At 70.3% G+C, this 229191-nt stretch carries 194 protein-coding genes and 10 pseudogenes (2 of these 204 running past the window's edge); 113 read left to right on the forward strand and 91 right to left on the reverse strand.

Features of this window, described 5'->3' with window-relative positions:
* Positions 1 to 660, reverse strand: partial view of an FAD-dependent oxidoreductase gene (locus AC3AOF_RS31690; RefSeq protein WP_488349448.1) — the beginning only. The gene continues 1050 nt to the left of window position 1, outside the view; the window shows 660 of its 1710 coding nt (coding positions 1-660); its start codon is at positions 658 to 660; its stop codon lies off the left edge, out of view.
* Positions 661 to 910: 250 nt separating this feature from the next.
* On the opposite strand from AC3AOF_RS31690, the gene AC3AOF_RS31695 reads away from it, so the two are divergent.
* Together AC3AOF_RS31695 and AC3AOF_RS31700 are read left to right on the forward strand one after the other, a co-directional pair.
* Positions 911 to 1822 (forward strand): helix-turn-helix domain-containing protein, encoded by a 912-nt coding sequence (locus tag AC3AOF_RS31695; RefSeq protein ID WP_488349449.1) that lies wholly within the window; start codon positions 911 to 913, stop codon positions 1820 to 1822.
* A 274-nt stretch (positions 1823 to 2096) separates the two neighbouring features.
* Positions 2097 to 2612, forward strand: a complete 516-nt coding sequence (locus AC3AOF_RS31700) for a helix-turn-helix domain-containing protein (RefSeq protein WP_236993441.1) — start codon at positions 2097 to 2099, stop codon at positions 2610 to 2612.
* Between the two features lie 416 nt (positions 2613 to 3028).
* Here AC3AOF_RS31700 and AC3AOF_RS31705 read toward each other — a convergent pair whose 3' ends face one another.
* The 8 genes from AC3AOF_RS31705 to AC3AOF_RS31740 form a co-directional block, all read right to left on the reverse strand.
* A complete protein-coding gene (locus tag AC3AOF_RS31705) occupies positions 3029 to 3826 on the reverse strand; it encodes an IclR family transcriptional regulator (RefSeq protein WP_488349079.1) in 798 nt (265 codons plus the stop codon).
* A 104-nt stretch (positions 3827 to 3930) separates the two neighbouring features.
* On the reverse strand, positions 3931 to 5379 hold the full coding sequence (locus tag AC3AOF_RS31710; protein ID WP_488349080.1) for an amidohydrolase family protein: 1449 nt from the start codon (positions 5377 to 5379) through the stop codon (positions 3931 to 3933).
* 32 nt (positions 5380 to 5411) lie between these two features.
* Positions 5412 to 7046: an amidohydrolase gene (locus AC3AOF_RS31715; protein ID WP_488349081.1), complete on the reverse strand. Its 1635-nt coding sequence runs from the start codon at positions 7044 to 7046 to the stop codon at positions 5412 to 5414.
* 23 nt (positions 7047 to 7069) lie between these two features.
* The gene (locus tag AC3AOF_RS31720; RefSeq protein WP_488349082.1) at positions 7070 to 8155 is read right to left on the reverse strand and encodes an ABC transporter ATP-binding protein; all 1086 of its coding nucleotides are present in this window, start codon (positions 8153 to 8155) and stop codon (positions 7070 to 7072) included.
* Complete coding sequence (locus AC3AOF_RS31725; RefSeq protein WP_488349451.1) at positions 8152 to 9153, reverse strand: ABC transporter ATP-binding protein; 1002 nt, start codon at positions 9151 to 9153, stop codon at positions 8152 to 8154. Before AC3AOF_RS31725 ends, AC3AOF_RS31720 begins: the two co-directional genes overlap by 4 nt.
* 61 nt (positions 9154 to 9214) lie before the next feature.
* On the reverse strand, positions 9215 to 10801 hold the full coding sequence (locus AC3AOF_RS31730) for an ABC transporter substrate-binding protein (protein ID WP_488349083.1): 1587 nt from the start codon (positions 10799 to 10801) through the stop codon (positions 9215 to 9217).
* Between the two features lie 23 nt (positions 10802 to 10824).
* A complete protein-coding gene (locus tag AC3AOF_RS31735; protein WP_488349084.1) occupies positions 10825 to 11715 on the reverse strand; it encodes an ABC transporter permease in 891 nt (296 codons plus the stop codon).
* A complete protein-coding gene (locus AC3AOF_RS31740; protein ID WP_488349085.1) occupies positions 11712 to 12656 on the reverse strand; it encodes an ABC transporter permease in 945 nt (314 codons plus the stop codon). The genes AC3AOF_RS31735 and AC3AOF_RS31740 overlap by 4 nt, the downstream gene beginning before the upstream one ends.
* Positions 12657 to 12991: 335 nt before the next feature.
* Between AC3AOF_RS31740 and AC3AOF_RS31745 the strand changes: the two genes are divergently transcribed.
* The gene (locus AC3AOF_RS31745; RefSeq protein WP_488349086.1) at positions 12992 to 13258 is read left to right on the forward strand and encodes a ribbon-helix-helix domain-containing protein; all 267 of its coding nucleotides are present in this window, start codon (positions 12992 to 12994) and stop codon (positions 13256 to 13258) included.
* Positions 13259 to 13374: 116 nt separating this feature from the next.
* Here AC3AOF_RS31745 and AC3AOF_RS31750 read toward each other — a convergent pair whose 3' ends face one another.
* Positions 13375 to 14919, reverse strand: a complete 1545-nt coding sequence (locus tag AC3AOF_RS31750) for a hydantoinase/oxoprolinase N-terminal domain-containing protein (RefSeq protein WP_488349087.1) — start codon at positions 14917 to 14919, stop codon at positions 13375 to 13377.
* Complete coding sequence (locus AC3AOF_RS31755; protein ID WP_488349088.1) at positions 14916 to 15995, reverse strand: S-methyl thiohydantoin desulfurase family protein; 1080 nt, start codon at positions 15993 to 15995, stop codon at positions 14916 to 14918. The genes AC3AOF_RS31750 and AC3AOF_RS31755 overlap by 4 nt, the downstream gene beginning before the upstream one ends.
* A 190-nt stretch (positions 15996 to 16185) precedes the next feature.
* On the opposite strand from AC3AOF_RS31755, the gene AC3AOF_RS31760 reads away from it, so the two are divergent.
* Positions 16186 to 17112 (forward strand): AroM family protein, encoded by a 927-nt coding sequence (locus AC3AOF_RS31760; RefSeq protein ID WP_488349089.1) that lies wholly within the window; start codon positions 16186 to 16188, stop codon positions 17110 to 17112.
* A gap of 211 nt (positions 17113 to 17323) precedes the next feature.
* Here AC3AOF_RS31760 and AC3AOF_RS31765 read toward each other — a convergent pair whose 3' ends face one another.
* Complete coding sequence (locus AC3AOF_RS31765) at positions 17324 to 17629, reverse strand: BrnA antitoxin family protein (protein ID WP_488349090.1); 306 nt, start codon at positions 17627 to 17629, stop codon at positions 17324 to 17326.
* Positions 17553 to 17900, reverse strand: coding sequence for a BrnT family toxin (locus AC3AOF_RS31770; RefSeq protein ID WP_488349091.1), 348 nt, complete (start codon positions 17898 to 17900; stop codon positions 17553 to 17555). Before AC3AOF_RS31770 ends, AC3AOF_RS31765 begins: the two co-directional genes overlap by 77 nt.
* 294 nt (positions 17901 to 18194) lie before the next feature.
* Here AC3AOF_RS31770 and AC3AOF_RS31775 point away from each other — a divergent pair, with 294 nt between their 5' ends.
* From AC3AOF_RS31775 to AC3AOF_RS31805, 7 genes are read left to right on the forward strand one after another with little or no spacing between them, the layout of a single operon-like run.
* Positions 18195 to 18860, forward strand: a complete 666-nt coding sequence (locus AC3AOF_RS31775; RefSeq protein WP_488349092.1) for an AroM family protein — start codon at positions 18195 to 18197, stop codon at positions 18858 to 18860.
* 46 nt (positions 18861 to 18906) lie between these two features.
* Entirely contained in the window at positions 18907 to 20490 is a 1584-nt protein-coding gene (locus tag AC3AOF_RS31780; RefSeq protein WP_488349093.1) for an ABC transporter substrate-binding protein, read from the forward strand.
* An 18-nt stretch (positions 20491 to 20508) separates the two neighbouring features.
* A complete protein-coding gene (locus AC3AOF_RS31785) occupies positions 20509 to 21516 on the forward strand; it encodes an ABC transporter permease (RefSeq protein WP_488349094.1) in 1008 nt (335 codons plus the stop codon).
* Positions 21516 to 22442, forward strand: coding sequence for an ABC transporter permease (locus tag AC3AOF_RS31790; RefSeq protein WP_236993459.1), 927 nt, complete (start codon positions 21516 to 21518; stop codon positions 22440 to 22442). The genes AC3AOF_RS31785 and AC3AOF_RS31790 overlap by 1 nt, the downstream gene beginning before the upstream one ends.
* Before the next feature lie 13 nt (positions 22443 to 22455).
* A complete protein-coding gene (locus tag AC3AOF_RS31795) occupies positions 22456 to 23442 on the forward strand; it encodes an ABC transporter ATP-binding protein (RefSeq protein ID WP_488349095.1) in 987 nt (328 codons plus the stop codon).
* Positions 23426 to 24250 carry an ATP-binding cassette domain-containing protein gene (locus AC3AOF_RS31800; RefSeq protein ID WP_488349096.1) on the forward strand — a complete coding sequence of 275 codons (825 nt, stop codon included), beginning with the start codon at positions 23426 to 23428 and terminating at the stop codon, positions 24248 to 24250. The genes AC3AOF_RS31795 and AC3AOF_RS31800 overlap by 17 nt, the downstream gene beginning before the upstream one ends.
* 48 nt (positions 24251 to 24298) lie before the next feature.
* Positions 24299 to 24508, forward strand: coding sequence for a hypothetical protein (locus tag AC3AOF_RS31805; protein ID WP_488349097.1), 210 nt, complete (start codon positions 24299 to 24301; stop codon positions 24506 to 24508).
* A gap of 410 nt (positions 24509 to 24918) precedes the next feature.
* On the opposite strand, the gene AC3AOF_RS31810 is transcribed toward AC3AOF_RS31805, so the two are convergent.
* From AC3AOF_RS31810 to AC3AOF_RS31835, 6 genes are all read right to left on the reverse strand, one after another.
* Positions 24919 to 25218, reverse strand: coding sequence for a YciI family protein (locus AC3AOF_RS31810; RefSeq protein ID WP_236993463.1), 300 nt, complete (start codon positions 25216 to 25218; stop codon positions 24919 to 24921).
* A gap of 14 nt (positions 25219 to 25232) precedes the next feature.
* The gene (locus tag AC3AOF_RS31815; RefSeq protein WP_236993464.1) at positions 25233 to 26117 is read right to left on the reverse strand and encodes an NAD(P)-dependent oxidoreductase; all 885 of its coding nucleotides are present in this window, start codon (positions 26115 to 26117) and stop codon (positions 25233 to 25235) included.
* A 113-nt stretch (positions 26118 to 26230) separates the two neighbouring features.
* Positions 26231 to 27514: an MFS transporter gene (locus tag AC3AOF_RS31820; RefSeq protein ID WP_236993465.1), complete on the reverse strand. Its 1284-nt coding sequence runs from the start codon at positions 27512 to 27514 to the stop codon at positions 26231 to 26233.
* A gap of 214 nt (positions 27515 to 27728) precedes the next feature.
* Positions 27729 to 28592 (reverse strand): intradiol ring-cleavage dioxygenase, encoded by an 864-nt coding sequence (locus tag AC3AOF_RS31825; protein ID WP_488349098.1) that lies wholly within the window; start codon positions 28590 to 28592, stop codon positions 27729 to 27731.
* 61 nt (positions 28593 to 28653) lie between these two features.
* Entirely contained in the window at positions 28654 to 29739 is a 1086-nt protein-coding gene (locus AC3AOF_RS31830) for a maleylacetate reductase (protein ID WP_488349099.1), read from the reverse strand.
* Positions 29740 to 29741: 2 nt separating this feature from the next.
* Positions 29742 to 30047, reverse strand: a complete 306-nt coding sequence (locus AC3AOF_RS31835; protein WP_236993468.1) for a Dabb family protein — start codon at positions 30045 to 30047, stop codon at positions 29742 to 29744.
* 116 nt (positions 30048 to 30163) lie between these two features.
* On the opposite strand from AC3AOF_RS31835, the gene AC3AOF_RS31840 reads away from it, so the two are divergent.
* Positions 30164 to 31108: a LysR family transcriptional regulator gene (locus tag AC3AOF_RS31840; RefSeq protein ID WP_236993469.1), complete on the forward strand. Its 945-nt coding sequence runs from the start codon at positions 30164 to 30166 to the stop codon at positions 31106 to 31108.
* 149 nt (positions 31109 to 31257) lie between these two features.
* Here the strand turns inward: AC3AOF_RS31840 and AC3AOF_RS31845 are convergent.
* The 5 genes and pseudogenes from AC3AOF_RS31845 to AC3AOF_RS31865 all read right to left on the reverse strand — a co-directional run.
* Positions 31258 to 31389, reverse strand: a pseudogene (locus AC3AOF_RS31845) (cytochrome P460 family protein); the annotation flags it as partial.
* A gap of 539 nt (positions 31390 to 31928) precedes the next feature.
* Positions 31929 to 38618, reverse strand: a pseudogene (locus AC3AOF_RS31850) (tandem-95 repeat protein); the annotation flags it as partial.
* A complete protein-coding gene (locus tag AC3AOF_RS31855) occupies positions 38561 to 40888 on the reverse strand; it encodes a calcium-binding protein (RefSeq protein ID WP_488349100.1) in 2328 nt (775 codons plus the stop codon). The gene AC3AOF_RS31855 and the pseudogene AC3AOF_RS31850, both read right to left, overlap by 58 nt.
* On the reverse strand, positions 40831 to 42384 hold the full coding sequence (locus AC3AOF_RS31860; protein ID WP_488349101.1) for a hypothetical protein: 1554 nt from the start codon (positions 42382 to 42384) through the stop codon (positions 40831 to 40833). Before AC3AOF_RS31860 ends, AC3AOF_RS31855 begins: the two co-directional genes overlap by 58 nt.
* Positions 42339 to 42803 (reverse strand): hypothetical protein, encoded by a 465-nt coding sequence (locus AC3AOF_RS31865; RefSeq protein WP_488349102.1) that lies wholly within the window; start codon positions 42801 to 42803, stop codon positions 42339 to 42341. Before AC3AOF_RS31865 ends, AC3AOF_RS31860 begins: the two co-directional genes overlap by 46 nt.
* Before the next feature lie 254 nt (positions 42804 to 43057).
* Between AC3AOF_RS31865 and AC3AOF_RS31870 the strand changes: the two are divergent.
* The 7 genes and pseudogenes from AC3AOF_RS31870 to AC3AOF_RS31900 all read left to right on the forward strand — a co-directional run bounded on the left by AC3AOF_RS31870 (position 43058) and on the right by AC3AOF_RS31900 (position 50651).
* Positions 43058 to 44327, forward strand: a pseudogene (locus AC3AOF_RS31870) (IS256 family transposase).
* Between the two features lie 33 nt (positions 44328 to 44360).
* Positions 44361 to 44702 (forward strand): annotated as a pseudogene (locus AC3AOF_RS31875) (VOC family protein); the annotation flags it as partial.
* Between the two features lie 340 nt (positions 44703 to 45042).
* Entirely contained in the window at positions 45043 to 45699 is a 657-nt protein-coding gene (locus AC3AOF_RS31880) for a 2Fe-2S iron-sulfur cluster-binding protein (RefSeq protein ID WP_488349103.1), read from the forward strand.
* Positions 45699 to 46649 carry an FAD binding domain-containing protein gene (locus AC3AOF_RS31885; protein ID WP_488349104.1) on the forward strand — a complete coding sequence of 317 codons (951 nt, stop codon included), beginning with the start codon at positions 45699 to 45701 and terminating at the stop codon, positions 46647 to 46649. Before AC3AOF_RS31880 ends, AC3AOF_RS31885 begins: the two co-directional genes overlap by 1 nt.
* A gap of 1 nt (position 46650) precedes the next feature.
* On the forward strand, positions 46651 to 48864 hold the full coding sequence (gene paoC, locus AC3AOF_RS31890; protein ID WP_488349105.1) for an aldehyde oxidoreductase molybdenum-binding subunit PaoC: 2214 nt from the start codon (positions 46651 to 46653) through the stop codon (positions 48862 to 48864).
* 23 nt (positions 48865 to 48887) lie between these two features.
* Positions 48888 to 49403, forward strand: coding sequence for a VOC family protein (locus tag AC3AOF_RS31895; RefSeq protein WP_488349106.1), 516 nt, complete (start codon positions 48888 to 48890; stop codon positions 49401 to 49403).
* 129 nt (positions 49404 to 49532) lie between these two features.
* The gene (locus tag AC3AOF_RS31900; protein ID WP_488349107.1) at positions 49533 to 50651 is read left to right on the forward strand and encodes an alkene reductase; all 1119 of its coding nucleotides are present in this window, start codon (positions 49533 to 49535) and stop codon (positions 50649 to 50651) included.
* Here the strand turns inward: AC3AOF_RS31900 and AC3AOF_RS31905 are convergent.
* The 3 genes from AC3AOF_RS31905 to AC3AOF_RS31915 all read right to left on the reverse strand — a co-directional run bounded on the left by AC3AOF_RS31905 (position 50601) and on the right by AC3AOF_RS31915 (position 53883).
* A complete protein-coding gene (locus AC3AOF_RS31905; protein ID WP_488349108.1) occupies positions 50601 to 51080 on the reverse strand; it encodes a hypothetical protein in 480 nt (159 codons plus the stop codon). The two genes, AC3AOF_RS31900 and AC3AOF_RS31905, sit on opposite strands and share 51 nt — an antisense overlap.
* 133 nt (positions 51081 to 51213) lie before the next feature.
* Positions 51214 to 51723, reverse strand: a complete 510-nt coding sequence (locus tag AC3AOF_RS31910) for a hypothetical protein (RefSeq protein ID WP_488349109.1) — start codon at positions 51721 to 51723, stop codon at positions 51214 to 51216.
* Positions 51724 to 51741: 18 nt separating this feature from the next.
* On the reverse strand, positions 51742 to 53883 hold the full coding sequence (locus AC3AOF_RS31915) for a M48 family metallopeptidase (protein WP_488349110.1): 2142 nt from the start codon (positions 53881 to 53883) through the stop codon (positions 51742 to 51744).
* Positions 53884 to 54418: 535 nt separating this feature from the next.
* Between AC3AOF_RS31915 and AC3AOF_RS31920 the strand changes: the two genes are divergently transcribed.
* From AC3AOF_RS31920 to AC3AOF_RS32065, 30 genes and pseudogenes are all read left to right on the forward strand, one after another.
* Complete coding sequence (locus AC3AOF_RS31920; protein WP_488349452.1) at positions 54419 to 54697, forward strand: hypothetical protein; 279 nt, start codon at positions 54419 to 54421, stop codon at positions 54695 to 54697.
* A gap of 51 nt (positions 54698 to 54748) precedes the next feature.
* Positions 54749 to 55702 (forward strand): hypothetical protein, encoded by a 954-nt coding sequence (locus AC3AOF_RS31925; RefSeq protein ID WP_488349111.1) that lies wholly within the window; start codon positions 54749 to 54751, stop codon positions 55700 to 55702.
* A 14-nt stretch (positions 55703 to 55716) separates the two neighbouring features.
* A complete protein-coding gene (locus AC3AOF_RS31930) occupies positions 55717 to 56244 on the forward strand; it encodes a hypothetical protein (protein ID WP_488349112.1) in 528 nt (175 codons plus the stop codon).
* Positions 56241 to 56681, forward strand: coding sequence for a hypothetical protein (locus tag AC3AOF_RS31935; protein ID WP_488349113.1), 441 nt, complete (start codon positions 56241 to 56243; stop codon positions 56679 to 56681). The genes AC3AOF_RS31930 and AC3AOF_RS31935 overlap by 4 nt, the downstream gene beginning before the upstream one ends.
* A 129-nt stretch (positions 56682 to 56810) precedes the next feature.
* Positions 56811 to 57071, forward strand: coding sequence for a hypothetical protein (locus AC3AOF_RS31940; RefSeq protein WP_488349114.1), 261 nt, complete (start codon positions 56811 to 56813; stop codon positions 57069 to 57071).
* 223 nt (positions 57072 to 57294) lie between these two features.
* The gene (locus tag AC3AOF_RS31945; RefSeq protein ID WP_488349115.1) at positions 57295 to 59415 is read left to right on the forward strand and encodes a caspase family protein; all 2121 of its coding nucleotides are present in this window, start codon (positions 57295 to 57297) and stop codon (positions 59413 to 59415) included.
* Entirely contained in the window at positions 59412 to 60755 is a 1344-nt protein-coding gene (locus tag AC3AOF_RS31950) for a hypothetical protein (RefSeq protein ID WP_488349116.1), read from the forward strand. Before AC3AOF_RS31945 ends, AC3AOF_RS31950 begins: the two co-directional genes overlap by 4 nt.
* A gap of 39 nt (positions 60756 to 60794) precedes the next feature.
* Positions 60795 to 61292, forward strand: coding sequence for a hypothetical protein (locus AC3AOF_RS31955; RefSeq protein ID WP_488349117.1), 498 nt, complete (start codon positions 60795 to 60797; stop codon positions 61290 to 61292).
* 79 nt (positions 61293 to 61371) lie between these two features.
* Complete coding sequence (locus tag AC3AOF_RS31960; protein ID WP_236993364.1) at positions 61372 to 62778, forward strand: hypothetical protein; 1407 nt, start codon at positions 61372 to 61374, stop codon at positions 62776 to 62778.
* Positions 62775 to 63299 (forward strand): hypothetical protein, encoded by a 525-nt coding sequence (locus AC3AOF_RS31965; RefSeq protein ID WP_236993363.1) that lies wholly within the window; start codon positions 62775 to 62777, stop codon positions 63297 to 63299. The genes AC3AOF_RS31960 and AC3AOF_RS31965 overlap by 4 nt, the downstream gene beginning before the upstream one ends.
* A 7-nt stretch (positions 63300 to 63306) precedes the next feature.
* Positions 63307 to 64488 (forward strand): hypothetical protein, encoded by a 1182-nt coding sequence (locus tag AC3AOF_RS31970; protein WP_488349118.1) that lies wholly within the window; start codon positions 63307 to 63309, stop codon positions 64486 to 64488.
* Positions 64489 to 64571: 83 nt separating this feature from the next.
* A complete protein-coding gene (locus tag AC3AOF_RS31975) occupies positions 64572 to 65588 on the forward strand; it encodes a trypsin-like serine peptidase (RefSeq protein ID WP_488349119.1) in 1017 nt (338 codons plus the stop codon).
* A 103-nt stretch (positions 65589 to 65691) separates the two neighbouring features.
* Positions 65692 to 66534 (forward strand): OmpA family protein, encoded by an 843-nt coding sequence (locus AC3AOF_RS31980; protein WP_488349120.1) that lies wholly within the window; start codon positions 65692 to 65694, stop codon positions 66532 to 66534.
* Between the two features lie 32 nt (positions 66535 to 66566).
* Positions 66567 to 67499 (forward strand): hypothetical protein, encoded by a 933-nt coding sequence (locus AC3AOF_RS31985; RefSeq protein ID WP_488349121.1) that lies wholly within the window; start codon positions 66567 to 66569, stop codon positions 67497 to 67499.
* Positions 67500 to 67531: 32 nt separating this feature from the next.
* The gene (locus AC3AOF_RS31990) at positions 67532 to 68548 is read left to right on the forward strand and encodes a hypothetical protein (RefSeq protein WP_488349122.1); all 1017 of its coding nucleotides are present in this window, start codon (positions 67532 to 67534) and stop codon (positions 68546 to 68548) included.
* 12 nt (positions 68549 to 68560) lie between these two features.
* Complete coding sequence (locus tag AC3AOF_RS31995; protein ID WP_488349123.1) at positions 68561 to 68848, forward strand: hypothetical protein; 288 nt, start codon at positions 68561 to 68563, stop codon at positions 68846 to 68848.
* Positions 68849 to 68892: 44 nt separating this feature from the next.
* Positions 68893 to 69156 carry a hypothetical protein gene (locus AC3AOF_RS32000; RefSeq protein ID WP_488349124.1) on the forward strand — a complete coding sequence of 88 codons (264 nt, stop codon included), beginning with the start codon at positions 68893 to 68895 and terminating at the stop codon, positions 69154 to 69156.
* Between the two features lie 71 nt (positions 69157 to 69227).
* Positions 69228 to 70709: a hypothetical protein gene (locus AC3AOF_RS32005; RefSeq protein ID WP_488349125.1), complete on the forward strand. Its 1482-nt coding sequence runs from the start codon at positions 69228 to 69230 to the stop codon at positions 70707 to 70709.
* A gap of 54 nt (positions 70710 to 70763) precedes the next feature.
* Entirely contained in the window at positions 70764 to 71939 is a 1176-nt protein-coding gene (locus AC3AOF_RS32010) for a hypothetical protein (protein WP_488349126.1), read from the forward strand.
* Positions 71940 to 71952: 13 nt separating this feature from the next.
* Positions 71953 to 72786, forward strand: a complete 834-nt coding sequence (locus tag AC3AOF_RS32015; protein ID WP_488349127.1) for a hypothetical protein — start codon at positions 71953 to 71955, stop codon at positions 72784 to 72786.
* A gap of 71 nt (positions 72787 to 72857) precedes the next feature.
* Positions 72858 to 73121, forward strand: a pseudogene (locus AC3AOF_RS32020) (IS3 family transposase); the annotation flags it as partial.
* Positions 73122 to 73594: 473 nt separating this feature from the next.
* Entirely contained in the window at positions 73595 to 73810 is a 216-nt protein-coding gene (locus AC3AOF_RS32025; protein WP_488349128.1) for a hypothetical protein, read from the forward strand.
* A gap of 295 nt (positions 73811 to 74105) precedes the next feature.
* Positions 74106 to 74708, forward strand: a complete 603-nt coding sequence (locus AC3AOF_RS32030; RefSeq protein ID WP_488349129.1) for a TetR/AcrR family transcriptional regulator — start codon at positions 74106 to 74108, stop codon at positions 74706 to 74708.
* A gap of 3 nt (positions 74709 to 74711) precedes the next feature.
* Entirely contained in the window at positions 74712 to 76520 is a 1809-nt protein-coding gene (locus AC3AOF_RS32035) for an ABC transporter ATP-binding protein (protein ID WP_488349130.1), read from the forward strand.
* A gap of 57 nt (positions 76521 to 76577) precedes the next feature.
* A complete protein-coding gene (locus AC3AOF_RS32040) occupies positions 76578 to 77249 on the forward strand; it encodes a response regulator transcription factor (protein WP_236993351.1) in 672 nt (223 codons plus the stop codon).
* Positions 77249 to 78580 (forward strand): sensor histidine kinase, encoded by a 1332-nt coding sequence (locus AC3AOF_RS32045; RefSeq protein WP_488349131.1) that lies wholly within the window; start codon positions 77249 to 77251, stop codon positions 78578 to 78580. The genes AC3AOF_RS32040 and AC3AOF_RS32045 overlap by 1 nt, the downstream gene beginning before the upstream one ends.
* A gap of 96 nt (positions 78581 to 78676) precedes the next feature.
* Positions 78677 to 78961: a hypothetical protein gene (locus AC3AOF_RS32050; protein WP_236993349.1), complete on the forward strand. Its 285-nt coding sequence runs from the start codon at positions 78677 to 78679 to the stop codon at positions 78959 to 78961.
* A gap of 122 nt (positions 78962 to 79083) precedes the next feature.
* Entirely contained in the window at positions 79084 to 79533 is a 450-nt protein-coding gene (locus AC3AOF_RS32055) for a hypothetical protein (protein WP_488349132.1), read from the forward strand.
* A 79-nt stretch (positions 79534 to 79612) separates the two neighbouring features.
* Entirely contained in the window at positions 79613 to 80728 is a 1116-nt protein-coding gene (locus AC3AOF_RS32060) for an efflux RND transporter periplasmic adaptor subunit (RefSeq protein WP_488349453.1), read from the forward strand.
* Positions 80729 to 80747: 19 nt separating this feature from the next.
* A complete protein-coding gene (locus tag AC3AOF_RS32065; RefSeq protein WP_488349133.1) occupies positions 80748 to 83909 on the forward strand; it encodes a multidrug efflux RND transporter permease subunit in 3162 nt (1053 codons plus the stop codon).
* A 177-nt stretch (positions 83910 to 84086) separates the two neighbouring features.
* Here the strand turns inward: AC3AOF_RS32065 and AC3AOF_RS32070 are convergent.
* Positions 84087 to 84197: pseudogene (locus AC3AOF_RS32070) on the reverse strand (hypothetical protein); the annotation flags it as partial.
* A gap of 582 nt (positions 84198 to 84779) precedes the next feature.
* Here AC3AOF_RS32070 and AC3AOF_RS32075 point away from each other — a divergent pair.
* Positions 84780 to 84887, forward strand: a pseudogene (locus tag AC3AOF_RS32075) (IS6 family transposase); the annotation flags it as partial.
* Positions 84888 to 84997: 110 nt separating this feature from the next.
* Here the strand turns inward: AC3AOF_RS32075 and AC3AOF_RS32080 are convergent.
* From AC3AOF_RS32080 to AC3AOF_RS32100, 5 genes and pseudogenes are all read right to left on the reverse strand, one after another.
* Positions 84998 to 86127 (reverse strand): annotated as a pseudogene (locus AC3AOF_RS32080) (ABC transporter permease).
* A 7-nt stretch (positions 86128 to 86134) separates the two neighbouring features.
* Complete coding sequence (rbbA, locus tag AC3AOF_RS32085) at positions 86135 to 88867, reverse strand: ribosome-associated ATPase/putative transporter RbbA (protein WP_488349134.1); 2733 nt, start codon at positions 88865 to 88867, stop codon at positions 86135 to 86137.
* Positions 88864 to 90165: an HlyD family secretion protein gene (locus tag AC3AOF_RS32090; protein ID WP_488349135.1), complete on the reverse strand. Its 1302-nt coding sequence runs from the start codon at positions 90163 to 90165 to the stop codon at positions 88864 to 88866. Before AC3AOF_RS32090 ends, rbbA begins: the two co-directional genes overlap by 4 nt.
* Before the next feature lie 34 nt (positions 90166 to 90199).
* Positions 90200 to 90997 carry a CBS domain-containing protein gene (locus AC3AOF_RS32095; RefSeq protein ID WP_488349136.1) on the reverse strand — a complete coding sequence of 266 codons (798 nt, stop codon included), beginning with the start codon at positions 90995 to 90997 and terminating at the stop codon, positions 90200 to 90202.
* 215 nt (positions 90998 to 91212) lie between these two features.
* A pseudogene (locus tag AC3AOF_RS32100) lies at positions 91213 to 91688 on the reverse strand (IS3 family transposase); the annotation flags it as partial.
* 338 nt (positions 91689 to 92026) lie between these two features.
* On the opposite strand from AC3AOF_RS32100, the gene AC3AOF_RS32105 reads away from it, so the two are divergent.
* A complete protein-coding gene (locus AC3AOF_RS32105) occupies positions 92027 to 92809 on the forward strand; it encodes a serine protease (protein WP_488349137.1) in 783 nt (260 codons plus the stop codon).
* A 13-nt stretch (positions 92810 to 92822) separates the two neighbouring features.
* Here the strand turns inward: AC3AOF_RS32105 and AC3AOF_RS32110 are convergent, their stop codons facing one another.
* From AC3AOF_RS32110 to AC3AOF_RS32180, 15 genes are all read right to left on the reverse strand, one after another.
* Positions 92823 to 93176: a hypothetical protein gene (locus AC3AOF_RS32110; RefSeq protein ID WP_236993341.1), complete on the reverse strand. Its 354-nt coding sequence runs from the start codon at positions 93174 to 93176 to the stop codon at positions 92823 to 92825.
* Positions 93173 to 93688, reverse strand: coding sequence for a response regulator (locus AC3AOF_RS32115; protein WP_488349138.1), 516 nt, complete (start codon positions 93686 to 93688; stop codon positions 93173 to 93175). The genes AC3AOF_RS32110 and AC3AOF_RS32115 overlap by 4 nt, the downstream gene beginning before the upstream one ends.
* 55 nt (positions 93689 to 93743) lie before the next feature.
* The gene (locus AC3AOF_RS32120) at positions 93744 to 94289 is read right to left on the reverse strand and encodes a hypothetical protein (protein WP_236993339.1); all 546 of its coding nucleotides are present in this window, start codon (positions 94287 to 94289) and stop codon (positions 93744 to 93746) included.
* On the reverse strand, positions 94286 to 95224 hold the full coding sequence (locus AC3AOF_RS32125; RefSeq protein WP_236993338.1) for a beta-propeller fold lactonase family protein: 939 nt from the start codon (positions 95222 to 95224) through the stop codon (positions 94286 to 94288). Before AC3AOF_RS32125 ends, AC3AOF_RS32120 begins: the two co-directional genes overlap by 4 nt.
* Positions 95221 to 95772 carry an SRPBCC family protein gene (locus AC3AOF_RS32130; protein WP_236993337.1) on the reverse strand — a complete coding sequence of 184 codons (552 nt, stop codon included), beginning with the start codon at positions 95770 to 95772 and terminating at the stop codon, positions 95221 to 95223. The genes AC3AOF_RS32125 and AC3AOF_RS32130 overlap by 4 nt, the downstream gene beginning before the upstream one ends.
* Positions 95773 to 95775: 3 nt before the next feature.
* A complete protein-coding gene (locus AC3AOF_RS32135) occupies positions 95776 to 96771 on the reverse strand; it encodes a vWA domain-containing protein (RefSeq protein ID WP_236993336.1) in 996 nt (331 codons plus the stop codon).
* Entirely contained in the window at positions 96768 to 97367 is a 600-nt protein-coding gene (locus AC3AOF_RS32140; protein ID WP_488349139.1) for an MxaK protein, read from the reverse strand. Before AC3AOF_RS32140 ends, AC3AOF_RS32135 begins: the two co-directional genes overlap by 4 nt.
* Positions 97364 to 98422, reverse strand: a complete 1059-nt coding sequence (locus AC3AOF_RS32145; RefSeq protein ID WP_488349140.1) for a vWA domain-containing protein — start codon at positions 98420 to 98422, stop codon at positions 97364 to 97366. The genes AC3AOF_RS32140 and AC3AOF_RS32145 overlap by 4 nt, the downstream gene beginning before the upstream one ends.
* Positions 98419 to 99405 (reverse strand): nonribosomal peptide synthetase MxaA, encoded by a 987-nt coding sequence (locus AC3AOF_RS32150; RefSeq protein WP_488349141.1) that lies wholly within the window; start codon positions 99403 to 99405, stop codon positions 98419 to 98421. Before AC3AOF_RS32150 ends, AC3AOF_RS32145 begins: the two co-directional genes overlap by 4 nt.
* The gene (locus tag AC3AOF_RS32155; protein WP_488349142.1) at positions 99402 to 100244 is read right to left on the reverse strand and encodes a DUF58 domain-containing protein; all 843 of its coding nucleotides are present in this window, start codon (positions 100242 to 100244) and stop codon (positions 99402 to 99404) included. Before AC3AOF_RS32155 ends, AC3AOF_RS32150 begins: the two co-directional genes overlap by 4 nt.
* Entirely contained in the window at positions 100241 to 101290 is a 1050-nt protein-coding gene (locus AC3AOF_RS32160; protein ID WP_488349143.1) for an AAA family ATPase, read from the reverse strand. The genes AC3AOF_RS32155 and AC3AOF_RS32160 overlap by 4 nt, the downstream gene beginning before the upstream one ends.
* A 73-nt stretch (positions 101291 to 101363) precedes the next feature.
* Complete coding sequence (locus tag AC3AOF_RS32165; RefSeq protein WP_236993330.1) at positions 101364 to 101654, reverse strand: methanol dehydrogenase [cytochrome c] subunit; 291 nt, start codon at positions 101652 to 101654, stop codon at positions 101364 to 101366.
* 98 nt (positions 101655 to 101752) lie between these two features.
* Positions 101753 to 102349, reverse strand: a complete 597-nt coding sequence (gene moxG, locus AC3AOF_RS32170) for a cytochrome c(L), periplasmic (RefSeq protein ID WP_236993329.1) — start codon at positions 102347 to 102349, stop codon at positions 101753 to 101755.
* Positions 102350 to 102412: 63 nt separating this feature from the next.
* On the reverse strand, positions 102413 to 103312 hold the full coding sequence (moxJ, locus tag AC3AOF_RS32175; protein ID WP_488349144.1) for a methanol oxidation system protein MoxJ: 900 nt from the start codon (positions 103310 to 103312) through the stop codon (positions 102413 to 102415).
* A gap of 70 nt (positions 103313 to 103382) precedes the next feature.
* Positions 103383 to 105257 (reverse strand): methanol/ethanol family PQQ-dependent dehydrogenase, encoded by a 1875-nt coding sequence (locus AC3AOF_RS32180; RefSeq protein WP_488349145.1) that lies wholly within the window; start codon positions 105255 to 105257, stop codon positions 103383 to 103385.
* 947 nt (positions 105258 to 106204) lie between these two features.
* On the opposite strand from AC3AOF_RS32180, the gene AC3AOF_RS32185 reads away from it, so the two are divergent.
* The 4 genes from AC3AOF_RS32185 to AC3AOF_RS32200 all read left to right on the forward strand — a co-directional run bounded on the left by AC3AOF_RS32185 (position 106205) and on the right by AC3AOF_RS32200 (position 109363).
* Positions 106205 to 106558, forward strand: a complete 354-nt coding sequence (locus AC3AOF_RS32185; RefSeq protein WP_488349146.1) for a GTP-binding protein — start codon at positions 106205 to 106207, stop codon at positions 106556 to 106558.
* Entirely contained in the window at positions 106507 to 106941 is a 435-nt protein-coding gene (locus tag AC3AOF_RS32190; protein ID WP_488349147.1) for a hypothetical protein, read from the forward strand. Before AC3AOF_RS32185 ends, AC3AOF_RS32190 begins: the two co-directional genes overlap by 52 nt.
* Positions 106942 to 107024: 83 nt before the next feature.
* Complete coding sequence (locus tag AC3AOF_RS32195) at positions 107025 to 108200, forward strand: YncE family protein (RefSeq protein WP_488349148.1); 1176 nt, start codon at positions 107025 to 107027, stop codon at positions 108198 to 108200.
* Positions 108201 to 108616: 416 nt separating this feature from the next.
* Positions 108617 to 109363 (forward strand): FadR/GntR family transcriptional regulator, encoded by a 747-nt coding sequence (locus AC3AOF_RS32200; protein WP_488349149.1) that lies wholly within the window; start codon positions 108617 to 108619, stop codon positions 109361 to 109363.
* Positions 109364 to 109418: 55 nt separating this feature from the next.
* On the opposite strand, the gene AC3AOF_RS32205 is transcribed toward AC3AOF_RS32200, so the two are convergent.
* On the reverse strand, positions 109419 to 109928 hold the full coding sequence (locus tag AC3AOF_RS32205) for a GNAT family N-acetyltransferase (protein WP_488349150.1): 510 nt from the start codon (positions 109926 to 109928) through the stop codon (positions 109419 to 109421).
* A 330-nt stretch (positions 109929 to 110258) separates the two neighbouring features.
* Between AC3AOF_RS32205 and AC3AOF_RS32210 the strand changes: the two genes are divergently transcribed.
* From AC3AOF_RS32210 to AC3AOF_RS32245, 8 genes are all read left to right on the forward strand, one after another.
* Entirely contained in the window at positions 110259 to 111347 is a 1089-nt protein-coding gene (locus tag AC3AOF_RS32210; RefSeq protein WP_488349151.1) for a four-carbon acid sugar kinase family protein, read from the forward strand.
* Positions 111344 to 112384, forward strand: a complete 1041-nt coding sequence (gene pdxA / locus AC3AOF_RS32215) for a 4-hydroxythreonine-4-phosphate dehydrogenase PdxA (RefSeq protein WP_236993320.1) — start codon at positions 111344 to 111346, stop codon at positions 112382 to 112384. The genes AC3AOF_RS32210 and pdxA overlap by 4 nt, the downstream gene beginning before the upstream one ends.
* Complete coding sequence (locus AC3AOF_RS32220; protein WP_488349152.1) at positions 112381 to 113508, forward strand: iron-containing alcohol dehydrogenase; 1128 nt, start codon at positions 112381 to 112383, stop codon at positions 113506 to 113508. Before pdxA ends, AC3AOF_RS32220 begins: the two co-directional genes overlap by 4 nt.
* A gap of 13 nt (positions 113509 to 113521) precedes the next feature.
* Positions 113522 to 114439: a dihydrodipicolinate synthase family protein gene (locus AC3AOF_RS32225; RefSeq protein WP_488349153.1), complete on the forward strand. Its 918-nt coding sequence runs from the start codon at positions 113522 to 113524 to the stop codon at positions 114437 to 114439.
* Between the two features lie 149 nt (positions 114440 to 114588).
* Positions 114589 to 116028 carry a sodium:solute symporter family protein gene (locus AC3AOF_RS32230; protein ID WP_488349154.1) on the forward strand — a complete coding sequence of 480 codons (1440 nt, stop codon included), beginning with the start codon at positions 114589 to 114591 and terminating at the stop codon, positions 116026 to 116028.
* 16 nt (positions 116029 to 116044) lie between these two features.
* On the forward strand, positions 116045 to 117247 hold the full coding sequence (locus AC3AOF_RS32235; RefSeq protein ID WP_488349155.1) for a sialidase family protein: 1203 nt from the start codon (positions 116045 to 116047) through the stop codon (positions 117245 to 117247).
* On the forward strand, positions 117240 to 117923 hold the full coding sequence (locus AC3AOF_RS32240) for an SDR family NAD(P)-dependent oxidoreductase (protein ID WP_488349156.1): 684 nt from the start codon (positions 117240 to 117242) through the stop codon (positions 117921 to 117923). Before AC3AOF_RS32235 ends, AC3AOF_RS32240 begins: the two co-directional genes overlap by 8 nt.
* Before the next feature lie 406 nt (positions 117924 to 118329).
* Complete coding sequence (locus AC3AOF_RS32245) at positions 118330 to 119922, forward strand: flavin-containing monooxygenase (protein ID WP_488349157.1); 1593 nt, start codon at positions 118330 to 118332, stop codon at positions 119920 to 119922.
* Between the two features lie 8 nt (positions 119923 to 119930).
* Here AC3AOF_RS32245 and AC3AOF_RS32250 read toward each other — a convergent pair whose 3' ends face one another.
* Entirely contained in the window at positions 119931 to 120977 is a 1047-nt protein-coding gene (locus AC3AOF_RS32250; RefSeq protein ID WP_488349158.1) for an AraC family transcriptional regulator, read from the reverse strand.
* Between the two features lie 233 nt (positions 120978 to 121210).
* Between AC3AOF_RS32250 and AC3AOF_RS32255 the strand changes: the two genes are divergently transcribed.
* A complete protein-coding gene (locus AC3AOF_RS32255) occupies positions 121211 to 121675 on the forward strand; it encodes a cupin domain-containing protein (protein WP_236993313.1) in 465 nt (154 codons plus the stop codon).
* Between the two features lie 155 nt (positions 121676 to 121830).
* On the opposite strand, the gene AC3AOF_RS32260 is transcribed toward AC3AOF_RS32255, so the two are convergent.
* From AC3AOF_RS32260 to AC3AOF_RS32270, 3 genes are all read right to left on the reverse strand, one after another.
* A complete protein-coding gene (locus AC3AOF_RS32260; protein ID WP_488349159.1) occupies positions 121831 to 123618 on the reverse strand; it encodes a flavin-containing monooxygenase in 1788 nt (595 codons plus the stop codon).
* Between the two features lie 277 nt (positions 123619 to 123895).
* A complete protein-coding gene (locus tag AC3AOF_RS32265) occupies positions 123896 to 125572 on the reverse strand; it encodes a N,N-dimethylformamidase beta subunit family domain-containing protein (RefSeq protein WP_236993311.1) in 1677 nt (558 codons plus the stop codon).
* Between the two features lie 107 nt (positions 125573 to 125679).
* Positions 125680 to 126927 carry an aminotransferase class III-fold pyridoxal phosphate-dependent enzyme gene (locus tag AC3AOF_RS32270; RefSeq protein ID WP_442919393.1) on the reverse strand — a complete coding sequence of 416 codons (1248 nt, stop codon included), beginning with the start codon at positions 126925 to 126927 and terminating at the stop codon, positions 125680 to 125682.
* Positions 126928 to 127307: 380 nt separating this feature from the next.
* Here AC3AOF_RS32270 and AC3AOF_RS32275 point away from each other — a divergent pair, with 380 nt between their 5' ends.
* The 5 genes from AC3AOF_RS32275 to AC3AOF_RS32295 all read left to right on the forward strand — a co-directional run bounded on the left by AC3AOF_RS32275 (position 127308) and on the right by AC3AOF_RS32295 (position 132156).
* A complete protein-coding gene (locus tag AC3AOF_RS32275) occupies positions 127308 to 128423 on the forward strand; it encodes an ABC transporter ATP-binding protein (RefSeq protein ID WP_236993310.1) in 1116 nt (371 codons plus the stop codon).
* Between the two features lie 59 nt (positions 128424 to 128482).
* Positions 128483 to 129313, forward strand: a complete 831-nt coding sequence (locus tag AC3AOF_RS32280; RefSeq protein WP_442919403.1) for an ABC transporter permease — start codon at positions 128483 to 128485, stop codon at positions 129311 to 129313.
* Positions 129310 to 130104, forward strand: a complete 795-nt coding sequence (locus AC3AOF_RS32285; protein ID WP_488349160.1) for an ABC transporter permease — start codon at positions 129310 to 129312, stop codon at positions 130102 to 130104. The genes AC3AOF_RS32280 and AC3AOF_RS32285 overlap by 4 nt, the downstream gene beginning before the upstream one ends.
* 156 nt (positions 130105 to 130260) lie before the next feature.
* On the forward strand, positions 130261 to 131298 hold the full coding sequence (locus AC3AOF_RS32290; protein ID WP_488349454.1) for an extracellular solute-binding protein: 1038 nt from the start codon (positions 130261 to 130263) through the stop codon (positions 131296 to 131298).
* Positions 131299 to 131436: 138 nt separating this feature from the next.
* On the forward strand, positions 131437 to 132156 hold the full coding sequence (locus tag AC3AOF_RS32295) for a TetR/AcrR family transcriptional regulator (RefSeq protein ID WP_488349161.1): 720 nt from the start codon (positions 131437 to 131439) through the stop codon (positions 132154 to 132156).
* Between the two features lie 18 nt (positions 132157 to 132174).
* On the opposite strand, the gene AC3AOF_RS32300 is transcribed toward AC3AOF_RS32295, so the two are convergent.
* The 4 genes from AC3AOF_RS32300 to AC3AOF_RS32315 form a co-directional block, all read right to left on the reverse strand.
* Positions 132175 to 133041 (reverse strand): isocitrate lyase/PEP mutase family protein, encoded by an 867-nt coding sequence (locus tag AC3AOF_RS32300; RefSeq protein WP_488349162.1) that lies wholly within the window; start codon positions 133039 to 133041, stop codon positions 132175 to 132177.
* A gap of 259 nt (positions 133042 to 133300) precedes the next feature.
* Positions 133301 to 134674 carry an MFS transporter gene (locus AC3AOF_RS32305; protein WP_488349163.1) on the reverse strand — a complete coding sequence of 458 codons (1374 nt, stop codon included), beginning with the start codon at positions 134672 to 134674 and terminating at the stop codon, positions 133301 to 133303.
* Between the two features lie 56 nt (positions 134675 to 134730).
* Positions 134731 to 135651, reverse strand: a complete 921-nt coding sequence (locus tag AC3AOF_RS32310; protein ID WP_488349164.1) for a hydroxymethylglutaryl-CoA lyase — start codon at positions 135649 to 135651, stop codon at positions 134731 to 134733.
* A 319-nt stretch (positions 135652 to 135970) separates the two neighbouring features.
* Positions 135971 to 137233 carry a CaiB/BaiF CoA transferase family protein gene (locus AC3AOF_RS32315; RefSeq protein ID WP_488349165.1) on the reverse strand — a complete coding sequence of 421 codons (1263 nt, stop codon included), beginning with the start codon at positions 137231 to 137233 and terminating at the stop codon, positions 135971 to 135973.
* An 80-nt stretch (positions 137234 to 137313) separates the two neighbouring features.
* On the opposite strand from AC3AOF_RS32315, the gene AC3AOF_RS32320 reads away from it, so the two are divergent.
* The 6 genes from AC3AOF_RS32320 (at position 137314) to AC3AOF_RS32345 (ending at position 142778) form a co-directional block, all read left to right on the forward strand.
* Positions 137314 to 138108 (forward strand): GntR family transcriptional regulator, encoded by a 795-nt coding sequence (locus tag AC3AOF_RS32320; RefSeq protein ID WP_236993301.1) that lies wholly within the window; start codon positions 137314 to 137316, stop codon positions 138106 to 138108.
* Positions 138109 to 138492: 384 nt separating this feature from the next.
* Entirely contained in the window at positions 138493 to 139377 is an 885-nt protein-coding gene (locus AC3AOF_RS32325) for an isocitrate lyase/PEP mutase family protein (protein ID WP_236993300.1), read from the forward strand.
* A 49-nt stretch (positions 139378 to 139426) separates the two neighbouring features.
* Complete coding sequence (locus AC3AOF_RS32330) at positions 139427 to 140410, forward strand: ABC transporter substrate-binding protein (protein ID WP_488349166.1); 984 nt, start codon at positions 139427 to 139429, stop codon at positions 140408 to 140410.
* A gap of 9 nt (positions 140411 to 140419) precedes the next feature.
* Positions 140420 to 141253, forward strand: coding sequence for an ABC transporter ATP-binding protein (locus AC3AOF_RS32335; RefSeq protein ID WP_488349167.1), 834 nt, complete (start codon positions 140420 to 140422; stop codon positions 141251 to 141253).
* Positions 141250 to 142011, forward strand: coding sequence for an ABC transporter permease (locus tag AC3AOF_RS32340; protein WP_488349168.1), 762 nt, complete (start codon positions 141250 to 141252; stop codon positions 142009 to 142011). The genes AC3AOF_RS32335 and AC3AOF_RS32340 overlap by 4 nt, the downstream gene beginning before the upstream one ends.
* Entirely contained in the window at positions 142008 to 142778 is a 771-nt protein-coding gene (locus AC3AOF_RS32345; RefSeq protein ID WP_488349169.1) for an ABC transporter permease, read from the forward strand. The genes AC3AOF_RS32340 and AC3AOF_RS32345 overlap by 4 nt, the downstream gene beginning before the upstream one ends.
* Before the next feature lie 151 nt (positions 142779 to 142929).
* Here the strand turns inward: AC3AOF_RS32345 and AC3AOF_RS32350 are convergent, their stop codons facing one another.
* The 9 genes from AC3AOF_RS32350 to AC3AOF_RS32390 all read right to left on the reverse strand — a co-directional run bounded on the left by AC3AOF_RS32350 (position 142930) and on the right by AC3AOF_RS32390 (position 152688).
* Positions 142930 to 143928, reverse strand: a complete 999-nt coding sequence (locus tag AC3AOF_RS32350) for a sugar phosphate isomerase/epimerase family protein (RefSeq protein ID WP_488349170.1) — start codon at positions 143926 to 143928, stop codon at positions 142930 to 142932.
* Positions 143929 to 143930: 2 nt separating this feature from the next.
* On the reverse strand, positions 143931 to 144851 hold the full coding sequence (iolE, locus tag AC3AOF_RS32355) for a myo-inosose-2 dehydratase (protein ID WP_236993294.1): 921 nt from the start codon (positions 144849 to 144851) through the stop codon (positions 143931 to 143933).
* A complete protein-coding gene (locus AC3AOF_RS32360) occupies positions 144848 to 145459 on the reverse strand; it encodes a hypothetical protein (protein WP_488349171.1) in 612 nt (203 codons plus the stop codon). The genes iolE and AC3AOF_RS32360 overlap by 4 nt, the downstream gene beginning before the upstream one ends.
* Positions 145456 to 146604 carry a ferritin-like domain-containing protein gene (locus AC3AOF_RS32365; RefSeq protein WP_488349172.1) on the reverse strand — a complete coding sequence of 383 codons (1149 nt, stop codon included), beginning with the start codon at positions 146602 to 146604 and terminating at the stop codon, positions 145456 to 145458. The genes AC3AOF_RS32360 and AC3AOF_RS32365 overlap by 4 nt, the downstream gene beginning before the upstream one ends.
* 16 nt (positions 146605 to 146620) lie before the next feature.
* The gene (locus tag AC3AOF_RS32370) at positions 146621 to 148480 is read right to left on the reverse strand and encodes a GMC family oxidoreductase (RefSeq protein ID WP_488349173.1); all 1860 of its coding nucleotides are present in this window, start codon (positions 148478 to 148480) and stop codon (positions 146621 to 146623) included.
* Entirely contained in the window at positions 148467 to 150296 is a 1830-nt protein-coding gene (locus tag AC3AOF_RS32375; RefSeq protein WP_488349174.1) for a GMC family oxidoreductase, read from the reverse strand. The genes AC3AOF_RS32370 and AC3AOF_RS32375 overlap by 14 nt, the downstream gene beginning before the upstream one ends.
* A 26-nt stretch (positions 150297 to 150322) precedes the next feature.
* A complete protein-coding gene (locus AC3AOF_RS32380; protein ID WP_488349175.1) occupies positions 150323 to 150721 on the reverse strand; it encodes a hypothetical protein in 399 nt (132 codons plus the stop codon).
* Between the two features lie 3 nt (positions 150722 to 150724).
* Positions 150725 to 152119, reverse strand: coding sequence for a glycoside hydrolase family 15 protein (locus AC3AOF_RS32385; RefSeq protein ID WP_236993289.1), 1395 nt, complete (start codon positions 152117 to 152119; stop codon positions 150725 to 150727).
* 131 nt (positions 152120 to 152250) lie between these two features.
* Complete coding sequence (locus tag AC3AOF_RS32390) at positions 152251 to 152688, reverse strand: lipocalin-like domain-containing protein (protein WP_236993288.1); 438 nt, start codon at positions 152686 to 152688, stop codon at positions 152251 to 152253.
* Positions 152689 to 153539: 851 nt separating this feature from the next.
* On the opposite strand from AC3AOF_RS32390, the gene AC3AOF_RS32395 reads away from it, so the two are divergent.
* The 4 genes from AC3AOF_RS32395 to AC3AOF_RS32410 all read left to right on the forward strand — a co-directional run bounded on the left by AC3AOF_RS32395 (position 153540) and on the right by AC3AOF_RS32410 (position 158989).
* Complete coding sequence (locus AC3AOF_RS32395) at positions 153540 to 155651, forward strand: hydantoinase/oxoprolinase family protein (protein WP_236993287.1); 2112 nt, start codon at positions 153540 to 153542, stop codon at positions 155649 to 155651.
* Positions 155648 to 157264: a hydantoinase B/oxoprolinase family protein gene (locus AC3AOF_RS32400; protein WP_236993286.1), complete on the forward strand. Its 1617-nt coding sequence runs from the start codon at positions 155648 to 155650 to the stop codon at positions 157262 to 157264. The genes AC3AOF_RS32395 and AC3AOF_RS32400 overlap by 4 nt, the downstream gene beginning before the upstream one ends.
* A gap of 49 nt (positions 157265 to 157313) precedes the next feature.
* Positions 157314 to 158339 carry a LysR substrate-binding domain-containing protein gene (locus tag AC3AOF_RS32405; RefSeq protein ID WP_236993285.1) on the forward strand — a complete coding sequence of 342 codons (1026 nt, stop codon included), beginning with the start codon at positions 157314 to 157316 and terminating at the stop codon, positions 158337 to 158339.
* 158 nt (positions 158340 to 158497) lie between these two features.
* Entirely contained in the window at positions 158498 to 158989 is a 492-nt protein-coding gene (locus AC3AOF_RS32410; RefSeq protein WP_236993284.1) for a c-type cytochrome, read from the forward strand.
* Here AC3AOF_RS32410 and AC3AOF_RS32415 read toward each other — a convergent pair.
* Complete coding sequence (locus tag AC3AOF_RS32415; RefSeq protein ID WP_488349176.1) at positions 158955 to 160823, reverse strand: AMP-dependent synthetase/ligase; 1869 nt, start codon at positions 160821 to 160823, stop codon at positions 158955 to 158957. The genes AC3AOF_RS32410 and AC3AOF_RS32415 overlap by 35 nt on opposite strands.
* Entirely contained in the window at positions 160816 to 163665 is a 2850-nt protein-coding gene (locus tag AC3AOF_RS32420; protein ID WP_488349177.1) for an AMP-binding protein, read from the reverse strand. Before AC3AOF_RS32420 ends, AC3AOF_RS32415 begins: the two co-directional genes overlap by 8 nt.
* Before the next feature lie 202 nt (positions 163666 to 163867).
* Between AC3AOF_RS32420 and AC3AOF_RS32425 the strand changes: the two genes are divergently transcribed.
* Entirely contained in the window at positions 163868 to 164233 is a 366-nt protein-coding gene (locus AC3AOF_RS32425) for a c-type cytochrome (RefSeq protein WP_488349178.1), read from the forward strand.
* 226 nt (positions 164234 to 164459) lie between these two features.
* Positions 164460 to 164672, forward strand: coding sequence for a YgaP family membrane protein (locus AC3AOF_RS32430; RefSeq protein ID WP_236993280.1), 213 nt, complete (start codon positions 164460 to 164462; stop codon positions 164670 to 164672).
* Positions 164673 to 165300: 628 nt separating this feature from the next.
* Here AC3AOF_RS32430 and AC3AOF_RS32435 read toward each other — a convergent pair.
* Together AC3AOF_RS32435 and AC3AOF_RS32440 are read right to left on the reverse strand one after the other, a co-directional pair.
* Positions 165301 to 165528: a hypothetical protein gene (locus AC3AOF_RS32435; RefSeq protein WP_236993279.1), complete on the reverse strand. Its 228-nt coding sequence runs from the start codon at positions 165526 to 165528 to the stop codon at positions 165301 to 165303.
* 198 nt (positions 165529 to 165726) lie between these two features.
* Positions 165727 to 166233 (reverse strand): annotated as a pseudogene (locus AC3AOF_RS32440) (methyl-accepting chemotaxis protein); the annotation flags it as partial.
* A gap of 363 nt (positions 166234 to 166596) precedes the next feature.
* On the opposite strand from AC3AOF_RS32440, the gene AC3AOF_RS32445 reads away from it, so the two are divergent.
* Positions 166597 to 167679, forward strand: coding sequence for a PAS domain-containing protein (locus AC3AOF_RS32445; RefSeq protein ID WP_488349179.1), 1083 nt, complete (start codon positions 166597 to 166599; stop codon positions 167677 to 167679).
* 29 nt (positions 167680 to 167708) lie between these two features.
* On the opposite strand, the gene AC3AOF_RS32450 is transcribed toward AC3AOF_RS32445, so the two are convergent.
* Complete coding sequence (locus tag AC3AOF_RS32450; protein ID WP_236993277.1) at positions 167709 to 168035, reverse strand: hypothetical protein; 327 nt, start codon at positions 168033 to 168035, stop codon at positions 167709 to 167711.
* A gap of 496 nt (positions 168036 to 168531) precedes the next feature.
* Here AC3AOF_RS32450 and AC3AOF_RS32455 point away from each other — a divergent pair, with 496 nt between their 5' ends.
* Positions 168532 to 170751: a methyl-accepting chemotaxis protein gene (locus tag AC3AOF_RS32455; protein ID WP_488349180.1), complete on the forward strand. Its 2220-nt coding sequence runs from the start codon at positions 168532 to 168534 to the stop codon at positions 170749 to 170751.
* A gap of 394 nt (positions 170752 to 171145) precedes the next feature.
* On the opposite strand, the gene AC3AOF_RS32460 is transcribed toward AC3AOF_RS32455, so the two are convergent.
* Genes AC3AOF_RS32460 through AC3AOF_RS32470 form a run of 3 tightly spaced genes read right to left on the reverse strand, consistent with a single transcriptional unit; the run spans position 171146 to position 174437 of the window.
* Complete coding sequence (locus tag AC3AOF_RS32460) at positions 171146 to 171499, reverse strand: cupin domain-containing protein (protein WP_236993275.1); 354 nt, start codon at positions 171497 to 171499, stop codon at positions 171146 to 171148.
* A 23-nt stretch (positions 171500 to 171522) separates the two neighbouring features.
* A complete protein-coding gene (locus AC3AOF_RS32465; RefSeq protein WP_488349181.1) occupies positions 171523 to 173400 on the reverse strand; it encodes a TRAP transporter large permease in 1878 nt (625 codons plus the stop codon).
* 11 nt (positions 173401 to 173411) lie between these two features.
* Entirely contained in the window at positions 173412 to 174437 is a 1026-nt protein-coding gene (locus AC3AOF_RS32470) for a TRAP transporter substrate-binding protein (protein ID WP_236993273.1), read from the reverse strand.
* An 88-nt stretch (positions 174438 to 174525) separates the two neighbouring features.
* Here AC3AOF_RS32470 and AC3AOF_RS32475 point away from each other — a divergent pair, with 88 nt between their 5' ends.
* Positions 174526 to 175194 (forward strand): GntR family transcriptional regulator, encoded by a 669-nt coding sequence (locus AC3AOF_RS32475; RefSeq protein WP_236993272.1) that lies wholly within the window; start codon positions 174526 to 174528, stop codon positions 175192 to 175194.
* Here the strand turns inward: AC3AOF_RS32475 and AC3AOF_RS32480 are convergent.
* Positions 175173 to 175439, reverse strand: coding sequence for a hypothetical protein (locus AC3AOF_RS32480; RefSeq protein WP_236993271.1), 267 nt, complete (start codon positions 175437 to 175439; stop codon positions 175173 to 175175). The genes AC3AOF_RS32475 and AC3AOF_RS32480 overlap by 22 nt on opposite strands.
* Positions 175440 to 175766: 327 nt before the next feature.
* Here AC3AOF_RS32480 and AC3AOF_RS32485 point away from each other — a divergent pair, with 327 nt between their 5' ends.
* From AC3AOF_RS32485 to ugpB, 3 genes are all read left to right on the forward strand, one after another.
* On the forward strand, positions 175767 to 176258 hold the full coding sequence (locus tag AC3AOF_RS32485; protein ID WP_236993270.1) for a DUF992 domain-containing protein: 492 nt from the start codon (positions 175767 to 175769) through the stop codon (positions 176256 to 176258).
* A gap of 98 nt (positions 176259 to 176356) precedes the next feature.
* Entirely contained in the window at positions 176357 to 178678 is a 2322-nt protein-coding gene (locus AC3AOF_RS32490) for a sensor histidine kinase (RefSeq protein WP_236993269.1), read from the forward strand.
* Between the two features lie 109 nt (positions 178679 to 178787).
* On the forward strand, positions 178788 to 180110 hold the full coding sequence (ugpB, locus tag AC3AOF_RS32495; RefSeq protein WP_488349182.1) for a sn-glycerol-3-phosphate ABC transporter substrate-binding protein UgpB: 1323 nt from the start codon (positions 178788 to 178790) through the stop codon (positions 180108 to 180110).
* Positions 180111 to 180370: 260 nt separating this feature from the next.
* Here ugpB and tnpC read toward each other — a convergent pair whose 3' ends face one another.
* Positions 180371 to 181654, reverse strand: a complete 1284-nt coding sequence (gene tnpC / locus AC3AOF_RS32500) for an IS66 family transposase (protein ID WP_236993540.1) — start codon at positions 181652 to 181654, stop codon at positions 180371 to 180373.
* A 122-nt stretch (positions 181655 to 181776) separates the two neighbouring features.
* Here tnpC and AC3AOF_RS32505 point away from each other — a divergent pair, with 122 nt between their 5' ends.
* The 20 genes from AC3AOF_RS32505 to hutC all read left to right on the forward strand — a co-directional run bounded on the left by AC3AOF_RS32505 (position 181777) and on the right by hutC (position 202621).
* A complete protein-coding gene (locus AC3AOF_RS32505) occupies positions 181777 to 182682 on the forward strand; it encodes an AEC family transporter (RefSeq protein WP_488349455.1) in 906 nt (301 codons plus the stop codon).
* Positions 182683 to 182805: 123 nt separating this feature from the next.
* Positions 182806 to 183252, forward strand: a complete 447-nt coding sequence (msrB, locus tag AC3AOF_RS32510) for a peptide-methionine (R)-S-oxide reductase MsrB (protein WP_488349183.1) — start codon at positions 182806 to 182808, stop codon at positions 183250 to 183252.
* Positions 183253 to 183926: 674 nt separating this feature from the next.
* Positions 183927 to 186953: a PAS domain-containing protein gene (locus tag AC3AOF_RS32515; protein WP_488349184.1), complete on the forward strand. Its 3027-nt coding sequence runs from the start codon at positions 183927 to 183929 to the stop codon at positions 186951 to 186953.
* A gap of 446 nt (positions 186954 to 187399) precedes the next feature.
* Complete coding sequence (locus AC3AOF_RS32520) at positions 187400 to 187558, forward strand: DUF3309 family protein (protein ID WP_093567232.1); 159 nt, start codon at positions 187400 to 187402, stop codon at positions 187556 to 187558.
* Between the two features lie 130 nt (positions 187559 to 187688).
* Positions 187689 to 187862: a hypothetical protein gene (locus AC3AOF_RS32525; protein ID WP_236993264.1), complete on the forward strand. Its 174-nt coding sequence runs from the start codon at positions 187689 to 187691 to the stop codon at positions 187860 to 187862.
* On the forward strand, positions 187859 to 188242 hold the full coding sequence (locus tag AC3AOF_RS32530; RefSeq protein ID WP_488349185.1) for a cell wall-binding protein: 384 nt from the start codon (positions 187859 to 187861) through the stop codon (positions 188240 to 188242). The genes AC3AOF_RS32525 and AC3AOF_RS32530 overlap by 4 nt, the downstream gene beginning before the upstream one ends.
* A gap of 9 nt (positions 188243 to 188251) precedes the next feature.
* The gene (locus AC3AOF_RS32535) at positions 188252 to 189202 is read left to right on the forward strand and encodes a LysR family transcriptional regulator (RefSeq protein ID WP_488349186.1); all 951 of its coding nucleotides are present in this window, start codon (positions 188252 to 188254) and stop codon (positions 189200 to 189202) included.
* A gap of 418 nt (positions 189203 to 189620) precedes the next feature.
* The gene (locus AC3AOF_RS32540; protein ID WP_488349187.1) at positions 189621 to 189953 is read left to right on the forward strand and encodes a helix-turn-helix domain-containing protein; all 333 of its coding nucleotides are present in this window, start codon (positions 189621 to 189623) and stop codon (positions 189951 to 189953) included.
* 192 nt (positions 189954 to 190145) lie between these two features.
* Entirely contained in the window at positions 190146 to 191243 is a 1098-nt protein-coding gene (locus tag AC3AOF_RS32545) for an ABC transporter ATP-binding protein (RefSeq protein WP_442919392.1), read from the forward strand.
* Between the two features lie 37 nt (positions 191244 to 191280).
* Positions 191281 to 192015, forward strand: a complete 735-nt coding sequence (locus AC3AOF_RS32550) for an HAD-IA family hydrolase (RefSeq protein ID WP_236993259.1) — start codon at positions 191281 to 191283, stop codon at positions 192013 to 192015.
* A 2-nt stretch (positions 192016 to 192017) separates the two neighbouring features.
* Positions 192018 to 193319, forward strand: a complete 1302-nt coding sequence (locus AC3AOF_RS32555; protein ID WP_488349188.1) for an NAD(P)/FAD-dependent oxidoreductase — start codon at positions 192018 to 192020, stop codon at positions 193317 to 193319.
* Positions 193320 to 193350: 31 nt separating this feature from the next.
* On the forward strand, positions 193351 to 194391 hold the full coding sequence (locus tag AC3AOF_RS32560) for an ABC transporter substrate-binding protein (RefSeq protein ID WP_236993257.1): 1041 nt from the start codon (positions 193351 to 193353) through the stop codon (positions 194389 to 194391).
* Positions 194392 to 194894: 503 nt separating this feature from the next.
* Positions 194895 to 195764, forward strand: coding sequence for an ABC transporter permease (locus tag AC3AOF_RS32565; protein WP_236993256.1), 870 nt, complete (start codon positions 194895 to 194897; stop codon positions 195762 to 195764).
* Positions 195764 to 196558 carry an ABC transporter permease gene (locus AC3AOF_RS32570; protein WP_488349189.1) on the forward strand — a complete coding sequence of 265 codons (795 nt, stop codon included), beginning with the start codon at positions 195764 to 195766 and terminating at the stop codon, positions 196556 to 196558. Before AC3AOF_RS32565 ends, AC3AOF_RS32570 begins: the two co-directional genes overlap by 1 nt.
* Positions 196555 to 198267: a GMC family oxidoreductase gene (locus AC3AOF_RS32575; protein WP_488349190.1), complete on the forward strand. Its 1713-nt coding sequence runs from the start codon at positions 196555 to 196557 to the stop codon at positions 198265 to 198267. Before AC3AOF_RS32570 ends, AC3AOF_RS32575 begins: the two co-directional genes overlap by 4 nt.
* A gap of 644 nt (positions 198268 to 198911) precedes the next feature.
* On the forward strand, positions 198912 to 199694 hold the full coding sequence (locus AC3AOF_RS32580; RefSeq protein WP_488349456.1) for a transporter substrate-binding domain-containing protein: 783 nt from the start codon (positions 198912 to 198914) through the stop codon (positions 199692 to 199694).
* A gap of 20 nt (positions 199695 to 199714) precedes the next feature.
* Positions 199715 to 200359 carry an amino acid ABC transporter permease gene (locus AC3AOF_RS32585; RefSeq protein WP_236993252.1) on the forward strand — a complete coding sequence of 215 codons (645 nt, stop codon included), beginning with the start codon at positions 199715 to 199717 and terminating at the stop codon, positions 200357 to 200359.
* The gene (locus tag AC3AOF_RS32590; protein WP_488349191.1) at positions 200356 to 201018 is read left to right on the forward strand and encodes an amino acid ABC transporter permease; all 663 of its coding nucleotides are present in this window, start codon (positions 200356 to 200358) and stop codon (positions 201016 to 201018) included. Before AC3AOF_RS32585 ends, AC3AOF_RS32590 begins: the two co-directional genes overlap by 4 nt.
* Complete coding sequence (locus tag AC3AOF_RS32595; RefSeq protein WP_488349192.1) at positions 201015 to 201821, forward strand: amino acid ABC transporter ATP-binding protein; 807 nt, start codon at positions 201015 to 201017, stop codon at positions 201819 to 201821. Before AC3AOF_RS32590 ends, AC3AOF_RS32595 begins: the two co-directional genes overlap by 4 nt.
* On the forward strand, positions 201818 to 202621 hold the full coding sequence (gene hutC, locus AC3AOF_RS32600) for a histidine utilization transcriptional repressor HutC (RefSeq protein ID WP_236993249.1): 804 nt from the start codon (positions 201818 to 201820) through the stop codon (positions 202619 to 202621). Before AC3AOF_RS32595 ends, hutC begins: the two co-directional genes overlap by 4 nt.
* 238 nt (positions 202622 to 202859) lie before the next feature.
* Here the strand turns inward: hutC and AC3AOF_RS32605 are convergent, their stop codons facing one another.
* A complete protein-coding gene (locus tag AC3AOF_RS32605) occupies positions 202860 to 203396 on the reverse strand; it encodes a flavin reductase family protein (RefSeq protein ID WP_236993248.1) in 537 nt (178 codons plus the stop codon).
* Positions 203397 to 203482: 86 nt separating this feature from the next.
* A complete protein-coding gene (locus AC3AOF_RS32610; protein ID WP_236993247.1) occupies positions 203483 to 204835 on the reverse strand; it encodes an LLM class flavin-dependent oxidoreductase in 1353 nt (450 codons plus the stop codon).
* Positions 204836 to 205021: 186 nt separating this feature from the next.
* Between AC3AOF_RS32610 and AC3AOF_RS32615 the strand changes: the two genes are divergently transcribed.
* Complete coding sequence (locus AC3AOF_RS32615) at positions 205022 to 205933, forward strand: LysR substrate-binding domain-containing protein (RefSeq protein ID WP_488349193.1); 912 nt, start codon at positions 205022 to 205024, stop codon at positions 205931 to 205933.
* On the opposite strand, the gene AC3AOF_RS32620 is transcribed toward AC3AOF_RS32615, so the two are convergent.
* Both AC3AOF_RS32620 and hutH read right to left on the reverse strand, forming a co-directional pair.
* A complete protein-coding gene (locus AC3AOF_RS32620; protein ID WP_236993245.1) occupies positions 205928 to 206500 on the reverse strand; it encodes a HutD/Ves family protein in 573 nt (190 codons plus the stop codon). The genes AC3AOF_RS32615 and AC3AOF_RS32620 overlap by 6 nt on opposite strands.
* 425 nt (positions 206501 to 206925) lie before the next feature.
* Positions 206926 to 208464 (reverse strand): histidine ammonia-lyase, encoded by a 1539-nt coding sequence (hutH, locus tag AC3AOF_RS32625; RefSeq protein WP_488349194.1) that lies wholly within the window; start codon positions 208462 to 208464, stop codon positions 206926 to 206928.
* A 1056-nt stretch (positions 208465 to 209520) separates the two neighbouring features.
* Here hutH and AC3AOF_RS32630 point away from each other — a divergent pair.
* Positions 209521 to 209955: a GlcG/HbpS family heme-binding protein gene (locus AC3AOF_RS32630; protein WP_236993243.1), complete on the forward strand. Its 435-nt coding sequence runs from the start codon at positions 209521 to 209523 to the stop codon at positions 209953 to 209955.
* A 124-nt stretch (positions 209956 to 210079) separates the two neighbouring features.
* On the opposite strand, the gene AC3AOF_RS32635 is transcribed toward AC3AOF_RS32630, so the two are convergent.
* The 8 genes from AC3AOF_RS32635 to urtA form a co-directional block, all read right to left on the reverse strand.
* A complete protein-coding gene (locus AC3AOF_RS32635) occupies positions 210080 to 211135 on the reverse strand; it encodes an aliphatic amidase (protein WP_236993242.1) in 1056 nt (351 codons plus the stop codon).
* Positions 211136 to 211196: 61 nt separating this feature from the next.
* Positions 211197 to 211508, reverse strand: coding sequence for an FmdB family zinc ribbon protein (locus AC3AOF_RS32640; RefSeq protein WP_488349195.1), 312 nt, complete (start codon positions 211506 to 211508; stop codon positions 211197 to 211199).
* A 1-nt stretch (position 211509) separates the two neighbouring features.
* Positions 211510 to 212739 (reverse strand): formamidase, encoded by a 1230-nt coding sequence (gene fmdA / locus AC3AOF_RS32645; protein ID WP_488349196.1) that lies wholly within the window; start codon positions 212737 to 212739, stop codon positions 211510 to 211512.
* 327 nt (positions 212740 to 213066) lie between these two features.
* Positions 213067 to 213810, reverse strand: a complete 744-nt coding sequence (urtE, locus tag AC3AOF_RS32650) for an urea ABC transporter ATP-binding subunit UrtE (protein WP_236993239.1) — start codon at positions 213808 to 213810, stop codon at positions 213067 to 213069.
* Positions 213811 to 213824: 14 nt separating this feature from the next.
* Positions 213825 to 214598: an urea ABC transporter ATP-binding protein UrtD gene (urtD, locus tag AC3AOF_RS32655; protein WP_236993238.1), complete on the reverse strand. Its 774-nt coding sequence runs from the start codon at positions 214596 to 214598 to the stop codon at positions 213825 to 213827.
* 10 nt (positions 214599 to 214608) lie between these two features.
* On the reverse strand, positions 214609 to 215739 hold the full coding sequence (gene urtC, locus AC3AOF_RS32660) for an urea ABC transporter permease subunit UrtC (RefSeq protein ID WP_236993237.1): 1131 nt from the start codon (positions 215737 to 215739) through the stop codon (positions 214609 to 214611).
* Positions 215740 to 215751: 12 nt separating this feature from the next.
* A complete protein-coding gene (urtB, locus tag AC3AOF_RS32665; protein ID WP_236993236.1) occupies positions 215752 to 216678 on the reverse strand; it encodes an urea ABC transporter permease subunit UrtB in 927 nt (308 codons plus the stop codon).
* Between the two features lie 412 nt (positions 216679 to 217090).
* Positions 217091 to 218347, reverse strand: a complete 1257-nt coding sequence (gene urtA / locus AC3AOF_RS32670; RefSeq protein WP_236993235.1) for an urea ABC transporter substrate-binding protein — start codon at positions 218345 to 218347, stop codon at positions 217091 to 217093.
* A gap of 229 nt (positions 218348 to 218576) precedes the next feature.
* On the opposite strand from urtA, the gene AC3AOF_RS32675 reads away from it, so the two are divergent.
* Entirely contained in the window at positions 218577 to 221981 is a 3405-nt protein-coding gene (locus AC3AOF_RS32675; protein ID WP_488349197.1) for an ATP-binding protein, read from the forward strand.
* Positions 221974 to 222888 carry a response regulator gene (locus AC3AOF_RS32680; protein ID WP_488349198.1) on the forward strand — a complete coding sequence of 305 codons (915 nt, stop codon included), beginning with the start codon at positions 221974 to 221976 and terminating at the stop codon, positions 222886 to 222888. Before AC3AOF_RS32675 ends, AC3AOF_RS32680 begins: the two co-directional genes overlap by 8 nt.
* 27 nt (positions 222889 to 222915) lie before the next feature.
* Here AC3AOF_RS32680 and AC3AOF_RS32685 read toward each other — a convergent pair whose 3' ends face one another.
* From AC3AOF_RS32685 to AC3AOF_RS32695, 3 genes are all read right to left on the reverse strand, one after another.
* Complete coding sequence (locus AC3AOF_RS32685; RefSeq protein ID WP_488349199.1) at positions 222916 to 224439, reverse strand: Dyp-type peroxidase; 1524 nt, start codon at positions 224437 to 224439, stop codon at positions 222916 to 222918.
* Positions 224426 to 225670: a hypothetical protein gene (locus AC3AOF_RS32690; RefSeq protein WP_488349200.1), complete on the reverse strand. Its 1245-nt coding sequence runs from the start codon at positions 225668 to 225670 to the stop codon at positions 224426 to 224428. The genes AC3AOF_RS32685 and AC3AOF_RS32690 overlap by 14 nt, the downstream gene beginning before the upstream one ends.
* Positions 225671 to 226280: 610 nt before the next feature.
* Positions 226281 to 227180: a thermonuclease family protein gene (locus AC3AOF_RS32695; protein WP_488349201.1), complete on the reverse strand. Its 900-nt coding sequence runs from the start codon at positions 227178 to 227180 to the stop codon at positions 226281 to 226283.
* Positions 227181 to 227312: 132 nt separating this feature from the next.
* On the opposite strand from AC3AOF_RS32695, the gene AC3AOF_RS32700 reads away from it, so the two are divergent.
* Positions 227313 to 227708 carry a sugar dehydrogenase complex small subunit gene (locus AC3AOF_RS32700; RefSeq protein WP_236993229.1) on the forward strand — a complete coding sequence of 132 codons (396 nt, stop codon included), beginning with the start codon at positions 227313 to 227315 and terminating at the stop codon, positions 227706 to 227708.
* Positions 227701 to 229191, forward strand: the 5' portion of a protein-coding gene (locus AC3AOF_RS32705) for a GMC family oxidoreductase (RefSeq protein WP_488349202.1). 201 nt of this gene lie beyond the right edge of the window; the window shows 1491 of its 1692 coding nt (coding positions 1-1491); the start codon lies at positions 227701 to 227703; its stop codon lies beyond the right edge, outside the window. Before AC3AOF_RS32700 ends, AC3AOF_RS32705 begins: the two co-directional genes overlap by 8 nt.

The raw sequence follows: 229191 nt of genomic DNA on the forward strand, positions 1-229191 counted from the left end.
CCGCGCCGCCAGCGCGTTGCCGCTGGTGATCTGGACGCCGCGGCGGTGGATCGCGAGATCCTTGAGATGCCGGGCGAGGCGGCGCGCCACGTAAGCCGCAGAGGTCAGCGAGCGGGTCGCCCGGAAGAAATGCTTCAAATCCTCGTTCGAGGAATTGAACATCATTCCGATGAAGGTGATCGTCTCGAGCGGCGGGCGCAGCCGGGCGATCTCGCGCCCGAGCTTGCGTGCATCGAACGCCGCCGCCGTGACCGAGCGGCCGGCCTTGGCGCCGCCCGGCGCGTCCGGATGGTAGTCGGGATAGCCCGAGAGTACGAACTTGACCTCGGTCTCGCGCTCGAAGAACTCGATCATGCGCGGGCCCGCGTCGAGAAACGCCTCGACCGCCGCCTCGTCGTAGGCGTTGCCGGCCTCGTGGCGCAGATAGGTCCGGGCAGCCTCGCGCGTGTCGGACAGACCGGCGCGCTCCGCGTGCGGGTTGCCGGGCACCCACAGAACCCCACCCGAGAAGGCGGTGGTGCCGCCGAAGAACGGCTCCTTCTCGATCACCAGCACGTCGAGGCCGCGCTTCCGCGCCGTGATCGCGGTCGCGAGACCACCGGCACCGGAGCCGACGACGAGCACGTCGCAAGCGAGATCGCTGGCTGCCTGGGGCGCCATGGCTTCATCCTCTCCCGGGTATTGCGGAGCCGGGATGCGCGGGACCGGCGGTTCGACCGCCCGGACCCCGTGGCATCGGGCGCGTCGCGCCCTCGATTCCCCGCCTGTTGCCTCCCGTCTCTCGCAAGCTCTGACGCCTCGCGAGGACCATGCACGGAGGCTACCGGATGGCCCGCAGGGCACAATGGACAGATGCCGCGTTCGATTGCACTTTTCCCGCGCGGGCCGCGGCGTGTCCGGGAGGGGGCGGATGGCGCAGACGAGACGGGAATCCGGACAGGCCGCGCCGGTCGAGCGCTTTCTTCTCTACGGGGAGCCGGTCCAGAGCGTCGAGGCGCGCTTCCTGCACGTCGAGCCGATCCGCTTGCGCAGCGGCCGGCACCACTGGACCATCGCGCCCCACGCCCATGCGGACTTGCACCAAATCCTGCTCGTCACGCAGGGCGGTGGCGTGATGCGTGCCGAGGCCGAGCACTTCCCGATCACGCCGCCGGCCCTGCTGGTCGTCCCCTCGGGGGCGATCCACGCCTTCGACTTCGTGGCCGGCACCGACGGATGGGTCGTCACCGTGGCGGATTCGATGGCGGCCGACGTTGCCCGGGGCGAGGCGGCCATCGACCGGCTCCTGCGCCGGGCGGCCTGCATCGGCGGCCTGGAGGCCGAGGCAGTGGCCGCGCTCTCCGGCGCCTTCACCGATCTGTCGCAGGAATTCCTGTGGTCGGCCCCGGCCCGGATGCTCGCCATCGAGGCCGGGCTGATCCGGATCCTGGTGGCGGCGGCCCGTCTGGTGGACGCGCAGGGCCGGGAGGACGCACCGAGATCAGCGGAGGCCGCGCTGATCGCCCGCTTCCAGCACCTCGTCGAACAGGATTTTCGCACGGTCCAAGCCGTGTCCGACTACGCCCGGCAGCTCGCCGTGACCGAGGACCGGCTGCTCGCCGCCTGCCAGCGTCGGTTCGGACAGCCGCCCAAGGTGCTGATCCAGCGCCGTGTCCTGGTCGAGGCACAGCGCTGGCTGATCTACACCACGTTGCCGCTCGCCGAGATCAGCCACGCCCTCGGCTTCCGCGACCCGGCATACTTCTCACGCGTCTTCAAGAAGAAGATCGGCGAGACGCCGCAAGCGTTTCGTGCGTCGCGGGCCACGGCCCAAGCCTTATAGGCCGTCTGCGGACAGAAAGAGGGTCCTTGCCCGGCGAGAGCGATCCATCTCCCGAATCCCCCTCGTCTAGGGCAGCGCCCGATCACGTTGCAATCGGGCGCTGCCCTAAGCAGATTTCGCAAAAGTGGCCGCCGGTTTTGCGGATAAAATCTGCGATAAAACAAGGATCTAAGCGGACGAAGCGTTGGCCTGCCAACGCAAGTCTGCTTAGTGTCCCGGCACTCAAGTTCGGTGACGAACGTCGTAGGGGAAGATCCTGCTACGGAGGGCTCCGATGCCTCGTCCCCTGCCTGCGGTGAACCTGCGCCCGTCCGAGCGTGACGCCCTTGAGAAGTGGGCCGGGCGTCGCAAGACCGCGCAAGGCCTAGCCATGCGTGCCCGCATCCTGCTGCTGGCCGACGAGGGCGCCTCCAACGAAGCGATTGCCGCCGATCTCGCCCTCGACCCGGCGACCGTCGGCAAGTGGCGCAACCGCTTCCTGCGTGACCGTGTCGAGGGGCTCTGCGACCAGCCCCGCAGCGGCGCACCCCGCCGCATCGACGACGCTCGGGTCGAAGCCCTGGTCCTCGACACCCGGGAGCGCAGGCCCGAGGGTGCCACGCACTGGAGTTCGCGCCTGATCGCCAAACGCCACGGCCTCTCTCACACCAGTGTCCAGCGCATCTGGCTCGGAGTAAAGAACGCCATGCGCCTTATGCGAATGTCACGAGGAACGGGGGCGGTTTCTCGGACTATGGGAAGTGTCATATTGGCGGAACCACCGCTTCCGGGATGCTTGGGGTTGAGATGATATCACTGCATCCTCTCCTTTGATCGTCAAAATAGATTGTATTAAATCTCTACTGCAATATTATATAGCAAATTTTATTTTTTATTATATTCTGTGATATTTTAATTTATCAACCAATCAAAATATTATCTGCAAATAGACAATAGGGTGCAACTATAAAGAGATGCATGCAGGACATGTTATATTTGCCGATCAAAAATCTCCGACTTCAAAAATATTTCAGCAAAAATATGGCACCCGATAATATTCATATAAATCAAATTTAATAAATCGCCCGTAGCTCGCTTGTATTGTTGCAGGCGCCTGATTCGGCATCGTACAGAGCCGGTTACGGAGATCGATTCACCGTCGGGAGATGTTACGCAGCCTCGCGCCTCGCCGGCCCTTCACTCGATCCCGCGGATCGGCTCCGGACCCTACCCGCTCAGCGCCCGAGCCGCTTCGATCGCCAGCGGCGCGAACCGCTTGCGGAAATCCTCGATCGACCACTCGCTCAGCGAACCTGCGATGTGGACCGCGCCCAGCGGCCGGCCCGGGTCGGCGAGCACGGCGGCGCTGAGAACGACCTCGCCGATCAGCGCCTCCTCGGTGGCGAAGGCGTAGCCGTCGCGGCGTGCCTCCTTCACCTTGCGCCAGATCTTCGCCGGCTCGGTCAGGGTCTTCCGCGTCAGCGGCCTGCGGTCCGAGCGCGCCAGGATGTCGTCGACTGTCCCGTCCGGCAGCTGCGCCAGGCAGGCGCGCCCGCCGGAGGAAGCGAAGGTGGGGACGCGTCGGCCGGCGAGCGTGGCGTAGAACGTCTCGCGCTTGCTCTGCAGCCGCACCGCATAGATCGTCGTGAGGTCGTCGAAGAGGCTCAGATCGACGCGCTCGTTGGCGACCTTGCGCAAGTCGACGAGGACCGGCATCGCCCGCTCGATGAGCGGATTGGTGCGCAGGTAGTCGAAGGAACGGTCGAGGATGCGCCGGCCCGGGACGAGGCCGCCGTCGCGGCCGCGATCGAGATAGCCGCGGGCAAGCAGCGTCTGCGCGATGCGCTGGGCCGCGCTCTTGTTCGTCCCCGCGGCCTCGGCCAGCTCGCCGAGCGACATCGGGTGCGGGCTGGCGGCGAAGGCCTCGAGCACGTCGAGCGCGCGCGCCACCGATTGCAGGAACAGCCGGTCGTTGACCCCGCCCCGCGGATCCGCTCCCCCGTCCGCCTCGTCGTCCGTTCGCATGCGCTCAGCCGTCCCTCGCGTGAGCGGCCGTTCTACACCATCGGGCGCTCACGAGAGCAAGACGATCGTATCGCCGAGCGATGTGGCCCAGCGTCCGGCCGGCCCTAGCCCCGCACCGGAAACACCCGCGGCGACAGCTCTTCCAGGCTGCGCCCGGCCCAGTCGCGGCCGGGGGCCCCGGCGATGACCTCCGCCTGGCCGCGCCGCAGCATCGCGATGTCCTCGGCGATGTCGAAGGTCGTCACCGCGCCGTCGCGAACGACCTGGACCCCGTCGACGTAGACGTCGCGCACGGCGCGGTCGTTGGCCGAGTAGATCAGGCTGCGCAACGGCTCGTAATCGGGCTGCATGTACGGGTTGCTCATGTCGATCACGGCGAAATCGGCCTTGCAGCCGCTGGCCAGCCGGCCGAGATCAGGCCGCCGGATCAGGTCGGCGCCGCCGCTCGTCGCGGCCGTGAAGGCCTGGGCCGTGGTCGCGCCGGTGTAGCTGCCGGCCCGGATGCGGCTGGCGTAGCAGGCCATGCGCAACTCATCGAGCATGTTGTGCGGGAAGGTGTCGGTGCCGATCCCGCAGGGAATGCCGGCCTCCACGTAGCGGCCGAGCGAGTTCAGCGCGATGCCGCGGCGCGCGAACACCACCGGGCAGTGAGCCACGGCGGCGCCGCTGTCGCGTAAGCGCGCGAAGTCGTCGGCGTGCGGGAAGTGCAGCCAGGGATGGTCGTTGAGGAAGATGCCGTGGCCGATGACGAGATCTGGCCCGAGCGCGCCGATCTTGTCGAGCCAGCCGATCGGCGTCTCGCCAGTGCGGCGCAGGATCTCCTGGAACTCGACGATGCTCTGGGCGGCGTGGATCTGGATCGGCTGGCCGCGGTCGCGGGCGGCGGCCAGCGCCTCCAGGATCTGGCCCTCCGTCACCGTGTCGATCTGGGCCGGGCAGAGCAGGCCCGAGATGCGCCCGCTCGGGTGGCGGCCGGCTTCGTCCATCAGGTCGATCGCCTCGCGTAAGGCGCGGTCGCCGCGGGCCGGGTCGAGGTCGTACTCGACCGAGTGGCCGTTCGTCGTCTTCCACGGCCCGGAGCGGAACATCGCCCAGAGCACGGCCCGGATCCCGGTCTCGGCGTAATGCTCGGGCCAGTCGGGGGTCGGCTGGCCGAGGTCGCAGATCGTCGTGACGCCGCTCTTCAGGAGTTCCGAGACGGCGACGCGCCTTGCGTGCCTGGCGTAACCCGGCCCGATGTTGAAGACCGGCATGAACTCGTAGAGCGAACTCTGGCCGAGCTTGGCGCTGCCGAGCTCCTCCAGCATCCCCTTCCAGCCGGGCTCGTGGCCGGGATGGGAGTGGATGTCGACGAAGCCCGGGATCAGCATCAGCCCGGCGCCGTCGATCTCGGTCGCGACCGGGCCGTCATAATTCTTGCCGACGAAGACGATGTCCTTGCCCGAGAAGGCGAGGTCGGCGTTCCGCAGGTAGATGTGGGAGCCGGCCTCGGCGTCCCAGGCGACGATCCAGTCGCAGTTCCGGTAGTGCGTCGCGCCAGCGGTGTCGGTCACGGGTCCCCCTCCCCTTCGCTCGTCGATCTATGTCAGGCGGCCTCGCCGCCGCGGTCGTAGACGACCGTGCCGCCGCGGATGGCGAGCTCGCAGCGCGTGTCGGACAGGATCTCGTCCGGCGCGGCCTTCGTCATGTCGCGCGAGAACACCGCGATGTCGGCGGCCAGCCCCGGCACGAGACGACCGCGATGCCCCTCGGCTTTGTTCACGTACGCCCCGAGCGCCGTGTAGGCGTGCAGCGCCTCGGGCAGCGACAGCCGCTCGTCCCCACCGATGACCGTGCCGCGTGAGGTCTTGCGGGTGAGCATCGTGTAGAGGTTCGGGAACGGATCGATGTCGCAGACCGGCGCGTCGCTGGAGGCCGCCGCCGCGAGGCCGTGATCGAGCCAGGTCTTCATCGGGTAGGAGGCCGCGGCCCGCGCCTCGCCCAGCACCGAGACGTAGAGATCGCCGAAATCGTAGATGAAGACCGGCTGCGGCACCGGCTCGACGCCGAGCCGCACCATGCGGTCGATCTGGCCTGAGCTGTTGAAGCCGCAATGCTCGATGCGGTGGCGTCGCGCCGGGTCGGGCATCGCCGTCAGCGCCGTCTCGAAGGCGTCGAGCGTCTGCTCGATCGCCGCGTCGCCGATCGCGTGGACGGCGAGCTGGTAGCCCTTGGCGTGGTAGTCGGCGACGAAGGCGTCCATCTCCGGGTCGGTCAGGAGCGACAGCCCGTGCGTCTCCGGTTCGCCGAGATAGGCCTGAGACATGGCTGCGGTGCGCCCGCCGGCGCTGCCGTCGGTGAAGATCTTGACCGGGCCGACGCGGAGCATGTCGTCGCCGGTGCCGGTGATCACGCCGTCCGCGAATGCCTGCTCGACGATGCCGCCGGGTCCGCCGAGCAGGCATTGGTTGACCCGCACCGGCAGGCGCAGGCTGCGCTGGGCGTTGCGGTAGGCGGCGACCTCGCGGTAGCCCGCGCGCATGCCGACCCCGGCATCCATGACGCTGGTGATGCCGTAGGACAGGCACGCTTCGCCCGCCCGCTCGATGCCTGCGACCAGGTCCTCGTCGGTCGGGGCCGGCAGAACGGCCTTCAACCGGTCGCGGCCGGTCTCGGCGAGGAGCCCGGTCAGGCGGCCGTTCTGCTGCTCGATCGCGCCGCCCTGCGGCACCGGGGTCGATTCGTCGATACCGGCGAGCCGGAGCGCCATCGAGTTGGCGATCGTCACGTGGCCGCAGGCGCGCACGAGGGAGACCGGGTGATCGGGCGCGACGGCGTCGAGTTCCTCGCGAAGGGGATGCCGCTTCACGTCGAGCTCGAACTGGTCGTAGCCCCGCGCCAGGATCCAGCGGCCCGGCGGCAGCGCCTTCGCCCGCGCCCGGATCTTGCCGAGGAGATCGTCGAGGGTACGGGCTGCCGCCGGCGTCACGTCGACGTCCAGCATGCCGAGCCCGTAGGGCAGGAGGTGCATGTGGGCGTCGTAGAGGCCCGGCGTCGCGAGCCGGCCGCGCAGGTCGATCACGCGGGTGCCGGGCCCGATCAACGGTTCGAGCTCGGCCGCGGAACCCGTCGCCAGCACTTTGCCGGCCCAGAGCGCGACGGCCTCCGCCATGCCCTCCTTGAGCCCGCAGAAGACGCGGCCGTTGGTCAGGATCGTCTCGGCTTTCGGGAACGCCGCCATCTGTCTCTCTGCCTCCTGTCGGATCACGCCGCATTCGTCTCGGCCGCGATCATCGCGGCGCGCTTCCGCTCGTAGAGCGCCAGCCGGGCCTGGAGCCGCGGATGGCGCTCGCCGGCACCGAAGCGGGTGAAGGCCGGGATCGTCTCGGCGAAGTGGCAGGCCGCCTCGTGCGCCGGTCCGATCGGCCGCAACGCCGGCACCTCCTCGCGGCAGCGCGCTTGAGCGAAGGTGCAGCGGGTGTGGAAGCGGCACCCGGCGGGCGGGTTCATCGGGCTCGGCACGTCGCCGCCGAGCGTCGGGCGCTGGTGACGGTGGGCGGGATCCGGCACCGGAGCGGCGGCGAGCAGCGCCTGCGTGTAGGGGTGGCGCGGCGCGGCGTAGAGCGCCTTTGCCGGGGCGGTCTCGACGACCTGGCCGAGATACATCACCGCCACCCGGTCGGCCATGTGCTTCACCACCGCCAGCCCGTGCGAGATGAACAGGTAGGCGAGGCCGAACTCCGCCTGCAGGTCCTTGAGCAGGTTCACCACCTGCGCCTGGATCGAGACGTCGAGGGCCGAGACCGGCTCGTCGCAGACGATCAGCCGGGGCTTGAGCGCCAGCGCCCGGGCGATGCCGATGCGCTGGCGCTGGCCGCCGGAGAATTCGTGCGGGAAGCGGTCGGCGTGGTAGCTCGCGAGGCCGACGAGGCCGAGGAGTTCGCGCACCCTGGCCGCCCGGGCGGCGGCGTCGCCGATGCCGTGGACCAGCATCGGCTCGGCCAGGATCTCCTCGACCGACATGCGCGGGTTGAGGCTCGCGAACGGGTCCTGGAAGATCACCTGCATCTGCCGGCGCAGGGGCCGCAACGCCGCCCGTCCGTCGCGGGTGACGTCGCGGCCCTCGACGCGGATCGCGCCGCCGCCCGGCTCGATCAGCCGCAGCGCGAGCCGCGCCAGGGTGGACTTGCCGCAGCCGCTCTCGCCCACCACCGCCAGCGTCTCGCCGGCGGCGATGCGCAGCGACACGCCGTCGACCGCCCCGACAGTGCCGACCTGCCGGCGCAGGATCAGGCCCCGATGCACCGGGTAGTGCTTGCGCACGTCGTCGAGTTCGAGGATCGGGGTCATCCGTTCGCCTCCACGGGGGCCTTCCAGCAGGCGACGGCATGGCCCGGCGCGAGGTCGGCGAGCGGCGGGTAGCCGGAGCGGCATTCCTCCTCGGCGAAGGGGCAGCGCGGGTTGAACCGGCACCCCGCCGGCAGGGCGAAGGGCGGCGGTACGGTGCCGCCGATCACCACGAGCCGGTCGCGCTCGTCCTCCATCCGCGGCATAGAGCCCATGAGGCCGATCGTGTAGGGGTGCTGGGGATCGTCGAAGATCGCTGCGACCGGCGCGCGCTCGACGATGCGGCCGGCATACATCACCGCCACCTCGTCGGCGACCTCTGCGACCACGCCGAGATCGTGCGTGATCAGGATGATCGACATGCCGGTCTCGGCCTGCAGCTCGCGCAGGAGGTCGAGGATCTGCGCCTGGATCGTCACGTCCAAAGCCGTCGTCGGCTCGTCGGCGATGAGGAGCGCCGGGCGGCAGGCGAGCGCCATGGCGAGCATCACCCGCTGGCGCATGCCGCCGGAGAGCTGGTGGGGATACTCGTCGAAGCGCCGCTCGGGCGCCGGGATGCGCACCTGGCGAAGCGCCGCGATCGCCGCCTCCTTGAGCGCCCGGGCGGGCAGTTTCTCGTGGCCCGCCAGGGCCTCGACGATCTGATAGCCGATCGTGTGGACCGGGTTCAGGCTCGTCATCGGCTCCTGGAAGATCATCGCGATGCGGCTGCCCCGCAAGCGCCGGAACTCGCCTGGTGCCATCCCGACGAGCTCGCGCCCCTCGAGCCGGATCGAGCCCCCGGTCACCCGCCCGGGCGCCGGCACGAGCCCCATCAGCGAGAGCGACAGCATGCTCTTGCCGCAGCCGCTCTCGCCGACGATGCCGAGCGTGCGCCCGGCGGGCACCGAGAGCGAGACGCCGTCCACGGGACGGATCGCGCCCCGCGGCGTCGCGAAGGTCGTGACGAGGTCGCGGATGTCGAGGATCGGCGCCGGCGCGGAGGCGCCGCGCGGGGTGATCGTCGGTTCGGCCGGGATCGAGGTCGGGCGGGCGGCGGCGAGAGGCAACGGATCGGCCCCCCTACCGCTTCAGGCTCAGGTCGAGGCCCTTGTAGAGCCCGGCGCCGTAGAGCCCGTGCGGCCGCACGCCCTCGACGCGGTCGCCCGACACGACCCAGAGCTGGCGCGTGACGAGCGGGATCCAGACATTGGCGGCGGTGAGCAGGCGTTGCGTCTCTGCATTCGCCTCCCGGCGCTTGGCGGGGTCGGTCGCGGTCGCGGCGGCGTCGATGAGCCCGTCGGTCTTCTCGTCCTTCCAGTTCATGCGGTTCGGCGTCGGAGCCTGCGTGCTCTTGAAGTAGAGGCTCAGGGCCTCGGTCGCGGTCCCGTAGGGATAGGACAGCATGAAGGCGTCGAATTCCTGCGTCGCGAGCTTGCCCCAGGCGACGGTCGCGTCCCAGAGCTGAATCCGCATGTCGATGCCGACCTTGCGCAGGTCGGCCTGCATCGCCTCGGAGATGCGCGGGTTCTGGTCGTCGCGGATGCCGTAGACCAGGAAGCTCGCCTTCTGGCCGTCCTTCACCCGGATGCCGTCCGGCCCGGGCGTCCAGCCGGCCTCGTCGAGGACCTTGGCGGCGCCGGCAGGATCGAATTTCGGCATCAGCGTCGCCGCCTTGGCGTCGTAGTCGAGCACGGTCGGGCTCAAGAGCGAGTGCAGCGGCGTGCCGTGGCCGAAATAGACCGCCTTGGCGATCGCGTCCTTGTTGACCGCCATGTTGGCGGCGCGGCGGATCGCCGGATCGCTCGAGACCGGCTTGTTCACCCGGAAGGCGAAGAAGACGTCGTAGATGTAGTCCTTCTGCTGCTGCACCTTCAGGCCCGGGACGCGCTGCATCGTGTCGATCGAGAACAGCGGCGGGTAGTAGGTGATGTCGGCCTGGCGCGCCTGCATGGCGGCCATCAGGGTGTTGGCCTCGGGCACCACCTTCCAGACGATCTGGTCGATCTCCGGCTTCGGGTTCTTGTAGATCGGCGGCCCCCAGATGTAATAGGGATTCTTCTTCATCACGAGATCCTGGCGCGGCGTCCAGCTGACCCAGCAATACGGCCCGGTGGCATTGAAGCCCTGGACGCCGAAATTCTGCCCCAGCTTCTCGACCGTGTTCTTGTCGACGATCGAGCCGAAGGATTGCGTGAGCTGGTACAGGAGGTCGCTGGACGGCTCCTGCAGCTCGTAGACCACCGTGTGGTCGTCGGTGGCGCGGATGTCCTTCACCTTGCCGGCGCGGTTGGCGACCGGCGAGCGGGTGGCCGGATCGATCCAGCGCTTGAGCGAGTAGACCACGTCCTCGGCGGTCATCGCCCGGCCGTCGCAGAACTTCACGTCCTGGCGCAGGTCGAAGGTGTAGGTCCGGCCGTCCTCGGACCGGGTCCAGGATTTGGCCAGGAACGGCTTCACCGTCTTCATGTCGAAGTCGAGGCTGACCAGGGTGTCGGCCAGCATGAACAGGATCTCGGAGGCCGCGGTCGCGGTCGAGCGGACGGGATCGTAGCGGTCGGCGTCGATGACGCGCAGGATGGTGAGCGGCGCCTTGGTCTGGGCGAGAGCCGGGGCGAGGCCGAGCAGCGAGAGGCCGGCCGCCAGGGCGGTCCGCGCGAACATCGTCATCAAAGATCCATCCTCTCGAATCGTCAGCGGCGCATCCGGGGGTCGAGGGCGTCGCGCAGGCCGTCGCCGAGCACGTTGAAGGCAAGCACGACGACGAAGATCAGCAGGCTCGGCAGGACCGAGACGTGGGGGGCGAAGAACAGGAAGTTGCGCCCGTCCGACGCCATGGCGCCCAGTTCGGCCGTCGGCGGCTGTGCGCCCAGCCCGATGAAGGACAGGAGCGAGCCGAGCAGGATCACCTGGCCGAAGCGCAGGGTGACGAAGACGAAGATCGGCGACAGGCAGTTGAGCAGGACGTACTTCGTCAGGATACGGCCGTCGCCCATGCCGATCGCCCGGGCGGCCTCGATGTAGTCCTGCTGCAGCACCACGATCGCGGCCCCCCGCACCACCCGCGCCATCAGCGGGATGGTGGCGATCGAGAGCGCGGCGAGCACCGCCGTGAGGCCGGGCCCGACGATCGCCGTCAACGCGAGGCCGAACAGGATCGCCGGGAACGACAGGAGCACGTCCATCAGCCGCATCAGCAGGCCGGAGACGCGCGGGTAATAGGCCGCCGCGAACCCGACGAGGCCGCCGAGGCCGCAGCCGATCACGACGGCGATACTGCTCATCGCGAGCGTCATCCGCAGGCCGAACAGCAGCCGGGTGACCATGTCGCGCCCCTGCCCGTCGGTGCCGAGGAGGAAGCCATCGCCCGGGGCCTTGAGCGTGTTGGCGAGGTCGCCCGCGTAAGGATCGGTCGGTGCGAGCCAGGGCGCGAGGAGCGCCGCGAGCACGAGCAGCGCGACGGCGACCAGGGCCGCGGCGCTCGCCGGCTCGCGCAGGAGGAAGCGCAGGACGGAGGGACGCGCGGTGACCGCGAAGGCGGCGTGCGGGCTCGCCTCGGGCGTGAGCGCGACGGGGCTGCTCATCGGGCCTCCCGGATGCGGGGATCGAGGAAGGCGTAGAGCACGTCGACGATCAGGTTGATGAGGATGAAGCCGGCGGACAGGACGATGATGGTGCCCTGCGCCATCGGCGCGTCGCTCGACAGGATCGCCCCGACGGCGAGCCGGCCGATGCCGGGCCAGCTGAAGATCGTCTCGACCACCACCGCACCGCCGAGCAGGAAGCCGATCTGCAGACCGATCAGGGTGACGACCGGGATCAGCGCGTTGCGCAGCGCGTGGCGGAGCACCACGGCCCGCTCCGTCAGGCCCTTCGCCCGCGCGGTGCGGACGTGGTCGGCCCCCAGCACGTCGAGGACGGAGCTGCGGGTCATGCGGGCGACCGGCCCGACGAAGACGCCGCCGAGCGTCACCGCCGGCAGGATCACGCCCTGGAGCCCCTCCCAGGTCCAGAGCGGCCCGGTGCGGCCGGTGAAGGGCAGGAGCTGCCAGTGGAAGCCCAGCAGCCAGACGAGGCCGAGGCCGAGCAGGAAGACCGGCACCGAGACGCCGGCCACGGAGGCCGCCACCACCAGCCGGTCGGGCCAGCGGCCGCGCCAGTAGGCGCCGACCGTGCCGAGCAGGATGCCGAGCGGCACCGACCAGATCAGCGAGGCGAGCATCAGTTCGAGCGTCGGTCCGATCGTGTTCCCGAGTTCCTCGATCACCGGCATGTTGTTGATGATCGAGACGCCGAGATCACCCCGCAGCAGTCGCCCGAGATAGATCATGAACTGGATCCAGAGCGGCTGGTCGAGGCCGAGATCGCGCCGGATCGCCTCGATGACGTCTTGCGTCGCCGTCGGCCCGGCGCGGACCACCGCCGGATCGTTGGGCACGACCTGCATCAACAGGAATCCGACGAGCAGCACGCCGAGGAGGACCGGGACGGCGAGGAGCAGCCGTTGCAGGATCGTGCGGAGCATCGGCGCCTAGAATCCCCGTGCCCGTGCCGGCCGGGGACGGTCGTCCCGCGGCGCCGGCAGGTCTCCGGCGTTCCATGGACCGTTCGATGCCGTGTCGTCCCTGAGCCCGGTCAAGTGAGCCCTCCCGCGAGTGGCTTAATCCGTCAAGGGACCTGCAAGGTCTAGGCCAGGGTAACAGGGAATGGCCCCGGTTCAAGCCATTCGTCGCGATGGACGCTTCGATCGTATTGCTCAGCAATACGATTTGGCGTTCCCATCGGGCGGGCGTCCCGGCGGCGTCGCATATGAACTATTGTGATTACTTCATATTTTTGGTCGCCTTGAGGGAGGCACCGGTGGCAACCGTGACCGTATCCTTGCCCGATCCGATGAAGGCGTGGGTCGAGGCTCAGATCACGAATGGCGCTTACGCCAGTTCGAGCGATGACGTGCGCGACCTCGTTCGCCGTGACCGCGAGCGTCGCACGCAGGAGATCAGCGCCGAAGAACTGCGCAGCCTCGTCGCGGACGCGAAGGCGAGCGGCGTCGGCCCGCGCAGTATCGATGACATCGTCACGCAGGCGAAGGACATCGCCCGCGCCCGCGGCAGCTTGCGTGAGTAGCGACCGCCTGACTCGGCGGGCCGAAGACGACCTGCTCGACATCTTCCTGTTCGGCCTGAAGTGGTTCGGGCTGACGCAGACCGAGCGCTTCGCCGCCGGTCGCGCTGCATCCTCCCTCAGGCGACGGTCGCCCGCTCCCGCACGTCGCCGACGACGCGGGCGCGGACGCGGCGGGCCCCGCCGGGCAGGTAGGCGATCGGGATGTCCTCGACCTCGATGACCTTGAGGCTGCCGGGCTCGGCCCCGGCCTCGACCGCCCGGCGCTCGGCGATTCCTTGCGCCTCGGCGAGTGCCGCGTCGCGGGAGAGGTCGGAGAAGATCTGGTCGACCTCGCCCGAGATCTGCGCCATCGCGGCGCCGAGCGCGTTGGCGACGCCGGCATGGGCGACGCGCACGACCTCGCTGACGCCCTCGAGCCGGTCCGGAATCAGGAAGGCGCCGCCCCCCACTGCGACGAGTTCGGTCGCGCCGCCCGAACTCTTCATCCGGTCGACGCCCTCCTCGACCATCCCGGCGATGCGCGCCAGCATCAGGGCGACGAAGCCGGGATCGAGGTGGCGCACGCGGTCGCGGTCGCCGATCTCGACGCGGCCCGCCGCCACCGCGATGTCGGTCGCCGTCAGCGTGTCGCCGCCGAAGACCAGCGCCTTCTCGGTGATGCGGTAGCCGACGGAGCGCGGCCCGATCGCGCCCGACACGGGATCGATGATCGTGCCGCCGCCGAGCGCCATCGGCAGGAGATCGGGCATGCGGAACAGCGTGCGCACGCCCCCGATCGCCACGACGTTGTTGGCCTCGCGCGGGAAGCCGTTGACGAGCGAGCCGACGTCGCTGGTCGTGCCCCCGACATCCACCACCATCGCGCCGTCGCGGCCCGACAGGAAGGCGGCGCCGCGCATCGAGTTGGTGGGACCCGAGGCGAAGGAGTGGACGGGGTTGGCCGCCGCCACCTCCGCGAGCACGACGGTGCCGTCGTTCTGGGTCAGGAAGAATGGCGCCGCGATGCCCGACGCGGCGAGCGCCTCCTCGAAGGCCGCCACCGTCCGCAGGCCGAGGGATTGCAGCGCGGCGTTGAGCAGCGTGACGTTCTCGCGCTCGAGAAGCCCGATGCGGCCGAGGGTGTGCGAGAGCGTCACCCTCGCCCCCGGGATCACGTCGCGGATGATGTCTGCCGCCTCCTCCTCGCACACGGCCGTCAGCGGCGAGAACAGGGCGGTGACGCCGACCGAGGTGATGCCGGCGTCGCGGATGCGGGACGCCGCATCCCGGATCGCGGCGCGGTCGAGGGGCACCAGCTCGCGCCCGTCATATTCGTGGCCGCCGGCCACCATGACCGACAGCGGATCGACGGCGTCGCGCAGGTCGTCCGGCCAGTCCACCGTCGGCGGCAGGGAGCGGGCCGCCGGCAGCGCGATGCGGATCGCCCCGACCCGTTCGAGCCGGGCGCGCTCGACCACCGCGTTGGTGAAGTGCGTCGTGCCGATCATCACGGCGTCGATCCCCGCGAGCGGGACCGCCGCCCCGAGGTCTCGGATGACGGCGCGCACCCCCGACATCACGTCGGCGGTGGTCGGCGTCTTGACGGCGCCGAGGACCTGGGTGCCGTCGATCAGCACGGCATCCGTGTTGGTGCCGCCGACGTCGATGCCGATGCGCTTCATGATGAAAAGACCGAGGTGAAGTCGATGTCGTAGCCGAAGGCCCGCGGGCCGACATGGGCGAGGCCCTTCGGCGACAGGAGGATGTCGGGCGCGGGCAAGGCCACCACCGTGACGCGCTGGCCGTAGCGCGCGGTCTCGGTGCCGATCGCCTCCCCCGAGACCGTGTCGAGGACGCAGATCAGGTCCGGCGTCATCACGACCGGCACCCCGTCCCGGAAGCCGACCGCCCACTCGTTCTGGAAGGCGAGTTCCATGCGGCTGCCGGCATCGTCGCCGAGCCCGTCGATGCGGGCCGAGCCGCGCAGGAAGCCGCCCGTCGCCGTGCGGTCGATGTCGCCGATCTTGCCGCGAAACAGGACCTTGCCGCCTTCATGCGCCACCACCGCGGCGACCGGGTCGGTGTGGGCGGCCCGCGCCTCGAGCACCGCCCGGCCGAGGCCGGTCGCCTTGGTGACGGTGTCGAGGACGCCCCATTGCTTGACCTCGCGTCCGGTGCGCGGTGCCTTGCAGGTCGCGGCGGTCGAGCCGACCTCGGTGCAGGCCTTGCGGGAGATCCGCTCCATCCAGGTCCAGGAGGCGGCGCGGGCCACCACCACCTCGTTGTCGCGGCAATCGACGAGGGTCAGCGGGTACATCCGGAGGTCGCCGATGGCGAAGCTCGTCATCTGCGCCTCCGGATAGGCGCGCCCCATCGCGTCGGCATCGACCACCGGGATGTCGAGATGCGCCGCCGCCAGGAACGGCGAGACGGCGTTGCCGCCGCCGATCTCGACGCTCATCACGGCGCGGAACCGCTTGCCCGTGACCTCCTCCATCAGCCGGACGGCGCGGGCGAGATGCGCCGGATCGACGAGCCGCTCCTGGCCGACGAGCGGCGCGCCCATCTTCGACACGACCGCCACATGGTCGTCGTCGTCGAGCGCCCGCGGGTCGATCAGCCGGCAGCGTTTGCCCTCGGCGTAGAGCGTCCTGAGGTTGAGCTCGGCGAGGTACGGGCTGCCGCCGCCGCCCGTCCCGAGGATCCAGGCGCCGATGCCGAGGGGCGCGATCTCCTCGGGCTCGAATTCGCGGATCATGACCCCTCCTCACTGATCGGCGGCGAGGGTAAGGTCGGGCGCGGGCCCCGCCTATCCGGAGAGGCCCCTAGAGCGGCGTCGGATCGCGTTGCCATCGGACGCCGCTCCAGGATTTCGATTTTACCGCATTTTCCTTGACGAACCGGTATCCCCTTCGTCGGAAAATGCTTGAGCCAGGAGCAGACGTTTCGTGGCGGGTCGCCTCAAGCGCGTGGTGTTCATCGAGGCCGGCCAGAGCCCGCGGGACGACATCGTCCCGGAGATCCTGCTGCAGCTGAACGGGCCGGTCGAGCCGGTCGAGCGGGGCGCCCTCGACGGGCTGTCGCCGGCCGAGATCGCTGCCCTCGTGCCGGAGGCCGGCGAGGCGTCGCTCGTCACCCGCCTGCGCAGCGGCGAGGACGTCGTCGTATCCAAGGCCGCAGTCGGCGAGCGCATGGCGGCGATCCTGGCCTCCCTGCGCCCGCGCGAGTTCGACCTCGTGGTGATCCTCTCGACCGGGCTGCTGCGCGACTTCGACAGCCCGACCCCGATGGTGAACGCCCAGCGCGCCATCGAATCCGGCATCCGGGCGCTCGCGGCGGAGGAGCAGCGCCTCGGCATCGTGCAGCCGATCGCCCGGCAGATCGAGGAAGTCCGGCTCCCCACCCTCGCCGATTACCCGGTCAGCATCACCCACGCGATGCCGGGCGACCGCGATGCGCTCGCCCGCGCCATCGTCGATCTCGGCGGCTGCGAGGTGATCGTGCTGAACTCCGTCGCCTTCGACGAGCGCGACCGCGCGATCGTCGCGCGGGCGACGGGCCGGCCCGTGGTGCTCGCCCGCCGCATCGTCGCGGGGGCGATCCGGCTGCTGCTCGACCAGGGCGGCGAGCCCGCAGGCGAGCCGCGCAACGGACTGGCCGATTACGGCGAGCGCCTGTCCCGGCTCACCCCGCGCGAGCGCCAAGTGCTCTCGCTGATGGCGGAAGGGCTGACCTCGAAGGCGATCGGCCGCCAGCTCGCGATCAGCCCGAAGACCGTGGAGATCCACCGCTCCAAGGTGATGGGCAAGATGGAAGTGGGCTCGCTGGGGGCGCTGATCCGGCTGGTGATGGCGGCGGAGGCGCCGGATGCATAGGGGCTAGAGCATTTTTCCGACGAAGTGGAAACCGGTTCGTCGCAGAAAATGCGGCAAACCAAAGACTTAGAGAGCTTCGCGATTGCAGCGCGATCGTGAAGCGTTCTGAAGGGGGTGAGAGGGACGTTTCGCAAACTTCTTCGCTGGTCCAGATCCTTATCCACTTCGTTCCAGTCGTCCGGGTCCGGCTGCGAGCACCGCATGATCGATTTCAGGAACCGGCCTTCTTGGCCTGCTGGGCTTCCATGTAGCGCCGCAGGACGGCGTTCATGCGGGTGGAGTAGCCCCGCCCACCGCGCTTGAAGAACTCCACCACGTCCCGGTCGAACGTCGCATGGATCGCGGTCTTGGCCGGGGGCAGGCCGATGGTGGCGTGCGCCCACTCGTCGTCGCTGACCGTGGCCGGGTTGTCCTCGTCCTCGTCGGCGAGGCGTTCGATCTCATCCTCGGACAGGGCACGGAGGGCCGCCCAGTTCGTGCGATCCTGCGTCGGTTTCCCTGTCTTGTCGCTGGGCATGGTACAACCTCCTTTCTTTGCGGTTGGCGAGACGGGCGGAAATGATCCGATATTTCTCGCCGCGCTGGGTAAACGTGATATTCAAGATCACGCCATTGATCTCGACAATCATATTGCAGCGCTGTTCGCCGTAGTCGCGCCGCATGTCGATGCGAACGACCGAAAGCCGCCCATCGAAGGCCGCCTCCAGTCCTGCGAAATCGATCCCACGCAGGCCGATATTGAGATCGTTTTTCGGATCATCCCATTCGGTTCGCTCGTTCTCGCCCATGCCCGATTTTACATAATGATGGCTATTCCGCCAAAACGAAACCGTGGCATCGTCGATGATGCACGAGCGCGGCCCGGCTTGCTCACCGGGCCGCCCCTCCCGCAGCGGTTGATTGCTGGCGTCGATAGTCGCGAGGCCCGGAGAATCGGGCCCGACACGCCCCCGCCTGCCTCCTCCGCGGGCAGATGCCCGGCATTTCATCCTGCCCGATCTAAGGGCCCTCCCCTATAGCCGGCTCGTCCGGCGCGGGACTAGCTTCGGTCCGGCCGACAGCGCCGGAGCGGAGGTGACAGGATGGGACGGACGAACCGGCTCGCTTTCGTGACGATCGGGCAGTCGCCGCGGATCGACATGGTGCCGGAGATGCTGGCCGAGATCGGCGGTGAGGTCGAGGTGCGGGAATACGGCGTGCTCGACGACGCCTCGCAGGCCGAGATCGCCGCCCTGCACCCGCGCGAGGGCGAGGCCTCCTTCGCCAGCCGCCTGCGCGACGGGCGCGAGGCGGTGCTGTCGAAAGACCGCATCGAGGAGCGCCTGTCGGATCTCCTCAAGGCCATCGATCGCCACGGCCACGACGCGGTCGTGCTCCTGTGCACGGGCACGCAGGTCGAACCGCTCGCGAACACGCTCCTTGTCGAATCCCAGCGCATCGTCGATGCCACCGTCGAGGCGCTCGCCGCCTCGTGCCCGAAGCTCGGGGTGATGGTCCCGCTCGCCCGCCAGGTCGCGGAGTTCCCGGCGCGGCACGTCTTCCGCGGTGAGCCGAAGGTCGTGGCGGCCTCGCCATACGCCGGCGACGCCATGGCGGAGCGCGCCGCGGCGCTCGCCGAATGCGACCTGATCGTCATGCATTGCATGGGCTACACCGAGGCGATGCGCCGCGAGGTCCGCGACACCGTCGAGGCCCCCGTCCTCCTGTCGCGCCGGATCGTTGCCGGCGCCGTCCGCCAGCTTCTCTGATCGCAAGCCTCTCTGATCGCAAACCTCTGATCGAAGGAATCGCCCGATGCGCAGACTCGGCCTCGGATTGCTCGCAGCGGCTCTGCTGGCGGGCGCCGTCGGTCCCGCCGGCGCCTTCGAGCGCGTCGGCGACCGCAAGGTGATCGTGTTCGGCGGGCGCCAGCAGGTGCCGGTGCTCGATCCGCACGTGCGCTACGACTGGTCGACCCGCATGCTGCAGCAGGCGGTCTACGACGCCCTCGTCAAGTACGAAGGCAACCCGGCCGAGGTGAAGCCGTGGCTCGCCGAAAGCTGGGAGACCAGCCCCGACGGCAAGACCTGGACGTTCCATCTCACCGGCACGGCGAAGTTCCACACCGGCGACCCGGTCGACGCCGAGGCCGTGCGCTACTCCTTCGTCCGCGGCTTGAAGCTCAACAAGGGCGTCGCCTGGATGCTCAAGGACTTCCTCGGGCCGGAGGGCGTCGAGGCGGTCGATGCCAGGACCGTCCGCTTCACGCTGAAAAAACCTTACGCGGCCTTCCTGTCGTTCCTACCCTGGTGGTACGTCGTCGATCCGAAGCAGGTCGAAGCACATGCGGTCGACGGCGACGACGGCCAGAAGTGGCTCACTGACCACGAGGCCGGCTCCGGCCCGTTCACGATCAAGCGCTGGGAGCCCAACGTGCTCCACGAACTCGCCGCGGTGCCCGATTACTGGAAGGGCTGGCCGCAGGGCGAGGCGCACCGCCCGGCCGGCGTGATCTACCGGATCGTCCGCGAGCCGGCCGCCCAGAAGGCCTCGCTGCTGCGGGGCGAATCCGACATCGTCGAGGGCCTGACGCCGGACGACTACGTCCAGGTCGCGCGCCAGAAGGGCGTGGCGATCGAGGACCATGCCGGCATGACGACCTTCGGCATCAAGATGAACAACAAGGTCGGGCCGACCGCCGACCCGAACCTGCGCAAGGCGATCGCCTACGCCCTCGACTATGACGGCCTGGTCCAGATCTACAACGGTGCCGCCAGGCTCCAGACGAGCGTGTTTCCGGCCGGCATGAAGGGCCATATCGACGTGCCGGGCATGCCGCGGCGCGACCTCGCCAAGGCGAAGGAGTATCTGGCGAAGTCGGCCTATCCGAATGGCGGGATCACCCTCGAATACGACCACATCGCCGGGCTCGAGGAGGCGCGCCGGATCGGCCTTCTTCTCCTCGACAATCTCTCCGCCCTCAACATCAAGGTCGACATGCGGCCCGAGCAATGGCCGAACATGGTGGCCAAGGGCTCGAAACCGGAGACCTCGCCGAACCTGACCTCGGTCTTCGTGACGCCGATCTCGACCGACCCGGACGCGGTCGCCTATCAGTACCACCCCAATTCCTGGGGCCAGTACTTCGCGATGTCGTTCTACGACAACCCGGACGTCGCCCGGATGATCGACGAGGCACGCTCGACGCCCGACTGGGACAAGCGTGCGCCCCTCTATGCCGAGATCCAGAAGCGGATCGTCGCCGACCAGCCGGAGGTGTTCGGCATGGTGCAGAACCGCCGCTGGGCCCGCCGCGACGTGCTGAAGGGCTTCAGCTTCAGCCCGGTGCGGTTCACCGGCGAGGTCGACCTCTACCCGCTCTGGATCGACGCCAAGTAGGCTCGAGGGGGAACGGCTTTGCTGCGCTTCGCGCTCAAGAAGCTCCTGACCGTCGCCGGCACGATGCTCGGCCTCGCCGTGCTGACCTTCCTCATCACCAACGTGGCGCCGGGCGATCCCGCCCGGCTCGTCGCCGGCCCCGAGGCGACCGCCGACATGGTCGAGACCGTCCGCCGGGAATACGGCCTCGACAAGCCGCTGCCGGTGCAGCTCGCGATCTATCTCGGCGACCTCGCGCGGGGCGATCTCGGCACCTCGATCGTCACGACGCGGCCGGTCCTGTCCGAGCTCGGGCGCTATTTCCCGGCGACGCTCGAACTGGTGCTCGTCGCGATGGCAATCGGCGTCGGGCTCGGGCTGCCGCTCGGCATCCTGTCGGCCCTGAAGCGCGACGGCGCGATCGACCACCTCACCCGCATCCTGTCGATCTCAGGGGTGGCGCTGCCGGCCTTCTGGTTCGGCATCCTGCTTCAGCTCTACTTCGCCGTGCATCTCGAATGGCTGCCGGTCTCGGGCCGCCTGCCGCTCTCGGAGGCGCCGCCCGCGGCGATCACCGGCCTGATCCTCGTCGATTCGCTGCTCCGCGGGCAGTTCGAGACCTTTCGCGAGGCGCTCTTCCACATCCTGCTTCCGGCGATCGTGCTGTCCTTCCCGTGCCTCGCGTCGATCCTCCGGGTGAACCGCGCCGAGATGATCGAGGCGCTGCAATCCGATCACGTCGTGGCGGCGCGCGCCCACGGCATCGCGCCGTTTCGCATCGTCGCAATCTATGCCCTGCGCAACGCGCTCCTGCCCACCCTCGCGATGATCGGCCTGCGCTTCGGCTGGATGCTGGGCTCCACCGTGCTCGTCGAGACGGTGTTCGACTGGCCCGGCATCGGCCTCTACGCGGTCTCCTCGGCGCTCGCCTCGGACTTCAAGCCGGTCGTCGGGGTGACGCTGGCGATCGGGCTCTGCTTCATGACCGTCAACATCCTGGTCGACCTCGCCTATGCGTGGATCGACCCGCGCCTGAGGGCCGCGTGATGGCGCTCCCGGACATCTCCCCTGCCCTCTCCGACGCGCCGCCCGCCTTCCGGGTGCGCCACGCCACCACGATCCGCCAGTGGCGGCTCTACGCCCATCTCTTCTCCCGCTCGTTCTCCTCGATGCTGGGCCTCGCCCTCGTCGTGCTGTTCCTGGTGCTCGCCGCCTTCGGACCCTGGCTCGCCCCCTATCCGGGCGACACGATGGGCGCCGTGAAGCTGTCGCAGCGACTCCTGTCCCCGTCCTGGGCCCACCCCTTCGGCACCGACGAGATGGGCGCCGACCTCCTGTCCCGGGTCATCGTCGGCGCCCGCATCTCGCTGTGGATCGGCCTCATCATCACCGTGGTGGGGGCCGGCATCGGCGTGCCGCTCGGGATCGTCGCCGGCTACACGAAGAGCCGCCTGGTGCGCGGCGCCATCATGCGCCTCACCGATCTGTTCCTCGCGGTGCCGGGCCTCGCGCTGGCGCTCGCGATCGTGGCGGCGCTCGGCCCCGGCATCGCGAACTGCATCGCGGCGCTCGCGCTCGTCTGGTGGCCGGGCTACGTCCGCCTCGTCGAGGCCAAGACCCTGTCGGTCAAGGAGGAATTGTTCGTCGAGGCGAGCCGGGCCGCGGGCGCCCGCACGCCCTGGATCCTGTGGCACCACATCCTGCCGAACTGCCTGTCGCCGATCATCGTCAAGCTGTCGATGGATATGGGCCTCGCCGTGCTCTCGGCCGCGAGCCTCGGCTTCATCGGGCTTGGCGCCAAGCCGCCGGATCCGGAATGGGGCGCGATGATCTCGGTCGCCCGCTCCTACATGCCTGACTGGTGGTGGTACTCGGCCTGCCCGGGCCTCGCCATCTTCCTGACCGTGCTCGGCTTCAACCTGCTCGGCGACGGCCTGCGCGACATCCTCGACCCCAAAAGTGCCGGACGATGAGGAGCACGGGGCGATGAGCGCGCTGCTCGCGATCGAGGATTACCACCTCGCGATCCCGACCTTCGACGGGCCGGCGCGGGTGCTGAACGGCATCAACCTCGCGCTGAGCGAGGGCGAGACGCTGGGCATCGTCGGCGAGTCCGGCTGCGGTAAGACCGTGCTCGCCCGGTCGATCCTCGGCATCGGCCCGGGCCGGGCGCAGCGCACGGGCGGGCGCATCCTGTTCGAGGGGCGCGACGTCGCGGCGTTCAGCGAGCGCGACTGGCGGAGCGTACGGGGCGTGAAGATCGCGATGATCTTCCAGGACCCGATGACCTACCTGAACCCGCTCTTCACGATCGGGCGGCAGCTCGGCGATGCGATCGCCGCCCATGCGCGGGCGCACGGCGCCCCGCGGATCGCCCTGGCCGAGCGCCGGGCCCGGGCGGCCGCGCTGCTGGCGCAGGTGGCCCTGCGCGAGCGGGAGCGGGTGCTCGATTCCTATCCGCACCAGCTCTCGGGCGGCATGCGCCAGCGCGTGCTGATCGCCCTCGCGCTCTCCGGCAAGCCGCGCCTCCTGATCGCCGACGAGCCGACGACCGCCCTCGACGTGACGGTCCAGGCACAGGTGCTGCGGCTCCTGCGCGACCTCGTCGAGACTTTGGCGCTGACGGTGGTGATGATCAGCCACGATGTCGGGGCGATCGCGGCGCTGACCGCGCGCGTCGCCGTCATGTACGCCGGCAACGTCGTCGAGGAAGGCCCGACGGCGCAGGTGCTGGCGCGTCCGCTCCATCCCTATACGCGCGGCCTGCTCGCGGCCCTGCCGGAGATCGACGGCGAGATCCGGCGCCTCCAAGGCGTGCCGGGCACGATCCCGAGCCTGATCGATCCGCCTTCCGGCTGCCGCTTCCACCCGCGCTGCGCCCACGCCACGGCGATCTGCACGACCGAGCGGCCCGCCATGCGCCGCGCCGACCCCACTCACAGCGTCGCGTGCCACCATGCCGACCTCGCCTGATCTGGGGCCCCTCCCACCATCGCCGCTCCTGCGCGCCACCGGCCTCGTCAAGGTCTTCCACGCGAGCGGAGTGCGCGAGGTGCGGGCCGTCGACGGCGTCGAGTTCTCCATCGGGACCGGCGAGGTTTTGGGGATCGTCGGCGAATCTGGCTCCGGCAAATCGACGATCGCCCGCATGGTCCTGCGCCTGATCGAGCCGAGCGCCGGGACGGTCACGTTCGACGGCCAGGACATCACGGCGCTCGGCGACGGGGCGATGCGGCGCCTGCGCCGGGATATGCAGATCGTCTTCCAGAACCCGCATTCCGCCCTCAACGGGCGGCGCACGATCGGCGAGGCGATCGCCGAACCGCTGCGTGTCCAGAATATCGCCCGGGGCGCGGCGCTCCAGGCGCGGGTCGACCGGCTGCTCGACCTCGTCAGCCTTCCGCGCGCCTTCCGGCACCGTTACCCGCACGAACTCTCGGGCGGGCAGAAGCAGCGGGTCTGCATCGCCCGCGCGCTCGCGCCGGAACCCCGCTTCCTCGTCCTCGACGAGCCGACCTCGGCGCTGGACGTCTCGGTGCAGGCCCAGATCCTGGAGGTTCTCGGCACGTTGCGCCGCGAGCTCTCGCTCACCTACCTGTTCATCTCCCACAACCTCGCCGTGGTGCGCACCCTGTGCGACCGCGTGCTGGTGATGAGCCAGGGGCGCGTGGTCGAGGAAGGCCCGGTCGCCGCCGTCTTCGCGAGCCCGTCGCACGCCTATACGCGCACCCTTCTGGACAGCGTGCCACGGCTGCCGCGGATCTCTGCCGACGGTCGTTGAGAACGAGCTTTGGCCCTGTTCTCGAATTTTCGCCAAGCCTCTGGTTTGGTGTCGAAATTCGGGACGGACGACGGTCACGACCGGGCCGTCGTGGCGACGGTCGGCATCCGGAACGGCGCCCGCCCGCCGGTGGTGGAGGACGCGATGTGGATCTTCGTCGTCCACGACCTCAATCCGCGGGCGCTGGCGCCCCACGTCACGGGCTTCGTCCAGGCCCAGAGCTGGCTCCGGGACCTGACCCCCGTGATGGTCGCGTGAGCGGCGCATTCCCCTCCTCTCGGCAGGCCGCATCCGCGACGTAGATCCGCCGCCTACCGGTGACGATTCCCATGGCGCGGGAGAAGCGCGCAGCGCTCGGCACCGGCGTCCCGTCGTCGCGGACGCCGATGAAGAGGAGGCGGCCGGTCTGGTCCGTCTGCCGGCAACTAAGCAGATTTCGCAAAAGTGGTGGCCGGTTTTGCGACAAAAACCTGCGATAAAACAACAACCTAAGCGGACGAGGCGTTGGCTTGCCAACGCAGGTCTGCTTAGCCCGTGCCGTCTTCCGAAGGGCGCGGGGCCGCTGCTCTAAAGCGCTTCACGATCGCGTTGCAATCGCGAAGCTCTCCAAGTCTTTGTTTAATCGTGTTTTCTTCGACGAACCGGTGTCCACTTCGTCGGAAAACGCTCTAGCTGCGCGGCAAGGCGACCTGGCGCATCCGGAACGCCGTGATCTCCACGCGGTCCCAGATTCCCGCCGCGCGGAACGGGTCGGCGGCATGGAAGGCATCTACCGCAGCCCGGTCGGGCGCCTCGACGATGAAGAGGCTGCCGGTCATCGTCTCGCCGTCCTCGGCGAGGAGCGGGCCCGAGATCAGGATCTGCACCGGGAGCGGACCACCGAGATAGGCCTTGTGCGCCTCGTAATGGGCGAGCCGCCGCTCGAGGGCCCCGGCATGATCGAGGGCGTGGATAGCGTAGTGGGGCAAGGGAAATCTCCCGGTCACGCGGGCTCGCCGAGGCCGGCGCGGCGTTCGGCGGCGAGCAGGGCGGCGAAGAAGTCGAGGTCGCGCAGGTCGGTGCCGGTCTGCTCGGCGTAGAGGTCGCGCACCAGGGCGGCCACCGGCATCGCGACACCGGTCGCCTCGCCCGCCGCCACGGCGAGGCTCATGTCCTTGAGCATCTGGGCGACCGAGAAGGCGGGCGTGAAGTCGCGCCGCCGCAGGGGATCGAGCTTGTAGGCGACCAGCGGCGAGGCGGCGACGGAGGATCCGAGGACCGCCAGGACCGTCTCCCAGGCGACCCCGCCCTTGCGGGCGAGCGTCAGCGCCTCGGCGGCGATCTGCGCGGTCGAGCCGACGAAGTGGTTGATCGCGAGCTTGAGGAAGCGCGCTTCCTCCCCCGTACCGACGGCGTGAATGGTGCGGGCGAAGGTCGAGAGCAGCGGGCGGACCCGCTCCAGGGCCGCCTCCGGCCCCGAGCAGAACAGGGTGAGGGCGGCGGCCTCCGCGGTCGCGGTCGAGCCCGAGACCGGGGCCGCGAGATAGAGGACACCCCGCGCCTCGGCGGCCTCGCGCAACGCCGCGCTCGTCTCCGGCGAGACGGTACTGGTCTCGACCAGCACGCCGTCCTGCGCCATCCGGGACAGGAGGCCCTCCGTTCCGAGGGCGACGGCGCGCAGGCTCGCGTCGTCGGGCAGGCTCGTGATCACGACGCCGCAGGCTGCGATCCGGTCGAGGCCGGCGGCCTCGGCCCCCGGCACGGCGGCGAGCCGGCCGGGATCGCGGTCGAGGGCGAGGACGGGGTATCCCGCTGCCACGAGATGGCGCGCCAGGTGACGCGCCATGGGCGCGCCGAGTTTGCCGAGGCCGATCCAGCCGGTCTGCATGTGGTCTCTCCCAAGCAGATTTCGCAAAAGTGGTTGCCGGTTTTGCGACAGAAATCTGCGACTGAGCAAAAACAGGCAGGCTTGCGTCGGCCATTCAACGCAAGCCTGCTCGGTCACGCCGTCAGGGCCTTGCCCTTGGTCTCGGGCAGGAGGAACGCCGCGACCGCCATGGTGGCGTAGGCCGCGGCCGCGAACAGCCCGATCGCCTGGCCGAGCGGCATCGTGGCCGACATCACACCGACCAGCGTCGGAAACACCGCGCCGATCGCCCGGCCGAAATTGTAGGCGAAGCCCTGCCCGACGCCGCGCACCCGGGTCGGGAACTGCTCGGTGAAGAACGCCCCCATGGCGCTGAAGACGCCGGACGCGAAGAAGCCGAGGGGGAAACCGAGCACCAGCATGGCGGCGTCGCCGAACGGAACCATCGTGTAGGTCGTCACCACCAAGCCGGCACCGATCGCGAAGGTCAGGAAGGTGGCGCGCCGTCCGATCCGGTCGGCGAGGTAGGCGCCCGCGAGGTAGCCGAAGAACGAGCCGACGATCAGCACCGCGAGGTAGCCGCCGGAATTCATGACCGACAGGCCCCGCTCGGTGCGCAGGAAGGTCGGCAGCCAGGTCGTCACCGCGAAGTAGCCGCCCTGCGCCCCCGTGCTCATCAGCGCACCGAGGAAGGTAATGCGCAGGAGCGGTGGCTGGAAGATCTCGAAGAAGGACGGCTTGTCGCCGGTCTCGGCGATCTTCGCCTGCGACTCCCGATAGACCTCCGGCTCCTCGATGTAGCGGCGCAGGAAGAACACCAGGATCGCAGGCGCGATGCCGACGAAGAACAAGGCACGCCACGCCGTCTCGGGCGGCAGGAGCGAGAAGAACAGGGTGTAGAGAAGGGCGGCGGCGCCCCAGCCGAGCGCCCAGCCCGACTGCATGGTACCGAGCGCCTTGCCGCGATGCTCGGGCCGGATGGTCTCGCCGAGCAGCACCGCGCCCGCCGCCCACTCGCCGCCGAAGCCGAGGCCCATCAGGGCGCGGGCGACGAAGAGTTGCTCGAAGCTCTGCGCGAGGCCCGACAGGAAGGTGAAGCCGGCAAACCACAGGATCGCGATCTGCAGCGTGCGCACCCGCCCCCAGCGGTCGGCGAGGAAGCCGGCGAGCCAGCCGCCGATCGCCGAGGTGAGGAGCGCCGCGGTGCCGAGCGCCCCGGCCTCGGCCCGGGTCACGCCCCAGGTGGCGATCAGCGTCGGGATCACGAAGCTGTAGAGCTGCACGTCCATCGCGTCGAGCGCCCAGCCGCCGACGCAGGCGCCGAGCGTCCGCTTCTCCTTCGGCCCGAGTTCCGCGATCCAGCGTCCCGGGCCCTCGGCCGGGACGGCGCTGACGGCGCCGGTCGTTGCCTCGCTCATGATGGTGTCCTCCCTGGTGGAATCGATGCGACGGCCCCGTTCCTCGGGGTCTTCGTCCGGGTCTCGGCCCCTGTCATACGGTTTCCGGATTGATCGCTCCGCGATGCGGAAACCGGCTTCGCTCAGGCGTGTGAAGCCTACGGCTTCACCGCGCGGGCTGGTGATACGGCGTCCGGACGGAATCTTCCGGACGCCGTATCGGACGGTTGCCGGATCAGGCGGGCTTCAGGCCGAAATCGTAGGCGAGGTGGCGGTAGGGCCGCTCCATCGCCCGCCCGTCCGGTGCGGTGCCGGCCGGGTGCTCGGCGAATTCCGCGATCAGCGAGGTCTTCACCCCGAACACCGCGTCCGAATCGAGCCAGGGGCTGTTCGCCGCGAAGACGTGGGTGATCAGCGTCTCGTGGCCGGGCGCCGCGATCATGAAATGCACGTGCGCCGGCCGGTTCGGGTGGCGGCTGGTGGCGTTCAGCATCTCGCCGACCGGCCCGTCGGCGGGGATCGGGTACCAGGCCGGCATCACGGTCCAGAAGTGGAAGCGGCCTTGCCGGTCGGTGCGAAACTGCGCCCGGCCGGCGAGCCCGCCGAGCGCATCGAGCTGCTGCACGTCGTAAGCGCCGTCGTCGTCGGCGTGCCAGACGTCGACCGCGGCGCCCGCGAGCGGCCTTCCGTCCGCGGAAGCGACCGAGCCGGTGACGAGGAGCGGCGTACCCTCGAGCGGGCCGGCGATGTCCGCGCCGTTCGGCCGCTCTGGCGCCTCCTCGACGTAGAAGGGGCCGAGCACCGTGGTCTCGGTCGCGCCCTCCGGCATCCGGTGGTTGATGGCGTCGACCAGCATCGAGACGCCGAGCGTGTCCGAGAGCAGGATGAATTCCTGCCGGTGCTGGTCGCACGTCTGCCCGGTGCGGGTCAGGAAGGCGATGCCGGCCTGCCACTCCTCGAAGGTCAGGTCGACGTCTCGCACGAAGTCGTGCAGGTGGCGCACGAGGCTCGTCAGGATCGCCTTCAGGCGCGGGTCCGGCGTCTCGGCGAAGCGGTCGACCACGGCCTGCGTGATGGTGTGCTCGTTGAAGTCGCGCATCGGCGCCTCTCCCGTCCTGGGCGTTCCCTCTCGGGTGCTGCCTTCGCGCCCGACCATGATCCTACACCGCCGCGTCCGGACGGCGCCCGTGGAACGCGTCGTCGAGCAGCCGGCGGATCGCACCCCGCTCCAGCGCCCGCGGGTTCCAGTAGGGACTCGCCACCGCCGCCTCCGCCGCCCGGTCGAGCCCCGTCTCCGGCATGCCGATCGCCTCCAGGGTCGTCGGCGCACCGAGCGAGGCGGCGAGGTCGTAGAGGCCTTGCGGCGCGTCCGCCGCCCCGAGGGCGCGGGCGACCCGGGCCATGGCCTCCGGCGCGGCCGGGGCGTTGTAGGCGGCGGCGTGGGGCAGCACGACCGTATGCGTCTCGGCATGCGGCAGATCGAAAGAGCCGCCGAGCACGTGGCAGAGCTTGTGGTGCAGTGCCATGCCGACCGTGCCGAGGCAGGCCCCGGCGAGCCACGCGCCGTAGAGCGCCTCCGCCCGCGCGGCACGATCCTGCGGCGCGGCCGCGATCATCGGCAGGGCCCGGGCGAGGGCCCGGATCGCCTCCTCGGCCATCAGCGAGACGATCGGGTTGCGATCCTCAGCGTAGAGCGCCTCGACCGCGTGCGCGACGGCGTTGAGGCCCGAGGTCGCCGTAAGGCCCGCGGGCAGGCCGAGCGTGAGGTCGACGTCGTAGACCACCACCTCCGGCAGGATGTCTCGCGATTTCTGCGTGGTCTTGGCCTTCCGGCCCGGCTCGGCACCGTCGCGGGTCTCGCCGAGGATCGGCGTCATCTCCGAGCCGGCATAGGTCGTCGGCACCACGATCTGGTCGAGGTCGGTGCGCAACGCGATCGCCTTGCCGAGCCCCGTCGTCGAGCCGCCCCCGATCGCGATCACGCAATCCGCATCGAGGGCCCGCACCCGCGCCACCGCGGCCTCGGTCACGGCGACGGGCGTGTGCATCACCGCCTCCGCGATCACCCCGACGGCGCGATCTCCCAGGAGGCGAGCGAGCGCCTCGGCCTGTCCCCGCTGCTGCGGCGTCGAGAGCACGACCGCGCGGGAGCGCCCGAGGGTCTCCATCTCGCGCGGCACCTGCGCAAGGGTGCCGTGCCCGAACACCACGCGGGTCGGCAGGCCGGGAAAGCGGAACGCCTCCATCGTCAGGCCCCTACCCCGTAATCGACCTGGTGCCGGCTGATCCGCAGGCCCTCCAGCTCCGCCCGCACGCGGCCGTGCTCCGGGTGATCGCGGTAGGCGTCGAGCGCCGCGGGGCTGTCGAACTCGGTGTAGAGGACGACGTCGCAGGCATCGTCGATCCGGCTCTCGTCGAGGCCGATTTCCAGGTGGAGGAGCCCGGGGATCCGACCGCGCAGGCCCTCGAAGGCGGTGCGCACCCGCTCGGCGTTGCCCGCCTTCTCGGCCGGCGACGCACCGGCCATCCGCCACATCACGATGTGCTTGATCATCCGGCGTCATCCCGATCCGCAGCCGGCCTCGGCCGCCCATGGACCGATTTTTAAGTTTTCCGCTGTCGGGGCATAAGATGGCCTGCGCGTGAAACAGTTTTGCAGGATCTGAGAAAATGGACCGTCTCGGCCAGCTCGACCTCTTCGTGGCGGTCGCCGAGACCGGCAGCATCAGCGGGGCCGCGCAGATCCGCGGCCTGTCGATCGCCGCGGCGAGCCGCACGCTCGCGGCCCTGGAGGAGCGGCTGGGCGTGCTGCTGGTGCGGCGCAGCACCCGTACCCTCTCGCTCACGGACGAGGGCGGCAAGCTCCTGGTGCGCGCCCGCAGCATCCTGGCGGATGTCGCCGACAGCGAGGCCGAACTCACCGGTGCGGCGCTCGCTCCGAGCGGCCTGCTCCGGGTCAGCGCCTCCTTGTCCTTCTCGCTCCTCCATATCGCGCCGCGGCTGCCGGCCTACCACGCCCTCTATCCGAACGTGCGCGTGCACGTCGAAGTCTCGAACCGCTACGTCGACCTGATCGATGCCGGGATCGACGTCGCGATCCGCACCCGCGAGTTCGAGCCCGACCGCGCGATCACCATCCGGCGCTTGGCCGAGACCCGCCGCATCCTCACGGCCGCCCCGTCGTACCTCGCGCGGGCGGGTACGCCGCTCCACCCCCGGGACCTCGCGCAGCACGCCCTGCTGCTCTACATCTATGCCAACAACCCCAACGAGCTCGGCTTCTCGCGCGGGGCCGAGATGGTGCGGGTGCCGGCACACGGCCTGCTCGAATCGAACGACGGTCAGATCCTGCGCGCCGCGGCTCTGAACGGCCACGGCATCCTGGTGCAACCGACCTATATCGTCCACGACGACGTCATGGCCGGGCGCCTCGTGCCGGTCCTCGACGACTGGGACCTGCCGCGGCTTCGCATCAACTTCGCCTACCCGACCCGCAAGCACCTCTCGGCCAAGGTCCGGTCCTTCATCGCCTTCGTGGCCGCGGATTTCGAGTCGAATGCCTTCACCCACCGCTGGACCGGGGCGACGCAGCGGCCCGCCGCCGGGGCTCCGTAGTGCATGGGGCGGTCAGAGCGTCGCTGCCTGCTCGAGACGATCGTCGGGCCAGGCGTTGCGGATGGCCGACGGACGCAGCGGGTGACGGCGAAGTCGCGCTCCCTCACCCGCTCCTCGTGGCAGGCAGAGCAGGTCTGGTGCTGCACCTCATCGACGGGCTTGCCGTCGACGAAGCGGCCGAAGCCCCAGCCGCCCGATTCCGGATAGCGCGTCACGTCCTTGACCATGACCTGCAGGGTCGTGGCGCGGCCCGTCGCCGACGCGAACTCGGAGGACAGCATCCGCTTCCAGGCGAGCTTGACCAGAACGCTGCCGTTAGGGAACGGGAGCGTGCCGGCCCGGGATCGCGATCCGCTGACCTCCCTTCGGGAACCGGGCCGGCCCCGTCGAGGTCGAGGGCGAACAGGCCTCTCGCGGCGAAATTGACCTCGCCCGCCAGCGTCCGGTTGATCGCCGCCGCCTGGGAGCCGAGGTCCCGGCCGGGATCGACCACGACTTCGAGGGTGAAGCTGCGGTCGCTGGTGGCGACCGTGCCGTCCGGCAGGACCCGCGGACCCGGGGTGAACACGACCTGCAGGCGCGTGCTCGCCGCCCCGTCCTCCGGCGGGAAGCCGGTGAGGCCGAAGGTGCGGGTCGCAGGCGCGAAGGTCAGCCAGTCCGGCAGCGGATGCAGGCCGGCCGTCGCCGCCGCGACCGTCCCGCCCTTCAGGTCGAACAGCGCGACGCGCCCGTCATAGGCGATGCCCGCCGGCAGGGCGGCCGGATCGAGGGCGAGGCCGTCGGTGAAGACCAGGGATTCGCCACCGGTTCGATTCGGCCGGGAGAAGGTGAGGCGGGCCGCGATCGGACCGGTCGTCCCCTGCGGTGGCGTACCGGTGAAGCGCAAGGTCGCGGGGTCGAAGCGGAGCCAGCCGGGCAGAGCGGTGCCGTCGGCGAGCGCGGCGGTGACCTGCGTCGCCGCATCGAGGTCTCCGGCCCCGAACCCGTACGACACCGCGAAGGGCCGGCGGATCTCGTAGCCCTCCAGCACCGCCGGGCGGGCGTCGAAGCCCTCGCGGATCATCGCCGCGGTCAGCGTGAGCCGGGTGTCGAACACCCGCCCGTCGGCCGGATCGGTGACCCAGACGTCGAGGGCGACCGGATCGGTGCCGGCCGGCTGGCCGGAGAAGCGCATCGCTGCCGGATCGAAACGCAGGCAGGACGGCAGCGGCGATCCGTCGGCGAGCGCCGCATCGGCGGTGAAGCCGGCCGACAGGAAGCGGTGGTCGACCGTCCCGAGCACCCGGGCGTTGCGGAAGAACAGCACGTCGCCGTCCGGCTCGACGTGGTTGCCGAACGCCTCCGCCGGGATGACGACGAGCGGTCCGTCCTCGATGCCGGCGACGCGGTCGTTGCGGAGGATCGGCCCCTCGTTGCGCGGCAGGATCGTGATCGACGCGGCGGCGGTGGCTGTGCCGCCGCGCCCGTCCGAGACCGTGTAGGCGAAGCGGGCTGCGCCGTTATAGTCGGGCTTCGGCCGGAACTCGATCCGGCCGTCCTCGCGCAGGCGGACCTTGCCGCCCTCGGCGAAGCGGGCGACGCTCTCGACCACGAGGGTGTCGCCGTTCTCGTCGGTGTCGTTGGCGAGCAGCACGGCCGGATCGATGACGAGGGCCCGGTCCTCGAGCGTGCGCAGGCCGTAATCGTCGGCGGCCCGCGGCGCGTCGTTGAGCGGCCGGACCCGGAAATCGTAGGTCAGCGTCGCCGCCGCACCGCGGGCGTCGGCGACGTCGTAGGCGATGCTCGCCGATCCCGAGGCGGACGGCGTGAAGGTGACGCGGCCGGCATCCAGCACCGCGCGGCCGTTGCTGCCGGGCTCCCCGTCGAGGCCGCCATGCAGGCCGACGAAGGTGATCGCGTCGCCCTCGACGTCGTAGGTCTCGGCCAGGAGGTCGGCCACCGTGACGGAGGCGTCGCGGCCGAGCCGGATCTCGTGGATCCGGTCGTGGTCCCGCGGCGCGTCGTTGACCGGGGCGACCGCGATCTCGACCCGGGCGGTCGCCGTGGCGCCGGCGGCGTCGCCGAGCGTGTAGACGAAGCCCGCCGGCCCGAAATAACCGGGCCGCAGCCGCAACTCCAGGTACTCGCCGTCGATCCGGCCGGTGGCGTTGGTGGCCGCGAAGGGGAACTCCGATTCCTTGTAGCGATCGATCTCGGCGCCGGCCCCGTTGGTCAGCGGGTCGATGCGGACGATGTGCAGGCCCTCGAACTCGCCGTCGACATCGCTGTCGTTGGCCAGCAGCGAGGCGATCCGGGTCCGCAGGATCCGGTCCTCGGTCGCCGGGACCGTCGGATCGTCGAGGGCGGTCGGCGCGTCGTTCACGGGCGCGAGGTCGACCTCGACCCGGGCGCTCGACTCGCGGCCGAACGCGTCGCGCACCGTGTAGGCGAAGAAGGCGTCGCCGTTGAAGTCCGGCGCGCCGAGGAACGCGATGCGGCCGTCCGGCCTCAGGGCCACGCTGCCATGCAAAGCGGCGCCGACACCGACGAGGGTGAGCGTGCCGCCGTCCGAATCGTTCTCGATGAGCCGGGCGGGATCGATGACGAGCGGCTCGTCCTCGCAGGCAAAGCGCACGACGTCGTCGACGGCGTTGAAGCGGCCGAGGCGCTGGAGCGCGTCGAGGCGCTCGCGCGACCAGACCGTGCCGTCGGAGAACACCACCTCCTCGAGGCCGGTCTCGCGCCCGAGAAAATGGCCGCGCGCCCGCACCGTGTCGACGAGGAAGCCGTCCTGGCGCTCGAATTCGAGCAGCAGGTCGTCGCCCCCCAGGAGCACGTCGTCGCCGGCGCCGGTCCGGACGAGGTCGTTGCCGGAGAGCGCCCGGACGATATCCGCCCCGGCGCTCCCGACGAGGAGGTCGGCACCGCTGGTGCCGCGTAAAGAGCCGCCATAGGCCGCGTCGATCCGCGCCATGGCGAAGCCCGTATCGGTCGCCCCCTCGGCGTCCGTGATGCGGTACTCGACCGCGACCGCGCCGGCGAAGCCCTCGGGACAACGCACGACCACGAAGGTCTCGCCGGCCCAGGTCTCGACCTCGACCTGCCCGCGCGGGATCCGCTGCCCGAGGGCGAGCGCCTCGGCGTCGTAGACGCCCACGAGGCCGGCGAAGGTCGGGCGGGCACGGCGCGGATCGTCGAGGTCGTCGTCGATCGTGCCGTTGCCGTCGCGGTCGGCCTGCTCGATGTCGAAGTCGTTCGCCAGGAGGTCGGAATCGCGCAGGACCAGCGGCACGCCGAGCGGCGTGACGAAGCCCTCGTCCTCCCCGACCGTCGGATCTTCGTTCGACGGCACGACGACGATCTCGACGTAAGCCTCGGCCTCGCCGTCGGCGTCGTCGGTGATCCGGTAGACGAAGCCGGCGCTGCGGCTCGCGCCGCGGTCCGGGGTGATCACCAGGTTGCCGGCGCCGTCGGACTCGATCGTGCCGTTCAGCGTCCCCCCGGCCTCGGCCCCGTAGGTCAGGGCGTCGAAGCGCGTCGTCTCGCGCCAGCCGACGAAGCGCAGCGGATCGCGGTCGACGTCGCTGTCGTTGGCCATGAGCTGCGCGATCGGGATGACGACCGGGATGTCCTCGTTGACGTAGGTCACGTCGCGGCGCGCCACCGGCGGTGCGTCGCCGATATTCTCGAACCACAGGGTGACGGCGGCCCCGTCGACCGCGCCCTCGGGGTCGGAGACGAGGTAGGCGAAGGTCGCCTCGCCCCAGTAATCGGCGTCCGGCGTGAACACGATGGTGCCGTGGTCGGTGACCCGGTTGTCGCCGTGGATCGCGCTGCCGGCGCTCTCGAAGCGGACCGTGAAACCCTCCGGGTCGGCGTCCTTCTTCACGAACTCGACGGTCGGGATCTCGATCGGCACGTCCTCGCGGCCGCGCAGGATCGGCAAGCGACGATCGGTGTGGTGGTCGTCGCCGGCGCCCGGCAGGTCGTTGACCGGCTGGTAGATCAGGATCGCCCGCGCCCAGGCGACCCCGCCATGCCCGTCCTCGACCCGGTACTCGAACGCGGCCTCGCCGTTGAAGTCGGTCCAGGGCGTGAACAGGACGGTGCCGTTCTCGAGAAGCTGCGGGCTGCCTCCGCGCACCCCGCGAACGGCGGTCACCGTCATCGCCTCGCCGTCATGCTCGACGTCGTTGGCGATGAGCCGGTCGGCCCCGATGACGATCGGGTTGTCCTCGCGGATCGGCGCACCGGACTCGGTGGTCTCGAACCGGTCGTCGGAGAGATCCGGCGGGTCGTTGACCGGGGTGACGGTGAAGCGGACTTGGCCCGTCGCGGTCGCACCGGCGGCATCGGCGACGACGTAGTCGAACGTCGCCTCGCCCCAGTAATAGGCGCGGGGGACGACCCGGATCAGGCCGTTCTCGCCGATCGACACGGCGATGTCGGCGCTGGAGCGCACCGAGCGGACGGTGAGCGTATCGCCGTCGATGTCGGACTCGTTGGCGAGCAGCGTGCGCGGATCGAGGGTGACGCTCGTGCCCTCGGCGAAAGCCTCCATCCGGTCGGCCCTCGCCAGGGGCGCGTCGTTGACGGGCGTGACCTGGATCGTCACCGTGGCCTCGGCCCGGCCGCCCTCCGGGGTGTTCGCCGCGTAGGTGAACGCCGCGGTGCCGTTCAAGTCGGGCGAGGGCGTGAAGGTGACGGTGCCGTCGCTCGCCAGCGCCACCGCGCCGTTCGTCGCGCCGTAGACCTGGCCGACTACCATGCGGTCGCCGTCGAGGTCGTTGGCGAGCAGGCGCTCGACCCGGATGACGAGGGAGGAATCCTCCGCCACGGCAAAGCCGGTATCCGGCCGCGCCGTCGCGATCGGCCGCACCCGGAGGTCGACCGAGGCGGTGGCAAAACCGTTGCGCCCGTCCTCGACCGTGTAGGCGAGCGAGGTCGGGCCGTAGAAGCCGTCGAGCGCCCGGTAGCGCAGGTCGCCCCGCTCGTCGATCCGGACGAGGCCGGTGGCCGCGGTCTCGACGGCGACGATGCGCAGGCGGTCGCCGTCGGCGTCGAAGTCGTTGCGCAGGAGGTCGGCCGCCTTGAGGACGATCTCGTCCCCGGTCCGCACCGAGTAGAAGCGTTCGTCGAGCGCCACCGGCGCCCGGTTGCCGAGGAGCCGGACCAGGCTGTCCTTGATCCAGGTCACGCCGTCGGCGAAGGTGATGCTCTCGATGCCCTTCGCGTCCGAGGCCAGGGCGCCGAGCACGGTCAGGCTGTCGGACGGGGCCCCGGTGAAGCGGATCACGACCGCCTCGGAACCGCGATCGAGCTGCTCGACCCGCGCCTGCGTCGAGGAAAAGTCGCGGATCTCGATCCGGTCGGTGCCGGAGGTGCCGGTATCGGTCACGGTGTCGTGGCCCGCGCCGGCGCCGAACCGGTAGAAGTCGCCGCCCGCGAGGCCCGCCAGCAGGTCGTTACCGGGCCGGCCTGCGAAGGTGTCGGCGCCGACCGCGTCGATGCGGTCGTCGCCGTCGCCCCGGCGGTAGAGATAGGTGTCGTCGCCGCCGGCCGCGCGCAGGAGGTCGTCGCCGCGGCCGCCCGCGAGGGTGTCGGCGCCCTCGGTGCCGATGACAACGTCGTTGCCCGCGGTGGTGCGGCTCGCCAGGATAGCCCGGCGGATGTCGGCGACCGAGAAAGCCGGCCCGCCGGCGAGCGCCACGGTCTCGATGCCGGCGCCGTCCGGCGCGAGCGCATCGACGACGACGATCTGGTCGGTGGTGCCGGCGAAACGGATCGCCACGTCGGCGCCGTCGGCGGTCAGGCGGTGGAAGCTGACCTCGTCGGCGGCGTAGCCGCTGATCTCGAGCCGGTCGCCGCCGGAGCCGGAGCGGTCGTGGATGACGTCGCTGCCGTCGCCGGGGGCGAAACGGTAGATGTCGTCGCCGCGGCCCCCAGACAGGCTGTCGTTGCCCAAGGACCCTGCCATCACGTCGGCGCCGTCGTCGCCCGTGAGGGCATCGTCGTCGAAGGCCGCCGTCCGGCCGAGCAGGTCGGCCACGGTCCAGACCGTGCCGTCGGTGAAGCGGACGACCTCGATCCGGCCGCCGCCGAGCGCGTCCTCGATCGTGAGCCGCGCGCCGGTCGCCGTCACCACCAGGGCGAGGTTGGCCCCGTCGCGGCTCTGCGTCACCGCGAGGTCGGAGGGCGCGAGGCCGGGGGCGAGCACCACCGCGTCGGTGCCGCCCGCGTCGAGGATCCGGTCGTGGCCGCCATCGGCGGCGAACAGGTAGGTGTCGTCGCCGGTCCCGCCCTCGAGGCGGTCGTGCCCGGCGCCGCCGTCGAGAGTGTCGGCGCCCGACAGGCCGATCAGCCAGTCGTCGCCGGCCCCGCCCGACAGGGAATCGTCGCTCGAACCGCCGCGCAGGACGTCGTCGCGCCCGGTCCCGGCGCGCGACAGCGCGATCAGCGCCCCTTGCGTCCAGACGGTGCCGTCCGCGAAGGTGACCCGCCGGATGCCCATCTCGGGCCCGGCGGGCGCGCCGAGGTCGATGCGGTCGCCGGTCCCGGCGATCTCAAGGACGAGATTCCGGGCGCCGTCGACGGCGCGCACCTCGTCCAGCCGGATGCCGGCCGCGAAGGCCAGGGTGTCGGTGCCGATCCCGTCGCGGATCAGGTCCTGGCCATCGCCCCGGGCGAAGACGCAGCTGTCGTCGCCGGTGCCGCCCGCCAGGGTGTCGTCGCCGGCCCCGCCCGCCAGCCATCGGCCGGTGAGCCCGATCTCGGGGACGAGCCTCGTGCGGATCTCGGGCAGCGACAGGGTGACACCGTCGGCGAGGATCTCGACGGAGCCGAGGCCCCCGGCCTCGTCGAGGCCGCCGAGGACGGTGATGCGGTCGGTGCTGTCGGAAAAGCGGATGACGAGATCGCGGCCGCGTCCGCCGAAGCGGATCCGGTCGAGGGCGTAGCCGGCGATCCGCAAGGTTCCGGCCGCGTCGTCGCCGCGGTCGTCGATCGTGTCGGCGCCGTCTCCGGCGGTGAAGACGTAGGTGTCGGCGCCCGTTCCGCCGCTCAGGGTGTCGTCGCCGGGCCCGCCCTGGAGCCGGTCCGCCCCGCTGCCGCCGCCCAGCCGGTCGCGGCCGGCGCCGCCGAGCAGCACGTCGTCGCCGTCGAGGCCGACGAGGTCGTCGTCGCCGGCCCCGCCCTCGAGCCGGTCCGCGCCCGCGCTGCAGGTAATGGAATCGTCGCCGTCGCCGCCGAGGGCGGACAGGTTCCTGAGCTCGGCCCTATCCCAGACCGTCCCATCCGCGAAGACGACGCTCTCGATCGCGCTCGCCGCCGAGGAGAGCGCGTCGGTGAGCGTCAGCTCCTCGCCGGTGTCGCGCAGGCGCAGGACGAGGCTCGTGGTGCCGCGGGCGATCACCTGGAGGCCGCCCGGCGCGACGCCGGCGCCGATCTCGATGCGGTCGATCCCGCCCCCGGCGATCAGCCGGTCGTCGCCGGCGCCGCCCGCCAGGATCTCGTCGGACGCGGTGCCGACGATGAGGTCGGCCCCCGCGCCGGCCGCATGCCAGCGCGCATCGGTGGAGCCGGTGCCGCGGAAGCCGAGCCGGTTGGTCCCGGCCTGCGCCGTGACCAGTAGCCGTACCAGACCGTGCCGTCGCCCTTGAACAGCGCGGTGACGGGGTCGTAGGCCTTGGCTCCGGCCGTCGCGCCGTCCACCGTGTAGGTGAAGGTCTTGGCCGCCGCGTCCCAGGTGATGACGACGTCGTGCCAGGTGCCGTCCTCGAGCTGGACGAAGTCGCGGCGCGGCTCGGGGCTGCCGTTGCCGACGTCGCCGTCGACGACGAAGCGGCCGAAATCGGTCGACTGGCCGTAGGTGTCGAACAGGATGCCGAAGGAGCCCGGGACCAGGGCGCCGACATTGATGACCGAGGACGACAGCGCGGCAGGTCCGGTGTTCTGCAACGCGAAGGAGACGCCGTCGGCGCCGCCCTCGGAGGCCCCGAAATACATCCGCGTCGTCCACACGACGCTGTTGGCCAGATCGACGCTGCCCCAGACCGCCCCGGTCTGCCAACTCCGGTCTGGCGTCAGCTGGTAGAGGCCGCTGCCGAGGGACGAGGCCGATCCCACGGCGGCGAGGGTGTTCGCCGGCAACCGGCGGGTCGGCGTGCGCACGAGGCCGATGGTCGAGGAGGCCCGGGCGGACCCGCCGCCCGGGCCCGCGGCGGCACCGGCGAAGGCCGGATCGCCGAACGGGTCGGCGCTCCGGCAGCCGAGACTCCGCTCCGCGGCCTCGGGCGAGAGGGCGCGCCCGGCCAGCATCGCGGCCGACCACTGCGTTCCGTCGCCGAAGCGCACGCGGTCGATCGGGGCTGCGCTCGCCTGCCCGCTGAGCGTCAGGCTGTCGTCGCTGCTGACGAGCCGCGGGACGAGGTCATCGCCGCTCCTCACCACCACGACGTCGGTCGGCGTGAGGCCGGCCCCGAGCCGCAGCAGGTCGGTCGATCCCGCCCAATCGGCACCCTCCACGATCGTATCACGGCCGGAGCCGCGGCTGAAGACGTAGGTCGTGTTGCCGCGGCCACCGGCCAGGAGGTCGTCGCCGGCCCCGCCATCGAGGGTGACGGCGACCTCCGACTGCGCCCCGAAATCGACCGTGTCGGCCTCCGCCCCGGTCGAGGAAGCGGCCCGCGCCACGATCTCGGCGAAGTCCCACACCGTCCCGTCGGCGAAGGCGAAGAGCTCGACGCCGCGTTCGCCCGCGGCTCCGCCGGCGCGGAACATGTCGCGCACGGTGAGACGGTCGTCGCTGCCGGATAGCCCGATCACCAGGTCCTGCGGCCCGACCGACAGGAACCGGATGTCGCCGGGCAGGATGCCGGCCGAAAAGCGCACCCGGTCGAGGCCGGCGCCGTCCGCGGTCTCGAGATCCGCGATGGTGTCCTGGCCGTCGCCGCGGCCGCCGACGAGGATGTCCGCCCCGCGGCCGCCCTCGATCCAGTCGTTGCCGGCCTCGCCGAAGATCTCCGCGCCGATCAAGGGCGCGACGAGGTCGGACGGCACGATGATGCGGTCGTCGCGGTCGCTCGGCGCGACCGAGGCGGCCAGTGCCCGGGTGCCGATCCGCCGCCCGTCCGAAAAGGCGATGGTGGCGACGACAGGGTCCGGGTCGCCCTCGGGATCGACCAGCGTGACGCGGTCGTCGCTGCAGCGCAGCGACAGGACGAGGTTGCCGTCGCGGTCGCGGGTCGCGACCACGTCCTCCAGCGCGATGCCGGGGCCGAACAGCAGGATGCCCCGGCCGTCGGCGCCGCCGTTGCTCTCGATCCGGTCCTGGCCGTCGCCGCGGCCGAACCGGTAGACGTCGTTGCCGCCGCCGCCGCGGATCACGTCGTCGCCGGGCCCGGCGGCGAAGGTCTCGTCGCCCGAGCCCCCGCGCAGGCGGTCGTCCTGCGGCGTGCCGGTCGCCCCGACCCGCTCGCGCAGGCGCTCCAGCGTCAGCACGGTGCCGTCGCCGAACCGGACGGCGTCGATCCCGCTCCAGCCGGAATCGTAGCGCAGCACGATCCGGTCGGTCGTGCCGGCGAAGGTGAGCACGAGCTCGGTGCGGGACGGATCGATCTGCGAGACGCGCAGCTCGTCGGGCCGGTAGCCGGTGATGGCGAGGGTGTCGCGGCCCGCGGCGTCGACGATGACGTCGCGCCCGTCGCCGCGGGTGAAGCCGTAGGTGTCGTCGCCGGCGCAGCCCTTCAGGGAATCGTCGCCGGTGCCGCCCGCCAGGGTGTCGGCGCGGCCGCTGCCGACCACGACGTCGTCCCCGGGGCCGGGGCCGGCGATCGCCGCCCGACCAGGGCGGCCTCGTCCCAGACCACGCCGTCGGCGAAGGCCAGCGCCGGCAGGCGGCCGGAGCCGAGCCCGGCCCGGACGACGAGCTGCGCGCCGGCGGCGAAGGACACGACGAGGTCGGTCGAGCCGGGGGCGGCCGGGCGCACCCTCGCGTCGCTCGAGGCATGGGCCTCCAGCACCACCCGGTCGTCGCCGTCGGAATCGAGGATCGTGTCGTTCCCCTCCCCCGCCGCGACGCGATAGACGTCGTTGCCGCCGAACCCGATCAGACGGTCGTCGCCGGCGCCGCCGTCGATCGCGTCGGAGAGCGCGTCGAAGCCGTAGATCGTGTCGTTGCCGGGACTCCGCGCCACGTCGATGAAGTGCTGGGCGAGCTTCAACCCGCTCCAGGCGGTGCCGTCGCCGAAGACGACGTCCTCGATCAGGTTGACGAAGCCGACGATCGGGACCGTATCGAGGAAGTCCTGCAGCACCACTTCGTCGGTCGTGCCCTTGACGCGCAGGCGCAGGGTGTCGCTCGGGCCGTCGCGCAGGAAGTCGAGGTCGGTCCAGCGGATCTCGTCGACGAAGGTGAGCCGGTCATGCGCCGACGGGTCGAACAGGCCGTTCACCCCGTTATCGAGGATCACGTCGCGGCCGAACACGTAGGTGTCGTCGCCCTGGCGGCCGGACAGGAAGTCGTCGCCGGCGCCACCGTCCAGCGTGTTCGAGTTCAGCATGCGGAAGATCGCGTCGTCGCCCGCGGTCTTGGCGTTCTTCAGCACCCGCTCGGTAATCTGCCCGAAATCGAGGCTGGTGCCGTCGTCGAACAGGAAGCGTTCGATCAGGTTGGGGGCGACGTAATCGAGTCCGTCGCTGCTCTCGAGCGCTTCCGCGAAGATGCCGACGCCGGTGCGCATGCCGCCGAACTGGCCGATGATCTCGAGCCTGTCGCCGGTCTCGCGCCCCTCGGCGTCGAGGATCACGATCTTCAGGTTCTGGCTCTCGCCGTCGCGGATCAGCCGGAGGTTGTCGGCGGTGATGCCGCCCTTGAAGGTGAGGACGTCGATGCCCGCCTTGACGATGCCGAACGAGAACTTACCCTGGTCGTCGATGACGTCCTGGCCGTCGCCGCGCGCGAAGACGTAGATGTCGCCGCCCGCGCCACCGGACATGTAGTCGTTGCCGCGCCCGCCCCACAGAACGTCGGCGGAGCCCGAGCCGATCAGCGCGTCGTTGGTGAGGCCGGCGGCGCGGGCCTTGTCGACCACCTCCACCGCCATCCGTAAACGGTCCCAGACCACCCCGTCGGCGAACACGATCGAGGCCATTCCGGACTCGACCCGGGCGCCGCTCATCTGGAGATTGTTCAGCTCACCGAGGAATTGATCGGCGATGCGCAATGATAGGCTGTGTTTGCGGGCACGCGAGATCAGATCCTGGCCGTCGCGGACCGCCTCGATCTCGTTCGACAGCACGTCGGTGAAGCGCAGCTGGTCGGTCTCACCGTGGTCCTTGTCGTCGATGATGTCGTTGCCGGAGTCGCGCCCGACGAAATAGACGTCGGCGCCGCGGCCGCCGCGCAGGGTCTGGTCGCCGGCGGTGAGGTAGATGTAATCGGTGCCGCCGGTGCCGGCGACCTGGGTCGCGCCGCCGCAGGGGTGACCAGGCGCTCCTCGCTGATGCCGAGCGCGTGGGCGACGCCGCGCATGTCGAGGTCGAGGCCGACGGTCTCGAAGGCCGGTAGCAGCATCAGCATCTCGACCCGATAGGTCGAATTGTCGGTCGAGCCGACCTCGTCGAGGTGATCGACGTCGATCGCGTAGTTGCGTAAGGAGAACGCGCAGCTGTCGCCGGTCTTCCATTCGAGCTGCAACGCCCGGTCGAGGTTGCGCACCCAGACGTAAAAAGTCCCGTCGCGGTCGGTGACCTGCCGGAGCTCCCCCGAAACCTTCGGTCGACCGGCCGGATTGCGGGGTGCGTAAAGCGGGGTCGTGTCCCGTGGAGTGGTGTAGCTGACCGAGAGCGGGAGAGCCCGCCTGCGCGCCCTCACAGCGCAGTAGCAGGCGGGATCTCTCGCGGGGGTGGCCATCGGCGGTGACGGGTTAGGATCGGGTTGTGAGCACCAACCCCGAACCCGGGAGACCCCCGATGACCGATGCCGTTATGAGCCTGCGGGCGCTGGCTGAGAAGAGTGCTGACGCGGACGTGCTGCGCGAGATGATTGGCTTTGCCGCCCAGCGCCTGATGGAACTGGAGGTGGGCGGCCTGACCGGTGCCGCCCATGGCGAGAAGAACCCGGAGCGGCTGGCCCAGCGCAACGGGTATCGTGACCGAGACTGGCAGACGCGGGCCGGCACCGTCGAACTGCGCATCCCGAAGCTGCGGACGGGGAGCGACTTCCCGAGCTTCCTGGAGCCGCGCCGGATGACCGAGAAGGCGCTGACAGCCGTGATCCAGGAGGCCTACATCCAGGGCATCTCGACCCGCGCGGTCGACGATCTGGTCCAGGCCTTGGGCGGGACGGGCATCTCCAAGAGCCAGGTCAGCCGGCTCTGCCAGGAAATCGATGAGCGTGTGAACGCCTTCCTGGAGCGGCCGATCGAGGGCGAGTGGCCCTACCTCTGGATCGACGCGACCTACGTGAAGGTGCGCCAGAACCACCGCATCCAGGGTCCCCATCGCACCCGTGCGATGGGAGCCCGGTCTCGGTGGCCGTCATCGTGGCGGTCGGCGTCAACACGGATGGCCGGCGCGAGGGGGCACCCATCGTGGCCTGCCACGATGGGAACCCGTGCTGGGCCTCGACATCGGCCCGTCGGAGGCCGAAACCTTCTGGACCGAGTTCCTGCGCAAGCTGGCCCGGCGTGGTCTGCGCGGGGTCAAGCTGGTGATCTCCGACGCGCACGAGGGCATCAAGGCCTCGATCGCCAAGGTGATGACGGCGTCCTGGCAGCGGTGCCGGGTGCACTTCATGCGCAACGTCCTGGCCCATGCGGGTCGCTCAGGCCGACGCGTCGTCTCGGCCTTCATCGCCACCGCCTTCGCCCAGGAGGACGCCGAGGCCGCCCGCCAGCAGTGGCGGCGCGTGGCCGATCAGCTCCGGCCCAAGGTGCCGAAGCTGGCGGCCCTCATGGACGCGGCGGAGACCGACGTCCTGGCCTACATGGGCTTCCCGGCAGCACACCGGGCCAAGCTGCACTCGACCAACCCGTTGGAGCGCCTCAACGGCGAGATCAAGCGCCGCACCGAGGTCGTCGGCATCTTCCCTGACGAGCCTTCGATCCGCCGGCTCGTGGGCGCCATCCTGCTCGAACAGAACGACGAATGGGCGGTGCAACGCTGCCGGTACATGACCCTGGAAAGCATCGCCCCAATCGGCGATGATCCTCTCGTCACCCTGCCAACCCTGGCAGTCTGACCAGTCCGGCCCGGCCGGTCATCGTGGTGGACCAGCCCCAGCTACACCACACCCTGGGACACGATCTTCTACGTCCGCGACGACGTGAACTTCGACAGGTTCATCGCCGATCTGGAGGCCGAGTGCGCACGCCGCGGCATGACACAGGTCAGGGCGAACCGAACCGTGGCCGTACATTCCGAACAGGAGCGCCGCGCGGCGCCGCGGGATACCAACACGATCAAGATCCACGAGGGTCCGTCAAACGGCTGGTCGATCATCTACTGCAAGGGGCCCGAGGGCGAGCAGCTCGAATTCGTCCAGGTACTCGGCCCCGTGAAGAAGACGTTCGCGGATGCCGCCGAGGCGCGCCGGATGGCGACGAACCGGGGCTGAGGGCGGAGATCGACAGGCGAGTCGAGAGCGGACCGGCCGCCGGCGGGGCTCGTTCAAGGTGCCCTCGAGAACCAGTTTCCAATCTCCCGGTGGTCGGTCGGATGGAATTTTCGTCGCCCACGAAGTCTTCGCATATGAAAGCGACAACAAGGCCCAGGAGGCCCAAGCTTAAGGTCCGGCTCGCCGAGTTTTCGAAGCTCGACCCTGGCGGCGTGGAGATCAGGACGGTGCGCGTGCGCGCGACCCCGGACCCTTGGGAAGCACCGAGCCAGGATGCTGCCCATTCAGCCGTGCGGCTCGGCCATCGCGCCAGCGTCGATCGATGAGGAAGGGTTCTTCGATGAGTCTTCCCCCGTCACACGAGATCGGCCGACGAGAGGTCGTGAACATTGCGGCAGTCGGCGTTGCGGCAGCGGGTCTGCCACCGGCAGCCGGGGGACAGGCGGCAGGTTCGTCAGGGTCGCTTTCCCTGTCCATCACGGTCAACGGCGAGCGTCAGCACCTCTGCCTCGACACCCGTGTCACGCTGCTCGATGCCCTGCGCGAGCACCTGCACCTCACGGGCACCAAGAAGGGCTGCGATCACGGCTATTGCGGCGCCTGCACGGTGCTAGTGAACGGGGTCCGCATCAATGCCTGCCTCAGCCTCGCGGCCATGCACGACGGGGACGAGGTGACGACGATCGAGGGCTTCGGCCGGCCGGACCGGCTGTATCCGATGCAGGCGGCGTTCGTCGTGCACGACGCCTTCCAGTGCGGCTACTGCACGCCGGGCCAGATCTGCTCGGCGGTGGCGGTCCTCGCCGAGATCGAGGCGGGCGTTCCAAGTCATGCCACCGAAGATCTCGCGGCGCCGATGACCCTGAGCAACGGCGAGCTGCGCGAGCGCATGAGCGGCAATATCTGCCGCTGCGGCGCCTATTCCAACATCGCCGATGCCGTGGTCGACGTTGCCGTGGCCGACGTTGCCGTGTTCGACTTGGCGAGGAGGCCCTGATGCAGCCCTTCACCTACGAGCGCGCCGCGAGCCTTGAGGCGGCCGTGGCGGCCGTCGCCGCCCGGCCGGGCGCCCGGTTCATCGCGGGCGGCACGAACCTGCTCGACCTGATGAAGTTCCAGATCGAGACACCGGCCCACCTCGTCGACATCCGGCACCTGCCCCTTCGGGCGATCGAGGACCTGCCGGACGGCGGCCTGCGCATCGGCGCGCTCGCCACCAACACCGAGGTCGCGGCCCATCCGCGGGTGAAGCGCGAGTACGGCGTCCTCGCGCGGGCGATCGTGGCCGGCGCCACCGGGCAGTTGCGCAACAAGGCGACGACCGCCGGCAATCTCCTGCAGCGCAACCGCTGCCCGTACTTCTACGAGACGAGTTTGCCGTGCAACAAGCGCCAGCCGGGCTCGGGATGCTCGGCCCTCGGAGGCATCACCCGCTCGCTCGCCGTCGTGGGAACGAGCCCCCATTGCATCGCCCAGAACCCGGGCGACATGGCCGTCGCGATGCGGCTTCTCGACGCCGCTGTCGAGACCATCAGGCCCGACGGGTTGCAGCGCCGGATCGCGATCGGCGATTTTCACCGGCTGCCGGGGGACCGGCCGGAGATCGAGCACCCGCTCGAACCGGGCGAGCTCATCACTGCCGTCACGCTCCCGCGGCCGCCGGGCGGGACGCACCGCTATCACAAGGTCCGCGATCGAGCCTCCTACGCCTTCGCGATCGTGTCTGTCGCCGTCGTCCTGCAGAAGGACGGGACCGGGCGGGTCGCGTTCGGGGGCGTCGCGCCGCGACCCTGGCGGGTCGAGGACGCGGAGGCGCTCCTGCCGGACGGTCCGGCCGCCGTCGTGAGGGCGGCGTTCCGGGGCGCGACGCCGACGGCGGAGAACGCCTTCAAGATTCCACTCGCCGAGCGCGCCCTCGCGCTGGCACTGAGCGAAGGGAGGGCGTGAGATGCGATTCGATACGCCTGCCGGGCAGAACCCCATCGACCGTCGAAGGATCATCGGGCAGCCGCACCGGCGCGTCGACGGCGCCCTGAAGGTCACCGGGACGGCCCCTTACGCGTATGAGCGGCACGACGCCGTCGCCGACCCCGCCTATGGCTGGATCGTCGGCGCCACGATCGCCCGCGGGCGGGTGACGGGGATCGACTCGGCTGCCGCGCGCGCGGCTCCGGGCGTCCTCGCGGTCCTGACGACGCTGGAGCACGACCCAGCCCCCCCGGGGTTCCGGACGACCCTCCACCTGTTCGGCGGCGCCGAGGTGCGCCACTATCACCAGGCCGTCGCGCTCGTCGTGGCCGGGACCTTCGAGGAGGCCCGCGCGGCGGCCCATCTCCTGCGCATCGACTACGAATCCGAGCCGGCGCGCTGCGATCTGGCGGCGGAGGCCCCCAAGGCCGAGCCGATCGCGGATCGAGACGGACCGGACTACCCCGTGGTCGACCGGATCGGCAATGTCGAGGCGGCGCTCGCCGCCGCCCCCGTGACCCTGGACGAGACCTACACCACCCCCGACCAGACCCATGCGATGATGGAGCCGCACGCCACCACCGCCGCGTGGCGCGACGGCAAGCTGACGATCTGGACCTCGGCCCAGGTCGTGTCCTGGCACCGCAACAGCCTCGCGCAGGCGCTCGGCCTCGCCAAGGACGATCTCCGGCTGGACGCGCCGTTCATCGGCGGGGGGTTCGGTGCGAAGCTCATCATGCGCAGCGACGCGCTCCTCGCCGCCCTCGGCGCCGAGGCCGTCGGACGTCCGTGCAAGGTCGCGTTGCAGCGCCCGCTGATCGCCAATAACGGCACGCGCCGCGCCGGCACGATTCAACGGATCCGCCTCGGTGCGGACCGTGACGGGCGGCTGACCGCCATCGCTCATCACAGCGTCAACGGAAACCTGGCCGGAGCCTTCGCCGAGGCGGCGGTCGCGCCGACGCGGCTGATCTACGCGTCTCCGAACCGCGACCTGTCCATGAAGCTTGCGACCCTCGACCTTGCCGAAGGGAACGACATGCGGGCGCCCGGAGAGGCGCCAGGCCTGATGGCGCTCGAGATCGCGATGGACGAGATGGCCGAGAGGCTCGGCCTCGACCCCGTCGCGTTCCGGATCCTGAACGACACGCAGGTGGATCCGCGCAAGCCGCAGCGGCTCTTCTCGGAGCGCCACCTGATCGAGTGTCTCGAAGTCGGCGCGAAAAACTTCGGCTGGGCACGCCGCAACCCGGGGCCCGGCTCCGTGAGCGACGGTCGCTGGCTCGTCGGCATGGGCATGGCGGCGGGCTTTCGCCAGAACCTGCCGATGCCGTCCGGCGCCCGCGTCCGGCTCGAACAGGACGGCCGGCTCACGGTCGAGACCGACATGACCGACATCGGGACCGGCAGCTACACCATTCTCGCCCAGACGGCGGCCGAGATGATGGGCCTGCCGCTCGACGCCGTGACGGTCCGTCTCGGCGACTCGGACTATCCCGAAGCCGCCGGCTCAGGCGGGCAGTTCGGCGCGAACAATGCGACGTCCGGGCTCTACGCCGCCTGCACGGCTTTGCGGGCGAGCGTCGCGGCGCGGCTCGGCTTCAACGCCGAGGACGCGGCGTTCGCGGACGGGATGGTCACGGCGGGACGCCGGAGCGTGCCTCTCCTCGACGCCGTAAAGGATGGGCCGCTGACCGCGGAAGACCGGATCACCTATGGCGACCTCGACAAGGACTTCGTCCAGGCCACCTTCGGGGCGCAGTTCGCCGAAGTGGCGGTGAACCGGTTCACCGGGGAGATGCGCATTCGCCGCATGCTCGCGGTCATCGATGCCGGCCTGGTGCTCAATCCGCTCACGGCGCGAAGCCAGGTGATCGGCGCCATGACGATGGGGGTCGGCTCGGCGCTCATGGAGGCGCTCGTCGTCGACACCCGCCACGGCTTCTTCATCAACCACGACCTCGGCGGCTACGAGGTGCCGGTCCATGCCGACATCCCGCATCTCGACGTCGTCTTCCTCGATCACCCCGACCCGGTCTCGTCCCCGATGAAGGCCAAGGGCATCGGCGAGATCGGCCTGTGCGGGGCGGCCGCGGCGGTCGCGAACGCCGTCTACAACGCGACCGGCATCCGCGTGCGCGATTATCCCGTCACGCTCGACAAACTGCTCGACCGACTGCCGCGCGCGGCCTGATTCCTCACCCGCGGAGAAGAGCGATGTCCCATCATCCCGCTCCGGTGACGCATGTCGGCCTGACCGTCACCGACATCGAGGCAGCGACGGCGTGGTACACCAAGGCCTTCGGCTGCCGTCACATCATCGGGCCCCTCCACATCCGGCACGACGGCTCGCATATCGGCGAGGTGTTCAAGGGGATCTTCGGTGACCGTTTCGAGGAGGGATACGTGTCCCACCTCGCCACCGCGAACGGGGTCGGGATCGAGCTGTTCGAGTTCGTCACGCCGACGTCGGAAACCGCGGACGACACCTTCCGCTACTGGAAGACCGGTGTCTTCCACTTCTGCCTGGTCGATCCCGACGTCGAGGGCCTCGCGCGGCGGATCGCCGAGATGGGCGGCACGCAGCGCTCGAAGGTCTGGACGCTGTTCGAGGGAGAGCCGTTCAAGGCCGTCTATTGCGAGGATCCCTGGGGCAACCTGATCGAGATCTACTCCCACTCGACGGAACTCAATCACGCCAACCGGAGCGACATGGCCGCCCGGGCCGAGTGAGACCGTGTTCGACCTGCTCGACGGTCTTGACACCCTCCCCGTCATTCCGGGGCCGCTGTGCGGCGCCGAAATGACGAGGGGCTTGATATCTGTCCATTTCAATCAAACAGGCGCTGAGAGATCCCGCCCATGCCGATGACCGCCGATCGTGATTTGTTTTCTCCGACGAGGATCGGAGCCATCAACGTCGCCAATCGCGTCGCGATGGCGCCGCTGACGCGCTCACGCGCCGACATGGAGGGCGTCCATTCGCATCTCGCCGTCGAATATTATCGGCAGCGCGCCTCGGCCGGCCTCATCATCACCGAGGCGACCAACATCTCGCGGCAGGGCCGGGGCTACGCCTTCACGCCGGGCATCTACACGGAGGCGCAGGCCGAGGCCTGGACGCGCGTGACCTCGGCCGTGCACGAGGCCGGCGGGCGGATCGTCTGCCAGCTCTGGCATGTCGGGCGCATGTCGCATGTCAGCCTTCAGGAGAATGGCGAGGCGCCGGTCTCGGCCTCGGCCATCCAGGCCGGTGAACTCGTCTTCCTTGAGAGCCGCACGCAGGCTCCCCCCTCCATGCCGCGCGCGCTGCGGACCGACGAGATTCCAAGTCTGATCGACGATTACCGGCGCGCCGCGTCCCTGGCGAAGCAGGCGGGCTTCGACGGGATCGAGGTGCATTCCGCGAACTGCTACCTGCTCGACCAATTCATCCGCGACAGCACCAATCGCAGGACGGACCGCTACGGCGGCTCGATCGAGAACCGCACGCGGCTTCCCATCGAAGTCGTCTCGGCCGTGGCGGAGGTCTGGGGTGCCGACCGCGTCGGTCTGCGGCTCTCGCCGATGACGCGAGCCGTCGGCGACACCCCGCTCGACAGCGATCCGCAGGCAACTTACGGCCATCTCGCCCGGAGACTGGGCGAGCTCGGGCTGGCCTATCTCCACTGCGTCGAGGGGCAGACGCGCGGGCCCAACGGGTCGTCGGCGTTCGACTACAAGGCGCTGCACGCCGCATTCGGCGGGGCCTACATCGCCAATAACGGCTACGACCGGCAGCTTGCGGTCGAGGCGGTCGCGTCCGGCTACGCCGACATGATCGCCTTCGGCCGTCCGTTCATCGGCAATCCCGATCTGGTCGAGCGGCTGCGCCGCGAGGCCCCTCTGGCGGAGGCCGACCCGGGGAGGCAAGATGCGGATCGCACGCATTCAGCCTCGGAAGCTCGTCGAAGCCCATGCGACCTCACGGCCCCCGTTTAGCCATTTGGGAGGCGTCGTACCCGTCACGGCGACGCGGAGCGGATTGCTGGCAGCGGGGGTATGGGCTCGTGCGGCTTGGCCGGCTTTGCGCCCGGGAGACCCGCCATGCATGGCGCCGAGCACCGAAAGAATGCCGAGCACCACCATGAGCACGGAGTAGTACTGCATCGGGATCCAGAACAGGGTGTGGCGCCCACGCAGGATCACGATCTGTCCCGTACGCGGATCAACCAGTTCGCGACCCGGGAGATCGTTGAGCCGGGTGCCGAGCCACCAGTTGAACGCTGCGGCGACGACCCAGACGAGGACGACCCCGGTCGGCGTCGGGATGCCGATGCGCGCGAGCGCCGGATCGAGGAGCACGCTGACGACAAGGCCCGCGGCCGCAATGAGCGCCGAGAGCATGCCCCAGCCTGACCAGATGATCATGTGTTCGAGCTCCTCCTGATAAACGCCTCATCGGACGCGTCCGATAAGAGCCGATCAGCGTCCTCTCTCAGCGCTCAACGGGGCGTGGGCCGTGCAGACCCGTTTTCGCCGTCACGCGCCGCCAGTGCCGGGATTATGCCGTGCGCCGATTGCGGAGGAGCGAGAGCAGCGCCCCGAAGATGCAGGCTGCGATCGCACCCATGCCCACCAGAAGGGTGATCGTCCGGTTCCAGAGCCGGTCGAGGCCGAGATCGGTGGTGACGAAGTCTGGCCGGGCCGGGTCGGCCATCACCCCGACGCGATAGTCACCGGCATGGAGGCCGGTGAACACGTAGTTCACTCGCCGCGTCACCGTTCCGGTGGGAGTGCGCAAGGCGAGGGTCGCATCGCAGATGTGGATGACGAGCTTGGCGCTGCACGTCCCCTCGCTCACTCGGGCGTCGGGGGCGGCTTTCGCCGCCGCGTGGACCTGCCAGTCCGAGATCACCGCCGGCGCCGTGTAGACCGCGCAGGCGATCAGGATGCCCCCGAGCGCCATCACGCCGAACAGGACCCAGAAGGTGTTGACCCACCCGTGACCCCGGGGCGGCAGCCGCAGGGCATCGGGGCGGTAGGACGAGGCGGTCTCGGGTGTTTTGGTCATGAATCCTCTCACGGTTTGTCAGGCGGGCTCGGTCACGGGCACGGTGACCGCGGTCCCGGCGAGGATCGACCGGGCCTGTGCCGCCGATTGGTAGGTGGCGATGAGGTCGGCGAAACCCTGCGGGTTCATCCCGCGCGGCATGGGAAGCGGCAGCGTGACGATGCGGCGTTCAGGGTCGAGCCTCGCGGCGGGGTGGCCGGGCCGCCGCTCGGGCCAGGGCACGGCCGGCGGCAGCAGCACGCGCATGACGAGGCCGCCATGGTTCCCGGTCAGGTCGAGGTCGGCGATGTCGCTCCAGGCGATCGTCCGGTCGAGCCCGGGCGCGGCCAGGCCTTCGGGCCTCAGGACTAGGATGACGGGCTCGCCTCGCGCCAGGATGAACGCTCCGGCCCCGCCCATCAGGATGGCGATCGCGAGCGCCGCGGCAAGGACGACAGTGGCCTCGCGGGGCAGGATCCCGGGGATGCCGAACAAAGCCACGGCCAGGGCGGCCAGGCCGAAGAGGCCGCCGGCCACGGCCAGCACGAGGCCGCGGGGGCGGTAGTTCGCGCGCAGCACCCGCTCCTCGGTACCGACCTCGGCGGCTTTCTCTTCCAGGCGGGCGCGGAACGCCGCGACGCGCTCGCGCACCGCGTCGAGGAAGTCCTCACTCGCTGCCCGGCACAGGCTGGCCGGGTCTGCAAAGTAGGCGGCGAGCTGACCGAGGGCGTGCGGCGGCGGTGTGACAGCGGCGGCATCCAACAGGCCGGCGTCGATGGTCTGTCCGAGGGCGGCGATGCGCTCGCGGGTCGGCGGGTGGGTGTCGGTCGGATGGGCCTGCTCGGCCTCGATGTGACGGGCCGGGTCGTCGAGGCCGCGAGCGACGACGCGGTCGAGCATCGCCGCCACGAGGTCTGGTGGTGCCGCGTCGGGGGCCTCGGCCGCGGCGGCGAGGGTCTCGGCGATGCGCGGGGCGAGGGCGCCGCTGCGCAGGAGCGCTCGCACCGACGCCTCGGGCGAGGTCACTCCGGCGCCAGCCGCATCGGCCGCGAACTCGCGCACCCGGCTCCAGTGACGCACGGCGAGGTGGAAGCGCTCCATCACGAACCGGCCGAGCCGTACCGAGGGCCCGAGCAGGCCGAGGGCGTGACCCTCGCGCGCCGCGACCACGTCGAGAGAGCGCGCGACCCCGGCATAGATCGGCAGGAAGCGCTGGCTGTAGGCGGTGTCGCCGCCGGCGTAATGCGCGAGCTCGTGAGCGATGATCGCCGCGGTCTCGTCGCCACGCATCAAGGCGAGGTGCGGCAGCGGCAGGTGGAGGATGCGGCCCGAGAGCCGCGCGCCGCCAGGCTCCAGTACCGCCGGGCCGGCGGTGACGAAGAAGCCTTCGGTCAGGCCGACGACCAAGGCCTCGGGCTTCAGCGCTCCCATCCGCTCGGCCAGGCCCTCGACGAGGCGCCACAAGCCCGGCGCCTCGGCCGGCGTGATCTGTCGGCCGAGGATCGGCACCGGGTCGGGCTCGAAGGCGTCGAGCGCTCGGCGCAGGCCGAGGAGGGCGCCGCCCGCCGCGAGGAGCGTGGCGGCGACCGCGACGGCGGCGATTCCCAAGAGCTTCATCCCGTCGCCGGAGAGGCCACTTTGGAGCAGCAGCCCCGATTCGAAGGCGACGACGGCGACGAAACCGGCGGTCGCCGCCAGGATCTGGGCCGCGAGGGACGCCGGCAGCAGGCGGCGCACGAGCGAGAAGCCACCCACCAGTGCGTCGCGCGAGCTGCGCCCGAGCCTTGCGAGCGCGGCCCCGGCGAGCAGCACGAGGAGCGAGAGTCCGGCCGCGATCCCCCCACCTGCGATCGCGACCGGCGGCAGCCAGCGGCGCCAGTCCATGACGGCGACGAGCGTTCCGGCGCTGTCCCGGGCCCCGCGCGCCATCACGACGGCGAGGGGACCGCCGTAATTCTTGCCGTCGTGGCGGAACTGCAGGCGAAAATCAGGCCGCCCGTCGCGTGGCGTGCGAGCCTCGAGATCCGCCACGACCCGGGCAAGGCGGTCGTGCTCGGCCGCGAACTCGGCCCAGTCATCGGCGCCGCGCTGCCGCTCCCACAGGCCGAGGAGCAGGAGGGCGAAGGGCAGAAGCACGGTGGCGGCGATCAGACCGGCGAAGGCGCGCGGCCGCGAGGGCACGTGCGAAGTCGTTGCCTCGGGAATGGTCGCCTCCTGGGCGTGGGAGATCAGATGCCGATACGGCATGAAGCGCACCAGACGATCGCAAGACGATCGAGCGGCGCTATCTAGGGCACGCCGGTCGAAGTGCCGGAAAAGCGGCGGTAGATCGGGCGCAGCACGTCCGAGGTCTCGAAAGGTAGCAGGATTTCTAGCGGTATGAGCGTACAGGTCAACCCAATGTTTCTGGCGATCGTCGACGAGGCAAACCACGACCCGTCGCCGGGCGTCGGAGCACCAAGCGTTGCGATCCCCTTCTCTGGCCTGGTCGGGTGTGTGACCTCTCGATCGCAGCGGTTGCGCAACCGTGGTTGACCCCCAGTCGATCCTCGGGTTAGCGTGATGATGGAAAGACCATCCCGATGCCATCGCCTATCGGGGCTCGGCCGCCACTGATCACATACTGATCATCAGCCGGATAAGGATCAGCGCTCGGCGTCGAGCCGATCGCTGATCTCGACGACCAGCGGAGTCCGCCAAGTGGCGACAGGGCGATATCTTCATCCAGGTGATCCGGATCCTACCGCGGGAGGCCGTCGAGCGTCCTCTGCCGCATACCATGCTCGTCCACGGCGAACTCACCGGCCACAGCTACCGGGTCGCCGACCCCGCCTCCCTGTTCGCCAGCGGCGTCTGCTTCTCGCTCGACATATGCGGAGATCAGGCGCTGGTCGTCCATGACGAGCACGGTACGATCACGCCCGCGCGCGGCGTCTGCCAGGTCTGGCGGCAGCGCAAATTCACGCCCCAGCGCATCGTGGCCGTGCAGGACTAGGCGCCGGTGAGCCCCCGACCGCCTCCCGCTTCGCACGAGCCCGTCCGGCGCATGCTGTGCCCCCACGACACTCTGGCCGCGGCGGTCGCCGCCGCGGTGCTCGACCTTTCCGCCACACCCTTCCGATGGTCGCAGGCCTTCAGGGCGATGACCTCGCGAAGCCGCCACCCCACCATCGCGCAAAGGATCGCGACCGCGCCCGCCGCGATCATCGCCAACCCGACGCCCGCATCCGGATCGCCTGCCATGAGACGCGCCCATCCGACGCACAGGACCGTCCGCCGGTCACGCCGTGCCGTCCTGCTCGCGGTCCTGGCCTCCGCGGCGGGCGTCTCGGACGGGTGGGCGGAGGAGAACGAGTGCCGGCGCGCGCCCACCCTCTCCGCCGGCCCGGTCCTCTCCCTGGGACGGGTCTCCGCCCCGGGCCGCACCGCCTTCGTCAAGGACGGCCTTGCCCGCGCGGGCTGCCCCGATCCGGGCCCGGTCTGCCGCGAGCGGGCCTACCTGGTGACCGGCGATGCCGTGATCCTCGGCGAGCGCCGCGGCGCGTTCCTGTGCGCGACCTACCGGAGCGGGAAGGACGACGAGGTCGGACGTATAGGCTGGATCCCTGCAGAGGCGGTGGCGCTCGAGTCCGCGGCGTCGGTCGCCCTCGAGGGATGGCTCGGCGCCTGGAAGCAGGCCGAGGCGCAGATCCGGGTGACACGCGGGGACAAGGCCGGCACGCTCGCCGTTGCCGGCGACGCGACCTGGGGCGCGGGCGATCCCGAACGGGTCCGCCGCGGCGGAATCCATACCGGCGAGATGTCCGGCACATTCGTGCCCGTCGGCGACGCCGCCAGCTTCGCCGTGGGCGAGGCGGGCACCCTGCCGGTGCAGAAGGGCGCCGAGACCGATTGCAAGATCTGGCTGCGACGGCTCGGCCCCTGGCTCGTCGTCGACGACAACCTCGCCTGCGGCGGCCTGAACGTCACGTTCCGCGGCGTCTACCGGCGCACGCTGTGACGGGAGCGACGGCGATGAGCATCCATACGAACGCGGAGCTGTGCCGGTTCGCCGCCCGGGCGCGGCGGGACTTCTCCGTCGCGCCCATGTCGGACCCGAGGTGGCGCAGGCAGTTCGGCGCCCTCCTTGCGCTCGCCCTCTTCCTCCCCGGCCCTGCCCGGGCCGCGCCCGCACAGGTTGCCGGCCTTCCGTTGCCGGGCTGCGCCGAAGTTCGCGCCGCCGCCCTGTTCGACTCCGCGCTCGTGACGGCGTTCGAGACGCGCTATCCGCGGGCGCTCGTCGGCGAGGCCTCGGTCGAGCGGCTCGATCTCGATCCGGGGCAGGTCGAGAACGCCGCCGCCTACCTCGCCTGCGTGGCCGGCCTCACCGGGCTCGACGTCTTCGTCGCCGAGCAGGGTCTCGCCCTCTTCGCAAGCCGGCGCCACGGCCGCGCGGCGCTGGCCGCCCTCGACCGGATCGCCCGCGGGATCGGGCCGGAGGCGCGGGGTGCCCGCGACTATGCCCGGCAGATCCGCGCCTACCTGCGGGGGCCGGGCCGGTGAGCGCGCGCCCCGCCGCCGCGCGATCGGCGTTGCGTCTGGCCTTGCTCCTGGTTGCCCTGCTCGCCGCCTGCACGCCTGGGCGACCGGTTCCCGTCGCGGAGATCGAGGCGTTCATCGGCGTGCCGCTGCCGCCCGGCCATCGCGGCCTGCGGAGTGCCGACGAGGCCGGGGTCGACCGGCTGATGCGGCTCACCTTCGACGCGCCGGAGGCCGAGGCCGCCGCCTTCGCGGCCCGGCTCGTGCCCGGGGGGCTCACCCCCGGCGGCGGTGCGGGAATCACGCTTCTCGGCAGCGGGTTCGACGGGTGGCTCGCGGCCCTGCCGGAGGGCGCGGCCGGCGGCGAGGCGCCGGTGGCGGGCCGGCGCGCCCGCAAGGTCGTAGTTGCTCCCGCCGGTCCCGGTCTGCGGCGCGTCTGGGTCGCGGTGTTCACCCTGTGAGGCGCGCTCCCGCCGCCACGCCGCCCGGATCGGGATTTTTTCGTTCCTGCCGGATCGGCGCGCGCGAAAACCGGTCTGGCCTGCCCATGGCCTCGATGAGGGCGGACAGCGCCCGAACGGAGATGTGCCATGACGAAGACCACGATCCTCGCCGCCGCCGTCCTGCTCTGCTGCACGGTCCCGGGTTTCGCCCAGGATGGCGAGGCTCACGGGAGCCGCGGCAACCAGGAATTCATCGGCGTCGATCTCGACAACGGCGGGGTCTACTTCAACGGCCGCGATTCCGGGCGTTACTGCCTCTATCGCACGGTCGAGGTCTTCAACCGGGCTACCGGATACATCGAGCCGCGGCGGGTGCGCCGGTGCGGGCGCGGCCTCTACCTGCGCTGAGGAGGTTCCGCGATGCTGAAGACCCTCTCGCCGCTGCACCTCGCCCTGTTCAGCCTCGCCCTCGCGCTCATCGCGCGGTAAAAAATCGCTACGCCATGCAAGGGCCGTTTTCGCCACCACGCTCCGGCCGCCTGAGCCGGATACCGGCCCGTCACGGGAGCCCAGGTCGGGCACAAGAGCCATGCCGGGAGGCTGCTTCCCGCCGCGAGCAAGGAGACCACGCATGACCAAGGCCACGGCGTTGCGGGGCTGCGTTGCCCGGGTCGGGCTCGCCCTTCTGGTGCAGGCGGCCGCGATCGTCCTGTCCGGTGCCGCCCGGGCCGCGCCCGAGACGCCTGCCCCCGGAGCGTCTGCTCTCGAGACCCAGGCCTTCGCCGACAACGCCGACTCGGTCGCCGTCGTGATCGGCAACCGCAGCTACAAGCAGACGGTGCCGGTCGACTACGCGCATAACGACGCCGAGGCGATGCGGGCCTACCTCGTCCAGCGCCTCGGCTACCGCGAAGCCAACGTCTTCGTCCTCAAGGACGCGACGCTCAACGAGTTCAACCAGGTGTTCGGCACCGAGCGCAATCCGCAATCCGGCCGGCTGTGGCGCAGCGCGCGCGAGGGGCGCTCGAACGTCTTCGTCTACTATTCGGGCCACGGCGTGCCGGACCTCACCAGCCGCCAGCCCTTTCTCCTGCCGGAGGACGGCAACCCGAACCAGGGCGAGAGCGGCTATGCCCTCGAGACGCTCTACCGCAACCTCGACCTCGTGAAGCGCAAGATCGGGTCCGGGCGCCAGCTCGTCGTGATGGTGGATGCCTGCTTCACCGGCGAGACCGGGCGGAAGGGGGAGAGCCTGCTCGCGGTCTCGGCCCCCGGCTTCGCCCCGGCCCGGCCGAAGGCGGAGAGCGGGATCGTGCGGCTGGTGGCGACGTCGGGCGCGACGCCGGCGAACTGGGACGAGGCCAATCGGCTGGGCCTCCTCACCAGCCGCTTCCTGATGGGCGTCGCGGGCCTCGCCGATGCGGGCGACCGGCCGGGCGGTGGAGACGGCCGGGTCACCTGGGCGGAGCTGAAGGGCTACCTGAAGCGCGAGGTCGAGGAAGCGGCGCGCCGCACCTCCGGCCGCGAGCAGGTGCCGGAGATCGACGACGCGCCGATCGTCCTCCAGGCCTCGCTGCCCGTCGACGCGGTGGCCAACGGCGTCGCGGCATTGCGCGACGAAGCGGCGTGGCGCCGGGCGGAAGCGCTCGGCACGCGCGAGGCATTCGAGGCCTATATCGGCGCCTGCGGCGCGGTCTGCGCCTACCGGCCTCAGGCGATGGACCGGCTGCTCGCCGGGCGCCAGCGCGACGCGACGGCGATCGACCAGGAGAACTGGGCGAAATTCGGCGCGGCGCGGCAGTACCAGGCCTACCTGGATTCCTGCACCGAGGCCTGCGCCTATCGTGGCCTGGCGCAAGGCTATCTCGGCGGCTCCGACCCGAGTGGCGATCCGCGGGTGAAGACCTGCGACGCGCTCGCCGCCGGCACCGACGATCCCGACCGGCCGCAGGCCGTCCCGGGCGTGAAGTACGGCCGGATCGAGGCCGCGTCGGCGATCGAGGCCTGCCGCGGGGCGTCGGCCGCCTACCCGTCCCTGCGCCGCCTCGCCTACCAGCTCGGCCGCGCCTACGACCGGGCCGACCGCGCGAAGGAGGCGTTCGCGGCCTACGACCGGGCGGCCAGGGCCGGGAGCACCGCGGCGATGAACAACCTCGCCACGCTCTACGAGAACGGTCAGGGCGTGAAGCGCTCGCAAGGCGAGGCCTTGCGCCTCTACCGCCAGGCCGGCGAGGCCGGCAACGTGGTGGCGCTCGCCAACGCCGCCCGCATGCTCGAATACGGCAACGGGGTCCCGAAGAACGAGGCCGAGGCGGTGGCGCTCTACCGGCGCGCCGCGGACGGGGGCGACGTGCCCTCGATCAGCAAGCTCGTGCCGCACTACGCCACCGGCGCCCACGGCTTCCAGAGGGATCTGCGCCAGGGCTTCGACCTGTTCCGCAAGGCGGCCGAGAAGGGCGATCCGGTGGCGATGGCAACGATGGCGACCCTGATCGACAACGGCTTTGCCCGCTACTTCCCGGGGGTCGGCGCCGCCGACATGGTGCTGCGGGCGCTCAAGCGCGGCGAACTCGGCGCTGCCGCGGTCTCGGCCACCGATACCGCGGCGCAGAAGCTGAAGCCCGAGACGATCCGCACCGTGCAGCGCGCGATCAAGCAGGCCGACTACTATCCCGGCGCGCTCGACGGACGCTTCAACCCGGTCTTCGTGCGCGCCCTCGATCAGTACGCCAAGTCGAACGAGACGGAATGAAGCACCGTCTCGCCGCATCGCTCGCCGCGATCCTCGCCGCGGCCCTGCCGGCCCGCGCCGATCCCGGCACCGACGCGCTGGCGCCCTTTCTCGACGCGGTCGCTTCCTGCGCCGGGCGGTCCGATCTCTCGCTCGCCGTCATCGGGCCCGAGCCCGGCCAGACCGCGTGGTCGCGCGAGCAGGCCGAGGAGGTGCGCCTCGCGGTCGAGAGCCGGCTTCAGGGGACCGGCCGGGTCCGCCTCGCGGCGGCCGCCGACGTGGTGCGGGTCAAGGCCCTGCGCGAGGGGACGACCGGCCTGTCCGGCCCGGAGGCCGAGGCGCAGATCCGTGCCGCCTTCGCGGGCGAGGCCAGCGTGTTCCTGGTCGAGCCGCGCCGCGCCGGAGAGACCGCGGCGTTCCGGCTCCAGGCGATCACCCGCAGCGCCTCCTGCAAGGCGACGAGCGAGCCACTGACGGTGCCGATCCGCGTCGGCGCCGGCGTCGCCGACGTCGATGCCGAGCTGGAGCGGGCGGTGCGGGCCTTCGGGCAGGCGGCGCCGAGCGTCGCCGCGGTCGAGGTCTGCCCGTTCGAGGCCGAGGGCGGCCACTCGTCCTGCGCCGGCGCGCTCACCGACCGCCTGCTCATCGCCCTCGACGCCGAGGCGCGCTCGGCCAGCCGCATCCTCAAGGGCGCCCGCCTCGAGGTGCGCCGCCGCCCGCCCGGCACCGCCTGCGCCGGTCCGGTCACAGCGCGCGGGCGCTTCCTCACCGACCGCGAGCGCCGCTCCTGGATGGAGCTGGAGTTCCAGCGCGATGGTGCGGTGCTGGCGCCGACCGGGCGGCGGCGCATCGCCGTCGAGGGCTTGGGCTGCGACCCGACCCCGCGCCCCTTCCTCGACCACCTCGCGGCGACGGCGCGCACCGATGGCGGCCGGCTCGCGGTCGCCGCGACCGCCACCCCGTTCGCGCGCGGCCAGCGGCTCGAGCTGCGCATCGACGCACGGGCGCGCCAGAGCCTGTACTGCTGGGTGGTGGCCCCCGACGAGACCGCCTTCGTGGCGCTGCCGGTGCGGGGCAACGCCGCCTCGCTGACGCCCCTCGCCGCCGGCGACGTCCGGCGTTACCCGCGCGGCTACGGCCTCGACGAGATCGTCGCCGGGGACCCGTTCGAGAACCTGTTCTCCTGCTTCGGCGTCGCCGGCGGCCTGCCGCCGGAACTCGCCGAGCGCTGGCTCGCCGCCGCGCCGGGCGCCGACGGCGAGGCGCGCCTGCTCCAGCCGCCCGAGGTGCTCGACCTCGTCGATCGGATCCGGGCGGTGCCGGGCGTGACCGAGGCGACGGCCAGGATCGTGGTGCGATGAGGGTGGGCACCTCGTCCTCTCGCTCAAGGAGAACGTCCGATGCGAAACCTTCTCGCCGCCCTCCTGTGCCTCTCGGCCGCGCCGGCCTGCGCCGGGGGCTTCGCGCTGCGCGACCTCACCGCCGTCGCGGACGAGGCAGGATCTGCCCTCGGCCAGGGCTACGCGGCGCGGGCCGCCCCGGAGCGGCTTACCCTGATGTGCACGACCTGCGAGGGCGCGCCGATGGTCGACCTGCTGCTCGGCCGCCAGGCCGACGGGACCGAGGAGCGGGTGCGCGCGGGCCGGACCTCGATGGCGCAGCTCGAGGACATCTGCCGGTCGCGCAGCCCGGATTGCCGGCTGTCCGGCCTGTCGGTGGATCCGGCGGTGGGGTGGGTCACCACCTACGGCATCGGGTCGAGCGCGGGGGCGACCGCCGTCATCCTGCGCGACGGCGACCTCCTGACGATCCGGGCGCTCGCGGGCAGCCGCGACGTGGCGGCGCGTCAAGTCGAGATCCTGGTGCGCCGGATCGCGCCGCGCATCGTCGGCGGCTGACGGTGGCCCCGGGGGTGACGGACCGGTGGGGCGGCGATATCGGTGGGCGACGAACGGGCGCGGGGCCGAGGGCGGACGCATGACCGGCGGATACGACGAAGCTTGCGCGGCCGACCTCGCCGCCGTGGCCGAGGGCCGCGACCTCTCCCGCGAGGACCGGGCCTGGCTCGCCCGGGTCGTCGCCGGCGCGGTGCGGCCGAACCGCGACAAGCCGCTCTGGGACCTCGCCCACGCCCTCGCCGCCCTGGCGCGGCTCGCCGGTGCCCGGGACGGGCGCGACCTCGTCACCCTCGCCCTCGATCCGGGGCTCGCCCGGGCCGACCGGCTCGAGGCCCGGTTCGCCGGCACGGGCGAGGCGGTCGATGCCCGCGGGCCGATCCTGCCGGGCGGAGAGGCGGGCTGGCGCACGACCTGGTCCGGCCTCGCCCGGCTCCTCGCGCTGGCCGAGTTCGTGCTGACGGCGGAGGACCTGGCGCAGTTCGCCGCCGTCACCGGCTGGCTCGACGACCTCGCCGCGGCGCCGGATGCCGAGGGCGCCGTGTCCTTCAGCCGTCGCCTGGCGCGTTACCTCGCCGCCTATCGCCACGCCCACCTGCCGCTCGCCCCGCTGGAGCGGCGCTTCCGGGCGATCCTCGGCTTCCTCGATGGGCGCCGCGCCTTCACGGACGACGACATCCTGGGCTTCTGGCGTGGGCAGATGCGCGAGGGCGAGCGGCCGGGCTTTCGCACGGTCGCCGAGCATTTCGTGACCTTCGAGGCGGCCTCCGCCCTGCTCGGCGGCCTCGCGGGCCTCTCCGCCCCCGCCTCGCTCGACGCGGTCGAGGGCTGGGAGGAGCGGCTCGACGCCTCGCTGGCCGACCTCGCGGGGGCCGAGCCGGCCGAGACCCTGGCGGCCCTGCTCGCCGCCCTGCCCGACGGGCCGAAGATCCTGACCGGGGCGGAGCGCGACGACCTCGCCGAGTTCCTGCGCCTCGAGCCGTTCCACCGCACCCGCCCGCTCACGACCCTGCGGGCCGCGAGCTTCGGGCGGGTGCAATCCGGCCTCGCCAACCGCCTGCGCCGCGGCGGCGGCGGGGCGGGGATCGCCGAGCGTACCGCCTGCGCCGAGGCCGAGACCTACCCGGCGCTGGCCGTGCGGGTCTCGGCGCTGACCGTCCATCTCGACCGGATGCTGCGGATCGCGGCGGCGCTGCGGGTTCCGGCGGAGGCCGAGGGCCTGTCCCCCGAGGCCCGCGACGCCCTCGCGGCGGCACGCGCCGACATCCGCCGGATCCGGCGCGCCGGCTTCGACGACCCCGACCGGCTCGCGGCGGGGTTCGCCGCAGCGGACGCCGCCCTGCTGCGGCTCGCCGAGGAGGCCGGCCGGCTCGCCCGCGCGATCGCCGGCCTCGCCCGGCAGCGGCCGCTCGACGCGGCCTTCGCGACGGACCGGGACGTCTTCGCCGACGCCTTCGCCGAAGCCTACGCCGCGGAGGCGACCGCGTGAGCGACGAAGCGCGCCTGCTCGCCGAGATCCACGCCGCCCGCGCCCTGATGCGGGCGAGCGAACCTGCCCGCGACACGTCTCGGGGCCCGGGCGCCGCGGAGCTGTGGGCCCACGCCATCCGCGAGCCGGGCGAACCGGTCGACCTCGCTCTGGTGCGGGCGATCCGCGACGACCCCGCGACGGCCCGGCGCTACCGGGCGCTGCTCGCAGGCCAGGCGATTGCCCACGCGCCGCTCGCGGCGGCGGCCTCGGACGGCGCGGTCGCATCACGCCGCGTCGGCCCCTTCACCCTCGGGATCCTGCCCGCGGACGAGGACGCGCCGCCGCTCCTGGTACTGCGCGGCAGCGCGGCGCGGCCGCCGCGCGTCATCGAGGCGATGCTGGGCGACGAGACGGTGCGGCTCGCGTTGCCGCCGCCGACCGACGGCGCGATCCTCGTCGCCCTCGACCCGGACGTGCCGGAGGCGGCTCGGCTCGGCGAGATGCTGCGGGACAGGTCTTGCGCGGTGTTCCTGCTGTGACGGCGGCATGAAGCCGGCTTCCATCGATCCGGTCTCGATCCTGGTCGTGGTGCCGACGACCGGCGGTCCGGTGGTTCTGCGCAGCCTGAAACGCCGCCCCGGCCTGCCGGCCTCCGCCGCCTTCGCGGCGGGCGATTACCGGCCCCTGCCCTGGTCGGGCGACTACGCCCGGCTCGCCGCGGCCGGCGGGCCGCTATCGCGCCTCGCGGGCGAGGTTTCCGAACCTTACGAGTTACGGCTCTCCGGCTCGTTCGATGCCGGGCGCTCGTGGGAGGTACCGGTCTGCCTCGCCCACGGCCTGCTGGCGCGAGGTCACAGCCTCACCGCCGATCCGGAGGCGGCCGACCTCGTCCTGTGGGCGACGGGAGCGGTCGATCTCGACCTCGCGGTGCTGCCCGGCGACTACGCGCTCCTCGACAAGCTCGCGCGCTCCCGTGGCCTGCTCGCGGCGGCGGCGCGCGCCGACCTCGCGGTCCTCCTGCCCGACGGGCCCGAGACGGCGGAGGCCGCGCGGGCGCTTCGCGACCTCGGGCGGGCGCGGGCGCCGGTGATCCTGTCGGCCGCAAGCGTGCCGGCCGCTCTCGCGGTTTTGGCACGGCCAGCGCCCTACCCCGCCCCGGCGGCCGGGCGGCGCCCCGCTCTCGTGGCCGCGCTCGTCGCACTTCTCGCCGCCACGGCGCTCGCTGCCGGCTTCGCGATGCTCCGCGCACGCCCGGAGGCGGAGCGGCCGGTCGCCGCCGCCGCGACACCCGCCCCGGTTGAGCCCGGCACGGCCATCGCCCCTACGCCGGACCCCGTGGCGGATGGCGCCGTCGTGGAGGAACTGGCCGCTCCGGCGGGCTCGACCTGCCGGCGCGTCGCCTTCGGGGCCGACCCGCCGGTACGGCGTCCGGTCCCATCGGAATCTCCCGGCCGGCTGAGGGCGAGCCGCCTCGCGCCGGACCTGTGCGGCCTCGCCTTCCGCGCCACTCTGCCCGGCGCGCGGGTGACAGTGGGCCCGGAGCTCGCCGCCGCGGCGCTGCCGCCGACCCGGCTGCCCGACGGCGCCCAGGCCTATTTCCTGCGCGAGGGCGCCCGGCGAAACCTCGTCTACACGGTCCAGGTGATGACGGGCTCTGCCGATGCGGATCCGGGCGCCGCAAAGCCGTCGGGCACGGTCGATCGGTTCGTCCACGGCCTCGTCCCATAAGGACTGTTCCCGGCCCGGGATCGACTTGTTTTGACTTGCGGACCGGCGGACGGCATAAAGCCGGCGCCGAGAGGAGGACAGCGATGGCCACAAGCCACCGGACACGCCGCTCGACCAAGGGGGGGATTTGGGGATTCACTGGCCTGATCTTGGCAATCGGCGCGGCTGAGCCTGCGCGGGCGCAGAGCGTCGGCTTCGATCCCACCGATTACGGTCGCGCGCAGTTGCCGCTGCGGCAGACCACCGGCGACGCAGCCGCTTATGTCGACCGCAACAAGGGCGCGTTCGAGCCGATCGCCGAACTCGATCCGCGCGACGGCCTCGCCGCGCTTGCCCGCCCGATCGGCCGGGTCGACATCGTGCTCAGGAACGCCCGCACAGGCCAGGCGGTCGGCGCCTCCTGCACCGGCGCGCTTTTGCCGGGCGACTACGTGCTGACCAACCACCACTGCCTGCCGCAATCGGGCGACCTGACCCCGGTCAAGGCCTCGATCCTGATGGATTACCTGACCCTCGACGGGCAGGGCTCGCGGCGGTTCGAGATCGACCCGAAGCCGGTCGAGTTCGACGCGCGCCTCGACTACGCGCTCGCCCGCGCCGCCGGCAACCCGACCGCGACCTACGGCGCGGCGCGGCTCTCGGGCGAGGCGGTGCCGGGCAACCGCTCGATGCTCGTCATCCACCATCCCCTCGGGCGGCCGAAGGTGATGAGCCGCTTCCGCTGCTTTGCCCTTAAGGAGCAGGGCGAGGGGCCGGACCTGCGCCACCGCTGCGACACGCTCGGCGGCTCCTCGGGCTCGCTGATGTTCGACGCCTCGGTGGCCGGCGTCGCGCTGCACAAGGAGGGCGGCCTCGACCCGAAGGACCCGTCGAGCTTCAACGCCGCGACCCGCCTCTCGGCGATTCTCGGCCGCAGCCGCATCCTGTCCGAGATCGCGGCGCGGCAGGGCCGGCCGGCCGCCGCCACGGCGGCCGCGGATCCGGCCTCGCCTCCGGCCGCGCCAGCGACGAGGCCCTCCGCCTCATCTGCAGCCGCCCCGCCCGCACCCGACGCCCCCCTCGATCCGGGGCGGATGAACGCGATCCTGCGCGGGCGCTGATCTTTTCCCGAGACGATCTGTGCGCCGGCGCGGCGAAAACCGCTCTGGCTCGTCCAGGCACGGGGTGTGACGGGCGAAGCAAGGCCCGGAGGAGAACGGAACCATGCGGATCGACGACGCGCCCGCGCGGCCGACCATCATCGCGGACGCCGCCCTGCGGCGCACGGCCAGGTGTCGCCTCGGCCGCTCCTGCCTCGCGATGGCCCTGGGCCTCGTCGTCGCCCTCGGCGGCGCGGCGCGGGCGAACCCGCTGATCGAGGCGCCCGGCGGCCCGTACAGGCTGGACGAGGCCGGGCCGGCGGAGGCGGAAACCCGCAACCCGTCGGCGACCGCCATCATCCGCTCCCTCGCCCCCTTCGCCGACGGACATCCGGGACTCGTCTCCGGCGCGCCGGCGCGGGCGCTCAGCCCGGACGACGGCGGGCCGTCCGTCCGCGTCGATCCGGCCCGCACGGTCGATCTCACGGTGTTCTTCGCCTATGACAGCGCCCGCCTGACGCCGGAGGCGCGCATCCAGCTCGAGCCGCTGGGCCAGGCGCTCGCCTCGCGCGACCTCGCCGGCCACGGCTTCCTCATCGCCGGCCACACCGACGCGGCGGGTGCGCCCGCCCACAACCGGCGCCTGTCCCTCGCCCGGGCCCGGGCGGTGCGGGCCCACCTCGTCGAGACCTACCGCATCGCGCCGGAGCGGCTGCGCGTGCATGGCTGGGGGCCGACCCGCCCGAAGGACCCGGCCGCCCCGCTGTCTCGGGTCAACCGGCGGGTCGAGGTCAGCCTGATCGCGCCCGTCCGCCACGGCGGGCTCAGCTTCCCGAGGCCAGCCGCAGAGGCGGCTTGTGCGGCCCCGGCCTCGACCGGCCCGACCCTGGCCGACCCGCGCCGGCGTGTGGCCCTCGACCTCGACGATTTCGAAGCGGCACCGACGCCGCTGCCCTGCTCCGAGTGACCGATCCGACATTTGATCAGAAGGAGGACACGATGTTGCCCATCCGCGCCGCCCTCGCCGCTTTCTCCCTCGGCCTCCTCGTCGCAGGCCCGGCCCTCGCCCAGCCCAAGCCTAACGTGGTGGTGATGGGCGAGGATGCCGACGAGGATTCGGTGCCGCGCGGCAACCGCATCTTCCAGCGGGTGATCGCGGAACTCTCCGAGACGATGAACCTGCGCGGCTACAACGTCTACGACGAGACCGCGGTGGCGATGGGTTTCACGCAAGCGAACCGGGTGCGCCGGCGCGACGCCGAACTGATCGAGGTCGCCCGCGCGGTCTCGAGCCCGCCCCTCGACGTGGTCGCGGTGTTCCAGATCTACGCCTCGGCGTCGAAATCGACCTATTCGGACATCGTGCGGCCGGAGGTGCGCATCCCGGGCCGGCTCCTCAACGTGCGCACCGGCCAGTCCCTCGGCTCGTTCGAGGTCGCAGGCGTGCAGCTGCCGCTGCTGCCGCAAGGGTGCGACCGCGAATGCTTGCTCGAGCGGGTCGGCGCCGAGGCGAAAGTCATTGCCGGCGACGTTGCCGCGGCGCTCACCGCGAAGCTCGACGGGGTGTTGGCGCCCCGCCGCGGGGCCGATCCCGGCACGGCCTCCGTCCCGGGCGCCGTCGCGGCGCCGGTCGCCGACGGCCCGACGGCTGAGGCCTGCGGCGGCCTGCCGACGGCCTACGTCGTTCGGCTCAACGGGTTCTCGGCCCAGGAGGTCCAGGCGGCCGAGGAGTACATGGCGGCGTTCCGCTGCTACGAGCACCACCGCCCCGTGCGGGCCGGGGCATCCGCCGCCGAGTACTGGTACGAGACCCGCTCCGACTCCGCCCGCCTCGGCCGCAACCTGCGCCTGATGCTCGAGCACATGAGCGCGCCCGGACAGGTCCAGTTCTCCGGCAACACCTTCGTGCTCAGCCGCGTCGCGACGCGCTGAACGCCTCGCGCCGAACTTCTGGAGATTCCGCAATGGCATCCTTCCTGCCCCGCGTCGCCGGCCGGCCTGTTCTCGCCGCCGGCCGGCCTGTTCTCGCCGCCGGCCGGCCCGTTCTCGCCGCCGGCCGGCTCTTGGCCGTCCTCGGTCTCCTCGCCCAGCCCGCCCTCGCCGCCGAGGCGGTGTTCCCGGCCGCCGGCTCGGTCGGCCTGGTGCCGCCGCCCGGCATGACGCCCTCGAAGGGCTTTGCCGGGTTCGAGCACCGCTCGGGCGCCTCGATCCTCATCACCGAGATGCCGGCCGAGGCCTACGGCCAGCTCGTGGAGCGGTTCACCCCCGAGGCCTTGCGCGCGACGGGCTTCGAGGCGCGGGGTTCCGGCACCGCGCTTGGCGTCGCCGGCGGCGAGGGCCGGGTTCTGCGCGGCAGCCAGGCCGCCAACGGGCTCACCTACGCCAAGTGGGTCGCGGTGGTGCGCGGTGCCTCCGGTACCGGCCTCGTCACCGTGCAGGTGCCGGAAGCCGCGCGGGAGCAGATGCCGGACGAGGCGGTCGAGGCCGCACTCTCGACGATCGCGTTCCGGGCGCCCGGCAGCCTCGCCGACCAGATCGCGGCCCTGCCCTACACCGTCGGCGACCTCGCCGGCTTCCGCCCGGTGCGCGCATTGATGGGCAACGCCCTGATGCTCACCGACGGCCCGAAGGACATCGATCCCGACGGTGTGCAGCCGCTGGTCGTCGTCGCCCCCTCGATGGGGCGGGCCGCCGTGCCGGAAGGCCAGGAGGGCACCTTCGCCCGCAAGGCGCTCGCCACCTTCCGGGAGATCAAGGACGTCACGGTCACCGACGAGGACCGGGCGACCCGCGACGGCGCGGTGGTGCTGCGCCTGCGCGCCACCGGCTCGGACGCGAGGAGCGGCCGCCCGGTCGCCGTCATGCAGGTGATCCGGTTCGACGGGCCGACCTACCTGCGCGTCCTCGGCCTGGCCCCGGCGGACCGGCCCGAGGCGCTCGCCCGCGCCGAGCGCGTGGCCGCCTCGGTCGCGATGCGCTGAGGAGGTCGGCGCATGGCCTGTCGCGTCATCCTGCTTCCCGCCGCGCTCCTCGGTTTTGCCGCTGGGGCAAGCGTCGCACTGGCCGGTCCGGCCGCGGACGTCCCGCCGCTGGTGCGGGACTGGACCGCCCTCAACGCCGCCTGCCGGGGCGGGCGCGGCGACGATCCCGCCACGCTCGACGCCTGCACCCGGCGCGACGCCGTCGACCGGCGGCTCGAGGCGGCGGGCTGGTGCTACGGCCGGCCCGGCGATGCCGGATACCAGCGGGTCTGGCGCCCTTGCGCCGGGACCTCGCGATGAGCGTGGTGCCGCCGAGCGTCACCCGGCGCGGAAGGAACCGAGGCATGCTCCTCCTCGGCGTGCTGATCGTCTGGACCCCGTTCCTGCTGCTCGTCCTCTCCCTGGTCGCCACCCGCCTGACGGGGTGCACGGTCAACGAGGCGGGCGCGCAGCCTTGCCGGATCGCCGGCCTCGACATCGGTGGCCTGCTCTACACCCTGATGATGATGGGCTGGCTGGTGATCCCGCTCCTGCCCTTCATGGCGCTGACGCTGATCGGCGCGGCCGTCGCCGGCGTGCTGGCGCTGTTCGGGATCCGCTGGCCGTGAGGCGGGCTCAGTGTCCGACGGCGCCCGCCGACGGGCCGTCCCTCAATCGTCGTCCGAGCGCGGAGCGGACCATGACCGCCAAGATCGTCGTCATCCCCGTCGCCGCCGCCCTGGTTCCGCTGCTGGCCGCAGCAGCGCCGGCCCAGGACGTCGGCACGGGCATTCTCCAGGGGATGCAGCAGCAGTTCCGGACCCTCGACGCCCGGTCGGTCGGCGAGGTTGCCCGTTCGGAGAGCGGGGATGCCGGCCCTGCCCTGCCCTTCGCCTCGAACGCGGAGCTGCGGGCCGCCACGGTCACCCGCCACGTCCGAGAGCTGCGTGCCAGCAACCCGATCGCCGCGGCCGAGGTCGCCCGGGAGATGGCCCGGCACGATTACGACGCAATCTTCCGGAGCTTCCTCTCCGACACCGCCTTGCGGCCGGACGATGCCGGCGACGTGCTCACCGCCTTCGTCGTCCTGCAATGGATGGTCGCCAACGACACCAAGGCCGAGCCGAGTCCTGCCGCGCTCCGGGCGGTGCGGCGCCAGATGGTGGCGCCGATGGCCGACAAGCCGCCCTTGTCGCAGGCGTCCATCCGCGCCGCCTTCGCCGAGCAGGTGAAGCTCCGCACGGTCCTGCACCATGCCGGCTGGCAGGCGGCGCAGCGCCTCGGGATGGTGCCGAGCTTCGTCGCCGGCCTGTCGAAGGACTTCATCCCCCCGGCGAAGCTGCGGGCGGTCGCCCTCACCGATGACGGGCTGGTGGGCAAGGCCGGCCGGAAGGTTTCGGCGGACCGGGCCGCGGCGGGCGGCGCGTTGCCCGAGGCGCCCGTCGCCGCGGTCGCGCCGACCGCCACCGGCAACGCTCCTCCCGTCGTCGTGACCGAGCCGCCGACGGAACCGCGCCATGCTGCGAACTGGGCCGCGGTCGAGGGCGTGTATTTCCGCTCGACGACCGGCGTCGGGGTCGGCGGCATGGTCGTCATCGAGTTCGAGCCGCTGATCCTGTTTCGCGACGGCAGCTACTACGAGATCGACGATGTCGCCCTCGAGGACATCGACCTCGCCGCAGAGTGCGCCACCAAGCCGCGCCGCTTCGGCCGCTGGACCCGCTCCGGCGACTCGTACGTCCTGACCGGCACGGGGGGTAAGCCGCAGGACTACAAGCTCCAGGACGGCTCGTTCTTCAAGGCCTACCCGGCGGAGGCCGGCGAGCGGACGATTGCCCGCTCCTACCGCCGCATGTCGGGCGGCGGCAACACGGCGATGGGCGGCGACGTGATGATCGCGGTCTCGAACCGCTACGACTTCCGCTCCGACGGCACCTACGGCCGCGGCGGCTCGACCGGTGCGACGAATTCGGGCGCGACCAGCGGCGTGAGTTCCGCGATGAGCCGCCGGCGCCCGCCGGAGGGTGGGCGCTACGGTCTCGACCGGCACACGCTCACCCTGACCGGCCCTGACGGGCGCAGCCGCCGCCTATTCTTCGCCTACGGCTCGCAGAAGGATCCGCCGCAGCCGGACCGCGAGATGGCCTTCATTGGCGGCAGCGTGTTCACGAACCCGGATTGATGGCACAGGCCCCTCGGGATGCCGGGCAAAGCCCAGCATAGCATGGAGAATGCGATGGCGGGCTATTCCGTCGACGATGCGGAACACGATCTCCGGGCTGCGCTGGACAAGGCACCTTTTGGCGCCGTCCGAGGAAACTGGACGGTGACAACCATGCAAGCCGGCCATTCCAGCTTGAGCGGCAGCTACCACCGCCGCGATGGCTCGGTCGTCGCTTCGGACGAACCCCAGTTCGACATTTTCGAAGAGGTCGTCGAGCGACTCGGTACGAACGCCGCGACGCCGTTTAACGTCGTGAGCGTCCACTGGACCCGGGCGATGCTGCCTTGGCGACAGGGTCGGGTCGCCGTCGAAACGGCCTTCGATGCCGCGCTGGTTCCGCGTGGTCCCGACGATCCGATCTACGCCGACGCGGCCGACGCGCGCCGCCGCTTCTGGAACTCGGTTGGAACCGTCGAACCGGGCTTTGCCGCCGAACGCGGGACGGCCAACATCCACGGACAGACCAAGTGGTTCCAGCCCCATCGCCGCGTCCTGAGAATCAAGGACGGCGACGCGGTGCTGCTGGCGACCGACGGCCTCTCGACCCCCTGGGCGGGCGTGACGACGCAGGAGAACGGGGTCGAATGCGAGGTCTTCATGCGGCTCGGCGGGGCCGGCAATCCGGTCGCTGCGGACGAGGCATCGGTCGCGCTCTGGTCCGACGTGCTGATCGGCGTCGGCGACCTCGTCGCGGACGGCTACCGGGTCTTGCGGGACGTCCAGACCAACGGCGCGATCCTGTTATGCCGCCTCGTCGAGGACTGCCGGCCGATGACGCGGATGGCTCTCCGCATGGACCTGCGCTCGATCGAGAGGCTGCCGTTCGGGCCGGTGAGCCTCATCGAGGCGACACCGCTTCGCGAGGACGAACTGCCCGGACTGGACGACGACCCATGGGGCACGGCCGCCGCACTCGGAGCGCTGGAGAAGCACGCCGCGCCCAAGCAGCTCAGTTCGCCCATCATTCCTGCTTCAGGTCGGCGGATACGTCGATCACGAGAAGACGGTCCGATCCCTGGCCTGGCGCGAAGATCAAGCGGCGCTCGGTCGTCCCCGCCGGCGCCGACGAGTTCGAGCGTGTCGTCCGTGAAGCGGTATCACCCGTCCGTTGCGGGACGCTCACAGCGGGTTGCGCATGCCCTGATCGGCTCGCCGAAGCGTGGAGGCCTTCATGCCCTCAAGCCGTGAGCTTTGGGCGGGTATGGCGTTCTTCGCGCTTGCGGCGGGCGCACTCGTCCTCTTCCGGCGCCCGTTCGACGTCGCCGGCTGGGCAGGCGTTGCCGGCTGTGTCGCCTTCGTAGTCCTCGCCTGCTGCGGCCTCGTGAAGCCGGACCTCGGCGTTGTGAAACCGGGCGTGGGGGTCAGGCGACAGAAAATCGACGATCCCACGACACCCAAGCTGCCTCGAACGATCGGCGACGAGCCGGTCGAGGACGTCCCGATCGGCGATCCGTCACCAGACGAGTTGCGCATCCTCGAAACCACGATCGCCGCGCTCGAGGCCGTCGGCGGCCTGGAGCACGGCGAGATCGATGCACGCTCGCTCTGGAGGGCGGCCCAGCGGCTCGATCCCGGCCGGGCCATCGGCATCGATGAGGCCGTCAGCTCGTTCGCGGCGCTTCACGACGATGGACATCCGCGCATCGGGCGTCTGATATTCGTTCCGGCTCACACCGATTACGACGCCCCCCTTCTCGCCGAGATCACAGCCTGCACGCTCGCCTCGCTCGGCCATGCCGTGCAGCCGCGCGACATCACGGTCACGCTGCCGCCGGAGGGCAATCAGGGAACGGCTCGGGTCGCCTTCCCGATCGAGGGCCGCACCCGGACGGTGAACTGCGAATATCTCTGGAAGTATCCGCCAGCCGATCTCATCCCGGCGCTCGGGCGCTTCGGAAGGCCGGAGGATCCGCGCGATCTCGTCTGCGCCGATCCCGGAGACCAGACACTCCTCTATGCCGCCATCCGCTCCGGATCGTTGATGGAGCTGAACCATCGCCTCCCGGCGGCGGACGATCTCTTCCGCGAGGCCTGAGGTTTGGCAACGACAGCTGCCTCCTGCGAACTTCGACTGCCCGGCAAGCGGACTTCAACGTGACGGCGGACGCCGAGGCAGGCCTCGAGCCGTAGGTCGGCAGTGTCGACGGCTACGACAACGCCTTGGCGAAGACGATCAACGGTCCGTTCGAGGTGGAGGTCATCCACCGACGCGGGTTGTGGCGCTCGGTCATAGCGGTCGAGTACGCCACCTTGGCGAGGGTCGACTGGTACAACCACCGTCGCCTGCTCGCGCCAATCGGCAACGTCCCTCTCGCTGAGGCCGAAGAGCGCTCCTATGCCGACGACGGCGATCAAGCCTTGTCCGCCTGACCCAAGACAAACAGCCTCCAAAAACCTGGAGCGGTTCAGGTTGGGAATTCGCCCCCAACTCGTTCAGCTTCGCGCCATTGGCGGAACTTCGACCGAAGTCCCTGGAATGGCCGCTTGGAGCCCAACAGCTGCCGTTGATGTGGATGGTTGGTCCGGCGGCCACGCCGTCATCAGGTACGGGCATATCGGCGACCCAATATCCGAGGAGGCCAGCCCGGCCGCCCTTCGTCGGCAGGACGAAGCCGGTGACGAGGGTAAGTCGCGTTCGCCGGAGAGGTCGCCTCGACGGCGCCCCGACATCTGCCACCGAGCCCCTGCCCGACCTGGCTTCATGGGAGCCTGAAGCCGGACGGGGCGCCCTCGGAGCGAGGAGGCCATCCGTGGTCGGGGGCGGTCCACTCGTCCGACATCCCGTAATGCTGCCGTAACCCAGCACTCCTATCGAGCCGGCCTGCCACAACGGGAGGCGCCGAATGGATACGGAACCAGAGAAGGCGAACGACATCTTCGAGAAATTGCTGAGGCAGGCGGCCACGAAGACCGCAACCTCGGTTCTGGACGAGGTTCTCTACTGGGACGAGGACATCATCGCTCGCCTGATGAACCGCGAGATACGCGCGCGCCAGGAGGAATTGGGTTCCCAGACGCTGAAGGTCATCCAGTCGGGGAAACGCCTGCTCGGAAAATGACCGGAAAGCCTCCGGCCGCCGCCCGCAACACACGCGTCCCGCCGGTCGTCCCACGAGGAGCCGATGACGGATCCGGTAACGGCTCTCCGATTGAAAGATACCGTACGGTATGTATGATACGCCGAGCCGGAAACGTCGACCACCGCGGTATCGGGTGCACGATAGCTGGCCAAGGGACCCGCGGCGCCCGGTCGCGGTCACAGACGGCACCGAGCAACCGACCCTTGGCGGCACCGGAGATGGCGACGGCCCATCCTGACGACGCCGTACCTTCGACGTCGCGAGAACCAGGACCATGGCGACCGAAACGGGATACCGACGCAAGAAGCAGCCCGAGCTCGTCCGGCGCACGCTGCTCGACTGCGCCGCCAAGCTCGCCCTGGAGCAGGGCCTCGCCGCGGTGACCGTACAGGGGGTCTGCGAGGCCGCCGGCGTGACCAAGGGCGCCCTGTTCCATCATTTCGCGAGCAAGCAGGTGTTGGTCGATGGCGTCGTCTCGGACCTCATTGAGCAGCTCGATGCCGACATCGAGGCGGCGATGGCCAGGGACGCCCACCCGCACGGTCGGTTCACGCGCGCCTACATCGACGTGACCCTGCACGACCCGATGATGACGGAGGGAGGCCAGTGGGCCGCCCTTCACATCTCCATCCTCGCCGAGCCGAGGCTGCGCCGACTGGTCTCGGACTGGTTCGCGGAGCGACTGCGCCGCCACCACGACACCGACGGAGGCCCGGAGCTCGAACTCGTCCGGCTCGCCGCCGACGGCGCATGGCTCGCCTATCTCGTGCGCGAGAAGCCGAGCGACCCGGTGCCCATGCTCGGCGAGCTGCGCGAACGCCTCGTCGCCATGACCCTGGCCGGACGGGCAACGATTTCGAACGACGGCAAACCCTGACCCATGAGACACGGTTCACCAAACGGGTTCGCATCGGACGATGCGGACGACACGACCTACGAGGACCTCGCCACCGCGCATGTGTCGATGGCGCGTATCCTCGGCCTTTTCCGGCCCTACGGGGGGCGGATCGCGCTCGTCCTGTTCCTGATCGCCCTGGCATCGGCCGCCGGGCTCGCCGCCCCGTTCCTGCTGCGGGCGATCATCGACGAGGCCCTGCCGAAGGGCGACATCGCGTTGCTGGCCACCCTCTCCGGCAGCCTGGTCGCCCTCGCGGCGGTCGGCGCCGGCATCGGCGTGCTGCAGGTCCTCGTCACCGCGAAGGTCGGGCAGGCGATCATGCACGACCTCCGGGTGGCGGTGTACGCCCACCTCCAGTCGCTCTCGCTGCGGTTCTTCACGGCGACCCGCGCCGGCGACATCCAGTCCCGCATCGCCAACGACATCGGTGCTCTGCAGGCACTGGTGACCCACACGGCCGGCGAGGCGACCCGGAACGCCAGCACGGTCGCCATGACGGCCGCCGCGATGCTGCTCCTGGATTGGCGGCTCGCCCTGCTGTCGTTCCTCGTCCTGCCGCTCGCGACCTGGATCAGCGACCGGGTCGGCCGTAAGCGCGAGGCGCTCACCTACGAGCAGCAGGGACGGATCGCTGAGATGTCGTCGGCGGTACAGGAATCCCTGTCCCTGTCCGGCATCGTCCTCGCCCGCACCATGGGGCGGACCGCGCATCTGACGCAGCTTTTCGCGCGGTCGTCGCGCGAGGTCGCGACGCTGGAGGTCCGGTCCCACACGGCGGGCCAGTGGCAATGGTCGGTCATCGACCTGGTTCTCCAGGCCATGCCGGCCCTGACCCTGCTCCTCGGCGGCTGGCTGATGGCCTCGGGCACCGCCATGACCGTCGGTACGCTCGTCGCCATGATCGCCCTGCAGGAGCAGCTCCTGTTCCCGCTCGAGGAGGTGCTGCGCTCGGGCGTCGAGGTCAGGAAGACCCGGGCCCTGTTCGCCCGCATCTTCGAATACCTCGACGAGCCCGTGGGGATCACCGAACGGCCCGATCCCGTCACGCTCGACCCTGCCACGGTCGCGGGGCACGTCCGGCTGGATCGCGTGGCGTTTTCCTACGACCGGGCAGGACCGGCCACCATCCGCGGCGTCACCATCGACATCCCGGCGGGGTCGCACACCGCCATCGTGGGCGCCACCGGATCGGGCAAGTCCACCCTCGGCTACCTGCTCGCCCGCCTCTACGACGTGGATGCCGGCGCGGTGCTCTACGACGGCGTCGACGTGCGCGACCTGAGCCGGCGGTCGCTCACCGACATCCTGGGGGTGGTGACGCAGGACCCCTACCTGCTCCATGCCAGCGTCGCGGAGAACCTGCGCTTCGCCCGGCCCGACGCCAGCGACGAGGACCTGTACGCGGCCGCCCGAACCGCGCAGGTGCACGACCTCATCGCGGCGTTGCCCGACGGATACGACACCGTGGTCGGCGAGCGGGGACACCGCTTCTCCGGCGGCGAGAAGCAGCGCCTGTCCCTCGCCCGCACCCTCCTGCGCGATCCGCGGGTCCTGCTGCTCGACGAGGCGACGAGCGCGCTCGACACCGCGACGGAGCTGGCGATGACCCGTGCCCTCGACCGGCCCAACAGGAGCCGCACGACCATCACCATCGCGCACCGGCTCTCGACCGTGCGCCGGGCGGACCAGATCGTCGTGCTCGACCGGGGGGCGGTGGTCGAGCACGGGACGCACGACGACCTGCTGGACCGCAGCGGCGCCTATGCCCGTCTCGTCCGCAAGGCGGCTTGACGACCCGCTTACGCCGGCCCCGTCCTGCCGCCATCGTTCCCTGGAGGTCGAACCGTCTTGCGCGTCCTGGTCGTAGAGGATGACCCACAGCTGAGCGCGTGGCTCAAGACCACGCTCTCGGACGCCCTCGGGCACGCCGACGTCGTCGACAACCTCGACGAGGCGCTGGCCGCCGTCAGCGTCCAGCCGTTCGACCTCGTCGTGCTGGACCGCCGGCTGCCGGACGGCGACGGCATCACCCTGATCTCGCGCCTGGCGCAGCTCAGGCCACGGCCGGGGGTGCTGATGCTGACCGCGTTCGACGATCCGGTCGAGATCGCGCGGGCGCTCGACGCAGGGGCCGACGACTACGTGCCGAAGCCGTTCGAGCCGGTGGAGCTCGTCGCCCGCGCCAGGGCCGTGATCCGCCGGCTCCAGGTCGACAGGACGGGCGTGCTGAGGGTCGGCAACCTGTCCTTCGACACGGCCGCACGCTCGGTCAGCATCGACGGTCGCCCCATTCCGGTCCCGCGCCGGGAACTCGCGTTGCTCGAAGCCCTCATCCGCCGGGCCGGGCAGGTCGCCATGCGGGAGACGCTCGAAGCCGCGGCCTACGGCTTCGACGACGAGATCCAGTCCAATGCCCTCGACGCCCATATCTCGCGCCTGCGCAAGCGGCTGCGGGACGCCGACTGCTCCGTGGCGATCAAGCCGCTCCGGGGCCTGGGCTACATGATGGACGCCGGTTGATGCCACGCGGGCAGCCCTCCATCGCCCGGCTCGCCGCCGTCCTGCTCAGCCTGGTCGTCGCCGTCACCATCCTGTGCACCTGGACGCTGGTCATCGCCCTGCAGGGCGACGATGGCCTCCTCGCGCAGTACGACGCGGCGAGGGCGATCAAGGGGGCTCTTTCGCGCGACGGGGATGGGGCGCCGGTCGTGTCGTCGACGGGCGACCTCGACGGGATCAAGCGCTCCTTCCCCGGCCTCTGGTACGTGGTGACGACGAAGGGAGGGAATGTGTATTACGGCGCCGTGCCCGCATCGGTCCGGGACGGCGACATGGCGGCTCCCGACGCGTCGGCCTTCTTGGACAGCGGCGACGCCCTGCGCCTGACCAACGCGACCGTGGTGACGCGGCTCGGGGGGGAATTCGTACGGATTCAGGTCGGCGGCGCCGCCTACACCCCGGCTCAGGCCGCCCTAAGCAGCCTGCGCGACGTGAACTACACGGCAATCCCCATCCTCGCCGTGGTCGTCGCGACCATCCTGGTCGCCCTTGTCACCGTCCCCGCCCTGATCGCCCGACCCGTGCGCCGGGTCTCGCACTCGGCGGAGCGCATCGACGGTGGGTCGGACGGTATTCGCCTGCCTCTGGAGGAGGCGCCGCGGGAACTCGTCCCGATGGTGGCCGCCTTCAACCGCGCCCTGGAGCGCATCGACGTGGCCTCGGCCGCGCAGCGCCGGTTCCTGTCGAACGCGGCCCACGAGCTCCGGACCCCGCTGACCCGGGTCCGGACCGGCCTGGAGCGGGTCGAGGACGCTCACCTGCGTCGGTCGCTGGTGGCGGACATCCAGTCGCTGTCGTCGACCGTCACGATGCTGCTCCAGATCGCGCGGCTGTCCTCGGACAGTCCGGAGATGCGCAGGTTCGACCTCGTGGCGGCGGTTCGCGCCACGACCGCGGAGCATGTCCCGGCGGCGCTTGCCGCCGGGGTAGACGTCGCGTTCTTCGGGGAATGCGACGCGGTCCTCGTCATCGGTTCGGAGACCGCCGCACGCATCGCCGCCGGCAACCTCCTGCGCAACGCCCTCCAGCACGCCCGCTCCGGTAAGTCCGTCCTGGTCGAGGTCCGTTCCCCCGGGACCGTTCGCGTGATCGACCACGGCGACGGGGTCCGGGACGGAGCCCCGGCGGAGATGCTCCAGCCGTTCGCGCGAGGGCAGGCGAGCGACGGCACGGGGCTCGGGCTCGCCCTGGTCGCGCAGGTCATGGCCATGCACGGGGGAAGTGTCGCGATGGACGAGACCCCCGGCGGCGGCTTGACGGTATCCCTCATGTTCCCGGGCGCGGCGGCCTGACCCACGCCTCCGTCCGACCCCGCCGGGCGTAATGTTGCGGCAACCTCGGCCGCTAGGATCGGCCCGGTCTCCCCTCCTGGGAGCCGAGGTGACCCCATGCGCAACAAAGCCCTGGTCCTTGCGGCCGCACTCGCCGCGTTCTCGTCCGCCGTCCCGGAAGCCCAGGCCCGCGGGCGGTCCGGGGCATTCGCCGCCGGCCTCGCCGGGGGGGTCGCCCTGGGGGCGCTCGCCGCGTCCTCGGCACGGGCGCAGCCGGTCTACGACGACGGCTACGCGTACGGGCCGCCCGAGTATTACCGCGTCTATCGCCGCCGGTTCGTCATGCGCGAGTACGAGCCCCCGTTCGAGCCGCTCGGCTTCCACGACGACTGGGACGACTGAGGGATCCGGTCCTCCACCCGGCCCCACGGCACGGGTCCACGAAGACACGGGGCCGCCGTCGCCGACGGCCGCCCGATAAATCGGGCGTCCGGGGCTCGGCCCTTGCCCAACGGGATTTCGAGATGCGGTTTTCGAGTTCGAGCGCCCGCTCGATCATGACATGGTGCCTCGCCGCGGTGATGGGGTTGGAGGCGTCCATCGCGACGGCGGCGACGACGGCTCCCATGATGCCGGGGGTGCCGCAGATGCGCGCCGACGACGGTCCGCTGGCGGCGTTGGGGCGCTCCTGGTCGGAGGTCGTCGCGTCGCTCGGCCAGGCCATGTCCGGAGCGCCCTCGTTCGGGCCGGTCCTCGTGTTCTCGAAGGCCCGTTGCCCGAGCGTGGACGACGGGGAGTCCCTGGATTGCGGGCTGGCCGCCGACTGGATCTGCCGGGAGGCCGGTCGCACGACGGGCATCTCCTTCGACCAGACGACCTCGCGGACGTGCCGGGGCAGCGTCGCCTCGCAGACAGGCGAGCCGTCGCTCTCCTGCAAGCCGTCGGCCTGGATAAGCCATGCCCTGTGCTGGTGATGCGCCCGTGATGACACGCCCGATCCCACCATTCCTGCGCGTGCGGCGTCGTCGCCCGCATCCCGTCGCGGCGACGGTTATGGCCGGCCTGGTCGTCCTCACCCTGGCCGGATGCGAACGGGGCGCCGACGGCAAGGCCGCGCCGGGAGCGGACGCGGGGCCGCCGACGGTCTCGACGGTCGTCGTCGAGACGGCGACGGTCCCGCGTACCCTCGACCTGCCGGGACGCCTTGCCTCGACGCGGGTCGCGGAGGTCAGGGCGCAAGTCGCCGGCATCATCCGTGAGCGCGCCTTCGAGGAAGGCAGCCTGGTGCGGAAGGGTGACGTCCTGTTCCGCATCGATGCCGCGGTCTACCGGGCCGAGGTCGATGCCAAGGCCGCCGCCCTCGCCCGCGCCGAGGCGACCAAGGTCCAGGCGCAACGCCAGTCGGAGCGCACCGAGACGCTGCTGGAGCGGCAGGCTGCCAGCGCCGCCCAGCAGGACATCGCGGTTGCCGCCCTGCGCCAGGCCGAGGCCGATGTCGCGAGCGCCAGGGCGCAACTCGCCCGAGCCCGGATCGACCTCGACTACGCCACCGTGCGCGCGCCCATCGCCGGCCGCATCGGCCGGGCGCTCGTCACCGAGGGGGCGCTCGTGAGCCAGGGCGAGGCGACCAAGCTCGCGCTGATCCAGCAGGTCGACCCGATCTTCGCCGACTTCAACGCCCCCGCCGACGACCTCGGCCGGCTCGGATCGGAGGAGGAAACGGAAGTGCATCTTGTCCTGCCGGACGGCTCGCTCCACGCCGACGCCGGGCGGCTGCTGTTCACCGACGTCAGCGTCGATCCCGGCACCGGACAGGTGTCGATGCGGGCGACCTTCCCCAACCCGAGGGTCGCCCTGCTGCCCGGCGCCTTCGTCCGCGTCCGCGTCGCGCGGGGGACCTTGCCGGGCGCGGTCGTCGTCCCAGCCCAGGCCGTCCAGCGTTCCAGCGCCGGCGTCGCCCAGGTCTACGTCGTCGGCGACGACATGAAGGCCGCCCTGCGCCCGGTGCGGGCGGGGGCGCTGACGGATGCGGGTTGGATCGTCGAGGACGGCCTCAAGGCCGGCGAGACCGTGGTGGTCGAGGGCTTCCAGAGGCTGCAGCCCGGCATCGCGGTGAACCCGTCCCGTTGGCAGGCGCCTCGGACGGCCTCCGCCTCCGCGAAGCCCTAAGCGCCAGGATCACGCCGCCATGACCCGCTTCTTCATCGCGCGCCCGATCTTCGCCTGGGCGATCTCCATCTTCGTCATGATGGTGGGGGCGATCTCCATCGCCTACCTGCCGGTCTCGCAATACCCGGACGTGGCCCCGGTCACGATCCAGGTCACGGCGACCTATCCGGGCGCCCCACCCGAGCGGCTCTACGACGGCGTCACCCGCATCATCGAGGAGGAGCTCAATGGCATCCCGGGGCTGATGTACTTCGAGAGCACCAGCGACACCTCCGGAATGGCCCAGATCACGGCCTCGTTCGCGCCGGGCTCGGACCCGTCGAAGGCGACGGTCGCGGTCCAGAACCGGATCAAGCGCATCGAGGCGCGCCTTCCGCGCGCCGTGACCCAGCAGGGTGTCACGGTCGAGGAGGCGAGCACCAGCTTCCTCCAGTTCGTCACCGTCTCCTCGAAGGACGCCACCTTGAGCGAGACCGATCTCGGCGACCTCGCCGCACGCCGTCTGCTGGGCGAACTCAGGCGCGTGCCGGGGGTGGGCCGCGCCACCCTGTTCTCTTCGGAGAAGGCGCTGCGCATCTGGATCGACCTGGTCAAGCTCGTCGGCCTCGGCATGACGCCAGGCGACGTGACGGCCGCCGTCGGCGCGCAGAACGCGCAGGTCGCCTCGGGCGTCGTCGGCGCCCAACCGGCGCGGGAAGGCCAGCGCATCGCCGCCAACGTGCTGGTGAAGGGCCAACTCACCACCGTCGCCGAGTTCGGGGAGATCGTGCTGCGCGCGAACCCGGACGGCTCGCTGGTGCGCCTGCGCGACGTCGCCGAGATCGAGCTCGGCAGCCAATCCTACGTGATGCAGACCCGCCTCGACGGTCGCCCCGCCGCCGGCATCGGCATCCAGCTCGCGCCCGGCGCCAACGCGCTCGCCGCCGCGAGCGGAGTGAAGGCGAAGCTCGCCCAGCTCCAGCGCACGCTGCCGGCCAATGTCAGCGTCACCGTGCCCTACGACACCACGCCCTTCGTCGAGGTCTCGATCAGGAAGGTGCTGACGACGCTCGCCGAGGCGATGGCGCTCGTCTTCGCGGTGATGTTCCTGTTCCTCCAGAACGTCCGCTACACCCTGATCCCGACCATCGTCGTGCCGGTGGCCCTGCTCGGCACCTGCGGCGCGCTCCTGCTCGCCGGCTTCTCGATCAACGTGCTGACGATGTTCGGCATGGTGCTGGCCATCGGCATCCTCGTCGACGACGCCATCGTGGTGGTCGAGAACGTCGAGCGCATCATGGGCGAGGAGGGGCTCCCCCCGCGGGAAGCGACCGCCAAGGCCATGGGCCAGATCACCGGCGCCATCGTGGGCATCACCGCGGTGCTGGTCGCGGTGTTCGTGCCGCTCGCCTTCTTCCCGGGCTCGGTCGGGGTGATCTACCGCCAGTTCGCGGTCAGCATGGCGACCTCCATCGCCTTCTCGGCCTTCCTGGCGCTGTCGCTCACGCCCGCCCTCTGCGCCACCCTGCTGAAGCCCGTCGAGGCCGGTCACGCCAAGGGCGGGTTCTTCGGCTGGTTCAACCGCCGCTTCCGCGCCGGCACGCTGGCCTACCGGTCCGGCGTCGCGGGACTGCTGCGCCGGCCGGTGCGGGCGCTCCTCGTCTACGCCCTGCTCGTCGCCGCGCTCGGCTGGGGCTACCTGCGGATGCCGGGAAGCTTCCTGCCCGTCGAGGACCAGGGCTACCTCATGGTCGATGCCCAGACCCCACCGGAATCGGCGACCGAGCGCACGCTCGATGTGGCCAAGCGCATCGAGGAGCATTTCGCGCGTGAGCCCGGTGTCGACAGCCAGACCCTGCTGCTCGGGTTCGGTTTCTCCGGCCAGGGCCAGAACGCGGCGCTCAACTTCGTCGGGCTGAAGCCCTGGGGCGAGCGCGGCCCGGACGACGGCGCCGACGCCATCGCCGCCCGGGCCAACGCCGCGCTCGGGGGAGTGCCGGACGCCATCGCCATGTCGCTCTCGCCGCCGGCCATCGACTCTCTCGGCAATTCCAGCGGCTTCGCCTTCCGCCTCCAGGACAAGGGCCAGCAGGGCCATGCGGCGCTGGCCGCCGCCCGTGACCAGTTGCTCAAGGCCGCGAGCCAGAGCCCGGTCCTCGCCGGCGTCTACGTCGAGGGGCTGCCGACCGCGCCGCAGATCGAGCTCGTCCTCGACCGGCAGAAGGCCAACGCGCTCGGCGTCACCTTCGCCGACATCAACGACGCGCTCTCGACCAGCCTCGGCTCGGCCTACGTCAACGACTTCCCGAACCAGGCGCGGATGCAGCGGGTCGTCGTCCAGGCCGAGGCGTCCCGGCGGATGCGGGCCGAGGACCTGCTCGATCTCAACGTCCGCAACGCCAAGGGACAGATGGTCCCGCTGCAATCCTTCGCCCGCGTCTCGTGGGCGATGGGCCCGTCGCAGGTCGTCGGCTTCAACGGCTATCCGAGCATCAAGATCTCCGGCAGCGCGGCGCCCGGCTACGCCAGCGGCGACGCCATGGCGGAGATGGAGCGGCTGGCCGGGCAATTGCCGCCGGGCTTCGACTTCGCCTGGACCGGGCAGTCTCTGCAGGAGAAGCTGTCGGGCTCCCAGGCCGTCTACCTGCTCGCGCTGGCGCTGTTCTGCGTCTTCCTCTGCCTCGCCGCGCTCTACGAGAGCTGGTCGATCCCGCTCGCCGTGCTGCTCGTGGTGCCGACCGGCGTGGTCGGCGCCGTCTTCGCCATGCTGCTGCGGGACATGCCGAACGACGTCTACTTCAAGGTCGGCCTGATCACGGTGATCGGCTTGACGGCGAAGAACGCCATCCTGATCATCGAGGTGGCCAAGGATCTCGTCGCGCAGGGCCGGTCCCTGCACGAGGCGGCGCTGGAGGCGTGCGAGCTGCGCTTCCGGCCCATCGTCATGACCTCGTTCGCCTTCATCCTCGGCGTGGTGCCGCTCGCCGTCGCGACGGGGGCCAGCATGAACAGCCAGCGGGCCATCGGCACCGGCGTGCTCGGCGGAATGGTCACCGCGACGGTGCTCGCCGTCTTCGTCACGCCGCTCCTGTACGTCCTGATCGCGAAGGCATTTGGGTCACACAAGCAGCGCAGCGGTGGGAACGGCGAGGCGGTGCGACCGGTCGCGGCCCTGCAGGCGGGGTCGCCCCGGTTGGGGTGATGGTCAGCAGGTTGTTGGAGCTGTGCGCCACTCCGCCGGTCAGCTGGCCGACCGCTTCCATCTTCTGCGACTGCCGTAAGGCCTCTGGGTGCTCGCGAGCTCGGCCTCGGCGCATAGGCGGGCCGAGATGTCGTTGGCGTAGTGGAACGCCTCGACGACGCGTCCGTCCTCGCCTCGCAGCGGCGAGTACGACACCTCCCAGCAGGGCTTGGCCCTGTCCAGGTTGCCGAACTCTTCGGTGAGGGTGAAGACCTCGCCGGTCGGGGCGCGGGCCATGAGCGCCCGCATGACGGTCGCCCGGGGTCCGCTTCTCCACTCGAAGCAGATGTCTCATCTGGTCAGCCGCTAGTTCTGCAAAGGCTCGGTAGTTCGCATACCGTTTGTTCGGCTGTGCGCCAGTTGCGGACGTAAGCGCTCGGTGACGCTCCGAAAAACCCGGAGCGGTTCAGTTGCGTCGTAGGACTTCGGAGCGCCGGCTTCCCGTTCGCGAAGATGATCGCATGAGCTTGGCGGAGCGCATGCTGCTGAAGGGCGTCCCCTACGGGCCGCGCCCTACTCGCCGCCTGCGGCGGCTCCCCGAACCCGCTGCGCGGTTTCGGCCCTGTGGGTGACGGTCGACTGACGCGGTGCGCGGTGACCTGTGGCCGAAATCACTTGGTGGGCCATCCGCCCGAACCGGCCTCAAGGCCGCAAGGTCCTTGACCCCGGCCCGGTCGCCTGGCGCTGGGCTGCCGACGGCTTCGACGCCTTGGAGGGCGTCTACACCGCCTCTCCGGGTCCTGCTCGCCCTCGCGTAAGGGAGGCGTATGGAACCAGCCATGCTGAATCCGCCACCAGCAATCGCAGCTGACCCAACTCGGTCATTCGGAGTGGATGCGCAAGGGCTTCGGGTTCTCGGGAGCATGCATCATCCGCGAGCAGGACTATCTGCTCACCACATGCTTCGGTCTTCCCATCGAGAGTAAAGTGTCGAAATAGGGGCAAATAGCCCTTGCTGAGATGCATAGCCGAGTTTGCGATAGGATCCCGAAGCGAAGCCCTTTCATGCAGCCGTCGCATGTGGACCTGCAGATTGCTATTGTCCACGATCATCCTCCCGTCTCCGCCTTTGCCATATGGCGGAACCGAAGAAGCGACAGGATCAGGACGAGGCTCCCGATGCCAGCGATGATGACGAGCCGCGGCCATACAACGTCCGGCCCGGCGCTGCGGTACAAAACAGCTTGGGCGAAGGCGACAAAATGCACTGTTGGTGAAGCCTGGAGCGCTGCTGATAGCCAAGGTGGCATGCTCTCGAGTGGTGTATTGCTGCCCGACAGCATGGCGAGCGGCAGGTAGATCAGCAAATACAGTAGGCCGAGCTGCGGCATTGAGCGCGCGACTGTGCCGAGATAGAGCCCGACCGCCGTGGCAAAGAACAGGTAGATCGCGGTGCCGAAGAGGAATAGCGGCAGCGACCCGGCGAGGGGCACCCGTAGCAGGCCGCGCACGATCACTACCAGCGACAGGCCCACCGCCGTCAGGATGACTGCGCCGTTGGCCCAGATCTTCGCCAGCGCGATCTCCAGGGGCGTGACGGGCATGACCATCAGGTGATCGAGGGTGCCGCGCTCGCGCTCGCGCACGATCGCGGCCCCGGCCAGGATGATTGCCAGCATGGTGACGCTGTTGAGGATCCCCATGACGCTGGTGAACCAAGCGGTTTCCACGTTGGGGTTGTAGGCGATCCGCGATACGAGGGTCACGGGTGCGGGCGCCGCCGCCCGACCTCGGGTGAGGTACCGGGCGATCTCGTCAGCGAGGATCTGCTGCGCGTAGGTCGCCCCGAGTCCGGCCTGGACCATCGCGGTGGCGTCGACCTCGAGCTTCAGCACCGGGTGGCGTCGGGCCAGGAGATCGCGGGCGAAGTGCGGCGGCACGTCGAGGACGAGGGTGTAGCGGCCGCATCCATCGCGGGCGCGACGTCGCGCGCGGCGAGGGGTACCGGTGGCCGAAACAGGGGCGGCAGGAAGGCCCCGGCGATGCGGCGCGAGAGCGGCGAGCGATCCTCGTCGACGATCGCCACCGAGGCGTTGCGTACCTCCTGCGAGCCGCTGCGCGCCTGTGCCAGGATCGCGAGGGAGAAGCTGTAGAGGACGAGGCCGATCAGCACGGTGTCGGTCAGGACGCTGCGCAGCTCCTTGATACCCAGCCAGAAGATCGTCGCAGCTCGTCGCATCGCCGCTTCACGCTTCTTGCCCGCGCAGTAGCGCGACGGCGAGCAGGGTCAGGATCGGCACGAACAGCGCTAGCGTCCCGAGGGTGACGTACAGATCGGACAATCCGAGCCCCTTGGTGAAGGCGCCGACGCTGATCGGCAGGTAGTAGCTCATCGGAAAGAGCGCACCGATGACCCTGGCGACCCCGGCGAGAGAGGAAACCGGCACCAGCATCCCGGAGAACATCGTAGCCGGCAGAACGGTCAGGATCGCGGTTCCGAACAGGGCCGCGATCTGGGTGCGTGCGAAGGTCGAGACCAGCATTCCATAGGCCGTGGTCGAAAAGACGTAGATCAGCGTGCCGAGGACGAGCGTCGGGCCGCTGCCCCGCAGGGGGACCCGGAAAACCGCGACCGCCAAGCCGACCATCAGGGCGAAGTTGACCATCGCGACGGCGGCGTAAGGCACCTGCTTGCCGAGCAGGAATTCGAGCCGGGTGAGCGGCGTGGCGTAGAGGTTGACGATCGAGCCGAGTTCGCGCTCGCGTACCACCGCGAGCGCCATCAGGATCGCCGGGATCAGGGCGAGCTGGAGCGCGATCTGCGCCGGCACCATGGCGTAGATGCTGTCGAAGGTCGGGTTGTAGGTGAACCGCACCGCGACGTCCGCCGGGAGGGCCATCTGCGCCGGCAGGCGCAATGCGAGCGGATCGGCGAGGACGCGCTCGTGCAGGGCGGCGAGATAGCCGCGGATCGTCTGCGCCACGAACGGCCGCGCCCCGTCGATCCGGGCCGCGATCTCCGTCGGGCGCCCGCGCGCGACGTCGCGCCCGAAATGCGGCGGGATCTCCACCGCCGCGGCGATCTCGCCGCCCGCGAGCCGCCGGTCGAGATCCGCATCGTCGGCGAGCGGTGCCCGCTCGACGAAGTACGGCGAGCCGCGCAGGGCCTCGAGGTAGGCGCGGCTGGCGTGGCTCCGGTCGCGATCGAGCACCGCGACGGTGAGGCTGTTGACGTCGGTGGAGATGCCGAAGCCGAAGACGAGCATCAGGAAGCTCGTGCCCAGCACCGCGAAGGCGAGCCGAACCCGGTCGCGCAGGAGCTCGAGCGTCTCACGCAGGCTGCAGGCGAGGAGCCGGCGCAGGCTGAAGAGCGGCGGCGACGCTGGGGGACCGCCGGGTGCCAGGGTGATGTCCTCGGCATGGGGTAAGCGGCCCCGGGCGCCCGCGGCCTTTTCCAGGACCGCCACGAAGGCGTCCTCGAGGTCAGCGGCGCCGTTCGCGGCGACAAGGCCTGCCGGGGTGTCGGTGGCGAGAACGCGGCCGGCATCCATGAGGGCGATGCGGTCGCAGCGCTCCGCCTCGTTCATGAAATGGGTCGAGACAAAGATCGTCACCCCCTGCCCGCGTGCGAGATCGGAGAGCAGCGCCCAGAACCGGTCGCGGGCGAGCGGGTCGACGCCGGAGGTCGGCTCGTCGAGGATGAGGAGGTCGGGGCCGTGCACGATGGCGACGGCGAGGGACAGGCGCTGGCGCAGGCCCAGGGGCAGGTCCTGCGCGCGGGTATCCGCGTGGGCGCCGAGCCCGAACGACCCGATCAGCCCGGCGACCCGGGCCCGCATCCCGTCGCGGGGCAGATGGAACAGCCGCGCGTGCAGGACGAGGTTCTGCCGGACGCTCAGCTCGCCGTAGAGCGAGAAGGATTGCGACATATAGCCGACCCGGCGGCGCGCCGCCCGGTCGCCGGGGTCGAGCGGCCGGCCGAACAGCAGGATGTCTCCGGCGCTCGGCGGCGTCAGGCCGGTCAGCATCCGCATCGTCGTGGTCTTGCCGCAGCCGTTGGAGCCGACGAAGCCGAAGATCTCGCCGCGCCGGATGGTGAAGCTCACGTCGTCCACCGCCGTGAAGTCGCCGAACCGGCACGTCAGCCCTCGTGCGGTGATGATCGGCTCGGCCAGCTCCTCACTCCGGGCCGGGGCCGGGCAGGCGGATGCGGCGCGCCCACCGGTGAGAGAGATGAAGGCGGCTTCGAGATCCGCCGTTCCGGTGGCGCGCCGGAGTTCCTCCGGGGCGCCACCGGCGACGACCCGGCCGCCATCCATGGCGACGAGCCAGTCGAATCCTTCGGCCTCCCGCAAATCGGCGGTGGCGACCAGGATCGAGAGGCCGGGGCGGGCTGCGCGGATCCGGCCGATCAAGCGCCAGAACTGCCGCCGCGAGAGCGGGTCGATCCCGGTCGTCGGCTCGTCGAGGATCAGGAGATCGGGATCGTGGACCAGGGCGCAGCAAAGCCCAAGCTTCTGCTTCATGCCGCCCGAGAGCTTGCCGGCCTCCCGGCCGGCGAAGGGGGTAAGGCCGGTCCCGGCCAGCAGGAGGCGGACGCGCTCCTCTCGCTCCGGTCCGCCCTGGCCGAACAGACGCGCGAAGGAGAGGATGTTCTCTCGAACGGTTAGGCCCGCATAGAGGTTGCGGCCGAGTCCCTGGGGCATGTAGGCGATGCGGGCGCGGATCGCGGCGCGATGGTGGGCCTGTGCGACATCGCCGCCGAGCACCCACGCCCGTCCCGCCTGGATCCGCCTAGTGCCCGCCAGGATCGACAGAAGCGTGGACTTGCCGACGCCGTCCGGGCCGACCAGCCCGACGAGCCGACCAGCGGGCAGCGCGAGCGTGACGCGATCGAGCGCCGCCCGCCCGCCGTAGCGGTGCGACAGCGCGGCGACGGCGGCGACCGCTGCCCCGGGATCGCAAGCGGCGGCTCTCATCGGCCCCCCGTCGCAGCGGCCGGAGGTGGGCTGGGGGCAAGCCGCGCGGGCCAGGCGACGGCCTCGTCGGTGCGCACGACGCCAACCCCGGGCAGCCCGGTCCGCACCAAGGCCTCGCGTCCCCTCAATCGCTCGGGGTCGACCCGCAGGCGAATGCGGAATAGCAGCTTGTCCCGCTCGTCCTTCGTCTCGACGGTCTTCGGCGTGAACTGCGCCTCGCTCGCCACGAATACTGCTCGGGCGGGAATGACGTGGTCCGGGTAGGCATCGAGCACGACGCGCCCCTCGGCCCCGATCCGGACGCGCCCGGCCTGGGTCGTCGGCAGGTAGACGTCCATGTAGACGTACCCTGCATCGAGCATGGTGAACACCCGGCCGCCGGCCGCCAGCACCTCGCCGACATTCGCGATGCGGTACTGGATCGGCCCGTCGCGAGGAGCGGTCAGGGAATTGTCCGCGATGTTGACACGCACGTACTCGACGTTGTGGCGTGCAGCGTCCCGGGCGTGCTGGACGGCGCCGACCCGGGCAGCAGCCGCGTCGCGGGCGGCCGCGGCCCCGTCGGCCGCGTGGCGGGCGGCGAGTAGCGCTTGGTCGGCGGCCCCGACTCTCGCGGTAGCGGCGCCTTGCGCCGCAATGGCACCGTCCAGGGCCTGCTGGCGGGTGTCGAGCGTCTGGCGCGTGGCAAAGCCTCGCGTGACGAGGGCGCCGGTGCGAGCGAGTTCCTGCTGCGCCAGGCGCGCCACAGTCCGCGCCTGTTCGAGATTGGCGTTCGCTTCCTCGACGCTCCGCCGGGCCTGTGACACTGCGGCCTCGCCGGCGAGCACCGCTCGCTCCTGCTGGGCGAGGATCTTGCCGGCTTCCTCGACCGTGCGCTCGGCCTGCCCCGCCAGAGCCTCGGCCTGGCTCTCCTGCTCCTGAAGGTCGCGAGTGTCCATGACGGCGACGATTTGGCCAGCCCGCACCATGTCGCCCTCGTCGACCAGAAGCCGGGCGATGCGGCCGGCGAACTTGGTGTCGATGTCGATCTCGTCGGCCTCGAGCCGCCCGTTTCCCTGTGCGAAGCCCGGCGGCAGTGCGGGTGGGCGGACGCGCCACCAGGCGAAGCCGGCCGCTACCCCGATCAGGAGGGCCGCGAGCAGCCCGAACCAGATGCCGTGCCGCCTGCCCGTCCGGCCGGCCGGCAGGACTGCCTGCGGTGCGGGAACGAGCGCCTGCCCCGGAGCGATGCCAGCGGGTGCCGGGCTCTCCGCAACGGGCGTGGCCGCGGTAAGAGGAGGCGCGGAAAGAGAGGTCACGGTTGTGGGCTGCGCTCCCGCACCGGTGGGACGATCAGGCGGTGGACGCATTGGCCGCTGGCGCCGCTTCTCCTGGGCGCACCTCTTGTTGGATCTCTTGCCGCGCCGCCTCGTCCGGCACGAAGATGACCTCGCCCGAGAGCGGCTCGATCAGGATCAGGTGGTCGTGCAGGCCGGTCACGCCCGGCACGGTTCCGACCGCGGCGTGCACGGCGCTGCGCTCCCTCTCGTCGGTGATGGCTCCCGCGAGGTCGACCAGGCCATCGCGGACCATGACCGAAATCTGCGCAGCGGGGATGCACGGCACACGCACGAACTCGGCCAGGATGTCGCGGCGGATGGCGGCGTCTCTGCGCGGTGCGGCGGAGGTGGGGGCCCGCATCGCCTCGGCCAGCGCCCGAACGACGTCGGCGCGGGCAACAATACCGACCATACGGCCCGTGCACAGCACCGGCAGGCGCTTGACTTGGTGGCGTTCCATCAGGGCGACGATCTCGGCGAGAGAGGCGTCCTTGCCGACCGTGACCACCTCCCGGGTCATGACCTCGTCGACCCGCCTGCCGTAGGCACGAGCATACTCGGCGGAGAGTCGTCCGGGGCTGAGCAGGTATTGCAGCCAGCGCGGTCGCTCCCGCTCGGTGCCGAGCTCGCTCCGACGCAGGAGGTCGCCCTCGCTGATGATGCCGACGAGCTGCCCGTCCCGGTCCGTGACCGGCAGCGCGCTGATCCGCCGGTCCATCATCAGGTCGATGGCCTGGGCGACGGTCGCGTCGGCGGGGATGCAGGCGACCTGCCGCGACATGATCTCACGAGCGCGGATCTGGGCGTACATGCGGGGTTCTCCGGACGCTGGCAGCGGCATGCGGAAAATGTGCGGAGGCGTAGCGCCGTACCGCTCCGCTACCAGCATGGGCGCGCGGGCAGGTCCGGCCTTGATCCAGCGCAAACGACCGCCCGCCTCCTGCGCCAAGGCTGACCCTCGGCTGCGCGGCCACGACGCAGCGCAGCGGGAGGGATGATCCTCCCCCGTTTGCGCGGATACCGGGGTTAGCCTGCGTTCCGCCCGGCCTGCTCGGGCGTGATGTCGCCGAGAGCCGAGTGGAGGCGCTGTCGATTGTCGTAGCCCTCGATGTAGGCGAACAGGTCGCGGCGAGGGTCATCGCGGGTCGCCCATCGTCGCTGATGGACGAGGTCGACCTTGAGGGTGTGGAAGAAGCTCTCCATCGGAGCATCGTCGGAGCAGCAGCCGGCGCGGCTCACGGATGGCATCGCCCGGAGATCGGCGAGTTGCCTGCGGTAAGCCTCCGCCGCGGACTGGCTGCCACGATCCGAATGACAGATGAGCCCGGCAGAGGGGCGCTGCCGTTGGGTGGCCATCATCGAAGCGGCCGATGTCAACTCGGTCCGCATGTGGTCGCGCATCGACCAGCTGACGATCTTGCGAGTGGCGGGATCAAGGACGGCAGCCAGGTAGAGCCACCCTTTTTGCCGTGGGCAGGTCGGTTGATGTCTGCCAGCCAGGCCTGGTTGGAACTCGCGTCGCCTCTTCGCCATCAAACACCCTCCCCGCCCGAAACGAGCGTATCAGAGGTGTCCGCGAAACCGAGGGAGGATCACCGGCCAGTTCCTCATCCAGCAGGTTGCGATCGACACCCGCATGCTCCCAGCTGCCGAGCGGGTCGCGCACGTCAGAAACCTGCTGTCCGACGAGTGATTCCGCCGCTCCGCGTCACTGCTCCCGGTTGACGCTTCGGCACCGGGCATTCTTCATTGGCGTCGGCTGGGCTGGGATATCTCGGCGCCAGATTTTGGGAAAGACTTCGAGGCGGTCACGGCCATGCCCCATTCGGGACGATGCATCTTGGCTGCGGTAGCGGTCGGCACCGCCCTGTCCGGACCGGCGGCGGCCGGCGATGGAAGGCTGGCCGCGCTCTATCCGCAGGATGGCCGTCGGGCCATGACCGGCGCGGATTTCGCCAGGTTCCCCGGTGCAGGAATCCTCTTCTGCCGGGATGCCTCGGGCGTGCCGAAGCGGGCCGCCGCCGCCTGGCTGATCGCAGGGCCGCGGGTCGTCATGCTCAACGCCCACAATTTCCGGAGCCGGCGGCTCGAGGTCACCCGCGCGGTGGCGGATTGCTTCTTCCAGATCGCCGGCCGCAACTACGATTTCGAGCCGGACAGCCTGCAACTCGGGGTCCGGCCCGGCGCGGAGGCGCTGCACATCACGGATGACTGGGCGCTGCTCCACCTCAAGGAGCCGGTCACGGCAGCGGTCGCGCAGCCGATCCCGGACGCAGCGGGTGGGCTGCGAACGGGGAGCGGGGCCATCACGGTGACGATGGTCTCGCCGGCCGGCCACGAGAATTTCGGCAGCGCGACCAGCCTCGAGGCCTGCGCCATCCGGCAGATCGACCCGCCGGGCGAGGACGGCATCCGGCAGGCCCGGCACGATTGCAACAACGGCTATGGCGGATCCGGCTCCGGGCTGTTCGATGCCGGTGGCAGCCTGATCGCGATGCACAGCGCGTCCCTGTCGATGAACTCCCGCCGCCCCTACGACGGCGAGTTCCATCACGGCTCGGCCCTGCTGCTCGAGGGCGCCCTCGTCGATGCCCTGCGCGATGCAGTCCTCCGCACCCGGTGACCGGTCGGCACGATCAGCCAGGACCAAGCAGGCCCGGCACCACCGTTCCGTTCGGACCGAAACTCTCCTGCGCCCGCCGGCAGCTCGCCTCCGGGTCCTTCTGGTAGGCCTGGGTGTAGGCGGCCGAGCGGATCAGCGCCTCGCCGTGGGACAAAGCCGCGAGATCGGTGCCGAGCCGCTCCACCACCTCGCGGAACCGGGCGTAGTCGGGCTTCGTGCCGGGACAGGATTCGGCCACGAACCGGACCAACCCGGCGAGCTTGACGGCGTCATTGCTGACCGCGACCTTGTCGGCTGGACTCACGCCGTCGGCGGCCTCGGCCGCCGTGAGCACGAGAGCGAACAACGAAATGGCATGGAGGATCAAGACAGGCTCCATAGGTGGTGGCGGGTATCTTGGTGGATATCGTTACGGATATCTTGGCGGACATCTTGGCGGACATCTTGGCGGAACCGATGTGGCACCGCCTCTCGTCGCGCGACGGCGAGGCGATGGTCGATCGACACCATCCCCGCGCGCACCCGATGGAAGGCCGCCAGCAGGTCGGAGGTCGTGGTGTCTTTGAGCAGGTAGCCGGTCGCCCCGGCGGCCAGAGCGCGGGCGACGACGGTCGGATCATCGTGCATGCTGAATACGAGAATGCGCGTCTCCGGCGCGAGGGCGCGGATGCGCGCGATCAGCCAGAGCCCGGAGAGGGAGCCGTCGCGATACGTCAGGTCCGCCACGACGACGGCGGGCCGGTTCGCAACGAAGCAGCGATAGCCTTCTTCGACATCGCTCGCGCAGTAGACGGCCGCAAGGGCTTCCTCGAACACCATGCCGCAAGCCCTTAGAATGACAGGGTGATCGTCGACGACGAGGACGCTGCTGTCGGGCATGGCGTTCATCTCCCTTGTGCTCGATGGGCAGACATCCGACCCGCATGCCGATCGGTCACCGGGCCACCGGCACGCCGGTGGCTTGCGCCGCGTAACTCATCCGAAGGCGATCGAGGGCCGCGTCATGGTCGGCTCCGCCGGCCCGCAGGGTCAGGTATTGCTGGCACAGGCTGCCGTAGAGTTGCCGACGCCCGGTGGGAGCCGCGACCGTCGTCAGCCCGGCGATCAAGGTGTCGGGCGCCGGCGCGTTCGCCATCATGCCGGCCACCTGCGCCGTGCGGTTGGCGATCATGCGCGGATCCTCGATGAAGTGCGGCCGGGCCCGCACCAGGGCCGCCTGCAGGCTCGCCACGGCCGCATCGCCCGGCGGCAACGTCCGCCCGGCGGCGCGGGCAGCGAGCCAGCGGGCGGGATCGGTGCGGTCGTCCGGCGTCAGCCAGTCGGAGCGGGCGCCGTCGTCGCGACGGGCGACGATGGCGGCAGGAGGCTCGTCGCGGGCTTCCTCCCGGGCCGGCTCGTCGCCGCACGCCGCCAGCACCACGAGGACGAGAGCGGCGGATCCCAGATGGACTCCCCTGCCGGCGGCCGATCCGGGATTCATCGGAGGGAGACCGCGAGGCCGCGGGGGCCGTCCGCCAGGGGCAGCCGCGCCAGTTCCCGGCGCGAGCGCGGATCGACGAGGGAGAGATCGCCCGAGAACCAGTTGGCGACGGCGACGCGGCCGTCCTCGAGGGCCAGCACACCCTCGGGGTAACGGCCGACCGCGACCTCGCCGTCCGGTGCCAGGCGGTCGGCCGACACAAGGGCGACGCTGCCGGCATGCTGGCGGCTCACCACGACCGTGCGCCCGTCCACCGTCACGGCAACGCCGTAGGGCATCGCCCCGACCGGCACGGTGGCGATGTGGGCGAGCGTCCGGGCGTCGATGACGGTGAGGTCGTTGCTGCGCACGTTCGCCACGTAGAGCCGCTCTCCGTCGGGGCCCAGCGCCACGGCGAACGGCCCGTCGCCGGTGGCCGCGGTGCCGCTCACCCGCATCCCGGCCGTGTCGATCGCGACGACCCGGCGATGCTCGCGGTCGGCGACGTAGAGGCGGGCGCCGGTGCGGTCGAGGACGAGACCGGCGGGATCGGGGACCGGCACGGCCGGGCCGGCGGCCTCGCCGGTCCTGGGATCGCGCCGCACCACCTCGCCCCGGCGCCAGTCGCCGACGTAGAGTGCGGATCCGTCGGGCGCGGCGGCGATGCCGAAGGGCGAGCCCGGATGGTCCAGGCGGGCGATCACCCGTCCGGCGGGACCGTCGATCACCGAGATCGCCTTGTGGTCGGGATGGGTGACGTAGACCCGTCCTCCCGGCCCCGCCGCGAGCCCCGCCGGGCCGGGCCCGACCGGGATCGTGGCGATGACCCGGGGGGCAGCGGGATCGATGCGAGACACCACCCCGCCATCCTGGCTCGCGACGTAGATCTCGGCCGCGAGAGCGGTTGGCCCGAAGGACGGCATGGAGAGGAGTACGGTGAGGAGGAGCGCCCTCACGGGCCGCCCTCCACCTTGGCCTTCAGCCCGGCGAGCCCCGCCTCGAGATAGGCCTTCATGGTAGCCCGGCCGGCCGCATCGCTCAGCTCCTCCGGCGGCTCGTTGCCGGTATCGCCGCGGTAGAAGCGCCCGAACCACGACACCTTGCTGCCCGCCCCCTCCGGCGTCACCGTCAGGGTCGCCGAGTAGGACGAGACCGGCAGGGCCTTCAGGTCGGGATCGTCGAGACGGTACGAGTAGCTGCGCCGGGCCGCGTCGTATTCGTCGAGGCTCTCGTGCAGGACGCCGCCGTTCTTGAGCGTCAAGGTCCGGGTGTCGCCATTCTTGGTGCCGTCGCCTTTGCTCGTGCCGCTCGCGACGAGGGGGTTCCAGCCGGCGATCCCCGCGAAGTTGCCGGCGACCGCCCAGACCTTGTCGGGTGGGGCCGCGATGGTGACCGTGGCCTCGATCTTCTGCGGGGTCGGCCCGTGGGCGAGCGCCGCCGTCGCAAGGCCGAACGTCGCCGCGACGAGGAGGCCGCCGAACAGGGAATCGTGGAACCGACGCATGCTTTACGCTCCGTGACGAAGGCGGGAGACGGTCTCGCGCAGGCGGGCGTGCCAGGGCAGGAGACCGAACAGGACGAGGAGGGCGGCGAGCGCCGCCCCGCCGAGGAGAGGACGCAGGTCGAGCCGGACCGGGCGCGTCCGCGGCGTCGCCGCCGCCGTGAGGGCGCCCGCGAGGCCCCCCGGCGCGTCGAGGGGCGCGTAGGCGAGGCCGGTCTCGGCCGCGAGCCGGCGCAGGTAGGATTCCCGCACCGAGGACAGGTGCTCCTGGCCGGGAGCGGCACTGGCGCCGAAGGGGGCGTTGCGCGGGTTGTAGCCCTCGCGGGTCTCCGCATCCGGCGGCGGCGGGCCGAACCGGTTCTCGTGCGGCACGTCGGCGGCGCCGTAGAAGCCGATCTCGCGGCCGCGATCGTCGTAGCGCGGGATCGGCGACGGGGCATGGCCGCCGGCGCCGACGATCAGCCCGCGCACCGCGCCGGGCTTGCCCTCGAAGGCGGGACCGCCGCGGGCCGGCAGAGGCGGCGCCTCGTGGCCATCGGTGACGAAGACGAGGTCGCTGCCGAGATCCGCCGCCAGCCCGATCGCCCGGAACAGGCCCGCGGCGACCCGGCTGTCGCCCTCCCAGCCCATGCGCCAGTCGAGACCCGCGAGGGCGCCGTCGAGGGCGGCGAAATCGGCGCAGGTCTCGATCGGCTCGAACAGCAGGAAGGTGCGCCGCTCGGCGAACAGACCGAGACCGAGGCGCGAGCCGCAAGGGAGAGACGCCGCGAGGTCCCGCAAGGTCGCCTTGGCCTTGTCGAGCCGGCTCACCGGCTTTCCTTGAAGGCGCTCGTCGCGGGTGTTCATGCTGCCGGTGATGTCGATCACCACCACGGCCTCGACGCGCTGCCCCGTGACGGAGAGGTGCGGCGCGACGCCTGTCAGCGCCGTGAGGGCGAACGCCCCGGCGAGCCACCGGCCGCGGGTGTCGGCGGCGAGCCGTGCGACGGGAGCCGGGATCACGGCAGCCCCCGCGGCTGGCCCGGGATGTCGGTCCAGATCTTCTTCGGGTCGGCGGGCATCTCCTCGCCCTGCTCGCGCCCGCGCTCGGGGAAGTCGCGCACGAGGCGCGAGGCGACGTCGAGGTTGAACTTGGCGTCCCAGGCCTCGGGCCGGAGCGTCAGCGCGCGGCGATAGGCCTGCCGGGCGAGCCCGACGAGCGGGGTTGCCGGCTCCAGGTCGCCCGCCTCCAGCTTGGCGAAGGCCTGCCGCAGCCGCGCGTTGCCCAACGCGATCTGCGCCAGCGCGCGCAGGGCCGGCGAGCCACTGCCGTCGAGGGCGGCGATCAGCGGCTCGGCCTCGTCGAGGCGTTCGCGGGCGGCGAGGAACCGGATGCGGGCCAGCAGTAGTTCCGGAACGGCATCGGCGGCGACGGGACGATCGTGGCCGGCCTCGAGCGCCGCGATGGCGTGGTTGGCGCTCATCTCGCGCCATGCGAGGCCGGCGCAGGCGAGCGCGCCTGCCGCGCCGGCGAGCGGCAGTGCGGCGAGCAGGACCGGTCGAACCGGCCCCCAAGCCCGCCGCAGGACGCGCGCAAGGGAAGGACGAGTGGCGGTCATGCGGCGCGCCTGGTCTCGCGGGAGGCCGCCGGGCGGGACGCGGACGTTCGGGTCGCCAACTCGGTCTCGGCGAGCTTGGCCCCCAGGAGCAGCCCCATGGCCAAGGCGGCGAGGCCGTAGGCGAACCCGGCGAGATCGCGCTGCGGACGCCGCTCGGTGTAGGAGATGGGTTTACGCTCCTGGCGGTCGATCTCGCGGATCGCCTCCTCGACCGCCTGCGCGCTCTCGGCCTCGAAGGCGCGGTAGGGCACGCCGAGACTCTTGAAGAACAGGTCGAGATGACGCTCGGGCGCCGCCTGCGGCGTGTCCTCGCCCGCCGGACGGTCGGCGAGGCCCGGCGAGCCGGCCGTGCGCAGGAAGAGCCAGTACAGGGTCGGATGAATCTTCGCGAATTCCTCCCGCAGGAGGGGCTGGACGCGCCGGTCGATGACCGCCGCCCCGTCGGAGACGAGCAGCAGCACGCGCGCGGCCTGCGGCGCGCTCGCGCCGAACTGCGCCAGGGCCAGGCCGAGGCCGCGGGCGACGTTGGTCGCCTCCAGGCCCGGACGGTCGATCGCCCGGATCGCCGCCCGCACGGCGTCGTGGCGGTCGGTCATCGGCAGCACCGCCATCGGCGAGGTCGAAAACGCCGAGACCGCGACGAGATCGTGCGCCCGGCGGCCGACGAACCCTTCGAGGATCCGCCGCGAGGCGGCGGCCTTCGACTCCTCGGGCCCGGACGGCTGCCTGCCGGCGAAGGTCTCGTTCATGCTGCCGCTGCGGTCGATGAGGAGCGAGATTTGCGCCCCCTCCCCCGTCCGCACCAGGCTCTCGCCGACGAGGTGCGGCCCGGCCAGCGCGAGGACCAGGAACCCGATCGCCGCCATGCCGGCGAGCGTCAGCGCCGCATCGACGAGGCGCGACAGCCCGTCGGCCGGGACCATGGCGAGGGCGGGCACCGGAATGCGCGTCTGCGCGGACGCGGCGAGCGGCAGCAGCGCCAGCGGGAGCAGCCACAGCCAGGCCGGGGCCGTCACCCCGAAGCGGCCGAAGAGAGCCATCAGGGAAGCGGTCATGGCTGTCCGTCCGCATGCGCCGCCCGCTCCGCCGCGGCGAGGCGGCGGGCGGTCGCGACGAGGTCGGGCAACGGCCAGTCGCGCTGGGCCACCGACGGATCGCGGCCGAAGAAGACCTCGCGGGAGGCCCGGAAGAACCGGTCAAGCGGTTGGGCCAGGGCGGCGTAGGCGGGATGCCGGACGAGGAAGCCTGCCAGATCCTCACCCATCACCCGCCGGCCGTCCGTGCGGTCGAGGCCGCGATGGAGCGCCAGCAACGCCTCGCGATAGGCGGCCTCGGCGTCACGGCGGGCGGCGTTCCGGCGCACCTGCCGCCAGGCCGCCGCGAAGGCCCGGGCCGGCCGGTGCCGGAACGGCCACCATGCCCGGTCGCGGGCGAGAGCCAGAAGGCCTGCGAGGCTCAAAGCCGCGAAGGCCCAGGCGAGCGCACGGGGCAAAGCCGGATCACGGCGGGGATTCGGGCTCTCGGGCCGGAGATACTCGACCGGATCGGCGACAGGCGGTGGCTGGATCTCGCGCAAGGGCGACACGCTGATCGGCCAGCTCGGCACCTCGGCGACGGCGCTGGTCGTCGCCCGCGGAGCCTCGCTGGCGAAGGTCACGGTGAAGGCCGGCACGTCGAGGCGGCGCACGTCGAGGGCGGCGTAGAAGGTCTGGTACGTGAGCGACAGGCGCCAGAGCCGGTTCCCGTCCCGCACAGGCCCGGGCGCGACCGCAACGTGAGTGAGGTCGAGCCAGTAGGTCAGCGGCCCCGGCTTCGGCAGCGAGGCGGCTTGCGGCGCAAAGCCGTCCGCGGCCTCGATTTCGACCGTGGCGCCGAAACGGTCGCCGACGAAGAGCCCGAACGGCCGCGCAGAGCGCACCACCACCGACCCGATCTGAGCCTCGGCCGGCAATGGCAGGCAAACGGACAGGAGTCCGGCCATCACCACGACCCTGACCTCCCGCGCGACCCATCGCGGCTTGACCGCGCGCGTCCTCATGCGGCGGTCCCGAGCAGGTGGCGGGAGAAATCGTCGCCGTCGAAGCGGTCCGCCAAGCGGTAGGGCGGCCTTCCGTGCCGGAGGGCGAGGCGGCGAAAGGCCTCCCGTCGCTCGGCCTCGCGGGCGAGCCAGCGCGTGCGCAGCGAAGGCCGCATCAGCACCCGCCGTCGTCCGCCGCCCTCCAAGTCCTCCAGCTCGATCAGCCCGAAGGCCGGCAGGCCCTCCTCGAGAGCGCCATCCTCGACCGCGACAGGAACCACGTCGTGGCCCTGGAGCCGTTCGAACACGGCGCCGATCAGTGCCTCGGGCAGGCGGAAATCCGAGACCACCATCACGAGCTTGCGCCGGCCCGCGAGGAACGCGGCCGCCGTGAGGAGTCCGTCGGCGCTCGTCCCCCGGGGCCGGATCGCCGCGAGCCTGTCCGCGACGGCGTCGGCGGTGCCGCGCCGGCGCGAGGCCGGCAGCATCAGGTCCGGCCCGGCACCGCAGCCGATGAGCCCGAAGGCGTCGCCGATCCGGGTCGCCGAGCGGGCGAGCGCGATGCAAAGCTCCATCGCCAGGGCCCAGGCATCGCCCTCGCCCCGGAAGCGCATCGACGCCGAGACATCCAGGAGCACCCAGACCTCCAGCGCCCGGCGCTCCTCGAACCGGCGCACCACGACGCCCTCGAACGGGTCGCGCAGGGTCGCCCGCAGGTCGATGCGGCGGGCATCGGGGTGGCGCCAGAACGGCACCTGGTCGCGAAAGACGCCGATGCCACCGATCTCGCGCGAGCGGTGGGCGCCGGGGCCCGGACCGGCGGCAGGGCCGCGCAGGCGGTAGAGGATGTCCCCGGTCACGGCGCCGGCACCGTATTGAGCACCGCCCGGCACAGGGCCGGCACGATCTGCTCCCGGCGCATCTCGTAGACCGGTTCGAGGAAGATCCGGTGCGCCATCGTCTCGGGAAAGACCGCGCGCAGATCCTCGGGCAGCAGCATGTTGCGGCCCTCGAGCCAGGCCCGGACCCGGGCGGCGCGGATCAGGAAGGCGATGCCGCGCGGGCTCGCCCCGCCCTGGACCAGGGCGTCCATGGCGACGTCCGGCAGGGTGATACCGGCCTGCCCCGGCTCCCGGATCGCCGACCATAGCCGGACGACGTAGTCCTCGAGCGCCGGGCTGGCATGAATGCCGTGCTGGATCGCCGCCGCGATGCCGGCGACCGACGCCTGGTCGATCACGTCCGGGGCGACCTCTTCGATCAGCGCATCGGTGTCGTGGAAGAGCGGATCGAAGGCGAGGCGACGGCGCATGCCCGGATCGGTCGGCGCCTCCATGCCGATCTCCATCAGGAACCGGTCGCGGGCCGCCGCCGGCAATTCGAAGGTCTCTTCGCGCTCGACCCGGTTGCGGTCGGCGAAGACCTGGAGACGGGGAAACCGGTACTCGCGGTTGAAGGCCGACACGCTGCGCTCGGCCATCAGCCGCAGGAGCAGGGAATGGACCTGGGGCCGCGCGCGGTTGATCTCGTTGAAGAAGAACACCGAGAGGTCTTCGGACCGGCGCAGCACCGGGCCGGGCTCGATCCGTGGCCTTCCATCCTCCGCGAGGTAGGTATGGTAGATGAGGTCGGCCGGCATCATGTCGACCGTGCCCTCGACGCGCTCGTAGGCGCCGCCGAGCGCCCGCGCCACCGCCCGCAGCAGGGTGGTCTTCCCGACGCCGACATCGCCCTCTAGCAGCACGTGGCCGCGGGCGAAGATCGCGATGGTGACGAGCCGGATCGCCCTGTGCTGGCCGATCACCGCCTTGGCGATCTCCGCTTCGAAGCGCAGGGCGACCTGGCGCCAGTCGGCGATTTGGCGCCAGTCGGTCGGGGCCGCATCGGCCGGCCGGATCGGGTTCATGCGGATCGACGACTCCGGGACTGTCGCGGGCAGGGGGGAGCGCGGCGCGCGACGGCGCCGCGCGGATGGGAAGTTACTGCGCCGCGATCTTGCTGACGTCGTATTCCCACTTGCCGGTCTTCTTGAAGTTCTCGACGCGCTTCTTGTTGCGCTCCTCCATCGCCTGGATGGAGGCGGCTTGCTTGTTCAGCTCCTTGGGGTCGTGCTTGGGATCGTACTTCGTCCCGGCGATCTTGTCGGGGAAGCCGGGCTTGGGCTCCCAGCAATCGCCGGCGGCCTTGCACTTCGTCCCGTCATAGGCGAGCGCGGGAACGGCCGCTCCGGCGAGCAGGGCGAGGGTCGCGGCGGCGAGGGTCAGGCGCATGGTGTTCCTCCTATCGTCATCGTGTTCGAGGCGGGGGCCGGGGCACGGATCCGGCGGTGGCACCCCGAGCCGCGACCGCGGCTCGGGATCGGACGCCGTCAGGACTTGCCGCTCTTGGCGCACATCCCGGGCGGATCATCGGGGAAAGTCTCGCCGAGCTTGTAGGGGGTGTACTTCTTCTTCTGCTCGTCGTTCAGCCACTCGGCGTCCTTGACCGGTCCCGTGTAGAGGTGACGGACCCAGGCGGTGACCTGGAGCATGTCGTCGAGGGTCAGGCTCTCGTTGTGCGGCCCCATCTGACCGTTGGCGCCGCCGAATACCGTCGAGAACAGACCGGCATCGGTCGTGTTCTGGGGATATGTCCAGTAATTGTCGGCGAGGCCGGGGCCGATCTTGCCCTCGCCGATGTGGCCGTGACAGCCGGAGCAGGCGGCGAGAAAGGTCTGCTCGCCCTTCTTCAGGCAGCTCGCATCGGTGATGTAGGGGTTGTGGCCGGTGGCGAGGAACTGCTTCACGCCGGGCGTGTCCTTGCCCTCCGGCAGCACGTCGCTCAAGTCGAGCTTCTCGCCGGTGACGACGTTGCGCAGATCGACGGCACTGCTCTGCGCCGTGGTGGCGCGCGGCAGGGCACCGAGGCCGGCGATGAGGATGACGAGCCCGAGACTGGCGCCGAGGGCGGTCCTACGCTGGATCATGAACGCTCGCTTCAAGTCGAGGGACCGCGCCCGGCGGTCCGCCAAAGAGGGGGTCGGGAAATGTCAGGAGCCGGTCGGAACCGTCGGCACGCCCTCGTCCTTCAGGATCGCCTCGATCGCCGGGCGCGCCTTGACGAGGGCCTGATCGAGGGCCGCGAGCAACGCGTCGTCGCCGCGGCGCACGCCCATCGACTGGTCGAAGCGCATGGCGACCTTCTGGCCGTCGCTGCGGGCGGCGTCGTCCGCCACCAGGGTCATGCGCAACGGCACGGTCGATGCCTTGACGAAGCGGGCGACGTCCGGGGCGAAGGGGGCTGCGACCTCGGCCTTGCCGCTCGCGACCTCGCCGACGAGGCGGGCGGGATCGATCTGGGTATATTGGTTGCGCGGCGAGCGGAAGTTCACGAGCGAGTAGAGGTAGGCCATGTCCTCCTCGTAGCGCCCGATGTTCTTCAGCATCGCCTCGCTCGGCGAGCCGAACGGCACCGCGACGTGGTTCACGTCCTTGAGGCGCGGATCGGACCAGGACGTGAGGTCGAGCCCGTCCTGCACCCGGGTCACGAAGACGTAGCCGCTGCGGTAATAGGGCTTGGTCGTCAGCACCCGCGGATCGCCGGTATCGAGCCCGGCGACGACGTCGCAGAGCTTCTTGTCGAGGAGGTCGCGCACCAGATAGATCGCGGGCTTGTCCGACCACACGAACTGCACCTTGCGCCCCATCGCCTCGGCGACCGCACCGGCGATGCGGTTCTCGAGGCCGGTGCCGTCCTTGAGCGACAGCGGCGGCTGAGTCGCAGCGCAGACCCGCAGGACGGTGTCGTCTGGGCGCGCCGGAGCCGCGGCGGGCGCCTGGGCCGAGGGTGTCTGGGTGATCGTCTGCGCGATGGCCGGGGTGGTCAGGCCGGCGGCGGCGAGCGTCGCAGAGAGGAGGGACCGGCGCAGAAGTCCGAGCGATCTCAACATGATCGGATCCGTTGTCACGAGAGGCAGCGGGTCGCTCCTCCCCAAGTGGGGAGGAGCGGGAGTCGACGGCTCAGTTCGCCGAGTACTCGCCGACATTCGGGTCGTCGTAGGGACCCTTGCCGTCGAGGGAGAACACCGTCACGCCGCCACCCATCTGGGTGTAGTTGGCGAGCTTCTTGAAGGCGCCGACGGCACCGAGGCCGGCGGTCGGATCCTGCAGGTCGAAGACGAGGCCGACGCCCGGCCAGCCGCCGACGCCGTAGTAGATCGCGACGTATTGCGTGCCCTTGTGGGTGTAGGTCACCGGGTAGCCGATGGCACCCGACGGCAGCTTCGACTTCCAGAGCAGTTCACCGGTGTCGGAGTTGCGCGCCTTGATGTAGCCGTCCAGCGTTCCGTAGAAGACCAGGTTGCCGGCCGTCGCCATGGTGCCGCCCCAGACCGCGAAGCGCTCCATCTTCTCCCATTTGAACTTGCCGGTGATGGCGTCGTAGGCCTTGATCTGACCCAGCCCCTCGGCGTTCTGGCGGTCGCCCTTCGGGCCCGGATACATGTTCAGCGTCGCACCGACGAAGAACTGGCCGGCCCGGTAGGGCAGCATGAAGGGCTCCCAATCCATGCAGATGTGGTTGATGCCCATGAAGAAGAGCTTGCGATTCGGGTCATAGGAATCGTGGCCCTGATTGTGGTAGCCCATCGCCGAGGGACAGATGTCCTTGGCGAGGTGGTCCATCCGGGTGCCGTATTCCGGATCGCGCACCGGCAGGCCGGACTTCAGGTCGACGGTCTTGAAGACGTTGACGGTGTCGTCGATCTTGTGGGCCGAGACGAGGTCGCCGTTGGTGCGGTCGAGGGTGTAGACGATGCCGTTGCGGTCCGGGTGGGTCAGGAGCTTGCGCTCCTTGCCGGCGAGATCCTTCTGGGTCGACAGCATCATCACGTTGACGCCGGCATAGTCCCACTCGTCGTGCGGCGTCTTCTGGTAGCCGAACTTGGCCTCCCCGGTATCGGCGTCGCGACCGAAGATCGTCATCGTCCACTTGTTGTCGCCCGGCCGCATCGTCTCGTTCCACGGCGCCGGGTTGCCGGTGCCGAAGTAGATCAGGTTGGTGCCCGGGTCGTAGGCGTACCAGCCCCAGTTGGTGCCGCCGCCGATCTTCCAGGCGTCGCCCTCCCAGGTCGAGGTGCCGAGGCCCTTCTGGCCGTAATGGGCGTTGTGGATGTTGAAGTCCTTGGCCAGCAGCAGGTCGGGATCCGGGCCCGTGGCGTAGGCGCGCCACTTCTGCTCGCCGGTCTTCACGTCGTAGGCGGTGAGATAGCCGCGCACGCCGAGTTCGGCACCCGACGAGCCGATGATGACCTTGTCCTTGACCACGTACGGCGCGATCGTGAGCGTCGACCCCATCTTGATGTCGGAATTCTCGATCTTCCACACCGTCTCGCCGGTCTGGGCGTTGAGCGCCGCGACGTGGCCGTCGAGCAGGGTCTTGAGGATCAACGGCGGGGTCTTCCCGTCACCCGGCCAATAGGCGAGGCCGCGATTGACGAGGTCGCAGCAGGCCACCGAGCGCGCGGCCGGGTTCTGCTTCGGCTTGTCCTGCCACAGGATCTTGCCCGGATCGTCGAGACCGAGCGCGAAGGTGTTGTTCGGGAACGAGGTGTGGACGTACATCTTGCCGTCGACGACGAGCGGTGCGCCCTCATGGCCGTTGAGCAGACCGGTCGAGAACTGCCAGGAGACCTTCAGGTTCTTGACGTTCTTGTCGTTGATCTGCGTCAGCTTGCTGTAGTTGTCGGAGTCGTAGTTCTTCCCCGGCATCACCCAGTTTTCGTCGCTCTTCGACAACTCGTCGAGCTTGTCGTTGGCGAGTGCGGCGTGCGGCACCGCGAGCGGGGCCAGCGCCAGCAGCGCGGCCACCGAAACGGAATTCACGAACTTACCCATGCTCTGCGTCTCCGGTCAGCGTTTCACGTCTCTGCGGCACCCGGGCCGCGAGTCCGAACGTGTTCGCGTGATGAGGAACGGCAAGCGAGTGAGATCACGACCAATCTCTCTTAGTTTGGTCTTATATAACTCTCACTTCGCTCTCTTATAAGGAACTTATTACCTTCACTCACCGCAGTTACGTTAGCATCGACAAACCTGAATGTCTTCCGTCTGGTGTTCGTATGTTTCGGGACAATGCGGCAAACGGAATGGATCTTATTCTTAGTGCAAATGCGAATTCAGATATATTACAAGATATAAATAAGAAACTTATTATCTTATCAAGTATTTGATTTTATAATTTGTATATTGCCTCATCTCCAGTTTTTGCGGCGCAGCAATGACCGCATTACGACCGACCTTGAGCGAATTTTTCAGCAAAACGTGATTGCGGAGACTTGAGGGCTATTGACTTAGTACGGCAAAGGGTGCCTAGATACCCGGTTACTATCTATTTTTAGACTCACATTTCTCGTTTAGTAGCGCCTATGTCCACACAGTGCAAAAATCGCAAATACCACAATGTGTCAAAATAATTCATACCATAAATCACGATAAACCGTGAAATATTATGTATTTGTTATGTATATATGAGATCTATATATTAAAACTTATTTTTATCAACGTAGAAAATATGTTTATGACTGCTATTATTTTAATTTTCGATACTTCGGGAAATATCCATGCCAGTGCATAGGCCGCTGGCTCGACCGTCATACCATCGTGTGCGCTCAGTTCTATCCCTTCGGTGAGGTGTAAGATCCGGTGAATGCTGATGCGCCACCGCATCGTAACGTTCGTTCGCGCGCAGGCCTTCGAGGGCGACGCGCTGTGCCAAGCTACTTTCCCAAGCTACTCGCCGGGGCGGCCCTTCATTCGCGGACCACGCCTGCCCGGCGCTGGCAATGGTCGCGCAGCCTCACCGTCCCAACGGCGAACAAGGGCAGGAAACCGAGGCATATGGCATCCGCAGCGTCGTGTTCCGGGCTCGCCGCCCCCTGCATCCGCGCGAGTTCCACGATCTGGTCGCGCGCGGCTTCCCGTGCGTGATCCGGGACAAGGAACATTTCTGGATCGCCTCGCGCCCGCTGCTGCGGGCGGCACTCCCGCGCGTCGGCGATTCCCGCTCCGTCAGGGCGGGAAAGCGGGCGGCGAGATGGGTGTCGGCCGCGACCTGCGCGGCCTTCTCCGCCCCCGGCAGATCGGAATGGGCCATTTCCGGCGGTATGGGCAACCGCTCGACCGGGCCCACGCCGTAGAGGGCGGGCAGCGCCTGCGTGAGGTCGCGCGCACCGATCACGCCGATCCGGGGCAGGCCCGCCAGCAGGGCGGGATAGAGGCCCTCCCGCTGGAGACCGAGATGCATGCCGGCATGCCAGAGCACGGTGGCCGGCGTGACGAAATCCTCCCGCGGCAGGAGCGCGGCGACGCGGCCGAACTCGCAGTCGATCTCTGGCTCCGCCCGGGGAGTCCCGACGAGGTCGGCCGTGCGGCAGGCCTCCTTGAGCGCCCCGCGCAGCTGCGCCTCGTCATGGGCAGCATGGCCGAACCAGACCTGCCAGATGTCGGCGAGCGACCGGGGTGGGACATGGGCGAGGTGACCCGCAACGTCATGGCAACCGTGGACCATCACCGCCCGTGAGACGCTACATGATGAGGCCGCTGCCCTTGGCAAGGCCTCCCTGCTCCCGCTAGTCTGGCGACAATAAAAATGCAGGAGGGAACATGATCGGGCGATGTGCAGCTCTGGCGGGTATTATTGGAGGCTCCCTGCTTGCGATGTGTGGGGGTGCTTCGTCTAGCCCGTACATGATCGTCGGAAACGACGAGAAGGCAATTTGGGACGATGAAGGGAAGCTGGTTTTATCCCCACCAGGAAAAGACAGTGTCCTGATCGTCGATCTTGCAAATCCGGAAGATCCTAAAATTATCGCGAGCCTTCCCCTGAAAAACTCCGTCGTAGGCCCACCTGTGAACGTTGCCATCAATCCATCAGGAACTCTCGCTCTTGTGGCCGATTCCATCGATGTGCTGAAAGATGGCGCCAATTTAAAACAAGTGCCCGATAACAAGGTGTATGTCATCGATCTTGAGGCCAATCCTCCAAAGCTTTTGACGACTATAGACATCGGAAAAATGCCTTCCGGTTTGGACATCAACCCGAAAGGAGACATGGCCCTGATTGCCAACCGCGGTGACAACTCAGTGGCGGTACTCTCAATCCGTGGCAAGGAGGTGAAGCTGGTGGATACGGTGCCGATGGGAGATGTTGTTTCTCATGTGGCGTTCACACCTGACGGTCGTAGAGCCGTCGCAGTAAAATTTCCTAATCACAAAATTTCCATTCTCGAAATATCGGATAATGGAAAGGTAACCTATAATAAGGTTGATCTTCCAACGGGACAATGGCCGTACAATGTCGCGGTCTCACCTAATGGTAAGATTGCTATTACAGCGGATAACGGCAATTCCAGCGCATCGGATGGAAGCGTCGATACGGTGAGCGTGGTCGATCTTGAGGCAAGTCCGCCTCGCATAACGGATCGCGTCGTGGTTGGGGATGGCCCTGAGGGGCTAGCCATCAGCCCGGAGGGAGATGTCGCAGTCGCTGTCATATTAAGGGGATCGAATTCAAACAAAAAATCATACTTCTATAATAAAAATGGTAACATTGATATCTTGAAGATAGATGGAAAAAATTTGAGCAAAATCAAAGAAATTGAGGTTGGAGGACTTCCAGAAGCTGCCGTTTTCACGCCCGATGGACGGTATTTGCTGGTTGGGAACTACATCGATCAAGATTTTTCCATCTTGCGCGTCGATGGTACCGAAATTACTGATACAGGAAAGCGATTCAAGGTTCCCGGCCATCCAGCGTCTGCTCGAATGAGCCTTCGTTGACGCATTATCGAAGCTGGTGAGCGCGACATCCTCTCGCGCTCGCTGCGAGGCGCGAACGGCCGCGATCGCCGCCGTTCCAGAGCACGCCAGCGCGATCGAGGCGGCGGAGGACGGCATCCGTATCGCCGACTGTCGCAGGCTCATGCAGGCTCTTGAGCGACACGAACACCGATATTCCTCGTCGAACCCGCCCTCGACCGCTTGTTTCCTGCGCATCCGGCGGATGCCGCTCCTCGCGCGCGCTCCGGCGATCCGGGGACATGTCCGGGGCGTCGGCGCGCACGCGCAGCATGGCGAAAAGCTCACCGGTTCGGCCCTAACAACATTTTACAAGCTTGCGCCCGAACCAGGGATCGCGCCATACTTGTCGCGAGGTGGTGGGCCGGTCCGGCCGCATCGGGGAGCCAAGGGACCTCATGCATTCGGTAGTTCAGGGTGTCGTCGACGCCGAGCCGGACGGTGCCGCCCGGCCGTCAGGCCTGGCCGACGGCGTCTATCACGGCCTGCTCACCGAGATCGCAGGCGGAACCTACGGCGAGAACCAGAAGCTGCCGAGCGAGAACGAGCTGGCGTCGCGCTACAAGGTCTCGCGCCCGGTGGTCCGCGCCGCCCTGGAGCGGCTGCGGCGGGAGAGCATCATCGTGTCCCGCCAGGGCGCCGGCAGCTTCGTGCGCGGCAAGAGCCGGGCCCCGGCGCTCGGCTACGCCCCGGTCGAGAGCATTGCCGACATCCAGCGCTGCTACGAGTTCCGCCTCACCATCGAGCCCGAGGCCGCCCGCTACGCCGCGCTCCGCCGCAACGGCCCGGCGCTGGAGCGCATCGCCACCGCCCTCGACCTGATGAATACCGCGACGCGCCAGCAGCAGCACCGCGACGACGCCGACTTCGCCTTCCACCTCGCCATCGCGGAAGCCTCGAACAACCACTATTACGGCGCGTCGCTCCAGGCCCTGCAATCGCACATCGCGGTGGGCATGAAGATTCACGGCCTGGCCCTGCTCGGGCCGAATTCCGGTCTCCAGGGCGTGCTCGACGAGCATCGCGCCATCTTCGCGGCGATCCGCGACGGCGATGCCGAGACCGCCCGCGACCGGATGCACCGCCACATCTGCTCCTCGCGCGACCGGCTGTTCGAGGGGCGGATGCTCGATCTGTCTCTGTGACGACCGATAGGCGGACGGGAGGAATGCGCTGGCGTGACGGCGATCCGAACTCCCGTCACGCCGGCCGCCACAAGGTCTCGCGCGTGCCCGGATCGAAGGTCCGGCCCTGCCGATCCGTGACCGCCCGCAATCCCGGACCGATCCGCTCGGGCGGCATCGGCCGGAAGCCGCGCCGGCGGAACCAGGGCCCGTTCCCGGCCGGTTCCCGGAACGTCGTCAGCGTCACCGCCGGGGCATTGACGCGCACGGCCCGCGCGCGGACGTCGTCGAGCAGCGCCGTCCCGATCCCCCTCCCCGACGCACCGGCCTCGACGGAGATGTTGTCGAGGTAGAGCAGGCCGTCGAGGAGGCGCGTGGCGGCAAAGCCGACGATCTCGCCGCTCGCGTCGTCGACTGCGATCTGCACCCGGCACGCCGCGAACCGTGCCTCCGTGAGGGGCGGTGCGTCGGCCACGCCAGCGAGCGCCGGGACGGACCTGTAGCGCTCGCGGGCCTGCGCGGAGATGAGCCGCAGCCACGCGAGGCGAGCGTCGCCGTCCGCAGGGGGCAGATGGACGCCCGTCATGGTGACCTCGATCCGATGCCGCCCCTCGCCGGATGCGGGCCTCGTCGCCTGCCGCGCGGCGTCAGGCTGCCATCGCCTCGTGACGACCGCTTGACAAGTCCGCACGACCTCCCGTACCACATAACAAGTTTACAACAAATGCGGCACCTGTGATGGCGCCGACGGGGAGGATGACATGACCGGTGCCGGGGGGACGAGGGACGCAAGCACAGCCCCGACCGTCTTGTGGCATGCCCGGCGGTCCGGGGTGGTCCGCACAGTTGTCATGTTGTCCACCAAGCTCGGCATCAGTCGGGCCGGTATCCGGGCAGCCGGCCGCGCGTGAGCCCGATGCCGATTCTGCGCCTCATCGCCGACGACCTTACCGGCACCCTCGACACCGCCGCCGGCTTCACCGGCCTCGTCGGGCCGATCGAGGCCGCGTGGATCGGCGGGGCCCTGCCGGCGGGCGGCAGCCTCGCCCTCGATACCGGCACGCGCGAGCGGGAGGTGCCGGACGCGGCCCGGGTCGTCGCGTCCGCCGCCCCGATGTTCGCCGGCGCCGATCTCGCCTTCAAGAAGCTCGACAGCCTGCTGCGCGGCCCCTGGGCGGCGGAGCTCGCCGCCTGCCTCGGCGACGGGCGTCCCGTGATCGTCGCGCCGGCCTTCCCCTACCAGGGCCGCGTCACCCGCGACGGCCGGCAGGTCGCCCGCACGGGGTCCGGCTGGGAACCGGTCTCCGGCGATATCGCCGAGACCCTGCGCGCGGCCGGCGTGCCGGCCCGCCGCGCCGCGGTCGCGGACGGGCTCGTCCCGGGCGTCGCGGTCTACGACGCGGCGGAGGACGGCGACCTCGACCGCATCGCCGCGCTCGCCCACGGCGCGCCGGTCCTGTGGTGCGGCAGCGGCGGCCTCGCCGGGGCGCTCGCCCGCCGCGCGCCCGCGCCCGGCGATGCGCGCCTGCACGGCCCGGTCCTCGGCCTGTTCGGCTCGGACCGGCCCGAGACCGAGAACCAGCTCGCACACTGCCCCGAGCACCGGCTCGTGCTGGACGAGACCACCCCGGCCGGCGTCGTCGCCGACCGGCTGGCAACGGACGACGCTGCCCTCGTGAGCCTCTCGCTGCCCGCAGGGCTCGCCCGGGACGAGGCCGCCGAGCGCATCGCCGCCGCCTTCGGGCGCCTCGCCCGCGCCTTGCCCCCGCCCGGCACCCTGATCGTCGCCGGGGGCGAGACCCTGAAGGCCCTGTGCCTGGCGCTTCGCACCGAGGGCCTCGTCGTCACCGGCCAGGTCGCCCCGGGCCTGCCCCGCTCCCGCATGCGCGGCGGCCTGTGGGACGGCACCACCGTCATCTCGAAATCCGGGGCGTTCGGCACGCCCCCCGTCTGGCGCGACCTCCTGCGCCAGAACGGATTCATCTCGGAAAGGACCGTCGCGTGACCCGTCACCTCGCCATCACCATGGGCGATCCCGCCGGGATCGGCCCCGAGATCATCGTCAAGGCCGCGCACAAGCTGAAGGACCGCCTGGCCTCCGGCGACCTGAAGCTCGTCGTCATCGGCAGCAACCCGGCGCTCGAGCGGGCACAAGGCGCGCTCGGCCTCGGCGTCGAGATCCCGGAGGTCTCCGGCGACGGTCCCTGGCCGGCGCTCTGCTGCCTGCAGGCCGACGACGAGGGCGCGCCGATCGAGCCGGGCCGGCTCAGCGCCGATGGCGGCCGCTTCGCCTACAAGGCGATCGAGCGGGCGGTGCATCTCGCCCTCGCCGGCACGATCGGCGGCATCGTGACGGCGCCGCTCAACAAGGAGGCGCTGAACCTCGCCGGCTACCACTATGCCGGCCATACCGAGATGCTGGCCGACCTCACCGGGGTACGCGGCTCGGTGATGATGCTCGCCCACGGCAACATGCGGGTGAGCCACGTCACCACCCACGTCGCGCTCCAGGACGTGCCCAAGCGCCTGACGCCCGAGCGGCTGCGCCTCGTCATCGACCTCACCCATGCGGCGCTGAAGGGGATCGGACTGGAGAAGCCCCGCATCGCCGTCGCGGCCCTCAACCCGCATGCCGGCGAGGGCGGGTTGTTCGGCCGCGAGGACATCGACGTCAGCGCGCCGGTGATCGCCGGCAAGGTGGCGGACGGCCTCGACATCGTCGGCCCGGTCCCGGGCGACACGGTCTTCGTCAAGCTCCGGGCCGGCCAGTACGACGCGGTCGTGGCGATGTACCACGACCAGGGGCACATCCCGGTCAAGCTCTTGGGCTTCGAGGTCGACCCCGAGACCGGTCGCTGGGTCGACCTGTCGGGCGTCAACATCACGCTCGGCCTGCCGATCATCCGCACCTCGGTCGATCACGGCACCGCCTTCGACATCGCCGGGCGGGGCATCGCCAACGAGCGCAGCCTGATCGAGGCCATCGAATACGCCGAGCGTCTCGCCGCCAACGGCGTAATGACCCAGAGGAGCGCCGCGTGAATCCCTTCGCCACCGCCATCGAGATCGTCCGCCCGGACATCGACTTCGGCTCCGGCACCGTCGCCGCCGTCGGCCGCCGCGCCCGCGCGATGGGCGCCCGCAACATCCTGGTCGTCGCCGACGCCTTCAACGCAGCCCGGGTCGATTCTCTCGACCTGCCCGGCGAGGTACGGGTGTTCGGCGAGGTCAAGCCCGAGCCCGACATCCCGAACCTCGACCGGGCGCTGGCGCTCGCCGAGGAGACCAATCCGGATCTCGTCGTCGGCTTCGGCGGCGGCAGCGCCATGGATCTCGCCAAGCTCGTGGCGGTGCTGCCGGGCAGCGGCCAGACCCTGCACGAGGTCGTCGGGCCCGAGAAGGTGCGGGGCCGCCGCATCGGCCTGATCCTGGTCCCGACCACCGCCGGCACCGGCAGCGAGGGCGGCACCCGGGCGCTGGTCACCGATCCGGCCACCCAGAACAAGCTCGCGGTGCAGAGCCGCTTCATGCTGGCCGACGCCGCGGTGATCGACCCCGACCTCACCATGACGGTGCCGGCCGCGGTCACCGCCGCCACCGGCGTCGACGCCATGGCGCATTGCGTCGAGGCCTTCACCAGCAGGAAGGCCCACCCGCTGATCGATCTCTACGCGCTGGAGGGCATCCGTCTCGTCGGCCGCTTCCTGCCCCGCGCCGTGCGCGACGGGGGCGACCGCGAGGCCCGGGCCGGACTGGCGCTCGCCTCGCTCTACGGCGGGTTCTGCCTCGGTCCGGTCAACACCACGGCGGGCCACGCCGTCGCGTACCCGCTCGGCACCCGCCACCACATCCCGCACGGGCTGGCCTGCGCGGTGATCTTCCCGCACACGCTCGCCTTCAACGCGCCCGCGGTGCCGGAGAAGACCCGCCAGGTGATGGCGGCGCTCGGGCTGCCCGAGAGCGACGACGAGGCGGCGGTGGTCGAGGCGACGACCCGCTGGTGCGCCGATCTCGGCATCGCGATGCGCCTGTCGGCGCACGGGGTGCCGGCCGGCGATCTGCCCGCCATGGCGGCGGAGGCCCACGCCATCCGCCGGCTCCTCGACAACAACCCGCGCGAGATCAGCGAAGAGCAGATCCTCGCCCTCTACCACGCCGCCGGCTGAGGAGCGCTCCGTCATGACCGACCAAGTCTTCCCGCGCGGCGTGTTCTGTGCCGCCCTCACGCCCCTCGACCAGGACCTGAACCCGAATTATCGGGCCTTCACGGACCATTGCCGCTACCTGATCGACGAGGGCTGCACCGGCGTGGCGCTGCTCGGCACCACCGGCGAGGCGAACTCGTTCTCCGCCGACGAACGGATGCGCCTGCTCGAAGCCGCGCTTGCCGGCGGCGTCGCGCCCGCGCAATTGATGCCCGGCACCGGCGTCGCGGCGTTGCCCGAGACCGTGGCGCTCACCCGCCACGCGCTGTCGGTCGGCGTCACCACGGCCGTGCTGCTGCCGCCCTTCTACTACAAGGGCGTCTCCGAGGACGGGCTGGTCGCGGCCTATTCGCGGATCATCGAAGGCGTCGGCGACGACCGCCTGCGGGTGGTGCTCTACCACATCCCGCAGATGTCCGGCGTGGCGATCCCCCACGGCGTCATCGCGACGCTGCGCGAGCGCTTCCCCGGCATCGTCACCGGCATCAAGGATTCATCCGGCGACCTCGCCCACATGACGGCGCTGGTCGAGCGCTTCCCGGGCTTCTCGGTGCTGGCCGGGGCCGACCCGCTGATGCTGCCGCTCCTGAAGATCGGCGGGGCCGGGGCCGTCACCGCGACCACCAACCTCTGCGCCCGCGACCTGCGCTTCGTCTTCGACCACTACGCCGATCCGGCCAAGGCCGAGGCGGTCGCGGCGGCGCAAGGACGCGTGGTGGCGACCCGCGAACGCGCCTCGCGCTTTGCCCAGATGGCCTCGCTCAAGGCGATGACGGCGGAGCGCACCGGCGATGCCGGCTGGCACCGCCTGCGCCCGCCGCTGATGCCGCTGACCGAGGCCGAGCGCGCCGCGCTGCTGGGGACGAACGAGGGACTGGCCCGGGCGTCCTGAAGACGTCGCCGGGGAACGGCGCGCGAAGACGCCGGCCCGACCTGTCGCCCCCCCCCGTTCGGGTCTCCGTCCGCTGACGGATCAGTCGTCCCGACAGGGGCGGGTCGCCAATCATCGATCGACAAAAGCATCACCCCGAGGACACGCCCATGCATGAGTTCACCGAGGGCGAGAGCCTGACCATCGCGGTCATGGTGCTCGCCTACATCCTGTTCACCGGCTGGCTGACCCTGAAGCTGCGCAGCCGCACCAACGCCCAGTTCATGACCGCGTCGCGCTCGATGCCGGCGCTCGTCGTCGGTGTGCTGCTGATGTCGGAATTCGTCGGCGCCAAGTCGACGGTCGGCACCGCGCAGGAAGCGTTCAATTCCGGGATCGCCGCCGCCTGGTCGGTGCTCGGCGCCTCGATCGGCTTCCTGCTGTTCGGGCTCCTGATCGTCCGCCGGATCTACGATTCGGGCGAGTACACGATCTCGGCCGCGATCGCGCAGAAATACGGCAAGTCGACCATGATGACCGTCTCGATCATCATGATCTACGCCCTGCTCTTGGTGAACGTGGGCAATTACGTCAGTGGTGCGGCCGCGATCTCGACGGCGCTCCGCGTCAACATTCCGACCGCGATGTGCATCATCGCGGCGGTGAGCACGTTCTACTACGTCTTCGGCGGGATGAAGGGCGTCGCCTGGGTGACGATCCTGCACAGCGCCATCAAGGTCGGGGGCATCGGCATCATCCTGTGGGTCGCGCTGTCGGCCACCGGCGGCATCGCCCCGATGCAGGCCGCGCTCCCCCCCGAATACTTCACCTGGGACGGCAAGATCGGCGCGGCGACGATCTTCGCCTGGACCTTCGGCACGGTCGGGGCGATCTTCTCGACCCAGTTCATCGTCCAGGCGATCTCCTCGACGAAGAGCGCCTCGGCGGCCCGGGCCTCGGCGCTCTACGCGGCGGCGTTCTGCCTGCCGCTCGGGGTCGTGCTGGCGCTGATCGGCCTGGCCGCGAAGACGCTCTATCCGAGCATGAACAGCCTCTACGCGCTGCCGATCTTCTTGGAGAACATGCACCCGCTGCTTGCCGGCGTCGTCACCACCTCGCTCGTCGCCTCGATCTTCGTCAGCGTCAGCACCGTGGCGCTCGCCATCGCGTCGCTGGTCGTGCGCGACTTCTACGTGCCGTACTGGAAGCCGGAGCCGGCCCAGGAGCTGCGCATGACCCGCGTGTTCTCGCTGGTCATCGCCGTGGTGCCGCTGGTCTTCGTGTTCTTCATTCCCGAGATCCTGAAGTTGTCGTTCTTCACGCGCGCCTTGCGCCTGTCGATCTCGATCGTCGCGATGGTCGGATTTTACTTGCCCTGGTTCGGTTCGAACCGCGGCGCGACGCTGGGACTGCTCGGCTCGGCGCTCGCCACCACGATCTGGTATGCGTTGGGCAATCCCTACGGCGTCGACAACATGTACATCGCCGCCCTCGCGCCACTGGTCGTGATGGGCATCGAGCGCGCCTTCCGCTGGAGCGACAGCTCCGGGCGGGGCGACACGGAAACGGCCCCCAAGACCGAACCCGCCCGCCCCGCCACCACCGCCTGACCCCGGAGAGACCCCCATGCTCGACACCATCGAGACACCGATGGACCGCACCGGCGAGGTCCGGCCGGTCGCCGGCGATCCCCTCCGCCGCGAGGCCTTCATCCCCTCCCCGTGCGTGCAGAACCACGCCGCCAACATCCTGCCGCTGCCGAACGGCGACCTCGCCTGCGTCTGGTTCGGCGGCACGCAGGAAGGCATGGCCGACATCTCGGTCTACGGGTCGCGCCTGCCCGCCGGCAGCGACACCTGGACCGACGCGCAAAAGCTCTCCGACGACCCCACCCGCTCGGAGCAGAACCCGATCCTGTTCAACGCGCCGACGGGCGAACTCTGGCTGATCTGGACCGCGCAGGTGTCGGGCAACCAGGACACCGCCCTGGTGCGCCGGCGGATCTCCCACGATCACGGCCTGACCTGGGGTCCGATCGAGACCCTGTTCGCGCAGCGGCCGGGCTGCGGCACCTTCGTGCGCCAGCCGCCGGCGGTGCTGAAGGACGGCACCTGGCTCCTGCCGATCTTCCACTGCCCGAGCGTACCCGGCGCCAAGTGGGTCGGCGACGACGACACCAGCGCGGTGATGATCTCGTCGGACCAGGGCAGGACCTGGCGCGAGGTCGCGGTGCCCGACAGCACCGGCGCCGTGCACATGAACGTGCTCGCCCTCCACGACGGCACGCTGCTGGCGCTCTACCGCAGCCGCTGGGCCGATTCGATCTACGAGAGCCGCTCGACCGACGGCGGCGAGACCTGGTCGGCGCCGGTGCCGACGGCACTCCCGAACAACAACTCGTCGATCCAGGCGACACTGCTCGCCAACGGCCATGTCGCGCTGGTCTTCAACGCGACCAATGCCGAGGCCGCGACCGAGCGCCGGGCCTCGCTCTACGACGAGATCGAGGACGAGGAGCCCGCGCCGGCCTCCGCCCCGGCGGCCGCGGCCGATCCGGGCAAGCGCACGGCGTTCTGGGGCACGCCCCGGGCGCCGCTGACGCTGGCGATTTCCCCCGACGGCGGCCGGACCTGGCCGCATCGGCGCGACATCGAGGTCGGCGACGGCTACTGCATGACCAACAACTCGCGCGACCGCTCGAACCGGGAGCTGTCCTACCCCTCCGTGACCCAGACGCCGGACGGGGCGATCCACGTCGCCTTCACGTATCACCGCCAGGCGATCAAGTACGTGCGGGTGAGCGAAGCCTGGGTGTCGGCCGGTGAGTGAGGCGTTGCGCCACGCCCTCGTCACGGGGGCGAGTTCGGGAATCGGTGCCGCGATCGTCGCGCGGCTCCTCGCCGATGGCTGGCGGGTGACCGGCGTGAGCCGGGGCGAGGGGCAGCGCGCGCATCCGCGCTACCGCCACCTCGCCCTCGACCTCTCCGACCTCGACGCCATCGCGCCCGCGATCGGCGAGTTGCGGGTCGACGCCCTCGTCCATGCCGCCGGCCTCCTGCGGGTCGGTCGCCTCGGCGAACTGCATCCCGAGGACGGCGCCACGATGTGGCGGCTCCATGTCGAGGCGGCGACGCGGCTGGCCGACCTCCTGGTCCCGCGCATGGGAGCGGGCAGCCGGGTCGTCCTGATCGGCAGCCGCACCGCCGCCGGGGCGGCCGGGCGGAGTGCCTACGCGGCCTCGAAGGCGGCACTCGTCGCCCTCGCCCGCTCGTGGGCCGCCGAGGCGATGCCCCGCGGCATCACCGTCAACGTCGTCGCCCCTGCGGCGACCGAGACGCCGATGCTGACCGATCCGTCGCGCAGCGGCGTGGCGCCGAAGCGGCCGCCGCTCGGGCGCTTCATCCAGCCCGAGGAGGTGGCGGGGGCGGTCGCCTACTTCCTGTCGCCCGAAGCGGCCGCGGTGACGGGGCAGCACCTGGTCATCTGCGGCGGCAGTTCCCTGTAGGGAACCTCCGGGGTCGCAGATCCCGACGGAACCGTTCGGTCCGGTGCAGGGTGAGGAGGCTGGCCTTGCGGGCGTGTGAAGGCCCCGCTCAACGATACGCGGCTGCCGGCGCGCCCGAGCCTGCCCACGCGAGACCGGCCGCCCGGCCGCCTGGAAGCCCGGCCCTCTCGCGAAGGCCGGGCTTCGTCGCGTCGCCACCGGGCCCGGTCGCGACGCAGGCACGCTCTGCCCGCCGCGTGGGCAAGTTGCATCATATATTGCATGTGCGCATGAGATATTGCGATGCAGCATGGCCGTCCAGCGAAGTCCGATTGCGAATTGTCGGCAATTACAGAAGGTTTCGTCTCAATCCTGCGCGATTTGGATAATCGGAACGCGTTCGGGATAGCCCGATCCGGCGACGGACATGACAATTCCTGCATGGACGATGCGCGCCCTGGAGGGCGCCCATGACGGAGACGGCATCATGGTCACGCAAGCCAACGTGTGCGTCATCGGATCCGGCATCAGCGGGCTCGCCGCCGCCAAGGCCTTCCGGGAGCGCGGGCACCGGGTCACGGTGATCGAGCGCGGCCCGGATCTCGGCGGTGTGTGGGAGCCGTCGCGCTCCTATCCCGACGTGAGGACGCAGACGCCGAAGGATATCTATGCCTTCGGCGACATGTCGATGCCGGACGACTATCCGGAATGGCCGTCCGGCGGCCAGGTCTTCGCCTATCTGCGCGCCTATGCGGAACGATTCGGCCTCCTGCCGCTGATCCGCACCGGCCAGTCGGTGACCCGGCTGGCGAAGCGGACCGAGCTGGGCTGGGACGTGACGACGACGGGCGCCGACGGCGCGGCGAGCACGCAAGCCTACGACTTCGTGGCCGTCTGCACCGGCCAGTTCAGCCACAAGAACAAGCCCGTGCATCCGGGCGCCGAGGGGTTCGAGGCGACCGGCGGACGGATCCTCCATTCGAGCGAGCACACCGACGCTGGAGCCGTCCGCGGCCGACGGGTCGTGGTCCTGGGCTACTCGAAATCGGCCACCGACGTCGCGGTGAGCGCGGTCAAGCACGGGGCCGCCGCCGTGACGGTGGTGTTCCTCGAACCGACCTGGAAGATCCCCTACTTCTTCGGCGGGCTGATCAACTTCAAGCGGATCCTGTATTGCCGCGCGGCGGAAGCGATGTTCCTGCCCTTCGATGCCGGGCCGGTGCGGCGCGCGGTGCAGAGGCTCGCCGCCCCGCTGGTCTGGGCCAACTGGCGCGCCCTCGAGACGCTGCTGACCGCGCAGTTCAAGCTCCGCCGCAACGGCTTGGCGCCCAAGACCCGGATCGAGGACGACATCCACTGCAACCTGGCCGTCGAGACGCCCGGCTTCTACAGGCTGGTGACCGAGGGCAGGATCGCGACGATCCAGGGCACGATCGCCTCCTACGAGGGCGCGCAGGCGGTGCTCACCGGCGGGCAGCGCATCCCGGCCGACCTCGTGGTGATGGCGACCGGCTGGCGCCAGGACGTGCCGGTGCTCGACGCGGCCGACCGCGCCAAGCTCATCGATGCCGATGGCCAGTACCGGCTCTACCGCTGGGTGGTGAACCCCGACCTGCCCGATCTCGGCTTCGTCGGCTTCAATTCGAGCTTCGCCACCAACCTCTCGGCCGAGCTCGGCGCCCACTGGCTGGTGCGCTACATGGACGGACAGCTCGCGCGCCAGCCGACGCGGGCGCAGATGGAGGCCGAGATCGCCCGCCTCAAGGCGTGGCGACAGACCGAGCGCCCCTCCGCCAAGGCTTACGGCGGCCTGTGCATCGCGCCCTACCACAACCGCCACTTCGCCAGCCTGCTCGCCGATATCGGCGTGCCGACCCGCCAGGCGAATCCGATCGCGGCCACGTTCGCGCCGCTGCGGCCGTCGGTCTATGCCGGTCTCCTCGCCCGCGCTCCCGCCTACCAGGCGAGCGCGCCCGCCTGGCCGGGCCTGCGGAGCGTCGGGACCTCCCGGGCCGCCTGACAGGCGCGTCAGCCCCGGCGCTTGAGCAATGTCTGGGACGGGGCCTCGCCGAAGCGGTCGCGATAGGCCGCCGCGGCGCGGCCGAGATGGTTGAGCCCGACGCCCAGCGCCAGGTCGCCCACCTTCGCCTCCGGGTCGGCGGCGAGGATCAGGGCCCGCCACCGGTCGAGGCGCTGGGCCAGGATGAAGTCGGAGATCGTGCTGTCGCGGAACTGCCGGAAACCGTCCTGGAGCGAGCGCATGCTGCTCCCGGCCCTCTCGGCGAGATGCGGCAGGCTCAGAGCGGAATCGAGATGCGCCCGGATGTACTCCTCGGCCCGCCGGACATGCGCGGGCGCCACCGAGACGCGCTGCGCCTGCGCCGGCACGGCCCCGCCGCGTTCGAGCATGTGGCCGACGAGCAGCGTGACGAAGGCGGAGGCCAGTTCGCGCTCGACCGCGTCGGGCGCGGAGCCCGGCCACTCGCGGCTCTCCGCCAGGTGCTGGACCAGCCGGGCCTGGGACAGGATCGCGGCGCCGCGGGGGTGAAGCAGGTCGATCGCCGGATCGAAGTCGAACGGGCGCGGGACCCGGTCGAGCACCCGGACGACGTGCTCCTCCAGAAGCCCGCGCGGCACGAGCACGATGAGCTTCTGGCAGCCCGCCTCCCACACCATGCGGGTGGGCAGGGCCGGCGAGAGCAGGGTGGCGCGGCCGCGATCGGCGAGGGTCTCGTGGGCGCCGTTGCGCACCAGGGCAGAGCCCGCCAGCGGAATCTGGAGCAGGAAGAAGCGGTCGAGGCAGCCCGGATCGATCTCCACCCGGGCGCCGTAGGAGACGAAGTTGATCGTCAGGCCGCCGAAGGCCGCGGAATGATGCCGGGCCTCGAACCGCGCAGCCGTGCCGGGATCGGCGAGGATCAGGCCGTGCGGACAGAAGATCCGCCCGATCTGCTCGCGCGCCAGGTCGGGATCCCGCGTCGCCACGACGGGGAAGCGCGCCAGCGGCAGGGCGGCTCCCGCGATCATGTGCGGATCGGCAACCATGCGCGGATCGGATGGCGTCTCGTCGTCCATGGCGAAGAACCGGTCGTCCGGACCCGAGAGGGGAGAATGCCCGTCGTGTCGAAACCTGCACAAGGCCCCGCCGCCACCGGACCTCCGTTTTCTGCGTGGATCGGATTTCTGCGTGAAGTGGACAGGGCCGGCGCGCGGCGGATCGCCTTGGCCGACATGGGTTCTCGGCCTTCACAAGAGAATCCGCGCAACCTCGAATTCAATCTTCGAAACCGCAGCACAGCGAGGACGACATGAGCGAGAACGGACCGCTTCCGGCACGGATCACGAGGTCGGGCGAGGGGATCGACGGGACCGTGTGGAACATCCTCGGACATACCTATACGTTCAAGGCGAATTGCGACAGCGCCTTCTCCTTCGAGACCTACGACCCGCCGGGCACGTTCGTGCCGCCGCACATCCACCCGACGCAGGACGAGTTCATCTACGTCCTGGAGGGGACCTTCGATCTCTATCTCGACGGGGAGTGGCTCCAGGCCCGGGCCGGCGACCTGGTCTGCATGCCGATGGGCAAGCCGCACGCCTATTACAACCGCACCGACACGCCCAACCGCGCGATCTTCTGGGTGAGCCCGGGGCGCAAGCTGAAGCAGCTGTTCGACCTGCTCCACGACCTCACCGATCCGGAGGAGGTGGTGCGCCGCTCCGCCGCCTGCGAGGTCGACTTCCTGCCGCCGGGCTCGGTTCCGGGCGCCTGAGCCGGCCCGCCGGGACCACGACGCGACGGCGGCGGCCCGGGCGCCGCCGCATCCGCGACAGGGACATCACACCTGTGGGGGCACCGTCTCGCCACGCATCGCGGGACTGCGAGGAACGGGCTCTCGAGAGCCGGCATGCCCCCGGCCGGCAGCGCTCAAGCCCGTGCCTCGCTCGGCGAGGGCGGCCCGACCGGCAGGCCCTCGTAGCGCGCCTTCAACTGGAGGGCCAGGTAGCGCGAGAAGTGGCGCGACTGCTGGAGGTTGCCGCCGTGGAACCACAGCCCTGCCTGCGCGGTCGGCGTCCACATGTTGCGCAATTCGCCGTGCCAGGGGCCGGGATCGCGCGCCGTGCCCGAGCCGATGCCCCAGCACGGGCCGACCCGCGCGGCGACCTCCGGCGAGATCAGCCGCGCCGCCCAGTCGGTCATCGGGCCGTAGCCGGTGGCGGAGACGACGAGGTCGGCCGGCAGCACCGTGCCGTCGTCGAGCACCACGGCCTCCTCGGTCAGGTGGCTCACGCCCCGGCCGCTCGCGAGCCGGATCTCGCCCGAGGCGATCAGCCCGGAGGCCCCGACATCGATGTAGTAGCCCGATGCCCGGCGCGGATACATCATGCCGATGCCGGTCTCGTCCTCGCCGAAGGTCAGGAGGAAGCCCGCCTTCTCGAGGGCGGCGTAGAACGCCGAATCCTCGTCGCGGATGCGGCGCATCACCGGCTTCAGGAGGTCGGGCAGCAGCGCGTAGGGCGTCGAGGCGGCGATGAGGTCCGCCCGGTCGGCGTCGATCCCGGCGGCGACCGCCTCCTCGGAATAGAGCGGGCGGCCGTGGCGCTGGAGGCTCTCGGCCCGCACCACCAGCGTGGGGGAGCGCTGCACCATCGTGACCGCGGCGCCGTGCTCCCACAGGTCGGCGGCGATGTCGTGGGCGGAGTTGTTCGCCCCCACCACGACGCATCGCTTGCCCGCGAAGGCCGCGCCGCCCGGGTGGCGGCTCGAATGGTGATGGGCGCCGCGGAAGCGCTCCATGCCCGGCCAGTCCGGCTCGTTCGGCACGCCCGAGAGGCCGGTGGCGAGGACGAGGTGCTTGGGGCGCAACGCCACGACCCTGCCCTCGCGCTCGACCGTGACCGTCCACTCGCCGCGTCCCGCGTCGTAGGCGGCGGAGCGGCAGGTGGTGGCGTACCAGCCGTCCAGCTCCATGATCGACGCATAGGCTTCGAGCCAGTCGCCCATCTTGTCCTTGGGCGTGTAGATCGGCCAGTGCTCGGGAAAGGGCAGGTACGGCATGTGGTCGTACCAGACCGGATCGTGCAGGCAGAGCGAGCGGTAGCGCCGCCGCCAGGCGTCGCCCGGCCTCGCCGAGCCATCGACGATCAGGGTCGGCACGCCGAGGCGCTTCAACCGCGCGGCGAGCCCGAGCCCGCCCTGGCCGCCGCCGACGATCAGGCACCAGGGCTGGCGGTCGAGGCCGAGGCGCGCGTCGTCGGCGCGCCGGTCGGCCCAGGTCCGGCGGCCGCGGATCGCGCCGTGCTCGGTGCCGGCCTCGCGGGTCGGGCCCCGACGCTCCTCGAATCCCTTCAGCTCGCGCAAGGCCGTGAACAGCGTGCGGGCGAGGCCGTCGACCAGCCGGACCTGGCCGATGCCGCGCCCCAGCCGCGTCTCGAAGCGGAACCAAGCCTCCACCGTGTCGCCGGCGCGGGAAGCCGGGCGGTCGAGGATGAAGCTCCCGGCTCGCGTGCCCGAGGCCGTGGCGGCCGCGCGCTCCCGGATCGCCGGCCGGCCCTCGACCGTGGCGATGGTCCAGGTGAAGGCGACGAAGTCGCGCCACCAGCATTCGGGGGCGAACAGGGCCGCGACGGCGGAGGCGTCGTCGGCCGAGAGATGTTTTGCGAGCTGATCGAGCCAGGCTTGCGCGAGGGCGTTCGGGTCGGCCTCGTTCGTCATCGGCATACCCTCTATTTCAACAGACTGAGATCGTACCGAGATTCACAAACACTGTTGCTCCCATTCCCGACCTCATCCTGAGGTGCGACCGAAGTGAGCCTCGAAGGAGGGCTCCAGGGAGCACGGAGATTTCTGGAACCCTCCTTCGAGGTGAGTCGATCGTCGGTCGCGTGCGATCTCCGATCGCCGACACCTCAGGATGAGGCCGTGGGGAGGACGAACCGTGCCGGCGCCGCCACACCTGCAAAGTCGACACGGTCTCGACTCGGCATCCGTCTCAGCGTCCCCTGCCCCCACCCGAGAACCGGTCGAGGGCGTTGCGGGTGACGGCTTGCGTGAAGGGGTCGTGACGGGTGAGGCCCATGATCCACTCGCAGGAGCCGGCGGTGAGCACCTCGCCCTTGCCGCGCGGCATGCCCACCAGCATGCCCGACCCGTACTGGAACTTTCGCCGCGCGACCGAATACGCGTCGGCTGCCAGCTCGGCGAGGCCGTTGAGGTCGCCGTCGCGCACGTAATAGCGCGTGCCCTCGCCCTCGTGCTCGTACTCGAACAAGACCGCCGGGCTCATCGCCAGGATCTCGATGGTGTCCGGCACGCCGGGGGCCGGCACCGGATAGGGCAGGCCCTGCCGGAAGGTGTAGTCGAGCCCGTCGACCTCGTAGCCGAAGATGCCGGCCTCGGCCCCGAACACGTCGGCGTAGCGCAGGTCGGTGCCGGCGAAGGCCCAGTGCTCCGGCCGGTAGACCGTGAAGCCGCGCGACCCCCGCGGGGCGAACCCGCCCCAGCTGCCATACATGCCGTGGCAGCCGTTGACGCCGACCGTCGAGGCGCCGGGCCAGGCGACGCCGCCGCTCTCCCACGAGGCCGTCAGCAGGTGCTTTCGCGAAGGATCGTCGCGCACCGGGTCCATGGTCGGCGCCTTGAACTTCCAGCAGACCTGCCGGGCGCCCTCGTCCTCGAGCCGGATCTGCCACAGGAAGTTGCCGCCGAACCGGGCAAAGCCCCCTCCCCGCTCGACGAAGTCCTCCACGCGCCGGCGCATCTCCCACGACCAGTACTCGTCGTGCCCGCAGGTCACGAGGCAGGAATACTCGTCGAGGATCTCGGGCCGCAGGTGCAGGTCGGTCTGGGTGACGATGTCGAAGGCGTAGCCCTCGCGCTCGGCCCAGACGGCGAAGTGGCGGTCGAACTGCGCCCAGCCGGCGGCGGCGTAGTACTGGCCCCAGCCGCCGGAATAGCCCCACTCCTTGGAGGGATAGCGGGTGACGTCGTTCATGTCCGGCAGCGGCGAGACGGTGATGCGGGCCGCGCCCTTAGGCAGCCAGAGCATCCCGCGGGTCCAGGGCCGCTTCAGGCTCAGGATCGGCGAGCCCTCGTTCCGGTTCGGGCCCCAGGTGCCGAAATAGTGGTTGGCGCCGCCCCAGTCGTTGTAGGCGGTCCAGGTGCCGGTCGCGAGCATCAGGAGGATGCGGCCCGACCGCGTCGCCTTCGTCGGCCGCACCACCACGAAATGATGCTGGACGAAGCGCTCGCCGTCCCGGCGCCGGCAGGTCGAGACCACGCGGTAGAGGCCCGACCGGGCACCCTCGGGAATCGTCCAGGTATGGACCACCGGCCAGTCGCAGCCGTCGCGATAGGCGGTCTCGGAGGTCTTGGTGAAGGTGCCGGGCAGGTCGAACGCCTCGTGCATCATCTGCGGCGCGACGCCGTCGCGGTAGATCTGGATCGACCAGGTCTCGGCGGTGGTCGAGCCGTAGAACGCCACCGTCTCGCCCGGATCGAACGACATCCGGTCGGTGCAGACGAAGACCTCGGCGAGGTCCGGGTCCTCGCGCGGGAACTGGAAGCGGTAATCCGACAGGAAATGCTCGTCGGCATACCCTTTGCGCACCGCCCAGGGCTTGACCGCGTGGGACCCGTTCTCCGGATGGACGAAGGGGGGCTGCGTCATGTCGGTCGGCTCCGCGTCGGGATCGCGTCGTTCCGGGGGTCAGACGGTCTCGGAGTTCAGACGGTCTCGGGGCTCAGGCAGTCTCGGGGCTCAGGCGGTCTTGGGTCTCAGGCGGTCCGAGACTTGGCGAGCGCCCGGAAGGCGCCCTCCGTCGCCGCCAACGCCGTGTCGATCACCGCCGGCGTGTGGGCGAGCGACAGGAACATGTTGTGGCGGTGGTGCAGGTAGACGCCGCGGTGGAGCGCCTCGAGGCAGAACGCCTCGCCGAGCGCCGCCTCGGGGTCGTCGCGAAACAGCATCACGGGCATCGCCGGTGGGCCGGTGATGTCGAGGGAAAAGCCGTGGCGGGAGGCCTGCTCCATCAGGCCGTCGCGGAAGCGGACGCCTGCGGCCTCCAGCACCCGGGGGGCGTCGACGCGCTTCAGCTCGTTCAGCGTCGCGACGGCCGCCGCCATCGGTGCGCCGGCATACCAGAACGAGCCGGTGACGAAGAGGCGCGACGCGGCCTCGCGGAAGCGATCGCTGCCGGTGACGGCGGCCAGCGGCTGGCCGTTGGCGATCGCCTTGGAATAGCCGGCGAGGTCGGGCCGCACGCCCACCCGTTCCCAGCTGCCGCCGAGATCGAGCCGGAATCCCGCCCGCACGTCGTCGACGACGAGGGCCGCGCCGGTTCGGTCGCAGGCCGCCCGCGCCGCCGCCGCGAAGGCTCGGGTCGGCAGTTCCTGCGCCTGGCCGATATCGTGCCGGAAGGCCGAGACCAGGATCGCCGCGAGGTCGTCGCCCGCCTGCGCCACCGCCTCCTCCAGGCTCGCGACGTCGTTGTAGCGGTAGTGGACCAGGTGGGCGCGGTCCTCCGCGGTGACGCCGACGAGGGAGGGCGAGCACCAGGGGACGGCCCCGTGATAGGCGCCGCGCGCGGCCAGCACCTTGCGGCGTCCGGTCCCGGCGCGGGCCAGCGTCACGCAGGTCGTCATCGCGTCCGAGCCGTTCTTCTGGAACATCGCCCAGTCGGCGTGCGGGATCATCGCCACCAGGGTCTCGGCCAGGTCGACCGCGTGCGGCGTCGGGCCGTCGAGGCAATCGCCGCGCTCCTGCTCGCGCCGGACCGCCTCCGACACCGCCGGATGGCGGTGGCCGAGGATGATCGGCCCCCAGGCGCACATGAAGTCGATGTAGCGGCGCCCGTCCGCGTCCTCGACCGTGGCGCCCTCCCCGCCGACGAAGAATTGCGGATAGCCCCGCGGGACCGCCGCCGCGCGCTGGTGGCCCCACATCCCGCCCGGGATCACCCGGGCGGCGCGCGCCCGCAGGCCGGCATCGCCCGTCGGCTCAGGTCCCTCGACCATGCTCGGCATCGGACAGGATCCTTCCGGCTCGGCGTCGCCGGCATTCCACGGCCGCCATCGGTGGGCCCGAGCATCCGCCGATGCCGGGCCATGTCAAGCGAAATGGTCCGATAAAGCCATATGAAATTCGATTACTGCGGGGCGGGGGCCATTGCCACGGGAGGCCCCCGGCCCGGGCCACCGAGACAGATCCCGCGATCCGTACACAGAAACGGCGGCTCGTCCTGCGCTAGATGAGCCGAAAGCATCGTCTTCACATCGATTGCACTCTCGGAGCGATCTTGCGCGGCGCTGCCCACCAGACGGGCGCCGCCCGCCAAAAATCGTGCTTTGAAATTCGGCTAAACTCGGCTTCAATGACCCATCGCCTCAGCCGAGAGGGACGCGGCATGCTCGCCATCGGGGCCATCGCGGGAGGGCCGGGCGCCTCCGCGGCGACGACGGGCGCGGCGATCAGCGTCCGCGGCCTGACGCGCCGCTTCGGGTCGGTCGTCGCCGTCGACGACGTCTCGCTGGAGATCGCCGCGGGCGAGTTCATCGCGCTCCTCGGGCCCTCCGGCTCGGGCAAGTCGACCGTGCTGATGAGCCTCGCCGGCTTCGACCTACCGGATGCCGGCCGCATCCTGATCGGGGGCGAGGATTGCACGCGCCTGCCGCCGCACAGGCGCAACGTCGGCATGGTCTTCCAGCACTACACGCTGTTCCCGCACCTGAGCGTGGCCGACAACGTCGCCTTCCCGCTCAAGATGCGCGGGCTCGGCCGGGCCGAGCGGCGCGCCCGGGCCGAGGCGGCGCTGGAGGTGGTGCGGCTGTCCGGCTTCGGCGCGCGGATGCCGCGCCAGCTCTCGGGCGGCCAGCAGCAGCGCGTCGCGCTCGCCCGCGCCATCGTCTACCGGCCGCGCGTGCTCCTGATGGACGAGCCGCTCTCGGCCCTCGACAAGAACCTGCGCGAGGAGATGCAGATCGAGATCAAGCGGCTGCATGCCGAGCTCGGGATCACCATCGTGTTCGTCACCCACGACCAGGGCGAGGCCCTGACGATGGCCGACCGGGTCGCGATCCTCCGGGCCGGGCGCGTGCAGCAGATCGCTCCGGCGCGGGAACTCTACGAGCGGCCCGCCACCCTGTTCGCGGCCGGCTTCATCGGCGACATGAACCGGATTCCCGTGACCTGGGACGGGCGGGCGGCCCGCCTCGCCGGCCGGGCGCTGGCCCTGGGCGCGGAGGCCGCACTCTCGCCCGTCCCGGCCGGGCCGGCGATCCTCGCGGTGCGGCCGGAGCGGATCGGCGTCGCCTCCGCCGACCGGCCGGACGCCCTGCCGGCCACGATCACCGACGTGGTCTATGGCGGAGCCGGCACCCTCGTCATCGCGACGCTCGACGACGGCGCGTCGATGCGGGCGCGGGTGCCGAGCGCCGAGTTGTCTGCGCTCGCCCCCGGGACCCGCGTCGGGCTCGTCGTTCCGCCCGGCGCCGCCCTGCTCTATCCGGCGGAGGCGTCATGAGGGACGTCGTGCGGCCAGGTTTCTTGCGGCCAGGCTTCTTCCAGCCGCGCGGGCGGCGGATGTCGAAGGCGGCGATCTCCGGCCTGATGCTGCCGTTCTTCTCGCTGCTCGTCCTCGCCTTCCTGTACCCGCTCCTCAGCCTGCTCGCGATCTCGGTGACCGAGCCGCAGCCGGGGCTCGCCCAGTACGCCCGGGTCTTCGAGAACCCGGTCTACGCCACGGTGCTGCTGCGCACCCTGCGCGTCGCGCTCCTCGTGAGCGTGCTGTCCCTGGTCCTGGCCTTCCCGGTCGCCGCCCTGATGGCGCGCTCCAAGGGACCGAAGCTTGCGCTGATCACCGCCTGCATCCTCCTGCCGTTCTGGTCCTCGGTGCTGGTGCGTACCGCCGCCTGGGCGGTGCTGCTCCAGCGCAACGGGCTGGTGAACGGCCTCCTCACCGGGCTCGGCCTCACCGACGCACCGGTCAAGCTCCTCTACACCCAAGGCGCCGTGGTGGTGGCGATGACCCACGTGCTGATGCCCTTCATGGTGCTGCCGATCTACGGGGCCTTGCGCAATATCCCGCCCGACCTGACCCGGGCCGCCGCGATCTGCGGCGCGGGGCCCGCCCGGGCCTTCCGCGAGGTGACGCTGCCGCTCGCCCTGCCGGGCGTGACCGGCGGCTTCATCCTCGTATTCCTGTCGGCGCTCGGCTACTTCATCACCCCCTCGCTCCTCGGCTCGCCGCAGGAGATGATGATCGCCACTCTGATCTCGCAGCAGATCCGCGAGAACCTCGATTGGCCGTTCGCCGCGGCGCTGGTCGGCGTCCTCACCCTGTTCGTCACCGGCATCACCCTCGCCTTCGGCCGATTGTTCCGGTTCGACCGCCTGATGGGAGCCCGGGCATGAGGCAGCGCCTCCTCGACGCGGCGGTCGCGGCGATCCTCGCCTTCGTGCTGATGCCGATCCTGATCGTCCTGCCGATGGCCTTCAGCGAGACGACCTATCTCGCCTTCCCGCCCAAGGGCTTCACCACGCAGTGGTTCCACGAGTTCTTCGACGACCGGCGCTGGATGGGGGCCCTGCGCTTCAGCCTGGAGATCGCCGCCGCGACCGCGCTTCTCGCGACGACGATCGGCACCATGGCGTCCTACGCGCTCCTGCGCGGCGCCGGCGCGATCGGCACGGTCTTCCGGGCCCTCCTCGTCGGGCCGATCGTGGTGCCGCACATCGCGCTCGCCGTGGCGCTCTACCTGTTCTTCCAGAGAGTCGGGCTCGGCGGCACCCGCCTCGGCTACGTGCTCGCGCATGCCGTCATCGCGATGCCGTTCGTGGTGCTCACCGTGACGGCGGCGCTCGCCAGCGTCGATCCGGCGCTCGAGGACGCGGCGATGATCTGCGGCGCTCCCCGCTTCACCGCCTTCCGGCTGGTGACGTTGCCGCTGATCCTGCCCAACGTCGTGTCGGGGGCGCTCTTCGCCTTCATCATCTCGTTCGACGAGCCGGTCGTGGCCTTCTTCCTCGCCGGCATCCGCGACAAGACCCTGCCCAGGATGATGTTCGACGACATCGAGCAGAACCTGACGCCGGTCGTCCCGGCGATCGCCGTGCTGCTGACCGGCCTGTCGGTCGCCGTCCTGGTCGGCGCCGCGCTCCTGGCCCGGCTCGGCCGGACGAGGGCGGCACCGGCAGGGGAGTGATACGAAATCCGGAAGAACACTTCCGGATTTCGTATCACCAGCCCGCGCGGCGCGTGAGCGAAGCCGATTTCCGCATCGCGAAGCGATCAGTCGGAAATCGTACGAGAGGAAGCCGGGCTCCCCCGCCCGGGCATCGACGGGAGGTCACACGTGAGGCTGAAACGGATCGTCGCCGCCGCGCTCGCCGGCACCCTGGCCACGGCCCTGCCCGCCGCTGCCGACGAGGTGGTCATCGCGACCACCGGCGGGCTGATGCGCAACACACTGGAGAAGCTGGTCTACCGGCCCTTCGCCAAGGCGACCGGCACCGAGATCGTACCCTTCGACATCGAGGTGCCGGACCAGTGGGCCCGCGCCGAGGGCATGGTGCGGACGAAGCGGGTCGAGTTCGACATCGTCACGGCGACCGGGCCCGACCTCGTCAGCCGCGCCGACATGCTGATGGACATTCCCTGCGGCGAGCTCGCCCACGTCAAGGAATACGCGCTGCCGGGGGCCTGCCAGCCGAAGGGCGTGGCGCGCACCACCGGCGGCATGGTGCTGACCTACAACAAGACCGCCTTCGGAGGGCGGACACCGAAGAGCTGGGCCGATTTCTGGAACGTCAAGGATTTCCCCGGGCCTCGCGGCCTGCCGGATACCGGCGACCGCGACTGGTGGTTGCCCGCGGTGGCCCTGCTCGCCGACGGCGTGCCGAAGGACAGGCTGTTTCCCCTCGACCTCGATCGCGCCTACGCCAAGCTCGACCGGATCCGCCCCGCCGTCGCCGTGTGGTGGAAGACCGGCAACCAGGTCCAGCAGATCATGCGCGACGGCGAGGTGGTGATGACCATGTCCTATTCGGGCCGGTCGCTCGCCACGATCAAGGACGGCGCGCCCTTCGCCATCGCCTGGGACGGGGCGTTGCGCGACACCGGATACTTCGCGATCCTCAAGGGCGCGCCGAACCCGAAAGGCGCGCTCACGTTCATCGATTACTTCTACCAGGCGTCGGAGAGCCATCCGTCCTTCATGCGCACGGTCGGCTACGCGACGTCCTCCACCAAAGGCCTTGCCGGCCTGCCGGAGGACGAGCAGAAGCTCTTCGCGACCTACCCGGCCAATTACGCCGGGCTCGTCGATCCGGACTTCAAATGGATCGGCGACAATCGTGAGACGCTGCGCGCGCGCTGGACGGCGTGGCTGACGAAGTAGCCCCGTCCGGCGGCCGAGGAACGGCACGACCCTCACCTTTGCCTTTGCCGTGCCGATGCCCTTGCGTCGATGCGGAATCGGTGAGCCAATCGGGTCCCGCCGGAGGATCCCGGCGAACAGGGTGCGCACCGACCCGCGATGGAACAGGAACCGATGGTCGGAAGGGCCGCCCGGCCGATGCGCCGGCGCGGCCAGGCGCGGGCCGCCCTCATCCTGGACGCGACCGAGACCCTGCTGGCCGAGCGCAGCGCCGCGGATATCAGCCTGGCCGACATCGCCGCCGCCTCCGGCGTGCCGCTGCCCTCGGTCTACCACTTCTTTCCCAACCGCAACGCGGCCTTCGAGGCGCTGGCCCTGCGCTTCAACGAGGAGATCTACCGGCGCTCGATCGAGGTGCTGACCGATCCCGAGCCGCAGACCTGGCAGGACCTCCTCGACCGCAAGCACCGTCGCGCGGCCGAGTTCCAGAACGGGCGGCCCGCCGCCCTGCGGCTGTTCCTCGGCGCCGGCGTCAGCGTGGCGGTGCGCAACGCCGACATCACCGGCAATGCCCGCATCGCGCTCAGCCGCGCCCGGATGTTCGAGGCCTATTTCCAGATGCCGCCGATCCCCGGCTTCGTCACCTACCTGGAGATTGCCGCCGCGGCGATGGACGGGGTCTGGGCCCTCTCCTACGGCCGCCATGGATGCATCACGGAGCGATACCGCCAGGAGGCGACGGCCGCGACCATCGCCTATCTGCGACGGTTCCTGCCCGAATTCCTGCCGCGGCGGCCGCTCGAACCCGCGATGCTCGCCCGCATCGAGGTCTCGCCCTCCGAGGTCTCCGTGTCCATGACGGCGGCGGGCGAGCCGTGAGGCGGGCTCCGCAGGGGCTCAGGGGATGCGGTAGCGCGCCTCGCGGGCGTCCCAGGCGTCCTTATCGACCGCCCGCTGGCGCTCCTCGAACGAGGCGAGGCGGTCGGTGACACCGGCGAGCGAGCCGTCACGCCTGAGTGCGCCGAGCACGTCGAAGGACGCCTTCAGCGCGGCCTGCAGTGCGGCGTTGGCGTAGAGCACGATCGAGAAGCCCATCCCGGCCAGCCGCTCGCGTCCCGGATCCGGCGTGCGTCCGCCGAACACGATGTTGGCGACCTGCGGCACCGGCAGGTCGCGGGCGATGCGCGCCAGTTCCTCGACCGAGACCGGCGCCTCGACGAAGGTCGCGTCGGCGCCGGCCTCGATATAGGCCCGCGCCCGCTCGATCGCCCGATCGAGATCCTCTACCGCCCGGGCGTCGGTCCTGGCGATGATCTGGAGGTCGCCGTCGCGCCGCGCATCGACCGCGGCCTTGACCTTCTGCACCATCTCGCCGGCCGGGATCACGTCCTTGCCGGTGAAGTGGCCGCACTTCTTCGGAAAGACCTGGTCCTCGATCTGGATGCCGGCGGCCCCCGCCCGCTCCAGCAGGCGTACGGTGCGCACCATGTTCACGGCGTTGCCGAAGCCGGTATCGGCGTCGACGACGATCGGCAGGCTCACGGCATCGGCCACCGCCGCCACCGCGCTCGCCACCTCGGTGACGGTGGTCAGCCCGATATCCGGCGCCCCCAGATGCATGTTCGCGAGCCCGGCCCCGGTCACGTAGACCGCCTCGAACCCGAGATCCTCGACGACGCGGGCAAACAGGGCGTTGGCAGCTCCGGGCACGCTCACCGCCTCGCGGCGCGCCAGGATCGCCTTCAGGGTCTGGGTGGCCCGCATCGGTTCCGTCATCCTCGACAGTATCGCGCCCCGCCGGCGCGGTTTCAGGGCTCAGCGTCCCGATCGATGGCTCAGGCTCTCGGCCTCGCCACAGTGGCAACAACTGGCGAACTATTTCCTGTCGTTATCATGTCTCCAATCGAGATCCTGCTTTTCTTGTCTTTCCAGATCTCGAACTCACCCGGTCGTTCCGGGATCCGCCGTGCATGGCGACGGCTCCGGGCGCGAGGTCCCCCCCTCGCGCCCGAGGGATGCCGGATCAGCGCTCGACCGCTGCGGGAGCCGGCGCGACGGCCGGATCGTGATCCGGCCGCAGGTCCTCGAGGCTGCGGTTGCGGGTCTCGATGCCGAACAGGCCGACGCAGAGGGCCTGCAGCAGCAGGGCGCCGACCAGCATGGCGAGCACGGGCACGACGCCGCCGGAGGCGTAGAGCCAGACCACCGCTTGCGGGATGAAGATGCCGGCGATCCGCCCCGCCGTGCTGGCGACGCCCGTGCCGCGCAGGCGGTACTCGGTCGGGAAGAGCTCGGGGATGTAGGCCGCGATGCCGAGCGCCACCATCAGGTAGATGCAGGTGAACAGCCCGAAGCCGAAAGCCGTCGCGACCGCGATCGACGGCGCGAGGGTGTAGGCGACGCCGAGAAGAGCGGCGATGAGCGACGTGATGGTCAGGCCGTTGCGCCGGCCGAGGCGCTCGGCGATCAGGGCGCCGAGGCAGGCGCCGACCGGGCCGCCGAGGGACATGAAGGTCGTGTAGCCGAGCGACGAGCCGACGCTGAGTCCCTGCTGGACCAGGAAGGTCGGCACCCAGGCGACGAAGCCGTAGATCGACACGTTGATCATCACGTTGATGACGGTGGCGAGCAGCGTGCGGCGGATCACGGCCTTCCCGAACAGGATCTTGAGGCCGGGATCGGGGCGGGCCGCCACCGCCTCGCGGCGCGGCGCCGGCAGTCTTGCGCCGTAGGTCGCCTCGATCTGGCCGAGAACCCGGTCGGCCTCCTCGGTCCGCCCGACGGATTCGAGCCAGCGCGGGCTCTCCGGCATGCTCTTGCGGGCGTACCAGACGGCAAGCGCCCCGAACCCGGCGATGGCGAACATCGCCCGCCAGCCGAAGGCCGGGATCACCAGGTAGCCGACCAAGGTCGCGGCAAAGAGCGCCGTGTTGGTGATGACCGACAGGTAGGCCGCCCAGCGGCCGCGCTGCGCGGGCGGGATGAATTCGCCGATCGTCGCGTAGCCGATCACGATCTCGGCCCCCAGGCCCACGCCCATGAAGAAGCGCAAGACGATCAGGCTCCACATGTCGGGAGCGAGCACGGCGGCGAGCGAGGCGAGCCCGAAGATCATCAGGTTCGCCTGGTAGGTGAACCGGCGCCCGAACCGGTCGCCGAGGATGCCTGCCGAGAAGCTGCCGATCACCATCCCGATGAAGGTCGCCGAGAGGAAGGCGGCGTTGAGCCTCAGATCCGACCAGCCCTCCTTGACGAGGGCGCCGAGGATGCCGCCCGCCAGGTAGATGTCGAAGCTGTCGAAGAACATCCCGGCGCCGATCAGCCACAGGATCCGGCGGTGGAAGCCGGAGATCGGCAGGCGGTCGAGGCGCGCCCCGGCCGAGAACGTCGGTGCCATCTCTTCAGGTCCCCTTCCCTCTTCCCGCCGCTCTCGGGCGGGCTCGTTCGTGGTCGTCAGGCCGCCAGGATCGCGGGCCAGGGCGTGACGTGGGCGCCGTGGCCCGGCAGGCGCCGCCCCATCTCGCCCTCGAGCCAGAGGGTCGCGTCGCGCAAATGCTCGAGCGAGATGCCGGTCGCGACGCCGTCGCGCTCCAGCATCGAGGCGAGGTCTTCCGTGGCGATGTTGCCGGTGGCGCCCGGTGCGAACGGGCAGCCACCCAGTCCCCCCAGGCTCGAATCCAGCACCGTGACGCCGGAGCGGAGCGCCGCATCGGCATTGGCGTAGCCGGTGTTGCGGGTGTTGTGAAAATGCGCCCGCAGCGGCAGGCCGGGCAGCGCCTGCGCCAGGGCGGCGAAACGCTCCTCGACCGCCCGCGGCGTCGCGACGCCGATCGTGTCGGCGAGCGAGATCTCGTCGATGCCGCTCTCCGCCAGCGCCCGGGCGATCGCGATCACGCGGTCGAGCGGCACCTCGCCCTCGAACGGGCAGCCGAACGCCACCGCGATCGTGACCGAGCGGAACAGGCCGGCTTTCTCCGCACGCTGGCCGAGGCCGGCCCAGGTCTCGACGAGGCCGCGGGCGGTCGTGCCCTGGTTGCGCGCCGCCATCGTGTCCGTCGCCACCGCCACGAAGCTGATCTCGCGCAACCCCGCCGCCAGCGCCCGCTCGAAGCCGCGCGCGTTGAGGACGAGGCCGGAGACGCTGACCCCCGGCAGGCCGACGACGCGGGCCAACACCGCCTCGGCATCGGCCATCTGCGGCACGCGTTTCGGGTTGACGAAGCTCGCGGCCTCGATCCGCCGCAGGCCCGCCCCCGCGAGCCGCCGGATCATCTCGACCTTGGCGTCGGTCGAGAGGTGGCGGCTGTCGTTCTGCAGGCCGTCGCGGGGGCCGACCTCGACGATGTCGACGGCTTTGGGGCGCGGGGTGGTCATGGTCGTCGTCTCCATGCTTGGGTCGGGGCGCGCCAGCGGTGGACGCATAGTCGTCGGTAACGGGCCTGCATGATTCTTCCCGCCCACGACCTCATCCTGAGGTGCCGAAGCGAGGCGTAGGCCTCGAAGGAGGGCTCCAGAAGCCGCCGCGATCACTGGAGCCCTCCTTCGAGGTCAGTCGATCTACAATCGACTGACACCTTAGGATGAGGTCTTGGACAGGAGAAGAAAATTTCTCACGGGACTATCATTGCGGACCAAACGAACTCTCGCTCTGGATGCGTCAGCTTCATTCTGGTGTGTCGGCGGCGATGGATCCTTAAGCTCTGCTTCGCGGCCCATGGACGACGTCGAGACAGGTGCCGCCGATCACCCGGCCCTCGACCAGCCGCGCCCGCTCCGCCTCGCTCAAGCCGAGGAGCCCGCCGAAAATCTCGGCATTGTGCTGGCCAAGTTCCGGCCCGGCAGAGACCACCCGGCCCGGATTGGACGAGAGGCGCGGCGCCACGTTCTGCATCTTGAGGGTGCCGAACAGCGGATGCGCCACGTCGACGATGGTCTGGCGCGCCTTGAAGTGGGCGTCCTCCAGCATCTCGGGGGCGCGGTAGATGTCGCCGCGGGGCACGCCGGCCTCGTCGAGGATACGGCCGAGTTCCTCGCGCTCGAAGCCGGCCGTCCAGGCGGCGATCAGGGCGTCGAGCTCGGCCTGGCGCTTCCCGCGCTCGGTGTGGGTGGCATAATGCGGATCGGTGGCGAGCTCCGGCCGGCCCATCACCGCGGCAAGGCGCCGGAACACGCTGTCCTGGTTGGCGGCGATCAGCACGTAGACGCCGCTCTTCGTCGGATAGACGTTCGAGGGCGCGATGTTGGGCAGGATCGCGCCGGTGCGCTCGCGGATGTAGCCGGTCTTGTCGTATTCGGTGACGAGGTTCTCCATCACGGCGAGCACCGCCTCGTAGATCGCGCTGTCGACGACCTGGCCGCGGCCGGTGCGGGTGCGGGCATGCAAAGCCATCAGCCCGCCGACGCAGGCGAAGGTGGCCGCCAGCGTGTCGCCGATCGAGATGCCGGCGCGCGACGGCGGGTGCGAGGGATCGCCCGCGACGTAGCGCATCCCGCCCATCGCCTCGCCGATCGCCCCGTAGCCGGCCTTCTGGGAGTAGGGCCCGGTCTGGCCGTAGCCGGAGACGCGGATCATGATGAGCCGCGGGTTGATTGCCGACAGGGCGTCGTAGCCGAGCCCCCATTTCTCCATCGTGCCGGGCCGGAAGTTCTCGATCAGGATGTCGGTGCGCGCGACGAGCTGCCGGATCAGGTCCTGGCCCGCCGCCTCGCGGGCGTTGATCTCGATCGATTTCTTGTTGCGGGCGATGACCGGCCACCACAGCGACTGGCCGTGCGGCTTCTCGCGGCCCCATTCCCGCATCGGGTCGCCGGCGCCCGGCGGCTCGATCTTGATGACCTCGGCGCCGAAATCGGCGAGCAGCTGACCGCAGAACGGGCCGGCGAGGAGCTGGCCCATCTCGAGGACGCGCAGGTCCGACAGGGCTGGCGCTGCGGCAGGGTCTATGGTCTGGATCATCGGGCGTTCCTCTTGTTCGCCAGAGCCTAATCGGGCAAATTTGTCTGGACAAGTGGCCGATCGCAGACTCGGAGGGAATCTTGTCCGGCAGGGCATTGGGGACGCGGGAGCGCGGCCAGGATCGCGGCCAGGATCGCGGCACTGAGGCGGGCCCGCTCAACGAGCGGATCGCGCGGGCGCTCCAGGAGGAGATCCGCGCCGGCCTGCACCCGGTGGGCTCGACGCTGCCGACCGAGACCGCCCTCTGCGCGCGCTTCGAGGCGAGCCGGTTCACGATCCGCGAGGCCCTGCGCAAGCTGGTCGAGAAGGGGCTGGTCGAGCGGCGCCAGGGCGCCGGCTCGACGGTCGTCGCGACGACCGCGCATCCGGGCTTCGCGCAGGTCTTCGACGACCTCGCCGACATGTTCGAATACGCCCGCGACACCCATTTCGACGTCTCGGTCCTGGAGATGGTCCAGATCGACCCGGAGGTCGCCGGATTCGTGCAGGCCCCCGCCGGCTCGTCCTGGCTCAAGGCGGAGGGCGTGCGCTGGACGGCCGGGCGCGACGCGATGATCTGCTTCGTCAGCGTCTACGTGCATGCCCGGTTCGCGCCCCTGCTGACCGACCTGCGCGAGGTGGGCGGTGCGGTCTACGGGCTCGTCGAGGCGCGCTCGGGCGAAGTGATCGCGGAGGCGTTGCAGGAGATCACGGCCCAGCCGATGCCGCCCGCGGTCGCCCGCGCCCTCAAGCGCCCCCGCGGCGCCCCGGCGATGCGCTTCGTGCGCCGCTACTACGACGTCAGCGGCGGCATCATGCTGGCCTCGGTGAACTGGCACCCCGGCGAGCAATGCCGGTACACGACCCGGATCCGGCGGGGGGATTGGCGGGCGTGAGGCGGTTCCGCCACGAAACGCGGCGGTGACGCAAGCCTGTCCTCCTCCTCGCGACCTCATCCTGAGGCGTCAGTCCATCGAAGATGGACTGACCTCGAAGGAGGGCTCCAGAGATCACGGCGGCATCTGGAGCCCTCCTTCGAGGCTCAGCGATCTTCGATCGCCCGCACCTCAGGATGAGGTCGAGGGTGGGATTGTTTGATGAGGCGCTGGCCGTCCCAGCGGCGGCCCTCATGCCCTAACACCGCACCGAATCGCCATTGACAGACCCGAAACACGGAGTAGCCTGTCCGGACAACTGCATCCAAGCAGAGCGCGGACCGGATAGGCCGTGCGCCCCCGCGACGGGGCAGCGGGCCGAGAGGCCCGGCCAGGGAGGAACGGATGGGTCAGGCCCGCCAGATGCGCGCGCTCCTCGCGCGCCCGGAGATGATCGTCGCGCCCGGCGCCTATGACGGCATCACCGCCAAATTCATCGAGCAGGCGGGCTTTCCGGCGGTCTACATGACCGGCGCCGGCACCGCGGCCTCCCTCGGCTATCCGGATTTCGGCCTCGTGACGATGAGCGAGATGGCGGCCAATGCCGGCACCCTCGCGCGTTCCGTCGAGATCCCGGTCATCGCCGATGCCGATACCGGCTACGGCAACGAGCTCAACGTCACCCGCACGGTGCACGAATACGAGATGCGCGGCGTCGCCGGCCTGCACATCGAGGATCAGGTCAGCCCGAAGCGCTGCGGCCATCTCGACGGCAAGGAGATCGTGCCGCGCGAAGAGTTCGTCGCCAAGATCCGCGCCGCGGTGGCGGCGCGGCGGGACACGGATTTCGTCATCATCGCGCGGACCGATTCCCGGGCGGTCGCCGGCTTCGACGAGGCGGTGGCGCGCGCCAACCTCGCCCTCGCCGCCGGCGCCGACATGGCCTTCGTCGAGGCGACGCAGACCCTCGACGAGATGCAGGCGGTGCCGCGCCTCGTGACCGGGCCGTGCCTGCTCAACGTGGTGCGCGGCGGCAAGACGCCCGACATCGACATGCCGGCGGCGCAAGCGATGGGCTACCGGCTCGCGATCCTGCCGAGCCTCCTGTTCGGTGCCGCCATGGAGGCCTTCGACGCGGCGCTCGCCACGCTGAGGGAGACGAACGCACCGCCGGGCTCGGCCGGGGCACCGGCGATCCGCGAGCGCTTCCGCCGCCTCGGCGCCGACCGGTGGGACGGCCTGCGGACCCGCTTCCGCGACGAGCCCGCCCGCGCCGCGGCCGCCGAGTAGGCGGCGCGCCTCGACACCGACGATGCCGGCCGGACAGGGAGAGACGAGAATGATCCTGAGAACCTTGCGTGCCGGAGCTTTGGGTCTGCTGCTCGCAGGCGCCGGCCTCGCCGGGGCGGGCGCCCGCGCCGAGACCATCACGGTCACGCATTGGGGCTCGGCCTTCTACGGCGCGCCCTACGCGGTCGCCCTCGAGAAGGGCTTCTTCAAGAAGCGCGGGCTCGACATCACCGGCTTCCTCACCTCGGCCGGCGGCGGCACCTCGGTGCGCAACACGCTGGCCGGCGAGGTGCCGTACGGCGAGGTCGCGCTGCCGGCCGCCATCCTGGCGATCCAGTCCGGCCAGCCGATCAAGATCATCAGCGGCGGCGTCGAGAGCGTCGAGGACATCCTCTGGATCACGCAGCCCGACGGCACGATCGGCTCGCTCGCCGACATGAAGGGCAAGAAGATCGCCTATACGGCGCCCGGCTCCGTCACCAACATGATCATCCTCAACTGCCTGCAGAAGGCCGGGCTGGAGCAGAAGGACCTGCAGCTCGTGGCGGCGGGCGATCTCGGCGCCAACCTCTCGGCGGTGCTCAATCGGGCGGTCGACGCGGCGATGTCGGGCGAGCCGCTGTGGTCGGGCAACCAGGGCAAGGTCAAGGCGGCGTTCTGGGCCAAGGACTGCATGAACCCGGCACTGACCCAGACCGTCGGCATCACCACGACCGAGTTCGCGAAGACCGGCGGCGACACGCTGCGCGCGCTGATCGAGGCGCGGCGCGAGGGCGTCGCCTACATCAAGGCCCATCCCGACGAGGCGGCCGACATCCTCGCCAAGGCCTATGGCGGCGACGCGAAAGTGTTTCGCGCGGTGTTCAAGCAACTCGTCGGCTTCGAGTATTTCGGCGACGGCCGCCTGCACTACGACAACATGAACCGCATGCTCGACGGCATGAAGCTCGTCGGCCGCCTCAAGAAGCCGGTGGAGTGGGGTCAGGTGGTCGATCCGTCCTTCCTGCCGAAAGACCTCCAGGCCTCGCAGTAAGGAATTGAGATGGCCGTCGTTGCCCTCAGCGCCGATCCACGCAGCGGGATGCCCGCCCAGGCTCGCGAGATCCACGCCGAGCTTCGCGGGGTCACCCGGGTCTACGGCCGGCTCGCCGCGCTCGGGCCCCTCGACCTCGACCTCGTCAAGGGCGAGTTCTTCTCGGTCGTCGGCCCATCCGGCTGCGGCAAGTCCACCCTGCTCGACGTCCTGTCCGGCCTCGGGCGGCCGAATGCCGGCACGGTGACGTTCGAGGGCGCCCCGGTCGCGGGCGTGCCCGACGGAATCGGCATCGTGTTCCAGGAGGACGCCTCGTTCCCCTGGCTCACGGTTCGCGACAACGTCGCCTTCGGCCTGCGCCGGGCCGGCATCGACGCGGCCGAGATCGCCCGCCGGGTCGATTACGCGCTCGGCTTCATGGGGCTGTCCGACTTCGCGCAAGCCTATCCGGCGCAGCTCTCCGGCGGCATGCGCCAGCGGGTCTGCATCGCCCGCACGCTGGTGACGCAACCGCGCCTGATCCTGCTCGACGAGCCGTTCGGGGCGCTCGACCAGCAGACCCGGCTGCTGATGGGCGACGAGCTCCTGCGGCTGTGGCGCGAGACCGGCGCCACGGTGCTCCTCATCACCCACGCCCTCGACGAGGCGGCGATGCTCTCCGACCGCATCGGCGTGATGTCATCGCGGCCCGGCCGCTTCATCGAGACCGTCGAGACCGGCTGGCCGCGGGAGCGCGACAGCCGCATCGTGGCCGACGAGCGCTTCGGCCAGGTGACCGCCCGGCTGTGGTCGCACCTGCGCGAGGAATCGCTGAAGGCGATCGGCAAGAAGAGCGTGTCATGACGCGGGAGCGCGCGATCGTCCTGACCCGGATCGGCTGGATCGCCGGCTTCGTCCTGCTGCTCGAAGCGGTCTGCCGCCTGCACCTCGTCGATCCGCTGACCCTGATCCCGCCGAGCGAGATGATCGCCACGTTGTGGACCATGCTCGCCTCGGGCGAGATCACCGGCGACGTCGCCCGCACCTTCGCGACGGTGGCGGTCGCCGTGGTGCTCGCGGTCGCGATCGGCTTTTCCCTTGGTGTCGCGATCCACGCCCTGCCCCGGATCCGGCAGGGTCTCGACCCGCTGCTCGCCTCCTATTACGCGATCCCGACCTTCGTCTTCTACCCGCTCTTCGTCGCCATCTTCGGCCTCAACAGCGTGCCGCTGATCGTGCTCGGCATGGCGTTCGGGGTGCCGGCGATGATCCTCGCGACCCTCAACGGGCTCGACCGGGTGCCGCGGGTGCTGATGCGCACGGCCCGGGCCCACCGGCTCGGGCGCCTCTCGACGCTTGCCCACGTGGTGATGCCGAGCGCCCTGCCCTACCTGCTCACCGGCGTGAAGCTCGCGCTCGCCTACGCCTTCATCGGCATCATCGCGGGCGAGTTCATCCTGGCCGATGCCGGGCTCGGCCACGCCATCGCCTATGCCTATGACGGCTTCGAGAACCGCACGATGTACGCCCTGATGCTGTTCGTGCTCGTGGTGGTGACCGGCCTCAACATGACCCTGCACGCCTGGGAGGGCCGCCTGATGCGCCGCCGCATCCGCTCGTGAGCACCCCCTCCTCGCTTCCCGCCGCTCCGTCCCGCTCAGGCCTCCTCGACGGTGCGATCACCATCGTGGTTCTCGTCGGCCTCTGGCAGGCGCTCCACGCTTATGCCGGCGACGCGGCGATCGCCTCGCCGCTCGCCGCCCTCCGGCACCTGTCGGGCCTCGCCGCCACCGCGGGGTTCTGGTCGCATGCGCGAGCGACGCTCACCGCCTTCGCGGCGGCGCTCGCGATCTCGGCCGCCCTCGGCATCGGGCTCGGGCTGGTCCTAGGCCTGCGCCGCTTTGCCGGGGAGGTCGCCGAACCGATCCTCGCCGGCCTGTACTCGATTCCCAAGGTCACGCTCTACCCGGTGATCCTGCTGGTCTTCGGCCTCGGCCTCGGTGCCAAGGTGGCGTTCGGGGTGATCCACGGCGTGATCCCGATCACCCTGTTCACCCTCACGGCGGTCAAGGGCATCAACCCGGTGCTGGTTCGCACCGCCCGGGCGATGCGGCTGAGCCAGGCCGAGACGATCCGCACGGTGCTCGCCCCCGCGGTGCTGCCGGAGATCGTCACGGGCCTGCGGGTCGGCTTCTCGCTCACGCTGCTCGGCGTCCTCGTCGGCGAGATGTTCGCGTCGCAGAAGGGGCTCGGGTTCCTGATCGTGAACGGGATCAGCCTGCACAACGTGCAGCAGACGACCGCCGTGATCCTGATGCTGGTGATCGTGGCGGTGGCGGCCAACGGCGCGCTGCTATGGCTCGACCGGCGCCTGTTTCACCGGACCTAAGCAAACTTGCGTTGGCAGGCCAACGCTTCGTCCGCTTAGATCCTTATCTCATCGCAGATTTCTTCCGCAAAACCGGCAGCCACTTTTTCGAAATCTGCTTAGGCACGGAGCGGCGCGATCATGCGGCGCTCCGAGCAGACCCGCGTTCTCCTCACCCCGTCGCCGCCGCCAGCGCCGACATTTGCTCGCGGAAGGCGGCGAGGGCCGCCTCCGCGACGGCGTAGGCGCTCGGGCCGGGGCCGGGAGCATCCTCGCAGGGAATCCAGAACTTGCGCCGTGTCTGCCGCAGCGACCCGAGGAAGGGCGGCACGGCGTTGAACACTTCGAGCAGGTAGGGCCCGGTATAATGCGGGACGATCGGCTCCAGGAACGTGCGCCAGGGAATCCAGCTGTCGGCGATCACGCCGCGGTCGGGGGCCGACACGTGGACGTAATGAAGCCGGCGTTCGGCCACCGCATCGGCGATGCCCTTGCGGAATGCGCCCGGCCCGTCGCTGCCGAGCAGGACGTGCGCGCTGTCCACGCACACGCCCAGGCGGGGGTTCGAGACGTGCCGGAGGAAGTCCATCACGTCCGCCACCATGTTCGGCGCCGGCGTTTCCCAGTGATCGACCGGTTCGATCGCCAGCGTGACGCCGTGCTCGCCGGCATAGTCGGCGAGTTCCCGAAGGACCGGAGCGGCGAGTTCGTAGCGCGGCGCGAGCCACGTCTGCAGCGCGTCGCTCCACAGCGGCTCGTTGAAGTCGGTGGTGGGGAAGACGCCGTAGGGGAACACGATCGGGCCGGCGAGCATCGCCCCGCCGAGCGCGACGGTGATGTCGACCCGCGACTTGAGATAGGCCAGGGCGGCGTCGCGCTGCTCCTTCCACGGCGAGGTCGGATCGAAGGTCCGGGTCGTGCCGACATTGGTGGCGATCCGCAGGTCGTCCAGGCCGGCAGCGGCGAGCCGGCGGCGCAGGCGCCGGTAGCTGTCGACCTCCGCCGCGTGGTCGAGGGTCGGCGTCGGCGCGATCGGCAGATCGAACCCGTCATAGCCCATGTCCAGGAGCGCCCGCATGTGACGGATGATCATCTCGGAATAGACGACGTCGTCGGGCCGCAGGTCGGCCGTGAACATGAAAAAGCTGAGATAGACCTCGGGATGCGGCATGATCAGAACCCCAACGTCGCACGGAGGTATTCGCGGGCCATCCTGGCGTAGCGGAGCGGATTGGCCTTGGCCGGATCCTGCTCCGCCTCGACCACGATCCAGCCGGCGAAATCGTGTCTGGCAAGCGCTTCGAAGATCGGCGGGAAGTCGATGCACCCGTCCGGATCGCCCGGCACGGTGAACACGCCGTTCTCGACCGCCGTCTGGAACGACCAGTTCTGCGTGCGGGCCCGCTCGACGATCTCGGCGCGGTTGTTCTTGAGATGGATGTGCTTGATGCGCTTGCCGTGCTTGTTCGCGACGTGGAGAGGATCGACGCCGGCGAAATAGAGGTGCCCGGTATCGAGCAGCAGGTGCACCAGGTCCGGCGCGGTGCCATGCATCAGGCGGTCGATATCCGCCGCGACGTTGACCCCCGTTCCCATATGCGGGTGGTAGCAAAGGCGCTTGCCGCGATCGTTCGCCATGCGGCCGATCTCGTTCAGCCCGTCGCACAGGTGCTTCCACTGCCTGTCGTCGAAGATCGGCCGGTTGGCGAACACCGCGATCGGCTGCGGGTTGGCGGCGCCGCCGAACTCCGCCACCACCAGATCGTGCCCGCCGACGGCGTCGAGGAAATCGAGCTGCTGGCGCACGGTGGCGATCGTCTGCGCATGGCCCTCGGGGATCGTGAAATAGGTGCTCACCCAGGGTTCGGAGACCGTGAGGCCGCGCAGGTCGAGCTCGGCCTTCAGGACGCACGGATCCTTCGGGTATTTGTGCCCGACGCTGCACCCCTCGTAGCCGGCGAGCGCCATCTCGCTGACGCATTGCCCGAAGGTGATGCCGATGTCGATCGACCAGAAATCGTCGTTCCACCACAGTGTCGGCGTGACGCCGATCCTGACCTTGTCCCGCTTGAGCTTGGGTGGCTGGGCAGTCATTTCGGGAAGTCTCCGGAATGGGGCGGCGGATGTTCCGATTTCGGGGCGTGATGCGGGGCGACGTGGCCCTCGCGGACCTGCGTCACCATCGGGCCGGGGTCGTGTCCACCGCCGGGACCGCTTCCGCGGCCACCCGTCGAGGCCGCGAGGGAACAGCTGAAGGCCGGAATGGACGGGGGCCTGGCCCAGGATCCATAGCCCGGCGCCTTGGCTCCCGGCGGATGGGCGCCGATGGCGGTCCACAGCAGGCCCTCGGCATAGGCTGCGGGCGTGACCATGCGGGAGGTGTTGCTGGCGCGGGCGCCGAACTTCTCCGTCCAGCTTCGCGGCAGCTCGTACCAGATGCCGATATACCACATCTTGATGATCGCGCGGGCGACCGGGCCGAGATACTCGTCGCCGAGGATCTTGTGGCGCAGGTCGACGATGCGATCGGGACCGGTCTTGAGGGTGCCGTAGCGCGCCAGGAGTTCGTCGAAGGCGGCGCCCGAGGCGGCGCGCGCGGCCTCGGCATAGTTCTCCGCCTGGCCCGTGCCGAGCAGCTCGAACCGCGTGAAGCAGGTCATCTCGACCGAGAAGTCGAGGAAATCGCTCAGATAGGCGGTCATGCCGGTTCCTCGACATGGGGCTCGGCATCGGGTTCGCAGGGGGATTGGCCCTGCGATCGTCCGTGCGGGCAGACTTCGAAGGTCGGGGCGGCGTTGAACGGCGAAGACTCGCTGAGCGGATTGCGGATGAGCCGGTTCATCGCGTTGCGCAATTCGAACATCATCGGCACGCCGCCCTCCAGCAACTGCGGCTCCCCGGTGAAGGCGCGTTGCAGCAGGTGCAGGAAGCCGCGATAGGCGTCGTTGAAGGCTTTTGCCGCCGCCTCCGCTTCCGAGCCGGGCTCGTAATCGGTCATCTTGGCATTGGCCTTGAGCGGGTAGACCGCGTCCCAGTCCACATCCAGCGCGGGCCCGGTCGGCGTGAACGGAGGCGTGCCGGTATCGTCGGATTTCTGGAAGTAGCGGCCGCATTTCAGCTGCATGTAGCGGTAGTAATGCGCCAGCTCGCCCTGGTCGCCATAGATGCTCTTCAGCTCGCCCTCGCCCTGCTCGATGATGAGGTCGATCGCCGTTTCCGCGCTCTTGAGATCCGTCACCGGGGTCAGCGAGCCGCCGCCCGAATAATAATACTCGGACGTGACTTGCCTTCTGGGATCGCCGCAGAACATTTTCTCGCCCATCTGCGCGTAGACGTTCGAGAATCCTTTTTTGACCGCGTCGTAGAATTCGCCGATGCTGTAGAAGACGAAATCCGTCTGGGTCGGATGGCACGTGATGTAATGACGGCTTTCGGCCGTCACCTCCGGTCGATACAGGAGCTGCATGTCGGGCTCCGGGGCGAGGCGCGGTCGCTCGATCTTGAGGAAGGTGTCGATCGCGTCGCGCGAGAACGGCTGCAGGCCGACCCGGAAATCCGTCTCGCCGTCCGGAAGGAAGGCGGGATAGCACGGGACGAAGTCGTCGGCGGTCACCCGCGGCGTGCCGCCGATGGCGTTGAGGAGGTTCGCGGCCAGGACGAGATGGAGCATTTCCTCGACCGCCACCACACGCAGCACCTGGGCGGCATCCGGGTTCGTGCCGGGCTTGATCGAGTACAGAGCGGTCAGGTAGGGCGGGATCGTCGCATGTTCCAGCTTCATCGCGGTGTGCAGATACGATCGAAGCGTGTCGATGTCGGTGATCGGCTTGGCTTGCTTGGATTTCATGATCGGCGTTCCTTCGTCAGGCCGCGGTCCTGTACTGGCCGGTCGCCAGATGGGACAGCATGGCCTCGGCGCTGCGGAAGCAGAGCGCGGCGAGGGTGAGGGTCGTGTTGGCCGTCGCGATGGTCGGCATGCTGCCGGCGCCGACGAGATACAGGTTGTCGTGCTCCCAGGAGCGCTGATACGCGTCGACGACGGAGCTATGCTTGTCGTTGCCCATCACGTGCGTGCCGGCGATGTGATTGCCGCCGCGGATGACGTAGCCCTCCCCCTCGTAGGGAACGTAGCCGTAATCGGCAGGGTCGTAGGCCGTGTAGTCGGCGGCTCCGAGCCGCTGGAACACCATCCGGGCGAACTGGCGCGCATAGGCCGCGCCGCGCATCGTGTAGTCCGGAATGTTGTAGGAGATGATCGGCCGCATGTTGCCGAGCGCATCCGTGAAGGTCGGGTCGACGCTGACCCGGTTGCTCTCGTTCGGCATCACCTCGATCATGAAGGCGAGCTGCAACTGGCGCGACACGCGGTCGATCAGCCCCTGGCGCAGCTCGCCGCCGAACTTGTTCTGGTTGTCGACGAGCTCGATCAGGTCGGAATAGGGCGAGCCGACGGCCCATCCCCAGCCGTCGTTGTGGATGTCGACGCTGAAGGCGGCCTGGTGCCGGCGGAAGTTGCCGCCGCGCAGCTCGACGATGCCGCCCGTGCAGTTGGTGCCGCGCATCACGCCGCAGATCTCGGGCATCACCGCCCAGCTCAGCAGGTAGGCGTGATCCATCAGGTTGCGGCCCATCAGCCCGCTGCGGCCGGGAAGGCCCGAGGCCAGCATGAGCCGCGGATTCTCGATCGCGTTGGCGGCCAGCACGTAGAGGGTGCCCCGGGCGACGTGGCGCTTGCCCGACGGTACCTTGGGATCGCTGTAATGCTGGAACTCGATTCCCGTGACCCGGCCGGAATCGGAATCGACCAGGACGCGCGACGCCACCGCCTGCCGCACGATGCGGACCCGGCCGTTCTTCACCGCGGCCGCGAGGGTCTTGCCGGCATTGTACTTCGCCTGGACCGGGCAGAGCGGGACGCAGGCGTTGTTGCCCTGGCAGCGCCCGCCCATGTCGGACTGGTGGTCGCTCACCGCCAGGACCGGCTCGAAGCCCTTTTTGTTGTCGTAGTCCGGATTGGGAATCCCGTTGCGCGCCTGCGGGAAGGGTCGGACCTTGAGTGCGAAGCTCTCGCCGTAGAGCTCGACATTCGTGCCGCGGATACCCTTGTCGACCTGCTCGTCGAGGTAGGAGAGCGGCAGGCCGTGCATCGGAAACACGTAGTTCGGATCGCTGAAAAACGTGCCGAGATATTCCGTATCCTTGCGGTTCGCCGACACGCCCATCTCGCGCTCGGCCTTGCAGTAATAGGGTTCGAGGTCCTCGTTGGTGATCGGCCAGTCGACACCTCTTCCGTAGAGAGTCTGCATCTGGAAGTCCTCCGGAAGCATCCGGATGACCTTCCCCTCCCAGTGCATCGTCGTCCCGCCGAGCACCCGGGTATAGGTCGTGTCCGAGCCGTAGGGCCCGGTCTGGACCAGGTAGGCGCTGGTATCCGGGCGGCCGGGGGTGATCTTGTGCACGTCGCCGCTGCGCGGCATCGGCGCGTTGGGGTTGGGGCCGAAGGGGGATTGGTTGTCCTTCGACGCGGTGCCGTAGAACCGTTCGAGGTAATCCTCGTAGCGCTCGCCGACGCCCGCCTCCAGGATCAGGACGGACTTGCCCGCCTCGGCGAGCTGCCTGGCGATGATCGCCCCGGAGATCCCCGATCCGACGATCACGGCGTCGAAGGTCACGCCGTCGATGGCCGTCGGATCGGTGTTCGACGCGTCGTCAGGCAGCAGCATGGCCGGGCCCTTGCTTGAAGGTGGCGAGGATGTGATCGGCGGTCCGCAGCGCCAGCGCGGCGATCGTGAGCGTCGGGTTAGACGTGCCCATCGTCACCATGCTGCCGCCGCCGACCGCGAAGAGGTTGGGATGGCCCCAGACGCGCTGGTACGGGTCGACGACGGAAGTCGCCGGGTCGTCCCCCATCGCGTGCGTGCCGGCGAAGTGGCCCATCCCGTGGTAGCGGAAGGTTTCGCCCTCGAAGCTGACCGAGGGGAACCAGTTCTCGTCGATGCCGGTACGGTCCTCGATCCCGGCACGCCGAAAGATCGCGCGGCTCACCCGCGCGGCGGCCGCCATCCCGGCCTTGGTGTAGGCGTCGATCCGGTAGTCGATGATCGGCAGCGGGTTGCCGATGGGGTCGAGATGGGCGGGATCGATGCTGATCCGGTTCTCGCGGTCGGGCAGTTGCTCGACCGCGAGCGACAGGCGCACCTGGCGCGGGAGGATGTCGGTCAGGGCGGCCCGCAGCTTCGCCCCGTACAGGCCCCGCTTCAGCACCGCGTCGGCCACGGTGGAGTCGGGCGCGCCGGTGGTGGCGCGCCAGCCGTCGTTGCCGATGTCGTAGCGGAACGCCGCGTGCTCGCTGCGGAAGCGGCCGCCGCGGCAATCCTCGATGCCGGAGGTCGAGAGCGGCCCCCGGAAGGCGCCGACCGGCCGGGGCGCCAACCCCCAGGCATAGAGCGCCGGATGGTCCATCAAGCCCCGGCCGACCCCGCCCCCGGCGATGCCGGAGGCCAGCAGCAGCTTGGCGTTCTCGATCGTGTGCGCCGCCAGGACGTAGACGCGCGCCGTCACCGATGCGAGCGTGAAGGCGGTCGAGGCCGGGTCGTCGTAGCGCTTGTACTCGATCCGCTGCACCGTCCCGTCCGCCGGATCGGTCACGATCGTGCTGGCGACCGCCTGCGCACGCACCTGGAGGCCGCCCTCGATCGCACCGGCGAGGGTCTTGCCGGCATGGTAGCGCGCCTGGATCGGGCAGATCGGCGTGCAGGCGGTGTTGCCGGCGCAGCGCTCGCCGAGGCTCTGCTCGACCTGCACGCCGCGGTCGCGGATGTCGATCGCGCCCTGCGGACGGTAGCCGGCCCGCGGCACGCCGTTGCGGGCGGCCGGATAGCCGCGGACCTTGAGGCTGATCCGCTCCGTACCGACCGTCACTTCGAGCCCGTCGATGCCGGTGGCCAGTTCCCGGTCGGACCAGCTCGGCGGGATCCGGCGCATCGGGTAATCGTAGCCGTCCTCGAACGTGACCCCGAGATAGCGCTGCTCCGCGACGTCGCCGGACACGCCGATCGCCCGTTCGGCCGCGGCGTAATAGGGGGCGACGTCGCCGTAGCCGAGCGGCCAGTCGCGGGCGACGCCGTGCTCGGACTGCATCGCGAAGTCTTCGGGGAGCATGCGCAGAGAGACGCCGAGCCAGTGCAGGGTCGATCCGCCCCAGCGGCGCGTATAGGAGCTACCGTAGAGGTGCGGGCCGCGCTGGATGAAGTAGCCTGGTTGCGGCGTCTCGGGGTGAGCAAGGTCGATTTGCTTGAGATAGGCCGTGTCGGCCTGCGGCGCGGCCTTCGCGGGCGTCCAGGGCGATTCCGGGCCCTTGGCCTGGGCGGCGTAGAATTGCCGGAGATGATCCGTGTAGCCGTCGAAGCGGCGGACCGTGTCCGGTCCGGCTTCCAGGACCAGCACCCGCAGACGGGCGCCCGTCAGCGCATCGGCGATGAGCGCGCCGGCCACGCCCGCGCCCACGATGACGACGTCGAAGTGGTCCGGGGGGGACATGTCTGGGGGGGTCATGTCTGGGGGGGTCATGGCGACGGCTCCAGCGCCCAGGCTGCGTAGCCCTGCGGCTCGGCACCCGCCGGATGCGCACCGGCGGCGCGCCACATCAGGCCGGCCTGGTAGGCGGCGGGCGAGATCACGCCGGCGGGCGGCTTCGAGGTTGCCGGCACCCCGGGCACGACCGTCCACGACCCCGTGTACCAGAGCAGGATCAGGGTGCGCGCGAGCGGACCCAGCCGCGCATCGTCCATGATCGCGTCGTCGTCGCCCCCCGCGGCGAGCAGGCCGTCGAGCAGCCCCGGCGGCAGGCGCGCATCGGCGGCGGCGACATACGCCTCGGCCATGCCGGTCGCCCGGAGGTCGAACACGGACCAGCCGGTCAGCCGGGCGGACAGGTCGAGGAAGCGCGCGGTCCGGTCCGCCATGGCTCAGCCCTCCACCGCTTGCCCGGTCCGGGCGCGCACCGCGGAGAGGAAGGCGGCGTAGCTCCAGGTCAGGTTCCGAACGCTCTTCTCGTAGCCGCTGGTATTGTCGAACTGCTCGCTCAGCTCGAGATGGTTGCTGTGGAACACGATGGCACGCAGGATGGCGTCGCCGGCCGTCCGGAGCGCCTGCGCGGCCGGGGCCGCCGCCGTGCCGGCCCCGACACCGACCTGGCCGAAGAAGTCGCGGGAGAGTTCGTCCAGGGGAACCCGCCCGCCGGCATCGACGGCGTTCGCGACGCGATAGTAGAGCTCGGCGAGGTTGCAGCTGCAGAGCGCCCAAGGGTGGCCGCCCTGCTCCGCGTCGCGGGTGTTGCCGTCGTAGATGTCGCCGGGATAGCGGCCGAGCAACGGCCCGAATCCGCGCCGCGCATCGTCCCCGTTGATCCGGTAGAACACCGCCGAGGCCGGATCGGCCCACTGGGCGCGCAGCTTCGCGGCGGTCGCCAGCAGCCTGGGATCGGTCGGCGGGACCGCGCCGTAGAGGCAGGCGCCGATGACGTCGATGTTGAAGTCGTAGCCGGCATCGGCGGCAAGCGGCGGGTCGGCGTCCAGGACGGAGAGGTAGGCGGTCCCGTTCCAGTGCCGGTCGAGGGCATCGGCCAGCCACGCGATGGCGGCATCGGTCCCCGCCGGGACCGGAATGCCGAGCGTGTTGGCCGCGATCTCCCGGAAGCAGCGGAGCTGCACCGAGCGGGCAAAGAACGACAACCCCTTGTGCTCCTCCCACAGATTCATGGTGGCCTGCCGGTAGACCCCGAGGAGATAGTCGAGATTGATCCGGATGAGTTCGTTCGCGACGGCGCGCGTCGGCGCGTCGAGCCGGTCGTAGACGCCGATCACGGCGATGGTCTGGAGGGCGGGACCGTCGCTCTGCTCGCTCCAGGGCCGCGGGCGCCCGTCGACGGTGAAGCAGGCGTGACCGAGCGTCAGCTGCGTGTCCCGCTTCGCGGCCTCCTGCACGTTTTCCTGGCACAGGCGCGAGAAGGTGACGTAGTCGATCAGGCTCTGCGCGCCGCCGACCGCCGGCGCCGGACCCTGCGCGGCGGCGATCTCGATCGCCGTGATGGCGGCGTCGCGCACCCAGTGGAACACGTAATCCTGGTCGATACCTGGCGTGATCCGGGGATAGGACGGCGAGGCGATCACGCAACCGGGCTTCGAGAGCGCACCGCCGACCGGTTCGACGATGATGTACCCGGCCGACGTGACGTTGCGCATCATCAGCGCGAACATGTGCTGAGCGATGACGTCGAGATCGGCGTTGCCCGCTATGGCGGGTTTGGCGACCTCGCCGTCGCCCAAGCCCGATTGAGCGCGCGTCCGGTTGAGTGTTCCCACGCCGCATCCCCATCGATCGACGGACCGAATCGGCATCGCCTGCCGACGTCCCGAGCTTTACGACAGCCGGCCAATCGAGAGCCGGTTAATCGACGATTTTACCGAGAGAGACGACCTGGATCGGCGACGCCTTACTTGACGTGGCCGCGCCTCGACCAGCTCAGGGCGTTCGTGACGTCGCCGGACGGCAGATGCTGAACCGGCGTATGCAGAGTCAGGATATGGTCGACGAGCGTGAACGGACGGACTTGTCTCTGCCCCGTCCATCCCGGGAACAGACTCGCGGTGATGTGATGGACGACTTCGTCCCCGTTGACCTCGAACGTGCCGAAATAGGCAAGGCAGGTCGAGTACGCGGTGGCCCGCTCCTCCACCGTTCCCCCGTTGAGCGGATCGCCCGTATCGATCGTCGGCCGGTTCGCGGCCGCGATCTGCACCGCCATGTTGCCGTCATGGGTGTAGATCAGAGATCCCACCGCATGCTCGCCGATCGGATAAGTAATGGACCCGGCGGCATCTTTTCGCTGCCACGCAATCAGGTCCCAACAACCAATAAGCCCTTTTGTCATCGCCGACTCCTTTCGGGACGGATCAAGACATGGACACTTGCGGTTGTGACTTAGAGTGCCTGGCGCGCACTTTGTCAACCAGCAAATCCCCCAGTCGACGGCGCGACCGGGAGCGAATTTCATCGTCTCCGGCAGCAAAGCAACCGAAAACTTCTTCGGTCATAAAATTGTCAATTGGAACAATCGCCTGGCATAAGGCCGCACTCCTTGTCCGGACACGAAGGCTACAGCTGGAAGCGAGGCGTTCGAACCGGGGGCAACCATCTCCGGAAGAACCGACGAGATCGGCCGCCCAGCCGGCATCCCACGCATTTTTACTTATCATTAATCTCGTCCGAGGGCCGGTCGGCGAGGCCGCACCCCTTCGGCAGGCGCGGAATCCGGTGGCGGCCGCATCGGCGGGCCGCTCCACCCCTCATCTCGACCGCACCGACAGGCAAGTAAAATTTTACGGTGCGGTCGATTTCTTCGTATCCTGACATCCGTGCTGGAACTAGCCTTCATCCTGTGCCGGACCAGCATGATGCACCCACGTTGCATGCTTTTTGCATCTGCCCCGTGGCAGGACTATGCACGGTATTGATTTTGACAGTCTTGAAACAATGCAAGACAGCTCATGCGGCGAGGTGAACAGGGAAATTCCGATCGAGATCCCATGACGGCATCCGCAACCGCGCACGGCTCCCGGGCGTGGGCCATCTCCCCGGCGTTCGACGCGCGCGGCGAGACGGCGGGCACGCCCGGCCGCCGATCTTTGCCGCAACGGAGCGGGGAACGCCGTCACGCCCGCCGCTTCGCCCCCGGCCGTTCCTGCCGACGAGACCGGCCGCCCTTCTGCCTGAGGACCATCGATGACGTCGCATCCGCAGATCCGCCTCGGCGCCGATATCGGCGGCACGTTCACGGACATCGTCCTCGATGTCCGGGGCCGCCTGTTCTCCACCAAGCTGCTGACCACCTACGCCGCGCCGGAACAGGCGATCCTCGACGGTATCGCCGTCGTGACCCGGGAGGCTGGCGTCACGCCGGCCGATCTCGGCCTCGTCATCCACGGCACCACGCTGGCCACCAACGCGTTGATCGAGCGGCGCGGCGCACGGGTCGCCTTCGTCACCACCGAGGGGTTTCGCGATGTGATCGAGATGCGGACCGAGAACCGCTTCGATCAATACGACCTTTCCTTGCGCCTGCCCCCTCCCCTCGTGCCGCGCGAGGACCGTTTCACGGTGGCCGGGCGGATCGGGGCAAGGGGCGACGAGATGCTCGCCCTCGACGAGGCCGCCCTGGACGCCCTCGGCGACGTGCTGGCGCAGCGCGGGTTTGGGGCGATCGCGATCGGCTTCATCCATGCCTACGCCAACCCGGGCCATGAGCGGCGCGCCCGCGAGATCCTGAGCCGCAAGGTCGGCGTGCCGATCTCGCTCTCGTCCGAGGTCTCGCCGCAGATGCGCGAGTTCGAGCGCTTCAACACCGTCTGCGCCAACGCCTATGTGCGGCCGCAGATGGCCGATTACCTCGGCCGGTTCCAGGTCAGGCTCAAGGAGGCGGGCGCCGAGTGCCCGATCTTCATGATCCATTCGGGCGGCGGCCTGGTCTCGCTGGAGACGGCCGCGGAATTCCCGGTCCGGCTGATCGAATCGGGGCCGGCGGGCGGCGCCATCTTCGCGGCCGACATCGCCCGGCGCTTCGACCTCGGCAAGGTCGTGTCCTACGACATGGGCGGCACGACCGCGAAGATCTGCCTGATCGAGGGCTTCCAGCCGCGCACCGCGCGCAGCTTCGAGGTCGCGCGCACCACCCGGTTCTGCAAGGGCTCCGGCATGCCGATCTCGATCCCGGTCATCGAGATGATCGAGATCGGGGCCGGCGGCGGGTCGATCGCCTGGGTCGATGCCATGGGCCGCATCCAGACCGGCCCGGAGAGCGCCGGCTCTGAGCCCGGCCCGGCCTGCTACCAGCGCGGCGGGACCCGACCGACGATCACGGATGCGGACCTGCTCCTCGCCAAGCTCGATCCCGACGCCTTCGCGGGCGGCGCGATCACGCTCTCGGCGGCGAAGGCCGAGGCCGCGGTCGCGGCGGCAATCGGGGACCGGCTCGGCCTCGCGCCGGTCGCGGCGGCCTTCGGCATCGGCGAGGTCGTGGACGAGAACATGGCCAATGCCGCCCGGGTCCATGCGGTGGAGAACGGCAAGGATATCGCCGACGGCGTGATGATCGCGTTCGGCGGCGCGGCGCCCCTGCACGCCGCACGCCTGTGCGAGAAGCTCGGTATCGATCTCTGCCTCATCCCGGCTGGGGCCGGGGTCGGCTCGGCGATCGGCTTCCTCAAGGCGCCGTTCGGCTACGAGGCGGTCGGCTCGCGCCCGATCCGGCTCTCGGCCTTCGACGCGGCGGCCCTCAACGCCCAGCTCGCGGACTTGCGTGGGACGGCCGAGCGCTTCGTGCGCGCCGGCACGGCCGCCTCCCTCACCGTCGAGGTGGTCGCCTATATGCGCTATGTCGGCCAGGGCTGGGAGATCCCCGTGTCCCTGCCCGACCGCCCCTTCCGCAATGAGGATTCGGGCCGGATCCGCGACGCCTTCCGGTCGCGTTACGCGCAGTTCTTCGGCCGGCCGATCGACGGGCTCGACGACCTCGACGTCGAGATCGTCACCCTCTCGGTGAAGGTGCAGGACGAGCCGCCCGGCCCCCGGCGCGAGAGCCTCGATCCCGTGGGAAGCCGGGCGGTGGCGGGGACGACCCGGCGGGCGGTGTTCGATCCGGCGAGCGGCGAGCCGCGCGAGAGCGCCATCGTGGCGCGCGACAGCCTCAGCGCCGGCGACCGGATCGCCGGCCCGGCGGTGATCATGGAGCGCGAGACCTCCACCGTCGTCACCTCGCCGTTCGACGCGGTGATCCAGGGCGACGGGTCGATCTGTCTCGTCCGCAAGGGATTCAGGGCAAAAGGGTCCGACCAATGAGCGCGATCGACGACATCCGCCTCCAGGTGATGTGGAACCGCCTGATCTCCGTCGTCGAGGAGCAGGCCACGACGCTCCTGCGCACCGCCTTCTCGACCTCGGTGCGCGAGGCCGGCGACCTCTCGGCCGGCGTGTTCGATCCGCAAGGCCGCATGCTGGCCCAGGCCGTCACCGGCACCCCCGGCCACGTCAACACCATGGCCGAGGCGGTCGGGAACTTCATGGCGGAGATCTCTCGCGAGGAGATGTTCGAGGGGGATACCTACGTCACCAACGATCCGTGGCTCGGCACCGGCCACCTGCACGACATCACCATGGTGTCGCCCTCCTTCCTCGACGGGGTGCTCGTCGGCTTCTTCGCCTGCACGGCCCACGTGGTCGATGTCGGCGGGCGCGGCTTCGGCGCCGACGGCAAATCCGTCTACGAGGAGGGCATCCAGATCCCGATCATGAAGTTCGCCGAGCGCGGCACGGTGAACCGGGATCTCGTGCGCATCCTGCGCCAGAACGTGCGCGAGCCCAACCAGGTGATCGGCGACTTCTACTCCCTGTCCGCCTGCAACGAGGTCGGCCACCGCCGGCTCGTCGCGCTCCTGCGCGAGATCGGTCTGCCCACCCTCGACGCCATCGCCGAGTTCATCTTCGCCCGGACCCGGACCGCGATGGCCGAGCGCCTCCGCGCCCTGCCGAAGGGCCGCTGGACGAACACCCTGACGACCGACGGCTACGACGCGCCGATCCCGCTCTCGGTCGAGATCGCCATCGGCGAGGACGAAATCCACGTCGATTTCAGCGGCAGCGCCCCCCAGAGCCGATGGGGGATCAACGTGCCGATCATCTACAGCAAGGCCTACGCCTCCTACGCGCTCAAATGCGTGGTGGCGCCGGACATCCCGAACAACGCCGCCTCGCTCGCCTTCTTCACCGTCTCGTCGCCGAACAACATCCTGCATGCCGAGCGGCCGGCGCCGGTGAGCCTGCGCCACGTGCTCGGGCACCTGGTGCCGGATCTGGTGCTCGGGGCGCTGGCCAAGGCGCTGCCGGGACGGGTGCTGGCCGAGGGCGCCGCGTCGTTGTGGAACATCCACCTCTCCCTGCGCCCGGTCCCGGGGAGATCCGGACGCCGGGCCGAGGTGCTGATGTTCAATTCCGGCGGCATGGGCGCGCGACCGAACCTCGACGGCCTGTCCGCGACCGCCTTCCCCTCGGGCGTGCACACGATGCCGATCGAGGCGACCGAGCAGACCGGCCCGGTGGTGATCTGGCGCAAGGAGCTGCGGCCCGATTCCGGCGGCGACGGCACCTGGCGGGGAGGCCTCGGCCAGATCATCGAGATCGCCGCCGAGGACGGGCACGATTTCGACTTCTCGGCGATGTTCGACCGGATCGACAATCCGGCCCGCGGCCGCGACGGCGGCGGCGACGGCGCCCCCGGCCGGGTCACCCTCGACGACGGCACCCGGATGCGGGGCAAGGGCTGGCAGCACGTGCCGCCCGGGCGGCGCCTGATCCTCGAGGCGCCCGGCGGCGGCGGCTACGGCGACCCGGGACAGCGCGACGCGGCCGCGCGCCGGGACGACCGGCTCAAGGGATACGTGACGGACGGGGAGTGACGGCCGGTGCCGCGGCATCGCGTTGCGGCGGCAGGACGGCCCTCCTATCATGGCGCCCGTCGTCGACGGCATCGAGGAACTCTTCCGCGTGAGGCGCCCTGTTCGCGATCCGGGACCGGATCGTCCGAAACACGTCCAGGGCAGCCGGGACGAGGCCGTGCGATCGAGGGGCGTGCGCCTGCCGCCGCTCAACGCCTTGCGGGTCTTCCACGCCGTGATGCGCCACCGGAGCTTCCGGAACGCCGCGAACGAACTCTTCGTCACGCCGCAGGCGGTGAGCCAGCAGATCAAGCTTCTGGAAGACACGCTCGGCGTGCTCCTGTTCGATCGGCGCGGCCGCGCGATCGAACCCACGGAGGACGCGATCCTGCTGGCGCATTACGTGCAGAGCGGCTTCGACGAGTTCCAGGAAGGCGTACGCCGGATCTGCAAGACCGGTCCGAGCCACCAGATCAACCTCAACGCCAGCCCCTACTTCGCCACCCGCTACCTCCTGGACCGGCTCGACCGGTTTCGCGATCGGCTGCCGGAGGCCGACATCCGCCTGAAGACGATGGTGGAGGTGCCGGACTTCGTCAGGGACGAGATCGATGTGGCGATCCAGTGGGGCTTCGGGCAATGGCGCGACTACGAGGCGACGCTTCTCGTGCGCGATCCCAAGGTGATCTGCTGCGCGCCGGCGCGGGCCGAGACCCTTCGCGGGCCGGACGACCTGCGCCGGTCCCCGTTGCTGCACCTCGTCCTGGCGCCCGGCCTGTGGGGGCGGATCGTGGGCCATCTCGGGGTCGCGATCGAGGAGATCGAGAACCGGATCCAGGTGCACGACGCCGCCAGCATGCGGCGGGCGACGCTGGCCGGCCTCGGCGTCGGCCTCATCTCGATGCTCGATGCGATGGAGGATCTGCAGGCGGGGCGTCTCGTGGCCCCGTTCGGCCCGGCGGCCCTGGCCGGCATGGCCCCGGACGACGTTCCGGGCTTCTACCTGGTCCTGCCCCGTGCCAACCGCCGGGTGAAGAGCGTCACGGCCTTCTGCGATTGGGCGCTCTCCGAGGATTGGTCGCAACGGCCCGAGTGATGCCCGAGCAAGGCCGGCCGATCGTCCGCGACACCGGTGCGACAGGCCGCCGGCGCGAACCGCGTTGATCCAGATCATCCGCGTCCGGTCCGGGGCCGGTATCCTCGGGCCTCCATGCCGCCCGCCGGATGGCGGCCGACGCCGGATGGAGCCATCCGATGCACCGATCCCACCCCGACACCCCCTGCCCTCCCCGGACGGACGAGGTCCTGCGCGCCGCCCTGCCGCTCGCGGCCAGCGTCGCGCGGGTCCACGTCGCCGCGTCCCGGCGTCGCGCCGGCGCTTCGAGCCTCCGGCCTTCCGCCGCCCTCCGGACCGTCGTCCTCGCCGCCCTGCTCGCCACGGGCGCCCGCCCGCACGTCGCCTTCCCGGAGGTCGCCGCCGCGGCGGATGTCGCCCGCGGCCGGCTGCTTGCCGTGCAGCTCTGCAGCCGGTGCCATGTGGTCGGCCGCGAGCAGAGTACGGGCGGGTTCGTCGGCCCGTCCTTCATCGGCATCGCCGCCATGCCGTCGACCACCGGGGTCGCCCTCAGCGTCTTCCTGCAGAGCCATCACCAGCGGATGCCGAGCCTGCAGCTTGAGCGGGCCGAGCGGGACGCGATCATCGACTACATCCTCAGCCTCCAGGCGGGCCAGCGGGCGACGCGGTGAGGTCGCGACGGCGCTCCGGCGGCGCCGTCTCCTCGCGCAGGGCCGCGAGCGCGCCGGCGAACCGGCCGTGCAGGACGGCGCGGCGCAGCTTGCGGGTCGGCGTGACGAGGCCGTCCTCGACGGTCCAGGGTCCCGGAACGAGGCGCACGGCCTCGACGCGCATCGCGCGCGGACGATCGCCGAGCGCCCGGGCGATGCGGGAGAGGGCGGCGCGCCGGACCTCCGGACGGTCGAGGGCGCCGGCTTCCGCCGGATCGAGGCCGAGACCGCGGGCGAGCCGCGCGAACTCCGCCGGATCGACCGCCACCAGGGCGCTCAGCCGCGGCCGGCCGTCGCCCACCACCATCGCCTGGAGGACGAGGGGGTCGCGGGCCATGGCCACCTCGACGACCTCCGGCGAAACCTTCTCGCCGGTCGACAGGACGATGAGTTCCTTCATCCGGCCGGTGACCACGAGGCAGCCGTCCCGCAACGCGCCGAGGTCGCCGGTATGCAGCCAGCCGTCGCGCAGGGCCTCGGCGGTCAGCGCCGGCTCGCGCCAGTAGCCGCGCATCACGCCGGGCGAGCGCACCAGGATCTCGCCGTCCTCGCCGAAGCGGATCTCCATCCCGGGCAGGGGCGGCCCGACGGAGCCCGGGACGGTCTGGCCGAGGGCGAAGGCCGCGACCGCCGAGGCGGCCTCGGTCAGGCCGTAGCCCTCGACCAGCGGCAGGCCGAGCGCGAGGCAGAAGCGGGCGACGTCCTCCGGCAGCGGGGCGCCGCCCGAGACCGCGAGCCGCAGGCGCCCGCCGAAGGCGCGGCGCAGGCGCCAGGCCGTCAGGCTCCGCAGGGCGGTGCCCGCGACCCGGCGGGCGAGTCCCAGCGGCCGGCCGTCCCGCCGGGCGGCGTAGAGGTCGAAGCCGAGGGCGAGGGCGGCCCGGAGCAGGTGGCGCGTCGGCGCGGAGCGCCCGGCTTGCTCGGTCACGGTGTGGTGCAGGCGGTCGAGCACGCTCGGCACGACGAGGAGCACGGTCGGGCGCGCGAGGCGCAGATCCTCGGGCAGGTGCGCGACCGAGCGGGCGAACACCACCGGCGCACCGAGGATCAGCGGCAGGACGCAGCCGACCACCCGCTCGAAGATGTGGGCGAGCGGCAGGTAGGACAGGAAGACGTCCCGCTCCGTCCCCGGATTGCGCGCCAGCACCGCGTGCGCGACCGACACGAGGTTGCGGTGGCTCAGCATGACGCCCTTGGGCCTGCCCGTCGTCCCGGAGGTGTAGACCAGGGTCGCCAGGGTGTCGGGACCGATCGCCGGGGCGGGCGCGGGGGCGCCCTCGGCCTGCGCGAGCCAGGGGCCGAGGGCGCGCAGGCGCGGATCGGCCTCGGGACCGGGCACGCCGTCGATCGCGATCACGCACCGCACGGCAGAGAGGCCCGCCGCGTGCTCGCCCAGGCCCTGCCACGCCTCCGGCCGCGGCACCACCACGAGGCAGGTCCCGGAATCGGCGAGCAGCAACGCGATCGTCGCCCGCGCTTCGTCGGGAAACAGCGGCACCACGACGAGGCCGAGCGACAGGGCCGCCTGGTCGAACCAGACCCATTCGAGGCCGTTCGGCAGCCAAAGCGCGATCCGTTCGCCCACGGTCACGCCCTCGCGCGCGAGTGCGGCGGCGCGAGCGGCGACCCGCGCCGCCGTCCCGGCCCAGTCGTGGAAGACGAGACGGCCGGTGCCGGGATCATGCGCCGCGTAGGCCCGGCCTTGCGGGCGGCTCGCGGCCCGGCTCCGCAGCAGGGCCGGGAGGGTGTCCGGCGCCTCGCCTTGGGGCAGGATCGGGGGCTCGCCGCGCTCAGCCATGGCCGTCGGCCCCCGCACCCGGCGCAAAGGTGGGGCCGGCGCCGAGGTCCGGCTCGCCGCATCGCGCCAGGATGACCCCGCGCACCGCGTCGCGCAGGCGGATCGCCGCCGGGAAGCCGGTTCCGTCGGGGGCGATCGGGGCGCCGAGAACGACGCGGATCGTCCCGCGCCGGGGAAACCACTGGTCGGCGCGCAGCCGCGACCGCGTGCCGATGATCGCGGCGGGGACCACCGGCACGCCCGCCCGGCAGGCCGCCGCGAAGGCGCCGAGATGGAAGCCGCCGAGGCCCGGCGCGCGGGTGAAGGTGCCCTCGGGAAACGCCACGATCTGCTCGCCCGCCTCGATCCGCGCGAGGAGCGCGCCCGCATCAGCGACCCCCTCCGCCGTGCCGCGATGGACGAAGGCCACGCCCAGGCGCCGCAGGAACGGACCGGCGACGCGCTGGCCCGCCAGCTCGTGCTTGGCGACGAAGACCGGAGTGCCGGGCAGGATCGCGGCGAGGACCGCCGCGTCGAGGTAGCTCGCGTGGTTGGCGACGATCAGTGCCCCGGGGAGCGGCGGACCGCCCTCGGTGGCGAGCGGCATCCCGGAGAGCCGGAAGAACATCCGCAAGGCGGCGCGCAGGGTCGCGTGGCGCAAGGTCCGGCTCGGCAGGACCAGCATCAGCGGCCACAGGACGGCGCCGAGGGCGACGACGAACCCCCACCAGGCGGCGGCATAGGCCGCCTCGCCCGCGAGCCGGGTGCCGCGCCGCAGCCGCGCCGGGACGCTGCCGAGGGCGAGGCGGGCGAGTTCTCCCCGCGGGCCGGGCCGGGCTCCGCCGAAATCGCCGGATTCGTAGAGCGCCCGCATCGCCGCGCGGCGGATCTTGCCGCTCGAGGTCTTGGGCACGGTGTGGGGCGGGCAGAGCAGGATCTCGTCGGGCGGCTGGTCGAGCAGGGCGGCGGTGGCCCGCATCAGCCTTCCGTGCAGCTCCGCGCGTGCGGCCCCGTCCGTCAGCCGCGTCTCGGCGACGAGGATCAGGCGCTCGGTCCCCGTGCGCGGGTCGCGGCCGGGGATCGCCGCGACGCAGCCCTTGCGCACGCCCGCGACCGCGCCCGCCGCCGCCTCGATCTCGTGCGGATGGATCTTGCGGCCGGCCCGGATGATGATGTCCTTGGTCCGCCCGGTGACGTGGATCTCGCCGCCCGCCAGGTAGGCGAGGTCGCCGCTCTCGAGCCAGTCGCCGCGGAACAGGGCGCGGGTCAGGTCGGGCCGGCGGAAGTAGCCGGCGGTGGCCGAGGGGCCGCGGAACTGCAGGCGGCCCTCCCGGCGCTCGGGCAGCTCGTGCCCGGCCTCGTCGACGATGCGGATCTGGTGGCCGGGCAGCGGCCCGCCGCAGGACGGACACCCGATCGAGTCCCGCGCGCCCGGGGGCGCCGACCGGGCGACGCCATCGCGGTCGAGCGCCGCGCGTTCGATCCAGTCGATGCGCGGCCCTCGGCCGAGGGGCGGAAAGGCGAGGCCGACCGCGCACTCGGCGAGGCCGTAGACCGGCATGAGGGACGAGGCCGGCAAGGCATGGGGGCCGAAGCGCTCGGCAAACCGCGCCAGCGTGTCGGGGCTCACCGGCTCGGCCCCGTTGGTGAGGACGCGTAAGCAGCCGAGGTCGAGCCCCGTCAGATCCTCGTCGCGCAAGGCGCGCAGGCAGAGCTCGTAGGCGAAGTTCGGCGCCGCCGAGATCGTGCCGCGGTGGCGGTGGATCGCCCGGAGCCAGGACGCCGGATCCGCCAGGAAGGCCAGGGGCGACAGGATCACCGCGGGCGCCCCGAAATAGAGGCTGCCGAGCCAGCAGCCGATCAGCCCCATGTCGTGGTAGAGCGGCAGCCAACTCACCACCACGTCCGACGACGAGGCGCCGAGCGCCTCGCCCATGGCGCGGATGTTGGCGAGAAGGTTGGCGTGGGTCAGCATCACGCCCTTCGGGTCGCCGGTGCTGCCCGACGTGTACTGGATCAGCGCGAGGCTCGCGCCCGTCGCCGGGACGGCAGCGTGGAGCGGGTCCGCGGCGGCCAGCTCCTCCACGCTCGCCAGCACCCGCAGCGTGTCGACGCGGTCGCGCAAGAGCCGGCTGAAGGGCGCGAGGTCCGGGCTGCCGATCAGGATCTCCGGGCCGGCATTGGCCAGGATGCCGGCCTGGCGCTGCAGGTGGTCCTCGATCCCGGTGCGCCGGAACGGCGGATAGAGCGGCACCGGCACGCCGCCCGCCAGCAGGGTCCCGAGGAAGGCCGGGAAGAAGTCGGGCCCGGTCGGCAGCATGATCGCGACCCGGTCGCCGCCCGCGAGCCCGTGGCCGAGGAGGCCCGCCGCCACGCGGCGGGCGCGCGCGTCGAGATCCGCGTAGGTGAGGATTGTCTCGGGTCCGGCCTCCTGCGGGAGCCGGAGATGCGGCCGGTCGGGATGATGGCGGACGTGGAAGGCGAGCACGTCGAGCAGGGTCTCTGCCCGGTGCGGCTCGGCCGCAGGCGGCAGCGCGCCCTCCTCCCCTGCGACCACCCGGACGGTACGGGCCGCGCCGGCCGCCTGGATCGCGGCGAGAAGGTCGGCGGGTGTCGCCGCCTCGCCGATCAGGCGAGCCGGCAGCGAGACCCGGAAGGTGCGCGACAGGCGCAGGAGAAGCTCGGCCCGACCGAGGCTGTCCAGGGCGAGGTCCCGCTCGAGGTCGCTGTCGAGGTCGACCGGGACCGGCCGGCGCAAGTCGGGATGCAGCTCACTGAGGAGCGACCGGATCACGCCGAGGAGGGCCGCCGCGGCCGGCGGCGTATCGTCGGTCGTGCCGACCTGAAGAGCCGTTCCCGGCACGATGCACTCCCGCTCTGGGCCCGACCCCGACGTAAGGGGGAGCCCGTCTCCTGCCGCAGCCTCGCACCCGCTCCTCGCACCGCCTTGATCTTCCTCAATGTGCGTCCCGCGCCGGGCTGGACTTCTGGGAGTGCTGCAGGCCGCTCCGCGGGGGGACCGGCGGCGATGGGGACGCGGTGGTCGAGACGAGAAGGCGAGCGCGATGATCGCAGCGGGCCGTTCCGGTTTTCGCGCCCTCTGGCTGGCGCAGGTCCCCTGGCTTTTCGCGTCCCTCGCCGCCGCACACGACGCGGATGCCGGGCGCGGCCTCGCCTTCGCGCGGGCGCATTGCGCGCATTGCCACGCCGTCGCTCCCCGGGGTGCCGCGTCTCCCTCGGGCAAGGCCCCCACGAGCCCGATGCGGCACGCGCCCCCGTTCCGGGACTTGGCCGGACGCATCCCGGTCGACGATCTCGCCGACTTCCTCGTCGAGGGGGTGGCTGTCCGGCATCCCGCCATGCCCGAATTCCGCCTCGCCCCGGACGACGCCTCGGACCTGACTGCCTATCTCAAATCCCTGAGGCCGTGATCCGTACGCCCGCCGCTTCGCTCCGGTGAGACGGTCGTGTCCGGCATGATGACGATCCGACCTTGATCCATCGCAAGGCGCAATCGATCTCGCCGTCCTATCGACGGTCATGGTTTTTACGTTGTATCAATAAGTAAAAAACCTCGTCGACGGTCTCCGGACATGAATTCCGAAACGAACCTCAGCGTCTCGTCCTGTCGAATCACCCGCGCGATGGATGGCCGCCATGACTGCAAACATCGGAACGATCGACCGTTCGCTTCGGGTCGTCCTCGGCCTGGCGCTGCTGATCTCGGCCTATGATGTCCTGTCGGGTATCTGGGTGTGGCTCGCCGCCGCGTTCGGAGCGGTTCTGCTGGCGACGGCCCTCATCGGGACCTGCCCGGCCTATTCCCTGCTCGGCGTCAGCACCTGTTCCGATCGTCTGAGGGGGGCGTGACCGCGGCGCTCTGATCGCGCACCGGCCCCGACGGGAGGATCCTTGCCGGCTTCCGCCGATCCGGCTGCTCAGCGTCAGCAGGGACCGTCCCGCAGGCCCCGGGCGATGGAACGGCCGCGCCAGGACGACCTCGCCGAGCGTGAAGAGCGCGATGGTCGCGGCGATGTCCGCCGGGCCGAGGGCCAGCCGTCGTCGCAGCACGAGGAGGGGCGGGAGCGCCTCCGGGATTTGGTCGAGGCCGAAGGCCTGTGCATGAGCCGGCAGCCCGAGCCGGCGCTCGGCGCAGCTGGCGGCGAGGTCCCCGGTGAGCGACGCCGCCGCGAGAGCGAGCCCGGTCGCGGGGCCCCCCCAAGGCGGGGGCGGCGAGCTGCAGTGGCGGCACAGGAGGCCGCAAGCCCGCGATAGGTCTTCCCGGGCCCAAAGAAGGGTCGTCCGTCGGCGACCGTCCGGTCGAGGTCGATGGGCGTCGCGACGCGGTCGCCCAGCAGCGTCCGCGCCAGGATCGGCGCGCCATTCGCGACCGCCAGCAGGATGAGCGGCCTGCCGAGCCGGGCCAGGTCGCGCGCAGGGTCATGGTCACGCGCAGGGTCACGGTCACGCACGGGATCACGCCTGGCGGCGGACCGGCTCATCGAATCCGGTCCCAGGGCTGGGGCATCGTGGGTGAGACCGGGATCTCGGCGGGTGTGCCCGGCGGCACACCGACCGGCTCGTCCTCGCGCGGCAGAACCGGCGAGACCGGGATTCCCGCCGGCTCCGGCACGGGCACTTCCGGCGGTTCGGCCGGCCGGGCCGGAGCCGGATAGGGGTCGGCCGGCGTCGGCCACACTGAGGGATCGCCCGACATCATCGACATGGCCTCCGGCATCGTCCCCGAGCGTGGAGCGCACCCGGCCGTGCCGCCTTGTTCCAGATCAAGCGGCGACGACCGCTGGACCAGCCGTCCCGCGCCGGCCTGCCAGGCAACGGTCCCGCCCGGTCGGCGGGCTCATCCGGCCATGCTACGGGAGGCGTCGCGGACCAGGCGGGCCGCGTCGTCAACCGCCCGGGTCGAGGAGGCCCGCGCGGTCTGGGCCGCGAGGCTCTTCACCTCGGCGGCGACGACCGCGAAACCCTTGCCGGATTCGCCGGCCCGGGCCGCCTCGATGCTGGCGTTCAGCGCCAGCAGGTTGGTCTGGCCGGCGATCTGGTCGATCGTCTCCACGACCTCGCCGATGCGCTGGGCGGCCGCCGCGAGGCCGGTCACCACCGCCGAGGTGGCCTCGGCCTGACCGACGGCGCGCCGCGTCACCTCCAGCGACCGCCCGACCTGCTGGCTGATCGCCCCGACCGACGCGGCGAGTTCCTCGGCCCCCGCGGCGACGCTCTGGGTGTTGCCCGTGGCCTGCTCGGCGGCGCTCGCCGCGGTCACGGCCTGCCGGGAGGTCTGCGAGACCGCAGCCGCGATGCCGTCGAGGTCGCGGTCGATGCCGTGGTGGAGTTCCGCCTGCCGCAGCCGCCGCTCCACGGCCGCCGTGACGTCGACGGCAAACTCGACCACCTTCATCAGGCGGCCGGATGCGTCGATTTGAGTGCAGGACTCCCCAGCAGCATCATCGTCCCCATCCGCGAAACGGGGTCTTCGCCCCTCCCGCCCGCAGATTGCATCCCTGCCGACTGCCGGACCCTAAACGAGGACCCGCAAAAGCAGGCATATGCCGGGATGGTCGACCGGCATTTCCGCTCATTCTCCGGACGCCCGGAACCGGGACCGGCAAATTTGAAAGATTTCCCATCGATGACATGACGTTGCGGCAGGATTGGAGCGGCAGGTACGCCGGTACGCCCTCGCCCAATCCACGATTCGATGCATTTAAGCTTTCCTTAATGGCCCGAATGGCATGAAACCCGCCACTGCGACGCCCGGACGGACAGAGGTGGAGAGATGCCGACGCGTGCCCTGATGCGAGCGCCCCCGACGCAGGCCGCCCCGCACGCCTTCTCCTCGCGCCACTTCCTCAAGCTCATCGAGGATACCGGCAAGGTCGGCTTCTGGTCGTCCGACCTGCATTCCGAGCGGCTGACCGCCTCGCCCGGCCTGTACCGCATCCTGGGGCTCGACCCGGCCACCGAGATGACGTTCGGCTTCGGGCTCGACATGATCCACCCCGACGACCAGGCCGCCCACCGCGACCAGATCGAGGTCCTCCGCTCCGGCCAGGCGGTGAGCCGCGAGTTCCGCATCGTCCGGCCGGACCGGACCCAGCGCTGGATCCTCCACCATGCCGAGGCGATCCTCGGCCCGGACGGCGCCCCCTGCCGCGGCATGGGCGTGGTGTTCGACGTGACGGCCCAGCACGATACGGCGCGCGCCCTGCTGCAGCGGCACGACCGGCTGAACGCCCTGATCGCCGCCACCGCGTCGGTGTTCTGGGTCAACAAGGCCAACGGCGAGCCGAGCGAGATGCCGCAATGGATGGCGCTCACCGGCCAGACCCACGCGCAGATGCAAGGCCTCGGCTGGCTCGACGCCGTCCACCCCGACGACCGCCCCCGGACGCTGGCGGCCTGGACGACGGCGGTGGAGCATACGGCGCCCTACAACACGGATTACCGGGTCCTGTGCGCGGACGGGATCTACCGCTGGTTCAACGCCCGCGGCGCCCCGGTCCTCAACCGCGACGGCTCGGTACGGGAATGGGTCGGGGTCTGCCTCAACGTCCCGGGCCGGACCCGCTACGGCGCCGCCGCGCCCGAGACGCCGCCGGCCCCAGGACCTGCCCCGGCCGGCACCGAGGGACTGACCCCCGGCCAGGTCCGGGCCGCCCGCGGCATGGCGGGCCTGTCGAAGGAGGAACTGGCGAGGCTCGCCGACGTCTCGATCTCGACCGTCAACCGGCTGGAGGATTCCGGCTCCGTCGTCCGGCCCCGCGCCGACACCGTCCTGGCGGTGCGCCGCGCCCTGGAGAGAACCGGGATCGTCTTCACCTTCGAGCCCTGCGTGAAGCCCGGCCTGCGCGAGGCGTGACGCCACGGGCCCCGGCGATGCGGTGAGCCTCACTCCCGGCGCGCGCTTCCGGGCGGGCCGTGCATCAGGTCGGTATCGATCCACCGCATCACGGTCTGCACGATCTGCGCCGTGGCGAGGGCCGCCTCGCAGAGCCGGCACGAGACGGGGTCTCCGTCCGGCAAGGCGGCGACGACCCGCCGAACGTCGTCCCCGAGGACTTCCAGCGCCTGCGCCAGCGACTCCGACAGGCCGGCGATCTGCACGCGCCGGGAGCCGAGATCGACGCCGGCCCGCGCATCGCGCTCCAGCTGGGCGCAGAGGCGCAGGGCGCCGTCCGGCGTGAGGTGGAGCGGGAGGACCCGAACGTTGGTCATGACGGACCGATCTCCCGGATGGTCGCACCCCGTTCCCCGATCGACGCCGCAACGGCGACCAGGCTCGCCGCGCAGGGGGCGACGCCGATGAGGGCGGCCGGACGGAGAGCCCGAGGTCGCAATGATGGAACCATGACCGTGATCACGAGAACAAGCGGCATGTCGTCGATGGTCGCGAACGGCGATTAACGAACAACGACTCTTTGTCATTCCTTGTCGTCGTGACGTGACACGATTTCTCGCATTGCCGCTCATCGAACGACGCCGGACGGCGCCGGCTTCCGCGACGATCAAACGCGCATTGATCTGGATCAAACCGCAAAGACAGGAAAAACAACTCACTTGATACATTGGTCTAAAGCCAATTTAAGGACCTGTTAGAGGATTACCTTCGACAGTCTCCGGGCCACACCGGCGACCGGATGACGATCGTCCCCGTCCCGAAGCAGCCGTCCGGGTTGCGTCCGCGGTGTCGCGAGCATCGTCGAGGTCCGCCATGAACCAACTGGCCCGCCCCCCGCGCGGCACGTATCGCTCGATCAAGGTCAAGATCATCGCCGTCTCGGGCATCTGCGTCAGCCTGACCGCCTTCGGCCTGGTCGGCTACGGCCTCTACGCGGCGACGAGCACCGGCGCCCTGGTGGCGGCCTCGACCGAGGAGATCCTCGACCGCAAGAGCAAGGAGAACCTGCAGGCGGTCGCGGCCAACCAGGCGACGACGATCCAGACCAAGCTCGACTTCGCCTTCGCGGCCGCGCGCAACACCGCCGGAGCCCTGGAGGTGATCGGGACCGGCAAGAGGAGCGCGACCCGCGAGGGCCTGCGCCGCCAGCAGCTCAACGACGTCCTGCTCGGGGTCCTGCGGCGGAACAGCGACTTCAACGGCACCTACGCCGCCTGGGAGCCCGACGCCCTCGACGGCGCCGACGACGCCTACATCGACCGGGCCGACATGGGCTCGGACCATACCGGCCGCGCCCTGCCCTACTGGACGCGGGGCGCGGACGGAACGGTCGCGCTGCAGCCGCTGGTCGAGTACGACAGCCGCGCCCTGCATCCGAACGGCGTGATGAAGGGCGGCTGGTATCTCGGCCCGAAGGAGACGAGGCGCGAGAGCCTGCTCGCGCCCCTGCCCTACATCGTCCAGGGCAAGCCGGTCGTCCTCGCGACGATCTCGGTGCCGATCCTGTCCGACGGCCGGTTCATGGGCGTGGCCGGCACCGATTTCGACCTCGCCTTCGTCCAGCGCGCCGTCGAGGCGGTGAACGCCTCGCTCTATGAGGCCAAGGGCTCCGTGGCGATCGTCACGCAGGGCGGGCTGGTCGTCGCCTCGAGCCGCCACGCCGCCGGGATCGGGGCGCCGTTGAGCAAGACCGATGCGAGCTGGGAGACCTACGGCGAGGTGCTGCGCGCCGGACGCCGCTTCGTCGGGCACGATGCCGCCTCGGACGAGATCCGGGTCGTCACCCCGATCACGCTGGGGCGGACCGGCGAGACCTGGTCGGTGCTGATCTCCGTGCCCCGCGCCCTGGTCATGGACGATGCCGCTCGGCTCGGCGCCATGCTGTCGGAGCGCGCGCGCCAGGATCTCCTGTGGCAGCTCGGCGCCGGCGCGGCGGTGGCGCTCCTCGCCCTGGCGATCATGTACGCCTTCTCCGGCAGCATCACCACGCCGATCAAGCGCCTGACCCAGGCCCTGCACGGCATGGCGCAGGGTGAAGTGACGACGGGAATCGCCGGCGCGGATCGGGCCGACGAGATCGGCGACATCGCCCGCGCCGTCGACCGGATCCGGGAGCTGACCGAGGAGGACGCGGCGCGGCGCGCCGACCTCGCCGAGGCGGACCGGCAGCGGCTCGAGGCGGAGCGCCGGCGCGCCCTGCACGCGATGGCCCGGGCCTTCGAGGAGGCGGTCGGGGGCATCGTCGGGGCGGTCTCGGCCTCCGCGACCGAGCTCCAGGCCACCGCCGGCGCCATGGCGCAGAATGCCGCGCAGACCGCCGACCGGTCCGGGAGCGCGGCCGGCGCGGTGCGCGAGGCGGCGGCCAATGTCGGCACGGTGGCGGCGGCGGCGGAGGAACTCGGCGGCTCGGTGCAGGAGATCGGCCGCCAGGCGGGCGGCTCGGCGAACCTCGCCCGGGACGCCGCCGAGGAGGCCGCCCGGACCGAGAGCCTGGTGCGCGAGTTGAGCGGCATCGCCGCCCGGGTCGGCGACGTCGTCGGGATGATCGGCACGATCGCCGGCCAGACCAACCTGCTGGCCTTGAACGCCACGATCGAGGCGGCGCGGGCCGGCGAGGCGGGGCGCGGCTTCGCGGTCGTCGCCGCCGAGGTCAAGGAACTCGCCAACCAGACCACCCGGGCGACGGAGGAGATCGGCGGCCAGATCGGCCGGATCCAGGGCGCGACCGGCCAGGCGGTGACCGCGATCGGCGGCATCGCGGCCCGGATCCAGGAGATGAGCCGGGTCGCCACGGCGATCGCCGCGGCGGTCGAGGAGCAGGGCGCGGCGACGCAGGAGATCGTGCGCAACGTCAGCCAGGCCGCGGCCGGGACGAGCGCGGTGACCGCCCACGTCACCGGCGTGGCCGGCGCCGCCGAGGAGACCGGCGCCGCCGCGTCCCAGGTCCTGACCGCGGCGACCGAGCTGTCGCGCCAATCCGAGCAACTCGGCGCCGAGGTGGACCGCTTCCTCGCCACGGTCCGGGCGGCATGAAACCCGCCGGACCGGTTGTCCCACCCTCGACCTCATCCTGAGGTGAGAGCGAAGCGAACCTCGAAGGAGGGCTCCAGAAATCGCGGAGCCGTCTGGAGGCCTCCTTCGAGGCTCCCTACGGTCGAATGCGATCTTCGATCGCCAGCGCCTCAGGATGAGGCGAGAGGGTAGGACGGCTTCACCTGCACCAATTCTTGGATGCAAAATCTTGCTCGAACAAACTCTAATGATGAGGTGGCGGACCATGTTGATAATTTATATCAATTAACCGTCAACTATAGCTTGCAATATCATGACGAAAATGACGTTATTTATGGCGATTTATTAAAATATTTTCAGTTTTTCAAAATCATGTCGCGATCGGGAAAGGCGGACGTGCCTATGAACTCTCCTATCACTGACCGTTCTCCGGGACGAAATCCTCCCGCATCGGCGTGAACACGTCGGTCAATGCGCCGGCCTCGACCGCGACGGCGGAGTGGACGGCGCCGGAGGGAACGAGGAAGGTGTCGCCGGCCACGAGCCGCGCGGTCTCGCCTGCGATGGTGATGTCGAACACGCCTCGCTCCACCAGCGTGCATTGCACGTGCGGGTGGGAGTGGGCCGGGCCGACCGCACCGGCCTCGAAGGCGACCCGCACCAGCATCACGCCCGCGTCGTAGGCCAGCACCTGCCGGCGCACGCCCTCCCCGGCCGGCTCCCAGGCGATCTCCGCGCCCCGGGTGAAGACCTGTCCGCACCGTTCCATCCGGTCCTCCGTCACGACGCCCGTCACTTCACGAAGCCCATGCTGCGAGGCAGCCACAGGGTGATCTCCGGCACGAGGGCGATCAGCACCAGGCAGGCGGAGAGCAGGAGCAGATACTTGGCGATCGGCCGCACCGTCTCCTCCAGCGAGACGCCGCCGACCGCGCAGGCGGTGTAGAGGCCGAGGCCCAGCGGCGGCGCGAACAGGCCGAGCCCCATCGCGATGATGAGCACGATGCCGTAATGCAGGGGCGCGATGCCGAAGCACTGCGCCACCGGCAGGAGCAGCGGCCCGAAGATGATCAGCGCCGGCGCGCCCTCGAGCGCCGCCCCCATGACCACGAGCAGCGCGATCGACACCAGCAGGAAGATCCAGGCGCCGCCGCCGTGGCTGAGCGCGATCATCGCCTCGGCGAGCGCGTGCGGGACCTGGTTGATGGTGAGCGAGAACGCGATGGTCTGCGAGGCCGCAACCACGAACAGGATCATGCCGGCGAGCGTCGCCGAGCGCACGAACAGGTCGGCGAGGGCCCGCAACGAGAGTTCGCGGAAGCACAGGATGCCGACCACGATCGCGTAGACCACCGCGAAGGCGCCGATCTCGGTCGCGGTGGCGAAGCCCGAGCGGTAGCCGCCGAAGATGATGACGATCACCCCGAGGCTGACCGCGCTCGACCACAGCAGGTGGCGCAGGCCGTGATGCGAGCGCTCGACCGGGGCCGGGCGCGTGCGGGCCGAGAACACCACCACCCCGGCGACGAGGGCGGCGGCCATCAGCAGGGCCGGCAGGATGCCGGCGGCGAACAGCCCGCCGATCGAGATGTTCGCCACGTAGCCGAGGATGATGAGGTTGATGCAGGGCGGGATCGTCTCGGCCATGATGGCGCTGGCGGCGAGCAGCGCCACGCCCTCGCGCGGGTCCTGGCCGGAGCGGCGCATCGCCGGCACCGTCACGGTGCCGACCGCGGTCACGTCGGCGAGCTTCGAGCCGGAGATGCCGGAAAACAGCACCATGGCGAGGATCGTCACGATGCCGAGGCCGCCCCGCCGCTCGCCGATGGCCCGGCGCAGCAATTCGATCAGCCGCACCGACATCCCGTTCACCTCCATGGCGAGGCCGGTGAGGACGAAGAACGGGATCGCCAGCAGCACGAAGTTGTCGATGCCGCTCGACGCCTGCTGGGCGAAGACCGCCGGGTCGATGCCGCCGTCGGAGACGAGGAACACCAGCGCGCCGACCGAGAGCGCGAAGGCGATCGGGATGCCCGAGCCCAGGGCCACGGCGAAGGCGAGGAGCAGGAGCGCGAGCGGGCTCGGCGCCGCATCGGGCAGGAGGATCGTCCAGCCCGCGACGAGGCCCGCGAGCCCCGCGAGCGCCAGCGCGGCCATGCCGACGTCGCGCCCGCGGAGGTCCGCGAGCCGCGCGGCGATGAACACCGCCATGCAGGCCCCGCCGACCACCAGCGGATAGATGAACAGGTTCTGCGGCAGGCCGAACGGCGTCACTTGCGTCGCCGCGGTCGCCGCGTAGGACAGGGCGCAAGCCGCGAGCGCCAGGGCGACGCCGAGTTCGACGAGGAGGCCGGCCGCCTCCATCACGGCGCCGACCGCCGGCGGCACCGCGTCGCGCAGGATGCGGATGCCGACATGGCGCCCATGCGCCACCGCCGCCGCGCCGCCCAGGAACGCCACGACGATGAGCAGCATGCGGGCGACCTCGTCGGCCCATTCGAGCGAATCGCCGGTGGCGAAGCGCCACAGCACGGCGGCGGCCACGACCCCGAGGTCGGCGAGCAGCGCCAGGGCCGCCAGCGCCTGCACGGCGCGCAGGAGGCTCGCGACGATCGCGGCGGGCAGGGACGCGCGGGCCGGAAGGGCGGCCGCGCCGGTCTCGACGACCATGGGCGGGTTCCTCAGGCCTGGGTGATCGCCGCCAGGATCGGCTTCGTCGCCGGGTAGGCCTTGGCGAACTCGTCCCAGAGCGGCGTCACCAGGGCACGGAAGGCGGTGCGGTCGCAGTCGTGGATGCCGACGCCGTTGCCCTTCAGGGTCGCCAGCGCCCTCGCCTCGATCGCGGCGGCCTGGCCGCGCTGGAACGCGGTCGCCTCCGCGGCGGCGGAGAGGAAGGCGTCGCGATGCGCCGCCGGAACCTTGGCGAAGGCCCGGTTGCCGATGACGATCGTCTGCGGGTTGCAGATGTGCCGGGTGAGCGTGACGTGTTTGGCCACCTCGTAGGCCTTGATGGCGAGGATCGTCGGCGCGTCGTGCTCCATCCCGTCGATCACCCCGGTCTGGAGCGCGGTGTAGACCTCGCCGAGGGACATGGGGGTCGGCGAGGCGCCCATGGCGCGCAAGGTGGCGACGAAGTTCGCCACCGGCAGCACCCGGATCTTCTTCCCCTTCATCGCCGCCGGGGTCTCGGCGGCCTCGCGCGCCGTGACGTTGCGGCCGCCCAAGCTGTAGCCCCAGCTCAGCACCTTCACGCCGATCCGGTCGGAGAAGATCCGGTCGAGCTGCTGGCCCGCCGGCCCGTCGAGGATCGGCCCGGCGCTCTCCATGGTCGGGAAGAGGTAGCCGAGATCGAGGACGCCGATCTCCGGCGCCAGCGTCGACCAGATCGAGGAGCCGGAGATCATCATGTCGACGACGCCGAGCTTCACCGAGCCGACGACGTCCGATTCCTTGCCGAGCTGGTTGTCGGGAAAGTAGCGCACCTGCACGGCGTCGCCGGTCTTGGCCTTCAGGCTCGCGGCGAAGCGGTCGTACCAGAGCCAGTGGGCCGAGTTCGGATCGGCGGGCAGCGAGGAGGAGAGCCGCAGGGTGACCGGCGCGGCCCTGGCAGGGCCGGCCCGCAGCAGGGCGGCGGCCGGGAGCGCGCCGAGGCCGAGCGCGACGGTGCGGCGGGTGAGGCGACCTGGAAAGGGGAGACTCGGGGTCATGTTATCCTCCCTTCAGCCGGCGCCCTTCTGGTGGGGCGTCCGACTTGTATGGTAGTGTATGCATATCGCGCGGAGGCTGTGAAGCGGAATGATCGAGGTGACGACGGGCTCGGCGGCGGAGCGGGTGGAGGCGTCGCTGCGGCGCTCGATCATCGCGCTCGACGTGCTGCCGGGCACGCGGCTGTCGGAGCAGGAGATCGCCGCCCGCCACGGCGTCTCGCGCCAGCCGGTGCGCGAGGCGTTCATCGGACTCTCCCGCACCCGCCTGGTGGAGGTGCGCCCGCAGCGCGGGACGGTGGTGACCAAGATCTCGGTCTCGCAGCTGATGCAGGCGCGCTTCGTGCGCGAGGCGATCGAGATCGCGGTGGTGCGGCGCGCCTGCGAGACCTTCGATCCGACGAGCCGGCGGCGGATCGACGACCTCCTGGCGCTGCAGGAGGAGCGGGCGGCGGCGGGCGACCATGCGGGATTCCAGCGCGCCGATTCGCTGTTCCACGCGGCGCTCGCCGAGGGGGCGGGCTGCGCGCTCGCCTGGGAGGCGGTGCAGGACGTGAAGGCGCATCTCGACCGCGCCTGCCAGCTTACGCTCGCCGACGCCGCCGCGATGCTGCCCCTGGTGGAGCAGCACCGCGCGATCCTCGCCGGCATCGACGCCCGCGCCCCGGAGGAGGCCGAGGCGGCGCTGCGCCACCACCTGTGGGAGATCGTGCGCGCCCTGCCGCGGGCCGAGGCGCGCTACCCGGATCTGTTCGAGTAGGCGGCGCCCTCGGCCCGCGGCCGGTCGAGCGCCGCCTCGGTCCCGAGGAGCGCCGCGAGTTCGCGCGCTGACTTGGCGGCGGCCGCGGCGCAGCGCATCGCGCAGCGATAGCCGGCGAGGTCGTTCTCGGTCAGCCGCTCGGCGGCGGCCGCGAAGAACATGGCCGCCAGTTCCATGCATTCGGCCGCGCAATGCCGGATCATCTCCGGCGTCCCGTGCGCGGGGCCGGCCGCTGGCTCGTCCATCGCTCTCCCATCCGGCACGCGGTCCGGCGCCCGCACCGGGCAAGTCCGTCGGGCGGGGTGATCTGGCCCGCCGCGCCGCGCCGGGCAAGCCCGCGCGACGACGCGGGCATCGATGCCGCGAGCCGGGACCGGCCGCGGCCTCTCCTCGGACAATGCATCGCGCTCCACTCGGAAGAGTCTCTCTGTCGTTCACGTCCGCGCACGCAACATTCGACGGAATAGTCGTGAAACCGAACCGACGTAGTGAACGCCCCGCTTCAGTCCGGGGCCGATGACGGCGCAAGACGCCATGAAGAGTCGAGCCCGGCACCCGCAGGATCCACGTCCATGAACGCCATCGCCATCGCCGTCACGGCTGCCGTCGTCGCCGGCAGCGCGGCTTTTGCCCATGGCAGCCGGCCGGCGCCGCCGCAGAAACGGGCCGGCACGCTGACCTGCACCACGCGGGCGACGGCCGGCCTCGTCTTCGGCCTGACGCCGGTCGCCGATTGCACCTTCGTGGCGAGCCGCGGCGGGTTCCGGCAATCCTACGTCGCCCTGTTCTCCCCCGCCCATCGCGTCCGCGACACGTCGGTGCCGGAGACGATCCGGTGGGACGTGATCACGAAGGACGGCTTCAGCCGCCCGGGCATGCTCGGCGGCGCCTTCGACACCCTGACGGACCGGCCCGAGATCAGCCGCCTCTCGGGCGCGACGGCCTCCCGGGGCGGGCCCGTCACCCTGAGGCTCGTCGGTCATTCGGGGCAGCGGATCGCGAACTTCGCGCTCGGCACTCCGCGGGTCGGCTTCGCGGCGGCGACGGACGTTCTGGTGCGGTGAGCCTCGCGGCACGCGTGATCGCAACGGCCTGCTGGACAACGAACGACCGGTTTTGCCAGAGTTGCGCCCCCTCCTCCCGCCACGAGCCTCGTTCCAGGGTGCGCCTCCTCCGATCTTACGGCGTCGCCCGCCGGGTGTTCATCGTCGGCGCCATTCCGGTCGTCGTCGCGATGGTCATCGCCGTGGCGGCCTGGCTGCTCCTGATCGAGGCGGAGCGGGCGCGCGACGGGGCGGTTCTGTCGAGCGAGACGGTCCACACCTTCACGCTCCTCAACAAGGCCCGCGACGACTATGTGGGCCGGCCGGCGGGCGCCGGGGCGGCGGCGCGCGACCGCTTCGCGGCGCTGGCGGCGAAGGCCGCGAGCCAGCTCGGCCAGCTCGAAGGGGTCGCCCGGATGCAGGACCAGGCGGCGCTGATCGGCACCGTCCGGCAGGACCTCGCCGCCCAGGTCGACGAGATGCGCCGGCTGGCGCAGCTGGAGGGCGAGATCGAGATCGCCGCGGCGGGCATCGCGCGGCGGGCCGACCGGCTCGTGGCGCTGACCGACACCGAGCGCCGCCGGCAGCAGGACGAGAATGCGCGCCTGGTCGCGGTCCTCACCGCCCGGGACGACGCGCTCGAGCGCAACCAGCGGGTCGTCAGCGCGCTGCGCGACCTGCGCGAGGCGATCTCGGCGGTCGAGCTCAACAAGACCCGGATCGGCCAGCCCGTGTTCCAGATCGAGTTCGACGAGCTCGCCGCCGACATCCGGCTCCTCGACGAGACGGGGACGCGGCTGACCGCCGTCCTCGCCGGCCAGCCCGAGGCCGGCCAGCTGACCGCGCTGCTGCGCTCCTACCGGGCGCGGAGTCAGAGCGACGCCGGCTTGAACCGCGTCATCGCCGAAGGGTTCGAGCTGACCCGGGCGACGCAGTCGGGCCACGCCCTGATCGCCTGGTGCGACCGGCTGATCCGCGAGACCGTCGACGCGCAGCGGCGGCTCCAGGCCGAGGTCGCCGCCTTGATCCGGCATTCGGTGACGTCGAACGAGGCGGAACTCGCGACGCAAGGGATCACGCTCGCGGCGTTGCGGCTCGCGCAGCAATCCGCCTCCGCCCTCGACCGCCGCAGCGCCGAGGAGGCGGCCGCCGTCGTGGCCGAGGGCGCGGAGCTTGCCGGCCGCGCCGAGGGCCTGACGGCGGCCTCGCCCCTCCCGGGCGACATGGCGACGGCGATCCGGGGCTGGCGCGCCCAGCTCGCCGCCACGGTCGATCGGGTGCGGGAGCAGCAGGCGGCGATCGCCGCGATGAACGGCGGTGACGCGAGGCTCGGCGCGAATGCGCAGGCGCTCAACCGCGCCTTCGTCGACGATGCCGACCGCGTCGGCGCCGCGATCCGCCGGCTGCTGCTCGCCGGCGCGGCGGGGGCTCTGTTCCTCGGCACGGTCGCGGTGGTCAGCGTCGCGCGCTCGATCACGCGGCCTTTGCGCCTGCTCACCCGCAACGTGCTGCGGGCGACGACGGATCCGGGCATCGTGCGGGTCGGCCTCGCCTCCCGGCGCGACGAGCTCGGCGACATCGCCCGCGCCTCCGACACGTTCCTCGCTGAATTGCGGCGGCGGGAGGAGGGCTGGCGGGAGGCCGCGCAGCGCGCCGACGCGGCGCTCGCGACCCTGCGCCAGGCCCAGGACGACCTCGTGCGCTCCGAGAAGCTGGCCTCGCTAGGCCAGCTGGTGGCGGGCGTCTCGCACGAGATCAGCACGCCGCTCGGGATCGCGCTCACCACCTCGACCCAGGTCCAGAGCGAGTCGACGGCCTTCGAGGCCCTGGTCAACGAGAACCGGCTCTCGCGCTCGCGCCTGACGCAGCACGCCGCCCGGATGCGGGAGGGCGCGCAGCTGATGACCCAGAACCTGATGCGGGCCTCCGATCTGCTCTACAGCTTCAAGCAGGTCGCCTCCGACCAGGTCTTCGAGGAGCGGCGCGTGATCGATCTCGGGGCGTGGATCGAGGAGCTGCTGCGCAGCCTGCGCGCGCTGGCGCGGCCGGGCCGGCACGAGATCGCGGCGGACTGCCCGGAGGCCTTGAGCCTCGACACCTATCCGGGGGTGCTCGCCCAGGTGCTGACCAACGCGGTCAAGAACGCGATCGACCACGGCGCACGCGAGGGCCGCCCCCTGAGGGTCGTCGTTGCGGCGCGAGCCGAGCCGACGCGGGTGCTCGTCGAGATCAGCGACGATGGGGCGGGCATCGAGCCCCGGCACCTCGACCGCGTCTTCGACCCGTTCTTCACCACCGCGCGCGCCCGCGGCGGGACCGGTCTCGGCCTGCACATCATCCACAACCTGGTCGCGCATCGGCTGCACGGCAGCGTCGAGATCGGCAGCGTGGTCGGGCAGGGCACGTCCTTGCGCCTGCTGCTGCCGCGGCAGCTGGGTTAGAGCGCTTCACGATCGCGGCAATCGCGAAGCGCTCTCGGTCTTTGTCTGCCACATTTTCTTCGACGAACGGTATTCACTTCGTCGGAAAATGCCCTGGGGAGGACGGCCCATGTTTACAGGACGCATGATCGCGCGCCTCCTCGCCTGCTTTCTGGCGTTGTCGCCGGTCGCGGCCCGTGCCGTGACCGAGCTTCAGCTCTGGCACTCGCTCGACGGGGCGAACGGCGCCCTGGTGGCGCGCATCGCCGAGGAGTTCAACGCCTCGCAGAGCGGCTACCGGGTCGTCACGATCTACAAGGGGCCCTATGCCGAGACGATCAACGGCGGCATCGCGGCCTATCGCGCCGGGGCCGCGCCGCACATCCTGCAGGTCTTCGAGGTCGGCAACGGCACCATGGCGGCGGCGATCGGCGCGGTGAAGCCGGTCTCGGAGGTGATGGCCGCCGCCGGGCGGACGATCGCGCCGGACGCCTTCCTGCCGGTGATCGCCACGAACTACCTCGCCCGCGACGGCAGCATGCTGTCGCTGCCCTTCAACATCTCCGCCATGGTGATGTGGATCAACCTCGACCGCTACGAGGGCGCCGGGCTGGATCCCCACCACCTGCCCGAGACCTGGCCGCAGGTCTTCGCGGCCGCCCGCGCCCTGCAGCGTGCCGAGCCGTCCCGCTGCGCGCTCTCGACCGCCTGGCCCACCTGGGCGCATATCGAGCAGTTGTCGGCCTGGCACGGTAGACCGATCGCGACCCGGTCCAACGGGCTCGACGGTTTCGATGTCGAACTCGTCTTCAACAAGCCGTTCCAGGTCCGGCACCTGCAGAATATCGTCGATCTGTCCCGGGAGGGGGCGTTCCGCTACGCGGGCCGGACCAATCGCGGCGAGGCGCTGTTCGCATCGGGCGAGTGCGCCCTCTTCCTCACCTCGTCGAGCCTGTACGGGACGATCGCCGCGCAGGACCGGTTCCGGTGGACGATCCGGCCGATGCCGTATTACCCCGACGTGGTCGACACGCCCCGGAACGCCGTCCTGGGCGGCGGCTCGCTCTACGTCATGCAGGGCAAGACGACGCAGGACTACGAGGGCGTCGCCGCCTTCCTCGACTTCGTGCTGAGCTTCCCGGCGCAGGCGCTCCTCTACCGCAACACCGGCTACGTACCGGTGACGAAGGCCGCCCTCGCCGACGCGGAGGCGTCCGGCTTCTACGCCCGCCACCCGATGCTCCGGGTCGCCGTCGACGCGATCACGCGCCACCCGCCGACCCGCGACACGGCCGGCATCCGGCTCGGCAACATGCTGCAGATCCGCGACCTCTGGGCCGAGGAGATCGAGGCGGCGCTCGCCGGCACCAAGACGCCGCAGCACGCCCTCGACGACGCGGTGGCCCGCGGCGACGCGGTGTTGCGCCTCTTCCAGCGCCGGACCGCGCGGTGAGGGCTGTCGACGCTCCGCGCCCTGCCCCCGGTTCCCGTCCCGGGCGACATTGAGGGCCCGCGGGCGTTGCCGGGATCGTCGCCGGCATGCGACAGCCCGCATTCTCCGCTTGCCGGCCACGTCGCAGCACTCGCCTCCCCAGACCGGACCCCGACAGCATGTCGAACCTCGCGACGATCGCGTCGACGTAATTACCCAGGGGGTATTTTTCGGCACGCGCGTTTTCCGCCCCCCCCTCTTTCACTTGGAGGGGGGGTTGCTCAGGCGGTGATGGTCGCGAGCAGGGTGGTGAAGGGCGTGGCCTTGGTCCGGAGGGCGGCGGTGGCGACGACGGTGCGCACGTCTGCCTCGCCTTTGGCCGCCCACATCGCCCGATAGCCGTTTGTCACCTTGCGCTGGACCACGGCCGGCCGGAGGTCGCGCTCGCAGGCGTTGTTGGTCACGTCGACCTTCCCCGGGAAGGCCACGAAGGTCAGGAGCTGGTCGCGCGCCCGCTGCATCCGGGTCTGGAGCGCTCGGGTGAGGTCGCAGGTGGCGGGCACCTTCAGGAGGGCGTCGAGATCCCCCTCCAACTCGCGCCGTTTGCGCGCCAGGGTCGAGGCGGCCAACGCGGTCAGCCGGCGGGCGAGCCCGAAGGCGTTGTCGAGCCACCACTTGAACCGCAGGGCGAGCAGGTCGTCGCTGGCTTCGGCTGCATAGGCCACGTCGCGGGCGAGGTGCGCCAGGCAGGTCTGCTGGCGCTCGCCGTGTCCCTGCTGGGCCGAGTACCGGTCCGAGAGCCACACCAAAGGCCGGTGCCCGGCCATCACCTCGCCGACGACAGCAGCAGACCGGCTCGGGGCGGCGTGATGCACCACCGCCTCCTCGCAGCGGAACACCCAGTGCCAGCTGTTGGTGCCCTCGATCCGCACCCCGGTCTCGTCCGAGGCCACCACCGGCGCCTGCCGCAGACGCGCCAGCGCCGCGTCCCGGCCCCCGGCAAAGCAGCCTTGGGCGCGCCGCAGCACGTTCATCAGCCCGCCCTGGCTGAGCTTCAGCCCGAACAGGTCCGACAACGCCGCCTGCAACCGTTCGTAGGACAGCGCCTGGAAGGTCTTCAGGTAGGTCGCCACCGCGTGCAGCCGCGACCCGAAGGGTGTCGCGTCGGCTCCCGCCGGGCGTCGGGCGGCGACCCGGGTCCGGCAGGCCGGGCAGGTCACGCACAGGCGCCGGTGCTGCTCCACCACCGGGCGAACCAGCGGCAGGTCGATCCGCTCGTGCACGCTGACGACCTCGGCCGGAAGGTCGGCCGGCAGTGGTTCGCCGCACGACGAGCAGGCGCAGGGCCGATGCTCCACCACCTGATCCGGATCCGGGGTCAGCGCCCGCTTGTGGCCCTCATGCCCGGGCTTGGCCCCGCCGGGACGGGACTTCTCCCGCCTCTCCTTGCGATCCGTGGCCGGCGGCTTGGACGAGGTGCGCGAGGTCTTCTCCGGCCGGTGCAGCTTCAGCACCAGCTCGATCAGTTCCTCCTTGCTCAGGCGCTCCAAATCGCTGCGGCTCATCCCGACAGGGAATCAGCCAAACCATCAGACGGCAAGGGGGGGCGACATGACACCTAAGCCGCGACCGAGCCGCCCGTCACGGCACCCCCCTGGGTAATTACGCGTCGACGCTCGTCACCGTAATCCTTCCCGTCTTCGGCCTGATCGTGATCGGGCGCCTGATCGTCCGTTTCGGGATCGTCGACCGAAGCGAGACCAGGGGCCTGACCGGCCTGATCTTCTGGATCCTGCTGCCTTCGCTGCTGTTCCTGTCGATCGTCGGTGCCAGGACGGCGCCGCGCCTCGACGTGATCGCCGTCTACTTCTCGGTGGCGCTGCCGGTCTTCGCCCTGTCGGTCCTCCTCGGCCTCGCGCTCTTGCGCATGACGATCGCCCAGGCGGCGGTGTTCGGGCTGAACGGGGCGTTCGGCAATACCGTCCTGCTCGGCATCCCGATCGTCGGGGCGGTCTGGGGCGGCGCGGGGCTCGCCATCCTGCTGTCGATCATCGCCGCCCACTCGCTGCTCCTCTTGCCGGCGGCGACGGTCCTCGTCGAGCTCGACCGGGGCGGGCCGCAGCGGCGTCTCCTCGCCACGGTGCGGGACACGGTCGTCGGCAGCCTGAAGAATCCGATCATCTCGTCGATCCTGGCGGCCTCCGTCTGGAACGGGACCGGCCTCCCCGTCCCGGAGGCGCCCCGGCGGATGCTGGAACTCCTCGCCGGCGCGGCGCCGGCCCTCGCGCTGATCAGCCTCGGCGCCTCGCTCCCGGTCCTGCATCGGGGCCATGTCGGCCCGCCCGTCCTGCTCGCCGTCGTGATCAAGCTCGCGGTCATGCCGCTCTGCATGGCCCTGGCGGTGACCGTCGCGGGGATCCCGCAGCCGGCCGCGATCGTCATGGTGGTGACGGCCGCGCTGCCGACGGGCGCGAACGCGTTCCTCCTCGCGCACCGGTCGGGCGCGATGATGGAGGTCTCGGCCGCCACGGTGGTGGTCGCGACGATCGTCTCCGTCGCGACGCTCACCGCGATCGTCTCGCCCGCGTCCTGAACGGGGGCTCGACCTGCCGCATCCGTGCATCCCGCCCGTCACGCCGCGCATGACGGGACGGTCGTCGTCGCGGTGCGCAAGCGCCATATTGCGGTCGAACGAAGACGCCGCGGAGACAGCCGAATGCCGACCTACGAGAAGACCGACGCCGCCATCGCCCGGCTCACCCCCGAGCAATACCGCGTCACGCAGCAGAACGGGACCGAGCGGCCCGGGACCGGGGAGTACCTGGAGAACAAGAAGCCCGGAATCTACGTCGACATCGTGTCGGGCGAGCCGCTCTTCGCCTCCTCCGACAAGTACGAATCCGGCTGCGGCTGGCCGAGCTTCACCAAGCCGATCGAGCCGGCCCATGTCGCGGAGCTGCGCGACACCACCCACGGCATGATCCGGACCGAAATCCGCTCCAAGCACGGCGACAGCCATCTCGGGCACGTCTTCCCGGACGGTCCCCGGGACCGTGGCGGCCTGCGCTACTGCATCAACTCGGCCTCGTTGCGCTTCGTGCCCCGCGAGCGGATGGAGGACGAGGGCTACGGCGCCTATCTCGACCAGGTCGCGGAACGCTGAAGACGGCCGGCGGACGCGAGGCGGCGGATGGCGGCGGCCTGGAGGTCCTGCGATCCGATCGTGCGGTGAGGGTTTGTTTGCCTTGCGCGATGAAACCGCCGGGACATCGTCCGTTTCATGCCACCGGCCCGAGGTGCCGACGCATCGATTCGATCTCGGTCAAGCCCGAGATCGACGGTGCCGTGGCCCATCTCGGATTGTCGACATCGCACCAAAAGCTTGGCGACGATTCGAGGACGGAGCCAACGGCTGTTTCCAAAGACCGCTGGTCTCATCCGCGACCTTACCTTGGGGTCGTGGGTGAGACGGAACGACGGCGATGGCTCGAACGAGCTCTCGATCCATCGCGGGCATGATGCCTTTGCCGCATCTTGCGGCCGTCCGCCGAGCCCTGAGGAACCGCCACCGCGACAATCTCCTTTCCGCGACGTCCGCTTTGACAGCCGCCTCTCCTTGTGAGACCGCTCAAGCTGCGGATCGCCGGCACGCGCGTGCCGGCTCTCCCGCCGGCCGAGACCGCGACCGAACCCGCCCGCGGCACCCTCGCGTCACCACCGAAATGTCAAAGAGGTGGCGCTCATGGTGCCGTGGCCGTTCGGCGATGGGTCGGACGGGCGGACAGCCACAAGGTCGGCCGGTCGCGCCGCGGGCGCGCGAGGCGGAGACGGAACGTCATGCACGGCAGATCCGATGCCATTCTCTACGTCCCGGCCTTCCTCGCCGACGGCAGCAGGATGAGCGCGCTCATCCGCGGGCACGATTGGAGCGCCTCGCCGCTCGGCGAGCCCGCGACCTGGCCGTGCTCCCTGGCGACGCTCGTCGGCACGATGCTCGCCTCGCACCAGCCGATGTTCCTCGTCTGGGGGAGCGGGCGGACGCTCCTCTACAACGACCTCTACGCCGGCATCCTCGGGGACAGGCATCCGGCGGCCCTCGGGCGCGACTATCTCGAGGTCTGGTCCGACATCAGGGCCGGTCTCGAACCCCTGGTGAACGAGGCCGCGTCCGGCCGCCCGGTCCATACGGACGCCGCCATGCACACCCTGGAGCGGGACGACGAGCACGAGGCGGCGCGGTTCTCCCTCTTCTTCGCGCCGGTCCGCGATGCGGCCGGGCGGGTCGAGGGTCTCTCCGGCGCCTGCCCGGCGATCCCGGGCCATTCCCCCGCGGTCACGGGCGGGACGCGGAGGGAGGTCCACGACAACGAGGAGCGGCAATCCTTCCTGCTCGACCTCAGCGACGCGCTGCGGCCGCTGACCGCGCCGACGGACATCGCCGAGGTCGCGGCCCGCCGTCTCGGCGAGCGGGTCGGGGCCACCCGGGTCTTCTACGCCGAGATCGCCGGCAGCCTGATGACGGTCGAGCGGGACTATACGAAGGGCGTCGTGTCGCTCGTCGGGACGCACTCGCTGGCGGATTTCGGCCCGGACCTGCTGGCGGCCTATCGCGACAACGCGGTCGTGGCGGTCGGCGACATCGGCGCGGATCCGCGGTTCGGCGAGGAGGCGAGAGCCGGCCTGACGTCGCGCCAGGTCGCCGCCTATGTCGACGTCATCCTGTTCCGGGAAGAGCGGTGGGTGGGGCTCTGGGCCGTGCAGAGCGCGACCCCGCGCGCCTGGACGCAGGCCGAGGAGAACCTGATCCGGGAGGTGGGCGAGCGGGTCAAGGCGGCGATCGAGCGCGGCCGGGCCGAGACGGCCCTGAGCGAGAGCGAGGAGCGCCTGGCGGCGATCTTCAACGGTGCCTCCGTCGGCCTGTCGGAAGTCAGCGCCGAGGGCCGCTTCCTGCGGGTGAACACCGAACTCTGCCGCATCCTCGGACGATCCGCCGACGACCTGCTGGGGCTCGACTTCACCGCCGTCACCGACCCGGACGACCTGTCGCCGAGCCTGGCGGCGGTCGCGGAGACGATCGGGACGGGACGCAGCACCTCCCTCGACAAGCGCTACCGGCGCCCGGACGGCACCGCGATCTGGGCCAATACCAGCATCCGGCGCCTCGACGACGCGGAGGGCCGCTTCAAGAACTTCCTGGTCGTGACGGTCGATCTGAGCCGGCGCAAGGAGACCGAGCACCGCCTGGCCGAGAGCGAGCGCCGCCTGCAGGAACTCAACGAGACCCTGGAACAGCAGGTCTCCGAGCGGACGGCGGAACGCAACCTGCTGGCCACCATCGTCGAGCGCACCGACATCATGGTGATGGCGGCCGACCTCGACTACACCATCCTCGCCATCAACAAGGCCAATGCCGACGAGTTCGAGCGCATCTACGGCGTGAGACCGAGAGTCGGCGACAACATGCTCGCCCTGCTGGCCGACCAGCCCGAGCACCAGGCCCAGGTACGGGCCGGCTGGGGCCGGGGCTTGGCCGGCGAGGAGATCACCGTGGTCGAGGAATACGGCGATCCCGGCCGCGCCCGCGCCGCCTACCAGATCAGCTTCCGCACCTTACGCGACGCGACCGGCGCGCGCACCGGCTGCTACCAGTTCGTCATGGACGTGACCGACCGGCTGCGCAGCCAGGCCGAGCTCGCCCAGGCCCAGGAGGCCCTGCGCCAGTCGCAGAAGCTCGAAGCCGTGGGGCAGCTCACCGGCGGGGTGGCGCACGACTTCAACAACCTGCTCACCATCATCCGTTCCTCGGTCGACTTCCTGCGCCGGCCCGACCTGCCGGAGGCACGCAAGCGCCGCTACCTCGACGCGGTCTCCGATACCGTCGAGCGGGCCGCCAAGCTCACCGGCCAGCTGCTGGCCTTCGCCCGGCGCCAGGCCCTCAAGCCGGAGGTCTTCGATGTCGGCCAGAAGGTGCGGGGCATCGCCGACATGCTCGATACGCTCACCGGCGCGCGGGTGCGCGTCGTCACCGAGGTGCCGGGCGCGCCCTGCCTGATCCGGGCGGATCTGAGCCAGTTCGAGACCGCGCTCGTCAACATGGCGATCAATGCCCGCGACGCGATGGACGGCGAGGGCACGCTGACCCTGCGGGTGTCCTGCGGTTCGGCGCTGCCCCCGATCCGCGGCCATGCCGGATCGCACAAGCCGTTCGCCGCCGTGGCGCTGACCGATACCGGCACGGGCATCCCGCCCGATGAGATCGGCCGGATCTTCGAGCCGTTCTTCACCACGAAGGAGATCGGCAAGGGCACGGGGCTGGGTCTGTCCCAGGTCTTCGGCTTCGCCAAGCAATCGGGCGGCGACGTCGACGTGCGCAGCACCCCCGGGCGGGGGACCACCTTCACGCTCTACCTGCCGGAAGTGGTCTCCGAGGACCGGGCGACCGGCGACCGTCCTGCGCAGGAGGACGGCCTGGCCCCCCTCGGCACCGGCCAGCGGATCCTCGTGGTCGAGGACAATGTCGGCGTCGGCCAGTTCGCGACCCAGATCCTGGAGGATCTCGGCTACCGGCCGGTCTGGGCCGCCAATGCCGAGGAGGCGCTGGAGGAAATCGGCCGCGGGGTGAGCCGGTTCGATCTGGTGTTCTCCGACGTCGTGATGCCGGGCATGGGCGGCGTCGCCCTGGCGCAGGAGTTGCGGAACCGCTCGCCGCACCTGCCCGTGGTGCTGACCTCGGGCTACAGCCACGTCCTCGCCCGATCGGATGCCCACGGCTTCGAGCTCTTGCACAAGCCCTATTCGGCCGAGCAGCTCGGCCGCATCCTGCACCAGATGCTCGGCCTGCGGGCGAAGGTCGGGGCGATCTAGAGCACGGCCCGATCGCATTGCAGCACGATACAAGACACGGATCGAGGCACGCAGAAGCCAAGTCTTGGCTCGAGATTTCCCACTCGCGACCTCATCCTGAGGTGTTGGTCGATCGAAGATCGACTGACCTCGAAGGAGGGATCCAGATAGACCTGAAGCTCCTGGAGCCCTCCTTCGAGGCTCGCTTCGCTCACACCTCAGGATGAGGTCGCGAATGGGACCGGCGGCGCCGATGAACCGCCCTGCCGTGTCTCGTGATCCGCCGGGCGAGCCGGCCAGCGATCGGCGCAGCGCCCCGTCGGGCCCGCCGATTCCCCCCTCTCAATCCGAATGACGGCGTGCCCGGACAGCGTCATCGACCGATAAAGACCGCCGGTCCCATGGAACGAAAAGCACCATGACGGCATTTCTCCGGTCAGCCAGCTTGGCCGTAAGGACTGCCACCTATGACTCTCCTGATCATCCTCATCCTGCTCATCCTGCTCTTCGGTGGCGGCGGCAGCTTCTACGGCGGTGGTCGGTACCGCACCGGCGGTCTCGGCATCGGCGGCATCCTGCTGATCATCCTGGTCGTGCTCCTGCTCACCGGCCGCATCACCATCTGATCCGCCTCGGCCCGGCCATCCGCCGTCGCACGAACACCTGCGGCGGGTGGTCCTGTCCTGCGGCGGAGCGCCGGGCGCATCGCCCCCGGCCCGAGTCCGCCCTATCTGCCGCTCTCGGAAGGAGACGCCCATGCCTGACGAGAAGCCCGGGGCCGAGGACGACCGGGAGACCAAGCGCGACGCTGGACAAACGCAGCCGCGGAGCGACGATCGCCTCGTCGACGGCCGCCTCGATCCGGACGCGCAATCGCCCGACGACGAGCGCGCCAAGCCCTTCGACCCGAAGGAGAACGACCCGGCTTGACCGGGGGCGGCGCCGGGCCGATGCCTCTTCGCGCCCGCTACGAGGCGGCCGTGACCGACTTGCGCGAGCGCGCGGCCGCCTTGCGCCGCGACGGCCTGCCGGCCGAAGCCATCGCGCGCGCGGTGCATGCCGAGCGCCTGCGCCTGGCGGCCCACTTCAAGGCCCTGACGCCGGAGCCCTACCGCACCCGCATCGTCGAGCGGACGGTCCGGGTCTACGGCAACGCACTCGGCCCCTCGATCGACTTCCTGAGGGTGCGGGGCAAGTCGTGGGAGGCCATCATCGAGAGCGCGACGCGGCCGGGGCCGCCGGTCGGCCTCGACCCCGAGCCGGGGGATGCCGCGGCCGGGCCGGCCCCGGCGCGTGACAGCGAGGCCTGAGGTGCGACCATGAACCCGCTCCGCCGCATGCTGCCCTCCAACCATGCCCTGTTCGTGTTCGAGGCCGTGGCGCGCAACCTGAGCTTCACACGGGCGGCGGCCGAGCTGAACGTGACGCAGCCGGCGGTCAGCAAGGCGATGGCGCAGCTCGAACGCCATCTCGGCGTGCGCCTGATCGACCGCTCGGGCGAAGGCATCGCGCTCACCGAGGACGGTGCGATCCTGCATCGCCGGGTGGCGAAGGGCTTCCGGGGCATCGAGGCGGCGCTCCGCGAGATCGACATCCGCCGCACCGGCATCGACACGGTGACGCTCTCCCTGTCCTCGGCCTTCACCACCCACTGGCTGATGCCGCGGATCAACACGCTGCAGGAAGCGTTTCCGTCGGTCGATTTCCGCTTCCAGCTGATCCCGGGGGCGCTCGCCGGGCCGGTTGACGACGTCGATCTCGGCATGCGCTTCGTCGAGGGGCCCGACCTCGACCACGAGGCGGTGTTCCTGATGAACGAGGTGATGCTGCCGGTCTGCAGCCCGGCCTACCTCGCGGGCCGGGAGGCCGATCCCGACAGCCGCACCACCTTCGTCAACCTCACCGCCACCTCGCCGATGTGGACCGGCGGGGTCGATCCCGGGCCGGACTGGAACGGCTCGCGGGCCTCGCTCAACTTCTCGGATTACGCGGTGGTGCTGCAGGCCGCCCTTCTCGGCCAGGGCGTGGCGCTCGGCTGGGCCAGCGTGGTCTCGCACTGGCTGTCGACCGGCGACCTCGTGCCGGCCGCCGCCCGCCTCACCCGCACGGCGCGGGAATGCCAGCTCATCCACCTGCGCTCTCGGCCCCTGCGCCGCTCGGTCGCCGCCGTGCGCGACTGGATCGTCGCCGAGATGCGTGCCGACGTCGCGAAGGTCGACGGGCTCTATCCGGAACTCGGCTTGAAGCGGGCGTGCTTCGAGAGGGCGTGAGACGAACTCGGAGCCTGTTCGACGTCCTTGATGGAATTTACACCCTCCGGGTCATTCCGGGGCCGCGGAGCGGAGCCCGGAATGACCCGAAAGGTGTCGGCTCCGCAGCATCCAAACGAACGGTCAGATGGCCGAATAAAGTTCATAGCCTGTGTGAGCAGAATTTTCTACAAATTATTTGAGTAAGGCAGGATCGCCTCATCATTCTACCTCATCCTGAGGTGTTAGCCGATTGAAAATCGGCTGACCTCGAAGGAGGGCTCCAGGGATCGCAGAGGCATCTGGAAGCCTCCTTCGAGGTCAGTCGATCTCCGATCGACTGACACCTCAGGATGAGGTGGAAGGATAGGATATCCCATGATCCCTTTCAGCGTTGGTCAGACCGATCCGCTCAAACAGGCGCTCAGGAAAAGAGACGATGACCGCACAGACCGTGGCCGTGCTGGCCGCCGAAGACGATGCCGAATCCCAGGCCGATCGCCTGGCCGTCGCCGAGTTCCGCCGGCGGCTCGCCGCGGGGGAGGAGGAGATGATCCCCGTCGAGGTGGTGGACCGCTTGCTGAGCGGCGAGAACCGCGTCCGCGTCTGGCGTGAGCATCGTGGCCTCACCGCGACGGCCCTGGCCGAGAAGGCCGGCATCGCCCAGGCCTTTCTCTCGCAGATCGAGACGGGGCGCCGGGAAGGGACCGTCGAGACGTTGCGCAAGCTGGCCCGAGCCCTCGACCTGACCCTGGACGATCTCGTCGGCTGACCGCCATCGGGGCGCACGGGCGAGCCAGCCAAGCCCCGTGCCTCTTCATTCCAACCCATAACCTGGAGTTATGAGGCAGCGGATTCTTTCGACATTGAACCGGCGCGGCGCTTTTGTGAGCATCCGGTCCATCGGCGGCACCGGACGCGAAGGCGGCACCCCACGATGGCGGCAGCGGGCACGAATTCGGGCGTGAGCGGCGGACCGCTCGCCGGCGGCAGCGTCGGGGTATCGATCCGCAACGCCACCCGGCGCTACGGCGCCTTCACGGCCCTCGACGACGTCTCGCTCGACGTCGCGCCGGGGGAGTTCCTGTCCCTGCTCGGCCCCTCGGGCTCGGGCAAGACCACGTTGCTCGGCATCCTCGGCGGCTTCATCGTGCCCTCCTCCGGCAGCGTGCATTTCGGCGCGGCCGACGTGACGGTGCTGCCGCCGCACAAGCGCGACATCGGCGTGGTGTTCCAGAACTACGCCCTGTTCCCGCACCTGAGCGTCGCCGAGAACGTCGCCTTCCCGCTGCGGGCCCGGCGCGAGCCCAAGGCCTCCTGGGGTCCGCGGGTGGCGGAGGCGCTCGCGATGGTGGAGCTCGCCGGCTACGAGGCGAGGGCGATCTCGCAGCTCTCCGGCGGCCAGCGCCAGCGCGTGGCGCTCGCCCGCGCCATCGTCTTCCGGCCGCGGCTGATCCTGATGGACGAGCCGCTCTCGGCCCTCGACAAGCACCTGCGCGAGACGATGCAGATCGAGCTGCGGCGCCTGCACCGGCAGCTCGAAGCCACCATCATCTACGTCACCCACGACCAGCGCGAGGCGCTGACGATGAGCGACCGCATCGCCATCCTGCGCGGCGGGCGGCTTGCCCAGGTCGACACGCCCGAGCGCCTGCACGACCGGCCGATGAGCGCCTTCGTGGCGAGCTTCATCGGCGAATCGACCCTGGTTCCGGTGACCCGCGCGGGGTCCGACGCCGTCGCGCTCGGGCCCACCCCCCTGCGCAGCGCCCGGCCGCTGCCGGCGGGCGAGGCCCTGCTGCTGGCGATCCAGACCGAGAAGCTGATCGTGGCGGGCGACACGGCCCCCGAGGGCTACAACCGCCTGACGGGCCGCGTCACCGACGTCGTCTACCAGGGCGAGAGCCTGCGGGTGTTCGTCGCCCTCGATGGCGGGCCCGAGATCTCCCTGCGCCAGCCGGCCCACCATGCCGGACGCCTCGCGATCCCCGCCCCCGGCGGCGCGATCACCGCCCTCCTCCATCCCCAGGACACGATCGTCGTCCCGGCGGAATCCGCCTGACCCCCTCCCCTCCTCGCCTTACGAAAAGGACGACCCCATGCCCGCCCCCTCCCTCGATACCTTCAAGGTCCTCACCTTCGACGTCGTCGGCACCCTGATCGACTTCGAGAAGGGCATCCTCGACCATCTGCGCGCGGTGTCCGGCCGCAGTCCGGCGGAGTTGAGCGACGCGACGATCTTCGCCTCCTACCTCAAGGGCCGCGAGCTGAACTACGAGCGGTCGAGCGAGGTCTTCGCCGACGTCTACCGCCACGTCGCCAAGGAACTCGGCTTCCCGAACTCGGACGCCGATGCCGACGCCTTCCAGCTCTCGGTGCTGCGCTGGCCGGCCTTCTCGGATTCGGTCGCGGCCCTGAAGCGCCTGCGCAAGCATTACCGCCTCGTCGCGATGACCAATGCCGACCGCTCGGCCTTCTCGTTCTATTCCCACACCCTCGGCGGCCCGTTCCACGACAGCGTCACCTACGACGAGGCCGGGGTCGCCAAGCCCAATCCGCAATTCTTCGCTTTCAACCGCGGCCGCCAATCGGCCTTCGGCTACAAGCAGAGCGACATGCTCCACGTCGCCCAGAGCCAGTACCACGACATCGGCATCGCCCGGGACCTCGGCTACACCGTCTGCTGGATCGAGCGCCGCCAGGGGCTGGAAGGGTTCGGCGGCACGCCCGAGCCCGAGCGGCTGACCACGCCCGACTATCACTTCCCGACGCTCGAAAAGCTCGCCGACGCCGCCGATGCGGCCTTCGCCGCCGCCGCCCGGCAGGCGGCCTGACGATGACGGCCTTCCCGAAGCCTCCGGCCGCCTCGCTCTGGGCCGCCGGCGCCGTGCCGGCCGGGCGCTTCGGGCCGCTCGACGGCGACGTCCAGGCGGATGTCGCGGTCGTCGGCGGCGGCTATACCGGCCTCTCGGCGGCCCTGGCTTTGGCCGCGCGCGGCGAGCGGGCGGTGGTGCTGGAGGCCAACGCGATCGGTTGGGGCGCCAGCGGGCGAAACGGCGGCGTCGTCTCGGCGAAGTACCGCCCGTCGTTCCAGGCGATCGCGGCCCGGCACGGGCTTGCCGTCGCCAAGCGCATGCACGCGATCGCGTACGACTCGGTCGAGACCCTGGAGCGGCTGATCGCCGAGCACGGCATCACGGAGGCGAACTACGCCCGGGTCGGCCAGCTCAAATGCGCCCACACGCCCGCCACCCTGGCGGCGACGGTCGCCGACAGCGAGTGGATGCGCCGGGAGATGGGCGACGGCTCCGTCTCCGTCCTGTCCCGCGAGGCGGTGGCGGCGGAGACCGGCTCGCAGGATTTCGTCGGCGGCGTGCTCTCGACGAAGGCCGGAGGGCTGCACCCGCTCAACTACGCACGCGGCCTCGCCCGGGCCGTCGCCGACCGGGGCGTCGCGATCCACGAGGCGAGCCCGGCGACCCGCTTCCACCGCGAGGCCGGCGGCATAAGGGTCGAGACGCCGGGCGGCTCGGTGCGGGCGCGCCAGGTGATCGTGGCGACGAACGGCTACACCGATCTCACCGGGGCGGGCGCGTCCTTGCGCACCCGCCTGATCCCGTTCCGCAGCGCGATCCTCGCCACCGAACCCCTGTCGGACAACCTGCGCGCCGCGATCCTGCCGAGCCGGCGGATCTACGTCGAGACGCGGCGGATGATGCGCTGGTTTCGCATGGTCGATGGCCGGATGGTGTTCGGCGGCCGCGGCGCCTTCGGGCGCTCCGATTCCGAGGCCGCCTTCGCGACCTTGCGGCAGGCGATGGTGCGCACCTTCCCGGCGCTCGCCGATACAGCCATCGCCTATCGCTGGTCGGGCCTCGTCGGGATGACCCTCGACGCCCTGCCGCATGTCGGCCGGCTCGACGACCGGGTCAGCTTCGCCATGGGCTACAACGGGGCCGGGGTCGCGATGTCGAGCCACCTGGGAGGCCTCGCCGCCGCCTTCGCCCTCGGCGAGAGCCCGGACGTGGCGCTGCTCGGCGCCCGCGGCTTCCAGCCCGTCCCGTTCTACGGCTTGCGCGAGCCGGTGATCCGGCTCGTCGCCGGCTGGTACCAGTTCCTGGATTCGATCGGCCGTTAGGGTACGGCCTCAACATAGAGGGGAAGTCGAGATGGCGTCGCTGATTCGAACCACTGTCCTGGCCTGCCTCCTCGGCACGGCCGCCCCGGCGCTCGCCGCCGAGCAGATCACCTTCGTGTCGCAGGGCGGCGCCTACCAGCAGGCCCAGACGGTGGCGATCCTCGATCCGGCCGCCAAGGCGCTCGGCATCACCATCAACCAGGACAGCGCCCCCGATGCCTGGCCGGTGATCCGCACCCAAGGCGCGACCGGCAAGCCGACCTGGGACGTGGTCGACACCCCGACCCAGGATTGCGTGCGCGGCGGCAAGGCCGGGCTGATCGAGAAGCTCGACTTCTCGAAGATCCCGAACGCCGCCGCGATCCCGGCCCTGTACAAGACCGACTATTCGGTGCCCTACGAGTTCTATTCGAGCGTTCTGGCCTACAACAAATCCAAGTACGGCAAGAACCCGCCGCAGAGCTGGGCCGATTTCTGGGACGTGAAGAAGTTTCCGGGCGCCCGCGCCTTGCGCAACCACCCGCTGGCGACCTTGGAGGCCGCCTTGATGGCCGACGGCGTGGCGCCCGACAAGCTCTACCCCCTCGACGTCGACCGGGCCTTCCGCAAGCTCGAACAGATCAAGCCGCACATCGCGGTCTGGTGGACCTCCGGCGGCCAGTCGGCGCTCTTGCTCCAGGGCGGCGAGGTCGACATGGAGATGATCTGGAACGGCCGCGCCGCCGCGGTGATGGAGGCCGGCGCGGATGCCGATTTCAGCTTCAACCAGGGCATCCTGCAGAACACCTCGCTCTGCATCCTGAAGAACGCCCCGAACCTCGCCACCGCGGTGAAGTTCGTCAACCAGGCGATCGACCCGAAGCTCCAGGCCAACCTGCCGCTCAACATCCCCTACGGCCCGGGCAACCCGGCGGCCTTCGACACCGGCATCATCCCGGCCGCGCTGGCCGCCAAGCTGCCGAGCGCGCCGGACAACGCCAGGAAGCAGGCGGTGCTCTCGGCCGAGTGGTGGACCTCGGAAGCCGGCGAGGCGGCGCTCAAGCGCTGGGCGGATTTCGTGCAGAAGAAGTAGGGCGCGCGCCGCCTTCCTGAACCCTCCCCCCTCTGCGGGGGAGGGTGGCCCCCGGAGGGGGCCGGGAGAGGGGACGCCGCTTCCGGAAGTCACTGAACCGGTCTGACGGGCGCCCTCTGGATCAGCGTCGCGCTGCCCCTCTCCCGGCCCCTGCTGACGCAGGGACCACCCTCCCCCGCAGAGGCTAGCGGATTCACACTTCTCCTCAGAGAGCTAACCCCCTGTAAAGGTGCGCGCTTTCCCCTCCCCCTTGTGGGGAGGGGTTATGGGGATCGAAGATCCCGCGTGGGGGTGGTGCAGGAGGCACCGCTGAGTCTCCTCCGGCACCACCCCCACCTCCAACTCCTCCCCACAAGGGGGAGGAGAGGCGCGCTACCTTTGAGGGAAAAGCGCTCAAACCGAGATGTGTGAACATGCTAGCCCGCAGAGGGGGGAGGGTTCGCGGTGGCGACGTTCCGCCCTTTCCGTGACCCAGCCGAGTCCATGCCTTCGGACACCCCGCCATGACCTCATCCAGCCCCGCCCTGCGGCGGCACGAGCGGCGCGAGCAACTCCTCGTCCTCGCGCTGCTCAGCCCCGCCCTCGCCGTGGTCACGGCGCTCCTCGTGGTGCCGCTCGCCTGGCTCGCCGTGCAGTCGGTCACCGCCGACGGAGCCTTCACCCTCGAGCATTACCGGCGCTTCCTCACCGAGGACATCTACTGGCGCAGCTTCCTGCTCACCTTCCGCATCGCGCTCACCGTCACGGTGCTGGCAGTTCTTCTCGGCTATCCCGTGGCGTTCGCGGCGGCGACCCTGCCGCGGCGCTGGAGCGTCGTGGTGCTCGGCCTGGTGATCCTGCCGTTCTGGACCAGCGTGCTGGTGCGCGCCTATGCCTGGATGGTGCTCTTGCAGCGCCGGGGCCTCGTGAACGGCATGCTCCAGGGCCTCGGCCTCACCGACCAGCCGATCGCGCTCATCAACAACGAGTTCGGCACGGTGCTCGCCACCCTGCACATCCTGCTGCCCTTCATGGTGCTGCCGCTCTACGCCACGATGCAGCGCATCCCCCGCGACCTGATGCTGGCCGGCGCCAGCCTCGGCGGCGGCCCCCTCCACGTCTTCCTCCGGGTGTTCCTGCCGCTGTCGATGCCGGGCGTGGTCGCCGGCACGGTGCTGGTCTTCGTGCTGGCGCTCGGCTTCTACATCACGCCGGAGCTGCTCGGCGGCGGGCGCACCTTCATGGTGTCGATGCTGGTGAGCCGCAACGTCGAGCTCTACAACCAGTGGGGCGCGGCGAGCGCCATCGGGGTCGTGCTGCTGGTCTGCGTGGCCGCCCTGTTCTGGCTCGCCTCCCGGGTGGTTCCCCTCGAGCGCATCATGGGAGCCCGCTGATGCCGGCCTCGCTTCTCGCCCGCCTCACGCTCGGCACCGTCGTCGCCCTGGTGCTGCTGTTCCTGGTGGTGCCGATCCTGATCGTGGTGCCGATGTCGTTCTCGAACGCCCGGTTCCTCACCTTCCCGCCGCCCGGCTTCTCGCTGCGCTGGTACGAGGCGTTCTTCGGCAGCCCGGCCTGGATGCAGGCGGCGCGGGTCAGCCTCGGGATCGCGCTCGCCACCGCTCTCGGCGCGACGCTGATCGGGACGGCGGCGGCCTACGCGCTCAGCATGAGCGGGTCGCGGCTTGCCCGCAGCCTGACGGTGATCCTGCTCCTGCCGCTGGTCGTGCCGATCGTCATCACGGGGATCGGCGTGTTCTTCGTCTTCGCGAAGACCGGGCTGCTCGCCACCCTGCCGGGGCTGGTGCTCGCCAACGTGATGCTGGCCACGCCCTACGTCGTCACCTCGGTGCTGGCGGGCCTGCGCGGCTTCGACCCGGCGCAGGAGATGGTGGCGCGCAGCCTCGGCATGAACCGCCTGCGCGCCTTCCTTTCCGTCACCCTGCCGCAGACCCGCCCGAGCGTGGTCTCGGGGGCCCTGTTCGCCTTCATCTCGGCCCTCGACGAGACCGTGGTGGCGATCTTCATCGCCGGCGGCCAGAACCAGACCCTGACGAAGCGGATGTTCACCTCGCTGCGCGACGAGATCGACCCCACCATCGCGGCGATCTCCTCGCTGCTGACCGCCGCCTCGCTGATGGTGGTGGTGCTGGCGAGCCTGAGCGCCCGCAAGTCGTCCACCCGGTCATGACCGCGATCCTGATCCTCGGCGGCGGCTCGGCGGGCTGCGTGCTGGCCGCGCGGCTCTCCGAGGAACCGTCGTTCCGCGTCACCCTGGTGGAGGCGGGCGACGACCTGACCGCGGCGGGAATGCCGCCGGAGATCCGCAGCCGTTATCCCGGCCGGGCCTATCTCGACCCGCGCAACATCTGGCCGGCGCTGAAAGCCCGGATGGGGGCGCCGGCCGGCAACCGGCCAGAAGCACCGCCGCCGCGGCGCTACGAGCAGGCGCGGCGCCTCGGCGGCGGCTCGGCGATCAACGCCATGATGGCCAATCGCGGCGCGCCCGGCGATTACGACGAGTGGGGCGCGCTCGGCGCCGAGGGCTGGTCGTGGGAGACCTGCCTGCCCTATTTCCGCAAGCTCGAATCCGACCGCGATCGCGACGGGGAGCTGCACGGCCGGGACGGGCCGCTGCCGATCCGCCGGGCCAAGCCGGATCAGCTCTCGCCCTTCGTCGCCGCGACGATACGGGCGCTCCAGGCACAAGGCCATCCGGCCGGGGCCGACCAGAACGGCCCGTGGCGCGACGGGGTCTATGTCGGCACGACCGCGATCTCGGATGAGGGCGAGCGGGTGCCGGTCTCGATCGCCTATCTCACCCCGGCGGTGCGGGCGCGAAAGAATCTCACCGTGCGCACCGGCCTGCTCGCCGAGCGGATCCTGTTCGAGGGACGGCGGGCGGTCGGCGCCGTGGTGGCGCCGCTCGGTGGCGGCCCCTCGGAAACGATGTCCGCCGACCACGTCGTGGTGGCGGCGGGCGCGATCCACAGCCCGGCCCTGCTGATGCGCAGCGGCGTCGGGCCCGGGGCGATGCTGCGCCGGCACGGAGTGGGCGTGATCGCCGACCGGCCGGGCATCGGCCGCAACCTGATGGAGCATCCCTCGATCGCGGTCTCGGCCTACCTGACCCGCGCCGGCCGGGTCCGCGACCGGGGCGAGCATCACGAGCAGGCGATCCTGCGCTATTCCTCGGGCCTGTCCGGCACGCCGGACGGGGACATGCACGGCGCGATCCTGTCGCGGACCGGCTGGCACAGCTTAGGCCGCCGGATCGGCGGGATCTTCTTCTGGGTCAACAAGTCGTATTCGCGCGGCGAGGTCACCCTCGCCGCGCCCGACCCGCGGACCGAGCCGCAGGTCGATTTCCGCATGCTATCCGATCCCCGCGACCTCGCCCGGCTGATGGACGCGGTCCGCCTGGGCGCCCGGGCGCTCGGCGATCCCGCCCTGGCGGGTCTGCGCGGCCCCGTCTTCCCGGCGAGCTATTCGCCGCGGGTCGCCCGGGCGGCGGCGCCGAAGCCCTGGCCGGCGGCGCAGCGCGGGGTCCTGTCGGGGCTCCTCGACATCGCCGGCCCGGCTCGCGCCGCGCTGATCCACGGTCTCGTCACGCAAGGCGTCACCCTCGACCGCCTGCTGTCCGACGAGCGGGCACTCGCCGCCTTCGTGGCCGCCGAGGTCGGCGGCACCTGGCATCCCTCCGGCACCTGCCGCATGGGCTCAGCCGACGACCCGATGAGCGTCTGCGACGGCGCGGGCCGGGTGCGCGGCATCGACCATGTGAGCGTCTGCGACGCCTCCCTGATGCCGACGATCCCCCGGGCCAACACCAACATCCCGACCGTGATGATCGCCGAGCGCATCGCCGACCTGATCCGGCGGGAGGGTGCGGCGGTGTGATACCAATGGCCCAAGATGCTGACGCATCGGGCCATTGACCCATCTCGAATTTTCAATTTCAAGCCAGAGGCTTGGCGAAAATTCGAGAGCGGAACCAAAGGTCGTTTCCAACGACCGTTGGTATGAGCCCGTCTCTCGCACCCACGACCTCATCCTGAGGTGCGAGTGAAACGAGCCTCGAAGGAGGGCTCCAGAGAGCGCCGAGACTTCTGGAGCCCTCCTTCGAGGTCAGTCGATCTTCGATCGCTGACGCCTCAGGATGAGGTCGTGGGTGGGAGAGGACGGTGCCGCAATTGCATCGTCCTGTCGTGTCCCGTGGACCGATAGCGGTCCCGTGATGGGAGCCCCACGCCACCGGACGGCCTTGCCCACCGGCACTGCACGAAATTTGACCCCGGACCACACGCGCACCACGCCCTGCCGCCCCGCCCGGCCCGCTCCGTGCGCCGCTCCGAACGGCACGACATGCCTTATTTTTTCCCAGGGCGAAGCGGGCCCACCGATTGACTTGAAGGCCGGAATGACCCTCATATGTCTAATCATAATACCGGCCGGCCCCGTTCAGGCGCGCTGACTTATCCCAGTGGGAGCCCTGCATGAACAAGCGTCTCTTCGTACAGATCACACTTGGGCTCGGCCTGGCGATGACCACGCCGATTATGGCGCAGGCACAGGACGCGCTGGCACAGGTCAAGACCGAGGGTGTCCTGAAGGTCGGGACCGAGACGGCCTTCGCCCCCTTCGACTTCATCGACGCGACCGGCGAGCATGCAGGCTTCAACGTCGATGCCTTCGCGGAGGTCGGCAAGGAACTCGGCGTCAAGATTAAGTGGGTGGAGCTGCCCTGGGACGGCGTGCTGCCGGCCCTCGAAGCCGGGCAGTTCAACATGGTGGCGGGTCCGGCCACCATCACCAAGGCGCGGATGGAGCGGTACCGTTTCCTGTCACCCGTCGCCGAGGCGACCGTCGCGATCTTGCGGCGCGCGAAGGACGACACGATCAAGACGCCCCAGGACATCGCCGGCAAGACCGTCGGCGCCGGCAAGGCGACGGCGCAGCTCGCCCAGCTGAAGACTTTCGGCGCGACGCTGCCGAAGCCGGTCGAGACGCGCGAATATCCGGGCTTCAACGAGGCCTATGCCGACCTCGCGGCGGGCCGCATCGCCGCCGTGGCGAATTCGCTGCCGAACATCGCCTACGTGGCGTCGAAGCAGCCGGCCGTCTTCGCGGTGGTCAAGCCGCCCTTCGGCCAAAAAAGCTATTTCGGCTATATCGGCACCAAGAAGCCGGACGATCAGCCCCTGCTCGACGCCGTGCAGGCCGCGCTCGTCAAGATCAAGACCGACGGCCGGATGAAGAAGCTGCAGGAGAAGTGGTTCGGCACCGCGTTCGACACGCCGGACGTCGCGCCGGAGCCGAGCTTCTGAGTTGAGCCTGCGAGAGCCCGATGTCCGCGCGACTGTTCGAACTGATGCTGAAGGCGGCCGGCACCACGGTCGTCATCAGCTTCGTGTCGATCGGGATCGGCCTCCTGATCGGCATCCTGGTCTGCGCGGCCAAGCTGTCGCCACGTCCGTGGCTGCGCTGGCCGGCGGTCCTGTTCGTCAGCTTCTTCCGCGGCGTCCCGCTCCTCGTCCAGCTGCTCCTGATCTACAACCTGCTGCCGGCGATCGGCCTTGCCGTCCCGAGCCTGGTCGCGGCGCTGATCGGCCTGTCGCTCTGCACCGCCGCCTATCAGGCGGAGAACCTGCGCGGCGGCTTCACCAGCGTGCCGCGCGGTCTGCTGGAGGCGGCCGACATGGTCGGCCTGTCGCCCTGGCAGCAGTTCCGCCGCATCCGCGCGCCGATCGCGCTCCGGCTCACGGTGCCGGCGCTGGTCAACGAGGCGATCCTGATCCTGAAGGCGTCCTCGCTGGTCTCGGTGGTCGGCGTGATCGAGCTGACGCGCACGGCGCAGAACCTCGCCGCCTCCACCTACGAGCCGCTGCTGTTCTACTCGGTCGCCGGCGGGCTGTACCTGGCGATCAACTGGATGGTGGCGGGCGGCGGCAGCCTGACCGAGCGCGCCTTGCGCCGGGGGCGGCTGGCATGAGCTTCGACGTCTCGGTCATCGTCGCGGCCTTGCCGGCCATCCTGTCCGGGCTCAAGGTCACGCTCGGCATCTGGCTCGCCGCCACGATGATGGGCGCCGGCCTCGGCTTCGTCGTCGCCGCGCTCCGGCATTTCGGGCCGCGTCCCCTCGGCCTCGCGTTGCGGCTCGCAGTCGAGATCTTGCGCGGCACCCCCTTCCTGATCCAGATTTTCCTGCTCTATTTCGGCGGCCCGTTCGTCGGGATCAGCCTCGATCCGGTGCCGGCCGGGCTGCTGGGCCTCACCATCTACGCCGCGGCCTATTTCTCCGAGATTTTCCGGGCGGGCTTTGCCGCGGTGCCGCGGGGCCATGTCGAGGCGGCGCAATGCGTGGGCTTGAGCCAGGCCCAGATCGTCCGGCGCATCCTGATCCCCGAGATGACCATGCTGGTCCTGCCGCAATGCGTGAACATGGCGGTGGTCCTGGTCAAGGAGACGGCCGTGCTGTCGATCATCGCGGTGCCCGAGGCGACGGCCGTCATCAGCGCGCTCGGCTCGCAGCAATACGCCTTCGTGGAATCGCTGTTCCTGCTCGCCATCATCTACTGGGGGCTGGTCGAGGCCTGCGGCTGGGCCGGCCGGGCGCTCGAAACCCGGCTCTCGAAGTTCAGGTTCGCATGACGACCTCCCCCTCCGCCATCTCCATCCGCCACTTGAGCAAGAGCTACGGCCAGACCGAGGTCCTGCATGGGATCGACCTCGAGATCGCGCGTGGAGCCACCACCTGCCTGATCGGCCCGTCGGGCTCGGGCAAGTCGACGCTTCTGCGCTGCATCGCGTTCCTGGAGGAGGCGACGCGCGGCACGATCCTGATCGACGGGCAGCCGCTCGGCTTCGAGGAGCGGCCGGACGGCACGCGCACCCGCCTGGCGCCGCCGCGCATCCGCCAGGTGCGCTCCGGCATCGGCATGGTGTTCCAGCAGTTCAACCTCTGGCCGCACATGACGGCGCTCGGCAACGTCACCGAGGCGCTCGTCACCGTGAAGGGCCTCTCCCGGCAGGAGGCCGAGGCGCGCGGCATGGCGCAGCTGCGCCGCGTCGGACTCGAGGCGCGGGCCCGGCACTACCCGTCCGAACTCTCCGGCGGCCAGCAGCAGCGCGTCGCCATCGCCCGGGCGCTCGCGCTCGAACCGGAGATCCTGCTCTTCGACGAGCCGACCGCCTCCCTCGATCCCGAACTGACCGGCGAGGTGCTGAACGTCATGCGCGATCTCGGGACGGAGGGCATGACGATGGTGGTCGTCACCCACGAGATCGGCTTCGCGGCGAGCGTCGGCCAGCGCATCGTCTTCCTCGATCACGGCCGCGTCCTCCTGAACGGGACACCGGCGGAGCTGTTTGCCGCCCCGCGCCATCCCCGCCTGACCCAGTTCCTCGAAACCTACCTCGATCGCGGGGCGGCCATGTTGCTGAAGCCGGCGTGAGCGCGACGGATCGGACGACCCGCGGGAAGGCTCAAGGCGCGGATCCCTCCGAGCTTGCCTCCGACATTGCCAAGGGGGCAACGCGGCACGATCACATCGTCGAGGACATCCGCTCGCTGATCGTCGACGGGCGCTGGCTGCCGGGGTCCCAGCTCCCGGTCGAGACCGATCTCGCCGAGCGCTACGGCGTGTCGCGCATGACCATGAACAAGGCGCTCGGCCAGCTCGCCCGCGAGGGCTTCCTGGTGCGGCGCAAGAAGAGCGGGACGCAGGTGGCGCAACCGCGCGCCGAATCCGCCGTGGTGGCGATCGCCGATATCCGCGACGAGGTGCGCCGCTCGGGCCGTGTCTACCGCTTCCACCTGATCGCGCGCCGGATGCGGCCGGGCCGAGAGGAGGACGCCGTGCTGCTCGGTGCGTCCAGTGGCGGGGAGGTGCTGTGGCTGCAGGGCCTGCACCTCGCCGACGACCGCCCGTTCTGCCTCGAGACCCGCCTGATCAACCCTGCCGTCGCCGAGGGTGCGAAGGACCAGGACTTCACCGCTTTGGCCCCGGGCGCCTGGCTGCTCGAAGCCGTGCCCTGGAGCGTGGCGAGCCACCGCGTCCGGGCGGTGAACGCGACGGTGACCGAGGCCAAGGTGCTGGAGCTCGCGGTCGGCGAGGCTTGCCTGGAGATCGTCCGGCGCACCCAGGTCGCGGGCGAGTGGGTGACCGGCGTCAGGCTGCTCTATCCCGGCAGCGAGCACCAGTTGGTCGCGAATTTCGGGCCGGATGCGGTTGGGGGGCCGGGGCGGGGGTGAGGCCTGGCCGGCGGCAGAAAGTGGCGCGGGTTCCCCCTCCCCCCTCTGCGGGGGAGGGTGGCCCCTGCGTCAGCAGGGATCGGGAGAGGGGCAGCGCGACGCCGATCCAGGGGGCGCCTGCCAGAACGGTTCCGCCATATCCTGAAGCGGCGTCCCCTCTCCCGCCCCGCATTCGCGGGGCACCCTCCCCCGCAGAGGGGGGAGGGGGAAACCCGCGCTCTTCTTGAGGGGAGTCGCCTCACCCCTCCCCCACCACGAACCGCCCATACCCCCCGTCGCAATACAGCAGCGGATCGGTCTCCCGCGCGCCGATCGCACCGGCGATTCGGGCGATCAGGACCGAATGCGTGCCGTAATCGTGGCAGACGTCGATCGCGCAGAACAGGGTCGCCTGCGCCTCCTCCAGCCACGGCAGGCCCTCGACCGCGTCGCCGCCCGTCCGCATCTGCCGCCAGGTGCCGTGGTCGAAGCGCGCCGCGGAGGGCGCCTGGGCGATCGCGGCGGCGAGGTCGCGCTGCGGCGATCCCATGATGCCCAGCGAGAAGGCTCCCCGCGCACGTAGCGCGCCGTGCGCCGAGGCGGTGCGGTTGACGCAGACGAGGAGCGAGGGCGGCTCCATCGAGACCGAGCTGACCGCCGTCGCCAGCATTGCGTGCCGCTGAGGCCCGTGCTCGGTCGCGATCAGCGCCACGGTCGAACCGACGCCCCGCCAGACCTCGCGGAAGGTCTCGGCATCCCCCGGTCGCAGCACGGGACCGGCCTCGTCTCCGCTCATCGCCGCCACTCGCCCATCGCCGCCCAAATCGCCGTCCCCGCCCCGACGCAGCCCCTCCCGGGGCATCCGCACAGGCATCGTCATGCTCATACCCTGCCGCGGGCCGCCGCGTAACGGTTCCGGGGTGTGGACAAGCCGAGATTGTCCCGCAGCGTCGTCCCCTCGTACTCCTCGCGGAACAGCCCGCGGCGGCGCAGCTCGGGGACGACGAGGCGGGTGAAATCCTCCAGGCTCGACGGCAGGGTCGGGCACATCAGGATGAAGCCGTCCGCGGCCTTCGTCTCGAACCATTCCTGCATGAAATCCGCGACTTGACTGGGCGTGCCGGTGAGCCCGTTGCCGGTGTGCCGCCGGGCGTAATGCGTGATCAGCTCGCGCATCGTGTGGCCCTGCGTGACGAACTCCTTCAACTCCTCGAACATCGCCTTCGAGCCCTTGGCCGAGGCGGGCATCCGGTCCATCGGGAACGGCTTGTCGAGATCGGCGCCGTGGAGGTCGGTCTCCAAAAATTCCTGGAGCATCAGCAGCCCGACATCGGGGTGCATCAGCGCGACCAGCGCCTCGGCCTTCGCCTCGGCCTCCTCTCGCGTCTCGCCGACATTGATGACGATGCCGGGCAGGATCTTGAGGTCGTTCACGTCTCGGCCATAGCGGGCCATCCGCCCCTTCACGTTGGCGTAGAAGGCCCGGTTCTTCTCGATGTTCGAGGCGAGCGAGAACACCATCTCGGCGGTGCGGGCGGCCAGTTCCATGCCCTGCTCGGAGCCGCCGGCCTGGGCGATCACCGGCCGTCCCTGCGGCGTGCGGGCGATGTTCAGCGGGCCGCGCACCTGGAAGTGCTTGCCCTTGTGGTTCAGCGTGTGGAGCTTGTCCTTGTCGTGATAGACGCCGCTCTCCCGGTCGAGGAGCAGCGCGTCGTCCTCGAAGCTGTCCCAGAGGCCGAACACGGTATCGAGGAATTCCTCGCCGCGCTCGTAGCGCTCGGCATGGGGGGCCAGGCCCTCGCGGTTGTAGTTGTAGCCGGTCTCGTCGTGGTCCGAGGTGACGACGTTCCAGGCGATCCGGCCGCGGGAGATGTGATCGGCCGAGGCGAACAGCCGCGCGATGTTGTAGGGCTCGTAGTAGCTCGTCGAGGCCGTCGCCACGAACCCGATCCGGTCGGTGTGCTGCGACAGGGCCGTGATCGCGGTGATCGGCTCGAAGCGGTTCATCTTGGTGGGGTTGCGGGCGAGCGCGCCCGCCTCGCCGACCGCGCTCGCCGGGGAATCGGCGAAGAACATGAAGTCGAGCTTCGCGGCTTCCGAGATCGTGGCGCAGCGGGTCAGGTGGCCGAGGTCGTTGGCGCCGCGCACGTCGCTGTCCGGATGCAGCCACGCCGCCGGATGGAAGCCGAACGTGTAGACGAAGGTGCCGAGCTTAAGCTTGTCCGGTCGGGGCATTCGCGGGTCTCCTCGGGGGCTCGGCCTGCGGCCTCCTGGGATGATGCGGCAGGTCTCAATGGGCCGAGTATGCCTGGGGGCGGGCTTGCCGGGACCGGAGAAATTCTGCTTCATGCTTTAGAAAATCTGTCCGCCCCACGATCCGTCCGCACCGGCCGAGGCTACCCGCATCATGTCCCGCCGCTCATGTCTCCCCTCCCCCCTCTGAAGGCGCTGCAGGCCTTCGACGCGTTCGGGCGGACGGGCAGCTTGGCGGCGGCCGCCGCCGATCTCGGGGTGACGCCGGGCGCGATCAGCCAGCAGTTGCGCAAGCTCGAGGCGGCTTTGGCGGCGAGGCTCGTGGAGCATGACGGCCGGGCCCTGCGCCTGACGCCGCTCGGGGCGACCTTTCACGGGCGGATCCGCCAGGGCTTCGCGGCCTTCACGGAGGCCGCCGCGACCTTACGGGACGCGAATGCCGACGTCATCGTGCTGTCCTGCCTGACGACGGTGCTCGGCAAGTGGATCGGCCGCCGGATGCGGGACTGGACGGAACTCGACGCTCAGGCCCGTGTCTCGCTCGTCGGCAGCGACGCGGAGCCGGATTGGAGCCAGGGCGCGGTCGACCTGCGCATCTATTACGGCGGCCGGCACCATCCGCCGCACCGCACCGAGCTGTTCACCGATCGCATCGTGCCGGTCTGCGCGCCCTCCCTGATCGAGGGGCAGAGCCTGTCAGGCCCGGAGGACATCCTGCGCTTTCCTTTGTTGCACATCGCCTGGGATCCGCGCTTCGGGGGAAATCCCGGCTGGGCAGAGTGGGGTCGGCTGATCGGTGCCAGGCCGCCGCCCGCCAACCTGACCTACGGCCTGTCCGGCAGCGCGATCGACGCGAGCCTGGCCGGCCAGGGCTTCGTCCTCGGGCAGCTCGCCTTCATCGGCCCGGAACTGGAGACGGGCAAGCTCGTCATTCCCTTCGACCTGCGGCTGCCCCTGCCCGAACCCTATTACCTGGCCTGGAACCCGGATTCCCTACGCAAGACCGGCGCACGGGCCTTCCAACGCTGGCTTCTCGGCGAGGGCCGGGCGCAAGGACTCGTCTCCGCCCCGCCGCTATGACGGCCCGACGGCGTCGATCTCGATCACGACGAGGTCGAGGATGCCGTCGCCCGCGATCGTCGCCCCGCCCTCCAGCAGGAGGGCGTCGCGGCCTCCGAGCGAGACCGTCCGGCCATCCACCGCGACGGCCGACGGCGCGACGGCGACGAGGACGATCCAGCGCCCGCCCGCTGCGAAAGGCGTAACGCCGCCGCGGAGCCGGGTCACCCGCTGCCGGCAGGCGATCCGCCGGGTCATGACGTTGAGATCGGTGATCGCCCCGGCGACGAGGCGGGCTGCGGCCGGTGCGTCGCCGGGAAAGGCCAGCGGCGGGGAGGCCGGCGTCAGGCGGTGCGATCCGTGCCCCTCGACGGCGAGGTCCATTCCCTCGCCGTCGAGGAGCGCGAGCGTCCGGTCGATGCCGGGAAACGGCGAGAACGGCCCGTCCGCCGCGACTGTCGCCATGGAGACCCGCCAGTCGAACCCGCCGAGCCCGGTCTCCGGGGGATGGACGACGATCTCGACGGTCTCGCCGCCGCCGTTCTTCCACGGCATGCGCCGGTGATCCTCGGCCTTCAGAAGACGCATGGGGCGTGGACCTTCTCGGTGGGCGGGGGGCGTCTGGGACAAGGAAGAGCGAAGATTTTTCCGATAGGTTTTAAGACAGAAATTGAATAATAACTACAGTCTTAATCGAGCCCAAGCTCCGCTCTGCGATATGGGTTGGTATCAAAATGCCCTGCGTTCGATGACACTCTCTCAACGCCCCCGCGCGTAACCCTCCCCCCTCTGCGGGGGAGGGTGGACCCTGCGTCAGCAGGGGCCGGGAGAGGGGCAGCGCGATGATGCCAAGTATGGCGCTTGCCAGAACGGTTCAGTCATTTCCGGAAGCGTCGTCCCCTCTCCCGCCCGGCTCCGCCGGGCACCCTCCCCCGCAGAGGGGGGAGGGTGCCCGGCGGCGTCTTGGGAAAAAAGTTGAACGCTGCTCACGAGCGGAGCGACCCCGAACGAACTCACCCCAGCGCCAAACCCGGCAAAATCCCAGCGGACAAACTCCCCTCGATCGTACCGTCCGCCACCAAGCCAGCGGCCGCCCGCAGGTCGTCCGCGAGGTAGCGGTCCTCCTCCAGGGGACGCACGACCCGGCGGATTGCGCCGAGCGCCCGCTCCAGCTCCCGGCTCGTCCGCAGGGGCCCGCGCAGCTCGACGCCCTGGGCACCGGCCAGGGCCTCGATGCCTAAGATGCCGAACAGGTTCTCGGTCATCGGCAGCAGGCGGCGGGCGCCGTGGCAGGCCATGGAGACATGGTCCTCCTGGTTGGCGGAGGTCGGCGTCGAATCGACCGAGGCCGGATGCGACCGTTGCTTGTTCTCGCTCATCAGCGCTGCCGAGGTCACCTCGGCGATCATCAGGCCGGAATTCAGGCCCGGCTTCTTCGCCAGGAAGGCCGGCAGGCCGAAGGACAGCGCCGGATCGACGAGGAGCGCGATCCGCCGTTGCGCGATCGAGCCGATCTCGCAGACCGCGAGCGCGATCTGGTCGGCCGCGAAGGCGACCGGCTCGGCATGGAAGTTGCCGCCCGACACGACCTCGCCGTCGGACAGGACGAGGGGGTTGTCGGTGACGGCGTTGGCCTCGATCTCGAGCGTGCGCCCGGCCTGGCGCAGGAGGTCGAGGCAGGCCCCCACCACCTGCGGCTGGCAGCGGATGCAATAGGGATCCTGCACGCGCTCGTCGCCCTCGACGTGGCTTTCGCGGATCGCCGAGCCGTCGAGGAGCGCCCGCAGGGCCGCGCCGGCATCGATCTGGCCCTGGTGGCCGCGCAATGCATGGATCTCGGGATGGAACGGGGCGGAGGAGCCCATCGCGGCATCGGTCGACAGGGCGCCGGTGACCAAAGCCGTGCGCAGGGCCCGGAAGGCCCGGAACAAGCCGGCCAAGGCCAGGGCCGTCGAGACCTGCGTGCCGTTGATGAGCGCGAGCCCTTCCTTGGCGGCGAGCACGACCGGCTCCAGCCCGGCGCGCCGCAGGGCCTCGGCGCCGGGCAGCCGCTCAGCCTCGAAGAAAGCCTCGCCCTCGCCGATCATCACCGCCGCGAGATGGGCGAGCGGGGCGAGGTCCCCGCTCGCGCCGACCGAGCCCTGGCCGGGAATGGCCGGGACGACGCCGCGGGCGAGCATCGCCTCGATGAGGCGCACGATCGCCAGCCGCACGCCGGACGCGCCCCGGCCGAGCGAGACGAGCTTCAAGGCCATCACGAGCCGCACCACCTCGGGCTCGAGGAGGTCGCCAAGCCCGCAGCAATGCGACAGGATCAGGTTGCGCTGGAGGGTGGCGAGGTCGCCGGGCGCGATCCGGATCGAGGCCAGTTTCCCGAAGCCGGTATTGATGCCGTAGATGGGCACGTCGCCCTCGGCGATCGCCGCGATCCGGGCCGCGCCCCGCGCGATGGCCGCGTCGCAGCCCGGCTCCAGCCGCACCGCGACGCCGTCGCGATAGACGCGTTCGAGGTCCTGGAGCGACACGCGTCCCGGATGGAAGGTCAGGGTCATGGCGGGGTCCTCGTCGGCGTGGCGAAGCGCAAGGACATCCGGGGCAGCGTCCGGCGCAGCAGGAGGGACGCCCCGCGCGAGACCGGCAGCCCGCGCGGCCGGAGCCGGAATGCGCTCCTCGGTTCTGGCTTCATGTATAGACATTTAGCGGCGATTGGCAAGCGCGGCACGGTCGCCGCGACGGGGGGCCGGCGATTCGACGCCGCCGATGAGGCTCGTCGACCGACACCGCGTCGTCGATCGACCTGTCGGCGCGGACCTGCACGCGCCGCTCGAGACCGTGCCGACCCCGGATGAAGACGGGCAAGCACGGCCGGTCGCCGGCACGGCTGCAGCCGTTGCGAGGTCAGAACGGCGGCAATCGGTGCGATGCCCTCTCGGGCGCGGGCGTTCTCGTCGAGGGCCGTGCGCGACCCCTTTCCGCGGATCAGGATGGACCGCGGGGCCATGGAACGCCCTCGGACGGGTGCCGAAGGGAGGCACGACATGGCTTTTCAATATCATGTATAGGCTTTTTAGGCCGTAAATAGGCTCAGCAGGACGTCGCCCGCATGTTCCGTTCGCAGTACGCACCTGCACGAGGGACGCCTGCGCCCCGCCCGACGACGTCGATGCCGGCTCGTCCTGGACGATGCACCGCAATCCAAAGTCCGGGAGCCGCGTCAGACGACTCCGTTCTCCATCGTCCCGGATCCGGCGATAGGTATCCTCCGGGCCTGCACCACGCTGCCGGCGGGGCGACCTCCGGGGCCACGGCGCGCACCGCCTCCGTCATCGCGCCGGGAGGCCAGGTATGTTCCTGCCGTGCGCGCCCTCGTCGCCTCTCCGATCGCCGTCGGGCGCTGCGTCGCCGAGATCGGACCGCCCTCCCGGCCGGCGCCGGGAGCGTCCGGAGAGCCGTCGCGAGCGAAAGCTTTCGATCGTTGCCGACAGCATTGGCACAGTCCTGAGGACGAAGGTCCGGGCTGACAGCGGGCGGCCGATCGTTGCAAGCGAGGGCCGAACGGATGCGAATTCCGTCCCGGTCGAGACGGAATGCCTCGGGGAGACACGCGCATGCATGTGACGATCGAACAGGCCGAGACCGCGATCCGTGCCGCCCGCGACAAGGCGGCCGCGCTCGGCACGCAGATGTGCATCGCCGTCGTCGATTCGGGCGGCAACCTGAAGGCGTTCCACCGGATGGACGGCGCCTGGGTCGGCTCCATCGACATCGCGCGGAAGAAGGCGAAGACCGCGGTGTTCTTCGGCATGAAGACCGGCGCGATCGGCAGCCTGTCACAGCCCGGTGGTCCGCTCTACGGTATCGAGCACTCGAATGACGGGCTGATCACCTTCCCGGGCGGCATTCCGATCGTCGATGCCGGCGGCGAGATGTCCGGCGCGATCGGCGTCTCGGGCTCGTCGGTCGAGAACGACGACGCGGTGGCGCTCGCCGGAGCCCAGGCCATCGGCGACACCGAGTTGCCGGCGCATCCCTGGCGCACCTGAGCGGCTTGCCGTCGGACTCGGAACCGCGGGATGGGCCTTCCGGCGGCCACCCTGGACCGCCGTGGAGGTCCTGCGCGATTTTTCCACCCCAGGAGCCGCGCTTTGCACGCGCGGCCCCTCGGCTTCACCGCCTCTCACGACGCGTCGCGGTACCCTCACCCGCGACCGGGATGCCCTCGATGGGGCATTCGGGCGTGCCGACGCTGGCGCGGGTGATGCCTCGCACCGCGTCGCGGGTGCCGTCGGGGTCCTCGATCCAGCGGCGATAGAAATCGTAGGGGCAGGCCGACAGCCCGTGCCGGTTCTCGCGGGAATTGATCATGCCGGTATAGCCGCGGTGGAGCAGCTTGAAGAGGTGGTTCTCCGATTGCCAGTGCTGGCGCGCGTCGCGGATCAGAAATTTCGACAATGCGGCGTACTGGATGCCGTTCTCCTCCTCGCCGCACTCGCCCAGCGTGCGTCCGTCGAAGCCGATCACCGCCGAGTGGCCGAAATAGCTGTAGACCCCGTCGAAACCGGCCGCGTTCGCCACCGCCACGTAGACGTTGTTGGCAAACGCCATCGCCTTCGACATCAGGACCTGCTGCTCCTTGGCCGGGTACATGTAGCCCTGGCAGCGGATGATGAGCTCGGCGCCGCGCATGGCGCAGTCGCGCCAGATCTCCGGGTAGTTGCCGTCGTCGCAGATGATCAGGCTGATCTTGAGACCCTTCGGCCCGTCGGAGACGTAGGTGCAGTCGCCCGGGTACCAGCCCTCGATCGGCACCCAGGGCATGATCTTGCGGTATTTCTGCACGATCTCGCCCTGGTCGTTCATCAGGATCAGGGTGTTGTAGGGCGCCTTGTGCGGGTGCTCCTCGTGCCGCTCGCCGGTGAGCGAGAACACGCCCCACACACCCGCCTTGCGGCACGCCTCGGCGAAGATCGCGGTCTCCTCGCCGGGGACGGTCGCAGCGGTGTCGAACATCTCGGCGGCGTCGTACATGATGCCGTGCGTCGAGTATTCGGGAAAAATCACCAGGTCCATGCCCGGCAGGCCTGACTTCATGCCGACCACCATGTCGGCGATCTTGCGGCAATTGGCGAGGACCTCGGCCTTGGTGTGCAGGCGCGGCATCTTGTAGTTGACGACAGCGACGCCGACGCTGTCGTGGCTGCTGGAAATGTCGCCGTGATGCATGGCGGGTCTGTCCTCCCTCGGTCGGGATCCCCTCGCTCCGCCCGGAGCGAGGGGACGGGCGTCAGTGGCTGATCATCCACGGCCGGGCGGCCGGGAAGCCCTTGGCGGCGGCCGGGGCCGCCGCACTCGTCTTCGGGGCGCAGCAGCCGCAGCCGGGGCCGTGGCTGCGCTTCGGCGCGTGGCGGCTCCGCTCGTTGGTGGCGTGGGCGGCCTTCAACCCGGCATCCATGCCCGACAGGCGCGGCGCGGTGAGGAAGGCGCGCTCGCAAGTCCCGCCGCAATCCGGGCAGTCGTGCGGCTCGCGGAACTGCGACATCGGGCGCAACACCGTGAACGGGCCGCACGCCTCGCAGGAATAGTCGTAGACCGGCATGCTACTTGTCCGGGGAGATCGGCATCTGGACCGAGCCGTCGAGATATTGCGTCGGCCCGGCGGCGCTCGGGTTGATGTCGAAGTCGAAGATGCCGGTCGGCAGCCACAGGGTCGCACAGGCATTCGGCACGTCGACGACGCCCGAGATGTGGCCCTGCACCGGCGCGGTGCCGAGGATCGAGTAGGCCTGGGCGCCGGAATAGCCGAACTTCTTCAGGTACTCGATCGCGTTGAGGCAGGCCTGGCGGTAGGCGACCGTCACGTCGAGGTAGTGCTGGCCGCCGCTCTCGTCGACCGAGATGCCCTCGAAGATGAGATGGTCGTCGAAGCGCGGGACGATCGGCGACGGCTTGAAGATCGGGTTCCTGATCCCGTACTTCGCCATGCCGTCCTTGATGACCTCGACCTTGAGATGGACCCAGCCGGCCATCTCGATCGCGCCGCAGAAGGTGATCTCGCCGTCGCCCTGGCTGAAATGCAGGTCGCCCATCGAGAGGCCGGCGCCCGGGACGTAGACCGGGAAGTAGATCTTCGAGCCGCGCGACAGGTCCTTGATGTCGCAATTGCCGCCGTGCTCCCGCGGCGGGACGGTGCGGGCGCCTTCCGCCGCCGCCTTGTCCTTCGCCTCACCCGACAGCCGGCCCATATGGGCGGTCGGTCCGAAGGGCGGGTTGGCGAGCCCCGGCACCCGGGTCGGATTGGTGGCGATCAGCGCGGTCTCTCGCTCGTTCCAGGTCGCGAGCAGCTTCGGATCGGGCAGGCAGCCGATCAGGCCGGGATGGATCAGGCCAGGAAAGCGCACGCCCGGGACGTGGCGCGACTTGGTGAACATCCCCTCGAAGTCCCAGATCGACTTCTGGGCCAGCGGGAAGTGATCGGTGAGGAAGCCGCCGCCGTTCTGCTTCGAGAAGAAGCCGTTGAAGCCCCATTGCGACTCGGGCTTGGCGCCGATGTCGAGGAGTTCGACCACCAGCAGGTCGCCCGGCTCGGCGCCCTCGACCCCGATCGGGCCGGAGAGGAAATGCACGATCGACAAATCGATGTCGCGCACGTCGTCGGCGGAGTCGTCGTTCTTGATGAACCCGCCGGTCCAGTCGTAGGTCTCGACGATGAAGTCCTGGCCCGGCTTGACGTAGGCCACCATCGGGATGTCCGGGTGCCAGCGATTGTGCACCCTATCGTTCTCGTAGGCCGACTGCGTCAGGTCGACCTTGATCAACGTCTCGGGCATGCGTTTCCCTTTCCCTGGAGCGGGGGATGTCCCGGCTGGCGACCGGGATCGTGGGTGCGGGGCGAAACGAGCCTCCGCGATACTTTCGGATCGGAGTCTACCTCGACTGTGTATTCTCTCCCGCCCTCGACCTCATCCTGAGGTGCTGGCGATCGAAGATCGCATTCGACCGACGGGAGCCTCGAAGGAGGGCTCCAGGTAGCTCCGAGACCTCTGGAGCCCTCCTTCGAGGTCAGTCGATCTTCGATCGACCAACACCTCAGGATGAGGTCGAGGATGGGACGAGGACGACGAGCGCAATGTCCTTCTCGACCATCGAAGAGCCGTTCAAACCGACAGGTAGCGGGCGACCTTCGCCTCATCGACGTCGGCGCGGTCCTCCTCGTGGACGATCGCTCCGTTCTCGATCACCAGTACCCGGTCGGCGATGTCGAGGGCGAAGCTGAGCACCTGCTCGGAGACGACGATCGACAGCCCGCGCTCGTCGCGAATCGTCTTCAGCGTCCGGCCCATCTCCCGGATGATCGAGGGCTGGATGCCCTCGGTCGGCTCGTCGAGGAGCAGCACCTTCGGCCGGCTGGCGAGCGCCCGGGCGATGGCGAGCTGCTGCTGCTGGCCGCCCGACAGGTTGCCGCCGCGCCGGCCCTTCATCTCCAGGAGAACCGGGAACATCGCGTACAGATCGGGCGGGACCTTGCTCTCGCCGGTGACGGTGAGCCCGGTCTCGATGTTCTCCTGTACCGTCATGGTCGAGAAGATCATCCGCCCTTGCGGCACGTAGGCGAGGCCGGCGGCGACGCGCCGGTGGCTCTTCATCGCCGTCACGTCCCGGCCCGCGACCCGGATCGTGCCGCTCTTGACCGGCAGGATGCCCATCAGGGTCCGCATCAGGGTCGACTTGCCCATGCCGTTGCGGCCCATCACGGCGACGATTTCGCCGGGCGCCAGGGCGAGGTCGATGCCGTGCAGCACCTCGCTCTGGCCGTAGGCCGCGTGCAGGCCGGTCACCGTGAGCATCGGTTCGGCGCCGGGGGCCGGCCTGGGGGCGGAGGCGGGAACGGTCTGGAGCATGGCTTTGCCTCCCCTCAATGCCCGAGATAGACTTCGACCACCTTCGGGTCGGTCTTGACGCGCTCCATCGAGCCCTCGGACAGGACCTTGCCCTGGTGCAGCACCGTGACCCGGTGGGCGATGTCCTCGACGAACTTCATGTCGTGCTCGATTACCAGCACCGAGCGGCCCTTGATGATCTGGTGCAGCAGCTCGGCGGTCTTCCTGCGCTCGGCAACGCTCATGCCGGCCACCGGCTCGTCGAGCATCAGCAGTTCGGGGTCCTGGATCAGCAGCATGCCGATCTCGAGCCACTGCTTCTGGCCGTGGCTGAGGAACTCGGCCCGCTTGGCGAGGTGATCCTTCAAGAAGATCATCTCGGCGATCTCGTGGATGCGGTCGCGCACCTCGGCGTCGCGCTTGAACGTCAGGGCGCCGAGCACGCTGCGGCCGCGCGGGAACGAGATCTCCAGGTTCTCGAACACCGTCAGGTCGTCGTAGATCGACGGCGTCTGGAACTTGCGTCCGACGCCGGCCTGGACGATCGCGCTCTCCGAGAGCCTGGTCAGTTCCGTGCCCTTGTACTTGATCGAGCCCGAGGTCGCCCGGGTGCGGCCGCAGATCAGGTCGAGCACCGTGGTCTTGCCGGCGCCGTTGGGGCCGATGATGACCCGGATCTCGTCCGCGTCGACGTAGAACGACACGTCGTTGACCGCCTTGAAGCCGTCGAACGAGACGGTCAGGGCCTCGACCGCGAGGAGAAAGTCCGGTTGGCCGGCACTCGCGCCGGGGAGGATGGCGGCGTTCATCGAAAACTCCTCACTCGGCGGGGGCGCCCTGGGGCAGCGGGGCGACGGGTTTGGGGCGGCGCGCCAGCCGGGGTTCGACGTGCTGGCGCCAGATGCCGGCGAGCCCGTTGGGGAAGGCGAGCACCACCGCGATGAACAGGGCGCCGAGGCCGAACAGCCAGAGTTCGGGGAAGGATTCCGAGAAGGTGGTCTTGGCCCAGTTGACGAGGAGCGTGCCGTAGATCGCGCCGAACAGCGACAGCCGTCCGCCGACCGCGGCGTAGATCACCATCTCGATCGACGGCACGATGCCGACGAAGGACGGTGACATGAATCCCACCTGGAGGGTGAACATCGCCCCCCCGATCGCCGCGAAGGCGGCGGCGAGGCAGAAGGCGAAAATCTTGAAGCTCGCGACGCTATAGCCCGAGAAACGGACCCGATCCTCCTTGTCGCGCATCGCCACCAGGATGCGGCCGAGCTTCGAGCGCTTGACGTGTTGTGCGATCAGTACGCAGGTAACGAGGAGGCCGCCATTGACGAAGTACAGGACCGTCTTCGCCGCGTCGGTGCGGATGTCCCAGCCGTGGAGGGTGCGGAGATCCGTAATCCCGTTGATGCCGCCGGTATAGCCTTGCTGTCCCACGATCAGGATGGTCAGGATCGCGGCGATGGCCTGGGTGATGATCGCGAAGTAGGTGCCGCCGACCCGGCGCTTGAACATCGCCGCGCCGATGACGAAGGCGAACGAAGTCGGCACCAGCACGACGGCGATCAGTGTCAGCGGCAGGCTGTGGAACGGCTTCCAGAACCACGGCAGCGCCGTGATCTGGTTCCAGTCCATGAAGTCCGGGATGCCCGGTGTCGACTGGATCTTGGTGTTCTCGACGGATGACGCCTCGAGCTTGAGGTACATCGCCATGCAATAGCCGCCCAGCCCGAAGAACACGCCCTGGCCCAGCGACAGGATCCCGCACATGCCCCAGCAGATGACGAGGCCGAGCGCCACGAAGGCGTAGGTGAGATACTTGCCCACCAGGTTGAGCCGGAACCCGTCGAGGGCGAGCGGCAAGAGGCCGAAGATCAGGGCACAGAGGAGGGCGAGGGCCGCCCATTCCATCGGCTTCATGAACGGGTTGTCATTGACGGTCGGGAGTTTCATGGGCAGGCCTCCTCAGCGCCGGACCTTGAGGGTGAAGAGGCCCTGCGGCCGCAGCATCAGGATCGCTACGACGGCGAGCAGGGTGATGACCTTCGCGGTCGAGCCGGAGAGGAAGAATTCGAGGGTCGACTGGGTCTGCGAGATCGAGAAGGCGGACGCGATAGTGCCGAGCAGGCTCGCTGCGCCGCCGAAGACCACGATCAGGAAGGTGTCGACGATGTAGAGCTGGCCCGAGGTCGGCCCGGTCGAGCCGATCATCGTGAAGGCCGAGCCGGCCACCCCGGCAATGCCGCAGCCGAGGCCGAAGGTGAGGCGGTCGACCCGGTCCGTGTCGATGCCGACCGCGCCGGCCATCACCCGGTTCTGCATCACCGCCCGGACCTGCTTGCCGTAACGCGACGCGAAGAGGAGGCCGGCCACCGCCAGGGTGATGAGCACGGTGATCGCCATCACGAACAGGCCGTTGATCGGGATCTCGATCGCGTCGGTGGCCTGCACCGAGCCCATCATCCAGGACGGCAGCTCGACACCGACCTCGCGGGCGCCGAAGATCGACCGGTAGGCCTGCTGGAGGATGAGCGACAGCCCCCAGGTGGCGAGCAGCGTGTCCAGCGGCCGCTTGTAGAGGTGGCGGATCAGCCCCCATTCGACCAGCATGCCCAGCGCCCCTGCCGCCAGGAAGGCGAGCACCATCGCGACGAAGAAGTAGGCCGGGAACAGAGCCGGCAGGTGCGCCTGGAAGAAGCCCGAGCACAAATAGGTCATGTAGGCGCCGAGGATCATGAACTCGCCATGCGCCATGTTGATGACGCCCATCTGGCCGAAGATGATCGCGAGGCCGAGCGCCATCAGCACGTAGACCGAGAACAGGATCAGGCCGGCAAAGCCCTGCATGGCGAAGATCGCGCCGAGGTCGCCGAGCGAGTATTCACCGAACATGGGTGGGCTCCGGCTGGAATGTTTCAAGATGTCTTGTGCGTGATGCGCGCCTGCCCCCTCCCCCTCTGCGGGGAAAGGAGTGGCACTGGTTTTCCCCTCTCCCCGACAGATCCCGGGCTTGCCCGGGATCTGCAAGCGACGGACGAAGTCGGGCAAGCCCGACTTCGTTGCGGGGAGAGGCCTGAGCTCCGAAGGGGCTCAGGAAGCCCGAAGGGCGAGGGTGAGGGGGGCTCGACGAGTGAGGCTCCTCCGGAAAACACCCCCTCACCCTCGCTGCGGCTTTCGCCTCCGCTCCTTTCGTCCCCGACAAGGGGGACGAAAGCCTCTCCCCGCCCGCGGGGAGAGGGGATTTCCAGCGCCACTTCTTTCCCCGGACAGCCCTGCGCAGAGGGGGGAGGGTTCGGGTCGGCGCTTACTGGTATCCCTTCGGGAACGGGTTCGGCTCGATCAGGTCGGCGCTCTCGTAGACCACCTCGAACTGGCCGTTAGGCAGCGCCTTGCCGACCCGGGTCTTCGACCAGAGGTGATGGTTGGGGTGGATGCGGACGTAGCCCTCCGGCGCGCCCTTGAACTCGATCCCGCCGGAGGCCGCCGCGACCTTGTCGACGTCGAACGAGCCGGCCTTCTCGACGGTGAGCTTCCACAGGTAGGGCCCGAGATAGGCGGCCTGGGTCACATCGCCGATCACCGTCTTGTCGCCCCACATCTTCTTGAAGGCGGCGACGAATTTCTCGTTGTTCGGGTTCTTCAGCGACTGGAAGTACTTCATGCAGGCATAGGCGCCGGCGATGTTCTCGCCGCCGATGCCGTCGATCTCGTCCTCGGTGACCGAGATCGTCATCAGCACCTGCTTCGACAAATCGATGCCGGCCGCCTTCAGCTGCTTGTAGAACGCCACGTTCGAGCCGCCGACCACGTCGGTGAAGATCACGTTCGGCTTCGTCAGCTTGATCTTGTTGATGACCGAATTGAACTGGGTGTGGCCGAGCGGGAAATATTCCTCGCCGACGACCTTGCCCTTCAGCACGTTCTCGACGTGCTTGCGGGCGATCTTGTTCGAGGTGCGCGGCCAGATGTAATCGGAGCCGATGAAGAAGAAGGTCCTGGCGTCCTTCTCCTTCGCCACCCAATCGAGGCTGGCGAGGATCTGCTGCGTCGCCTCCTGGCCGGTATAGATGACGTTCTTCGACTGCTCCAGGCCCTCGTAGAAGGTCGGGTAATACAGCATGCCGTTATATTGCTCGAAGACCGGCAGCACCGCCTTGCGCGAGGCCGAAGTCCAGCAGCCCATCACCGCCGCGCACTTGTCGTTGACGAGCAGCTTCTTGGCCTTCTCGGCGAAGGTCGGCCAGTCGGAGGCGCCGTCCTCCTGGATCACCTTGATCTTGCGGCCGAGCACGCCGCCGGCCGCGTTGATCTCCTCGATCGCGAGTTTTTCCGCCTGCTGCGCCCCGGTCTCGGAGATCGCCATCGTGCCGGTGACGGAATGCAGGATGCCGACCGTCACCTCGGTGTCGGTCACGGCGAGGCCGGTCGTGTTGACGGCCGCGGTCGGCGGGGCGGCGGCGAGCGCGAGGCGGGGCAGAAGCGCCGCGGCCGGTGCCGCGGCGAGCCCCATGAGCAGCCGCCGCCGCAACGCCGATTCGAGGCCCCCGTCGTTCTCAGCCATCGTCCTCTCCTGTCGTTCCGTCCGGGCGTTCCCTCGAGGGTCTTGCCCGCCGCATCCGGAACTCAGGCTAGGTGGCGTATTGCGCCGCAGCATATACGCGTTTTTGCGTATTCCGCGGCGGGCCGAAGCCGGACAGGATCATGCGCCCCCGTGCCTCTCGCACGAGAGCATTTCGGCGAGGGAATTCCCCCCGGATCCCGCACTGCCGCGGGCGCGACGACGGAGGCCCATGCCCGGACGACAGCGCATCATCCCGGTCCGCCGCGAGTACAACCAGTGGGTCGCGAATGAGACCCTGGAGGATTTCGCGCTGCGCTTCACGGCCAAGCGCGCCCGGCGCTGGTCGGGCTGGCGGGTCGCCCAGACGGCGCTCGGCTCGGTCGCCTTCCTGGCGCTCGAGGCGATCGGCGGCACCCTGATCCTGTCGAGCGGATTCACCAACACGCTGTGGGCCGTGCTCACGGTCGGGCTGGTGATCTTCCTCACCGGCATGCCGGTGAGCGCCTACGCCGCCCGTTACGGGCTCGACGTCGACCTGCTCACCCGGGGCGCGGGCTTCGGCTATATCGGCTCGACCATCACCTCGCTGATCTACGCGAGCTTCACCTACCTGTTCTTCGCCATCGAGGCCGCCATCCTGGCGCTCGCCCTCGAACTCGGCTTCGGGCTGCCGCTCGCCATCGGCTACCTCGTCAGCGCGCTGGCGGTGATTCCGCTGGTCACCTACGGCATCGCGCTGATCAGCCGGTTCCAGCTCGTGACGCAGCCGGTCTGGCTCGCGCTCAACCTCCTGCCGATCGCCTGCATCGCGGCTCACGCGGATGCGCCGCTCGATGCCTGGATGAGGCATGCGGGCCTTGCCGGCGAGCGAGGTGAGGGCTTCGACCTCCTCCTCTACGGCGCGGCCTGCGGGATCCTGTTCGCGCTCATCGCGCAGATCGGCGAGCAGGTCGATTTCCTGCGCTTCGTACCGCCGGAGGAGCCTGGCCGGCGCGGGCGCTGGTGGGCCGCCGTACTGGGGGCGGGGGCGGGCTGGATCGTGCCGGGCGGCCTCAAGATCCTGCTCGGCTCGTTCCTCGCCGTGCTGGCGCTCGCCCATGGCGTGCCGGCGGAGCGCGCCAGCGAGCCGACGCAGATGTACGCGGTCGCCTTCGGCTACGTCGTGTCGGCGCCCGGGGCCGCGATCGCGCTCACCACCCTGTTCGTCGTGTTGTCGCAGCTCAAGATCAACGTGACCAACGCCTATGCGGGCTCGATCGCGTGGTCGAACTTCTTCTCGCGCCTGACCCACAGCCATCCGGGGCGCGTGGTCTGGCTCGTCTTCAACGTCGCCATCGCGCTCATGCTGATGGAGCTCGGCGTCTACAAGACCCTGGAGCGGACGCTAGGGATCTACGCCCTGGTCGCGGCGGCCTGGATCGGGGCGCTGGTGGCGGATCTCGTGGTCAACAAGCCGCTGAGGCTTTCGCCGCCGGGCATCGAGTTCAAGCGCGCGCACCTCTACGACGTGAACCCGGTCGGCACCGGCGCGATGGCGCTCGCCTGCCTCGTCGCCGGCCTCGCCCATGCGGGTCTGTTCGGCGCGGGGGCCCAGGCCTTCGCGGCCTTCGTGGCGCTCGCCACCGCCTTCGCGGCGGCCCCGCTCATCGCCTGGGCGACGGGCGGGCGCTACTACCTCGCGCGCCGGCCCCGCCGGCACTGGCGCCTTCGCCCGGAGATCACCTGCGGGGTGTGCGAGCATGGATTCGAGCACGAGGACATGGCCCATTGCCCGGCCTACGGGGTGCCGATCTGCTCGCTGTGCTGCTCCCTCGACGCGCGCTGCGGCGACCTGTGCAAGCCGCATGCGCGGCTGGGAGCCCAGGCCCGCCGCGTCGCCGGGCGCCTGCTGCCGGCCCGCGCCGCCGCCCTCGTCGATTCACGCCTCGGGCGCTATGCCGGGGTGATGCTGGCGCTCTGCTGCACCGCCGGGCTGATCCTCGGCGCCATCTACGCCGAGGCGGCGCACCGTCCGGCGGAGCACCGCGCCGTGCTGGCCCAGGCGCTCCAGGCGGTGTTCTGCGTCATGGCGGTGATCTTCGGGGTGGTGGCCTGGCTGTTCGTGCTGGCCCAGGAGAGCCGCCGCGTCGCCCAGGAGGAGAGCGCCCGCCAGACCGCGCTGCACCGGGCCGAGATCGCCGCCCACAAGATCACCGACGCCAAGCTCCAGAAGGCGAAGGAGGCGGCCGAGGCCGCCAACCTCGCCAAGAGCCGCTACGTGACCGGCCTGAGCCACGAATTGCGCACGCCGCTCAACGCGGTGCTCGGCTACGCGCAGCTGCTGGAATCCGACCCCGCCATCCCGCCCCAGCGCCAGGCGGGCCTCAGGGTGATCCGCCGCAGCGCCGAGCACCTGTCCGGGCTGATCGACGGGCTCCTCGACATCTCGCGCATGGAGGCGGGCCGGCTCCAGCTCCACCGCGACGTGGTGCGGCTGCCCGAGTTCCTCGACCAGATCGTCGACATGTGCCGGCCGCAAGCCGAGGCCGCGGGGCTCGCCTTCCGCTTCTCACGGCCGAAGGCGTTACCGGCCCTCGTCGCCACCGACGAGAAGCGCCTGCGCCAGATCCTGCTCAACCTGATCTCGAACGCGATCAAGTTCACCGCGAAGGGCGAGGTCGGGCTGACGCTGACCTATCGCAGCCAGATCGCCGAGTTCGCCGTGACCGATACCGGCACCGGCATCCCGGAGGCCGACCGCCAGCGGATCTTCGAGCCGTTCGTGCGCGGCTCGCTGCCCGCGGCGACCGCCACGCCCGGCACCGGGCTCGGGCTGACCATCGCACATCTGCTCGCCCAGGTGATGGGCGGGGAGATCGCGGTCGCGAGCGACCTCGGGCGCGGCAGCACGTTCCGGTTGCGGCTGATGCTCTCCGCCCTGCCCGAGCCCGCCCGCGCCGCCCCGGCCGAGGCGCCGGCCACCGGCTATGCCGGGCGCCGGCGCACGATCTTCGTCGTCGACGACGACCCGGCCCATCGCGAGTTGATGCGCGAGATCCTCGGCCCCCTCGGCTTCACCCTGCTCTCGGCCGCCGACGGGCCGACCTGCCTCGATCTCGCGGCGGAGTGCCGGCCGGACCTGTTCCTCCTCGACATCGCGATGCCGGGCATGTCCGGCTGGGAACTCGCCCGGGCCCTGCGGGCCGCCGGCCACGGCCCGGCCCGCATCGCCATGCTGTCGGCCAATGCCCACGAGATCAGCCCGGTGCGGGGCGAGGACGCGCCGCACGACGCGATGATCGCCAAGCCCTTCGACCTGCGCGACCTGCTCGCCCGCATCCAGGCGCTGCTCGGCCTCGAATGGACGACCGACGCAGCGCCGGCCGCCGGGCTCAAAGCGCGCCGGGCGCACCCGGACGAGGTCGCCGAACTGCTCCGGCTCGGGCGCATCGGCCATGTCCGGGGCATCGAGGCGAAGCTCACCGAGATCGAGGCGGGAACGCCCGAGCCGCTCATGGCCGAACCACTCCTGGCCGAGCTGCGCGGCCTCGTGCAGGCCTACGACCTGCCCCGCTACATGGCGGTGCTGGAATCGGCGGCGCTGGAATCGGCGGCTCTGGATGCGGCGGGCGACGGGAGGCGCGGCGATGCCTGAGCCGGGCCGGGACATCGTGCTGGTGGTCGACGATTCGCCCGAGACGCTGAGCTTCCTCACCGCCGCCATCGAGGCGACGGGCGCCACGGTGCTGGTCGCGGTTTCAGGAAGCGCCGCGCTCGCGGTGGTGCGGGAGATCACGCCGGACATCATCCTCCTCGACGCGGTGATGCCGGGCCTCGACGGGTTCGAGACCTGCCGCCGCCTCAAGGCCGATGCCGGCCTCGCCCACGTACCGGTGATCTTCATGACCGGGCTGTCGGAAACCGAGCACGTCGTCCGCGGCCTGGGGGCGGGCGGCGTCGATTACGTCACCAAGCCGATCTCGGCGGGCGAGATCCTGGCGCGGATCCGCGTCCACCTCGCCAATGCCCGGGCCTCGCAGAGCGCGCGCCTCGCCCTCGACAGCGCCGGGCGCTTCCTGTTCGCGGTCGATGCCCTCGGGGCGATCCGCTGGTGCACGCCCCAGGCGGCGCGGTTGCTGCGCAATCTCGATCCCGGCCGTCTCAATCCGGCCGGCGGCGTGCCGCTGCTGCCGCCGGCCGCGGCGGCGTGGCTGCGCAGCGGTACCGCCGATCCGCTCACCCTGCCGGGCGGCGACGGACGACGCCTCCAGCTCAGCCGCATCGGCCGCGTCGGCGGGGACGAGGTGTTGCTGCGGCTCAATGTCGAGACCGGCGACGAGATCGAGCGCCTGCGCCGCCTGCTCGGCTTGACCCACCGCGAGGCCGAGGTGCTGCTCTGGGTCTCCCGCGGCAAGGCCAGCCGCGACATCGGCGCGATCCTGTCCCTGAGCCCCCGCACCGTCACCAAGCACCTGGAGCAGATCTACGCCAAGCTCGGCGTCGAGAATCGCACCTCGGCCTCGGCGCTGGTCGTGCGCGCGCTCCAGGACGAGCGCGCCTGACCGTCCGCGGGGTGGGCTGACGAGCGGTCAGGCGACGACGGCCGCGATCCGTCGTGTCCAGGAGATCGACGGCGTGAACAGATATTCGCCGCCGGTCGGCTTCACCCACTGCTCGAGCGCCGCGATGGCCGTGAAGCTCTTCGACGGCGCGTCGAAATATTGCGCGTCCTTCGGCCCGTGGCGACCGTCGGACAGGCGTTGTCCGACGAGAAGGTCGAACCCGCCGCTCATCGGGCCGATGTCGCTGTTCATCCAGTTGCCGTTCAATTGCTCGAACTGGTCGCTGATCGAGCGCTGGTAGGACAGGAACAGCAGACCCCGCTCGCGGCCGTTATCCGGATGGCCCGGATTGTTCCGGTCGTACGAAGGTCCGAAGGGAATCCCCCGCCTGAGCATCTGGCGAGCCCGCGTCTCGTCGGGGCCTGCGAGATTCGTCTGCATGTCGCGTGGATTGACCTTGCGGATATGAGCCCAGATCGGGCAACGGGCGCCCTTCTGCGCGAGCGGGTCGCCCTGGCTGCCCGCGATGCGTTCACCGCTGGACAGGACGAGGTCGGGCGTGTCGCCGGCGAACGCGAAGTGGTTGAGCGCCAGCGCCGCTTCGGGAACGGTGGGACCGGCGGTCTGCCGCATGAGCGGCTGGCCGCTCGGGAAACGGCCGACGATCCGCGCCCGCAGGTCGTTCTCGTCCACCGGCTTCCCGAGCCGCCGCGAGAGCGTGTCCGCGATGGCCTTCGTTCCCGCATCGAAGCCGGGCACGTCCTGGGTGAGGCGACGGAAGACCAGGAAGGAGCCATTTCGCGCGTCGGCCTCCTCGTCGCCGAACAGGAACTGGTCCGGCGGAAGGAGGGGCTGGCCCGGCTTGCCGAACTCGATCCCCAGGGCCCCCGGCACACCGTAGCGCGTGGTGAGAAAGCGCTGCACCCCTCGGTCGTCGATGACGCCGAGGACGCCGGGCTGGCTGATCCCGTCCTGGAAGCCGAAATGCTCCTTGTCCCCGGGAAGGAACGCGCCGAGTTCGGCGTAGATCCGGACGAGCCCGCACGCCTCGATCTGCTCGACCAGCGGCTCGCTGAGCGCCTCGATCTCCGCATCGGCGGCGGCGATCAGCAGGAGATCGAGTGGCGTGTTCGGTCCCCCGACGACCCAGTTGGCGGGGCAGGTCGGATCGGCCGAGCCGTCCGGCAACCTCGGCTCCGTCGTGTCGCCGGCCCGCAGCGGCATGCCGGCCCCGAAAGCCGGTTCGAGGTCCTTCAGGCGTTCGAGCCCGAGAGCCTCGGCGGCGCGGACGCCGATCGCGTAGTTGAGCCAGAGGTCCGGCCTCGCCGGTGCCGGCGCGCCGGCGAGGAAGGCGGTCTTCCGATCGTCCTTGTGGCCCAGGACGGTCGAGAGATCGGTGAGCGAGGCGTCGAGGACGAGGCGCAAGGCGGCCTTGAGCGCCGCCTCCGACGTTCCCTGGAACCCGACGAGACGTTGCTGGCGGCGCCTGAAGCCGGGCAGCACGTTGCCCTGGATGTCGAGCGCGTCGAGGAGAGGCTCATTCGGTGGCAAGGCGCGACCTCGTCCTGCGGGGTGCGGAGGTCGCGACGGCCATCGGCATCGGGCCGGCCCCCGCAGCGGGATCCGCCAGTTCCGGGTAAGCGTCCACCGCTCCGTTGGCGCACCTGGCCCCTGCATCCGTATGCTGCAGGTTGACGTCCTTGATCCTCGTGGGCGAGGTTCCCGACGGCATGCAGCAATGCGCCACGCACCGGGCGGAGGAAGGGTGAGGCGGCTCGGCCGCCCCCACCCTGGCATAGAGGACCATCTCGATGCGCTCGGCGACCTGCCCGCCCCATTCCAGCGGCACGCCCATCACCTTGACCTGATCCAGGCCGAACGCGGCCCCCGCCGGCGGTTCGAGCACCGCCATCAGGCCGCGGCCGGCCTTGCCGCGCCGGAAGGTGAACCAGTCGTCCACGGGCGTGTTGCCCGGACCGGTGAGCGTCTGGGGCAACAGCCTGTCCATGTAGAGGCCGACCGGATCGGCGAGGGTGGCGGCCTGAGGCGTCGCCCCGCCCGCGATGGGCAGGCAGGTCGTGTTGACCGCCCAGCCGATATTGGGATCGCTGCTGCGGTTCGGATCGCCGAAATTCGCGCAACACGCGAGGCGCCGCACGTCGGTGACCCGCTGACCCTGGGCGTCGACGCGCGGGACCGTGGCGATCGCCGCGAGATTGATCTCGGCGCCCAGCGTGTTCGCCGGATGCGTCAGATGGATGACGCCCCTTTCGGTATTCCAGACATTCAGCCTGTCGTAGCTGCCATCCTTGAGGAGATCGCCCCCCTGCACCGCCGGATCCACCAGTTTCCTGTACAGCGCCAGCACCGTGTCGAAATCGTGCTCGGCGAGTTTCTCCCAATATTCCGGACCCTCGGCGGTAAAAACTATCTTTTCGATACGTCCCGCTTTCTTGTAGACGAACCACTCGCAATACTCGTCCTGCTTCCGAAACTTGCCCCGCCCCGATTGCTGAAGAACTTCCGCATCCTTCCAGGCATCCCGCCGGATGTTCCTGTTCGTCCTGAGCAGGGTGAGTGGAAAGCCGTTCCAATGTATCGGCACCGGATCGCCCTCGGCGGCGGTATCCACCTCGGTGAAAAACAAGGATCCCGGTCCGAGCGCACGAATGTTGTCTTGAAATTGCCCACTGATGTAGGCGTGCCAGTCATCGAGGAAATCGGCACGCTTTGTCTCGTTTCCAATATCGGAGACGTCACCTGGCGTTGAATATTTGAACATGACGCCCCCCTCCCCGCAGAGCCGGCAACGAACCGCAAGCACCGCCTCCATATATCGCTTGAAGCTGGCATCTTTCTCAAGTTTCCGCAACCATTGAACCGCAGCTTAGCCGTATTCGATCTTTGTCTTCCCGGCACATTTATTGCTTCGACTGTCGAGCGCGGAGAACTGCAGACGACGCCCGCCGCACGGGCCAGCCGAACGACGTCCTCGTGATCCAAGGACGCCTGGATCACGTTGCGAGAGATCCGCGAACCGTGGCGGCGCCGGGAGTCCGGCTCGTCACCCCTCGCTCACGACGGCCGACGGCATCATACGAGGTCCGGCTGATTACTGAGCGAGGCAGGCGCAGCTTGCAGGACAGGGGCGGCCATTCCCGAGACGAGCGCCTGAGAGCCTCCTTGATCAGATTTATCTGACGATAATCAAATATATCATGGGACATTCCCCCCTCCAACTCAATATGAGGTGAGAGTGTGGGATGATCCCGCCTGCCTCAGTCCTTGGATGGACGATCCTGTTCACACAGGCTCCGGGATGACGAATCCCGGGATCGCGATACGACGATCATCGGCGGGCCTCGCTCGCGCCCCGATCGATGCGGCGCGCCTCAGGCGCCGGATGGCAGCGGCGCGCCGACGAGCGCGGCGAAGAACCCCGGCGGCTGGAGCGGCATCTCGTCGAAGACCAGCTCCTCCGGATCGCGCGTCAGCCGGATCTGCACGCTGCCGGACGCCTGCTCGACGAAGGTGTCGAGGTGGGTCCGCTGCTGGGTGCGCAGGTCCCAGACGACGTCCCGCCCCTCGGCGAGCGCCTCCTTGAAGCCGACCGCCGTTCCGCTCGCGGCCATGTAGTCGCTCAGGCGCCGAAAAAGCTTCGGCAGGATCGGCACCTCGTCCATGAGAACCCCGAGGGAGGTGGCCTCGAAGCCCGCCGTCGTGCGATCCTCCTGCCAGAGCCCGCGCTTGGCCGTGCGCGCGTCCACGGCGGCCGCCGTCATCGCCGTCCTGAGATCGGCGAACAGGGTCGCGTAGAACGTCGGATAGGCCAGGCCCTGATGGAGGGCCTGCAGGTTGAAGCTGCGGCGCAGGAGCGCCGCGTCGAGCGTCACCGAGGCGCCGTCGACGTCGGGCGCCTCGCCGGCGAACAGGAAAGCGACCGGGCGGTTGTACTTCTCCTTCTGCCGGGCCAGGATCCATCCACGCGTCCCGTCGTCGGCCGCCACGACGGTGGCGTGGCGCGAGTCCCAAACGACGTTCTTCACTCCTGCGAAGGCGAGGATGGCATCCGTCGCCGCGAATGCCCAGCGACTCGGCTGATGCCGGGCATTGTAGTGCGTCTCCAGCGCGTCGATCCCGTCGAGCCTCAGCTGGCGCGAGGGCTTGGCGCCGCTGCTGCCGCCAGGCAGCGCCCTCACCAGCGCATCGTCGTCGGGCACGAACCGGATGGAGTCGCCATCCGGAGACAGACCGACGACGCGGAACGCGCCTTTGATCAGGGTGAAGGGCATGTGTGTCTCCGCCGCTCTCAGTCGGGACAGGGTGCCGTCTCGCAGACTATCGCACGCTCGCCCTTCGGTTGTGAAGTCTTTCCAGCGATGAACGATCGTGCCACTCTGCGATGGAGCTTAGGAGCGAGACCCTTGCCCGAGTTCCTGACGATATCGCGCCTGGTCACGGGGGTGGACGACCTCGACGCGGCACTGGCCGAGACCTACCTCGCGCTGATGACGAGCGCGGCGGAGGCGGCCGGCGAGCTTGCGGCGCTCCGGTCCGTCGCGGCTGCGGCCGTGACCGCAGAGGAGCCCGAAGTCGCGCTGAAGGCGGCGCTCGCGGGCGATCGCGCCGCCGCGGCGGCGGCACGGCGGCTCGCTTATCTCTGGTATGCGGGACGTCTTCCTCCGGAGGGAAAGGTCGAGGCTCCGTTCCCGTCGGCGGAGGCGTATTTCGGCGGCCTGCTGTGGCGGGTCGTCGGCGCCCACCCGCCGGGCCTGTCGGGCGGCTATACCGGTCATTGGCGGTATGCACCGGATGCCTGACGCCGACGCGCGCTGTTCGGTGGCGATCGTCGGCGCCGGGGTGGCGGGGGCGCTGCTGGCCTTCGAACTCGCGCGCGCCGGACACCGGGTGCTCCTCTTGGAGGCCGGCCCCGCGAGCGGCCCCCGCGTCGACCTCGTCGCCGACTACGCCCTCGCGGCCGTCAAGACGCCACGCTCGCCCTATCGCGACAACCAGCCGCCGTCTCCGGTGACGAGCCCGGACAGCGAGGACGATTACGCCCAGGCCCAGCCCTCCTCCCCCTTCAAGTTCAAGAGCACCTATCTGCGGCGGGTCGGCGGCTCGACCTGGCACATGCTGGGAAACATGCCGCGGCTGGTCCCGGCGGATTTCCGGCTGCGCTGCCTATACGGGGTCGGCGTCGACTGGCCGCTCGGCTACGACGATCTCGAACCGTGGTATGGCGAGGCCGAGCACGCGCTCGGCGTCGCCGGCGACCATCGCGCGCTCGACGGCCTGCACGGCGCCCATCGCAGCCGGCCCTTCCCGATGAGCCGGATCTGGCCGTCCTACGGCGACCTCGCGGTCGAGCGCGCCGCGGCCGGGCTGCAGGTGCACGGCATCCCGGTCGAGCTCACCTCGACGCCTCAGGCCCGCAACTCGCGCCCCTACGACGGGCGCCCGGCTTGCGCCGGCAATTCCTCCTGCGTCCCGATCTGCCCCATCGGCGCGAAGTACGACGGGTCGGTCCACGTGCGGAAGGCGGTCGCCGCGGGAGCCATCCTGTGGGACCGGGCCGTGGTCACCCGTATCGACCTCGACCGGACGACGCGGCGCGTGCGGGCCCTGCGCTATACCCGGTGGGACGAGGCCGGCGCGAGGCGGGAGGGCTTCGTCACCGCGGACCTCTACGTCGTCGCCGCGCATGCCATCGAGACGCCGCGGCTGCTGCTCGCCTCGCCGGATCCGGACGCCGCGCCGGCCGGCGTCGCCAACGGCAGCGACCAGGTCGGCCGCAACCTGATGGACCATCTCCAGGGCCAGGGCGCGACCATCGTCGCCGAACCGCTCCACCCGTTCCGCGGGCCGCCCACCACGGTCGGCATCGACTCGTTCCGGGATGGCGCCTTCCGGGCCCGTCATGCCGCATTCCGCCTGTCGATCGGCAACGACGGCATGGGCCGGAGCGAGACGCCCTACGCCGCCCTCGGCCGGCTCGTCGATGCCGGCCTGATCGGGACCGACCTGCGCACGGCCCTGCGCGACAGGCTCTCCCGACAGTTCCGGATCAGTTACTCGACGGAGATGCTGCCCCGGCCGGCCAATCGCGTCACCCTCGCCGATGGTCCGGCGGACGCGTTCGGGGTGCCGCGCGCGGCGCTGGCCATGACGCTCGACGACTACAACAGGCAGGCCTTCGCGAAGGCCCTGGCGGTGGTGTCGGCGGTGTTCGACCGGCTCGGAGCCCCGGACCCTGAGCGCAAGATGCAGGAAGAGGATACCTATTCCGGTGCCGGCCACATC

It is taken from the genome of Methylobacterium sp. 142-1Y (assembly GCF_057747795.1).

Coding starts and splice junctions, on each gene's coding strand:
- AC3AOF_RS31835 (WP_236993468.1), bottom strand. CDS start 30,047: ATGATCAAGCACATCGTGATGTGGCGGATGGCCGGTGCGTCGCCGGCC.
- AC3AOF_RS31695 (WP_488349449.1), top strand. CDS start 911: ATGGCGCAGACGAGACGGGAATCCGGACAGGCCGCGCCGGTCGAGCGC.
- AC3AOF_RS32540 (WP_488349187.1), top strand. CDS start 189,621: ATGACCGCACAGACCGTGGCCGTGCTGGCCGCCGAAGACGATGCCGAA.
- AC3AOF_RS32265 (WP_236993311.1), bottom strand. CDS start 125,572: ATGACGCAGCCCCCCTTCGTCCATCCGGAGAACGGGTCCCACGCGGTC.
- AC3AOF_RS32565 (WP_236993256.1), top strand. CDS start 194,895: ATGACCTCATCCAGCCCCGCCCTGCGGCGGCACGAGCGGCGCGAGCAA.
- AC3AOF_RS31895 (WP_488349106.1), top strand. CDS start 48,888: ATGTCCCATCATCCCGCTCCGGTGACGCATGTCGGCCTGACCGTCACC.
- AC3AOF_RS32300 (WP_488349162.1), bottom strand. CDS start 133,041: ATGCGGGCCACCCAGACCCTGAAGGCGATCCTGGCGCGCCGCGAGGCG.
- AC3AOF_RS32485 (WP_236993270.1), top strand. CDS start 175,767: ATGAACGCCATCGCCATCGCCGTCACGGCTGCCGTCGTCGCCGGCAGC.
- AC3AOF_RS32060 (WP_488349453.1), top strand. CDS start 79,613: ATGGCCGGCCTGGTCGTCCTCACCCTGGCCGGATGCGAACGGGGCGCC.
- AC3AOF_RS31945 (WP_488349115.1), top strand. CDS start 57,295: ATGACCAAGGCCACGGCGTTGCGGGGCTGCGTTGCCCGGGTCGGGCTC.
- AC3AOF_RS32065 (WP_488349133.1), top strand. CDS start 80,748: ATGACCCGCTTCTTCATCGCGCGCCCGATCTTCGCCTGGGCGATCTCC.
- AC3AOF_RS31780 (WP_488349093.1), top strand. CDS start 18,907: ATGCGCAGACTCGGCCTCGGATTGCTCGCAGCGGCTCTGCTGGCGGGC.
- AC3AOF_RS32180 (WP_488349145.1), bottom strand. CDS start 105,257: ATGGGTAAGTTCGTGAATTCCGTTTCGGTGGCCGCGCTGCTGGCGCTG.
- AC3AOF_RS31960 (WP_236993364.1), top strand. CDS start 61,372: ATGACCGGCGGATACGACGAAGCTTGCGCGGCCGACCTCGCCGCCGTG.
- AC3AOF_RS31720 (WP_488349082.1), bottom strand. CDS start 8,155: ATGACCCCGATCCTCGAACTCGACGACGTGCGCAAGCACTACCCGGTG.
- AC3AOF_RS32675 (WP_488349197.1), top strand. CDS start 218,577: ATGCCCGGACGACAGCGCATCATCCCGGTCCGCCGCGAGTACAACCAG.
- ugpB (WP_488349182.1), top strand. CDS start 178,788: ATGTTTACAGGACGCATGATCGCGCGCCTCCTCGCCTGCTTTCTGGCG.
- AC3AOF_RS32280 (WP_442919403.1), top strand. CDS start 128,483: ATGTCGAAGGCGGCGATCTCCGGCCTGATGCTGCCGTTCTTCTCGCTG.
- AC3AOF_RS32535 (WP_488349186.1), top strand. CDS start 188,252: ATGAACCCGCTCCGCCGCATGCTGCCCTCCAACCATGCCCTGTTCGTG.
- AC3AOF_RS32285 (WP_488349160.1), top strand. CDS start 129,310: ATGAGGCAGCGCCTCCTCGACGCGGCGGTCGCGGCGATCCTCGCCTTC.
- moxJ (WP_488349144.1), bottom strand. CDS start 103,312: ATGTTGAGATCGCTCGGACTTCTGCGCCGGTCCCTCCTCTCTGCGACG.
- AC3AOF_RS32250 (WP_488349158.1), bottom strand. CDS start 120,977: ATGGACGACGAGACGCCATCCGATCCGCGCATGGTTGCCGATCCGCAC.
- AC3AOF_RS32005 (WP_488349125.1), top strand. CDS start 69,228: ATGACCGCCAAGATCGTCGTCATCCCCGTCGCCGCCGCCCTGGTTCCG.
- AC3AOF_RS32630 (WP_236993243.1), top strand. CDS start 209,521: ATGCATGTGACGATCGAACAGGCCGAGACCGCGATCCGTGCCGCCCGC.
- AC3AOF_RS32575 (WP_488349190.1), top strand. CDS start 196,555: ATGACCGCGATCCTGATCCTCGGCGGCGGCTCGGCGGGCTGCGTGCTG.
- urtE (WP_236993239.1), bottom strand. CDS start 213,810: ATGCTCCAGACCGTTCCCGCCTCCGCCCCCAGGCCGGCCCCCGGCGCC.
- urtC (WP_236993237.1), bottom strand. CDS start 215,739: ATGAAACTCCCGACCGTCAATGACAACCCGTTCATGAAGCCGATGGAA.
- AC3AOF_RS32340 (WP_488349168.1), top strand. CDS start 141,250: ATGACGCGGGAGCGCGCGATCGTCCTGACCCGGATCGGCTGGATCGCC.
- AC3AOF_RS32450 (WP_236993277.1), bottom strand. CDS start 168,035: ATGACCAACGTTCGGGTCCTCCCGCTCCACCTCACGCCGGACGGCGCC.
- AC3AOF_RS31995 (WP_488349123.1), top strand. CDS start 68,561: ATGGCCTGTCGCGTCATCCTGCTTCCCGCCGCGCTCCTCGGTTTTGCC.
- AC3AOF_RS32590 (WP_488349191.1), top strand. CDS start 200,356: ATGAGCTTCGACGTCTCGGTCATCGTCGCGGCCTTGCCGGCCATCCTG.
- AC3AOF_RS32015 (WP_488349127.1), top strand. CDS start 71,953: ATGGCGTTCTTCGCGCTTGCGGCGGGCGCACTCGTCCTCTTCCGGCGC.
- AC3AOF_RS31775 (WP_488349092.1), top strand. CDS start 18,195: ATGGGACGGACGAACCGGCTCGCTTTCGTGACGATCGGGCAGTCGCCG.
- AC3AOF_RS32360 (WP_488349171.1), bottom strand. CDS start 145,459: ATGACCGCCTATCTGAGCGATTTCCTCGACTTCTCGGTCGAGATGACC.
- AC3AOF_RS31955 (WP_488349117.1), top strand. CDS start 60,795: ATGCGAAACCTTCTCGCCGCCCTCCTGTGCCTCTCGGCCGCGCCGGCC.
- AC3AOF_RS32555 (WP_488349188.1), top strand. CDS start 192,018: ATGACGGCCTTCCCGAAGCCTCCGGCCGCCTCGCTCTGGGCCGCCGGC.
- AC3AOF_RS32305 (WP_488349163.1), bottom strand. CDS start 134,674: ATGGCACCGACGTTCTCGGCCGGGGCGCGCCTCGACCGCCTGCCGATC.
- AC3AOF_RS31705 (WP_488349079.1), bottom strand. CDS start 3,826: ATGCGAACGGACGACGAGGCGGACGGGGGAGCGGATCCGCGGGGCGGG.
- AC3AOF_RS32275 (WP_236993310.1), top strand. CDS start 127,308: ATGCTCGCCATCGGGGCCATCGCGGGAGGGCCGGGCGCCTCCGCGGCG.
- AC3AOF_RS32460 (WP_236993275.1), bottom strand. CDS start 171,499: ATGGAACGGTGCGGACAGGTCTTCACCCGGGGCGCGGAGATCGCCTGG.
- AC3AOF_RS31985 (WP_488349121.1), top strand. CDS start 66,567: ATGTTGCCCATCCGCGCCGCCCTCGCCGCTTTCTCCCTCGGCCTCCTC.
- AC3AOF_RS32595 (WP_488349192.1), top strand. CDS start 201,015: ATGACGACCTCCCCCTCCGCCATCTCCATCCGCCACTTGAGCAAGAGC.
- AC3AOF_RS32225 (WP_488349153.1), top strand. CDS start 113,522: ATGACCGACCAAGTCTTCCCGCGCGGCGTGTTCTGTGCCGCCCTCACG.
- AC3AOF_RS32045 (WP_488349131.1), top strand. CDS start 77,249: ATGCCACGCGGGCAGCCCTCCATCGCCCGGCTCGCCGCCGTCCTGCTC.
- AC3AOF_RS31730 (WP_488349083.1), bottom strand. CDS start 10,801: ATGACGATGTTCGCGCGGACCGCCCTGGCGGCCGGCCTCTCGCTGCTC.
- AC3AOF_RS32140 (WP_488349139.1), bottom strand. CDS start 97,367: ATGACCGCCACTCGTCCTTCCCTTGCGCGCGTCCTGCGGCGGGCTTGG.
- AC3AOF_RS32615 (WP_488349193.1), top strand. CDS start 205,022: ATGTCTCCCCTCCCCCCTCTGAAGGCGCTGCAGGCCTTCGACGCGTTC.
- AC3AOF_RS32325 (WP_236993300.1), top strand. CDS start 138,493: ATGGGTCAGGCCCGCCAGATGCGCGCGCTCCTCGCGCGCCCGGAGATG.
- AC3AOF_RS31715 (WP_488349081.1), bottom strand. CDS start 7,046: ATGGCGGCGTTCCCGAAAGCCGAGACGATCCTGACCAACGGCCGCGTC.
- AC3AOF_RS32150 (WP_488349141.1), bottom strand. CDS start 99,405: ATGAGGACGCGCGCGGTCAAGCCGCGATGGGTCGCGCGGGAGGTCAGG.
- AC3AOF_RS32690 (WP_488349200.1), bottom strand. CDS start 225,670: ATGTTCAAATATTCAACGCCAGGTGACGTCTCCGATATTGGAAACGAG.
- AC3AOF_RS32610 (WP_236993247.1), bottom strand. CDS start 204,835: ATGCCCCGACCGGACAAGCTTAAGCTCGGCACCTTCGTCTACACGTTC.
- fmdA (WP_488349196.1), bottom strand. CDS start 212,739: ATGCCCGAGACGTTGATCAAGGTCGACCTGACGCAGTCGGCCTACGAG.
- AC3AOF_RS32390 (WP_236993288.1), bottom strand. CDS start 152,688: ATGACAAAAGGGCTTATTGGTTGTTGGGACCTGATTGCGTGGCAGCGA.
- AC3AOF_RS32695 (WP_488349201.1), bottom strand. CDS start 227,180: ATGCCCTTCACCCTGATCAAAGGCGCGTTCCGCGTCGTCGGTCTGTCT.
- AC3AOF_RS32480 (WP_236993271.1), bottom strand. CDS start 175,439: ATGGACGAGCCAGCGGCCGGCCCCGCGCACGGGACGCCGGAGATGATC.
- AC3AOF_RS31840 (WP_236993469.1), top strand. CDS start 30,164: ATGGACCGTCTCGGCCAGCTCGACCTCTTCGTGGCGGTCGCCGAGACC.
- AC3AOF_RS32050 (WP_236993349.1), top strand. CDS start 78,677: ATGCGCAACAAAGCCCTGGTCCTTGCGGCCGCACTCGCCGCGTTCTCG.
- AC3AOF_RS32605 (WP_236993248.1), bottom strand. CDS start 203,396: ATGAGCGGAGACGAGGCCGGTCCCGTGCTGCGACCGGGGGATGCCGAG.
- AC3AOF_RS32245 (WP_488349157.1), top strand. CDS start 118,330: ATGACAATTCCTGCATGGACGATGCGCGCCCTGGAGGGCGCCCATGAC.
- AC3AOF_RS31830 (WP_488349099.1), bottom strand. CDS start 29,739: ATGGAGGCGTTCCGCTTTCCCGGCCTGCCGACCCGCGTGGTGTTCGGG.
- AC3AOF_RS32465 (WP_488349181.1), bottom strand. CDS start 173,400: ATGGTCGTCGAGACCGGCGCGGCCGCCCTTCCGGCCCGCGCGTCCCTG.
- tnpC (WP_236993540.1), bottom strand. CDS start 181,654: ATGAGCCGCAGCGATTTGGAGCGCCTGAGCAAGGAGGAACTGATCGAG.
- AC3AOF_RS31900 (WP_488349107.1), top strand. CDS start 49,533: ATGCCGATGACCGCCGATCGTGATTTGTTTTCTCCGACGAGGATCGGA.
- AC3AOF_RS32160 (WP_488349143.1), bottom strand. CDS start 101,290: ATGAACCCGATCCGGCCGGCCGATGCGGCCCCGACCGACTGGCGCCAA.
- AC3AOF_RS32190 (WP_488349147.1), top strand. CDS start 106,507: ATGGGCCATTTCCGGCGGTATGGGCAACCGCTCGACCGGGCCCACGCC.
- AC3AOF_RS31790 (WP_236993459.1), top strand. CDS start 21,516: ATGGCGCTCCCGGACATCTCCCCTGCCCTCTCCGACGCGCCGCCCGCC.
- AC3AOF_RS32055 (WP_488349132.1), top strand. CDS start 79,084: ATGCGGTTTTCGAGTTCGAGCGCCCGCTCGATCATGACATGGTGCCTC.
- AC3AOF_RS32235 (WP_488349155.1), top strand. CDS start 116,045: ATGCTCGACACCATCGAGACACCGATGGACCGCACCGGCGAGGTCCGG.
- AC3AOF_RS32375 (WP_488349174.1), bottom strand. CDS start 150,296: ATGTCCCCCCCGGACCACTTCGACGTCGTCATCGTGGGCGCGGGCGTG.
- AC3AOF_RS31910 (WP_488349109.1), bottom strand. CDS start 51,723: ATGACCAAAACACCCGAGACCGCCTCGTCCTACCGCCCCGATGCCCTG.
- AC3AOF_RS31750 (WP_488349087.1), bottom strand. CDS start 14,919: ATGAAGCGCATCGGCATCGACGTCGGCGGCACCAACACGGATGCCGTG.
- AC3AOF_RS32435 (WP_236993279.1), bottom strand. CDS start 165,528: ATGTCGATGATGTCGGGCGATCCCTCAGTGTGGCCGACGCCGGCCGAC.
- AC3AOF_RS31950 (WP_488349116.1), top strand. CDS start 59,412: ATGAAGCACCGTCTCGCCGCATCGCTCGCCGCGATCCTCGCCGCGGCC.
- AC3AOF_RS32120 (WP_236993339.1), bottom strand. CDS start 94,289: ATGAATCCCGGATCGGCCGCCGGCAGGGGAGTCCATCTGGGATCCGCC.
- AC3AOF_RS32410 (WP_236993284.1), top strand. CDS start 158,498: ATGCACCGATCCCACCCCGACACCCCCTGCCCTCCCCGGACGGACGAG.
- AC3AOF_RS31770 (WP_488349091.1), bottom strand. CDS start 17,900: ATGGGCGAGAACGAGCGAACCGAATGGGATGATCCGAAAAACGATCTC.
- AC3AOF_RS32260 (WP_488349159.1), bottom strand. CDS start 123,618: ATGACGAACGAGGCCGACCCGAACGCCCTCGCGCAAGCCTGGCTCGAT.
- AC3AOF_RS32200 (WP_488349149.1), top strand. CDS start 108,617: ATGCATTCGGTAGTTCAGGGTGTCGTCGACGCCGAGCCGGACGGTGCC.
- AC3AOF_RS32185 (WP_488349146.1), top strand. CDS start 106,205: ATGGTCGCGCAGCCTCACCGTCCCAACGGCGAACAAGGGCAGGAAACC.
- rbbA (WP_488349134.1), bottom strand. CDS start 88,867: ATGAGAGCCGCCGCTTGCGATCCCGGGGCAGCGGTCGCCGCCGTCGCC.
- AC3AOF_RS32095 (WP_488349136.1), bottom strand. CDS start 90,997: ATGTACGCCCAGATCCGCGCTCGTGAGATCATGTCGCGGCAGGTCGCC.
- AC3AOF_RS32295 (WP_488349161.1), top strand. CDS start 131,437: ATGGAACAGGAACCGATGGTCGGAAGGGCCGCCCGGCCGATGCGCCGG.
- AC3AOF_RS31735 (WP_488349084.1), bottom strand. CDS start 11,715: ATGAGCAGCCCCGTCGCGCTCACGCCCGAGGCGAGCCCGCACGCCGCC.
- AC3AOF_RS31990 (WP_488349122.1), top strand. CDS start 67,532: ATGGCATCCTTCCTGCCCCGCGTCGCCGGCCGGCCTGTTCTCGCCGCC.
- AC3AOF_RS32145 (WP_488349140.1), bottom strand. CDS start 98,422: ATGACCGCTTCCCTGATGGCTCTCTTCGGCCGCTTCGGGGTGACGGCC.
- paoC (WP_488349105.1), top strand. CDS start 46,651: ATGCGATTCGATACGCCTGCCGGGCAGAACCCCATCGACCGTCGAAGG.
- urtA (WP_236993235.1), bottom strand. CDS start 218,347: ATGGCTGAGAACGACGGGGGCCTCGAATCGGCGTTGCGGCGGCGGCTG.
- urtB (WP_236993236.1), bottom strand. CDS start 216,678: ATGTTCGGTGAATACTCGCTCGGCGACCTCGGCGCGATCTTCGCCATG.
- AC3AOF_RS31940 (WP_488349114.1), top strand. CDS start 56,811: ATGACGAAGACCACGATCCTCGCCGCCGCCGTCCTGCTCTGCTGCACG.
- AC3AOF_RS32635 (WP_236993242.1), bottom strand. CDS start 211,135: ATGCATCACGGCGACATTTCCAGCAGCCACGACAGCGTCGGCGTCGCT.
- AC3AOF_RS31815 (WP_236993464.1), bottom strand. CDS start 26,117: ATGCAGACCGGCTGGATCGGCCTCGGCAAACTCGGCGCGCCCATGGCG.
- AC3AOF_RS32520 (WP_093567232.1), top strand. CDS start 187,400: ATGACTCTCCTGATCATCCTCATCCTGCTCATCCTGCTCTTCGGTGGC.
- AC3AOF_RS32680 (WP_488349198.1), top strand. CDS start 221,974: ATGCCTGAGCCGGGCCGGGACATCGTGCTGGTGGTCGACGATTCGCCC.
- AC3AOF_RS31765 (WP_488349090.1), bottom strand. CDS start 17,629: ATGCCCAGCGACAAGACAGGGAAACCGACGCAGGATCGCACGAACTGG.
- AC3AOF_RS32165 (WP_236993330.1), bottom strand. CDS start 101,654: ATGCGCCTGACCCTCGCCGCCGCGACCCTCGCCCTGCTCGCCGGAGCG.
- AC3AOF_RS31795 (WP_488349095.1), top strand. CDS start 22,456: ATGAGCGCGCTGCTCGCGATCGAGGATTACCACCTCGCGATCCCGACC.
- AC3AOF_RS32470 (WP_236993273.1), bottom strand. CDS start 174,437: ATGACCCCGAGTCTCCCCTTTCCAGGTCGCCTCACCCGCCGCACCGTC.
- AC3AOF_RS32205 (WP_488349150.1), bottom strand. CDS start 109,928: ATGACGGGCGTCCATCTGCCCCCTGCGGACGGCGACGCTCGCCTCGCG.
- AC3AOF_RS32415 (WP_488349176.1), bottom strand. CDS start 160,823: ATGGCTGAGCGCGGCGAGCCCCCGATCCTGCCCCAAGGCGAGGCGCCG.
- AC3AOF_RS31825 (WP_488349098.1), bottom strand. CDS start 28,592: ATGCGCGACTTCAACGAGCACACCATCACGCAGGCCGTGGTCGACCGC.
- AC3AOF_RS32130 (WP_236993337.1), bottom strand. CDS start 95,772: ATGCGTCGGTTCCACGATTCCCTGTTCGGCGGCCTCCTCGTCGCGGCG.
- AC3AOF_RS32570 (WP_488349189.1), top strand. CDS start 195,764: ATGCCGGCCTCGCTTCTCGCCCGCCTCACGCTCGGCACCGTCGTCGCC.
- AC3AOF_RS32560 (WP_236993257.1), top strand. CDS start 193,351: ATGGCGTCGCTGATTCGAACCACTGTCCTGGCCTGCCTCCTCGGCACG.
- AC3AOF_RS32525 (WP_236993264.1), top strand. CDS start 187,689: ATGCCTGACGAGAAGCCCGGGGCCGAGGACGACCGGGAGACCAAGCGC.
- AC3AOF_RS32310 (WP_488349164.1), bottom strand. CDS start 135,651: ATGACCACCCCGCGCCCCAAAGCCGTCGACATCGTCGAGGTCGGCCCC.
- AC3AOF_RS31700 (WP_236993441.1), top strand. CDS start 2,097: ATGCCTCGTCCCCTGCCTGCGGTGAACCTGCGCCCGTCCGAGCGTGAC.
- AC3AOF_RS32330 (WP_488349166.1), top strand. CDS start 139,427: ATGATCCTGAGAACCTTGCGTGCCGGAGCTTTGGGTCTGCTGCTCGCA.
- AC3AOF_RS32475 (WP_236993272.1), top strand. CDS start 174,526: ATGATCGAGGTGACGACGGGCTCGGCGGCGGAGCGGGTGGAGGCGTCG.
- AC3AOF_RS31885 (WP_488349104.1), top strand. CDS start 45,699: ATGCAGCCCTTCACCTACGAGCGCGCCGCGAGCCTTGAGGCGGCCGTG.
- AC3AOF_RS32010 (WP_488349126.1), top strand. CDS start 70,764: ATGGCGGGCTATTCCGTCGACGATGCGGAACACGATCTCCGGGCTGCG.
- iolE (WP_236993294.1), bottom strand. CDS start 144,851: ATGACTGCCCAGCCACCCAAGCTCAAGCGGGACAAGGTCAGGATCGGC.
- AC3AOF_RS32210 (WP_488349151.1), top strand. CDS start 110,259: ATGCCGATTCTGCGCCTCATCGCCGACGACCTTACCGGCACCCTCGAC.
- AC3AOF_RS32000 (WP_488349124.1), top strand. CDS start 68,893: ATGCTCCTCCTCGGCGTGCTGATCGTCTGGACCCCGTTCCTGCTGCTC.
- AC3AOF_RS31755 (WP_488349088.1), bottom strand. CDS start 15,995: ATGATCCGCGAATTCGAGCCCGAGGAGATCGCGCCCCTCGGCATCGGC.
- AC3AOF_RS32425 (WP_488349178.1), top strand. CDS start 163,868: ATGATCGCAGCGGGCCGTTCCGGTTTTCGCGCCCTCTGGCTGGCGCAG.
- moxG (WP_236993329.1), bottom strand. CDS start 102,349: ATGATCCAGCGTAGGACCGCCCTCGGCGCCAGTCTCGGGCTCGTCATC.
- AC3AOF_RS31800 (WP_488349096.1), top strand. CDS start 23,426: ATGCCGACCTCGCCTGATCTGGGGCCCCTCCCACCATCGCCGCTCCTG.
- AC3AOF_RS32195 (WP_488349148.1), top strand. CDS start 107,025: ATGATCGGGCGATGTGCAGCTCTGGCGGGTATTATTGGAGGCTCCCTG.
- AC3AOF_RS31980 (WP_488349120.1), top strand. CDS start 65,692: ATGCGGATCGACGACGCGCCCGCGCGGCCGACCATCATCGCGGACGCC.
- AC3AOF_RS32035 (WP_488349130.1), top strand. CDS start 74,712: ATGAGACACGGTTCACCAAACGGGTTCGCATCGGACGATGCGGACGAC.
- AC3AOF_RS32405 (WP_236993285.1), top strand. CDS start 157,314: ATGGCGCCCGTCGTCGACGGCATCGAGGAACTCTTCCGCGTGAGGCGC.
- urtD (WP_236993238.1), bottom strand. CDS start 214,598: ATGAACGCCGCCATCCTCCCCGGCGCGAGTGCCGGCCAACCGGACTTT.
- AC3AOF_RS32315 (WP_488349165.1), bottom strand. CDS start 137,233: ATGATCCAGACCATAGACCCTGCCGCAGCGCCAGCCCTGTCGGACCTG.
- AC3AOF_RS31925 (WP_488349111.1), top strand. CDS start 54,749: ATGCTGTGCCCCCACGACACTCTGGCCGCGGCGGTCGCCGCCGCGGTG.
- AC3AOF_RS31970 (WP_488349118.1), top strand. CDS start 63,307: ATGAAGCCGGCTTCCATCGATCCGGTCTCGATCCTGGTCGTGGTGCCG.
- AC3AOF_RS32255 (WP_236993313.1), top strand. CDS start 121,211: ATGAGCGAGAACGGACCGCTTCCGGCACGGATCACGAGGTCGGGCGAG.
- AC3AOF_RS32365 (WP_488349172.1), bottom strand. CDS start 146,604: ATGAAATCCAAGCAAGCCAAGCCGATCACCGACATCGACACGCTTCGA.
- AC3AOF_RS32455 (WP_488349180.1), top strand. CDS start 168,532: ATGAACCAACTGGCCCGCCCCCCGCGCGGCACGTATCGCTCGATCAAG.
- AC3AOF_RS32445 (WP_488349179.1), top strand. CDS start 166,597: ATGCCGACGCGTGCCCTGATGCGAGCGCCCCCGACGCAGGCCGCCCCG.
- AC3AOF_RS32350 (WP_488349170.1), bottom strand. CDS start 143,928: ATGCCGCATCCCGAGGTCTATCTCAGCTTTTTCATGTTCACGGCCGAC.
- msrB (WP_488349183.1), top strand. CDS start 182,806: ATGCCGACCTACGAGAAGACCGACGCCGCCATCGCCCGGCTCACCCCC.
- AC3AOF_RS31740 (WP_488349085.1), bottom strand. CDS start 12,656: ATGCTCCGCACGATCCTGCAACGGCTGCTCCTCGCCGTCCCGGTCCTC.
- AC3AOF_RS32395 (WP_236993287.1), top strand. CDS start 153,540: ATGACGTCGCATCCGCAGATCCGCCTCGGCGCCGATATCGGCGGCACG.
- AC3AOF_RS31975 (WP_488349119.1), top strand. CDS start 64,572: ATGGCCACAAGCCACCGGACACGCCGCTCGACCAAGGGGGGGATTTGG.
- AC3AOF_RS31820 (WP_236993465.1), bottom strand. CDS start 27,514: ATGAGCGAGGCAACGACCGGCGCCGTCAGCGCCGTCCCGGCCGAGGGC.
- AC3AOF_RS32400 (WP_236993286.1), top strand. CDS start 155,648: ATGAGCGCGATCGACGACATCCGCCTCCAGGTGATGTGGAACCGCCTG.
- AC3AOF_RS32030 (WP_488349129.1), top strand. CDS start 74,106: ATGGCGACCGAAACGGGATACCGACGCAAGAAGCAGCCCGAGCTCGTC.
- AC3AOF_RS32270 (WP_442919393.1), bottom strand. CDS start 126,927: ATGCCGAGCATGGTCGAGGGACCTGAGCCGACGGGCGATGCCGGCCTG.
- AC3AOF_RS31930 (WP_488349112.1), top strand. CDS start 55,717: ATGAGCATCCATACGAACGCGGAGCTGTGCCGGTTCGCCGCCCGGGCG.
- AC3AOF_RS32430 (WP_236993280.1), top strand. CDS start 164,460: ATGACTGCAAACATCGGAACGATCGACCGTTCGCTTCGGGTCGTCCTC.
- AC3AOF_RS32550 (WP_236993259.1), top strand. CDS start 191,281: ATGCCCGCCCCCTCCCTCGATACCTTCAAGGTCCTCACCTTCGACGTC.
- AC3AOF_RS31880 (WP_488349103.1), top strand. CDS start 45,043: ATGAGTCTTCCCCCGTCACACGAGATCGGCCGACGAGAGGTCGTGAAC.
- AC3AOF_RS32640 (WP_488349195.1), bottom strand. CDS start 211,508: ATGCCGGTCTACGACTATTCCTGCGAGGCGTGCGGCCCGTTCACGGTG.
- hutH (WP_488349194.1), bottom strand. CDS start 208,464: ATGACCCTGACCTTCCATCCGGGACGCGTGTCGCTCCAGGACCTCGAA.
- AC3AOF_RS32620 (WP_236993245.1), bottom strand. CDS start 206,500: ATGCGTCTTCTGAAGGCCGAGGATCACCGGCGCATGCCGTGGAAGAAC.
- AC3AOF_RS32380 (WP_488349175.1), bottom strand. CDS start 150,721: ATGGCGGACCGGACCGCGCGCTTCCTCGACCTGTCCGCCCGGCTGACC.
- AC3AOF_RS32580 (WP_488349456.1), top strand. CDS start 198,912: ATGACCACGCCGATTATGGCGCAGGCACAGGACGCGCTGGCACAGGTC.
- AC3AOF_RS32515 (WP_488349184.1), top strand. CDS start 183,927: ATGCACGGCAGATCCGATGCCATTCTCTACGTCCCGGCCTTCCTCGCC.
- AC3AOF_RS31905 (WP_488349108.1), bottom strand. CDS start 51,080: ATGATCATCTGGTCAGGCTGGGGCATGCTCTCGGCGCTCATTGCGGCC.
- AC3AOF_RS32025 (WP_488349128.1), top strand. CDS start 73,595: ATGGATACGGAACCAGAGAAGGCGAACGACATCTTCGAGAAATTGCTG.
- AC3AOF_RS32370 (WP_488349173.1), bottom strand. CDS start 148,480: ATGCTGCTGCCTGACGACGCGTCGAACACCGATCCGACGGCCATCGAC.
- AC3AOF_RS32335 (WP_488349167.1), top strand. CDS start 140,420: ATGGCCGTCGTTGCCCTCAGCGCCGATCCACGCAGCGGGATGCCCGCC.
- AC3AOF_RS32585 (WP_236993252.1), top strand. CDS start 199,715: ATGTCCGCGCGACTGTTCGAACTGATGCTGAAGGCGGCCGGCACCACG.
- AC3AOF_RS32230 (WP_488349154.1), top strand. CDS start 114,589: ATGCATGAGTTCACCGAGGGCGAGAGCCTGACCATCGCGGTCATGGTG.
- AC3AOF_RS32115 (WP_488349138.1), bottom strand. CDS start 93,688: ATGCCCGACAGCAGCGTCCTCGTCGTCGACGATCACCCTGTCATTCTA.